The following is a 168,593-nucleotide window of genomic DNA, read 5'->3' on the forward strand; positions in this document are numbered from 1 at the left end:
CGTGCTGATATGGCTCAGTTGGTAGAGCGCACCCTTGGTAAGGGTGAGGTCCCCAGTTCGACTCTGGGTATCAGCACCACTTTATACTTAGGTTAAAGTTCGGCAAGAAGTAAAAGAATTTGTCTGGCGGCTTTAGCGCGGTGGTCCCACCTGACCCCATGCCGAACTCAGAAGTGAAACGCCGTAGCGCCGATGGTAGTGTGGGGTCTCCCCATGTGAGAGTAGGGAACTGCCAGACATCAAATAAGTGAGAAGGCCATCCGAAAGGATGGCCTTTTTGCGTTATGATTCTCGTGAAAACGGTAGGCCCGGTAAGCGCAGCGCCACCGGGCAAAAAGATCTGATTAATGAATCACCTGCGACAGGAATGCTCGCGTACGTTCTGACTTCGGATGCGCAAAGAACTCATCTGGCGGCGCCTGCTCAACAATCTCCCCACGATCCATAAAGATCACCCGGTCAGCCACGGTTCGCGCGAACCCCATCTCATGCGTGACACACAGCATGGTCATGCCGGATTGTGCCAGTCCAATCATGGTATCCAGAACCTCCTTCACCATTTCCGGATCGAGGGCTGATGTCGGTTCATCAAACAGCATAATTTTCGGTTTCATACACAGTGAACGGGCGATAGCCACACGCTGCTGCTGTCCACCCGATATCTGACCAGGAAACTTATTGGCATGCTCTGCGATACGTACACGCTCCAGATAGTGCATTGCCAACGCCTCGGCTTCCTTTTTCGGCATCTTTCGTACCCAAATCGGTGCGAGCGTACAGTTCTGCAGAACGGTCAGGTGCGGAAAAAGATTAAAGTGCTGAAATACCATTCCCACTTCCTGACGCACGCGTTCGATATTGCGGATATCTTCATTCAGCTCGATACCATCAACCACGATGCGTCCTTGCTGATGCTCTTCAAGGTGGTTAATACAGCGAATGGTTGTGGATTTCCCGGAGCCAGAAGGGCCGCACAGGACAATGCGTTCGCCCTGTTTGACCTTGAGATTAATGTCTTTCAGGACATGAAACTGTCCGTACCATTTGTTCACGTCTTCCAGCGTAATCATCGCGTCGGCGGGTGTCATAGTTATTTGGCTCATATTTTCCTCAGTGCGGTGTACGCCCGGTGTTAAAGCGCTTTTCCAGATGCTGGCTGTAGCGCGACATGCTAAAACAAAAGATCCAGTAGATTAGGGCAGCAAAGACATATCCTTCGGTGGACATACCCAGCCAGACAGGGTCAACGGTTGCCTGTTGTACGCTGCTAAAGAGATCGAACAACCCGATGATGATCACCAGGCTGGTATCCTTGAAGAGGGCAATGATCGTGTTGACCAGGCCCGGGATGACCAGCTTGAGTGCTTGTGGAAGAATCACCAGTCCCTGCGTTTTCCAGTAACCGAGCGCCAGTGATTCCGCCGCTTCGTACTGGCCTTTAGGCAACGCCTGCAGACCACCGCGCACAACTTCAGCGACATAGGCGGACTGGAAGAGAATCACCCCGACCAGGGCACGAATTAGTTTGTCGATCGTTGTCCCTTCTGCCATAAACAGCGGCAGCATGACCGACGACATAAAGAGAACGGTGATAAGCGGTACGCCGCGCCAGAACTCAATGAAGATAACGGAGAGCACGCGAACGATCGGCATTTTTGAACGCCGTCCGAGGGCAAGTAAAATCCCCCACGGCAGAGCACCGGCTATCCCCACTGACGCGATAATCAACGTCAGCGTCAGCCCACCCCACTGGCGTGTTTCAACGCGTTCCAGCCCCAGAAAACCGCCATACAAAAGCACCCAGACAATAATTGGATAAACCACTGCCCAGACGGCAATATAGCGTCCACGGTGAGGCAGTTTTTTCCAGAACATGACCGCAACAGAGAGCAGGCCGATAACCAGCGCCAGATTAATCCGCCAGCGCTGTTCATGCGGATACAATCCATACATGAACTGACCGAAACGTTCATGAATAAACACCCAGCAGGCACCGGCTTTTGTACAGTCAGCTCGGGTTGAACCGACCCAGTTGGCCTGTAAAAACGCCCAGTTCAGCAGGGGAGGAATCAATTCCCACATGAGCCACAGGCAGACAATCGTCAGCAGGCTGTTACTCCAGCTGGAGAACAGATTCTTTCGCGCCCAGAGAATGAAACGTCCACCTGTCGAGTTGGCAGGGCGCGAGGCGTGCGACAGTATCGCTTTTGTCATCATAGATCCTTAGCGCTCGACCAGTGCTATACGACGGTTATAGAGGTTCATCAGCAGTGAAATTACCAGGCTGATGATGAGATAGACAGACATGGTGATGGCGATGGTTTCAATGGCTTGTCCGGTCTGGTTAAGCACGGTTCCGGCGAAGAGGGACACCATATCCGGGTAACCAATAGCGGCGGCCAGCGACGAGTTTTTGACAATGTTGAGATACTGGCTGGTCAGCGGCGGAATGATGACCCGTAATGCCTGTGGAATGATGACCTGGCGAAGCGTCACCGTATGCGGTAATCCTAGTGAGCGTGCCGCTTCGTGTTGCCCGTGCGGGACGGCCTGGATCCCGGCACGAATAATCTCAGCGATAAAGGCTGAGGTATAAATCGATAGCGCCAATGTCAGGGCCGCCAGTTCAGGAATTAACACCATTCCACCCTGGAAGTTAAAGCCTCGCAGATGGGGAACATCCCAGTGCAACGCGGCGCCAAACAGCCAGTGTGCCACTAGCGGCAGGCTAACGATCAGGATGACTGCGGTGGGCCAGGTTCTACGAAGCTGACCGGTTTTGATCTGATGCTTGCGGTTAAAACGGAATACCCCAGCGGAGAGGGCAAGCGCTATCACAATCGCGCCGATGAAAGCGTACAGTCCTTCGCCCGGCTGAGGAGAAGGAATGGACAACCCACGGTTACTCAGGAAAAACAGCTCAAACGCGTCGACGGCCTGACGGGGACCAGGAAGGTTACGCAGTACGGCGAAATACCAGAAGAAGATCTGCAGCAGCGGGGGGATATTGCGGAACGTCTCGATATAAACCGTCGACAGCTTCCGCAGGAGCCAGTTTTCAGAAAGACGCGCCAGGCCAATAAAGAAGCCCAGTATCGACGCGAAGACGATACAAAGCGCCGATACCAGCAGCGTATTCAGTAAACCGACCACGAATACGCGTCCGTACGTGTCACCTTCCTGGTAATCAATAAGATGCTGAACAATGCCAAAGCCCGCGCTGCGATCCAAAAACGCAAAACCGGAGGTAATGCCGCGATTGTTCAGGTTGGTGATGGTGTTATGGATGAGATATACGGCGATGAGAACAACCGCAACAATAGCAATAATCTGGAATAGCCAGGCGCGGACCGCGGGATGAGAAAAGGATAGCGATCCTTTTACGGCTGAGCGGCGATGGGACATAAAGAAACCTCAGTAACCATGACTCTGGAGTGGGCACTGCATGAGCAGTGCCCGTTACAGCTATGACTTAACGTACTGGTGGCGCGTACTGAATACCGCCGTTGTTCCAGAGATTGTTCTGGCCGCGTTTGATCTTCAGCGGGCTTTCCGATCCTACGTTGCGTTCAAAGATCTCAGAGTAGTTGCCCACCTGTTTGATGATGTTGTAGGCCCACTTGTTATCCAGCTTCAGATCCTTGCCGAAATCGCCTTCTTTACCCAGCAGGTGCGCCATATCCGGGTTAGATGGGTTAGCCGCTTTCTCATCCACGTTTTTCGAGTTGATGCCCATCTCTTCTGCGTTCAGCATGGCAAACAGCGTCCAGCGAACAATAGAGAACCAGTCTTCATCGCCGCGACGAACGACAGGGCCGAGAGGTTCTTTGGAGATCACTTCAGGCAGGACAATCCACTCTGCCGGATTGCTCAGCTTAATGCGTAAGGCATACAGCTGTGACTGGTCAGAGGCCAGCGTGTCGCAACGGCCGGATTCCAGCGCTTTAGCCGACTCATCCGAGCGGTCAAATGTCACTGGCGTGTATTTCATGTTATTTGCTTTGAAATAATCGGCGACGTTCAGCTCGGTATCGGTGCCCGCCTGAATACAAACGGTCGCACCATCCAGCTCTTTGGCGCTTTTCAGGCCTGCTTTATTGTGGGTCAGGAAGCCGATCCCGTCATAATAGGTCACGCCCGTAAATGACATCCCCATACCCGCGTCGCGGGAGGAGGTCCAAGTGGTATTACGGGAGAGCATGTCAACCTCGCCGGACTGCAGTGCCGTAAAGCGTTCTTTCGCCGTCAGCGGGGTATATTTTACCTTGCTGTCATCGCCAAAAACGGCGGCGGCAACACCGCGGCAGACATCTACATCAATACCGGTAAATTTGCCGTTCGCATCGGCATAAGAGAAGCCAGGCAAACCGTCACTGATACCACATTGAACAAAACCTTTCTTTTTAACGGCATCCAGTGTCGTTCCCGCATGGGCTTGACCGGCTACGGCAAACATCATGCCTGCAGCGGCCAGGCTGGCTATCATCGTCTTTTTCATAATGCTTCCTGTGTGGCGAAATTTATCGTTATAGAGGCGTTTTTAAACGCTTTACCTGTCTGTGGCTTTGGCCAACGTTTATAAAGCAAACGTAATGCCAGTTTTGCGTTCGGCAAAATAAGAGATGAGTGAACGCTTAATGCTGAGTGTAGACAGGCTTAAATAAAACGAGCGCCCTGAAACGGTGCGAAATTACAACCTGTGCCACAAATTGGAGCAAAAGTTTTGAGTCGTGCCAGAAAAAAGAAGAGATAGTTTCCAGAGTGAATATTGGCAGGATATTCAATAATATTAATGTGTGAAAATCATCACAATAGAACAGGTAATTTAAAAAAGTGTACGAAAAAGATGTGACTGGCTTCAGGCTGAAATGAAAGGTACGAATAAATACGGGGCTATTTTTTTACTTCTTTGAAAATAGTGCACTGATTAAAAGCAAAAGCGCGGCCAGAGCCGCGCTTTCTTAACTGATGTTACTTCGTCAGGGCAACAATACCCAGCGTCAAGCCCGCCACTGCGGCAGCGCCGCCAGCGATCGCACCTGCTGTTTCCCAGTTGTCCTGGGTGGTGCCTTTCATACAGGTATTGGTATGAACCAGTCGGCCCTGGTCGTCGTAAACCGGTACACATGGAGAGTCGTGCGCGCAACCAGCAAGCAGCGCAGCGAGTAGTGCAACGGAAATGAATCTTTTCATGATGTTACCTCAGTATTATTTCTCGTCCGCTATAAAGCCAGGAGGGCAATTAACGAACTGGAGGTTATTTTACCACCGGGGTAAGTCCGCGTTACACGAGGAATAATCTCAAATTATGTAGTTTGTAAAAATCGTGGAGAAAAATCGATTTCCGGACGAATTAATGGAGACATTATGAAGGGGTAAGAGAGTGTTTTTACTTAATGCAAATCACTGTATTTTTAACATGGCTTTTGCTTAATGCCTAATTCATTGTTTATGTTAAAAATAAAAAAGGCACCAGAGGTGCCTTTTTAGGGAAATGTTAATCTTTATGGCGGGTAAAGCGTCGACGAACAACCACAAAGAAGACGGGCACGAAGAAAATCGCCAGAAGCGTTGCGGAAAGCATTCCCCCCATCACACCCGTACCGACGGCGTTTTGCGCACCGCTCCCGGCTCCGGTACTGATCACCAGCGGCATGACGCCAAGGATAAAGGCCAGGGAGGTCATCAGGATCGGTCGAAGGCGCATCCTTGACGCTTCAAGCGTAGCTTCAATGATGCCTTTACCTTCTTTCTCCATCAGGTCTTTAGCAAATTCGACAATCAGGATGGCGTTTTTCGCCGACAGACCAATTGTGGTCAGCAGGCCGACCTGGAAATAGACGTCATTGTTTAACCCGCGCAGCGAGGCTGCGAGAAGGGCCCCGATGACCCCCAACGGCACAACCAGCATAACGGAGAACGGAATGGACCAGCTTTCATACAGCGCTGCCAGACACAGGAACACCACGATCAGTGAAATGGCGTACAGTGCAGGCGCCTGATTACCTGAAAGTCGCTCCTGGTAAGACATTCCCGTCCAGTCATAACCGATGCCGGAAGGCAATTTTGCCGCGAGGCTTTCCATCATAGCCATGGCCTCACCGGTACTTTTACCCGGGGCTGATTCGCCGAGGATCTCCATCGAAGGCATTCCGTTGTAGCGCTCCAGACGAGGTGAACCATAAACCCAGTGAGCGTTGCTAAAGGCTGAGAACGGCACCATTTCCCCGTTCGCGCTGCGCACATAAAGGTTGTTAATATCCCCTGGCAACATACGGAATTTCGCGTCGGCCTGTACATAGACTTTTTTCACGCGGCCATGATCGATAAAGTCATTCACATAGGTGCCCCCTAAGGCCGTCGAAATCGTCTGGTTGACGTCAGAAAGACTGACGCCCAGCGCCTGTGCTTTCTCCTGATCGACATCCAGTTTGAACTGAGGCGTATCTTCAAGACCGTTAGGACGCACGCGCACCAGCAGATCAGGGTGCTCTTTCACCATGCCGAGCAGCTGGTTACGCGCCTGCGTCAGCTGGGTATGCCCCAGGTTTGCCTGATCGATAAGTTCAAAGTCGAAGCCCGTTGCGGTACCTAACTCAATAATAGCGGGCAGGTTAAACGGGAATATAAGGCCGTCTTTAATCTGACTGAAAGCTTTTGTCGCGCGACCCACAATGGCTTCAACGCCATTTTCCGCCCCAGGACGCTCTTCCCAGGGCTTCAGGCTGATGAAGGCAATACCGGAGTTCTGACCCTGGCCGCTAAAGCTAAAGCCGTTTACAGTAAAGACGGATTCAACATTTGCTTTCTCTTTGTTCAGGTAGTAGTCCTGAACCTGGTCGAGAACCTGCTGAGTACGCGTCTGGGTTGCCCCCGCCGGGAGTTGAACCATTGTCATAAACACCCCCTGATCCTCTTCGGGGAGGAAGGAGGTCGGTAAGCGCAGGAAGAGCACCGCCATTCCACCGACAATAATGACGTACACCAACAGATAGCGTCCGGTCTTGCGCAAGATACCGCTCACGCTGTTACTGTAGTGCTCAACGCTCTTATCAAAGAGCGCATTAAACCAGCCGAAGAAACCCCCTTTTTTCTCATGATGATCGGCTGAAACAGGCTTAAGCAACGTTGCACAGAGCGCTGGCGTCAGGATTAGCGCAACCAGTACTGACAATGCCATAGCGGAAACGATGGTCAGCGAGAACTGGCGATAGATCGCCCCCGTCGAGCCGCCAAAAAAGGCCATCGGGATAAAGACCGCCGAGAGCACCATGGCGATCCCCACCAGTGCTCCCTGGATCTGTCCCATCGATTTCTGCGTAGCCTCTTTCGGCGGCAGCTTGTCCTCGACCATGACGCGTTCAACGTTCTCAACGACCACGATAGCGTCATCAACCAGCAGACCTATCGCCAGCACCATGCCGAACATTGTCAGGGTATTGATGGAGAAACCGAACGCCGCCAGAACCGCGAAGGTACCCAGCAGAACGACCGGAACCGCGATAGTCGGGATGAGCGTTGCCCGCAGGTTTTGCAGGAACAGGTACATAACCAGGAAGACGAGAATAATCGCTTCAAACAGGGTCTTCACCACTTCGTGGATGGAGATTTTCACAAACGGTGTGGTGTCATAGGGGTAGACGACTTTTAGCCCCTGCGGGAAGAACGGCTGCAGTTGTGCCAGCTTGCTCTTGATGGCTGCCGCTGTATCCAGCGCATTTGCCCCTGTTGCCAGCTTAATCCCCAGGCCGGTTGCCGCCTGCCCGTTGATTTTTGTCACCATGTTGTAGTTTTCGCCACCCAGCTCAATGCGAGCCACATCCTTCAGATGCACCATCGAGCCGTCCTGGTTCACCTTGAGCGTCACGCGGCCAAACTCTTCCGGTGATTTCAGGCGGGTTTGCGCGATGATCGAGGCATTCAGCTGCTGTCCTGGGATGGATGGCGTCCCGCCCAACTGGCCTGCCGCTATCTGGTCGTTCTGCGTTTTCAGCTGGTTGATAATATCCAGCGGCGTCAGCTGGTATTTGTTCATCGCATTGCTGTCGAGCCAGATACGCATCGCATATTGGGCGCCGAACAGCTGCACGTCACCGACACCAGACGTTCGGCTGATGGCATCTTTGACGTTCGAGGCAACATAGTCGGAGATGTCATTCTGCGTGAGGTTTTTGTTGTCTGAAACAAAACCGGCGACCAGCAGGAAGCTACTGCTGGACTTCTCAACGCCAATCCCCTGCTGCTGCACCTCTTGCGGCAGCAGCGGCATGGCAAGCTGCAGCTTGTTCTGCACCTGCACCTGGGCGATGTCCGGATCGGTTCCGGACTCGAAGGTCAGGGTGATCGTGACGTTACCCGCTGAATCGCTGGTGGAGGACATATACATCAGGTTATCGATACCGTTCATGTTCTGTTCGATAACCTGGGTCACGGTATCCTGTACCGTCTGGGCATCTGCTCCCGGGTAGGTCGCGGATATCGCCACGGCGGGAGGTGCAATGGTCGGATACTGTGCGACGGGAAGTTTGAGAATGGCCAGTCCGCCTGCAATCATCAAAATGATGGCAAGTACCCAGGCGAAAACCGGTCTCTGAATAAAGAAATTAGCCATGTCGTCGTCCCTTAACTGGCTGGAGCGGTGGTGGTATCAGGCGTAGCGACGACGGTTACGCCCGGTCTGACCTTTTGTAGCCCGCTGACAATCACGCGGTCACCGTTTTTCAGCCCTTCCGTCACCAGCCAGCGGTCGCCAATCGCCTGAGGCGCAACGACGGTGCGAGACTCAACCTGATTTTTATCGTTCACCACCATCACGGTGGCATCGCCTCGCGGCGTACGAGTCACGCCTTGCTGGGGAACCAGAATCGCATTCGGCTGCGTACCTTCATCAATCCGGGCGCGAACGAACATACCCGGTAACAGCAGATGTTGAGGATTCGGGAAAATGGCGCGCAGGGTAATCGAGCCGGTACTTTGATCCACCGTGACGTCTGAGAACTGCAATGTGCCTTTCAGCGGATAGGGCTGCCCGTTCTCCATCAGTAGCTCAACGCTGCTGGCGGTATCGCCTTTTTGCAGGCTCGTCTGCTTCAGGCGCAAAAAATCATTACTGGACTGGGTGACATCGACATACATCGGATCAAGCTGCTGAACCGTTGCCAGCGCCGCTGCCTGCCCGTTGGTGACCAGCGCCCCTTCCGTTACGCTGGATTTACCGATGCGACCATCAACGGGCGATGTCACTTTGGTATAGGCAAGGTTGATGCGCGCGCTTTCAACGCCCGCTTTGGCGGCGACGACGCTGGCGTCTGCCTGCTGGGCCGTGGCCACGGCCTGGTCATACTCCTGCTTGCTGACATACTGTGTACCGACCAGCGGGAGATAACGTTTCACCGTCAGGTGAGCAATATTGGCCGCCGCCTGGGCCTTCGCCAGCTCGCCTTTGGCGTTGTCGTAAGCCGCCTGATAGGTTGCAGGATCAATCTGGTAAAGCGAATCTCCAGCTTTTACATCGCTGCCCTCCGTGAAGTTGCGACGCAGGATAATACCGCTAACCTGCGGACGAACCTCTGCAACGCGGAACGCATCTGTTCTGCCCGGGAGTTCAGTGGTGACAGCCAGCGGTGCGCTTTTCACAATATGCACAGTGACCTGGGGAGCCTGCGGATGTTGTTGTTGGTTTTCCTGGCCATCGCATCCTGAGAGCAGCACAGCGCAGACAATGAAACCGGCTAAGGGTAAGCGTCTGAAATGATTCGTCATTACTGTTCCTTTAAATACCCGGTAACCGATATTTAGCGTGAATCGGTAGCAGGGGCAGCGGGATAAAAAAATAAAATGTAGCTGCGTATAATAATGAGGGTATTTAATTTTTTTTAATTTATAAGTGCGAATGGCAAGGTCTGAGCAGAAAAATCAGAATCAGACTCGGTTTATTTCTCTGTCTTCTTCCGGCAAGCTAATCAGTTAAATAGCGCTTAATGTGCCTCATTTATTCATGGCATGAATTTAAACTTAAATATGTATTTAGCTAAACTATAAATTAAGAAGATTGACTTTTTTTGTGCAAAACTAAAACGGGAATTGGTGAATACTTTCGTTCTCCTGACCTGTGTTACGTATAAACTTTGTGAGTAGCGAGTCGTTGTCTATGGCGCGGAAAAAGAAAGAAGAAGCTCAACAAACCCGGCAGCAGTTGATTGAGGCGGCTATCGGGCAGTTTGCGACGCGTGGCGTAGCCAACACCACGCTGACGGACATCGCGGATGCTGCAAATGTGACGCGCGGTGCAATCTATTGGCACTTCACCAGTAAAGCTGAAATATTTAATGCCATCTGGGAGCAGCAATTACCGCTTCGCGACATTATTCGCGACAGGCTTTCCCTTTCCGAAGGTGATGATCCATTGTTAATACTTCGTGAGCAATTTATTACTGCGTTGCAGTATATTGCGCGTGAGCCTCGACAATGTGCACTTTTACAAATTCTGTATCATAAATGTGAATTTAGCAGTGACATGATTTCAGAGAGAGACATCAGAAAACGGATTGGATTCAATTATGACACGCTGCGTGCCTCGCTGGAGGCCTGTATTTCACGTAACATCATTTCGCCAAAAGTAAATGTTGATCTGACCTTGATCGTATTTCACGGCTTTTTTAGCGGAATAATTAAAAACTGGTTAATGAATAACGAAAGTTTCAATCTTTATCAGCAGGCGCCCGCCCTGGTCGATAGCATTCTGGCGACACTCCCTGTCATTCGCGTATCGCCTGATGATGCTTACAGCCCTGCGCCAGGTTGCATCTCCCCTCGCGCACAAAGCGCCTCTATGGTTTGCGCGCTGACGGGTTTACCTAACAGATAACCCTGAAGGGTGTTGCAGCCCAACTCGGTCAAAAAGGCTTGCTGTGCTTCGGTTTCTACGCCTTCAGCCACGACTTTCAGATTGAGTGTTTTGGCGAGGGCCACAATCGCGGAGACAATGGTGGCATCCTCGCTTTCTCCGCTGAGCTCTTTCACGAACGCCCTGTCGATTTTCAATTCACAGGCGGGTAAGCGTTTGAGGTACAGCAGGCTTGAATAGCCGGTGCCAAAATCATCAATGGAGGCCTTTACGCCCGCTTCCGTCAGCTCTGTCAGCACCCGTACACTTTCATCCGGGTTGCTCATTGCCGTGGTTTCCGTCACCTCCAGGATCAACATTTCTGGTGGCACATGATGAAGTGCCAGGCAGTTGAGAACCGTGTTGACCAGCGAAGGCTGTTCAAACTGCAGCGTCGACAGGTTTACCGCCATTGACCAGCTTTGATGTCCCTGAAGATGCCATTCACGCAGCTGGCGACAGGCTTCATTAATTACCCAGTTGCCGATAGGGATAATCAGCCCCGTTTTTTCCGCCAGCGGCAGGAAAAGGTCCGGGGTCAGTAACCCCTGCTTAGGATGCTGCCAGCGCAATAACGCCTCAAATCCAAGGAGAGGGCCGGCGGGGGCGTGAAATTTTGGCTGATACAGCAGGCGGAGCTCATTGCGATCGATCGCCATCCACAGATCGTTCATTAACTGAAGGTGGGTCTGCGCCAGCGTATTCATCGAGGGCTGGAAAAAGTGGTAACCGTTCCGGCCCATATGCTTGGTATGGTACATCGCCGCATCGGCGTTAAACATGAGCTCACGTTCGGTTTTGCCGTCGTGAGGATACAGCGCGATCCCAATGCTGAGGGTGACCATCAGTTCATAGTGCTCGAGGTTGAACGGGCTATCGATCGCGCGCACCAGCGAATTCGCCAGCGATGCCGCATCGTCCGGGCCTTCCCCCTCAGCCAGCAGAACAAACTCATCACCGCCGATACGTGCCAGGGTGAACTGGCCCTTCAGGAGATGCAGCAGGCGCTCCGTTACGGCAATCAGCAGCTTGTCACCGACATCATGGCCGTAAGCGTCATTGATGGCTTTAAAGCCGTCGAGATCCATGAACATCAGGGCAAAATGGGTCCCCTCGCGATCGGCTTTGCTGATGGCCTGATCGAGTCGGTCTTCCAGCAGGATACGGTTGGGCAGCCGCGTCAGGGTATCGTGCAGGGCCAGCTGTGCGAGTTCCCGGTTAGCTTCCGCAAGGGACGAGGCCAGAAGGGCGGTACGCGCCTGAAGGCGGGCGTCCAGCATTGATACCAACAGGGTAATCCCAAGAATAGAGAGCGCGACAACGCTCACCAGCACCGCCAGCCAGCTCCCGTTAATACCCTCATGGTGAACCATTGTGGACATCGGAAACTGTGCGGCTTTCATCCCGGCGTAGTGCATCCCGGCAATGGCTATGCCCATGGTGATGGCGGCACCCGTGCGCATCAGCACGACCTGCGCGGCGTCGTGACGCAGGCGGAAGGTCAGCCATAATGCCGTGAGTGAAGCGGCAAGCGCAATGGCGACCGAAATGGCCACCCAGACCTTGTCCCAGATTATCCCGGGCATCACTTCCAGCGCGGCCATGCCGGTGTAATGCATGGCAACAATACCGCTTCCCATCACCAGCGCACCGGGCAGCAGACGGCGCAAGCGTAGCCGATCGCAGCTCACGAGCCAGAGCGCGAACAGTGACGATCCGACGGCGATGACCATGGATAACGCCGTCAGGCTGGCGTTGTAGCTCATGCTCATGGAGAGATCCATCGCCAGCATGCCGATAAAATGCATGGCCCACACGCCGATGCCCATTGCAATACCGCCGCCAGCCAGCCAGACGCGGGCAGCGACACCCTCACTCCCGGCGACACGTGCCGCCATATTCAGTGCGGTATACGCCGCAAGGATGGCAACAACAAAGGAGAGGACAACAAGGATATGGTTGTATTGGCTGACCAGCATGGACGGTTCTACTCGAGTGTGGGGTTACGCTAGAGCGGTTGAGAAGGGCGAGACATTATCACCGTCGGGTAATGGCTCAAAGGGATTTAAATCCCCGTTTTTAGTAGGTAATCACGGGGAGTTTGCGCAATCAGGCGGCTAGTCGAGCTCTGAACAGTTTACGAGTTTCAGGGGATTCACGGAGTTCATATTGCGACACTTATCGGTTTCGGTGCTCATCAGTTCAATCCACTGCATCAGAAGTGCATCGAAAATCAGAACGGAGATTGCAAAGACAACCAGCCACCAGTATTTACGAATCATTGTGTCATTCCGCGAGAAGAGCGCCAGTAAAGTGGGGGAAATATACACCAAAAGCGGCGGTTTTAAAGCGGGATAAGCGAAGGTTTACAAAGCGTTGACGGAGTGAAGCAGGGAATAAAAAAGGCGCTTCCCCATGCCGAAGAGCGCCTTTTTAAACAAGCATTTAACTGATTAGTATCAGTTCATGCCGTATTTTTTCAGTTTCTTACGCAGAGTACCACGGTTGATACCCATCATCAGCGCAGCGCGGGTTTGGTTACCGCGGGTGTATTGCATCACCATGTCCAACAGTGGCTGTTCAACTTCAGCCAGTACCAGCTCATACAGGTCATTAACATCCTGACCGTTCAGTTGAGCAAAATAGTTCTTCAGTGCCTGTTTAACCGAGTCACGCAGGGGTTTTTGAGTTACCTGATCCTGAGAGTTAACGGTAGAAACGGTCAGTACGTCAGAATTTACGCGTTGTTCGAACATAGTTCTGTCAGCTCTTTATTTCATTACGCAAGATTTTCGAAGTATGCCTCCAACGCCTCCAGCTGTTCGCTGGCATCCTCAATGGCGTTGAATGTGCGCCGAAACTGGTCATCTGGAGCGTGCTCCTGGAGATACCAGGAAACGTGTTTACGCGCAATTCGGTACCCTTTCGCCTGACCGTAGTGGTCATGCAGTTCCCGAACATGCGAACAAAGCAAGCGCTTAACCTCTGCCAGAGGCAGGGGAGCAAGCAGCTCTCCAGTGTCCAGATAATGCTGGATTTCCCGAAAGATCCAGGGTCTTCCCTGAGCGGCACGTCCTATCATCAGAGCATCAGCTCCCGTATAGTCGAGCACCGCTCTGGCTTTAAGCGGGTCAGTTATGTCGCCATTCGCGATAATCGGAATGGAAACTTTCTGCTTAACTGCCCGAATGCTGTCGTATTCAGCTTCACCGTTGAACAAACAGGCGCGCGTGCGTCCATGAATGGTCAGGGCCTGAATGCCACAGTCTTCGGCCAGTTGGGCAATCTCTACACAGTTACGGTGTTCCGGCGACCAACCCGTGCGAATCTTTAACGTAACAGGAACGTCCACTGCGCTGACAACCGCCGTCAGGATAGCTTTCACCTGGTCGGGGTATTGCAGAAGGGCTGAACCTGCAAGCTTGCGATTCACTTTTTTGGCCGGGCACCCCATATTGATATCAATAATCTGGGCACCACTTTCCACGTTGATACGCGCGGCATCTGCCATCTCTTCAGGCACGCTTCCGGCAATTTGCACGGTGCGAATACCGGGTTCATCAATGTGCACCATCCGAAGGCGGGATTTATCGCTTTCCCAAACCTGCGGGTTAGACGACATCATCTCGGATACGGTTAAACCGGCTCCCATCTCATAGCACAGCGTCCTGAACGGCCGGTCGGTAATACCTGCCATAGGGGCTGCGATCAGGCGATTTCTAAGCTGGTGGTGTCCGATGCGCATGAGTTAAGAAATGACCATACTGTGACTGCAAGGCGGCGTATATTACGCATTTTTTGCACGAGATGAAAGGCCAAACTTTGAACAATCCACTGTTGTAGATCAAGGAATCGCCGCTCAATCTTTCCGTTAAGAATTATTCACTATTTAAATCATTGTGTTAGGTAGGAATGGCTATTTTATGAGCGCTTACAATTTCCCGTAACTTCTCATCATTTCTGAATAAATGGCTTACCTGAGCGGGATAATCTGCTGTTTTTAGCAGCAGATTTTCCCTCTTCTTTGCGATCTACGTCGCATTTTAGAACATGATCTTAAGCCTCAGAATGGGCGTTATTCGACCACAACGCGCCCATGCAGAGACTGTACCGGGCGGTTATTATCGTGATGCATGGTATGGGTAAATTTCTCAAGCTGTTCTGCTGAGACGGTTAACGGCTGTTTGAGCACGATCCAGGTGACCCCTTCAGAACACGGTGGCGTGGTCAGAGATCCGCTAAAGCGCCAGTAGGTTTTCACCTTCGGAAGCAGTTTGTTCAGGTTGAGATCCTTCTCAATGGAGACGTTCTGTTCAGCCTGCTGCGGCATCACGCTCCACAGCTTATCCAGCTCCGGATTCGCAGCCCCTTTATCAAACATGACGGCTACCACGGTCAGCTCACCCGCGCTGTTTTTATGTACCAGATGCATCTCCATCGCGTACTTCTTGCCGTGCACGGTGTTTTCGCTTGGTGCATGGAAGTGGAACTGCTGGAGCGTCCAGGTTTGCTTGTCCAGAGTAATGGTGTCACGGGTGTCAGCCTGTTCGCTAGCCTGAATGGTATGGCCATTATTGGTCAGCGTTACAGGACCATCAATGTAGTGTGTTTGCAGCGGGGAGAGATGGGCGTTAGCGGTCGAATCAATATTTATCGGAGACTGGTTCATCCCGCTCTGGCAGGTCTTGTAGGCCTCGTCCAGTTCACCCCAGTGTTCCGGTGAACCTTCCCCTTCGTAGCCCCAGTGTGATGCGAATGCTGAAGCCGAAACCATGCTCAGCGCAAACAGCGCTGCCTTGCCTGTAATGTGTTTCATCATATTCTTCCGGTGAATTTTTTAATACAAATCAACATGATTTGTGGGGTTATTTTACCGAAGAATGGCAGAGGGAGAGAGGATTATCAGAGGAAGAGGGGCGTGGTCAGAGGACCACGCCAAATGCTTATTTTTTACGACCGGTAATACGGCACCACTCTTCTTTCTCCACCACCGGGTCGAGAGCGAAAAGATCGGCGTAGGCTTCACACACGCTGTCTGCCTGGCTTGCCAGGATACCCGAAAGTCCCAGCAGACCGCCCTCAACGGGCAGCACGCTGATTAACGGAGCCAGCTCGCGCAGTGGGCCCGCCAGAATGTTTGCAACCACCACATCGGCTTTCATGGCTTCTGGCTGCGCATCCGGAAGATACAGCTCCAGTCGATCGGAAACGCCGTTGCGCTCGGCGTTGTCGCGACTGGCCTGAATGGCCTGCGGATCGATATCGATCCCGATAGCTTTTGCCGCGCCCAGTTTCAGGGCGGCAATCGCAAGGATCCCGGATCCACAGCCGAAGTCGATCACCGTCTTACCATCCAGATCGAGACCATCCAGCCACTGCAGGCACAGGGAGGTCGTTGGATGGGTGCCGGTACCAAACGCCAGACCCGGATCGAGCATGACGTTAACCGCGTTTTCATCAGGAACCTCGCGCCAGCTTGGGCAGATCCACAGACGTTTGCCGAACTGCATCGGGTGGAAGTTATCCATCCATTCGCGTTCCCAGTCTTTGTCTTCCAGCTGTTCGATTTTGTGCGCAAAGCCCGCGCCCAGCAGAGGGTGGTTTTCCAGAATCGCGACGACCTCTTTCATGTCGGTTTCAGCATCGAACAGGCCAATCACGTCGGTGTCGCCCCACAGGCGGGTTTCGCCCGGCAGTGGCTCAAAGACCGGCGTGTCATGCGTGTCCTGGAAGGTGATAGAGACCGAACCGGCCTCCATCAGCGCATCGCTCAGTTCCTCGGCGTTAGCGCCGGTTGTGTTCAGTTTTAGTTGGATCCACGGCATGGCAAAACTCTTTATTTATCAGTAGAAATCACAGGTTGTGGGACGGGCTGACCAAAACGGTTCCCTACCACAAACGCCAGTAAACTTAGCAGTAACGAAGGCACAATCGGATGGAAGCCCAGGTACTGAATTTTAAACGTTGCGAGAACGGCATACAGCACACCGCCGACAATCATGCCGCTCAAAGCGCCCGCAGCATTCGCCCGTTCCCAGTAGAGACCTAACACCAGCGGCCAGAGGAAAACGGCTTCGAGGCCGCCAAACGCCAGCAGATTCAGCCAGATGATCATCTCCGGCGGACGCCATGCGGCTAACAGCAGCAACGCGCCTAGCACCAGCGTAATCACCGCCGACATATGCTTCAGGCGACGTTCATTTTCAACCTGCTCAGGGCGCAGGTTCAGATAGAGATCTTTAATGATCGTAGCGGAACTTTGCAGTAACTGAGCGTTGATGGTCGACATAATGGCGGCCATTGGCGCAGCGAGGAAAATCCCGGCGGCAAAAGGGGGCAGCACTTTGACCATCAGCGTCGGGATAACCAGATCCGGCACGGTAAGATCGGGGATTACCGCGCGCCCTAATGCCCCCGCCAGATGCATACCAAACATCAGGACAGCGACCACAATCGTCCCGATGATGATGCCCTTGTGAACGGCTTTGCTGTCTTTATAGGAGATACAGCGCACGGCGGTATGCGGCAGACCAATTACTCCGAAACAGACTAACACCCAGAATGAGGTCATAAAGGTCGGAGAGAGGATATCATCTGCGCCCTGCGGCGAGACCAGTTTCGGGTCAATCGCTTCCAGGGTTTCCACCGCGTGAGTGAGTCCACCCGCCGCATGGACAATCCCCACCAGCAGAACGATCGTACCGATGAGCATCACCATTCCCTGCAGCGTATCGTTCAGCACGCTGGCGCGGAATCCGCCAAACGCAGTATAGAGCGCGATGCTTACCCCGAAGATGATGAGGCCTGTCTCGTAAGGGATGCCAGCCGCCGTTTCCAGCAGACGCGCACCGCCGATAAACTGTACGGTCATCGCACCGATAAACGCCACCAGCAGGCTCAAGCTCGCCAGCCACACCAGCAAGCGGCTCTGGTAACGGGCAAAGAGCATATCGTTGAGCGTCACGGCATTGTAACGGCGCGCCAGAATGGCAAATTTTTTACCCAGTATGCCCAACGAGAGCCAGACGGCAGGCAGCTGGATCATCGCCAGCAAAACCCAGCCTAACCCGTATTTGTAGGCCGCACCGGGGCCGCCAATAAACGAGCTGGCGCTGATATAGGTCGCGGTCAGCGTCATTGCCAGCACAACGCCGCCCATCGAACGGCTGCCGAGGAAATACTCGTTCAGAAAGGCACCGGTCGTTCTTTTGCGCATGGCGTAAATGGACAATCCAAATACGACCAGCAGGTAAGCGACAAGCGGCAGAATGACTTCAAGCTGCATCATCGTCCTCCAGCGGAATATCCCGGTAGATAAATTTCACCATTGCCCAGCACAGCAGGATAAACACCAGCGGAACCAGCAGGCAGGCCAATTCGAACCAGTGCGGCAGGCCGGTGATGCCAATAGCAGAGTCTGGTAAGTAAGCGGTTACTAACCATGCAGCAAGATAGAGAAGGGTCAGCCACAGCGCCCAGCGCGCTTCTTTATGGGCCTGAACAAAACGTTTGTCCATTTTTTGTCCCTTGTGGATGAAGAAAGCGGGGATTGTACATGATGAGGCTTTCCAGGCCCCAGAAATAAAAAAGGCCGGATAATCCGGCCTTTTCACAACACAGGTCTCTTACTTCTCGTTCAGACCGAGTTTTTTCTCCAGATAGTGGATGTTGGTTCCACCATTCTGGAAGTGCTCGTCGCTCATGATGCGCATCTGCAGATCAACGTTGGTTTTGATTCCGTCGATGATCAGTTCCTGCAGGGCGTTCTTCATGCGGGCAATCGCCACGTCACGGTTTTCGCCGTAGCAGATGAGCTTGCCGATCATTGAGTCATAGTACGGCGGTACGGTGTAACCGGCGTAGATATGAGACTCCCAGCGCACGCCAAAGCCACCCGGCGCGTGGAAACGCGTGATTTTACCCGGGCTTGGCAGGAAGGTGTTTGGGTCTTCGGCGTTGATACGGCATTCTACCGCATGGCCTTTCACCACAACTTCTTCCTGCTTGATGGACAGCGGCTGACCGGCTGCGATACGCAGCTGCTCTTTAATCAGGTCAACCCCGGTGATCATTTCGGTAACCGGATGTTCAACCTGAATACGGGTGTTCATCTCAATGAAGTAGAACTCGCCGTTTTCGAACAGGAACTCAAAGGTACCCGCTCCACGATAGCCGATATCGACACACGCTTTAGCGCAACGCTCGCCGATGTAGCGACGCAGTTCCGGAGTAATGCCCGGCGCTGGTGCTTCTTCGACTACTTTCTGGTGACGACGCTGCATGGAGCAGTCACGTTCAGCCAGATAGATTGCGTTACCCTGACCGTCAGCCAGCACCTGAATTTCGATGTGGCGTGGGTTTTCCAGGTATTTTTCCATGTACACCATGTCATTGCTGAAAGCGGCTTTCGCTTCTGCTTTGGTCATGGAGATGGACTGTGCCAGTTCAGCATCGCTGCGCACAACGCGCATACCGCGACCGCCGCCGCCGCCGGACGCCTTGATGATAACCGGGTAGCCAATGCGTTTAGCATGAGCACGGTTAGCATCCATGTCGTCGGTCAGAGGGCCGTCAGAGCCTGGTACGGTTGGTACACCGGCTTTTTTCATCGCGGTGATCGCAGACACTTTGTCGCCCATCAGGCGGATGGTGTCGGCTTTCGGGCCGATGAAGATAAAGCCAGAGCGTTCAACCTGCTCAGCAAAGTTGGCGTTCTCAGAGAGGAAGCCGTAACCCGGATGAATTGCCACCGCGCCGGTGATTTCAGCGGCGCTGATGATAGCCGGGATGTTCAGATAGCTTTTTACGGACGGAGCCGGGCCAATACAGACCGTCTCATCCGCCAGCAATACGTGTTTTAAATCGCGATCCGCGCTTGAGTGCACAGCGACAGTCTTGATGCCCAGTTCTTTACAGGCACGAAGAATACGCAGTGCGATCTCGCCGCGGTTGGCGATAACAATTTTATCCAGCATGTACGCCTCGTTACTCGATGACGACCAGCGGCTCGTCAAATTCAACCGGCTGACCACTTTCGACCAGAATCGCTTTCACAGTACCTGATTTGTCTGCTTCGATCTGGTTCATCATTTTCATCGCTTCAACGATGCACAGGGTATCGCCTACGTTGACTTTCTGACCCACTTCGATGAACGCCTTCGCGTCCGGGCTCGGGGTGCGGTAGAAAGTACCAACCATTGGGGAACGTACGATGTGACCACTGATTTCTGCTGCAGCGGCAGGTGCGGCTTCAGCTGCTGCTGGTGCAACGGCTGCGGAGAGCGCAGGCTGCTGCACTGGCGCAGCGTAAGCTTGCTGCATTACCGGGAAGCTAGCGGCTGGGGCTGCACGGCTGATGCGTACAGACTCTTCGCCTTCAGAAATTTCCAGTTCGGAGATGCCTGATTCTTCAACCAGCTCGATCAGTTTTTTAATCTTACGAATATCCATGAGTGGGTTCCGTACTCTTGTTTAGTGTGATTGTGACAAGCGTTTTACCGCTGTCTGTAAAGCGTATGAATAGCCGTCTGCGCCCAGTCCGCAGATAACGCCAGCAGCGATATCCGACAGATACGAATGGTGACGGAACGGCTCTCGGGCGTGCACGTTACTCAGGTGGATCTCGATAAACGGGATACTCACCGCAAGCAGTGCGTCGCGGATAGCAACACTGGTGTGCGTAAACGCGGCCGGATTGATCAGGATATAGTCCACATTGTCTTTAGCCTGATGAATACGGTCGATGATTGCGTACTCCGCGTTTGACTGAAAATGTTCCAAATCCACATTCAGCGACGCTGCTTCCGTGCTCAAACGGTTAACAATTTCGCTTAATGTCAGCGTGCCGTACTTCTCCGGCTCACGGGTGCCGAGCATGTTCAGGTTCGGTCCGTTCAAAACTAAGATCTGAAACTTATCAGCCATTATGCCGCTATCTCCTGCGATTTTCGGGTAAAAAACAAAATATACCGTCGAAGCGCAAATGTCACCTTTTCAGAGGCCAAAAACCACTGTCAGGCGAACCAAGGTCGCACATTATAACGATTTCGTAGCATTTGGCAGCTAAATACTGGTCTTATCAGGGAAGATTATCAACCGCAATCCAAAAAAGATTTGCGGTTGAGAGGCAATCTGCGGGAAAACGCACAGTTTCGCGAACTATCGCAACCACTGGCGGAACTTCTTGTAACGCCATGCTAAAAGCGCCACGGCCGCCAGCGCGTAAAGGACCGGCTGCGGAGAGAGGATCTTCACCGACCACAGATAATGAATGGGTGCGAGGATCGCGACAAGATAGACGAAGTTATGCAGCAACTGCCAGCGACGGCCCAGCTTTCGCTGCGCATATTGCGTGGATGTCAGCGCTAACGCCAGTAAAATCACCCAGCTCACAATACCCAGCGTCAGATAAGGGCGCGTCACCAGTTCGCGGCCAAGCAGTGTCAGATTGTTAATTCCCAGTTCCAGCAGGGCATAGCTGGTCAGATGCAGCGTGGCCCAGGCAAAACACCATAGCCCCAAAAGCCGACGGGTGCGTATCAATAGTGGCTGTTTAGCGTAGCGCGCCAGCGGCGAGACGAGCAAGGTGGCCAGTAAAAATTTCAGAGCCATCCGACCGGTAAAATGCTGGATATCCTTGGCCGGATCGGCGCTAAAAAGCCCCTGGCTGGCGGCCCAGAACAGCCAGAGAAAGGGGAGTATTCCGGCTAAATGCAGCAGCACTTTCAGCCAGGTAATCTGTTTTGCCGTTAAACGCACTCAGAAGTTCTCCCGTAAATTGAGGCCACGGTACAGCGAGGCCACTTCATCCGCATAACCGTTAAACAGCAGCGTTGGCTGGCGCTTCACGTCCAGCGCGCCGCCGGAACCGATAAAACGCTCGGTCGCCTGCGACCAGCGCGGATGATCCACGTGCGGATTCACGTTGGCGAAGAAACCGTATTCGTCCGGAGCCGCCAGATTCCAGGTGGTTGGCGGACGCTCGCGGGTGAGCTTAATGCTGACGATAGACTTAATTCCTTTGAAACCGTATTTCCACGGCACGGTTAAACGGATGGGCGCGCCGTTCTGCGGCGGAAGCGCCTTGCCGTAAACGCCGACGGTCAGCAGCGTAAGAGGGTGCATGGCTTCGTCAAGGCGTAACCCTTCAACGTAGGGATACTCCAGCCCGCCGCCAATGAACCGGTCTTTCTGGCCCGGCATCTCGTCCGGCGCATACCGCGTCTGGAAAGCGACATATTTTGCGTTGCTGGTGGGCTCCACCATCGCCAGCAATTTATGCAGCGGGAAGCCGATCCAGGGCACCACCATCGACCAGGCTTCCACGCAGCGCATGCGGTAGATACGCTCTTCGAGCGGGAAACGGGTGGTCAGATCGTGGTGGTCCAGCGTCAGGGGTTTTGCCACTTCGCCGTCGATTTTCAGCGTCCACGGATCGGTTTTGAGACTACCGGCGTTGGCCGCAGGATCGGCCTTGTCGAGGCCAAATTCGTAGAAGTTGTTATAGCCCGTCACTTTATCTTCTGGCGTAAGCGTCAGTTTGTTCTGCCATTGGGCGGGTTTCGTAAAGGTGAGCGGGGCGCCGGAAGGGGCCTTCGGCCGATCGTTGCCTTTAAACCAGTCGAGCAGGTCAGCGTGAGCCGAAGGCGAGAGCGAGAGCGCGGTGGCGCTGATGCCAAGCATTTTCAGGATCTGGCGGCGCTGTAACATAAAGACAGACTCAGACGTTACGTCGGCTTCCGTCAGTTTTCGGTTTTTCATGGCATCCTCCGTCATGCGTTTTCCTAAGCATGACGGAGGAGAGTGATTCGCGCGAATATGTCACGAAAATTTGAAGATTAGGCGATTTTCACCAGCGCGCGACCGTGGAACTGGTTATCCATGATCTTACTGGCATAGTCCGGTGCCTGGCTGAGCGTAATCTCCGTGGCGCTCTGGGTGTAGAAAGATTCCGGCAAATCGCGCACCAGACGTTCCCATGCCTCAGTACGACGAGCCGCAGGTGTCATCACGGAATCCACGCCCTGCAGGCGGACGTTACGCAGAATGAATGGCATCACGGTGGTTGGCAGGGCAAATCCGCCCGCCAGCCCGCAGGCGGCCACGCAGCCGCCGTAGTTCATCTGCGCCAGGACTTTTGCCAGCACTTTATCACCGACGGTATCCACCGCGCCTGCCCAGACCTGTTTTTCCAGTGGACGGGTTTCGGCGAATTCGTCACGGCTGAGAATGCGATTTGCACCGAGCTGGCGCAGGTAATCGTGGGTACTTTCCCGACCGGAAACCGCCGCAACCTGATAGCCCAGCTTGTGCAGTAGCGTCACTGCCGTGCTGCCCACGCCCCCGCTGGCACCGGTGACGACAACTTCCCCCGATTCAGGGCGGATGCCTGCTTCTTCCAGCGCCATCACGCACAGCATCGCGGTAAAGCCTGCCGTGCCGACGATCATCGCCTTGCGGCCATCCATACCTTTCGGCATCGGCACCAGCCAGTCGCCCTTCACGCGCGCCTGCGTGGCCAGCCCGCCCCAGTGATTTTCACCTACGCCCCAGCCGGTGAGCAGGACCTGCTGGCCCGGATGGAAGCGCGGATCCTCGCTGGTATGTACCCGGCCAGCGAAATCAATACCCGGCACCATAGGGAAATTTCGGATGATTTTACCCTTCCCGGTAATCGCCAGCGCATCTTTATAATTTAAACTGGACCAGTCGATGTCGACGGTTACTTCGCCTTCCGGCAGACGACTCTCTTCTACCGCCTGCACTGAGGCAAGCGTTTTGCCGTCCTGCTGTTCTAAGATCAAAGCCTGCATACGGGGTCCTCTCGACTCATTTGATTGGAAAATAATTTCTGAAGACTATACTCGCTCAGGGAAACGCAGTGCCGATTTAACGCAATAAATTGCCAGATACACCCGATTTGGTAGTATGCCGCATTTGACATGCAAGTTAGCGCTTACTCGCTACCCCATCAACCCACGGAGTAATCTCAAGGATGCGATTAACGACGAAGTTCTCAGCTTTTATCACCTTGCTGACGGGGCTTACCATTTTTGTCACCCTTCTGGGCTGCTCTCTGAGCTTTTACAACGCCATTCAGGACAAACTGGTTAACCGGGTACAGTCTGTCGCGTCGGTAATTGATACGCGTCTGCTGACGACGCCGCTACCGGCACTCTCCAGGGAGCTCGATGAGCTGATGGTACCTGTTGATATTGTTCAGATCGACATTCAGCAGGGAAAGCATCGTGTGTTAAGCCACGAACGCCCGGGAAGCTATCGGCCTGCGGGCGTGGTGAGCCAGTATCGGGAAGTGACCGTACATTCCCTTAAAAATCCGGGGATGACCATACACATGGTCTATCTCGATCCGATGGCCAGCTATTTCCGTTCCATGATGACCACCGCGCCGCTCACCGTCGCGGTGGCGTTTATCGTCCTGCTGATCTTTCTCGCGGTCCGCTGGCTGCGCCGCCAGCTCTCCGGCCAGGAGCTGCTGGAGATGCGCTCCGTGCGGATCCTTAACGGTGAACGCGGCCCGCAGGTCCGTGGTTCAGTCCACGAATGGCCGTCACGCGCCAGCAGCGCGCTGGATACGCTGCTTTCGGAAATCCAGTTTGCCAGCGACCAGCGCAGCCGTATGGATACGCTGATCCGCTCCTATGCCGCGCAGGATAATAAAACCGGCCTCAACAACCGCCTTTTCTTTGATAATCAGCTCGCCACGCTGCTCGACGATTCGGAAAAAGTGGGGACGCACGGGGTGGTGATGATGGTTCGCCTGCCTGATTTCGATCTCCTGCGCGACACCTGGGGACAGCGGGCCGCGGAAGAAAATCTCTTTACGCTGATCAACCTGCTCTCCACCTTTATTATGCGCTACCCGGGCGCGCTGCTGGCCCGCTACCACCGCAGCGACTTTGCCGTGTTGCTGCCGCATCGGACGCTGAAGGAGTCGGAAAGCATCGCCAGCCAGCTGCTGAAGGCGGTTGATGCGCTGCCGCAGAGCAAAATGCTCGACAGGGACGATATGGTCCACATGGGGATCTGCGCCTGGCGTGGCGGACAATCGACAGAACAGGTGATGGAGCATGCGGAAGCGGCCACCCGCAACGCCGTGCTGCAGGGCGCGAACGGATGGGCGGTCTATGATGATTCGCTGCCGGAAAAAGGGCGCGGTAACGTGCGCTGGCGTACGTTGATTGAGCAAATGCTAAGTCGCGGCGGACCGCGTATTTATCAAAAACCCGCGGTCATGAAAAACGGCAACGTTCATCACCGTGAACTGATGTGTCGTATTTTTGACGGTACGGAAGAGGTTATTTCTGCGGAATATCTGCCAATGGTGCTGCAATTTGGTCTGTCCGAAGAGTATGACCGTCAGCAAATTAGCCGCTTGATTCCGTTTTTATCATTCTGGCCTGAAGAGAGCCTGGCGTTACAGGTCACCGTGGAGTCATTAATACGCCCGCGTTTTCAGCGCTGGCTGCGTGATACATTAATGCAATGCGAAAAATCGCAACGCAAACGCATTATTTTTGAACTTGCTGAGGCGGATGTAGGTCAACACATCAGCCGGTTACGTCCGGTGGTTCGTTTGATCAACGCGCTCGGCGCGCGCGTCGCGGTGACGCAGGCAGGTTTGACGCTGGTCAGCACCAACTGGATCAAGGAGCTGGATGTGGAGCTATTAAAGCTACATCCGGGGCTGGTAAGGAATATTGAAAAGCGCACGGAAAACCAGCTGCTGGTACAGAGCCTGGTTGAGGCGTGCAAAGGAACGCGAACACAGGTGTTTGCCGCGGGCGTACGCGCCAGAGGCGAATGGCAAATGTTAACAGAGCGCGGTGTAATGGGTGGTCAGGGGGATTTTTTTGCTGCCTCTCAGCCGCTTGACACCAATGTGAAAAAATATTTGCAAAGATACTCGGTTTGACCTGCCGTTTACGCTGTTTTCACGTAGAATATCGCGCCTGTAGCTTTGAGTATGTCGAGCAAAAAGCCAGTGAACGACCTTTAACGGGTTACAAAGGTCAGTAAGGAATGCTGCTGTTTACTCAGCCCTGAGGGAGTCAGGGGATGATTTTGTAACATCAGGAAACGTACTGCACAAATTTTCACCGTTGCAGATGATTTTTGCGCCTTGTCGCTGCTGCGTGTGGTTGGTAAAGTAAGCGGATTTTGTTTTCCGCCCCAGCTTTCAGGATTATCCCTTAGTATGTTGAAAAAATTTCGTGGCATGTTTTCCAATGACCTGTCCATTGACCTGGGTACTGCGAATACCCTTATTTATGTAAAAGGACAAGGCATCGTATTGAATGAGCCTTCCGTTGTGGCCATTCGTCAGGATCGTGCAGGCTCGCCGAAAAGCGTAGCCGCAGTGGGTCATGACGCGAAGCAGATGCTGGGTCGTACCCCTGGCAACATCGCCGCTATTCGCCCAATGAAAGACGGCGTTATCGCTGACTTCTTCGTGACTGAAAAAATGCTTCAGCACTTCATCAAGCAGGTTCACAGCAACAGCTTCATGCGTCCAAGCCCGCGTGTTCTGGTGTGTGTGCCGGTTGGCGCAACCCAGGTCGAGCGTCGCGCAATCCGTGAATCTGCTCAGGGTGCAGGTGCGCGTGAAGTGTTCCTGATTGAAGAGCCAATGGCGGCGGCAATCGGTGCAGGTCTGCCTGTGTCTGAAGCGACCGGTTCCATGGTGGTGGATATCGGTGGTGGTACCACTGAAGTGGCCGTTATCTCTCTGAACGGCGTGGTGTACTCCTCTTCCGTACGTATCGGTGGTGACCGCTTCGACGAAGCCATCATTAATTATGTGCGCCGTAACTACGGCTCTCTGATCGGTGAAGCCACCGCAGAGCGTATCAAACACGAAATCGGCTCTGCATATCCGGGCGATGAAGTGCGCGAGATCGAAGTACGTGGCCGCAACCTGGCTGAAGGTGTTCCACGCGGTTTCACCCTGAACTCCAACGAAATTCTGGAAGCACTGCAGGAGCCACTGACGGGTATCGTGAGTGCGGTAATGGTCGCGCTGGAACAGTGCCCACCAGAGCTGGCGTCCGATATCTCCGAGCGCGGTATGGTTCTGACCGGTGGTGGTGCGCTGCTGCGTAACCTCGACCGCCTGTTAATGGAAGAGACAGGTATTCCTGTCGTAGTTGCAGAAGATCCACTGACTTGCGTCGCCCGTGGTGGTGGCAAGGCGCTGGAAATGATCGACATGCACGGCGGCGATTTGTTCAGCGAAGAGTAGTCGAGTTTGAGAGGGTAGCAATTTGCTACCCTTTCTCTCTGACGCGAGAATACGCATAGCCTATGAAGCCAATTTTTAGCCGTGGCCCATCGCTACAGTTTCGCCTCATTCTGGCGGTTCTGGTTGCGCTTGGGGTCATTATTGCCGATAGCCGCCTCGGTACGTTCAGCCAGATCCGAACGTACATGGATACCGCCGTCAGTCCTTTCTACTTTATATCAAATGGTCCCCGTGAACTGCTCGACTCCGTTTCTCAAACGCTGTCTTCACGAGACCAGCTCGAACTTGAAAACCGGGCATTACGCCAGGAACTGCTGCTGAAAAACAGCGAACTTCTGATGCTGGGGCAATACAAGCAGGAAAACGCGCGTCTGCGTGAGCTGCTCGGCTCGCCGCTGCGTCAGGATGAGCAGAAGATGGTTACCCAGGTGATCTCCACCGTGAACGACCCTTACAGCGATCAGGTTGTGATCGACAAAGGGAGCGTCAACGGGGTGTATGAAGGTCAGCCCGTCATCAGTGATAAAGGCGTAGTAGGCCAGGTTGTTGCCGTCGCCAAACTGACCAGCCGCGTGCTGCTGATTTGCGACGCCACGCATGCGCTCCCGATCCAGGTCTTGCGTAACGATATCCGCGTGATCGCGGCCGGGAATGGCTGTACGGATGACCTGCAGCTGGAACACCTGCCGGCCAACACGGATATCCGCGTGGGCGACGTGCTGGTGACCTCCGGTCTGGGTGGCCGCTTCCCTGAAGGCTATCCGGTTGCGGTGGTCTCTTCGGTGAAGCTGGATACGCAGCGTGCCTATACCGTGATTCAGGCGCGTCCAACCGCCGGTTTGCAGCGTCTGCGCTACCTGCTGCTGCTGTGGGGCGCCGATCGTAACGGTACTAACCCGATGACGCCTGAAGAGGTCCATCGTGTGGCAAATGAACGCCTGATGCAGATGATGCCGCAGGTTCTCCCGCCTGCGGACTCTATGGGGCCGCCTGCGCCAGTCCCGGCACCGGCAACGGGGTTAACGCAGCCGCTGCCGGATGCGCCGCCACCGCCTAAACTCTCTTCGGGAGGGCAGTAGTGGCAAGCTATCGTAGCCAGGGACGCTGGGTCATCTGGCTCTCGTTCCTCATTGCACTGTTGCTGCAGATTATGCCCTGGCCGGATAACATTCTCGTTTTCCGGCCAAACTGGGTCTTGCTCATTTTGCTCTACTGGATCCTTGCCCTGCCGCATCGCGTAAATGTCGGCACGGGTTTTGTGATGGGTGCCATACTGGATCTCATTAGTGGCTCTACGCTGGGCGTACGCGCCTTGTCCATGAGCATTATTGCGTACCTCGTCGCACTGAAATTCCAGCTCTTCCGTAACCTCGCGCTCTGGCAACAGGCCCTGGTCGTGATGCTGTTGTCGCTTGCTGCGGATATCGTTGTTTTCTGGGCAGAGTTTTTAGTGATCAACGTCTCTTTCCGACCGGAAGTGTTCTGGAGTAGTGTAGTAAACGGTGTGCTCTGGCCGTGGCTATTCCTGCTGATGCGTAAGGTTCGCCAGCAGTTTGCTGTGCAATAAAAGGTTTCTATGACGTCTTTGTATCTCGCTTCCGGCTCCCCGCGCCGTCAGGAACTCCTGACGCAGCTTGGGGTCTCTTTTGAACGCATCGTGACCGGCATTGAAGAAATACGTGCTGAGGGCGAAAGTGCTCAACAGTACGTGTCACGTCTGGCGCGCGAGAAAGCGCAGGCGGGCGTGGCCTGCGTGCCGCGCGATCTGCCCGTGCTGGGAGCTGATACCATCGTTATCCTTAACGGTGAAGTGCTGGAGAAACCGCATGACGCCGAACACGCGGCGCGCATGCTGCGCAAAATGTCCGGGCAAACGCATCAGGTGATGACGGCCGTCGCGCTGGCGGACCGCCAGCACGTGCTGGATTGCCTGGTGGTGACGGATGTCACGTTCAGAGTACTTACCGACGACGAGATCGCCGCTTATATTGCCAGCGGTGAACCGATGGATAAAGCAGGTGCATACGGTATTCAGGGGCTGGGTGGCTGTTTTGTCAGGAAGATTCATGGCAGCTATCACGCCGTAGTCGGCTTACCGCTGGTGGAAACGTATGAGTTGCTGAGCAATTTTAACTCACTGCGTGAGGGAAGGGATAATTATGACGGCTGAATTGTTGGTAAACGTAACGCCATCGGAAACCCGTGTGGCCTATATTGACGGTGGCATTCTTCAGGAAATTCATATTGAGCGTGAAGCGCGGCGCGGAATAGTAGGCAATATCTACAAAGGTCGTGTCAGTCGTGTACTGCCGGGTATGCAGGCGGCTTTTGTAGATATTGGACTGGATAAGGCGGCATTTTTACATGCCTCCGACATCATGCCGCACACCGAGTGCGTCGCGGGCGAAGAGCAAAAGCAGTTTGCCGTGCGCGACATTTCTGAACTGGTGCGTCAGGGGCAGGACTTAATGGTGCAGGTGGTGAAAGATCCTCTTGGTACCAAAGGCGCCCGTCTGACCACCGATATCACCTTACCTTCCCGCTATCTGGTCTTTATGCCCGGCGCGTCGCACGTGGGCGTTTCGCAGCGTATTGAGAGCGAAAGCGAGCGCGAGCGCCTGAAGAAAGTCGTCAGCGCCTACTGCGATGAACAGGGCGGATTTATCATCCGCACCGCCGCGGAAGGGATCAGCGAGGAAGACCTGGCGTCAGATGCGGCTTACCTGAAGCGCGTCTGGACAAAAGTGATGGAGCGTAAAAAACGCAACCAGACCCGCTATCAGCTCTATGGTGAGCTGGCGCTGGCGCAGCGCGTGCTGCGTGACTTTGCCGACGCGCAGCTCGACCGCATTCGCGTGGATTCCCGCCTGACGTATGAAGCGCTGCTGGAGTTTACCGCTGAATATATCCCGGAGATGCCAGGCCTGCTGGAGCACTACACCGGGCGTCAGCCGATCTTCGATCTCTATGATGTCGAAAACGAGATCCAGCGTGCCCTGGAGCGTAAGGTTGAACTGAAGTCCGGCGGCTATCTGATCATCGATCAGACCGAAGCGATGACCACCGTCGATATCAACACCGGCGCGTTTGTCGGTCATCGCAATCTGGACGACACCATCTTCAACACCAACATCGAAGCCACGCAGGCCATTGCGCGCCAGCTTCGTCTGCGCAATCTGGGCGGCATTATCATCATCGACTTCATCGATATGAGTAATGAAGACCATCGCCGCCGCGTGCTGCACTCGCTTGAACAGGCCCTGAGTAAAGATCGCGTGAAAACCAGCATCAACGGCTTCTCACAGCTGGGGCTGGTGGAAATGACGCGTAAGCGTACCCGCGAGAGCGTGGAGCATGTGCTGTGTAATGAATGCCCGACCTGCCATGGACGCGGAACGGTAAAGACGGTTGAGACCGTCTGCTACGAGATCATGCGTGAAATTGTGCGTGTGCATCATGCCTACGACTCCGATCGTTTTCTGGTCTATGCTTCCCCTGCGGTGGCTGAAGCGCTGAAAGGCGAAGAGTCACACGCGCTGGCGGAAGTGGAAATCTTTGTCGGCAAACAGGTAAAAGTACAAATTGAACCGCTCTATAACCAGGAGCAGTTTGACGTCGTGATGATGTAAGCGCAGTACGCTGCGTGACCAAAGCTGACAAGGAGAGATGCGTGAGGCGATTGCCGGGGATTTTATTGCTTACAGGGGCAACGCTGGTCGTGATTGTCGCGTTGCTCGTGAGCGGGCTACGCCTCGTTTTACCGCATCTGGACAGCTGGCGTCCGCAACTGCTGGCAAAAATCGAATCCACCACCGGCGTGCCGGTGAACGTCAGCCAGGTAAGCGCCAGCTGGCAGAATTTTGGCCCGACGCTCGATGTGCGGGATATCAACGCCAGCCTGAAAGATGGCGGCCACCTCAAAATCAAACGCGTGACCCTGGCGCTGGACGTCTGGCAAAGCCTGCTGCATCTGCGCTGGCAGTTTCGCGATCTCACCTTTTATCAGCTTCAGTTTCTGACCAATACGCCCATCTCGGGCGGCGACAGCAGCCAGGGGCTTGAGGCCAACCGTTTTAGCGATCTTTTCCTGCGCCAGTTCGATCATTTCGATCTGCGCGACAGCGAAGTGAGCTTTATTACCCTTTCCGGCCAGCGTGCGGAACTGGCGATCCCCCAGCTGACCTGGCTCAACGGCAGGAACCGGCACCGCGCTGAGGGGCAGGTGAGTCTCTCCAGCCTGAACGGTCAGCACGGCGTGATGCAGGTGCGCATGGATCTGCGTGACGATGACGGCCTGCTAAATAACGGCAAAGTCTGGCTGCAGGCCGACGATGTGGACGTCAAACCGTGGCTGGGCGACTGGCTCCAGCAGAATATGCAGCTGGAAACGGCCCGATTCAGCCTTGAAGGCTGGCTGACCCTGACGAAAGGCGAATTTGCCAGCGGTGATATCTGGCTCAAGCAGGGGGGCGCGAGCTGGAAAGGCGAAAAACAACAGCATCAGCTTTCCGTCGATAACCTCACCGCCCACGTGACGCAGGAGAAAGAGGGCTGGCAGTTTGCCATTCCCGATACGCGGATCGCGATGGACGGCAAGCCGTGGCCGCGCGGTGCGCTGACGCTGGCCTGGATGCCGGAGCAGGACGTTGGCGGCACGGCCAGTAAACGCAGCGACGAGCTGCGCATCCGCGCCAGCAACCTGGATTTGGCCGCGATTGAAGGGCTGCGCTCAATGGCGGCAAAGCTCTCTCCAGACCTGGGCGAGATCTGGCTGGCTACGCAGCCGAGCGGAAAGATCGATTCTCTGGCGCTGGATATCCCGCTTCAGGCGACGGAAAAAACCCGTTTCCAGGCAACATGGAAAGATCTTGCCTGGAAGCAGTGGAAGCTGCTGCCGGGTGCGGAGCACTTTAGCGGCAAGCTGGAAGGCAGCGTGGAGAACGGCAGGCTGACGGTTGATATGCACGACGCCAGAATGCCGTACGAGACGGTCTTCCGCGCGCCGCTGGAAATCGAACAGGGCAACGCAGTGCTTAACTGGCTCCGTAACGATAAGGGCTTCCAGCTCGATGGTCGCCATATCGACGTCAAAGCCAAAGCGGTACACGCGCGGGGTGACTTCCGCTATCTGCAACCGCAGGGGGACGAGCCGTGGCTGGGTATTCTGGCCGGAATCAGTACCGATGATGGCTCGCAGGCCTGGCGCTATTTCCCGGAAAACCTGATGGGTAAAGCGCTGGTCGACTATCTGAGCGGCGCAATCCAGGGCGGTCAGGCGGAAAACGCCACGCTGGTCTACGGCGGTAACCCCCATCTGTTCCCGTACAAACATAATGAAGGTCAGTTCCAGGTTCTGGTGCCGCTGCATGACGCCACCTTCGCGTTCCAGCCGGGCTGGCCCGCGCTGAAAAACCTGGATATCGAACTTAACTTCCTCAATGACGGCCTGTGGATGAAGTCCGACAGCGTGGCGCTGGGCGGCGTGACGGCCAGCAACCTGACGGCCAACATTCCGGACTACTCAAAAGAGAAGCTGCTGATTGATGCCGACATCAACGGTCCCGGCAAGGCGGTGGGACCGTACTTTGAGGAGACCCCCCTGAAAGAGTCGCTGGCGGCGACGCTTCAGCAGCTGCAGCTTGATGGCGATGTGAATGCTCGCTTACATCTTGATATCCCGCTGGACGGTGAGATGACCACCGCGAAAGGCGACGTTCGTCTGAAGAACAACAGTCTGTACATTAAACCCCTTGAGAGCACCCTGAAAAATCTCAGCGGGCAGTTCAGCTTTGAGAACGGTAACCTGAAGAGCGAGCCGCTGACCGCCAGCTGGTTTAATCAGCCCGTGAATATCGACTTCACGACCACAGAGGGTGAAAAGGCGTATCAGGTGGCCGTCAATCTGGACGGTAACTGGCAGCCAGCGCGAATGGATGTCCTGCCGAAGCCGATTGAGGCGTCGGTGGAGGGGGCGGTCGCCTGGCAGGGTAAAGTGGCAATCGACCTGCCTTATCACGCAGGTGCCCAGTACAAGGTCGACATCACGGGTGATCTGAAGAATCTTCGAAGCCAGCTGCCTGCGCCGCTGGATAAACAGGCCGGACAGCCGCTGCCGGTGAAGCTGAACGTCGAGGGCAACCTGAACAGCTTCGCGCTGACCGGAAACGCGGGCGGGACGAACCACTTCAACAGCCGCTGGCTGCTTAACCGCAAGCTCACCCTCGACAGGGCCATCTGGACGACGGATAGCCGCTCCACGCCGCCGCTGCCAGAGCAGACGGGCGTTGAGCTGAATCTGCCGCCGATGGACGGTGCAGAGTGGCTGGCGCTGTTCCAGAAAGGCGTTGGGCAAAACGTTGATGAAACCGCCCAGTTCCCGCAAACCATTACCGTACGCACGCCGTCGCTGATGCTGGGTGGGCAGCAGTGGAACAACCTGAGTATTGTCTCGCAGCCTGCTGCTAACGGTACGAAAGTGGAGGCCCAGGGTCGGGAGATCAACGGCACGCTGACCATGCGCGATCACGCGCCGTGGCAGGCGGCGATCCGCTATCTCTACTACAACCCGGCCGCCGCGAGTAAAGATAAACCGGCGGATACCTCGCCGCTGAGTCAAACCTCCCGCGTCGATTTTAGCGGCTGGCCCGATCTCCAGCTGCGCTGCGCGGAGTGCTGGCTGTGGGGACAGAAATATGGTCGTATCGACGGTGATTTTGCCATTCAGGGAAATACGCTTACGCTCACCGGAGGATTGATCGACACCGGCTTTGGCCGCATGACGGCAGGCGGGGAATGGGTGAATAACCCGGGCGAGCAGCGAACGTCCCTCAAGGGCGACATTAAAGGCAACAAACTGGATGCGGCAGCCAATTTCTTTGGCATCAGCACGCCGCTGCGCGGTTCGTCATTTGACGTCGATTACGATCTTCACTGGCGCGACGCCCCGTGGAAGCCGGATGAGGCCTCGCTGAACGGCATTCTGAAAACCCGCTTCGGCAAAGGTGAAATCGCCGACGTGAGCACGGGGCGCGCCGGGCAGATCCTGCGCCTGCTGAGTTTTGATGCGCTGCTGCGCAAGCTGCGCTTCGATTTCAGCGATACCTTCAGCGAAGGGTTCTACTACGATTCCATCCGCAGTACGGCGTGGATCAAGGACGGCGTTCTGCATACGGACGATACGCTGGTGGATGGCCTGGAAGCGGATATCGCCATGAAAGGCTCGGTCAACCTCGTGCGCCGCGAGCTGGATATGGAAGCCGTGGTGGCGCCGGAAATTTCCGCGAGCGTGGGCGTTGCGGCGGCCTTCGTGGTGAACCCGATTGTCGGTGCGGCGGTGTTTGCCGCCAGCAAAGTGCTGGGGCCGCTGTGGAGCAAGGTCTCCATTCTGCGCTACCGCATTACCGGTCCGGTCGATAAACCGCAGATCAACGAGGTGCTGCGCCAGCCGCGCAAAGATGCACAGCAATGATTTGACGTGGGCAGGTAATTGCCTCACTCTCAATAAATACGATCTTTATACCGCCACGGGCGGCAACGAACGAGTAGCAATACGATGAGTCTGAACCTGGTAAGTGAACATTTGCTCGCAGCGAACGGCCTGAACCATCAGGACCTGTTCTCCATTCTTGGTCAACTGACCGAACGCCGTCTCGACTACGGCGACCTTTATTTCCAGTCGAGCTATCACGAATCCTGGGTTTTAGAAGACAGCATCATTAAAGATGGCTCTTACAACATCGACCAGGGCGTCGGCGTCCGCGCCGTCAGCGGGGAGAAAACCGGTTTTGCGTATGCCGATCAGATTAGCCTCGCCGCACTTGAGCAGAGCGCGCAGGCCGCGCGCACCATTGTGCGTGATACCGGCGATGGTCGCGTGAAAACCCTGGGAGAAGTGCAGCACTCTGCGCTCTATACCAGCATCGATCCGCTGCAGAGCATGAGCCGTGAAGAGAAGCTGGATATCCTGCGCCGCGTGGACAAAGTGGCGCGCGCGGCAGATAAACGCGTGCAGGAAGTTTCAGCCAGCCTGAGCGGTGTGTATGAACTGATTCTGGTGGCGGCAACGGACGGTACCCTGGCGGCAGATGTCCGTCCGCTGGTGCGTCTCTCTATCAGCGTGCAGGTCGATGAGGACGGCAAACGCGAGCGCGGTTCAAGCGGCGGCGGCGGTCGTTTTGGCTATGACTGGTTCCTGGGCGACGTTGACGGTGAAGCGCGCGCTGACGCGTGGGCAAAAGAAGCCGTGCGCATGGCGCTGGTGAATCTGAATGCCGTCGCGGCGCCGGCGGGTTCATTCCCGGTGGTGCTGGGTGCCGGCTGGCCGGGCGTGCTGCTGCATGAGGCGGTGGGCCATGGTCTGGAAGGCGACTTTAACCGTCGCGGAACGTCGGTATTCAGCGGTCAGATTGGTCAACTTGTCTCCTCTGAACTGTGCACCGTGGTGGATGATGGCACCATGCGCGATCGTCGCGGCTCGGTGGCTATCGACGATGAAGGTACGCCCGGCCAGTACAACGTGCTGATCGAAAACGGCGTGCTGAAAGGCTACATGCAGGACAAACTCAACGCGCGCCTGATGGGCGTTGCGCCAACGGGTAACGGCCGTCGTGAATCCTACGCGCACCTGCCGATGCCGCGCATGACCAATACCTACATGCTGCCGGGCAAATCCACGCCGCAGGAGATTATCGAATCCGTTGATTACGGTATTTTTGCGCCTAACTTTGGCGGTGGCCAGGTGGATATCACCTCCGGTAAGTTTGTCTTCTCTACCTCAGAAGCGTACCTGATCGAGAAGGGCAAAGTGACCAAAACGGTGAAAGGTGCAACGCTGATCGGCTCCGGTATTGAAGCCATGCAGCAGATATCGATGGTCGGTAACGATCTGAAGCTGGATAACGGCGTGGGCGTCTGCGGTAAAGAGGGCCAGAGCCTGCCGGTGGGCGTGGGCCAGCCAACGCTGAAAGTAGACAACCTGACGGTGGGCGGCACAGCCTGACCTGAGTAAACATAAAAAAAGGCGCTACAGATGTAGCGCCTTTTTTTTAACGTAAGTTACCCAGCGGTATCTCCGGATCCGGCTCGTGAGTGATGCGGTTACGCAAGTCACGACGAATAATTTCGATCGACCAGAACCAGACCAGATGGCCCACGATCTCTGACACGTGTTCATACCACGGCAGCTCAAACAGCGGTGGCGTCAACCCCATCAGCGGGAAGGAGATCATATGCACAAAGAGCTGAGCTAACGCACCTGCCAGCAAACCCTGCCAGAGTTTAATTTTCGGGAAGACTTCAGCCACGACACAATAGCCAACAGCGAAGACGATGGAGAAAATAATATGCGTTACGCCGACCCAGTTAAATATATGTCCGGCAAATGTATAAACTGCTGCGTTAGGATCGACAACGCCAAGCCAGTCGCGTAAAAATACATAGGGAGGGTTTAAAAAATTGCGGGAGCAGTCAATCTGACCTGCGGCTCTTATTAAGTGCTCAGGTCCGCATGCGCCGTTGAATAAGTCGGCGGGGCTGCGTGGCGGAAGCGGCACTTCGGCTCCCCATTTGACAAAAGCGGAGACGATCCCTGCAATTAAACCGATGAACGCAGCGAGTCCATAGCGCCTGCGTGAAGGCGGTGTTTGTTCAAATAGATTCATTTCTTTTCCTTGTTTAACGTCATCCTGCGGAATACATTTTATTATTCATATCAGCAACAAATTAATAACAGCCTGAAGAGCAGACTGCATATAAAGTAATGGGCTGATGGCGGTAGTGTCAATTAGCTATTCCTGATAGTGGCGAAGGAATATTCCTGAATGAATACGGGATTCATCCTGGGAATATTCATCGGTCCTATGCGTTCTGGAATAAATGGATTATTCCTTTCGTCTTCCCCGCATCCCCTGAAACAGCTCCGCCACGTCCACAAAATACTCGGTCAGATAGTTAATGCACACCTGGACTTTCAGCGGGAGCTTGTCTTTTTCGGTATACAGGGCGTACACCGGACGCGGATCGGATTGGTAGCGCGGGAAGAGGATCTCCAGCACGCCGCTGTTGATTTCGTTGATCACCCACATCAGCGGCACGTAGGCGATCCCGGCGCCAGCCACCAGCCAGCGCGAAATGGTCATGGGGTCGTTAGTGACAAACCGCCCCTCCGGCAGCAGTTTGGTGGAGATCCCTTCCGGGGCAATCAGCTCAAATTCATTGTCGGGCCGCACGCTGTACTCCAGCCACGAGTGGTTGGTGAGATCGGCGGGTTTCTCCGGCACACCGTACTGGGCCAGATAGCTCTTCGAAGCGCAGACGACCATCGGCATGCTGCCCAGCCGACGCGAGAACAGGCTGGAATCTTGCAGCGCGCCGACGCGGATCACCACGTCCAGGCCGTCGGCAATCAGATCCGGCGCCGGGATACCCGTCACCAGATTGACGGTAAGCCCGGGGTACTCTTTCAGCATATCCGCCGTCATGGCAGCGAGAACATTTTGTGCCATAGTTGAAGAACACCCGATGCGCAGCGTGCCGATGGGGGTGTTGTTGAAGGCGTAGAGCTGTTCGTGAACATCCCGCACTTCCAGAAGCATGCGACGACAGCCCTGATAGTAAATTTTACCCGCTTCCGTCAGACCAATGCTGCGGGTACTGCGGTTGAGCAGCTTGACCTGAAGCTCATCTTCCAGTTTGGACACCGTCTGGCTGATGGAGGAGACGCTCATCTGAAGCTGGCGTGCAGCGGCGGTAAAGGAGCCCAGTTCAACCACTTTGGCGAAGACTGACATGCGTTTTAAACGTTCCATTGTTCACTCTGGCTTAAAAGTGATTTAGATCACATATTATAGATAACAGCATAACAGTTACGTTAATATATTATTAATTACATAACGGCTGCGCCATTCTCGCCCGGCGTTTCTTGCTCTCCTGCGGTGGCGTGCGCTAAAAAATTCTGAAGCCTGCACTCTCTCTTATCAAGGTCAACATGAGTCTGTTTCCCGTTATCGTGGTGTTCGGTCTGTCGTTCCCACCGATATTTTTCGAGCTTCTTTTATCACTGGCGATCTTCTGGCTGGTGCGCAAGGTGCTGGTCCCTACCGGGATCTACGATTTCGTCTGGCACCCTGCATTGTTCAATACCGCGCTGTATTGCTGCCTGTTTTACCTGATATCGCGCATGTTTGTCTGAGGTTGATGTGAAAACGCTAACAAGAAAAATCTCCCGCACTGCCATCACCATGGCGCTGGTTATCCTCGCCTTCATTGCCATTTTCCGCGCCTGGGTCTATTACACCGAATCACCGTGGACGCGTGATGCACGCTTCAGCGCCGATGTGGTGGCCATCGCCCCTGACGTGGCCGGTCTTATCACGGCGGTTAACGTTCACGATAACCAGCTGGTGAAAAAAGATCAGGTTCTGTTCACCATCGACCAGCCTCGTTACCAGAAAGCGCTGGAAGAGGCGGAAGCGGACGTGGCCTATTACCAGGCGCTGGCTGCGGAGAAACGCCGTGAGGCAGGCCGCCGTAATCAGCTTGGCGTTCAGGCAATGTCCCGTGAAGAGATTGACCAGTCCAACAACGTGCTGCAAACCGTGCTGCACCAGCTGGCGAAAGCACAAGCAACGCGCGATCTGGCGAAGCTCGATCTGGAGCGTACCGTGATCCGCGCGCCGTCTGATGGCTGGGTGACCAACCTTAACGTCTATGCCGGGGAATTCATTACCCGTGGCTCAACCGCCGTGGCGCTGGTGAAACAGAACTCTTTCTATGTACTCGCCTATATGGAAGAGACCAAGCTGGAAGGCGTACGTCCCGGCTATCGGGCAGAAATCACGCCGCTGGGCAGCAACCGCGTCTTTAAAGGTACCGTCGACAGCGTCGCCGCAGGGGTGACCAACTCCAGCAGTTCGCGTGATGCAAAAGGGATGGCAACGGTGGATTCCAACCTCGAGTGGGTGCGTCTGGCCCAGCGCGTGCCGGTCCGTATCCACCTGGATGAACAGCAGGGCAATCTGTGGCCTGCGGGTACCACGGCGACGGTGGTGATTACCGGTGAAAAAGATCGGGATGCCAGCCAGGACTCATTCTTCCGTAAAATCGCCCACCGTCTGCGCGAGTTTGGTTAATCGCTATGGGCATCTTTTCCATCGCCAGCCAGCACATTCGCTTCGCCGTGAAGCTGGCGTGTGCCATTGTGCTGGCGCTGTTTGTTGGCTTCCACTTCCAGCTTGAAACCCCGCGCTGGGCAGTGCTGACGGCCGCGATTGTCGCGGCGGGTCCCGCCTTTGCCGCGGGTGGGGAACCCTATTCAGGCGCGATCCGCTATCGCGGAATGCTGCGTATCATCGGGACGTTCATCGGCTGTATCGCGGCGCTCACCATTATTATCCTGATGATCCGCACGCCGCTGCTGATGCTGATGGTGTGCTGTATCTGGGCGGGCTTCTGCACCTGGATCTCGTCTCTGGTGAAAGTGGAGAACTCCTATGCCTGGGGTCTGGCGGGCTATACCGCGCTGATTATTATCATCACCATCCAGTCCGAGCCGCTGCTGGCTCCGCAGTTTGCGGTGGAGCGATGCAGTGAGATTGTCATTGGTATCGTGAGTGCAATTGTCGCGGACCTGCTGTTCTCCCCGCGCTCCATCAAGCAGGAAGTCGACCGAGAGCTTGATGCGCTGATTGTCGCCCAGTACCAGCTGATGCAGCTCTGCATTAAGCACGGCGACAGCGAAGAGGTGGATAAAGCCTGGAGCGGGCTGGTTCGCCGCACGCAGGCGCTGGAAGGGATGCGCAGCAATCTCAATATGGAGTCGTCACGCTGGGCTCGCGCTAACCGTCGTCTGAAAGCCCTTAATACGGTCTCGTTAACGCTGATTACCCAGGCATGTGAAACCTACCTGATTCAGAACACGCGCCCGGAAGTGGTCACCGATACGTTCCGCGAACTGTTCGCTGAGCCAGTGGAAACGGTGCAGGACGTGCACAAGCAGCTTAAGCGTATGCGCAGGGTTATTGCCTGGACAGGGGAACGTGACACGCCGGTAACGATCTACACCTGGGTCGGCGCCGCGACGCGCTACCTGCTGCTGAAACGCGGCGTGATCGGGAATACCAAAATCAGCGCGGCGGAAGAAGAGGTACTGCAGGGCGAAGTGGTGATCAAGCCGGAATCCGCCGAGCGCCATCACGCGATGGTCAACTTCTGGCGTACGACGCTTGCCTGTATGCTCGGCACGCTGTTCTGGCTGTGGACGGGCTGGACGTCCGGCAGCGGCGCGATGGTGATGATTGCCGTCGTGACCGCACTGGCGATGCGTCTGCCTAACCCGCGTATGGTCGCCATCGATTTCCTGTACGGCACCCTTGCCGCCCTGCCGATCGGCGCGCTCTATTTTCTGGTCATCATCCCGTCGACGCAGCAGAGCATGCTGCTGCTCTGTATTAGCCTGGCAGTGATGGCGTTCTTTATCGGCATTGAGGTGCAAAAGCGGCGTCTGGGATCGCTGGGGGCGCTGGCGAGTACGATTAACATCATCGTCCTGGATAACCCGATGACCTTCCATTTCAGCCAGTTTCTCGACAGCGCGTTAGGTCAGCTGGTGGGCTGTTTCCTGGCGATGATGGTGATTCTGCTGGTCCGCGATAATTCGCAGGCAAGAACGGGCCGCGTGCTGTTGAACCAGTTTGTGTCGGCCGCCGTGTCGTCGATGACAACCAACACCGCGCGTCGTAAAGAGAACCACCTGCCCGCGCTCTACCAGCAGCTGTTTTTACTGCTGAACAAGTTCCCGGGCGACATTGCGAAGTTCCGCCTGGCGCTGACCATGATCATTGCACACCAGCGTCTGCGCAATGCGCCGGTGCCCATCAACGACGATCTGTCGGCCTGGCACCGCCAGCTGCGTCGTACCGCGGACCACGTGCTTTCCGCCAGCAGTGATGACAAACGACGTCGCTACTTTACGCAGCTGCTTGCAGAGCTTGATATCTACCAGGAGAAGCTTAAAACCTGGGAAGCGCCGCCTCAGGTGACCGAGCCGGTAGGACGGCTGGTGTTGATGCTGCATCGCTACCAGAATGCCCTCACGGATAGCTGACTGAAGTAAAAAAACCGACGCCAAAAGCGTCGGTTTTTTTGTGGCTATACTTATTCCAGCACGTTCTTACATTTCAGGAAGGGAGGACACATGACGACCCAGGCGCTTCAGGATCACATCCTTTTTCAGACCGGTTATCTGGTCAACGGGATCTGGAAAACGCTGGACACGACCTTCGATGTGCTTAACCCCGCTACCGGGGAAGTCATCGCGAAAGTCGCGAAAGCGGGTAAAGCACAAACCGAAGAGGCTATCGCAGCGGCCACCAAAGCCTTCCCGGCCTGGCGTGCCAAAACCGCGAAAGAGCGCTCGGCGATTCTTTATCGCTGGTACGAACTGATTATTGAGAATAAAAGCTGGCTCGGGCAGTTAATGACCACCGAGCAGGGCAAGCCGCTGAAAGAAGCGGAAGGTGAGGTGGAGTACGCTGCCAGCTTTATCCAGTGGTTTGCCGAAGAGGCCAAGCGCGCCAACGGGGAAATTATTCCGCCGATCAAACCCGGCTCGCGCATTCTGGCGACCCGCGAACCCATAGGCGTGGTGGCGGCGATAACGCCGTGGAACTTCCCAATGGCCATGCTCACCCGCAAATTAGGCCCGGCGCTGGCTGCGGGGTGCACCGGAGTGATCAAACCGGCCAATAACACGCCGCTCAGTGCCTTTGCGCTGCTCACCCTGGCAAAACAGGCCGGCGTACCCGACGGCGTGCTCAACGCCGTGGCCGGGAATACCCATGAAATCAGCGATGCGATTATGGCAAGCCGAGACGTGCGTAAAATCTCCTTTACCGGCTCGACCTCCGTCGGCAAAACGCTGGTGCGTAATGCTGCCGAAACCATGAAAAAAGTCTCGATGGAGCTGGGGGGAAATGCCCCGTATATCGTTTTTGAGGATGCAGATATCGACGCGGCGGTGAAGGGGGCGATTGCCAACAAGTTCCGCAATGCCGGGCAGGTCTGCGTCAGCGTGAACCGTTTTTATATTCAGGAAACCGTCTACGACAAGTTTGTGAATAAACTTGCCGATGCCGTGAAGGCGCTCAAGGTGGGGAATGGCCTTGACGAGGGCGTTGTTGTCGGGCCGCTGATCGAATCTGCTGCGGTCGACAAGGTGCGTGAGCATGTCGACGATGCCGTCTCACGGGGGGCAACCGTACTGGCAGGGGGTAAGCCCCATCCGCTTGGCGGGAATTTCTGGATGCCAACCGTGCTGGGCGACTGCCATGAAGGCATGAAGCTGGCAGAGGAAGAGACGTTTGGCCCGGTTGCGGCGTGTTTCCGTTTCACCTCGGAAGATGAAGTTATCCAGCGTGCCAACAATACGCCCTACGGGCTGGCGGCTTACTTCTATACCCAGAATCTCTCACGTGTTTTCCGCGTTTCGCAGGCGATCGAGAGTGGGATGATCGGCATTAACGAGTGTGCCGTCTCCACGGAACTGGGGCCCTTTGGTGGCGTGAAGGAGTCAGGCCTTGGTCGTGAGGGCTCCGTGCTGGGCCTGGAAGAGTATCTGGAAGTGAAAACCCTTCACATTGGGGGATTATAATAGACAGGGCGGCATCTGCCGCTCGCCTGGACTGGGTGGCTGGCAATGAAAACCTATACCTTTGATTTTGACGAGATCGACAGTCAGGAAGACTTCTACCGTGAATTTATCCGGGTGTTTGATCTTGAACGGGAAAGCGTGACGAATCTGGATACGCTGTGGGACGTGGTGACCGGTAGCCTGCTGCCGCTACCGCTGGAAATTGAGTTCATCCATTTGCCCGATAAGCTGCGCAGACGTTTTGGCGCACTGATATTACTGTTCGATGAAGCGGAAGAAGAGCTGGAAGGGCAGCTGCGTTTTAACGCGCGGCACTGAATGAAAAAAGCCCCTGACCATCAGGCCAGGGGCAAGTCGTATGATGAGATACGACGAGGGTTTATTTATACAGTTCTGCAGTTGCATGCCAGTGGTCACCCTGATTCAGTTCGGTGACGCGGTAGCTGCTGGCACCTGCTTTTTCAGCTTTGGCAGCCAGTTCATGACGGATATCCATCGGAGAGCCGGTAACAGACGTCACGGAGATGCTGCCCATAGGCTGCAGATTTTGTGCCTGGTCGGCATTCACCTGCTGTACGGCTGCGCTTGCGCCGAAAGAGAGAACAGATGCCAGACCGAGGGTTGCGATGATCAATTTGGTTTTCATAGTCTTTACTCCTGAATAGGGTTTTTGCTCAACGGCGAGAAGGGTTGAACCGCTATTTTTATGCCTGGTGCCGTTGAGTGGAGATTTACGTGTTCAGTTATTACTAAAACTTATTTGTACAGCTCAGCGGTGGCGTGCCAGTGTGCGCCAGAGCGCGCTTCGATGATGCGATAGGATGACGCACCCTTTTCTTCCGCTTTTTTGTTCAGCATCTCATGCATGTCCATTGGCGATGTGCCGACCGCGCCGACAGAAACCGTACCGATGGCCTGGCGGGATTGCGCCTGGTCAGCATTGATAGCGTCAGCCGCGAAGGCACCGAATGACAGGACAGACAGGACGCTCAGCGCCGCTACAGTTGATTTGATTTTCATGATTTTTACCTCGTCGAATTTTTTAGTGGGGTCTTGTTTCGTGACCCTCATCACAAAATCAAGTATACACTAATAACGGAAAAAATTAATACCAGACTAATGGTTTCTATTGTTATTACGTGTTAACCAGTCTTTTTTTTATAACCAAATTGCATAATATTGGGTGTTTTTTGCACATTATAGTTGGTTATGTCTAATGAAATCATATGGATATCAGCTTTTGATTTTTTGTGCGATTTTTTGATTTAGCATTCACCAGGTGAATGTTAATGGGTGGTAAAAAGCACTATTTGTCAAAGGCAGAGGCAGTGAAAAAGAGGGGGAAACGGTGTGGAGGCAGAACGATCCCCGCAGCGGCGCTACGGGGAAAGGGGATTAGAGTTCCTGTTCGAACAGAACCAGAATCGCTTCGTGGAGATCTTTAACGGAGAAACCGCTGGCTGGCGTGGTAAAGATGGTGTCATCACCGGCGATAGTCCCGAGGATACCTTCCGTTTTACCCAATGAGTCCAGCATGCGGGCAATCAGCTGTGCGGCACCTGGGCTTGTGTGGATCACCACAACGGCATCGTTGTAGTCGATATCCAGAACCAGATTCTTGAGCGGGCTGGAGGTGGTCGGCACGCCAAGTTCAGCCGGCAGGCAATAGACCATCTCCATCTTGGCGTTACGGGTACGTACCGCGCCAAATTTCGTTAACATGCGGGAGACCTTCGACTGATTGATGTTGTCGAAGCCCTGTTCCTGCAGCGCCTGAACAATTTCTCCCTGAGAACTGAATTTCTCTTCTTTAAGTAGCGCTTTAAACGCCTTTACTAATTCTTCTTGCTTAGACGAGCTTCGCATAAGTCACCCGGAATATGACGATAGAAACAACATTATTATGCATGTGGATGAATTTTTATGCAAATTATCTACTCAGCGCCAGGCTGAAATAATGTTATGAAAGGGAGTGATTTTATCAGAATTCGTTATCAGAAAACATGCCTGGGTCACGCCGCGCAAATAAGCTTAAAAGTAAATTAAATGTTATCAAAATGATGTTGTTTTGGTGGCGGGGCAGGGTGTATTGTAACCACCTCTTAATTCGTTGCCGTCTGTCGTCAGATAGCCTTCTGAAGAGAGATAAAGTCGCGCGACCTCAAATTCTTTAGCTACGAAAATTGTAATTAAACACTTGCTGAATTATGGTCGCCGCAACGGATTTACAGATACTTAAGTTAACCATAATAAGGAGTTTAGGATGAAAGTCGCAGTCCTCGGCGCTGCTGGTGGTATCGGCCAGGCGCTTGCCCTACTACTGAAAACCCAACTGCCTTCAGGCTCAGAACTCTCCCTGTACGATATTGCTCCGGTAACCCCAGGTGTGGCGGTTGACCTGAGCCACATCCCAACTGCTGTAAAAATCAAAGGCTTCTCCGGTGAAGATGCGCGTCCTGCTCTGCAGGGTGCCGACGTGGTGCTGATTTCTGCAGGCGTGGCGCGTAAGCCAGGCATGGATCGTTCAGACCTGTTCAACGTCAACGCGGGCATCGTGAAAAACCTGGTGCAGCAGATTGCTGAAGTGTGCCCGAAAGCGTGCATCGGTATCATCACTAACCCGGTGAACACCACCGTTGCTATCGCGGCAGAAGTGCTGAAGAAAGCAGGTGTTTACGACAAAAACAAACTGTTCGGCGTAACCACGCTGGATATTATTCGCTCCAACACCTTTGTTGCTGAGCTGAAGGGCAAACAGCCAACAGAAGTGGAAGTGCCGGTCATCGGCGGTCACTCTGGCGTTACCATCCTGCCTCTGCTGTCGCAGATCCCAGGCGTGAGCTTCACCGAGCAGGAAGTGGCTGACCTGACTAAACGCATCCAGAACGCGGGCACCGAAGTGGTGGAAGCGAAGGCGGGTGGCGGTTCTGCAACCCTGTCTATGGGCCAGGCGGCTGCACGTTTCGGTCTGTCGCTGGTTCGCGCTCTGCAGGGCGAGAAAGGCGTTGTTGAATGCGCTTACGTTGAAGGCGATGGCGAACACGCTCGCTTCTTCTCTCAGCCGCTGCTGCTGGGCAAAAATGGTATCGAAGAGCGTAAATCCATTGGTACGCTGAGCGCGTTTGAACAACACGCGATGGAAGGCATGCTGGATACGCTGAAGAAAGATATCACCCTGGGTGAAGAGTTCGTTAACAAGTAATACGAACCGTCTCCCGGCAAAAAAACGGAGCTTATCGCTCCGTTTTTTTATGCCTGTCAGTTCGTTGCCGGGTATTCCTGAATGGTGACCTGCAGCGTCAGTTTCTTATCGTTGCGCATGACTTCAACAGGGATGATAGAGCCCGGGCGAATTTCTGCCACCTGATCCATCGTCTCCAGCGCAGAAACCGCCGGTGTGCCGTTGACCGACACAATGACGTCATTGACCTGAATCCCCGCGTTGGCCGCCGGACCCCCTGGCGCCACCTCGTTCACCACGATGCCCTGGATCTGATCGATCCCGCCCCCCTGGGTATGCATCGGCGCAATTTCACGGCCACCGATACCGATATAGCCGCGGATCACGCGTCCGTCGCGGATCAGCTTATCCATAATTTTGGTCGCCAGCTGGAACGGAATGGCAAAGCCGATGCCTTCCGGCGTCTCGCCGTCGTTACTCTTATCGAACGAGAGGGTGTTGATGCCCATCAGTTCGCCCAGCGAGTTGACCAGCGCACCGCCGGAGTTACCGTGGTTGATGGAGGCATCGGTTTGCAGGAAGTTCTGCCGCCCGGATGGGTTGAGGCCAATACGCCCGGTCGCGCTGATAATCCCCTGGGTGATGGTCTGGCCCAGGTTGTAAGGGTTACCAATCGCCAGGACGACGTCACCAATATGCGGGGTACGTTTACGGTTGATCGGGATGACCGGCAAACCGCCCGTGGCGTTAATCTTCAGGACGGCAAGGTCAGTCAGGCTGTCAGAGCCAACGAGTAATGCCTCAAACACGCGGCCATCCTGTAGGGCGACGATGATCTGGTCGGCATCGTTTATCACATGCTTGTTGGTAATAATGTAGCCGCGCTCGTCCATGATTACCCCGGAGCCGAGAGTGCGGATCTCCAGCTGGTTATGGGCTGAGGTATTCAGGCCACGGTTATAGACGTTAACTACGGCAGGTGCGGCACGGCGAACGGCCTGGTTATAGGTGGCCGGCGTTTCATCCGTGCTATCGAACTGAGGGGCCGACAGTTTATTGAACTGACGTAAAGACGGCAGCGCCAGCAGCAGCAGGCCAGCGACAATCAAACCGATGACAATAGAACGTAAGAGCTTTAAAAGCATGATGCGCGTGTCGTTAAAAAAGGAACGATTTGCAGCATAACATGAGTTATCCGGACATCACACGCAGCGGTGATGTCCGGGTCGCAAATGCTTAGCGCAACAGAATATAGATAGACTCATTGCCGCGCATGACCTGCAGGGCAATAACCGCCGGTTTACTCTCCATCACCTTGCGCAGTTCGGCAATGGACTGCACGCGATTGCGGTTTACCCCAATGATCACATCTTCCTGATGCAATCCGGCCTGTGCGGCAGGGCTGCTCTTCTCAACGGTGTCGATGCGAATGCCTTTCGTACCGTCTTTCAGCTGTCCATCGCTCAGCGTCGCACCCTGCAGCGCCGGGGCGATCAGCTCCGCACTGGCAGAGGAGGAGGTGCTCTTATCCAGCGTCACTTCAACGTCCAGCGGCTTACCGTCACGGATCAGACCCAGCTTCACTTTGGCGCCGGGTTCGGTGGTCGCTATCCGCGAGCGCAGCTCGGCAAAGCTGCTCAGCGGCTTGTCGTTGAGGCTGACGATCACATCGCCCGATTTGATACCTGCTTTTGCCGAGCCGGAGTTAGGCAGCACTTCACTGACAAACGCCCCGCGCTGTACGTTGATGTTGAACGCTTTGGCGATATCGGCGCTCATCTCCATACCTTTAATACCCAGCAGCCCGCGTTTGATTTCGCCGAACTGAATGAGCTGCTGCGCCAGGGTTTTGGCCATATTGCTGGGAATCGCAAAACCGATCCCGATGCTGCCGCCACCCGGGGCCAGAATGGCTGTGTTGATCCCAATCAGCTCACCGTTAAGGTTAAGCAATGCCCCGCCGGAGTTCCCGCGGTTGATTGAGGCATCGGTCTGGATAAAGTTTTCCAGCCCTTCCAGATTGAGGCCGCTGCGTCCCAGCGCGGAGACGATCCCGGAAGTGGCGGTTTGCCCTAAGCCAAAGGGGTTACCCACGGCGACGGCAAAATCACCGACGCGCAGTTTGTCGGAGTCCGCGATGGCAATCTGGGTCAGGTTACTCGGGTTTTGTACCTGCAACAGCGCAATGTCGCTCTGGTCATCACCGCCAATCAGTTTGGCATCAAATTCGCGGCCATCGTTTAGCTGGACGCTGATTTTATCGGCCTGGCTGATGACATGATTGTTAGTCAGAATGTAGCCTTTTGCCGCATCAATAATGACGCCGGAACCCAGGCCTTCAAAAGGCTGGGCCTGCTGGTCGGGAGACTCATCGCCAAAATATTTTTTCAGTTCTTCAGGGACGCGTTGGCTTTGTACCGCAGTGCCCTCAACCTGAACGCTGACCACCGCAGGCAACACTTTTTCCAGCATGGGTGCGAGGCTTGGAATGGCCGCCTGGCCAGGCACCTGGGAGGGAAGGGCGGCAAATACAGGGACGGACGCCGAGAGAGATAACCCGACACTTAACGCGATAGCGCTCAACAGCTGGTTTTTTTTCTTCATCGATGTTGACTCTCGTAACCTGGAATAAAGGAAAAACGGCCCCAAAAACACGTTGATGTTATTGAATTTTAAACCGCTGAACAATGAGGTGTTTAACTAAATGATAGCTGGGGTCAGGAAGAAAGGACGGGCGCAATCGCTGCGCCCGTAAAATAAATTCAGGTTGTGCGATTAATCGCGTTTTACACCGCCGCGCAGCAGGCCGGACGCGCCGTCTGAATAGTCGCGAGGCATCTGAACAGGCGCCTGGTCGTTACCGGCTTCAGAGTCTGCCAGACGGTTGCGGAACGGATTGGTTTCCGCCGTCATTTCCGGCAGCAGGCTGCTGGAGCTTTTTGCCATATGCTGATACAGCTGACGATAGTCGGTCGCCATGTTGTCCAGCAGCTCGGCGCTACGGGCAAAATGGCTGACCAGCTCTTCACGATACTCTTCCAGCTCGGCTTTGTTCTTTTCCAGTTCGTACTGCAGTGACTGCTGCTGACGCAATTTGCGATTACCGAAACGCATGGCCACAGCACCGATGACGATGCCGACGACTAAACCGATTAGCGCATATTCCCAGGTCATGAACTTCTCCCGTTGTCTTGTTGTTCCGTAGGGTGTTGGCTCGGCTCCTGCCTGTGCCTGATAATGCCACTATAACCGCTATTTCCGTAGAAGTGGAATCCTGACGTATCATCGCGTAGTGTAGAACGGCCTTTTTTTCATCAGTCACGTCTGCTGGTGAGCGTTAATTGAAGGAATAACAATAAGATTATGCAAAACCTGTCCCCTGCATCGCGATATCAACTGGCCCTAAACGAGGGCACTCATCAGCCGGATGACGTACAGCGTGAGGCGGTAAGTCGTCTGGAGATGATTTATCAGGAACTCACGGCCAAACCCGCTGAAACCGAACAGAATGGCGGGCTAAAGGCGGCATTTGGACGGTTGCTCGGAAAAAAAACGCCACAGGCCCACGCGCCGGTGCGCGGTCTTTATATGTGGGGCGGGGTCGGTCGCGGAAAAACCTGGCTGATGGACATGTTCTACCAGAGCCTGCCGGGGGCGCGTAAACAGCGTCTGCACTTCCACCGCTTTATGCTGCGTGTGCATGAAGAGCTGACTGCGCTGCAGGGTAAAAGCGATCCGCTGGAGATTGTGGCCGACAGGTTCAAGGCGGAAACGGACGTGCTCTGCTTCGATGAATTTTTTGTGTCTGACATCACCGATGCCATGCTGTTAGGCGGCCTGATGAAAGCGCTTTTTGCCCGCGGGATCACGCTGGTGGCCACGTCGAATATTCCGCCGGATGAGCTTTACCGCAACGGCCTGCAGCGGGCACGCTTCCTGCCTGCCATCGACGCCATTAAGCAGCATTGTGACATTATGAACGTTGATGCCGGTGTCGATTATCGCCTGCGCACCTTAACCCAGGCGCACCTGTGGCTCTCGCCGTTAAATGCAGAGACCACCCGCGAGATGGATAAACTCTGGCTGGCGCTGGCGGGGGCAAAACGCGAGCACGCCCCGGAACTCGAGATTAACCATCGCCCGCTGCCAACGCTCGGCGTTGAAAACCAAACGCTGGCGGTCTCCTTTACGACGCTGTGCGTTGATGCCCGCAGCCAGCACGACTACATTGCGCTTTCACGTCTGTTCCACACCGTGATGGTGCTGGATGTGCCGGTGATGACGCGGCTGATGGAGAGCGAGGCGCGGCGCTTCATCGCGATGGTGGACGAGTTTTACGAGCGCCACGTTAAGCTGGTGATTAGCGCCGAGGTTCCTTTATATGAGATCTACCAGGGGGAGCGGCTAAAGTTTGAGTTCCAGCGCTGCCTGTCTCGCCTGCAGGAGATGCAGAGCGAGGAATACCTGAAGCTGGAGCATATGCCATAAATGCCACCCTCTCCCTGTGAAGGGGGACTTATAGGCCGGGTGAGGCGCAGCCGCCACCCGGCATTTTCCACCGCCTCGAAAAACCCAATTTGAATCACATTTAAGGGTCGATCTTTGACCTCAACTTCTCTATAATCTTGCGACCCCACGTTACGAGAAGGTTTTTTTCCCGAAACTTTCTATGTGTCGGCATGTGCTATTCGAAGGGGTAGGTTTGCCGGACTTTGTCGTGTGAACCTCAACTGACTAAACGTTTGGGTGTTCACCAACGTGTAACTTATTATTTGGGTAAGCTTTTAATGAAAACTTTTACAGCTAAACCAGAAACCGTACAGCGCGACTGGTATGTTGTTGACGCGACCGGTAAAACTCTGGGCCGTCTGGCTACTGAACTGGCTCGTCGCCTGCGCGGTAAGCACAAAGCGGAATACACTCCGCACGTTGATACCGGTGATTACATCATCGTTCTGAACGCTGACAAAGTTGCTGTTACCGGCAACAAGCGTACTGACAAAATGTACTACCACCACACCGGCCACATCGGTGGTATCAAAGAAGCGACCTTTGAAGAGATGATTGCTCGCCGTCCTGAGCGTGTGATTGAAATCGCGGTTAAAGGCATGCTGCCAAAAGGCCCGCTGGGTCGTGCTATGTTCCGTAAACTGAAAGTTTACGCAGGCAACGAGCACAACCACGCGGCACAGCAACCGCAAGTTCTTGACATCTAATCGGGATTATAGGCAATGGCTGAAAATCAATACTACGGCACTGGTCGCCGCAAAAGTTCCGCAGCTCGCGTTTTCATCAAACCGGGCAGTGGTAAAATCGTAATCAACCAGCGTTCTCTGGAACAGTACTTCGGTCGCGAAACTGCCCGCATGGTAGTTCGCCAGCCGCTGGAACTGGTTGATATGGTAGAAAAACTGGATCTGTACATCACCGTTAAAGGTGGTGGTATCTCCGGTCAGGCAGGTGCGATCCGTCACGGTATCACCCGCGCTCTGATGGAGTACGACGAATCCCTGCGTTCTGAACTGCGTAAAGCTGGCTTCGTTACTCGTGACGCGCGTCAGGTTGAACGTAAGAAAGTGGGTCTGCGTAAAGCACGTCGTCGTCCACAGTTCTCCAAACGTTAATCCATTCTGCTTACGCAGAACGATTGGCGAAAAACCCGCTTCGGCGGGTTTTTTTATGGATAATGCGCAGGTTATCCACAATATCCATGCATATATCTTCTCTTTTTCCACATTTCCAGAATCCCCTCACCACAAAGCCATCAAAATCTGGTAAACTATCATCCAATTTTCTGCCCAAATATCGGTGAATACTCGATTTTTGTTCGATTCTTGAACAATGTGTCTTCTCTGGGGTGGGCGATACAACATCTGGCTGGCCCCTGTTGGGCTGGTAGCAGTAAAAATTCTGAATATACCTGGAGGTTTTCATGGCTGTCGCTGCCAACAAACGTTCGGTAATGACGCTGTTTTCTGGTCCTACTGACATTTATAGCCATCAGGTTCGTATCGTGCTGGCCGAGAAGGGTGTCAGTTTTGAGATCGAGCATGTGGAAAAGGATAACCCGCCTCAGGATCTGATCGATCTCAACCCGAGCCAAAGCGTACCGACGCTGGTGGATCGCGAGCTGACCCTGTGGGAATCCCGTATCATTATGGAATACCTGGATGAGCGTTTCCCGCATCCGCCGCTGATGCCTGTTTACCCTGTTGCGCGTGGTGAAAGCCGCCTGTACATGCAGCGTATCGAAAAAGACTGGTATTCGCTGATGAACGTGATTACCAGCGGATCCGCTGCCGAAGCTGACGCTGCGCGTAAGCAACTGCGTGAAGAGCTGCTGGCAATCGCCCCGGTGTTTGGTCAGAAACCGTTCTTCCTGAGCGATGAATTCAGCCTGGTGGATTGCTACCTGGCACCGCTGCTGTGGCGTCTGCCAATCCTGGGCGTAGAGTTCAGCGGTCCTGGCGCGAAAGAGCTGAAGGGCTACATGACTCGCGTCTTTGAGCGCGACTCTTTCCTGGCATCTTTAACTGAACCGGAACGTGAAATGCGTCTCGGCCGAGGCTAATGACTGTGGAAATGTCACAACTTACCCCACGCCGTCCGTATCTGCTGCGCGCCTTCTATGAATGGCTGCTGGATAACCAGCTCACGCCGCACCTGGTTGTGGATGTGACGTTGCCGGGCGTGCTGGTTCCAATGGAATACGCACGTGACGGACAGATTGTACTGAACATCGCCCCGCGCGCGGTGGGTAACCTGGAGCTGGCAAACGATGAAGTGCGCTTCAACGCGCGTTTCGGCGGCGTACCGCGCCAGGTTTCCGTACCGCTGGCTGCTGTGCTGGCTATCTACGCGCGTGAAAACGGAGCGGGTACCATGTTCGAGCCGGAAGCGGCATATGATGAAGACGTTGCCAGCCTGAATGATGACAATGCATCTGATGAGCGTGAAAGCGACACGGTGATGTCAATTATCGATGGCGACAAACCCGATCATCAAGATGACAATGACCCTGATGACGATCCGCCTCCGCGCGGTGGTCGCCCAGCGCTACGCGTTGTGAAATAAATCCGCTTGCGCCGTTTGTAAAAAGCCAGTGATATCACTGGCTTTTTTTATTTCTGTATCAATCTACCGTTGTAATATTTTTAAATAAGCATTGTTTATATCTCTTGTTTCTTCATTGCTTGATTAATAATTAAATAGATTTATAAACCCCATGAATAAATGAGGTGTGAACTAATATCAAAACGATGAGAAAAGTAAAGAGGAATTCTGAGTATTATTATTTTTTTGATGTCGATCTCTTTTTTGATTGGGTAATTTCTTAATAAAATAAGGAAAAAATCATTTTGTGGTTATCCTTAATAGAATAGTTAATTTTGCTAAATTGCATGTATTTATAAAAACAATACTATGTGCACATGCTGACAAGCATGACGACAATCAGTAACTGGTAAAGGTATTTATCATTACTGGGTTAAATATTGCAATTACTCATATGTTAAGGATTAACAAGTGAAAAAAGTTTTACTCGCTACTGCGCTTTCTCTGTGTGTGACTTCAGCATTTGCTGCAGACCCTTCAGCTGTACTGAAGGTTAAAGGTACGCTGACGAATGCAGCATGTACGCCAGTATTAAGCAACGGCGGTACTGTTGACTACGGTACAATTAATTTGGGCAGTCTGAACGCTTCTGCTGTCAACCAGTTGGGACAGAAGAATATCGATCTGACCATTAACTGCACCGCAGCAACAAAAGTGTCCTGGAATATGGTTGACGATCGCGCTGATACTAACGCGGGTCTGACCGTAGAAAACGGTATGTTTGGTGGTGGTATTATTAAAGGCGCTAGCCAAACTTACGGTGTGGGCAAAACCGCGGGTGGCGTTAACATTGGCTCTTACGCTCTGCTAGTTAAAGTAGACAGCGTAACGGCTGATGGTGCTGCGGTAGATCCAATCTATCAGCAGAACGCGACGGGTACCTGGACCAAATCCACCAACGGTTCTTCTCAGGGCAGCCATATTCGTGACTTCACCGTTGCGTCTGCAGGTTCTCTGGATCCGCTGGCCTTCCAGACCGCGACCTTCCCGCTGGCAACTTCACTGGCTCTTCAGGACACCACAACTCTGGCGATTACGGACGATACTCAGCTTGACGGTCAGTTGACCATCAGCCTGCGTTATCTGTAAGACTTTATTGAGTAAAAGTAATTTTAAAATAATCCAGAGAGTGAATGTTCTGCATTTACTCTCTTTTTAACAGCACGATAAACATGGAATGTTCTGTTGGGCTATCAAGGAGATAATATTATGCAATGCATAAGGTCGAATATATTTAAAACACTTTTTACTGTCGCTTTATTTTCCGCCAATTTTGCGGTGCATGCAGAAGGTATGGTGCCAGAAACCAGCCTGCTAATTATTGATGAAGCCACACACAGCGGTACCATTAACGTAAAAAATACGGATTCACACCCATCCTTATTATATACGAACGTTGTAGACCTGCCGGACGACCAGGGGCTTAAGTTGATCGTCACGCAGCCTGTGGTTCGCCTTGAGCCGGGCCAAACGCAGCAGCTTCGTTTTATTTTGCAAAGCAAGCAGCCGCTGGATGTTGAGCATTTAAAACGCGTCACATTTGACGGTATTCCACCAAAAAATGACGATAAAAAAATTAAAATTGGCATTAATATTCGCCAGGATATTCCAGTGCTAATACGCCCGGCTACGCTGGGGGTCGTGACGGATGCGTGGAAATACCTCAAATGGTCTACGGTCGGATCTTCTGTAAAAGTAACCAACCCAAGTAAGTACGTTGTTCGTCTGGCACAAAAAGTCGTATTACAACCTTCAGGCGCAAACGCCACGCTTTCCAAAACTTACCTTCTGCCAGGTGAGACGATGACGGCTGCGTTGAACAAAACGAGCAGCGGTGATAGCCACGTTAAGTTTTTCCCGGCCAGCCGTTATGGCATTGAAGTGCCGAGTTTTACCTCAGAATTAAATAAATAATATAGGGATCAAACGGTGAATAAAAAAAGCCGTATTGCACTTTGTGTCCGCGCAGTTCTCTGCGGCACCTTGCCTCTGATGATGTTTGACTCCGCCTCCGTACTCGCAAGGGAAGTGACGTTTGATACGGGGGTAATGAAAACGCTGGGGTTATCGAGCGACTTGAACCATTATTTCGCTGAAGCACCGCGTTTTCTGCCCGGAACCCATTCCGTGAACGTTAAAGTGAATGGTGAAGATCGCGGAATGGCCGCCGTCCGTTTCAATAAGGACGGCGTGCTGTGTTTTGATAACGATCTGCTTGATTTCGCAGGCCTCATGCCAGTCCCCCTGAAGGCAGGCGAGGCGTGCCACAACATCCGCGACGACTACCCGAAAGCGGTAATCAACGCGTTGCCAAACCAGGAAGCCGTTGAGTTGTATCTGCCGCCTGAAGCGGTAAACAGCCTGTCGTCGGATATCCGAAACTTCCAGCACGGCGGTGCCGCCGGGATGCTCAACTATTCGCTGTTCAGCACCCGTAACGAATATGGCGGTAGCGACAAAACCCGCTATTCGCAGGCCAATCTGGAAGCGGGTTTTAACGCATTTGACTGGTCGCTTCGCAGTAATTACATCCTGACGGATGACAATGGCAAGAAAAATGCCGACAGCATTTACACCTACGCAGAGCATGTTTTTGTCCCGCAGAAGTTAACCATGCAGGTCGGTGAAATTAATGCCATGTCTAATGTGCTGAGCGGCATACCCATTACCGGTATCCAGCTTATGCCGACTAGTGGGCTGACAAAAGACGGCAGCGGCGTCAGCGTGTCAGGCATTGCCCGTTCCTCCCAGGCTCGCGTGGAGATTCGCCAGAACAATCAGCTGATCTTCAGTACGCTCGTGCCCGCGGGACCATTTACGCTGGATGACGTGCCGGTTGCGCGTAACAACGTCGATTTAGACGTTTCCGTCGTAGAGTCGGACGGCTCCACGAATCACTTTATTGTTCCTGCTGCCGCTGTGAAGCAGCGAAATCTTTCTCGCCCGCAGGGGCTTACCGTGTCTGCCGGCCAGGTACGCAGTATCGATAGCGACTACAGCGATCCGCTGGTGATGAACGTTTCCGACGGCTGGCGCATTTTCCCGTGGATGAACCTTCTGGCCTCCGGTACTGCCGCTCAAGATTACCAGGCAGCTGGCGGTCGTACCGATTTTCTTATCAGCGATCTTTGGTCTGTTTCCACGACGGTTGCGGCAAGCAAAGAGTCGTTTGGTGACAGCAACAGTGGACTTAAAACCGAGCTAGGAAGCGATCTTACGCTTTCCTCCCATGTATCGCTTTCCACCAGCGCGACGCACTACAGCGGCGGCTACCGTGAGATGGCAGAAGCGATGGACGATGACTATCAGGGGTACGATAACGCCTACTCCGGCAGCATACGTTTCTCATCCGGTCTGGCAGGCGTTTTCTCAGCAGGCTTCAACTATAACCAGAGCAGCGGGAACTCTGAGGATTCCCGCTATCTGCTTCTGTCGTGGGGTAAGACATTTAAATATGCCAGCGTTACCGCCAACTGGCAAAGCGCTGTGGGCAACGTCGATGACGACCAGGATGATGAAATGCTGTACATCAACGTCAGCATTCCGCTGAGTCCGGGGCAGTCTGTCAGCACTTACATGCGCAAGCAGGGCGACAATACCACTTACGGTGTGGCCAACAGCGGTTCGCTGGGCGAAAACACACACTACTATATCGCCGCCGATCGTGACCAGTCGTCCAGCGATAATAGCTTCAACGGTAACCTTAACACCAACCTGCATTATACCCAGCTGAGCGTGGGTGGTGGCAGCAACGGTGATCACCAGCGTAACTATAACGCCACCCTGGCGGGCGGCATCGCTATGCACAAAAATGGCGTGACGTTCTCGCCGTATGCGATTCGCGATACCTTTGCGATTGCCAGACTGAGCGAGAAGAAAAGCGGGGTAGAAATCGCTACGCCACAGGGTACGGTCTGGACCGATGCCTGGGGACAGGCGGTTGTACCTTCGCTAAACGAGTGGCGCAATTCGCGTATAGAAGTGGATGCCAACAAGCTGCCGCAGAATATGACGCTGGCAAACGGCACCCGATATATCGCCGCAGGTCACGCTTCAGTCAGCGAGCTTGATTTCAAGGTGCTGAACAGCCGACGTGTGATGCTGCGTATGAAGCAAACCGATGGTCAGCCGCTGAGAAAAGGGCTGGCAATCGTGGATGAGAAGGACAACTACATTGTGACGGTCGTTGATGATGGTCATGTCTTTATCAACGATGCGGATCAGTTACCGGCGCTGTACGCCATGGACGCCAACAACAATCGTTTGTGCAAACTCGATTTCGCTCTTCCTGAGAAACGCAATGAAGACGCCTTCTATGAAGAAGTAAACGGAGTATGCCGATGAATTATCAACAAACAGTAGGATTAACAGCGCTGGGGATACTTTTCTTCGTGGCGACTGCAAATGCGGAAGATTGCCAAATATCGCTTTCGCAGCCGGTGGTGGATTACCATGAAATGCGTCGAGATAATATCGATAAAACCCAGCAGAACTGGCACAAAATGGCGGACCGTACCCTCAACGTTAATGTTTACTGTCCGCAGCCGCAGCAAATGGCGGTGTTGTTACAGGGGACGGCAGGCGATAAAGGGCGCTTCACATTCGGCCAGTCTGGCGGGATGGCAGTTAAAATCGATGATATGACCATCGACGGTAAAAATTACACCGTCGGCAAAACGGTCGATCAGCTCGGTTTTACTCCGCAAAGCGGCACACCTTCGCCGTTTTATGTGCGTAATAATGAAGCGGTTATTGCGGTTGATAATAATCAGGTGCCTTCAGGCCAGCAGATGAATTTCCGGGTCACGCTATCACCTGTGCTGGATGACAATGCGTTTAGCCGCATCACCGATCAAACCGTACTGGAAAGTGACTTAACCTGGACTCTGCTGACGAGGTAGCATTTCGGGGAGTAAAAAATAGCTCTTCATTATTTCTATCGCCAATGAAATGCCTGTTTTTTTCTTGCAGCTGACTCAAGCATTGATAGGCTGGCAACCTTCATGCTGAAATATCTGAAATTTTTTTTGATTACGCTGTAGGTAACAAAGGGAATAAACCGGAAGGTTTATTCCCTTTTTTTTTACACTTCCAGGTAGTTCAGTATCCCGTCAGCCGCTTTGCGCCCTTCGGCAATCGCCGTCACCACCAGGTCGGAACCGCGAACGATATCGCCACCGGCGAAGATTTTCGGGTTGCTGGTCTGGAAGGCATTATCGCTGCCTTCTGGCGCAATAATACGGCCCTGCGAGTCCAGCTCAACGCTGTGCTTCGCCAGCCATTCCATGCTGTGAGGGCGGAAACCGAACGCCATCACCACGGCGTCAGCGGGGATCACGTGCTCGGAGCCTGCCACGATTTCCGCGCGACGACGGCCTTTCGCATCCGGTGCGCCCATCTCAGTGCGCGCCATCTTCACGCCGCTCACTTTACCGTTGGCATTCACTTCAATACCCAGAGGCTGGATGTTGAACTGGAATTCCACGCCCTCTTCACGCGCGTTTTTCACTTCGCGCTTAGAGCCCGGCATGTTCTCTTCGTCACGACGGTAGGCACAGATCACGTGCGCCGCATTCTGACGAATGGAGGTTCGCACGCAGTCCATCGCGGTATCACCGCCGCCCAGCACCACCACGCGTTTTCCTTCCATGCTGACGAACGGCTCATCAGCGGTTTCGCCGTAACCCATAATCTGCTTGGTGTTGGCAATCAGGAACGGCAGCGCGTCATAAACGCCCGGCGCGTCTTCGTTTTCCAGACCACCGCGCATGGACTGATAGGTACCCACGCCCAGGAACACGGCGTCGTAATCCTTCAGCAGATCGTCGAGCTGTACGTCGCGGCCCACTTCTGTGTTCAGTTTGAACTCAATGCCCATGCCGGTGAAGATTTCACGGCGACGGGTCATGACCTCTTTTTCCAGCTTAAAGGCCGGGATACCAAAGGTCAGCAGGCCACCAATCTCCGGATGGCGGTCAAAGACCACCGCCTTCACGCCGTTGCGGGTCAGCACGTCCGCACAGGCCAGGCCCGCCGGGCCCGCGCCGATGATCGCCACGCGCTTGTCGGTTTGCTTCACGCCGGTCATATCCGGACGCCAGCCCATCTCAAACGCTTTATCGTTGATATAGCGCTCGATGTTGCCGATGGTCACCGCGCCAAACTCGTCGTTCAGCGTACAGGAACCTTCGCACAGACGATCCTGAGGGCACACTCGGCCGCACACTTCCGGCAGGGTGTTGGTCTGGTGAGACAGCTCGGCGGCTTCAAAAATACGTCCTTCGTTGGCCAGCTTCAGCCAGTTAGGGATGTAGTTGTGTACCGGACATTTCCATTCGCAGTAAGGGTTACCGCAGGACAGGCAGCGGTCTGCCTGTGCTTTGGCCTGGCCTTCTGAAAACGGCTCGTAGATTTCAACAAATTCAATTTTGCGGATCTTCAGCGGTTTCTTTGGCGGATCAACACGCTGCAGGTCGATAAACTGGTATACGTTCTGGCTCATCTGAATTCCTTACTGCGCCTGCACGCGCAGCTCTGCTGCGCTACGACTACGGTGACCCAACAGGGCTTTAACATCGCTGGACTTCGGCTTAATCAGCGCGAATTTCGCAGAGAACGCCGGCCAGTTAGCCAGGATCTCTTCGCCGCGCGAAGAACCGGTATGCTGCACGTGTTCGGTAATCAAACCGCGCAGGTGTTCTTCGTGAATGGCCAGCGTGTCAACGTCCAGCACTTCTACCAGTTCAGGGTTCACGCGTTTACGGAACTCACCGTCTTCATCCAGGACGTAGGCAAAACCGCCCGTCATGCCTGCGCCGAAGTTCACGCCGGTTTTACCCAGAACGCAAACAATCCCGCCCGTCATGTATTCACAACCGTTATCGCCAATGCCTTCCACCACGGTGATAGCACCGGAGTTACGCACCGCAAAACGCTCGCCCGCACGACCCGCGGCAAACAGACGACCGCCGGTTGCGCCGTACAGACAGGTGTTACCGATAATGCTGGCTTCATGGCTGCGGAAGGCTGAGCCGACCGGAGGACGTACCGCCAGAAGACCGCCCGCCATGCCTTTGCCGACGTAGTCGTTGGCATCGCCGGTCAGGTACAGCTCAACGCCGCCTGCGTTCCACACGCCGAAGCTCTGACCCGCAGTACCGCTGAAGTGCGCGGTAATCGGATCGGCCGCCAGCCCCTGGTCACCGTGCGTCTGCGCGATGTAGCCGGAGAGGGAGGCACCCACGGAACGGTCGGTGTTGCGGATATCAAACCAGAACGTTTTGCTCTGCTTGTCGTCCACATACGGTTTCGCCTGCTGCAGCAGCTGCGCGTTCAGCACGCCGTTGTCGAACGGCGGGTTGTTCTCGGTGCAGTAGACCGCTTTGCCAGGATGCGGCTGCGCGGTTTCCAGCAGCTTGCTCAGCTCCAGCTTCTGCTGCTTGGCCGTGAAGCCTTCCAGCTCTTTCAGCAGGTCGGTACGGCCAATCAGGTCTACCAGGCGCTTCACGCCCAGCTGCGCCATCAGCTCGCGGGTTTCACGAGCGATGAAGTCAAAGTAGTTGGTCACTTTGAACGGCAGACCGTGATAGTGATTCTTACGCAGCTTCTCGTCCTGGGTCGCAACACCGGTTGCGCAGTTGTTCAGGTGGCAAATACGCAGGTATTTACAGCCGAGCGCAACCATTGGGCCGGTACCGAAGCCAAAGCTTTCCGCACCCAGAATCGCCGCCTTGATGATGTCGAGGCCGGTTTTCAGGCCACCGTCCACCTGCAGACGGATCTTGTGACGCAGACCGTTAGCGACCAGCGCCTGCTGGGTTTCCACCAGGCCAAGTTCCCACGGGCAGCCCGCATATTTCACGGAGGAGAGCGGGCTTGCGCCGGTACCGCCGTCATAACCGGCGATGGTGATAAGGTCCGCATAGGCCTTCGCCACGCCGGTGGCAATGGTGCCGACGCCCGGTTCGGAAACCAGCTTCACGGAGATCATCGCTTTCGGGTTGACCTGCTTCAGGTCGAAAATCAGCTGCGCCAGGTCCTCGATAGAGTAGATATCGTGGTGCGGCGGCGGGGAGATCAGCGTCACGCCCGGTACCGAGTAGCGCAGTTTGGCGATGTACGGGGTAACTTTATCACCCGGCAGCTGACCGCCTTCGCCCGGTTTCGCACCCTGAGCGACTTTAATCTGAATCACGTCGGCGTTGACCAGGTACGCTGGCGTCACGCCAAAGCGGCCGGATGCCACCTGCTTGATACGGGACACCTTGTTGGTGCCGTAACGGGCAGGATCTTCACCGCCTTCGCCGGAGTTAGAGTTGCCACCGATGCTGTTCATGGCTTCCGCCAGCGCCTCGTGGGCTTCCGGGCTCAGCGCGCCGATGGACATCGCCGCGGTATCGAAGCGTTTGAACAGTTCGGATGCCGGTTCGACTTCGTCAATGCTGACCGCTTCATCACCCGGATTCAGGGCAATGAGGTCGCGCAGCGTCGCCGCCGGACGGTTGTTCACCAGTTCAGCGTACTGCTGATAATCACGGTATTCGCCGCTCTGAACCGCCTGCTGCAGCGTGCGCACCACGTCAGGGTTGTAGGCATGATACTCGCCGCCGTGAACGTATTTCAGCAGACCGCCCTGATCCAGCGGCTTACGTGCCAGCCAGGCGCGCTTGGACAGGTTCACCAGATCCTGCTGGAAGTCAGCAAAACCGGCGCCGCCGATGCGGCTGACCACGCCCTGGAAGCAAAGGTTGGCGACCTCATCGTGCAGGCCGACCGCTTCAAACAGCTTCGAGCAGCGGTAGGAGGCAATGGTCGAGATGCCCATTTTGGACATGATCTTGTACAGACCTTTGTTGATGCCGTTACGGTAGTTCAGCATCACCGCGCGGTAATCTTTGTCGATCGCGCGGGTATCCACCAGACGGGCCAGCGTTTCATAGGCCAGGTACGGGTAGATCGCCGTCGCGCCAAAGCCTAACAGCACGGCAAAGTGGTGCGGGTCGCGCGCGCTGGCGGTTTCAACAATGATGTTGGCGTCGCAGCGCAGGCTCTTATCCACCAGACGCGTCTGGATAGCGCCCACCGCCATTGGTGCAGGCACCGGCAGACGGTTTTTCGCGATGTTGCGGTCGGACAATACCAGCAGCACGGTACCGTTACGCACCATCTGTTCGGCTTTGTCGCACAGCGCATTCACCGTCTCTTCGAGGCTCGCGTCGTTCACGTCGAAGGTAATATCGAGCGTGTCGGCGCGATAGTGCTCCTCTTTCATGGTGGTGAGCTGTTTGAAATCGGAGTACAGCAGGATCGGCGATTTAAAGGTCAGACGGTGCGCCTGGCCTTCGGCCTCGCAGAAGACGTTCATCTCGCGACCGATGCTGGTGGCCAGCGACATCACGTGGGCTTCACGCAGCGGATCGATTGGCGGGTTGGTGACCTGCGCAAACTGCTGGCGGAAGTAGTCGTAAATGATGCGCGGCTGGCTGGAGAGCACGGCAAACGGGGTATCGTCACCCATAGAACCGACCGCTTCCTGGCCGTTCTCACCGAGCACGCGGATGACGGAGTCCAGCTCTTCCGCGCTGTAGTTAAACTGCTTCTGGTAGCTCGCGAGGGTGTCATCGTCCAGCTCGCGGCTGCCCACTTCTTCATCCGACAGATCTTCAAACGGCACCAGACGACGCACGTTTTTCTCCATCCACTCTTTGTACGGATGGCGGCTCTTCAGATCGTTATCGGTTTCGGCGGAGTGCAGGATGCGTCCACTGCGGGTGTCGATCACCATCAGCTCGCCCGGACCGACGCGGCCTTTCTCGACCACTTCGTCAGGCTGGTAATCCCAGATGCCGACTTCAGAGGCGCAGGTGATGAGCTTGTCTTTGGTGATGACGTAGCGCGCCGGACGCAGGCCGTTACGGTCCAGGTTACAGGCAGCGAAACGACCGTCGGACATGACGATGCCCGCCGGGCCGTCCCACGGCTCCATGTGCATGGAGTTAAAGTCGAAGAACGCGCGCAGCTCAGGGTCCATATCCGGGTTGTTCTGCCAGGCCGGCGGCACGAGCAGACGCATGGCGCGCACGATATCCATCCCGCCCGCCAGCAGCAGTTCCAGCATGTTATCCATCGAGCTGGAGTCCGAGCCGGTTTCGTTCACGAACGGCGCGGCATCGTGCAGGTCAGGGATCAATGGCGTCTGGAACTTGTAGGTACGGGCGCGGGCCCACTGGCGGTTACCGGTAATAGTGTTGATCTCACCGTTGTGTGCCAGGTAGCGGAACGGCTGCGCCAGCGGCCAGCGTGGAACGGTGTTGGTGGAGAAGCGCTGGTGGAACAGGCAAATGGCCGATTCCAGACGCAGGTCCGCCAGGTCCAGGTAGAAGCGCGGCAGGTCAGCCGGCATACACAGACCTTTATAGATGTTCACCAGGTTAGAGAGGCTACAGACGTAGAACTCTTTATCGTCCTGGAGACGTTTTTCAATGCGGCGGCGGGCGATAAACAGACGGCGTTCCATATCACGCGGACGCCAGCCCGCAGGCGCGTTGACGAAAATCTGTTCAATACGAGGCAGCGAGGAGAGGGCGATTTCACCGAGCACCCCTTCGTTGGTTGGCACATCGCGCCAGCCGACAATCGACAGGGTTTCACGCTGAAGTTCTTCTTCGACGATGCGGCGTGAGGCGGCAGCTTTTTCAGGATCCTGGTTCAGGAACAGCATGCCGACAGCGTAGTTTTTGGCTAAACGCCAGCCGCGCTCTTCCGCCACGATGCGGAAGAAACGATCCGGTTTTTGCAGCAGCAGGCCGCAACCGTCGCCAGTTTTACCATCGGCAAGAATGGCGCCACGGTGCTGCATACGGGCCAGTGCGTGAATAGCGGTACGCACCACCTTGTGGCTAGGTTCGCCTTCTATGTGGGCGATCAGGCCGAAACCACAGTTATCCTTCTCAAGGGATTTATCGTACAACATATCAGTGAACCTCCCCAGGCTCGTCGGGCTTCCCACTGAACTTTACCGTGGCGCACAGGCACAGAAAGAGCATGGCGACGGGGTTTGCGTTTCATACGCGGACCTCGCATTCGCCCTCTTTTTCATCCTTTCGCGCAGGTAAACAAGTTTGAGGACTTGCTTCAGAGGGAATCTCAATTACTGCATAAATATGATGAGCAGGCCGCTCATCCAGAAAGCTTCCAGCGGATTTCCAACTTATCGGGAATTGGTACACAGGTCAAATGGCAATCTTATTTATACAAAAATGTGCTAAAGAGAGTTTATCTACCTGTATTTTAAGGCTATTTAACTAATTTTACATTGATTGATTGCCCTGAAAGAGCGCAGCGGAGTGTGATCTGACTCACTATATGAAAGCGGTATTATCCATGTAGCGTGCTGAATAGCGGTTTTATAGCAGAACAATAATCTGGCATTGGTCGCAAACCCGCATAAACACACTGTTTTTCAGTGATGGCGCTATAAATGAAAAAAACAATCAGAACATAAGGAAAAGTAATCACATGCGGCGTGAATGAAATTGCAGTAATCCTGAGTATTTATTCATATAGATAAAGGCCGTCCAGGGCGATTGATCCAGGTCATCGCCGACAGAGGCTAAAAATGGCAGGCTTGTCCCCTTTCTCCGGGACGGTCTATCAGATTATGCAGTTACAGAAATTAGTCAATATGTTTGGTGGGGATCTTTTGCAGCGCTACGGGCAAAAGGTTCATAAGCTGACGCTGCACGGCGGGTTTAGCTGCCCGAATCGCGACGGCACCATCGGGCGCGGAGGCTGCACCTTCTGTAACGTTGCGTCGTTTGCCGATGAAGCACAGCAACATAACTCTATCGCTGAACAGCTTGCTCATCAGGCCAGCCTGGTGAACCGTGCGAAGCAGTATCTGGCCTATTTTCAGGCTTACACCAGCACGTGGGCGGAGGTGCAGGTATTGCGATCGATGTATCAGCAGGCCGTCAGCCAGGCCAACATCGTTGGGCTGTGCGTGGGAACCCGCCCGGACTGCGTACCGGACGCGGTGCTGGACCTGCTCAGCGAGTACAAAGAACAAGGCTACGAGATCTGGCTGGAGCTGGGCTTGCAAACCGCACATGACAAAACGCTGCACCGTATCAACCGTGGCCATGATTTCGCCTGCTACCAGCGCACCACGCGGCTGGCACGCGAGCGCGGGCTGAAGGTCTGTTCACATCTGATTGTCGGTCTGCCCGGCGAAGGTCAACAGCATGCCTTTGAAACGCTGGAAAAAGTCGTTGAAACCGGCGTGGACGGCATCAAGCTTCATCCGCTGCATATCGTGAAGGGCAGCATTATGGCGAAAGCCTGGGAGGCCGGGCGGTTAAGCGGTATCGAGCTTGAGGACTATACGGTGACGGCGGGGGGGATGATTCGCCACACGCCACCGGAGATTGTCTACCACCGCATCTCGGCCAGCGCCCGCCGTCCAACGCTTCTGGCACCGCTGTGGTGTGAGAACCGCTGGACGGGGATGGTGGAAATTGACCGCTACCTGCAGGAGAACGGCGTACAGGGTTCGGCGCTGGGCCGCCCGTGGGTTCCGCGTCTACCGGCGACGGCCGCCTAACAAACTCCCCAGCATGCCGCGCACGATCTGATTGGTGACCTGTCGCGCGGCGCTTTTCGCCATGGTCTGCACTACGCCGTCGCGTTTGCCGCCGCGCGGCCCGGTGCTGCCGAACAGGATGTCTTTGAGTCCACCAAGAATGCCGTCATCCACGGCGACAGACTGCCCTTTAGCGGCAGGCGCATCCTGCGATTCCGTTGTCGCCTGGACTCCTTTTTGCAGCATCTCGAAAGCAGATTCGCGATCCACCTCGTCTTCGTACTTCCCGTAAACCGGTGAGTGGTTAATCAGGCCGTTGCGTTCATCGTCGGTCACCGGCCCCATGCGCGAGCAAGGTGCAATGACCATGGCGCGTTCCACCACGGACGGGCTACCCTTCGCATCGAGGAACGAGATCAGCGCTTCACCGGTGCCTAACGCCTGAATCGCCGCTTCGGTATCAAAGGCGGGATTGGCGCGCATGGTTTGCGCGGCGGCTTTCACCGCTTTCTGATCTTTCGGCGTAAAGGCGCGCAGGGCATGCTGCACGCGGTTGCCGAGCTGCCCGAGCACGTTGTCGGGGATATCCGACGGGTTTTGCGAGACAAACCAGACGCCGACGCCTTTGGAGCGGATCAGGCGGATAACCTGCTCGATCTTGTCCAGCAGCACCTGCGGTGCATCGTTGAACAGCAGGTGCGCTTCATCAAAGAAGAACACCAGCTTCGGCTTCTCAAGGTCGCCCGCCTCTGGCAGCTGTTCGTAAAGTTCAGAGAGCATCCACAGCAGGCTGGCGGCGTAGAGTTTCGGCATCTGGTAGAGCTTTTCGGAGCTCAGGATGTTAATAATCCCTTTGCCGCTGCTGTCGGTGCGCATCCAGTCTTTGATATCCAGCATTGGCTCGCCGAAGAAGTGCTCGGCACCCTGTTGCTCCAGCGTCAGTAGGCCACGCTGAATTGCGCCCACCGAGGCGCTGCTGATGTTGCCGTACTGGTTCTGGAAGGATTTGGCGTTATCGCCGATGTACTGCGTAATGGCGCGCAGATCTTTGAAATCAAGCAGCAGCAACCCCTGGTCATCGGCAATACGGAAGATGATATTCAACACGCCGGACTGCACGTCGTTGAGGTTAAGCAAACGGGCCAGCAGCAAGGGACCGAGATCGGAGACGGTGGCGCGCACCGGGTGGCCTTTTTCACCGAAGATGTCCCATACCACCACCGGGTTACCGTGCGGCGTCCAGTCCGTGATGCCGATATTCTTCAGCCGTTCGAGCAGTTTTTCAGAGGCGGTCCCTTCCTGAGCCACACCGGTTAAATCGCCTTTTACGTCAGCCATAAAGACCGGTACGCCAATCTCTGAAAGCGACTCCGCCAGCTTTTGCAGGGTGACGGTTTTCCCCGTCCCGGTCGCGCCGGTGATCAGACCGTGGCGGTTCGCCATCGCGGGCAGTAAATAGAGCTCTTTTTCCAGCGTCCGGGCAATTAACAATGGTGTACTCATGATGCGCTTCCTCTCGTAGTCCTGGGTGGAGTATAGGCAACCTGACGGTAAAACGGCTGAGTAAATTGCTGACTTTGCGGCGCATTATCCAGCGCGGACTATGCTTTTGCATACGGTTCACAAAATAGTGGGAAACTATGTCCAGATTCTTCTTTAACGATCGCAAACAGCTGGTCAACGATGCCATTGAAGGCATATTGCTCTCTGCGCCACATGCCAATCTCGTCAAGCTTGATATCGATCCGGCCATCCGGATCGTCGCGCGCGGCGACTGGGATAAAAGCCGCGTGGCGGTAATTTCCGGCGGCGGCTCAGGCCATGAACCCGCACACGCCGGGTTTGTTGGCAAAGGGATGCTGACGGCGGCAGTGTGCGGTGATCTGTTTGCCTCGCCGAGCGTGGATGCGGTACTGAATGCCATCGTCGCGGTCACGGGCGATCGCGGCTGTCTGCTGATCGTCAAAAACTACACCGGCGACCGCCTGAACTTCGGCCTGGCCGCTGAAAAGGCCAAACGCTACGGCCTGAAGGTGGAGATGGTGATTGTGGCGGACGATATCGCGCTGCCGGATAACAAGCAGCCGCGCGGTATTGCCGGCACGGCGCTGGTGCACAAGATTGCGGGCTATGCGGCGGAACAGGGGAAATCCCTGAGCGAGGTGCGGGATATTGCGCAACAGGCCTGCGATAACCTCTGGAGCCTGGGCGTAGCGATGCAAACGTGCAACCTGCCGGGCAGCGACGATGAAGAGGGGCGCATTAAGCAAGGCCATGTCGAGCTGGGCCTGGGCATTCACGGCGAGCCCGGGGCTTCCGTGGTGGATACGCAAAACAGCAAAGCCATTATCGATACCCTGGTGACGCCGTTACGCGCGCAGGCGGGGGAGGGGCGTTTTGCGGTGCTGATTAACAATCTTGGCGGCGTATCGGCGCTGGAGATGGCGCTGCTGACCAAAGAGCTGGCGCACTCGGCGCTGAAAGAGAATATCGCGTACCTGATTGGCCCAGCGCCGCTGGTCAGCGCGCTGGATATGAAAGGCTTTTCGCTGACGCTGCTGAAGCTCACTGATTTCTTCGAAAAGGCGATTCACGCTGATGTCGAGACGCTGGGCTGGCAGAAGCCCGTGGCGTTTGCGCCACTGCGCACCGTGGCGCATAGCGCCATTCATGACCGTGTGGAGTACACTCCGTCTGACAATCCACAGGTGCGTGCGTTTGTCTCCTCCGTGACGACAACGCTGCTCCAGCTCGAAAACCGCCTGAACGCGCTGGATGCTAAAGTGGGGGATGGCGATACCGGCTCTACCTTTGCGCAAGGGGCGCGGGATATTGCGCAGCGCCTGGAGGAGAACGCGCTCCCGCTTAATGACGTGCCTAAGCTGCTGTTACTGGTTGGCGAGCGGCTGGCTACGGTAATGGGCGGGTCGAGCGGCGTGCTGATGTCGATCTTCTTTACCGCGGCCGGGCAAAAGCTTCACGATGGTCAGACGCTCCCGGAGGCCTTGCTCAGTGGACTTGCGCAGATGAAGCAGTACGGCGGGGCAGATCTCGGCGATCGCACGCTGATCGATGCGCTGCAACCGGCGCTGGAGGCGTTACAGAAAGGCAATATTCAGGCGGCAGCGCAGGCCGCGCAGCAGGGCGCAGAAGCAACGTCGAAGATGGCGAAAGCCGGCGCGGGACGCTCGTCGTATGTCAATAAAGAGAACCTGGATGGGGTGATGGATCCGGGAGCGGTCGCGGTCGCGGAAGTATTTAACGTATTGGCGCAGCAGTGAAAGTAGGCCGGGTAAGGCGAAGCCGCCACCCGGCAAACTCACATCAGAAATCTGCTTTCAGCACCACGCGGTAGCGGGCTTTGCCGTCGCGCACGTGCTGGATCGCTTCGTTGATTTTTGACATCGGATACAGTTCGGTGGTCGGCGCCACTTTGGTGCGTCCGGCGAATTTCATCAGTTTGCGCAGCTCGTACGGCGTACCGGTTGCAGAACCGGAGATGCTGCGATCCCCGCCGATCAGGGTAAACGCCGGAACCGGCAGCGGCTTCATTACCGCACCCACGGTGTGGAAGTTACCGCCGTAGGCCAGCGCTTCAAAGTACGGCTGCCAGTCGAGATCCACGTTAACGGTGTTGATGATCAGGTCAAACTGACCCGCCAGCGCGTTCAGCGCCTGCGGATCGCGGCTGTTCACCACTTTATCCGCACCCATTGCCAGCACTTCTTTCTCTTTCGCCGGGTTCGAGCTGAACGCCGTGACTTCACAGCCCATCGCGTGCAGCAGCTTAATGGCAATATGCCCCAGTCCGCCGATACCGATGACGCCGACGCGGCTGGTGGCGGTGATATGGTGCATCAGCAGCGGCTTGAAGACGGTGATGCCGCCACACAGCAGCGGACCGGCGGATTCGATATCAATGCTGTCCGGTAGTGGGATAACCCATTGCCAGTCGGCGCGCAGTTTATCGGCAAAACCACCTTTGTTGAGAATGGTGGGAACGGCGCCTTCGAGGCAGTTGATTTGATTGCCGCTGATACAGGCATCGCAGTGACCGCAGCTGCGTGCCGTCCAGCCAATGCCCACGCGCTGGCCCACTTTGAGCCCTTTGTCCTGCGCGGCGCTACCGAGCGCCACGACGCGGCCAATAACTTCGTGCCCGGCAACCAGCGGATAGCTGGAGAAGCCCCATTCGTTGTCGATCATCGAGAGATCCGAGTGGCAGATCCCGCAGTAATCAACCTGTACTTCGACGTCTTCTGCTTTTAGTTCGCCCGCATCGTACTCGTACAGCTCAAGTTCTGCACCCGCCTGCGGTGCGGCGTAGCTTTTTATCTTCGACATCGTGTTTCCCCCGTTGTGGTGTGAACTGAGAGTGTAGAGCATTCAGTTTACAGCCGCTTAACAGAAGAGGGCAGGAACGAAAGTTACAGACTTTTCAGCATCCTGACTTCGCAATCAACGTGGCCGGTACAGCCCAGCGGCGCATCGATATGCTCAAAGCCCAGATGTTCATACAGGCCGATGGCCTCTTTGAGGAAGGCGGTCGTTTCAAGGTAGCAGCGGGTAAAACCCTGCTTGCGCGCGTGGTCCAGCGCCATCAGCGCCAGCTTTTTTGCCAGTCCTTGTCCGCGTGCCGTTGGCAGGAAATACATTTTCTGCAGTTCGCAGATATCCGGCTCGCTGCAGCTGAGGGGTGCCACGCCGCCGCCGCCCACGACCTGACCGTTCTGCTCGATGACCCAGTAGGCATGACCAGGCTGGCTGTAGAGCTGGAAAAGCGCGTCCAGATTCGGGTCGGCAACCGTGTAGCCCTTGTCAGCCGTCAGTCCATATTCGGCAGAAACGGTGCGAATAACGGCGGCGATAGCCGGGTTATCCTGCTCAGCGATCCGGCGCATCGTCGTCGCGACGGGGGTAATCACGCTCATAGCATTACTCATTACAAAAATTGACACATAACTGCTGTTAATAGCACCGCAGAAAGGGGAGTGCAAGCGAGGAGTTTTCAGGAAGGTTACCCCTTACGCCCTGAAGCGTAAGGGGTAAAAGCATTACAGGGCAGCGATAACCGCCTGCTGCTCAATCAGCTTGGTCTTCGCATCGGCGAAGGCAACCAGACGCTCACGCTCTTTCGCGATGACCGCTTCCGGCGCGCGGGCAACAAAGCCTTCGTTCGCCAGCTTGCTTTCGATTTTGCCAATTTCCACGTCGACTTTCGCCACTTCTTTCGCCAGACGAGCCAGCTCAGCGTCTTTGTCGATCAGACCCGCCATCGGGATCAGCAGCTCGGCACCGTCGATGATTTTGGTCACGGAAACCGGACCTTTGTCATCAGCAGGCAGCACGGTGATGCTTTCCAGACGCGCCATGGTTTTCAGGAAGGTGTTGTTCTCGGTGACGCGACGAACGGCCGCTTCGCTACAGCCGCGCAGCAGCAGCTCCAGCGGTTTGCCCGGCGCGATGTTCATTTCTGCACGAATGTTACGTACCGCCACGATCGCCTGCTTCAGCCACTCGGTATCCGCAGACGCCGCTTCATCAACCTTAGCCGCATCGAATGCCGGGAACGGCTGCAGCATGATGGTGTCGGCGTTGATGCCTGCAATCACCTTCACGCGCTGCCAGATGGTCTCGGTGATGAATGGAATAACCGGATGCGCCAGGCGCAGCAGGCCTTCCAGAACGGTAATCAGCGTGTTGCGCGTGCCGCGCAGTTCCGCCTCAGTGCCGCCGTTCATGACCGGCTTCGCCAGCTCCAGATACCAGTCACAGAACTGGTTCCAGGTGAATTCATACAGAATGCCCGCCGCGATATCGAAGCGGTAGCTGTCCAGCGCGTCGCGGAACGCTTTCACGGTCTGGTTGAATTCCGCCAGGATCCAGCGGTCGGCCAGGGAGAGGGTCATCTCGCCGCCGTTGAAGCCGCAATCCTGATCTTCGGTGTTCATCAGCACGAAGCGGCTGGCGTTCCACAGCTTGTTACAGAAGTTACGGTAACCTTCCAGACGCTTCATGTCCCAGTTGATGTCACGGCCGGTCGAGGCCAGCGCTGCCAGGGTGAAGCGCAGGGCGTCGGTACCGTGAGCCTCAATCCCGTTCGGGAACTGCTTCTCGGTGCGCTTGCGGATTTTCTCCGCCAGCTGAGGCTGCATCATGTTGCCGGTGCGTTTTTCCAGCAGCTCTTCCAGAGAAATACCGTCAACCATATCCAGCGGGTCAATGACGTTACCCTTGGATTTGGACATCTTCTGGCCTTCATCGTCGCGGATCAGACCGGTCATGTAGACGGTATGGAACGGAACCTGCGGCTTGCCGTCTTCGTCTTTGATGAAGTGCATGGTCATCATGATCATGCGGGCAATCCAGAAGAAGATAATGTCGAAGCCGGACACCATCACGCTGGTTGGGTGGAACTGACGCAGCGCGTCGGTGTTTTCTGGCCAGCCGAGGGTGGAGAAGGTCCACAGCGCGGAGGAGAACCAGGTATCCAGCACGTCTTCGTCCTGACGCAGGGCAACGTCAGCGCTCAGGTTGTTTTCCTGGCGCACTTCATCTTCGCAGCGGCCAACGTACACGTTGCCTTCGTTGTCGTACCATGCCGGGATACGGTGACCCCACCACAGCTGACGGGAGATACACCAGTCCTGAATATCGCGCATCCAGGAGAAGTACATGTTTTCGTACTGCTTCGGCACGAACTGAATGCTGCCGTTTTCAACCGCTTCCACAGCCGGTTTCGCCAGCACGTCGGCACGCACGTACCACTGGTCGGTCAGCATTGGCTCGATAACCACGCCGCCACGGTCGCCGTATGGCACGGTCAGATCGTGAGGTTTGATCTCTTCCAGCAGGCCGAGTGCGTCAACAGCAGCCACGATGGCTTTACGCGCGGCAAAGCGTTCCAGCTTCTGGAACTCGGCCGGGATGTCGCTGGAATAAACGTCGGATTCGTTGCCTTTGGTGTCGTACACTTCTGCGCTTTCGCGGATATCGCCGTCGAAGGTCAGAATGTTGATCATCGGCAGGGCGTGACGACGACCCACTTCATAGTCGTTGAAGTCGTGCGCCGGGGTGATTTTCACGCAGCCGGTGCCTTTTTCCATGTCGGCGTGTTCGTCGCCCACAATCGGAATACGGCGGTTTACCAGCGGCAGCACCACGAATTTGCCAATCAGATCTTTATAACGCGGATCTTCCGGGTTAACGGCCACGCCGGTATCGCCCAGCAGGGTTTCCGGACGGGTGGTCGCGACCACCAGGTAATCTTTACCGTCAGCGGTTTTTGCGCCGTCGGCCAGCGGATAGCGGATGTGCCACATGGAGCCTTTAGACTCGCGGTTTTCCACTTCCAGATCGGAAATCGCGGTGCGCAGTTTTGGATCCCAGTTAACCAGGCGCTTGCCGCGGTAAATCAGGTCTTCTTTGTACAGGCGGACGAAGACTTCTTTCACGGCGTTGGAAAGGCCTTCATCCATGGTGAAGCGCTCGCGCTCCCAGTCCACGGAGTTGCCGAGACGGCGCATCTGACGGGTAATGGTGCCGCCAGATTCCGCTTTCCACTGCCAGATTTTGTCGATGAACGCGTCGCGACCGTAGTCGTGGCGGGTTTTCCCTTCTTCAGCGGCAATTTTACGCTCAACCACCATCTGGGTCGCGATACCCGCGTGGTCAGTCCCCGCCTGCCACAGGGTGTTTTTGCCCTGCATGCGCTGGTAGCGGATCATGGTGTCCATGATGGTCTGCTGGAAAGCATGACCCATATGCAAACTGCCGGTGACGTTCGGCGGCGGGATCATGATGCAGAAGGACTCTTTGCTTTCGTCGCCGTTAGGCTTGAAATAGCCCTGCTGTTCCCAGTGCTCGTAAAGCGGCTGTTCGATATCGCGTGGGTTATATGTCTTTTCCATTATTTCCAGGTTGCCGTATTCAGGTTAAAACCAGCCAGGCGGTACGCTTTATAGCGTTCGCGCGCCAGTTGTTTCAAGGATTCTTCGTAAGGGACAAAGTCTACCACTTCTGTGAAAGCGGTGGCAAAATCTGCAAAATCTATCCGCAGGCTAATCAGAATGTCGCGCGCGCTGCTGTTGCGCTTTTGCGGCCAGGCAATTTCCACCGGCGCCCCGCCGCGTGGCCCTTCGCCTGACAGGTTATGCGGAACAAAGCTCTCAGGCGGGCGGGCCCACAGCGCTTCATCGAGACGAATCGCCTGCTGCTCATCTTCACAGGCGATCAACACGCGTTTGCCTGCGCGCCAACGTTCTGCGGCAATTTCACACACCAGCTGTTCGACGGCGCTGAGTCCATCCTGATGGGTGTCGTTGTCCAGAAGGTAGAACGTTGCATTCTTCATATATGGGGCTTCTTGTCGTGGATTTAAATGCAAAGCCGGGTGGCGCTTCGCTTACCCGGCCTACGGTTGAGTGGCGTGTAGGCCGGGTAAGGCGAAGCCGCCACCCGGCACTTTATATCACTCGTCGCCGTTAAAACCCGCACGATTGAGCAGGAACTGCGACAGCAGCGCCACCGGACGACCGGTTGCGCCCTTTGCCTTACCGGAGCGCCATGCGGTGCCCGCGATATCCAGGTGCGCCCAGTTGTACTTGCGGGTGAAGCGCGCCAGGAAGCATCCCGCGGTGATCGCCCCGCCAGGACGTCCGCCGATGTTCGCCATATCCGCGAAGTTAGACTCCAGCTGCTCCTGATATTCGTCACCCAGCGGCAGACGCCATGCGCGGTCACCGGCCTGCTCCGAGGCGCTAATCAGCTCGTGCGCCAGCGGATTATGGTTAGACATCAGGCCGGTAATGTGGTGGCCAAGGGCAATCACGCAGGCACCGGTGAGCGTGGCGACGTCAATGACCGCTTCCGGCTCGAAGCGCTCAACGTAGGTCAACACGTCACAGAGTACCAGACGGCCTTCGGCGTCGGTGTTCAGCACTTCTACCGTCTGGCCAGACATGGTGGTCAGGACGTCACCCGGGCGATACGCGCGACCGCCGGGCATGTTTTCGCAGCCCGCCAGGACGCCGATCACGTTGATCGGCAGCTGAAGCTCCGCGACCATGCGCATCACGCCGTAAACCGCCGCCGCGCCGCACATGTCGTATTTCATCTCATCCATGCCTTCGGCAGGCTTGATGGAGATACCGCCGGAATCGAAGGTCAGGCCTTTACCGACCAGCACGACAGGGCGCGCGTCTTCGGCCGGGTTGCCCTTGTACTCGATAACCGACATCAGGGATTCGTTCTGCGAGCCGTTACCGACCGCCAGGTAAGAGTGCATTCCCAGCTCTTTCATCTGCTGTTCGCCGATGACGCGGGTAATCACGTTTTTGCTGTAGGCGTCGGCCAGCTGGCGCGCCTGAGAGGCGAGGTAAGCGGCGTTACAGATGTTCGGCGGCATGTTGCCGAGATCTTTTGCCGCTTTAATACCGGCGGCAATCGCCAGACCGTGCTGGATCGCGCGCTCGCCGCTGGTCAGCTCGCGACGGGTTGGCACGTTAAAGACCATTTTACGCAGCGGACGACGCGGCTCGCTTTTATTGGTCTTCAGCTGATCGAAGCTGTACAGGCTCTCTTTTGCCGTTTCGACTGCCTGACGCACTTTCCAGTAGGTGTTACGCCCTTTAACGTGCAGCTCGGTCAGGAAGCATACCGCTTCCATTGAACCGGTATCATTCAGCGTATTGATGGTTTTCTGAATCACCTGCTTGTACTGACGTTCATCCAGCTCGCGTTCTTTGCCGCAGCCAATCAGCAGAATGCGCTCTGACAGTACGTTCGGAACATGGTGCAGTAACAGCGTCTGCCCAGGTTTGCCTTCCAGTTCGCCACGGCGCAGCAGGGCGCTAATATAGCCGTCACTGATTTTATCGAGTTGTTCGGCGATCGGGGAGAGTCGGCGTGGTTCAAAGACGCCCACAACGATGCAGGCACTCCGCTGTTTCTCCGGGCTACCGCTTTTTACACTGAACTCCATGCACTACGCTCCTGAATCTTAAAGACAACGGCGGCGGCTACGGATAGAATTGAAACCTTTCGTAACTCATGTCCGCTGTTGTGGTGACTTCGTGTTAATCTTACGTTACTACGGTTTCGACACGTCAGAAAAAGTCCTGAAGCGTGAATCCGCCGGATGTTTTAATCTTAGCGATGATTTCGACGACTCAAGAGAATAAATGACGTTTAAGCCATGAAACAAGCGATTTTCCAGCAAAGAGACGGGTTTTTACGGGCGTATTTAAAGTGATAATCATAAGATATCTGGTGCGGGAGACGCTCAAAAGCCAACTGGCGATCCTCTTCATCCTGCTGCTGATTTTTTTCTGTCAGAAGCTGGTTAAGATCCTCGGTGCGGCCGTTGACGGCGAAATTCCAACAAATCTGGTGCTTTCCCTGCTTGGTTTAGGGATCCCGGAAATGGCGCAGCTTATCCTGCCGCTAAGTCTTTTCCTTGGCCTGCTCATGACGCTTGGGAAACTCTACACCGAGAGTGAAATCACGGTGATGCATGCCTGTGGCCTGAGCAAAGCGGTGCTGGTCAAAGCCGCCATGATACTGGCGCTGTTCACGGGTATCGTTGCGGCGGTGAATGTGATGTGGGCGGGTCCTCTGTCTTCTCGCCATCAGGACGAAGTGCTGGCCGAAGCGAAAGCCAACCCCGGCATGGCGGCGTTAGCCCAGGGACAGTTCCAGCAGGCAACCGACGGAAACTCCGTGCTGTTTATTGAGAGCGTTGACGGCAGCAAATTCAACGATGTCTTCCTGGCGCAGCTGCGTCCCAAAGGTAACGCGCGTCCTTCTGTGGTGGTTGCCGACTCCGGTCAGCTTGCTCAGCGCAAAGATGGTTCTCAGGTCGTGACGCTGAACAAAGGCACCCGTTTCGAAGGCACCGCGATGCTGCGTGACTTCCGCATTACGGATTTCCAGAACTATCAGGCCATTATCGGCCATCAGACCGTGGCGCTCGATCCAACGGATACCGAGCAAATGGACATGCGTACCCTCTGGAATACCGATACCAACCGAGCGCGTGCTGAGTTCCACTGGCGTATTACGCTTGTCTTCACCGTGTTTATGATGGCGCTGATTGTCGTTCCGCTGAGCGTGGTGAACCCGCGTCAGGGACGCGTGCTCTCTATGCTGCCAGCGATGCTGCTTTACCTGATCTATTTCCTGCTGCAAACCTCGATTCGTTCCAACGGCGCGAAGGGTAAGCTGGACCCTATGGTCTGGACATGGTTCGTTAACAGCCTGTACATCTTACTGGCGCTGGGGTTAAACCTGTGGGATACGGTGCCTGTGCGCCGCATACGTGCCCGATTCTCGCGTAAAGGAGCCATCTAATGCAGGCGTTTGGCGTTCTTGATCGCTATATCGGTAAAACCATTTTTACCACCATCATGATGACGTTGTTCATGCTGGTGTCCCTCTCCGGCATTATCAAATTTGTCGATCAGCTGAAAAAAGCCGGGCAGGGGAGCTATGACGCGCTGGGCGCGGGGATGTATACCCTGCTCAGCGTGCCGAAAGATGTGCAGATCTTCTTCCCGATGGCGGCCCTGCTGGGGGCGCTGCTGGGGCTGGGGATGCTGGCGCAGCGCAGTGAGCTGGTCGTTATGCAGGCTTCGGGTTTTACCCGTATGCAGGTCGCGCTGTCGGTAATGAAAACCGCCATCCCCCTGGTGCTGTTGACCATGGCGATTGGCGAGTGGGTCGCGCCGCAGGGCGAACAGATGGCGCGTAACTATCGTGCTCAGGCGATGTACGGCGGCTCACTGCTCTCGACTCAGCAAGGTTTATGGGCGAAAGACGGTAAAAACTTCGTCTACATCGAACGGGTGAAGGGGAATGATGAACTGGGCGGGGTGAGCATCTATGCTTTTGATGACCAGCGCCGTCTGCAGTCCGTTCGCCACGCCTCTTCGGCGAAGTTTGACGCCGAACATAAGCAGTGGCGGTTGTCCCAGGTTGATGAATCTGACCTGACCGATCCGAAACAGATTACGGGTTCTCAGACGGTAACCGGTACGTGGAAAACCAACCTGACGCCCGATAAGCTCGGCGTCGTGGCGCTGGATCCTGACGCGCTCTCCATCAGTGGTTTACACAACTATGTGAAATACCTGAAGTCGAGCGGACAGGATGCGGGACGCTATCAGCTCAACATGTGGAGCAAAATCTTCCAGCCGATGTCCGTGGCGGTAATGATGCTGATGGCGCTGTCGTTTATCTTCGGTCCGTTGCGCAGCGTGCCGATGGGGGTCCGCGTCGTGACCGGCATCAGCTTCGGCTTTGTGTTCTACGTGCTCGATCAGATCTTCGGTCCGCTGACGCTGGTTTATGGCATTCCGCCGATTATCGGTGCGCTGCTGCCAAGCGCCAGCTTCCTCCTGATCAGTCTCTGGCTGCTGTTGAAACGCTCCTGATTGACCCCTCCTCGCTTCCGGTTACCCGGGAGCGAGGCTAATCTCCTGTTTCACCCCGCACTTTTTCTCACAACCTTCAACGTCCCGCCGCGAATTTGAGTATTATTGAGCGATAACGTCGTGAAGGGATCCTCTATGAAGCAAATTCGAATGCTTGCCCAGTATTACGTCGACCTGATGATGAAGCTTGGGCTGGTGCGTTTTTCCATGCTGCTTGCGCTGGCGCTGGTCGTTCTGGCCATTGTCGTGCAAATGGCGGTTACCATGGTTCTGCATGGTCAGGTCGAGAGTATCGACGTCATCCGCTCCATCTTCTTTGGCTTGCTTATTACTCCCTGGGCGGTCTATTTCCTTTCCGTGGTGGTTGAACAGCTGGAAGAGTCCCGTCAGCGTTTGTCTAAGCTGGTGGATAAGCTGGAAGAGATGCGCGAGCGCGACCTGAAGCTCAACGTCCAGCTCAAAGACAACATTGCGCAGCTGAATCAGGAGATTTCAGATCGTGAGAAAGCGGAGGCCGAGCGTCAGGCCACCCTGGAGCAGCTGAAAATCGAAATGAAAGAGCGCGAGGTCACGCAGATCCAGCTTGAGCAGCAATCTTCTTTCCTGCGATCGTTCCTGGATGCGTCGCCGGATCTGGTGTTCTACCGTAATGAAGATAAAGAGTTTTCCGGCTGTAACCGGGCGATGGAGTTGCTCACCGGGAAAAGCGAGAAGCAGCTGATACACCTGAAGCCGCAGGACGTTTACTCTGAAGAGGCGGCGGCCAAGGTCATGGAGACCGACGAAAAAGTCTTCCGTCATAACGTCTCACTGACCTATGAGCAGTGGCTGGATTACCCGGACGGGCGCAAAGCCTGCTTTGAGATCCGTAAGGTGCCCTACTATGACCGCGTGGGGAAACGCCACGGCCTGATGGGCTTTGGCCGCGATATTACCGAGCGTAAGCGCTATCAGGATGCCCTGGAGCGCGCCAGCCGCGACAAGACCACCTTTATCTCCACCATCAGCCACGAGCTGCGTACACCGCTTAACGGCATCGTCGGGTTGAGCCGTATTCTGCTGGATACCGACCTGACCGCAGAGCAGGAAAAATACCTCAAGACTATCCATGTTTCAGCGGTCACGCTGGGTAATATCTTCAACGATATTATTGATATGGATAAGATGGAGCGCCGTAAAGTTCAGCTTGATAACCAGCCTGTGGATTTCACCAGCTTCCTTGCCGATCTGGAAAACCTCTCTGGTCTGCAGGCGCAGCAGAAGGGACTGAGCTTTGTCATGGAGCCAACCCTGCCGCTGCCGCATAAAGTGGTGACGGACGGCACGCGACTGCGCCAGATCCTGTGGAACCTGATCAGCAACGCGGTGAAATTTACCCAGAAAGGAAAGGTTGCGGTGCGTATCCGCTATGACGAAGGTGACATGCTGCACTTCGAGGTGGAAGACTCCGGGATGGGTATTCCGCTGGAGGAGCAGGACAAAATCTTCGCCATGTACTATCAGGTGAAGGACAGCAACGGTGGGAAACCGGCCACCGGTACGGGCATTGGCCTGGCGGTGTCTAAACGTCTGGCGAAGAGTATGGGCGGCGATATCACCGTTGCCAGCCAGCCGGGCAAAGGGTCAACCTTCACGCTGACGGTCCATGCCCCTGCGGTGGCGGAAGAGGTAGAGGATACCTTTGAAAATGACGATATGCCGCTGCCTGCCCTGCACGTCCTGCTGGTGGAAGATATTGAGCTGAACGTAATTGTGGCGCGCTCTGTACTGGAAAAACTGGGCAACAGCGTGGATGTCGCGATGACCGGTAAAGCCGCGCTGGAGATGTTTAAACCAGGCGAATACGATCTTGTTCTGCTGGATATTCAATTACCGGATATGACCGGGCTGGATATCTCGCGCGAGTTGACGCGTCAGTACGCGGCCGACGAACTGCCGCCGCTGGTTGCCCTGACGGCGAACGTGCTGAAAGATAAAAAAGAGTATCTCGATGCCGGTATGGACGATGTACTCAGCAAGCCGCTGGCGGTGCCTGCTCTGACCGCTATGATCAAAAAATTCTGGGATACCCATGATGAAGAGGAGAGCACCATGACGTCTGTTGATAGCGCAAAAGCCCAAACGATACTCGATACCGCGATGCTGGAGCAGTACATCGATCTGGTGGGGCCGAAACTGATTACCGACGGTCTGGCGGTGTTCGAAAAAATGATGCCGGGCTATCTGAGCGTGCTGGAATCCAACCTGACGGCCCGTGACCAGAAGGGTATCGTGGAAGAAGGACATAAAATCAAAGGTGCCGCCGGCTCGGTTGGCTTACGCCATCTGCAGCAGTTGGGGCAACAGATTCAGTCGCCTGATTTACCTGCATGGGAAGATAACGTGGGTGATTGGGTTGAAGAGATGAAACAGGAATGGCAAAACGATGTGGCGGTGCTAAAAGCCTGGGTTGACGCCAGAAAAAAATGACCCCGGATTAACCGGGGTGCGCGAATACTGCGCCAACACCAGGGAAATCGTGGCTGCGCCTGTTTTTAAACGTTATTTTTGAAAGGGCGCTGCCTGAAAAATTTAGGCCGCACGCAGATAAGATAGCAAATCTTAAATGGTTTGTTACATGAATCAGTGAAATGTGTGAAGCATAGCGTTTTAATCAAAATTATTAATGTGCTTCAGCAAGTTGCAGAAAAGGATTGTCATGATGAAAAAGATTGGTGTCGTGCTAAGCGGATGCGGTGTTTACGATGGCTCTGAGATACACGAAGCCGTCATCACGCTGCTGGCCCTGGCTAAGCAGGGAGCCGAGGTGATTTGTTTTGCACCGGACAAAAATCAGGCGGATGTGATTAACCATCTGACCGGTGAGCCGATGGCGGAAACCCGTAACGTGCTGATTGAAGCCGCGCGCATTGCGCGAGGTGACATCCATCCTCTTATTCAGGCAGACCCTGCAGAGCTTGATGCGCTCATTGTGCCGGGTGGGTTTGGCGCAGCCAAAAATCTCAGTACCTTTGCCGCGCAGGGCGCGGAGTGTCAGATCGATCCTCATCTCAAAGCGCTGTCGCAGGCCATGCATGCGGCAGGAAAACCGCTGGGCTTTATCTGTATCGCACCGGCGATGTTGCCTAAAATTTTTGATTTCCCGCTGCGCCTGACCATCGGGACGGATATTGATACCGCAGAGATTGTCGAAGAAATGGGGGGCGAACACGTTCCGTGCCCGGTGGATGACATTGTGGTTGATGAAGATAACAAGATTGTCACCACGCCTGCGTATATGCTGGCGAAGAATATCGCGGAAGCCGCCGTGGGCATTGAAAAACTGGTCGCCCGCGTGCTGGTGCTGACGGAATGAGGCGTCCGTTTTCCGCAGGCGCATGGGTGAAACGCCTTCTTCTACGCATCGTTCTCGTCATGGCGGTGTTCTGGGGAGGCGGGCTGGCCGTGTTCAGCATTATGCCGGTCCCGTTCTCTGCCGTGATGGTTGAGCGTCAGCTCGGCGCGTGGCTCAGCGGCGATTTCGGCTATGTTGCCCATTCTGACTGGGTAAGCATGGACGAGATCTCTCCGTTCATGGGGCTGGCGGTCATCGCAGCGGAGGATCAGAAATTCCCGGAGCACTGGGGGTTCGACGTTGCGGCCATTGAGAAGGCGCTGGCGCATAACGAACGCCATGAAAACCGCGTGCGCGGCGCGTCAACGTTGTCGCAGCAGACGGCCAAAAATCTGTTTCTGTGGGACGGCCGTAGCTGGGTGCGAAAGGGGCTGGAAGCGGGGCTCACCCTGGGCATGGAAACAGTCTGGAGCAAAAAGCGCATTCTGACCGTGTATCTCAACGTTGCCGAGTTTGGCGACGGGGTATTTGGTGTCGAAGCTGCATCACAACGCTATTTTAATAAACCCGCCAGCAAGCTGAGCATGTCTGAGGCGGCGCTGCTCGCGGCTGTTCTGCCTAATCCCCTCCGCTTTAAAGCCAGTGCCCCGTCAGGTTACGTGCGAAGCCGTCAGGCGTGGATTATGCGCCAGATGCGTCAGTTGGGAGGAGAAGGGTTTATGGAGAGCAACAAACTTATGTAGGGCGGGTAAGCGCAGCGCCACCCGCCTGAAGGGCAGAGACCTTAATCTTCGTCGAACCCTGCGTTAAACAGCGCAATCACCGCCGCCAGCGCTTCCTCTTCCTGGGGGCCGGTGGCTTCGACTTCAATCTGACGCCCTTTGGCGGAATCCAGCATCAGCAGCGCAATCACGCTGTTCGCCTCCGCTTCGGTACCTTCGTCATTCCGCAGCAGAACTTCTGCATCGAAACCCTGCATCAGCTCAAACAGCTTCATCGCCGGGCGCGCATGCATGCCCAGCTTATTGGTGATCTCAACGGTCTGTTTTACGGTCATGTTTTACGTTTTTCCAGCGTGCGATGACGGGACTGAACGTTCTTTCCGCGCGAGCGGAAGTAGTCGGCCAGCTGTTCGGCGATGTAGACCGAACGATGTTTACCGCCGGTACAGCCAATCGCTACCGTCAGGTAGCTGCGATTGTTTGTCTCCAGCATAGGTAACCATAGCTCAAGGTAGCTTCGCGTCTGGTAGATAAAATTGTGAACTTCTGTGTGCCTGTCGAGGAAGGCCGCGACGGGTTTATCCAGACCGGTCATAGGACGCAGTTTCGGATCCCAGTGCGGGTTCGGCAGGAAGCGCACGTCGAAAACATAATCCGCATCAATCGGGATACCGTGCTTGAAGCCAAAGGATTCGAACACCATCGTCAGTTCGCGCTCGCGTTTACCCAACAACCGGGTACGCAGCATTTCCGCCAGCTCGTGAACGGACATCTCAGAGGTGTCGACAATCAGGTCGGCGCGAGAACGCAGCGGCTCCAGCAGATCGCTCTCTTCATCGATTGCGCTCTCCAGGGAGAGGTTCTTACTGGAAAGCGGGTGCAAACGACGGGTGTCGCTGTAGCGGCGGATCAGGGTATTCCGGTCTGCATCGAGGAACAGCAGCTGAGGCGAGAACGTGTCAGGCAGGTTACTCATTGCCTGCTCGAAGATCTCTGGCGATTCCGGCATGTTACGAACGTCGATACTGACGGCGGCCGAGGTCTGTCTCTCCGCAAGCGTACGGGCCAGGTCGGGCAACAACACGACCGGCAGGTTATCGACGCAGTAAAAACCCATGTCTTCCAGCGCGCGCAGAGCCACGGATTTCCCCGACCCTGAACGACCGCTGACAATCATCAGCACCATGTTCCGTTTCTCCTCAGGACAACAGATGTGAAGGCCATCTCCTGGTTATGCATCATCCTGATTGCCTTCTGCTTCGGTGATAATTTGATAGAGCTCTTCATCACTTTGAGCCGAGCGCAGTCGACGGCAAATGGTTTTATCAGCCAGACGTTTGGCGACCAGCGACAGCGTATGCAGATGGGTTTTCGTCTGGTCAGCAGGCACCAGCAGCGCGAAGAGGAGATCGACGGGCTGGTTGTCAATGGCATCAAAAGCGATCGGTGTTTCAAGCTGCACAAACACACCGACGGCACGCAGGGTATCCTCTTCCAGCTTGCCGTGCGGGATTGCGATGCCGTTGCCGATACCGGTACTGCCCATCTTTTCACGGGTCAGAATCGCTTCGAACACCACCTGCGGCGGCAGGCCCAGCTGTTTTGCGGCCAGTTCACTGATGATTTCCAGCGCACGTTTTTTGCTCTGGCAGTGAACCGCACTGCGGGTACATTCCTGGTTAAGGACATTGCTCAGTTGAAGAGCGGAATCGTTGTTCATCATAATTTCACCTAAGCGCTAACTGTACAAATGGCCTGTTGTGTTTCACAACAGGCCGTCCTGCACCCGTTAACTGCCCGGACAATTAGTGTTGTTTCAGTTTATCTTTATGTTTATTGAGCTGTCGCGCAAGCTTATCAATCAAGCCGTCGATAGCAGCGTACATGTCTTGCCCTTCCGCACTGGCATGCAGTTCCCCCCCGTTAACATGCAGGGTGGCATCCGAGATATGAGTCACTTTCTCCACTTTCAACACAATGTAGACCTGATTGATCCTTTCGAAATACTGCTCGAGTTTTGCAAACTTCGCGTTCACAAAGTCGCGTAAAGCCTCAGTAATTTCGACGTTTTGTCCAGTGATGTTGAGCTGCATAGTGTCTTCCTTATCGGTTGTGTCAGACCAGCTGTTTACGCTGGTTGGACGGCGGAATGGATAAAGACTCTCGATACTTCGCAACAGTACGACGTGCCACCATAATACCCTGATCGGACAGCATGGTGGTTAACTTACTGTCGCTTAGTGGCTTCGCGGGATTCTCCGCGGCGATCAACTTCTTCACCAGAGCACGAATGGCCGTTGACGACGCTTCGCCGCCGCCCTCGGTATTCACATGGCTGGAGAAGAAATACTTAAGCTCAAAAATACCGCGTGGACTGTGCAGATACTTCTGCGTGGTGACACGGGAAATGGTTGATTCATGCATCTCGACGGCCTGGGCGATATCCGCCAGCACCATCGGTTTCATATACTCTTCGCCCTGCTCAAAGAACGCCTGCTGCTGTTCGACAATACAGCGGCTGACGCGTAGCAGCGTATCATTTCGGCTCTCCAGACTTTTGATCAGCCATCGCGCTTCCTGCAAATTGCTACGAATATATTGATTGTCGGCGTCGTTACGCACGCTGGTGCACATGGAGGCATACTGCTGGTTGATTTGCAGGCGAGGGATGCTGTCTGAATTCAGTTCAACGACCCAGCGGCCGTTGTGTTTTCTGACCAGCACATCCGGGATCACGTACTCGGGCTCGCTGGTCTGGATCGACTGACCGGGGCGCGGATCGAGCGACTGGATCAGATTCACCGCTTCTTTCAGCACCTCTTCCTTCAGGCGCGTGACTCGCATCAGGGTGCGGAAATCGTGGTTCGCCAGCAGATCCAGATGATCGCTGATGATCGCGCGCGCCTCCTCGAGCCATGGCGTCTCTTTACTGAACTGAGAAAGCTGAATCAGCAGGCAGTCGCGCAGATCTTTTGCGGCTACGCCTACCGGATCGAAACGCTGGATGCGCTTCAGAACGGCTTCGACTTCCTCAAGCTCAATCTCGTCGTCGCCCATGCTTTCCAGTATATCGTCGAGGGTGACGGTCAAATAGCCGGTGTCGTCAACGGCATCGACAATGGACGTGGCAATCGCGCGGTCGGTATCGGAGAAGGGGGTGAGTTCCACCTGCCACATCAGGTAATCCTGCAGCGACTGGGTGGTTTCGCCCTGATAGACCGGTAGCTCATCGTCCTGGTAGTCCGCACGCGTACCGGAAGGGGTTCCGGCGGTGTAGATTTCATCCCAGCTGGCATCAAGCGGAAGCTCGTCGGGCATCTCTTTTTGTTCGAGTGCATCCGCGGTATCGAGCGCTTCAGTATCCTGCGATTGCTGGGTATCTACCTCGTCATGAAGATCGGTTTGTTCCAGCAGGGGGTTACTGTCCAGCGCCTGCTGGAGCTCCTGCTGAAGTTCTAACGTGGACAGTTGCAACAGGCGAATTGCCTGCTGTAGCTGCGGCGTCATCGCCAGTTGTTGGCTGAGCCTTAATTGCAAACCTTGCTTCATGTTCAGAGCATTTTTCTCCGGTTCGGCGTTACGTTACCTCTACCCTATCAGAGTCTGAAGTCTTCCCCAAGATAGACGCGCTTAACATGATCGTCTTCGAGGATCTGCTGCGGCGTACCGTGGGCGATCAGATTGCCCTGGCTGACAATATAGGCGCGTTCACATACGGCCAGCGTTTCACGCACGTTGTGGTCGGTGATCAGTACGCCAAGCCCGCTGTCGCGCAGGTGCTCAATGATACGTTTAATGTCGATAACGGAGATGGGGTCAACGCCCGCAAACGGTTCATCCAGAAGGATAAATTTCGGGTTTGCGGCCAGCGCACGCGCAATCTCAACGCGACGGCGTTCGCCCCCGGAGAGTGCCTGACCGAGGCTGTCGCGCAAATGCTCAATGTGGAACTCTTCCATCAGCTCGTTAGCACGGTCCTGACGCTGTTCGTTGGTCAAGTCGTTACGAATTTGCAGGACCGCCATCAGGTTGTCGTAAACGCTGAGACGACGGAAAATGGAGGCTTCCTGCGGCAGATAGCCGATCCCGCGACGCGCGCGCGCGTGCAGCGGCAGAAGGCTGATGTCTTCATCGTCAATGATAATGTTGCCGGCATCGCGCGGCACAATACCCACCACCATGTAGAAGGTGGTCGTTTTACCCGCACCGTTCGGGCCAAGCAGCCCCACGATTTCGCCGGAGTTGACGGTCAGACTGACATCTTCTACGACACGGCGGCCCTTATAGGCCTTCGCGAGGTTTTTTGCAGTTAATGTTGCCATAACGAATTAGTTACTCTTCTTCTGTGCCGGGGCCTGGCCCTTGCCTTTGTCCTGCAGCTGCGACGGAACCAGTACGGTGGTCACGCGTTTGCCTTTCTCGCTGGAGGCCTGCATTTTTTGCTCTTTAACCAGATAGGTAATCTGGTCGCCGGTAATGTTGCTGTCCAGCTGTTCCAGATACGCATTCCCGGTCAGGATGACCAGATCCTTCGCCAGCTCATAGTGCATGTGCGTAGCGCGGCCTTTCACCGGCTTGCCGTTGTCCTGCATCTGGTAGAAGGTCGCCGGATTACCATAGCCATCGATAATCTCTTTGCCCTGCTCGCCACCCGGACGGGTTACGACCACTTTGTCGGCGTTGATTTTGATGGTGCCCTGGGTCATGACGACGTTACCCGTGAAGGTGACGACGTTACCCTGCATATCGAGAGACTGGGTGTCGGACTCAATATGGATCGGCTGGTCGGTATCGCCCGTTACAGCAAGCGCGGGGAGACTGGCCGCCAGCATCGCGCTGGCGATAATTACTTTAAGGCTGAGTTTGTTTGTTTTGAATTTCATAGGAGGTTCTAACCTTTTCAATCAGCTCGGCGTTCTTGCTGCGTAAGTTCCCGCGCATTCTTAAACCGCTGGAATTAAATGTTGTGCCATACAGTGTGACCAGATCCTGCGAGGTCACGTCCTGGGTTACCAGGTTGATCTGGGCATTATCCGTCGTAATTTTTCGCAGTTGCGAGTCAGCGGTCAGGGCGTTGACTTCAACGTGGCCATACAGATAAAGCATACGGTCATTTGTCAGTTTGGCCCGATCTGACTTAATTGACCACGTCGGCACTTTGTCTTTATCAAATGTGGTCATCACAGGTTGGGTAAACCATGAAACGCCATCATCGGAAAAATATTCAACATGCTGGGCAATCAGGCGATAGTTCAGCGCGCCTTCCGGGCTGTAGACCACGGTGTCGCTGTGATCGCTTTTATAGGTTGGATCGGTATTGTTGATCACTTCCGTTTGCGTATCGTCGCGATCGGCAAGGTTCACGCCAATCAATACCAGTGCGACAAGCGAAAGCAAAATGATAATCCAACGTCTGGTTTTACTCATATCGATTGCCCTTTGGCCTCATCAAGCTTGCCCTGCGCCAGCAGAAGCAGATCGCAGACTTCACGGACAGCGCCGCGGCCACCGTTGATGTGGGTAACGTAGTCGGCGCGCGGGATCAGCAGCGGATGCGCATCGGCAACGGCGATGCTCAGCCCAACTTCAGCCATCACCGGCCAGTCAATCAGGTCGTCCCCGACGTAGGCCACGTTTTCCGGTGCGATAGCCAGTTTACCCAGTAAATCATTGAACGCCGCCATCTTATCGGATTGACCCTGATACAGATGGGTAATACCTAAAGTTTCACAGCGGTCTTCTACCAGTTTAGCGTTTCGTCCGGTGATGATCGCCACCTCAATCCCCGAGGTGAGCGCACAGCGGATACCGTAGCCGTCGCGAACGTTAAACGCCTTCAGCTCTTCACCATTATTGCCCATGTAAATCAGGCCGTCGGAGAGAACCCCATCCACATCGAGGATGAGCAGACGAATGTTTTCCGCCTTTGCCATCATCTGCGTACTGACCGGACCATAACAGGTTGCAAGGGATGCACCCGCATTACTCATTGTCTTATCCTTCATTACACTACGCCTGCGCGCAGCAGATCATGCATATGTACCACACCCAGCAACTGGTCGCCATCGGCAACCATAACGGAGGTGATATGGCGGGACTGCATCAGGTTCAGCACATCCACGGCCAGCGTACCCGGACGCACGCGGATACCGCCCGGCGTCATCACGTCGGCAATGCCGAGCGTGCGGACATCGACACCCATATCGAACACGCGACGCAGGTCGCCATCGGTGAAGATCCCCTGAATTTTCATCAGATCGTCGCACACGACCGTCATCCCCAGATTCTTACGGGTGATTTCCAGCAGCGCATCACGCAGGGAGGCTTCTTTACTGACGTGAGGGATCTCATCCCCGGTGTGCATAATATCGTTTACCCGCAGCAGGAGCTTGCGCCCCAGCGCGCCGCCCGGGTGGGAAAGCGCGAAATCTTCCGGCGTAAAGCCACGGGCTTCAAGCAGCGCCACGGCAAGCGCATCGCCCATGACCAGTGCAGCGGTGGTGCTGGAGGTCGGCGCCAGACCGAGCGGACAGGCCTCCTTAGGAACCTTCACGCACAGGTGAATATCGGCTGCACGCGCCATGCTGCTTTCCGGACGGCTGGTCATGCAAATCAGCGGCACCTGCAGTCGCTTCAGAACCGGGATGAGCGCCAGGATTTCATTGGACTCACCGGAGTTGGAGAGCGCGATGACGATATCCTGCGGCGTGACCATACCCAGGTCCCCGTGCGCGGCCTCCCCCGGGTGGACAAAGAAAGAAGAGGTGCCGGTACTGGCAAAGGTTGCCGCCATTTTGCGTCCAATGTGGCCGGACTTGCCCATCCCCATCACCACGACTTTGCCGGCGCAGTAGAATATCTTCTCACATGCCAGACTAAAATCCTGATTAATGTACTGATCTAACTGCGCCAGACCTTCACGTTCAATCTCCAGAACGTCTTTGCCTGCTTTCTGAAAGTCAAAACCCGGCTGCAATTCTATTTGCGACATAATGCGTTTCCGTTTACCCAGAGAGAAGAGGCGAGAGCCAGTACAGCATCGCCATCCATACGATAAATCCACCCGTCAGCAGCGCGCCTGCGCCTTTGCCGATCTGTCGTTGCCGCCGCCAGCAGAGCAGGGCAAAAATTACGCTGACCAGCAACATCACGCCGTAATCACGTGAGAACGCCAGAGGATTAAAGGGCCCTGGCGAAATCAGGGCTGGCAGGCCCATCACAATGGCGATATTAAAAATGTTAGAGCCGATGATATTACCAATGGCAATGTCATCCTCACCTTTACGGGCCCCCGCAATGGCGGTGGCCAGCTCCGGCAGGCTGGTGCCGATGGCAATCACCGTCAGGCCAATGGTCAGCTCGCTGATGGCAAAATAGTTCGCCAGCACCGTCGCGTTATCCACGACCATGCGCGTTGCCATCGGCATGATGATCAGCGCGACGCCCAGCCAGAGCAGGGCAACAGGCAGCGTGCCTTCTCGTGGAAGCTCGGCGACCTGCTCGCGCGTGAGGCTATCCTGACCCTGCTTTTCAGCCTGACGGGCGATTTTAACACTATACAGCAGCCAAATAACGGCCAGCGCCAGCAGGAAAATGCCGTCGCTGTAGCTCAGTACGCCATCGTAAAATACGCACCCTGCCAGCAGGCTTACGAGTAACATTAGCGGCAATTCACGGCGCAGAACATCAGAATGCACGCGAAAAGGATGGAGCAGCGCGGCCAGGCCTAAAATCAATAAAATATTGACGATGTTAGAGCCAATGGCGGTGCCGACTGCCAGGTCTACCTGACCATGCAGCGAGGCAGAGACAGAGACGATGATTTCAGGAAGCGACGTTCCTACGCTGACCACGGTCATCCCGATGACAACAGGCGGTACGCCACTCAGGCGACACAGGATAGATGCAGCAAACACTAAACGGTCAGCACTGTAGACCACCAACAGTAAACCAATTATTAACAGTGCTGTTGCTAAAAGCATCAAAAGTCCTTTCTTCAGGTATACTCGTCGGTCCATTGCTCGGGAATGGCTGGACTGCATACAGTCTGAGGCGTAACGAATTCCTAATTTTGACTTTATGCGCCGGAAAAGTAAAACAAATGCCAGCTTTCGCTAACCTCTACGGTTATTATTCTGTAAAAATGCGGAGTTTAGGGCTGATTCAGGCTACATGCCTTAACGTGAGCAGGATAAGAAAGGAACCATAAATGAGCCAAACCATGGCGAATTTAGTCGATGTCCGCGGGGTGAGTTTTTCTCGCGCCAACAGATTGATATTTGATGATATTTCGTTGACCGTGCCGCGTGGCAAAATTACTGCCATCATGGGGCCGTCCGGGATCGGTAAAACGACCCTGCTCCGCCTTATCGGTGGGCAGATCCCACCGGATAGCGGTGAAATCCTCTTTGATGGCGAAAACATCCCGGAGATGTCGCGCTCGCGCCTGTATACTGTTCGCAAACGCATGAGCATGCTCTTTCAGTCGGGGGCTTTGTTCACCGACATGAACGTCTTTGATAACGTTGCCTATCCGCTGCGCGAGCATACCAGCCTGCCGCCTGCGCTGCTGAAAAGCACGGTGATGATGAAGCTAGAAGCCGTCGGGCTGCGGGGCGCCGCGAAGCTGATGCCTTCGGAGCTGTCCGGCGGGATGGCGCGTCGTGCCGCGCTGGCGCGAGCCATCGCATTAGAACCTGATTTAATCATGTTCGACGAACCGTTTGTCGGGCAGGATCCCATCACGATGGGCGTGCTGGTGAAGCTCATCTCTGAGCTGAACAGCGCGCTTGGCGTCACCTGCATTGTGGTGTCTCACGATGTACCTGAAGTGTTGAGCATTGCCGATTACGCCTACATCGTAGCGGACAAAAAGATCGTCGCACACGGTAGCGCCCAGGCGCTGCAGGAAAATTGCGATCCGCGCGTGCGGCAGTTCCTCGACGGTATTGCCGATGGCCCTGTGCCGTTCCGCTATCCGGCGGGCGACTATCGTGACGATTTACTGGGAATAGGGAGTTAAGCCACTCATGCTGTTAAATGCGTTGGCCGCTCTCGGACACCGTGGCATAAAAACCATCAGGACGTTCGGGCGTGCCGGATTGATGTTATTCAACGCGCTGGTCGGCAAGCCGGAATTCCGTAAGCACGCGCCGCTATTGGTGCGTCAGCTTTATAACGTCGGCGTGCTGTCGATGCTCATCATCATTGTCTCCGGTCTGTTTATCGGTATGGTGCTGGGTCTGCAGGGCTACCTGGTGCTGACAACCTACAGTGCGGAAACCAGCCTCGGGATGCTGGTGGCGCTCTCGCTGCTGCGTGAACTGGGGCCCGTTGTGGCGGCGCTGCTGTTCGCCGGGCGCGCGGGGTCGGCCTTAACGGCTGAAATTGGCCTGATGCGCGCGACCGAGCAGCTCTCCAGCATGGAGATGATGGCGGTCGATCCGCTGCGTCGCGTGATCTCGCCGCGTTTCTGGGCCGGGGTCATCTCTTTACCGCTGCTGACGATTCTGTTTGTCGCCGTGGGGATCTGGGGCGGTTCGCTGGTCGGCGTGCACTGGAAAGGCATTGATGCCGGTTTCTTCTGGTCTGCCATGCAGGACGCCATTGATCTGCGAATGGATCTGATTAACTGCCTGATTAAGAGCGTGGTATTTGCCATTACGGTCACCTGGATTGCATTGTTCAATGGTTACGATGCCATCCCGACGTCGGCGGGCATTAGCCGCGCAACTACACGTACAGTCGTTCATTCGTCGCTGGCCGTACTGGGTCTGGATTTTGTGCTCACCGCACTGATGTTTGGGAATTGAGTTCATGCAAACGAGAAAAAATGAAATTTGGGTCGGTGTATTCCTGCTGCTGGCGCTGCTGGCCGCGCTGTTTATCTGCCTGAGAGCGGCGGATATCACGTCTGTGCGCACCGAGCCGACGTATCGCATCTATGCCACCTTCGATAACATCGGCGGGCTGAAGGCGCGTTCACCGGTCCGTATTGGCGGCGTGGTGATCGGACGCGTATCTGACATTACGCTGGATGAGAAGACCTATCTGCCACGTGTCGCGATGGATATCGAAGAGCGTTACAACCACATTCCGGACACCAGCTCCCTTTCTATCCGGACTTCCGGTCTGCTGGGCGAACAATATCTGGCGCTTAACGTCGGTTTTGAAGACCCCGAGCTGGGAACGACTATCCTTAAGGACGGGAGCGTGATCCAGGACACCAAGTCCGCCATGGTGCTGGAAGATATGATTGGTCAGTTCCTTTACAACAGTAAAGGGGATGATAAAAAGTCTGACAATGCCCCTGCGCAGAGTGAAGACCATACCAATGCTGCGCCGACCCCAGGTGCTGCGAATTAATATCAGGAGAAGTCATTCATGTTTAAACGACTGTTAATGGTTGCCATGCTGGTTATTGCCCCTCTCACCGCGGTGCACGCGGCGGATCAGAGTAACCCGTACAAACTGATGGACGAAGCCGCGAAGAAAACCTTCGATCGTCTTAAAAACGAGCAGCCTAAGATTCGTGCTAATCCTGATTACCTGCGTGACGTGGTTGACCAGGAGCTGCTGCCGTACGTGCAGATCAAATATGCGGGAGCCCTGGTGCTGGGCCGCTATTACAAAGACGCAACCCCGGCGCAGCGTGATGCCTATTTTGCCGCTTTCCGTGAATACCTGAAGCAGGCGTATGGTCAGGCGCTGGCGATGTACCACGGTCAGACCTATCAGATCGCCCCGGAGCAGCCGCTGGGTGATGCGACCATCGTCCCTATTCGCGTAACGATCAACGATCCTAATGGTCGTCCGCCGGTGCGTCTGGATTTCCAGTGGCGTAAAAACAGCCAGACCGGCCACTGGCAGGCGTATGACATGATCGCCGAAGGCGTAAGCATGATCACCACCAAACAGAACGAGTGGAGCGACCTGCTGCGCACCAAGGGGATTGATGGCCTGACCGCGCAGCTGCAGTCCATCGCTCGTCAGAAAATTAGTCTGGACGAGAAGAAGTAATGTCACAGCAACTCAGCTGGTCGCGTGAAGGCGAGACATTAAAGCTGTCCGGTGAGCTGGATCAGGATCTGCTGAACCCGTTATGGGATAAACGCCATGAGGCCATGCAGGGCGTGACGGTTATTGACTTAACCGACGTCACGCGGGTAGATACGGCAGGCGTTGCACTGCTTGCCCATCTGGTTGCGGTAGGGAAAAAGCAGGGGGCGAGCGTCACGCTTCGCGGCGCGAGCGAGAATGTCGTGACTCTGGCGCAGCTCTACAATCTCCCTCAGGACGTACTGCCTCGTTAATATTTTCAGTGCGTTACTTCCGAAAGCCCTGACAGTTTCATCGTCGGGGCTTTTTGCTTGTTTAAGACGACGCCACTTTGCTCTAAGATGTTGGGCTTGTTTTCACTATCAGATGATTAAGAGCCCATGGAAAATCATGAAATCCAGACAGTGCTGATGAATGCACTCTCCCTTCAGGAAGCCCACGTCACAGGCGATGGCAGTCACTTCCAGGTTATTGCTGTGGGTGAGATGTTCGACGGTATGAGCCGTGTGAAGAAACAGCAGGCTGTGTACGCGCCGCTGATGGAATATATTGCGGATAACCGCATCCACGCCCTGTCGATTAAAGCGTTCACCCCGCAAGAGTGGGCACGCGATCGCAAACTAAACGGTTTTTGAGCTGAGGGCGACAGGCCCGCAGCACGGTTGAATTTATAAGAGAGCACACCATGGATAAATTTCGTGTACAGGGGCCAACGCGTCTCCAGGGCGAAGTCACAATTTCTGGCGCGAAAAACGCCGCGCTGCCCATCCTCTTTGCTGCGCTGCTTGCGGAAGAGCCAGTAGAGATTCAGAACGTACCGAAGCTGAAAGATATCGACACCACCATGAAGCTGCTCACCCAGTTGGGCACGAAAGTCGAGCGTAACGGTTCCGTCTGGATCGACGCCAGCAAGGTGAATAACTTCTCTGCCCCTTACGATCTGGTGAAAACCATGCGTGCTTCCATCTGGGCGCTTGGCCCGCTGGTGGCGCGTTTCGGTCAGGGTCAGGTCTCGCTGCCGGGTGGTTGCGCTATCGGTGCGCGTCCGGTTGACCTGCACATCTTTGGCCTGGAAAAACTGGGCGCAGAGATCAAGCTGGAAGAAGGCTACGTGAAAGCGTCCGTCAATGGTCGTCTGAAAGGCGCGCACATTGTTATGGACAAAGTGAGCGTGGGCGCAACGGTGACCATTATGTCTGCGGCAACGCTGGCAGAAGGGACCACGATCATCGAAAACGCCGCGCGTGAACCGGAGATTGTGGATACTGCCAACTTCCTCGTGGCGCTGGGTGCGAAGATCTCTGGTCAGGGTACCGACCGCATCACCATCGAAGGCGTTGAGCGTCTGGGCGGGGGTGTCTATCGCGTACTGCCGGACCGTATCGAAACCGGTACCTTCCTGATCGCTGCTGCGATCTCTGGCGGGAAAATTGTTTGTCGCAACGCGCAGCCAGATACCCTGGATGCAGTGCTGGCGAAACTGCGCGATGCGGGTGCGGATATCGAAATCGGTGAAGACTGGATCAGCCTTGATATGCATGGACAGCGTCCAAAAGCGGTCAATGTGCGTACGGCACCGCATCCGGCGTTCCCAACTGACATGCAGGCACAGTTCACCTTGTTGAACCTGGTCGCCGAAGGGACCGGCTTTATCACGGAAACCATTTTCGAGAACCGCTTTATGCACGTACCGGAGCTGATCCGTATGGGGGCACGTGCCGAGATCGAAAGTAATACCGTGATTTGCCACGGCGTTGAGAAACTGTCCGGTGCTCAGGTGATGGCAACCGATCTGCGTGCGTCTGCCAGCCTGGTGTTGGCGGGTTGTATCGCGGAAGGCACAACGATCGTGGATCGTATTTATCACATCGATCGTGGCTATGAGCGTATCGAAGATAAACTGCGCGCGCTGGGTGCCAATATCGAGCGTGTGAAGGGCGAGTAATCGTTCCGGCAGCCCCCTGCCAGAAATGACCGGGGGGTTGCTGTTCCTGTCAAAAAAACCTTATTCCTGCGATTCTTTTTTTACTTTTCTCTGGCGAATCATGCGCGATCTGTCGATAAATTCATGGGTGACAGGATCGTGGTAGCGCGAAGGCCAAATCACCCACGGATGCGTGTCCAGCGCCGTTGCGATAATTAATTCTCCTTTTGGCCAGGGGCGGGTGAGGGCGTTTGCCAGAGTTGAAGAACTCAGTCCATGGCGGCGGGACTCTGCTGCCAGTGAAGTGCCTTTTTTGCGCAGTGCGGCAATAATATCAGCCGTGTGCCAGTCGATAAATTTCGTATCCATAACGCCGTCCTTAAGTTCGGATTCACCTACGCCGTTTCTTCTGAAACGACGGGTTTACTATACCCATTTCGAACTCTTGTTCTAAAAAGTTCGCGTTACTTGAAGGAATATTCAGAATAAGACATGGCTTTATTCATGCGGTCTCTAAACCGATGAATTTACATGAACGCGGAATTTACTGGTGTGTACTGGAATCTCCCCGCCAGGTTCGCAGGGAGAAAAAGGGAGATTAACGGTCGCGCTGAACGGCGATGTGGGCAAGGCCAATCAGTGCCTCGCGCCATGGGCTGTCTGGAATGACCTGAAGGGCCTCGATGGCCTTGTCGGCTTCTTCTTCTGCACGCTGACGCGTCCATTCCAGCGATCCGCAGATTGCCATGGTTTCCAGTACAGGTTCCAGAAGATGGCGGCCATTTCCCTGCTCAATCGCTTCACGGATCATCTTCGCCTGGTCGGCCGTTCCGTTACGCATGGCGTGGAGCAGCGGCAGGGTCGGTTTGCCTTCGTTCAGGTCATCGCCAACGTTTTTGCCGAGCGTCTCGCCGTCCGCACTGTAGTCCAGCAGATCGTCAATCAGCTGGAAGGCTGTGCCCAGATAGCGGCCATAGTCCTGCAGGCCTTTTTCCTGCGCTTCGGTACAGCCCGCCAAAATGCCGGAACACTGGGCCGCCGCTTCAAACAGGCGCGCGGTTTTGCTGTAGATGACGCGCATGTAGTTTTCTTCAGTAATGTCCGGGTCGTTGACGTTCATCAGCTGCAGCACTTCGCCTTCAGCGATGACGTTAACGGCTTCGGACATCACTTCCAGCACTTTCAGGGAACCCAGGCTGGTCATCATCTGGAAGGCGCGGGTATAGATGAAATCCCCCACCAGGACGCTGGCTGCGTTCCCGAACGCGGCGTTAGCCGTGGCTTTGCCACGACGCATATCCGATTCATCCACCACATCGTCGTGCAGAAGCGTCGCCGTGTGGATAAATTCGATGAGCGCGGCGATAGTGATGTGGGCATTTCCCTGATAGCCAACGGCTCTGGCAGCCAGAATAGCAATCATCGGACGAATGCGTTTACCGCCGCCGCTGACAATGTAATAGCCCAACTGATTGATCAGCTGAACGTCAGAGTTGAGTTGCTCCAGGATTGCTGCATTCACACCCGCCATATCTTGCGCGGTTAACTCGTTGATTTTTTCTAAATTCATCGCAAAAGCCGGGCTTTTTATCCTGTTGATCCCATCTTCAATGGGGTAACGAAGGGTTTCGGTTTATCAATAGTAGTGCTGATTGTACTGAAAAAACGGCTCAGATAAACGTTACCGTACGTGTTGTGTTTTTTTTCTTCATGTATTGACGGTAGCACTTGTCAAAGGCTCGCGTTTTGCGTAATATTCGCGCCCTATTGTGAATATTTATAGCGCACTCTGATTCATACGAGGACGTGCGCGGAAGCGGAGTTTATATGTACGCGGTTTTCCAAAGTGGTGGTAAACAACACCGAGTAAGCGAAGGTCAGACCGTTCGCCTGGAAAAGCTGGACATCGCAACTGGCGAATCTGTTGAGTTCGCAGAAGTTCTGATGATCGCAAACGGTGAAGAAGTCAAAATCGGCGTTCCTTTCGTTGATGGCGGCGTTATCAAAGCTGAAGTTGTTGCACACGGTCGTGGCGAGAAAGTTAAAATCGTTAAGTTTCGTCGTCGTAAGCACTACCGTAAGCAGCAGGGCCACCGTCAGTGGTTCACTGATGTGAAAATTACTGGCATCAGCGCCTAAGACCTGAGGAGAGATTTAAATGGCACATAAAAAGGCTGGCGGCTCCACACGTAACGGTCGCGATTCAGAAGCTAAACGCCTGGGCGTTAAGCGTTTCGGTGGCGAATCCGTTCTGGCGGGTAGCATCATCGTTCGTCAACGTGGTACCAAATTCCACGCTGGCAACAACGTAGGTTGCGGTCGTGACCACACTCTGTTTGCTAAAGCAGACGGTAAAGTGAAATTTGAAGTTAAAGGCCCGAACAACCGTAAATACATCAGCATCGTTGCTGAGTAAGGTTTTCTCGGTCCGGTAACGGATTAAAGCCCCGCACCCTGTTGCGGGGCTTTTTACATTGGAAACCCGGTAATTTTTTCTGTAGGGAAAACGGGCATGAAGCAGCAGGCCGGCATAGGAATTCTTTTGGCGCTCACAACCGCAATGTGCTGGGGTGCGCTGCCAATTGCAATGAAGCAGGTACTGGAAGTGATGGAGCCGCCTACGGTGGTCTTTTATCGCTTTCTGATGGCAAGCATCGGCCTCGTGGCGATTCTGGCCATCAAAGGTAAGCTTCCACCCTTGCGGCTCTTCCGTAAACCGCGCTGGCTGGTGTTGCTGGCTATCGCAACGGGCGGTCTGTTCGGTAACTTCATCCTGTTCAGCTCTTCCCTGCAATATCTCAGCCCCACGGCGTCGCAGGTGATTGGTCAGCTTTCGCCGGTGGGCATGATGGTCGCCAGCGTCTTTATCCTCAAGGAGAAGATGCGCGGTACGCAGATTATCGGGGCGAGCATGCTGTTGTGCGGTCTGGTGATGTTCTTCAACACCAGTCTGATCGAGATTTTTACCCGCCTGACGGATTACACCTGGGGTGTCATTTTCGGTGTGGGGGCAGCAACGGTCTGGGTGAGCTATGGCGTCGCGCAAAAGGTGTTATTGCGTCGGCTTGCCTCACAGCAGATCCTCTTTTTGCTGTACACTTTGTGTACAATAGCATTGCTGCCATTAGCGAAGCCGGGCGTGATTACCCAGCTTAGCGACTGGCAACTGGCGTGCCTCATTTTTTGTGGGCTGAACACGCTGGTCGGTTATGGCGCGCTGGCCGAAGCGATGGCGCGCTGGCAGGCAGCACAGGTGAGCGCGTTGATCACGCTTACCCCGCTGTTTACGCTGTTATTTTCAGATTTGTTATCAATGGCCTGGCCCGATGTCTTCGTCAGACCGATGCTCAACCTGTTGGGTTATCTCGGTGCGTTTGTCGTGGTTGCGGGCGCGATGTATTCCGCCATTGGTCATCGTCTTTGGGGACGTTGGCGCAAAAATGAAGCGGTTGTAGTAGTCCCCCGCTCAGGCGAATGAGTTACGGAGAGTAAAATGAAGTTTGTTGATGAAGCGACGATCCTGGTCGTGGCTGGTGATGGCGGCAACGGTTGCGTGAGCTTCCGTCGTGAAAAGTATATCCCTCGTGGCGGTCCTGATGGCGGCGACGGTGGGGATGGTGGTGACGTGTGGCTGGAGGCGGATGAGAACCTCAACACGCTGATCGACTACCGTTTCGAAAAATCCTTCCGCGCCGAACGTGGCCAGAATGGCCAGAGCCGTGACTGTACCGGGAAACGCGGTAAAGACGTCACCATTAAAGTTCCGGTCGGTACGCGTGTGATTGACCAGGGGACGGGTGAAACCATGGGCGACATGACCAAACACGGTCAGCGCCTGATGGTGGCGAAAGGCGGCTGGCACGGTCTGGGTAACAGCCGTTTCAAATCTTCCGTTAACCGTACGCCGCGTCAGAAAACGATGGGTACGCCGGGCGATAAGCGCGACCTGCAGCTGGAACTGATGCTTCTGGCTGACGTGGGTATGCTGGGTATGCCAAACGCAGGTAAATCGACGTTTATTCGCGCGGTTTCTGCGGCGAAGCCAAAAGTGGCTGACTATCCGTTTACCACGCTGGTACCAAGCCTGGGCGTTGTCCGTATGGATAACGAGAAGAGCTTCGTGGTCGCCGATATTCCGGGCCTGATTGAAGGCGCCGCGGAAGGGGCGGGTCTGGGCATTCGCTTCCTGAAACACCTTGAGCGCTGCCGCGTGCTGCTGCACCTCATTGATATCGATCCTATCGACGGTTCCGATCCGGTTGAAAACGCCCGCATCATCGTTGGCGAGCTGGAGAAATACAGCGAGAAACTGGCGAACAAACCACGCTGGCTGGTCTTCAACAAGATCGACCTGATGGACAAAGCCGAAGCGGAAGCAAAAGCGAAAGCCATTGCTGAAGCGATGGGTTGGGAAGATAAATACTACCTGATCTCTGCGGCAAGCCAGGTTGGCGTGAAAGATCTGTGCTGGGATGTGATGACCTTCATCATTGAGAACCCAATTGTTCAGGCGGAAGAAGTCAAACAGCCTGAAAAAGTCGAATTCATGTGGGATGACTACCACCGCCAGCAGCTCGAAGAGCTGGAAGCGGAAGAAGACGATGAAGACTGGGATGATGACTGGGATGAAGACGACGAAGAAGGCGTCGAGTTCATCTACAAGCACTAATCGCTGTTCAAAGCCCCCGTTATGGGGGCTTTTTTTATTCCAGCGTTGCGGGCAGCCAGCAGCTGGCGATTAAGCCACCTTCAGCGCCATTCTCAAGCGTTAGCCTGCCGTGGTGGAGCTGGAGGATGCGCTGCACGATGCTCAGGCCCAGACCACTGCCTCCGTAGCGCTGGTCAAGACGGCGGAATGGCTCGGTAATTGACTGTCGGTGCGCTTCATCAATTCCGGGACCCTGATCGATAACGCTAATCTGCGTCCCGCCGTCGACCTCGGTTAATGTCACTGTAATCGTTGTCCCTGCCGGGCTGTAGCGCCCGGCATTCTCCAGCAGGTTGCGCAGCATGAGGCGCAGGAGAACGGCGTCTCCCTGAACCGTGAGCGCGCTTTTAGCGGGCCAAATCACCGTATGCTCTTTGGCTTCATGCCCCAGGCCGAGAGGTTCAATGATATTTTCCGTCCAGTTCACGGTTTCGTAGTGTCCGCTCGCCATGGCCTGTCCGGCCCGGGCCAGCATCAGCAGCTGTTCGACGGTATGCATGAGCTGATCGATACGGCTAATCAGCGTGGCGGCCTGTGGTGCACCTGACTGCGACATCAGCTCCAGATGGAGCCGGATGCCAGCAAGAGGCGTTCTCAGCTCGTGAGCGGCGTCTGCGGTGAAGAGACGTTCCTGCTTAATGGTGCTATCCAGCCGGGCCAGCAGCTGGTTCAGAGAGGTCGTCACCGCGCCAATTTCTTCCATGTCGGAAAACATGGGAAGCGGTGTTAAGTTATCGGCTGAACGGTTAGCGAGGCTGGCGCGGAGTTTATTCAGCGGCCGGGTTATCCAGGTGACCGCCCAGAAAGAGAAGAGTAGGGTAAAGCCAACCATCACCAGGGAAGGGACCAGCAGCGAGGCAATCGCTTCGCGTATCTCTTTCTCAACGTGATTATTGCGCGCTTTCGCTGACAGCGTTTCGTTGACCAGAAAACCAATCTGTTCACGGCTTTCATGCCATAGCCAGATGACGCTTATCAGCTGGAAAAACAGGAGAATGACCGCCAGCAGTACCATCAGACGCCGACGCATGCTGTTCATTTCTGGCTCTCCAGACGATAGCCGACGCCGCGAACGGTTTTGATCCTGTCTTTACCGAGCTTACGCCGCAGATTATGGATGTGGACCTCAAGGGTATTTGACCCGGGATCGTCCTGCCAGGAGTAGATATCCTGCTGGAGCGTTTCTCTGTGTACCGTTTGCCCGCTGCGCATGATCAGACGCGTAAGCAAGGCGAACTCTTTTGGCGTGACCTCTACGGCCTGATCCTGTTGCAGCACCTGCTGGGTTTGCAAATTCAGCGTAATGTCGCCGTCGGTCAGTAAGTTATCACTATGGCCCTGATAACGGCGAATCAACGCTCGCACCCGTGCCTGCAGCTCCGCGAGCGCGAAAGGCTTCACCAGATAATCATCTGCGCCTGCATCGAGGCCGGTGATACGATCTTCAATGGCATCACGTGCCGTCAGGATCAGGACGGGATTGTTGATGCCGCGACGTCGCCACTGGCTGAGCAGCGTGGCGCCGTCTTTATCCGGCAAGCCCAAATCGAGGATCACCAGGCTGTATTCGCCGCTCTGGATCAGGGCATCCGCCTCTGCTGCGGTGCCTGCACAGTCGAGAGCATACCCTTCATTGGCCAGCCCCAGCGCCAGCCCTTCCTGCAATAACAGATCGTCTTCAACTATAAGTAGTTTCATCGCTAGTTATTCTGGTAGATGTCCTTATAAAGCCTGCTTTCGAAGCGAACCAGCGGAATACGACGATTGCGCTGATCGGTCGGTTCGACGGCATAGCCGGAAAGATACTGCACGAATGCCATGCGCTGTCCGCTGGCGGTAGTGATGAAGCCTGCAAGGTTGTAAACCCCCTGCAGTGAGCCTGTTTTCGCGGAGACTTTGCCATCCACGCCGGCAGCGTGAAGCCCCGCACGGTACTGCAGTGAACCGTCATGTCCGGCCAGCGGCAGCATTGAAATAAAGTTTAGCTCAGTGTCATGCTGTGCAATGTACTGAAGCACCTGCATCATCGTGGCCGGAGAGATCAAATTATGGCGCGACAGGCCGGAGCCATCGACGGCGATGGTATTACCCAGATCGATCCCCGCCTGCTGGCGCAGAATCTGACGCACCGCGTCTGAGCCCGCGCGCCAGGTTCCCGGCACGCCGAAACGGGCGTGGCCAATCATGCGGAACACCGTATCGGCAATCATATTGTCCGACTTTTTCAGCATAATTCGCAGTAAATCGTGCAGCGGCGCAGACTGTTTGCTGGCGATGACCGTGCCGGGCTGGTTGACCTGCGTCTGACGAAGCAGGGTGCCGGAATAGGTTATTCCCGCTTGTTTCAGCTCATCTTTCAGAATGGCGCCTGCATAGCTTGCGCCATCCTGTATTGCAAAGGCCAGCGGCAGCGGATCGGCGCGCTGCGTCAGGCAGCCGGTGAGCGTGAAGCGGTTAAGGTCGCCTGGCACCACATCCAGTTCGCAATACTGGGCATCGGGGGAACCCTTGGCCAGCGTGCGAACCTGGCTAAACATGGTGACCGGGTAGTAGGACGCGATGCGGATAAACGCTAAGTCATCCGGCTTTGGCGCACTGTAAAGCGAAACCGAGAAGCAGTTGCGGTCAACAATCGCGGCGGCGGGCGGGGCGCTAAAACACTGCGTCATGTCGTTCCACGGCCAGCCCGGGGCTTTGTCGTGGCTGGCAAAGATGGACGTGTCGATCAGTACATTGCCGTCAATTTTCTGCACGCCGGTTTTTTTCAGTACCGCGACCATATTGCGGATATCCTGGCGTTTAAAGGTTGGATCGCCGCCAAAACGGGCGATAAGATCGCCTTTCAGTTCGCCACCCTCAACGTTACCTTTGGTTTCAAGGGTGGTCGTAAAACGGAAGTCAGGCCCGAGCTGGAGCAGAGCGGCGAGGGCGGTGATCACCTTTTGGGTACTGGCAGGCAGCGCCATCTGTTGACTGTGATAGTCAATCTCGGGAGCCTGTGCGCCAACCTTCTGCACCATCAGGGCGAGGTTCGCGCCTGCGGGAAGCTGATTAATGTACTCATCAACATTCGCGGCCTGGGCGGTGAACGTTATACTGGTAGTCAATCCGATGATAAAACTGGAAAATCGCATAATCTCGCGCTAACAACCCGAAAACAAACCGTCATACTACGGTGCATGGCACTGCAAAGTAAACGATGACCCATAGTGAACTTCGCGGTAAAATGCGTATCAAATTGAAAAATTGCTGCTGACCTGGGGCGTTGCTCCCGGGTCGGTTTTCTTTTTGCTTCTGGCCTGTTCAGGTGGGCTGGAGCAGGGAACACTGCTCCCAACAGGAATGTTTAAGAGGTATAACAAATGCAAGCTATTCCGATGACCTTACGTGGTGCCGAAAAACTGCGCGAAGAGCTGGATTTTCTGAAATCCGTACGTCGCCCTGAAATCATCGCCGCTATCGCGGAAGCGCGTGAGCATGGCGACCTGAAAGAGAACGCTGAATACCACGCCGCGCGTGAGCAGCAGGGCTTCTGTGAAGGGCGTATTAAAGATATCGAGGCAAAACTGTCCAATGCACAGGTTATCGATATCACCAAAATGCCGAATAATGGCCGTGTGATTTTTGGTTCAACCGTTACCGTGCTGAACCTGGACAACGACGAAGAGCAGACCTATCGCATCGTGGGTGATGATGAAGCTGACTTCAAACAGAACCTGATTTCGGTGAACTCACCGATTGCTCGCGGCCTGATTGGCAAAGAGCAGGACGATGTTGTCACCATCCGCACCCCTGGTGGTGAAGTGGAATACGAAATTATTAAGGTTGAATACCTGTAATTCGCTTCTCTACTAAGATGTTGATACATTGTAAAGAAAAGAAAAAGGCCGCGTAGCGGCCTTTTATCAACTCAAGGAGCATGGCATTTTGCTCGCCTGCTGACAGAAATCCCTCGTTTCACACAGAAAATGTGTTTAATTCAGGATATCCTTAACGTGGCAGCGAGATTTTACGCTCTTTAGATGGGCGGTAGAGCACCAGCGTTTTACCGATGACCTGTACATTACAGGCGCCGGTTTCGCGCACGATGGCTTCCACGATCAGGTTTTTAGTGTCTCTGTCTTCAGAGGCGATTTTCACCTTGATCAGCTCGTGGTGTTCCAGCGCTTGTTCAATCTCGGCAAGCACCCCTTCGGTCAAACCATTGTTGCCAAGCATCACTACAGGCTTGAGCGGATGTGCCAGACCTTTAAGGTGCTGTTTTTGTTTAGTACTCAGATTCATCGTATATTTTTGCTTACGTTGGGATTGAAAACGGTTCATTCTACCGCCATCTCCCTTATATCGCCAAATAGCTGCGTAGAAATTTACGTCACAGGCAAGCAACGATGAACCAGGACGGAAATGTTAAATGACAGGTAAAAAGCGTTCTGCCAGCTCCAGCCGCTGGCTCCAGGAACACTTTAGCGATAAATATGTTCAACAGGCACAGAAAAAGGGGTTGCGTTCCCGTGCCTGGTTTAAACTTGATGAAATACAGCAAAGTGACAAACTTTTTAAGCCGGGGATGACGGTTGTTGACCTCGGTGCAGCACCTGGCGGATGGTCCCAGTATGCGGTAACGCAGATCGGCGGAACGGGCCGAATCATCGCGTGCGATCTTTTACCAATGGATCCCATCGTCGGTGTCGACTTCCTTCAGGGCGACTTTCGTGATGAATTAGTGCTGAAAGCGTTACTTGATCGTGTAGGTGACAGTAAGGTCCAGGTTGTCATGTCAGATATGGCACCAAATATGTGCGGAACACCGGCGGTGGATATCCCCCGCGCCATGTATCTGGTGGAGCTAGCGTTAGAAATGTGTCGTGATGTACTAGCGCCTGGTGGTAGTTTTGTTGTGAAGGTGTTTCAGGGCGAAGGTTTCGAGGAGTATCTTAAGGAAATTCGCTCCCTGTTTGCGAAGGTCAAAGTTCGTAAGCCGGACTCTTCCCGGGCCCGTTCCCGTGAAGTGTATATTGTAGCGACCGGGCGAAAATGATAACCGGGAGATTTCAGACGAAAGTTTGAATGAAACTGGATATAGAGTATCCTGACGCTGTTTTTAACACAGTTGTAATATGAGGTTAATCCCTTGAGTGACATGGCGAAAAACCTAATACTCTGGCTGGTCATTGCCGTTGTGCTGATGTCAGTATTCCAGAGCTTTGGGCCCAGCGAGTCGAATGGCCGCAAGGTGGATTATTCTACCTTCCTGCAGGAGGTCAATCAGGACCAGGTTCGCGAAGCGCGTATCAACGGACGTGAGATCAACGTTACCAAGAAAGATAGTAACCGTTACACGACTTACATCCCGGTGAACGATCCTAAGCTGCTTGATAACCTTCTGACCAAAAACGTCAAGGTGGTAGGTGAACCGCCAGAAGAACAAAGCCTGCTGGCTACTATCTTCATTTCCTGGTTCCCGATGCTGCTTCTTATCGGCGTCTGGATCTTCTTTATGCGCCAGATGCAGGGCGGCGGTGGCAAAGGTGCCATGTCGTTCGGTAAGAGCAAGGCGCGTATGTTGACGGAAGATCAGATCAAGACCACTTTTGCGGACGTTGCCGGGTGTGACGAAGCGAAAGAAGAGGTCGGTGAACTGGTTGAATACCTGCGTGAGCCGAGCCGTTTCCAGAAACTGGGCGGTAAAATCCCGAAAGGCGTGCTGATGGTTGGCCCTCCGGGTACCGGTAAAACCCTGCTGGCGAAAGCCATCGCGGGTGAAGCGAAGGTGCCGTTCTTTACTATTTCAGGTTCAGACTTCGTCGAAATGTTCGTGGGTGTTGGTGCATCTCGTGTGCGTGACATGTTCGAGCAGGCCAAGAAGGCAGCACCGTGCATTATCTTCATCGATGAAATCGACGCCGTAGGCCGCCAGCGTGGCGCAGGCCTGGGCGGTGGTCACGATGAACGTGAACAGACGCTGAACCAGATGCTGGTTGAGATGGACGGCTTCGAAGGTAACGAAGGTATCATCGTTATCGCGGCAACTAACCGTCCGGACGTACTTGACCCGGCGCTGCTGCGTCCAGGCCGTTTCGACCGTCAGGTTGTTGTCGGTCTACCGGATGTTCGCGGTCGTGAACAAATTCTGAAAGTTCACATGCGTCGCGTACCGCTGGCACCAGATATCGACGCGGCAATCATTGCGCGCGGTACTCCGGGCTTCTCCGGTGCGGATCTCGCTAACCTGGTCAACGAAGCTGCACTGTTTGCCGCTCGCGGTAACAAGCGCGTCGTGTCGATGGTGGAGTTCGAGAAAGCGAAAGATAAGATCATGATGGGTGCGGAACGTCGCTCCATGGTGATGACGGAAGCGCAGAAAGAATCCACGGCTTACCACGAAGCGGGTCACGCGATTATCGGTCGCCTGGTGCCGGAACACGATCCGGTGCATAAAGTGACGATTATTCCGCGCGGTCGTGCGCTGGGTGTGACCTTCTTCCTGCCTGAAGGCGACGCGATCAGCGCCAGCCGTCAGAAGCTGGAAAGCCAGATCTCAACCCTGTACGGCGGCCGTCTGGCGGAAGAGATTATCTACGGTCCGGAACATGTTTCTACCGGTGCGTCGAACGACATTAAAGTGGCGACAAACCTGGCACGTAACATGGTGACTCAGTGGGGCTTCTCCGACAAACTCGGTCCGCTGCTCTATGCAGAGGAAGAGGGCGAAGTGTTCCTGGGCCGCTCCGTGGCAAAAGCGAAACATATGTCCGATGAAACGGCTCGTATCATCGACCAGGAAGTGAAAGCGCTGATTGAACGTAACTACGGTCGCGCGCGTCAGATCCTGAATGACAACATGGACATTCTGCATTCCATGAAAGATGCGCTCATGAAATATGAGACCATCGATGCACCGCAGATTGACGACCTGATGGCGCGCCGCGAAGTGCGTCCGCCAGCAGGCTGGGAAGACCCAGGCGCTTCCAATAACTCTGACAACAATGGCACCCCGCGTGCACCGCGTCCGGTTGATGAACCGCGTACGCCAAACCCGGGCAACACCATGTCAGAACAGTTGGGCGATAAGTAAGTCACTGCTGTTGAAGCGTTTGTTTGTACCTCAAACCCTGGAGCTTGCTCCGGGGTTTTTCATTTCTGTTTAACCATTTAGATATCAGGGATTTCGCCATGAAATTATTCGCTCAGGACTCGCATCTCGATCTTTCACATCCCCATGTGATGGGGATCCTGAATGTTACCCCTGACTCCTTCTCTGACGGCGGCACGCATAACACGCTTATCGAGGCGGTTAAGCATGCGAATTTAATGATTAATGCAGGTGCCACCATCATTGACGTTGGCGGCGAATCGACGCGTCCCGGTGCGGCGGACGTGTCTGTGGAAGAAGAGCTGGCGCGCGTGGTGCCGGTCGTTGAAGCAATCGCACAGCGGTTTGAAGTGTGGATCTCAGTAGATACCTCCAAACCGGAAGTGATCCGAGAAGTGGCGAAAGTGGGCGCTCACATTATCAATGATATTCGTTCACTTACCGAGCCGGGAGCGATTGAGGCGGCTGCGGAAACCGGGCTGCCGGTTTGCCTGATGCATATGCAGGGGCAACCGAAAACCATGCAGGACGCGCCGAAGTATGACGATGTCTTTGCCGACGTAAATCGCTTCTTTATTGAGCATATCGAACGTTGTGAACGTGCCGGTATCCCAAAAGAGAAATTGCTGCTCGACCCGGGGTTCGGTTTCGGTAAAAATCTCTCACACAACTATGCGCTGCTTGCGCGCTTATCGGAATTTCATCACTTTGGCCTGCCGCTGCTGGTGGGGATGTCGAGAAAGTCGATGATTGGCCAGTTGCTGAATGTAGGCCCGAGCGAACGCCTGAGCGGCAGCCTGGCCTGCGCGGTGATTGCGGCGATGCAGGGTGCGCACATCATTCGTGTCCATGACGTCAAAGAAACAGTAGAAGCCATGCGTGTGGTGGAAGCCACACTGGCAGCGAAGGAAAACAAACGCTATGAGTAATCGTAAATATTTTGGTACCGACGGTATCCGTGGGCGCGTAGGCGATGCTCCCATCACCCCTGATTTTGTCCTGAAGCTCGGCTGGGCTGCCGGCAAGGTTCTGGCGCGTCATGGCTCACGTAAAATTATCATCGGTAAAGACACCCGTATTTCCGGCTATATGCTGGAATCCGCGCTGGAAGCGGGGCTGGCGGCGGCTGGACTGTCCGCCTCTTTTACAGGCCCAATGCCAACGCCTGCGGTCGCGTATCTGACGCGCACCTTCCGTGCGGAAGCGGGGATTGTCATCTCGGCCTCTCACAACCCGTTCTACGACAACGGCATTAAATTCTTCTCTATTGATGGCACCAAGCTGCCGGATGAGGTGGAAGAAGCCATTGAAGCTGAAATGGAAAAAGAGATCACCTGTGTTGATTCCGCAGAGCTGGGTAAAGCGAACCGTATCGTTGATGCGGCGGGTCGCTATATCGAATTCTGTAAAGGCACCTTCCCGAATGAGCTGAGCCTGGCGCACCTCAAAATTGTGGTGGACTGCGCAAATGGCGCGACCTACCACATTGCCCCGAATGTCTTCCGCGAGCTCGGTGCGAAAGTGATCGCCATTGGCTGTGAGCCGGATGGTCTGAACATCAACGAGCAGGTCGGTGCGACGGACGTTCGTGCCCTGCAGGCGCGCGTTCTGGCAGAAAAAGCCGATCTGGGCATTGCGCTGGACGGCGACGGTGACCGCGTGATCATGGTTGATCACGAAGGTAACAAGGTCGACGGCGACCAGATCCTCTACATTATTGCGCGTGAAGGTCTGCGTCAGGGTCAGCTGCGCGGCGGTGCGGTCGGGACGCTGATGAGTAACATGGGCCTGGAACTGGCGCTGAAACAGCTCGGTATTCCGTTCGTTCGCGCGAAAGTGGGTGACCGCTATGTGTTGGAAAAATTGCAGGAGAAGGGCTGGCGTATCGGCGCTGAAAATTCAGGTCACGTGATCCTGCTCGACAAAACCACCACCGGTGACGGTATTGTGGCCGCGTTGCAGGTGGTTGCCGCCATGGCGCGCAACCATATGAGCCTGCACGATCTGTGCAGCGGCATGAAAATGTTCCCACAGATCCTCGTAAACGTACGTTTCACTGCCGGCAAAGGCGATCCGCTGGAAAATGAGAACGTGAAAGCGGTGATGGCTGACGTTGAAGCGGCCCTGGGCAGCCGTGGACGCGTGCTGCTGCGTAAGTCTGGTACTGAACCGCTGATCCGCGTGATGGTGGAAGGCGAAGACGAAGCGCAGGTAACCGAATTTGCGCACCGTATTGCGGATGCTGTTAAAGCTGCATAATCTTGCACGCTAAATGTTTAAAAAGGCGGCGTTTGCCGCCTTTGTTTTAAGCAATTAATGGCTTTTTGCTGTTTTTTTCCGCAGTTGATACAATGCGTCGAAAATGCCCTTGCGAAGGTGATTCGCTTTGGTTAGTATTCACACCCGCTTCAGTGGGAAACAGAAATCCTGCTAATTGGTCGAAGCATTGGTATGCGGCAAATCCGCAAGGAACAGGTTGATTATGTACGAAGCTCTTTTAGTTGTTTTCCTTATTGTAGCCATCGCTCTCGTAGCGCTGATTATGCTGCAGCAAGGTAAAGGCGCTGATATGGGAGCCTCCTTCGGAGCAGGCGCTTCCGGTACGCTGTTCGGTTCAAGTGGTTCTGCGAACTTCATGACCCGCACGACGGCGATTCTGGCGACGCTGTTCTTCATCATCAGTCTGGTGCTTGGCAATATCAACAGCAACAAGACCAGCAAAGGAAGCGAGTGGGAAAACCTGAGCGCGCCAGCAAAAACTGAGCAAACTCAGCCAGCTGCACCGGCTAAGCCAACCAGCGATATCCCGCAGTAAGTATTCCGTACCGAGGTGGTGGAATTGGTAGACACGCTACCTTGAGGTGGTAGTGCCCTAACGGGCTTGTGGGTTCGAGTCCCATCCTCGGTACCAATATTCCAGAAGAAAGACGTCGAAAGACGTCTTTTTTTTCGTCTGTAGCTTTTGCCGTTCGTAGGCCCGGTAAGCGCAGCGCCACCGGGCAAAATGGCGGGTGGCGCTGCGCTTACCCGCCCTACAAAAGCCGAACAAAAAGGCGCCCATTGGGCGCCTTTTGCATGTTTCATTATCGATTATTTCTTATCGCTGTGTTCAAGGTTTTCAACCTGCGGCAGGCCGTTACCTGAATTCGCAGAGAGCAGGCCATTCTCAACATAGTTGAACAGCTTCTCACGGGTATCGGTGATGTCCAGGTTACGCATGGTCAGCTGGCCAATACGATCGTCCGGTGAAAACACTGACTCACCTTTCTCCATGGTCAGACGCTCTGCTTTATAGGTCAGGTTATCAGACACGGTGTTCAGGATGGAGTAGTCGTTACCGCGACGCAGTTCCAGGGTCACTTCACCGGTAATTGCACTCGCCACCCAACGCTGAAGCGCATCACGCAGCATCAGCGCCTGCGGATCGAACCAGCGGCCCTGATACAGCAGTTTGCCCAGCTGACGGCCATGAGAGTGATACTGCTCAATGGTGTCTTCGTTGTGAATACCAGTCAGCAGACGCTCGTAAGCAATATGCAGCAGCGCCATTCCCGGAGCTTCATAGATGCCACGGCTTTTCGCTTCGATGATACGGTTTTCAATCTGATCGCTCATGCCCAGGCCGTGACGACCACCAATACGGTTAGCTTCCAGCATCAGCTCAACGTCATCAGAGAAGGTTTTGCCGTTCAGCGCAACCGGATGACCACGTTCGAAACGCACGGTCACTTCTTCTGCCGGGATCTTCACGTTCTCATCCCAGAACTTCACGCCCATGATTGGGTTAACGATCTTCACGCTGGAGTTCAGGAATTCCAGGTCTTTCGCTTCGTGCGTCGCACCCAGCATGTTGGAGTCGGTGGAGTAGGCTTTCTCGACGGACATCTTATAGTCAAAGCCGCAGGCGATCATAAACTCGGACATCTCATGACGACCACCCAGCTCGTCGATGAAGTCGGTATCCAGCCACGGTTTGTAGATCTGCAATTCGGCGTTGGTCAGCAGGCCATAACGATAGAAACGTTCAATATCGTTTCCTTTATAGGTGCTGCCATCACCCCAGATGTTGACGCCGTCTTCTTTCATGGCGGCAACCAGCATGGTACCGGTGACCGCACGGCCCAGCGGAGTGGTGTTGAAATAGGTCAGGCCGCCGGTGGTGTTATGGAATGCACCACACTGAATCGCCGCGATACCTTCCGCGACCAGTTGCTTACGGCAGTCAATCAGGCGCGCGTTCTCTGCACCATACTCTTTCGCGCGACGAGGAATGGCATCATAGTCGTCCTCATCCGGCTGACCCAGGTTCGCAGTATAGGCATACGGAACCGCTCCCTTCTGGCGCATCCACAGCAGTGCAGCGCTGGTATCCAGGCCACCTGAGAAAGCGATGCCAATACGTTGTCCTACCGGAAGATGCTTGAGAATCGTCGTCATAGAATAAAACCCTGCTTGATTGACTGATTAGAGACCGCTTTCGCTCTCTTGTGCATTTTTATGCAAAATAAGTGAGTATTCATTTAATCATCTTTTGGCGAAGACCGGAAGAGACTCGTGCGTTTTTTGTAAAAATTTTGGTCTGATCGATCTGGCGGAAGTCGCCTTGACAGGTGGGGTCAACTATCAATATACTAAACGCCGATTTTACGTCCCGTCTTCGGTACCAAATCCCAGCATTATTTGCAAATTCTGTCCAAAACGCGTAGAATTTGCCACGTTTCAGGCGCGGGGTGGAGCAGCCTGGTAGCTCGTCGGGCTCATAACCCGAAGGTCGTCGGTTCAAATCCGGCCCCCGCAACCACTTTCCCATAAAGTTCTTTTTCAAATATACTGTGAAGACTTAGAGCCTTCGTAGCTGGATTTGAAAAAATTCTTTCGGAGAGTGCTCCAGGCCACAGTTGTGGCTATAGGGTTCAGTTATCTAAAGCCCCGATTTATCGGGGTTTTTTGTTATCTGACTACAGAATAACTGGGCTTTACGCCCTTTTTTTATGTCTTGGGGGTGGGCTTGTCCACATTAGAGCAAAAATTAACAGAGATGATTACTGCACCGGTCGAAGCACTGGGCTACGAACTGGTCGGCATCGAATTCGTTCGCGGCCGTACATCGACGCTGCGCATCTATATTGATAGTGAAGATGGCATCAATGTTGATGATTGTGCTGATGTCAGCCACCAGGTGAGTGCGGTTCTTGATGTTGAAGACCCAATTACCGTTGCGTACAACCTGGAAGTTTCCTCACCTGGCCTCGATCGCCCGATGTTCACGGCCGAGCACTATGTGCGCTTTACCGGTGAAGAAGTGGCTCTCGTTCTGCGTATGGCCGTACAGAACCGCCGTAAATGGCAGGGAATTATCAAAGCCGTTGATGGTGAAATGATCACGGTGACAGTCGAAGGCAAAGATGAAGTGTTCGCGCTGAGTAATATCCAGAAGGCGAACCTGGTTCCCCACTTTTAACAGTCTGGATTGAGGTGAAAAGCCCGCGATGAACAAAGAAATTTTGGCTGTTGTTGAAGCCGTCTCCAACGAGAAATCACTGCCGCGTGAGAAGATTTTTGAAGCGCTGGAAAGTGCACTGGCTACAGCAACCAAGAAAAAATACGAACAAGAGATCGATGTTCGCGTAGAAATCGATCGTAAAAGCGGTGACTTCGATACATTCCGTCGTTGGGTAATCGTTGAAGAAGTGACCCAGCCGACTAAAGAGATCACGCTGGAAGCCGCCCGTTTTGAAGACGAAAGTCTGAACGTGGGTGACTACGTTGAAGATCAGATTGAGTCTGTGACCTTCGACCGTATCACTACCCAGACCGCTAAACAGGTTATCGTGCAGAAAGTGCGCGAAGCCGAGCGCGCGCTGGTTGTCGATCAGTTCCGCGATCAGGAAGGCGAAATCATCACTGGCGTGGTGAAGAAAGTGAACCGCGACAACATCTCCCTGGAGATCAAATCCGAAGGGTTGCCGGGTAACGCTGAAGCCGTGATCCTGCGTGAAGATATGCTGCCGCGTGAAAACTTCCGTCCGGGCGACCGTATTCGTGGTGTTCTGTACGCTGTGCGTCCAGAAGCTCGCGGTGCGCAGCTGTTCGTGACCCGTTCTAAACCAGAAATGCTGGTAGAACTGTTCCGTATCGAAGTACCGGAAATCGGTGAAGAAGTTATCGAAATTAAAGCGGCGGCTCGCGATCCGGGCTCCCGTGCGAAAATTGCGGTGAAAACCAACGACAAGCGTATCGACCCGGTCGGTGCTTGCGTCGGTATGCGCGGTGCGCGTGTCCAGGCAGTTTCTACTGAGCTGGGCGGCGAACGTATTGATATCGTTCTGTGGGATGACAACCCGGCGCAGTTCGTGATCAACGCAATGGCTCCGGCTGATGTGGCGTCTATCGTTGTTGACGAAGACAAACACACCATGGATATCGCTGTTGAAGCGGGCAACCTGGCGCAGGCAATCGGCCGTAACGGTCAGAACGTACGCCTGGCGTCACAGCTGAGCGGCTGGGAACTCAACGTCATGACCGTTGATGACCTGCAGGCTAAGCATCAGGCTGAAGCCCATGCGGCGATCGATACCTTCACCAAATACCTGGATATTGACGAAGATTTCGCCACTGTTCTGGTTGAAGAAGGTTTCTCTACGCTGGAAGAACTGGCCTATGTGCCAATGAAAGAGCTGCTGGAAATTGACGGTCTGGATGAACCAACCGTTGAAGCCCTGCGTGAACGCGCTAAAAACGCACTGACCACCCTGGCACTGGCTCAGGAAGAAAGCCTTGGCGATAAGAAGCCGGCTGATGACCTGCTGAATCTGGAAGGTCTTGATCGTGCGATTGCGTTCAAGCTGGCTGCCCGTGGTGTTTGTACGCTGGAAGATCTCGCTGAGCAAGGCGTTGATGACCTGGCTGATATCGAAGGTTTAACCGACGAGAAAGCCGGCGAGCTCATCATGGCCGCACGTAATATTTGCTGGTTCGGCGACGAAGCGTAATAAACTGTAGCAGGAAGGAACAGCATGACTGATGTAACTGTAAAATCGCTGGCTGCTGAGATTCAGACCTCCGTGGACCGCCTGGTACAGCAATTTGCTGATGCAGGGATCCCGAAGTCCGCTGATGACTCGGTGACCGCGCAAGAAAAACAAACCTTGTTAACGCACCTGAACCGTGAACACGGCTCTACGCCTGACAAGTTAACGCTGCAGCGCAAAACGCGTAGCACGTTAAACATCCCTGGTACCGGTGGCAAAAGCAAATCGGTACAAATTGAAGTCCGCAAGACGCGCACCTTTGTAAAACGTGATCCGCAAGAGGCAGAACGCCTTGCCGCGGAAGAGCAGGCACAGCGTGAAGCGGAAGAACAAGCTCAGCGTGAGGCGGAAGCAGCCGCCAAACGTGAAGCAGAATTAAAAGCTGAACGTGAGGCCGCAGAAAAAGCGAAACGCGACGCAAGTGATAAAGTGAAGCGTGACGCTGCGGAAAAAGACAAAGTGAGCAATCAACAGACAGACGAAATGACCAAAACCGCCCAGGCTGAAAAAGCCCGCCGTGAAAATGAAGCTGCCGAGCTGAAGCGTAAAGCGGAAGAAGAAGCCCGCCGTAAGCTGGAAGAAGAAGCTCGCCGCGTCGCCGAAGAAGCGCGTCGCATGGCAGAAGAAAATGAGAAGAACGGTGTTGATACCGCTGAGCAGTCTGAAGACACCAGCGACTATCACGTGACCACTTCTCAGCACGCACGTCAGGCTGAAGATGATAACGACCGTGAAGTAGAAGGCGGCCGTGGCCGTGGTCGTAATGCAAAAGCAGCGCGTCCGGCGAAAAAAGGTAACAAGCACGCGGAATCCAAAGCTGACCGTGAAGAAGCACGTGCGGCTGTTCGCGGTGGTAAAGGCGGCAAGCGTAAAGGTTCCGCTCTGCAGCAGGGCTTCCAGAAGCCTGCTCAGGCCGTTAACCGTGACGTTGTGATCGGCGAAACCATTACCGTTGGCGAACTGGCGAACAAGATGGCGGTTAAAGGCTCTCAGGTCATCAAAGCAATGATGAAGCTGGGCGCGATGGCAACCATCAACCAGGTGATCGATCAGGAAACTGCGCAGCTGGTTGCGGAAGAGATGGGCCACAAAGTTATCCTGCGTCGTGAAAACGAGCTGGAAGAAGCAGTAATGAGCGACCGTGACACAGGTGCTGCGGCAGAACCGCGCGCACCGGTAGTGACCATTATGGGTCACGTTGACCACGGTAAAACCTCGCTGCTTGACTACATTCGCTCTACCAAGGTTGCCTCTGGCGAAGCGGGTGGTATTACCCAGCACATCGGTGCATACCACGTAGAAACTGACAACGGTATGATCACCTTCCTGGATACCCCAGGCCACGCCGCGTTTACCTCCATGCGTGCTCGTGGTGCTCAGGCGACGGATATCGTTGTTCTGGTTGTTGCTGCAGACGACGGCGTCATGCCGCAGACCATCGAAGCTATCCAGCACGCGAAAGCAGCGGGTGTGCCGGTTGTGGTTGCAGTGAATAAGATCGATAAGCCAGAAGCGGATCCCGATCGTGTTAAAAACGAACTTTCCCAGTACGGTATCCTGCCGGAAGAGTGGGGCGGCGAAAGCCAGTTCGTACACGTGTCTGCGAAAGCGGGTACCGGTATCGACGAACTGCTGGACGCGATCCTGCTGCAGGCCGAAGTTCTGGAGCTGAAAGCCATCCGTAACGGTATGGCGAGCGGTGCGGTTATCGAATCCTTCCTGGATAAAGGACGTGGCCCTGTTGCTACCGTTCTGGTTCGTGAAGGTACACTGCATAAAGGTGATATCGTTCTGTGCGGTTTCGAATACGGTCGCGTTCGTGCGATGCGTAACGAACTGGGTCAGGAAGTGCTGGAAGCAGGTCCGTCCATTCCAGTGGAAATCCTGGGTCTGTCCGGCGTTCCGGCTGCTGGTGACGAAGTGACCGTTGTGCGTGACGAGAAGAAAGCGCGTGAAGTGGCACTGTATCGTCAGGGCAAATTCCGTGAAGTTAAACTGGCTCGTCAGCAGAAATCTAAACTCGAGAACATGTTTGCCAACATGACCGATGGCGAAGTTCACGAAGTGAACATCGTTCTGAAAGCCGACGTTCAGGGTTCTGTGGAAGCGATCTCCGACTCCTTGCTGAAACTGTCTACCGACGAAGTGAAAGTGAAGATCATCGGTTCTGGCGTAGGTGGTATCACCGAAACCGACGCGACCCTGGCTGCTGCCTCCAACGCTATCCTGGTTGGCTTCAACGTTCGTGCGGATGCCTCTGCGCGTAAAGTCATTGAATCCGAAAGCCTGGATCTGCGTTACTACTCCGTCATCTATAACCTGATCGACGAAGTGAAAGCAGCGATGAGCGGTATGCTGTCTCCTGAGCTGAAACAGCAGATCATCGGTCTGGCTGAAGTACGTGACGTGTTCAAATCACCGAAATTCGGTGCGATCGCGGGCTGTATGGTTACCGAAGGTAACATCAAGCGTCACAACCCAATCCGCGTACTGCGTGACAACGTGGTTATCTATGAAGGCGAGCTGGAATCCCTGCGCCGCTTCAAAGATGACGTTAACGAAGTCCGTAACGGCATGGAATGTGGTATCGGCGTGAAGAACTACAACGACGTTCGCGTTGGCGATATGATCGAAGTGTTCGAGATCATCGAAATTCAGCGTACCATCGCTTAATTTCCGATTGTAAGCCGGGATCGCCTCGCGCCACCCGGCAATAATTTCAAAAAGGGGCTTTAGCCCCTTTTTTGTCTGGAGAATTTATTATGGCGAAAGAATTTGGTCGCCCTCAGCGCGTAGCGCAGGAAATGCAGAAAGAGATCGCACTCATTCTGCAACGTGAAATCAAAGACCCGCGCGTCGGCATGATGACCACTGTTTCCGGTGTGGAAATGTCCCGCGATTTGGCCTACGCAAAAGTGTTCGTCACCTTCCTGAACGATCAGGACGAAGCCGCAGTGAAGAACGGCATTAAAGCGCTGCAGGAAGCCTCTGGTTTCATCCGCTCTCTGCTCGGCAAAGCGATGCGCCTGCGTATCGTGCCTGAACTGACCTTCTTCTACGACAACTCGCTGGTCGAAGGTATGCGTATGTCCAACCTGGTGACCAGCGTGGTTAAACATGACGATGAGCGTCGTGTTAACCCGGCGGACGACAGCAAGGAGGACTGATGAGTCGTCCTCGTCGTCGTGGTCGCGACGTGCATGGTGTGCTGCTGCTGGATAAACCCCAGGGCGCTTCCAGCAACGACGTGCTGCAAAAAGTGAAGCGTATTTTTAACGCCAACCGAGCGGGCCACACCGGCGCGCTCGATCCGCTGGCAACCGGCATGCTGCCGATCTGCCTGGGAGAGGCGACAAAATTTTCCCAGTACCTGCTCGACTCCGATAAGCGTTACCGCGTCATCGCTAAGCTGGGCCAGCGCACGGATACCTCCGACGCGGATGGTCAGGTCGTGGAGGAGCGTCCGGTGACGTTCAGCGCGGAGCAGCTTGATGCGGCGCTGGAGAGCTTCCGTGGGGATACGATGCAGGTACCGTCGATGTATTCGGCGCTGAAGTATCAGGGGAAAAAACTCTACGAATATGCGCGCCAGGGCATTGAGGTCCCGCGTGAAGCCCGTCCGATTACCGTGTATGAGCTGCTCTTTATTCGCCACGAAGGCGATGAGCTGGAGCTGGAAGTGCACTGCTCGAAAGGGACCTATATTCGCACCATCATTGATGACCTCGGTGAAAAGCTGGGCTGCGGCGCGCATGTGATTTACCTGCGTCGCCTTGCGGTGAGCAAGTATCCGGTGGAGCGAATGGTGACCCTGGAACATCTGCGCGAGCTGGTTGAACAGGCGGAATCCCAGGGGATCGCGCCGGCAGAGCTGCTCGACCCACTGCTGATGCCGATGGACAGTCCGGCTGCGGACTTCCCGGTTGTTAATCTTCCTTTAACATCGTCCGTTTACTTTAAGAACGGCAACCCGGTTCGTACGTCAGATGCGCCGCTGGAAGGCCTGGTACGCGTGACCGAAGGTGACGAAGGGAAATTCATCGGGATGGGCGAAATGGATGGCGAAGGGCGCGTTGCGCCGCGTCGTCTGGTCGTCGAATATCCGGTCGACGCGTGACGGTGATAACGGCTCACCTTGCGATAAGCAGGGGAGACGAGTAGAATATCGCCGCTTAACGCCTGGTAAATTGTTTAACAATCTGCGGGGCGTACATGGGATTGCTGAATTAGAGATCGGCATCCTTACATTCTTTATACTTTGGAGTTTGAAAATGTCTCTAAGCGTTGAAGCTAAAGCTAAAATCGTTTCTGAGTTTGGTCGTGGTACTAACGACAGCGGTTCTACCGAAGTTCAGGTTGCACTGCTGACTGCACAGATTAACCACCTGCAGGGTCACTTTGCAGAGCACAAAAAAGATCACCACAGCCGTCGTGGTCTGCTGCGTATGGTTTCTCAGCGTCGTAAACTGCTCGACTACCTGAAACGTAAAGATGTTGCACGCTACACCGCGCTGATCGAGCGTCTGGGTCTGCGTCGCTAAGTCTTGCGAGTTTCAGAAAAGGGGGCCTGATGGCCCCTTTTTTCAAGCAGACGGCAGCAATTCACTGGAAACTATTGTATTGTTGCTATAAATGATCTTCATTGCAGAGGTTCGCGCGGCTAATGAGAGGCTTCACCCAGGGGGGTGTTGGTTGTCATTAGTCGCGAGGATGCGAAGAAGGTCGGGTCAAATCGACAGCACACCGGTGGTGTGCTGTCAAACATTTAAGAAAGGACAGAACTTTGCTGAATCCGATCGTTCGTAAATTCCAGTATGGTCAACATACCGTCACGCTGGAAACCGGCATGATGGCACGTCAGGCGACTGCTGCCGTTATGGTAAGCATGGATGACACCGCGGTATTCGTTACCGTTGTGGGCCAGAAAAAAGCTAAACCAGGTCAGGACTTCTTCCCGCTGACCGTTAACTACCAGGAGCGTACCTACGCTGCCGGTAAAATCCCGGGTGGTTTCTTCCGTCGTGAAGGCCGTCCAAGCGAAGGCGAAACCCTAATCGCGCGTCTGATTGACCGCCCGGTTCGCCCGCTGTTCCCGGAAGGCTTCGTCAACGAAGTGCAGGTTATCGCGACCGTTGTTTCCGTTAACCCACAGGTTAACCCGGACATCGTGGCGATGATCGGTGCGTCCGCTGCCCTGTCACTGTCTGGTATTCCATTCAATGGCCCAATCGGTGCCGCGCGCGTCGGTTACATCAACGACCAGTACGTGCTGAACCCAACTCAGGAAGAGCTGAAAGAAAGTAAGCTGGACCTGGTGGTTGCGGGTACCGAAGCCGCTGTGCTGATGGTTGAATCCGAAGCTGAACTGCTGAGCGAAGACCAGATGCTGGGCGCTGTGGTCTTCGGCCATGACCAGCAGCAGGTTGTTATCCAGAACATCAACGACCTGGTGAAAGAAGCCGGTAAACCATGTTGGGACTGGCAGCCTGAAGCAGCTAACGATGCGCTGAATGCACGCGTTGCAGCTCTGGCAGAATCTCGTCTGAGCGATGCATACCGCATCACCGACAAACAGGAGCGTTACGCTCAGGTAGATGTGATCAAATCTGAAGTAACCGCGACCCTGGTTGCCGAAGACGAAACGCTAGACGCTAACGAAATTGGCGAAATCCTGCACGCTATCGAGAAAAACGTTGTTCGTAGCCGCGTTCTGGCAGGCGAGCCGCGTATCGATGGCCGTGAAAAAGACATGATCCGTGGTCTGGACGTGCGTACTGGCGTACTGCCACGTACTCACGGTTCTGCGCTGTTCACCCGTGGTGAAACGCAGGCGCTGGTTACCGCGACCCTGGGTACAGCCCGTGACGCGCAGATCATCGACGAACTGATGGGCGAGCGCACTGACAGCTTCCTGTTCCACTACAACTTCCCTCCGTACTCCGTAGGTGAAACCGGCATGGTTGGCTCACCGAAGCGTCGTGAAATTGGTCACGGTCGTCTGGCGAAGCGCGGCGTGCTGGCAGTGATGCCAGAAGCAGACAAATTCCCGTACACCGTACGTGTAGTGTCTGAAATCACCGAATCCAACGGTTCCTCTTCCATGGCTTCCGTGTGTGGTGCCTCTCTGGCGCTGATGGATGCAGGCGTGCCAATCAAAGCCGCCGTTGCGGGTATCGCAATGGGCCTGGTGAAAGAAGGCGACAACTATGTTGTTCTGTCTGACATTCTGGGCGACGAAGACCACCTGGGCGATATGGACTTCAAAGTAGCGGGTTCCCGCGACGGTATCTCTGCGCTGCAGATGGATATCAAAATTGAAGGTATCACCAAAGAGATCATGCAGGTTGCGCTGAACCAGGCTAAGGGTGCACGTCTGCACATCCTGGGCGTGATGGAACAGGCTATCAACGCGCCACGCGGTGATATCTCTGAATTCGCACCGCGTATTCACACCATCAAGATCAATCCAGACAAGATCAAAGATGTTATCGGTAAGGGCGGTTCCGTTATCCGTGCACTGACCGAAGAGACCGGCACCACCATCGAAATCGAAGATGACGGTACCGTGAAGATCGCAGCAACCGACGGCGAGAAAGCGAAATTCGCGATCCGTCGCATCGAAGAAATCACTGCAGAAATCGAAGTGGGTCGCGTCTATGCAGGTAAAGTGACCCGTATCGTTGACTTTGGCGCGTTCGTTGCCATCGGCGGCGGTAAAGAAGGTCTGGTTCACATCTCTCAGATCGCTGACAAGCGCGTTGAGAAAGTGACCGATTACCTGCAGATGGGTCAGGAAGTGCCGGTTAAAGTTCTGGAAGTCGATCGCCAGGGCCGTATCCGTCTGAGCATTAAAGAAGCAACCGAGCAGTCTCAGCCAGCTGCTGCGCCAGAAGCACAGGCAGCAGAACAGCAAGGCGAGTAAGTTGCCATTTGCCCTCCGCTTTGCGGAGGGCCTATTATCAGGCAGGACGCCTTGTTAAGCCGCCGGGGGACAGGACGTTCATCCAATAGTTGTCTTCGGGAGTGGGAAATGAAGCCTTTTTTGCGCTGGTGTTTCGTTGCGACAGCTTTAACGCTGGCAGGATGCAGCAACTCTGCCTGGCGTAAGAGCGAAGTCCTCGCAGTGCCATTGCAACCGACTTTGCAGCAGGAAGTGATCCTGGCACGCATGGAACAAATACTTGCCAGTCGGGCTTTAACCGATGACGAACGCGCACAGCTTTTATATGAGCGCGGAGTGTTGTATGATAGTCTCGGTCTGAGGGCATTGGCGCGAAATGATTTTTCACAAGCGCTGGCTATCCGACCTGATATGCCTGAAGTATTCAATTACTTAGGCATTTATTTAACGCAGGCAGGCAATTTTGATGCTGCCTATGAAGCGTTTGATTCTGTACTTGAGCTTGATCCAACTTACAACTACGCGCACTTGAATCGCGGTATCGCATTGTATTACGGCGGTCGTGACAAGTTAGCGCAAGATGATCTGCTGGCGTTTTATCAAGACGATCCTAATGATCCTTTCCGTAGCCTGTGGCTTTACATCGTTGAGCGGAAGCTCGATGAGAAGCAGGCAAAAGAAGCACTGAAACAGCGCTTCGATAAATCGGACAAGGAACAGTGGGGATGGAACATTGTCGAGTTCTACCTGGGCAACATTAGCGAAGCAACGCTGATGGAACGCCTCAAGGCGGACGCAACGGATAACACCTCGCTCGCTGAGCATCTCAGTGAAACCAACTTCTATTTAGGTAAGTACTACCTAAGTCTGGGGGATAAGGACAGCGCTACGGCACTGTTCAAATTAGCGGTTGCTAACAACGTACACAACTTCGTTGAGCACCGTTATGCATTGTTGGAATTATCGCTCTTGGGCCAGGAGCAAGACGACCTGGCAGAATCGGACCAGCAATAGCTGACGACATAAACATCAGCCCGTAATCTTTTGATTGCCATCACCTTAACTGGTGAGGGCGTTGTTGTTCGTCAATACACCTACTTTGAGCCGGTTCACACTTTTCAATGAAAATTGCTAATCATTTTCACGATGAGCTAAGTAGACTGGCCGCCATTGACATTGAGGCACTCGTACTACATGGCTGAATTCGAAACCACTTTTGCAGATCTGGGCCTGAAGGCTCCTATCCTTGAAGCCCTTAACGATCTGGGTTACGAAAAACCATCTCCGATCCAGGCTGAGTGTATCCCACACCTGCTTTCTGGTCGTGACGTGCTGGGCATGGCCCAGACTGGTAGCGGTAAAACTGCAGCGTTTTCGCTGCCGCTGCTGAACAACATTGATCCGGACCTGCGTGCACCGCAGATCCTCGTTCTGGCTCCAACCCGTGAACTGGCTGTTCAGGTTGCAGAAGCCATGACGGAATTCTCTAAACATATGCGCGGCGTAAATGTGGTTGCCCTGTACGGCGGCCAGCGTTATGACGTGCAGTTACGCGCCCTGCGCCAGGGCCCACAGATTGTTGTCGGTACGCCGGGCCGTCTGCTGGATCACCTGAAGCGCGGTACCCTGGACCTCTCTAAACTGAGCGGTCTGGTACTGGATGAAGCAGATGAAATGCTGCGTATGGGCTTCATCGAAGACGTTGAAACCATCATGGCGCAGATCCCGGACGGTCATCAGACCGCGCTGTTCTCTGCCACCATGCCGGAAGCGATTCGTCGTATCACCAAACGCTTCATGAAAGAACCTCAGGAAGTGCGTATTCAGTCCAGCGTAACCACTCGCCCGGATATCAGCCAGAGCTACTGGTCTGTATACGGCATGCGTAAAAACGAAGCGCTGGTACGTTTCCTGGAAGCGGAAGATTTTGATGCGGCGATTATCTTCGTTCGTACCAAAAATGCGACCCTGGAAGTGGCTGAAGCCCTGGAGCGTAGCGGCTACAACAGCGCAGCGCTGAACGGCGACATGAACCAGGCCCTGCGTGAGCAGACTCTGGAGCGTCTGAAAGACGGTCGTCTGGATATCCTGATTGCAACCGACGTGGCAGCACGTGGTCTGGACGTTGAGCGTATCAGCCTGGTTGTTAACTACGACATCCCGATGGATTCCGAGTCTTACGTTCACCGTATCGGCCGTACCGGTCGTGCGGGTCGTGCTGGCCGTGCGCTGCTGTTCGTTGAGAACCGCGAGCGTCGTCTGCTGCGTAACATCGAACGCACCATGAAGCTGACCATTCCAGAAGCGGACCTGCCAAACGCAGAGCTGCTGGGCAAACGCCGTCTGGAAAAATTCGCCGCCAAAGTACAGCAGCAGCTGGAAAGCAGCGATCTGGATCAGTACCGTGCGCTGCTGTCGCAGATTCAGCCTGTTGCTGAAGGCGAAGAGCTGGATATGGAAACCCTGGCTGCAGCACTGCTGAAAATGGCTCAGGGCGAACGTAGCCTGATCGTGCCACCAGATGCACCGATGCGTCCTAAGCGTGAATTCCGTGACCGTGACGACCGCTTCGAACGTCGTGGCGACCGTAACGATCGTGGCCCACGTGGTGACCGTCCAGAGCGTGGTGGTGAAGACCGTCCTCGTCGCGAACGTCGCGACGCAGGCGATATGGAACTGTACCGCATTGAAGTGGGCCGTGATGATGGTGTTGAAGTTCGTCACATCGTTGGCGCTATCGCTAACGAAGGCGACATCAGCAGCCGTTACATTGGTAACATCAAGCTGTTCGCCTCCCACTCTACCATCGAGCTGCCGAAAGGCATGCCGGGTGAAGTACTGCAGCACTTTACGCGTACCCGCATCCTGAACAAGCCGATGAACATGCAGCTGCTGGGCGATGCACAGCCGCGCCCTGACCGTGGCGGCGAACGTCGTGGCGGTGGTCGCGGTTTCGGCGGCGAGCGTCGTGAAGGCGGTCGCAGCGAAGGTCGCGGTGGTGAAGGTCGTCGTTTCTCCGGCGAGCGCCGTGAAAGCCGTGGCCCGCGTCGTGAAGAAGGCACCAGCCGTCGTCGTTTCGGTGACGCGTAAGCCTTACGCTTCTGACGTAAAGTAAAATATACAGCCCCGATACATGCTATCGGGGCTTTTTTTATTCCCTTTGTACTCTTGTACTGGTACAGTGCGTCACATTAAAATGCAGAACCGCATGATTGACTGGAGAAAAGGCTGTATGGCGACACTAACCACCACCCAAACGTCACCTTCGCTGCTTGGCGGCGTGGTGATCATCGGCGGAACCATTATAGGTGCCGGGATGTTCTCCCTGCCCGTGGTCATGTCCGGTGCGTGGTTCTTCTGGTCGCTGGCCGCGCTGGTCTTTACCTGGTTCTGTATGCTCCATTCCGGGCTAATGATCCTCGAAGCCAACCTGAACTACCGCATTGGCGCGAGCTTCGACACCATCACCAAAGACCTGCTGGGCAAAGGCTGGAACCTGGTGAACGGGCTGTCCATCGCGTTTGTGCTCTATATCCTGACCTACGCGTATATCTCGGCAAGCGGTTCGATTCTGCATCACACCTTCTCGGAGATGTCGCTGAACGTACCGGCGCGTCTGGCCGGGCTGTGCTTTGCCTTGGGCGTGGCGTTTATTGTCTGGATGAGTACCAAAGCGGTGAGCCGGATGACGGCGATCGTGCTGGGCGCGAAGGTCATCACCTTCTTCCTGACCTTCGGCAGCCTGCTGGGGCACGTGACGCCTGCCACGCTGTTTAACGTTGCCGAAGTGAATACCTCCTATACGCCGTACCTGCTGATGACCCTGCCGTTCTGCCTGGCGTCGTTTGGCTACCACGGTAACGTGCCGAGCCTGATGAAGTACTACGGCAAAGATCCGCGCACGATTGTGAAGTGTCTGGTCTACGGCACGCTGCTGGCGCTGGCGCTGTATGTCATCTGGCTGCTCGGGACGATGGGCAATATCCCGCGCCCGGAGTTTATCGGTATTGCGCAGAAGGGCGGTAACATTGATGTGCTGGTGCAGGCCCTGAGCGGCGTGCTGAACAGCCGCAGCCTGGATTTGCTGCTGGTGATCTTCTCTAACTTCGCGGTGGCGAGCTCTTTCCTCGGCGTGACGCTGGGCCTGTTTGACTACCTGGCGGATCTGTTTGGCTTTGATGATTCCGCGATGGGGCGCTTCAAGACCGCGCTGCTGACCTTCCTGCCGCCGATTGTGGGCGGCCTGCTGTGGCCGAACGGCTTTCTGTACGCCATTGGCTATGCCGGTCTGGCGGCAACCATCTGGGCGGCGATTGTGCCGGCGCTGTTGGCCCGCAAATCACGTAAACGCTTCGGCAGCCCTAAATTTCGCGTCTGGGGCGGCAAGCCGATGATTGTACTGATTCTGGTATTTGGGGTGGGTAACGCGCTGGTTCACGTGCTGTCGAGTTTTAATCTGCTGCCTGTCTATCAGTAAACGCAAAGCCCGGTGGCGCTAAGCTTACCGGGCCTACAGGGATGGCGTAGGCCGGATAAGGCAAAGCCGCCATCCGGCAAAAAACTACCCCACCAACTCCTCTTTCACCTGCATGGCCAAATCAAACGAATGCAAACGCGCCTGGTGATCGAAAATCTGACCGTTAACCATAATTTCATCCGCCTGCGTTTCGCGCAGCACCGCCTCCAGCCCGTGACGCACTTTCGCTTTATCGCCTACCAGCGACATGCTCAGCGCCTGCTGTACGCCATACTGCTCTGAAGCTGACCACAGCTGATGCATATTCTCCACCGGCGGCGGAAGCTGGCCCGTCTCACCGCGGCGCAGCTTCACAAACGCCTGCTGCATGGAGGTGAAGAGGAATTCCGCGTCGCGATTGCTGTCGGCGGCAATAATGTTGATACAGACCATCGCGTACGGTTTCTCCAGACGCTCGAACGGTTTGAAGTGCGTGCGGTAGAGATGCAGCGCCTGATGCAGCATATCCGGTGCGAAATGCGAGGCAAACGCAAACGGCAGCCCCAGCTGGGCTGCGAGCTGCGCGCTGTAGAGGCTTGAGCCCAGCAGCCAGACCGGGATCTTCTCGCCGTAACCCGGTACCGGGCGCACGTGCGGGTTCGGGTCACGCGCGTCGAACCAGTCCACCAGTTCGGCCACGTCGCGCGGGAAGTTGTCGATATCGCCGCTCATATGGCGGCGCAGGGCGCGCATGGTCGGCTGATCGCTACCCGGCGCACGGCCAATCCCTAAATCAATACGGCCCGGATAGAGGGTATTCAGCGTGCCGAACTGCTCGGCGATCACCAGCGGGGCGTGGTTCGGCAGCATCACGCCGCCGGAGCCCAGGTGCAACGTGGTGGTATTTGCCGCCAGATAACCAATCAGTACCGAGGTGGCGGCGCTGGCAATGCCCACCATGTTGTGGTGTTCGGCCAGCCAGTAGCGGTGATAGCCACGCTTTTCGGCCAGCTGAGCCAGATCCAGAGAGTGCGAAAAGGCTTCTCTTGCCGAGGAGCCTTGTGGGATCGGCGCCAGATCCAGCACCGAAAACGGAAGGGTTTTGTCAGTCATAACAGCTCACTTTGTCGACGGTGAATCTTTAATACTGCATTAAAAAATGATAACCGTTGTTAACAAAGTGAGCCTTTTTTAGGCCTGCAGTTCCAGCCCGGCCAGACGCTTCCAGTAGCCGTTACAGTCGCTGTTTGCCGTCAGCGGCAGCGGAGCAGCGCCGTTTTCGTTAGCGCGGAAGGCATCCAGCATCGCGAACACGCCGGTATCCAGCGGCGACAGGCGCACCATATCGACCAGCCCGTCCATCGACGCCAGCTCGTTGCCCAGGTTATAGACATAGCCGCTCATGGTCTGAATACCGTTGAGAACAAACACCTGCTGATTCTCCTGGGACAGCATGCTGCGCCCGTTCGGATACTTAATACAGCAGGTTTCGCACTCGTCTTTCGGACGGTCTTCCGAGCGTGCGGTAAAGCAGCGGGCGGAATAGGCCAGCGGCAGATGCCCGTAGCTCAGCACCTCCACTTCAAACTTGTTGCGAATGCCCAGCTCTTCACACTGCGTGAGCAGGTTTGCCAGCCAGTCGCGGGAGAGTTCCACCGGCATGCACCAGCGCGTCATCCCCTGTTTGAGCAGCAGGCGCAGGGTCACCGCGTTGTAGCAGTTCAGGGCATGACCCGCGACAAACGGCAGCTTGCGCTCGGCACACATGTTCACCACGCCGAGATCGCTCGCTTCCAGCAGGAACTCGCCGTTCTCAACGTAGCGTTTCAGCTCGCCCAGTTCAGAAGAGGCCTGCACCAGCGCGAGCGTGGAAAGCACCACCTGTTTGCCGCTTCCCGCCAGGCTTTTCGCCATCTCCAGCCAGTCGCCCACTTTCGTCGCCCGGCGTTTGCTGCACACCGCTTCGCCGAGATAAATCACATCGGCGCTGCTGGTGGCGGCCTGCTGGTAAAAATCTTCCAGCGTCTCTTTTGGCCAGTAGTAAAGCACCGGCCCTAATGAATATTTCATGATTTTCTCACTGCCATTTACGGTGATACGCGCCCAGCGTGGTTTGCGTGCCTTCGGACATCGATCCGAGCGTTTCCATCCAGGCCTGCTGCGGCGCGTAGTTCTGCGGATCCGCCATGCAGCGGTCGATAGCCTGACGCCACACTTTCGCCACCTGGCTCACGTACGCCGGGCTGCGCTGGCGACCTTCGATTTTCACCGAGGCAATATTGGCCGCCAGCAGCTCCGGCAGCAGCTCCAGCGTGTTAAGGCTGGTGGGCTCTTCCAGGGCATGGTAACGCTCGCCGTCGACCAGATAGCGGCCTTTACACAGGGTGGGATAACCGGCGTTTTCACCGTCCTGATAGCGGTCAATCAGCACTTCGTTCAGGCGAGATTCCAGCCCCTGCGGCGTTTGCTGCCAGCGAACGAAGCGGGCAGGGGAGCAGGCCCCGACGGTATTCGGTGACTCGCCGGTCAAATAGGAGGAAAGATAGCAACGGCCTTCGGCCATAATGCACAGGCTACCAAAGGCAAAAACTTCCAGCGGCACTGGCGTGACGCGCGCGAGTTGCTTAACCTGATGAATAGAGAGTACGCGCGGCAGCACCACGCGGGCCACGTCAAAGTTTCGGTGATAAAAACGCACGGCCTCTTCGTTGGTGGCAGATGCCTGAACAGAGACGTGGCGCTCAATATGGGGATAGCGTTCTGCCGCATACTCAAGCATGGCGAGGTCGGCCAGAATCAGCGCATCGGCACCCAGCTGTGCCGCCATATCCACCGCGCGCTGCCAGCGGGCGTAGCCGTCAGGGTGAGCAAAGGTATTGATGGCGATATGCAGCTTGCGGCGGTGCTGGTGAACGAAGTTAACGGCTTCCTGAAGCTTTTTCTCCGTAAAGTTGAGGCCAGCAAAATGGCGGGCATTGGTGTCATCTTTCAGCCCGATATAGACCGCATCGGCCCCATTTTCGATGGCCGCCTTAAGCGCCGGAAGGTTTCCGGCAGGGCAGAGCAGCTCCATAATTTATCCTGATGTTGTCGATCGCAAAAATGTTAACGAGCTGGGATTTTAATTAACCCATACGCGACAATTTTTGATTTAAGGCAGCTAATGGCGTATTGATGGCACCAATAATGAGGTTGTCCGGACGACGGTTTGTTGATTTACGCCGCTATGTTATGCGTCGGATATGGCAAAATAGCAGGACTATAGATATCAGGGAGTAAAGCTCGTGCTGGATAAACTGCGTTCACGTCTCGTACAATTTGGCCCATCAATGCTGAGCGTGCCGGTAAAGCTGGCGCCGTTCGCGCTTAAACGTCAGGTGCTGGAGCAGGTCCTGAGCTGGCAGTTCCGCCAGGCGCTGCAGGATGGCGAGCTGGAATTCCTGGAAGGCCGCTGGTTGAGCATTGAGGTACGTGACATCGGGCTGCGCTGGTTTACCTCCGTTGAGAATGACCAGCTGATCGTCCGCGAAACCGCCGAGGCGGACGTGAGCTTTAGCGCCAACGCCAGCGATCTGCTGATGATAGCCGCGCGCAAGCAGGATCCGGATACGCTCTTCTTCCAGCGCCGTCTGGTGATTGAAGGCGACACGGAGCTGGGCCTGTACGTTAAGAATTTAATGGATGCCATTGAGCTGGAGCAGATGCCGAAAGCGCTGCGCGTGATGTTAATGCAAATGGCAGATTTCGTTGAGGCCGGGCTGAAAACCCCGCCGGACAGTAAACACACTTCAGTAGGTGAGCCATGCTGATTCGAGTCGAAATTGGGATTGATGCACCGGGTATCGATGCGTTATTACGCCGCGCTTTTGAGAGCGATGCGGAAGCCCAACTGGTCCACGATCTCCGTGAAGACGGCCTGATCACGCTGGGGCTGGTTGCCACCGATGATGAAGGTCAGGTGGTGGGCTATGTTGCCTTCAGTCCGGTCATCGTTCAGGGCGAAGAGCTGCAGTGGGTCGGTATGGCACCGCTGGCGGTGGATGAAAACTATCGCGGGCAGGGGCTGGCGCGCCAGCTGGTCTATGAAGGGCTGGATTCGCTCAATGAGTTCGGTTATGCGGCCGTTGTAACGCTGGGCGATCCGGCATTCTATGGCCGTTTGGGCTTCGAGCAGGCCGCGCATTACGATCTGCGCTGCCGCTGGCCGGGTACGGAATCCGCGTTCCAGGTGCACCGTCTGGCGGACGACGCGCTCAACGGCGTCAATGGTCTGGTCGAATACCACGACCATTTCAATCGCTTTTAATCAGGCTCTCGCGTAGCGCCTCAAAGGAGCCGTCTCCGGTCACGAGGCGCTCTTTCTGGCGCTTCGTCAGCTGTTTGATGCGGTATTCCAGCCTGAGCGCCAGCGATCGGTCACCGACGGGCGCCGAAAAGGCGAGCTGTAATTCTCCTTTCCCCCGCAGCGCTTTTGCCCCTTTCCCCGTTTGATGTTGTAAAAAACGCCGTGCCACATCGGTGGTGATCCCGGTGTAGAGTGCGTTATCAGCGGTTCGGACAAGATAGAGAAACCAGCACACGGTAAACAGATTCAGTATGTTAAGGTGAACGCACCATAGCATGAGAGAGAACGAAAATGGAAACACTGGCCGCCATTAACCGCTGGCTGGCGAAGCAGCACGTCGTCACCTGGTGCGTCTACAGCGAGGGTGAGATGTGGTGCGCAAACGCGTTTTACTACTACGATCCGGAGCGCGTCGCATTTTACGTCATGAGCGAAGACAAAACGCGTCATGCGCAGATGACTGGCCAGCAGGCAAAAGTCGCGGGCACGGTAAATGGCCAGCCGAAGACAGTCGCGCTGATCCGTGGGGTACAGTTTAAGGGGGAAATCCGTCGACTGGACGGAGAAGAGAGCGACGCGCGTCGTAAGCACTACACGCGCCGCTTTCCGGTCGCCGCTGCGCTAAAAGCCCCGGTGTGGGAAATCCGCCTCGATGAGCTGAAATTTACCGACAACACCCTGGGCTTTGGCAAGAAGCTGCACTGGTTACGCGCCGAGCAGGCGTAGCGCTTCGCGGTTAAACGCCGGGAGATCGTCCGGGGTCCGGCTGGTGATCAGCTGGTCTTTGTCGTTGACCACCTCCTGATCGTAAAACTCGGCGCCCGCATTTTTCAGATCGATAACGATCGGTTTCACCGCCGTGAGCTTACGCCCGCGTACAACCTCCGCGCTGATGAGCAGCTGCGGCCCGTGACAGATGGCAAAGACCGGTTTGCCGGTAGAGACAAAGTCCCGGGTGAAGGTCACGAAGCGCTCGTCTCCGCGCAGGGAATCCGGTGAATGGCCGCCGGGTAAAAGCAGGGCGTCAAAATCTGAGGGGCTCACGTTATCGATAGTCTCGTCGATGGTCACGCTGGCCTCGCCCTTATGGCCTTTCACCGTTTTGCCCGCCTCTTTCTCGATGGTGATGACCTCATGCCCCGCCTTGCGGAACGCCTCTGCAGGAGAGGTGAATTCTGAATCTTCAAACTCGTCGGTAATCAAGACTGCGATTTTCTTGCCCATGCTTCCTCCGTTGTTTTGGCTTCAGACTGATTTTTCTCCGCTTGTGGTAAATACTTACCTGTAACAGACTTCTAAGTGTGGTCGACGACGCTGAGTTCGCAAACGGACAATTCTGTAAAGGGGATACGATGAGTCAGGTACTGATTACCGGGGCTACCGGGCTAGTGGGCGATCATCTGCTGCGGCTGCTGATCCAGGATCGCCGCGTGAACTACATCGCCGCCCCGACGCGTCGACCGCTGGCGGACATCTCCGGCGTCTTTAATCCGCACGATCCCCAGCTGACGGATGCGCTGGCGCAGGTCCAGGACCCGATTGATATCGCCTTTTGCTGTCTGGGCACCACGCGGCGGGAGGCGGGGAGCAAAGAGGCATTTATCCACGCCGACTATACGCTGGTGGTGGACACCGCGCTTACGGCGAAAAAGCTGGGAGCCAGACATTTTCTGGTGGTCAGCGCGCTGGGCGCCAGTGCCGGATCGCCTTTCTTCTACAACAAGGTGAAGGGCAAGATGGAGGATGCGCTGATTGCGCAGAAATGGGAGCAGCTGACGATTGTGCGCCCCTCAATGCTGATCGGCCACCGGGACGAGCGCCGCTTTAACGAGTCGATATTTGCCCCGCTGTTTCGGATCCTGCCCGGCAACTGGAAATCTATCGAGGCGCGGGACGTCGCGCGTGCGATGTTAAAAGAGGGACTGGCTCCGTCGAAAGCGGGCGTAAACATTATCCCTTCGGCAAAACTGCGTGAAATCGCGCAGGGCGAGGCGTAAACTCCCCCGGCTAATTACTCATACTCTCCGGGGAATGCTATGACTGGTCAGTCTTCATCTCAGGCGGCAACACCTGTTCAATGGTGGAAGCCCGCATTCTTCTTTCTCGTGGTCATTGTTGGCCTTTGGTACGTGAAATGGCAGCCGTACTACGGAAAAGCCTTCACCGCCGCCGAAACGCACAGCATCGGTAAATCTATTCTCGCTCAGGCGGATGCCAGCCCGCTTCAGGCGGCGTGGGACTATGCCATGGTCTACTTCCTTGCCGTCTGGAAGGCTGCCGTCCTGGGCGTGATCCTGGGCTCACTGATTCAGGTGCTGATCCCGCGCAACTGGCTGGTGAAAACCCTCGGACAGCCGCGCTTTCAGGGTACGCTGCTGGGAACGATCTTCTCCCTGCCGGGCATGATGTGCTCCTGCTGCGCTGCGCCCGTGGCGGCAGGGATGCGCCGCCAGCGCGTGTCGATGGGCGGCGCGCTGGCGTTCTGGATGGGCAACCCGCTGCTCAATCCGGCGACGCTGGTGTTTATGGGCTTTGTCCTGGGCTGGCATTTCGCGTTCATTCGTCTGGTGGCCGGACTGCTGACCGTGCTGGTGGTGGCGACGCTGGTGCAAAATCTGGTGAAGGATAAGACGCCAGAGTCCGCGTCTGTTGAGCTGGACGTCAGCGAGCCGCAGGGCGGGTTCTTTGCGCGCTGGGGCAGGGCGCTATGGCAGCTTTTCTGGAGCACCATCCCGGTCTATATCCTGGCGGTGCTGGTTCTCGGGGCGGCGCGCGTCTGGCTCTTCCCGCATGCGGATGGCGCTATCGACAACACGCTGTTGTGGGTCATTGCGATGGCCGTTGCAGGCTGCCTGTTTGTGATCCCTACCGCCGCAGAAATTCCTATTGTTCAGACCATGATGCTGGCCGGCATGGGCACCGCACCGGCACTGGCATTGCTCATCACGTTACCGGCCATCAGCCTGCCGTCGCTGATTATGCTGCGTAAGTCATTCCCGGCGAAAGCGCTGTGGCTCACCGCGGGGCTGGTGGCGTTGAGCGGGGTGATGGTGGGAAGTATTGCGCTTCTGTGAAAAACGCCCGGTGGCGCTACGCTTACCGGGCCTACAAAAAAATCCCCTCACTTGAGGGGATTTTTTTATTTAATGTAAGTAAACGCGGTGGTGACGTGCTTCACGCCGCTCACCCGGCTGGCGATATCGGCCGCTGCTTTCCCTTCACGTTCGGTCACCAGACCCAGCAGGAACACTTCACCGTTTTCCGTTGTCACCTTCACGTTGGAAGATTTCACCTGGTCCGAGCCCAGCAGCTGGGAACGTACTTTGGTGGTGATCCAGGTATCGGAAGAGGCATCACCCAAACCAATTGGCTTGCCCTGACGCACTTCGTTAAACACCTCTGTGGTCCCTTCAACGCCCATCGCAATCTGTTTCGCACGCGAGGCGAGCTCCATATTCGGCGCCTGGCCTGCCAGCAGCACTTTGCCCTGATAAGCCGTCACGTTGATACGCGCCTCTTTCTTGATCTGTTCGTCTTTCGACAGCGCACTGTTGACGCGCAGCTCCAGCGTACCGTCATCCACCTGTGTTCCCACAGTGCGCGGATCGGTTGCCGCTTTGGTGCCTACTGCGGCAGTACCCACAACGGCCGCAGCGATACATCCCTGAAGCAGTAATGCAGACATAAGGACTGCGAGGGTCGATAAAGCCTTCATAAGAACTCCTTAATCATCCTGGTGAGGGAAAAGCGTGTTATCGATCAAGTCACATAAGCAGTTCACCGTGAGCATATGCATTTCCTGAATACGCGCGCTCCGGTGAGACGGAATGCGGATTTCCACATCCTGCGGCCCAAGCAGACCCGCCAGCTCACCCCCGTCATAGCCGGTTAAGGCCACGATGGTCATGTCGCGGGTGACGGCGGCTTCAACAGCTTTGACAATATCCCGGCTATTGCCGCGCGTGGAGATAGCCAGCAGCACATCTCCGGCATGACCCAGGGCTCGCACCTGCTTTGCGTAAATTTCGTCATGCAGACGATCGTTAGCAATCGCCGTTAAGACCACATTATCGGTATTAAGTGCAATGGCAGGTAAACTGGGGCGTTCTGTTTCAAAACGATTGATCATGCTGGCAGCAAAATGCTGTGCGTTGGCGGCTGACGTGCCGTTGCCACAACAGAGGATTTTGTTGCCGTTTAGCAGGGATTGCACCAGCGTCATTGCGGCACGCGAGATAGCATCCGGAAGGGCTTCCGCCGCGGCAATCTGAGTCTGGATGCTTTCTGTGAAGCACACTTTAATTCTTTCGAGCACGTTATCCCTTTTAAATCTTAATTATGCGTCTTCGCCAAAAGCGTTTTTAAGCCATTCGATCTCATTTCCGGTGAAGGCTATCACATCGAACCGGCAATCCACAGTATCAAAACTCCCATTATGGCGGGCAAGCCACAAGTGGGCAGTCTGTAATAATTTATGTTGTTTGGCGAGCGTCACGCTGGCGGCAGCACCGCCAAAACGGGAGGACTGTCGAAAGCGCACTTCTACAAACACAATGACCTGACCGTCTTTCATGATCAGGTCGATTTCGCCGCCACGTCCACGGACGTTGGCGGCGATAAAACGCAGTCCTTTGCCTTCAAGCCAGCGACGCGCCTTTAACTCCCACGCATCGCCGGTTTGTTTGCGGCTTAACTGGCCGGGACGATCTGCCCCTGCTGGTATTTGAGCCATGATAACTTCCTGTTAATCACACAATCCTGGGTCGCGGTCAGATCGCCGGTGTTGCCGTTAAGCTCGAAGCCCGGCACCTGACGCATCTGGGTAAAGTGGTTCGCCAGCGCCCACGCATCAACCCCCATCGCATACAGACGCGCCAGAGAGTAATCGTTACGCACCGCGCTCAGCGCCTGCTGCATCAGGGATGGATTGCTGCCGGCCAGCATCGGGATTTCGCTGTACTGCAGACCGTCCATTTCCAGACGGAAATCCGGGCCTGCGGTGCCCTGTGCGCTGCGGGAGCTGGCATAAAGCGTTGCGCCGCTCTGGCTGCCGTTACGCATCGCAATCATCGGTTTGATAAAGGCGATCTCCTGCGGCGTGGCAACGATATAGGCCGCATCCACTTTACCGCCACCGCTAATCTGCGCGTCGGTTGGCGGCGCAGGGATCGTCAGGCCGCCAATCGTCACGCCCTGCTGCTGTGGCAGGCTCGCGGTGACCGGGCTACCGTTAAGTGCGATACCCGCCCCGCCGTTTACGCCTGCGCGCAGTTCAGAGACGGAACCGAATTTCTGCTGCAGCACCACGCCGCCGCCCAGCCTCTGCCACTCATCGGCAAAGGCATTGGCCACGCGATCGCCCAGCGTGCTGCGTGGGATGAGCAGCAGCGGAGCCTGCTTACCCTGCTCATGAATATGACGCGCCGCATCGCGGGCTTCATCTTCTGGAGAGAGCGCGAAGTAGCAGATATTCGCCCGGTTCTGAACCTGCTCTGGCTGGTTGAGCGCCAGCACGTTCAGCGTGGTATTGCTCTTCATCAGCTCTTCCACGTTGTTCTTCAGTAGCGGACCGACAACGATGCTCGCCCCGTCCTGCTGTACCTGCGCCAGCACCTGGTCAAGCGGCTGCGAGCTGGTGTCGTAGATTTTCAATTCAGCGCCCGGTTTGGCGCTGGTGGTTGCCACGGCCTGCGGCTGCGCGGCAGGTTGAGCCGCGGGTTGTGCAGGCTGCTGTTGAGGCTGTTCTGCTGTTGTGGCAGGAGCTGGCGCCGTTTGCGTCTCGGCCGGAGCCTGGGCCGCAGGTGCTGCTGTAGCCGGTGCAGCTTCAGCTGGAGGCGTCGTCGGGGCCGTCACAGGGTTTTGCATTGTGCCCTGCGCTGGCGTTTGCGCCGTGGTCAGGTCGCTGGTCTCTGCGGCGGATGGGCTGACAACATCATTATTCACATTAGCCGCCTGGGCTGCCTGTGCGGGAACGGCGCTGCCGGCTACCGACGTCGTGCCGTTTTTCGCCGCTTCAAAACCCTGCTGAATGGTACGTCCAAACACCGCCGCCTGGCCGTTGAGCGGCAGAAGCAGGGCGATTTTGCTGGTGGAAGCTGGCTTAAAGTTCTGCACGTTCACCAGCTGGGTTGGCAGCATTTTCGCGCCCGGGTTTTGCGGATAGCGCGTCTGCCAGTCCGTAATGCCGGCTTTCAACATTTTTGGATCGCTGCGGTTGTTAAACCACATCTGCTGCAGATCCAGCCAGCCCTGCAGGACGTTTTCATCGGCGTTGATGACCAGCGCCTGCGCCTGTTCCTGCGTCATCGACGCCAGCGCTTGCCAGGTGGCATCAATATTTTTCTGCTTATCAGCACCGCCAAGCAGCGGCTCTTGCGCGACGAGCGCGCGGAGCAAGGTCAGCGAAGGGCGTCCCTGCTCAGCGGTAATACCCGCCTGCCAGAAGCGCGCCTGCTGGTTTTTATCCAGCGCGCTTACGTCGATATCACCGAGGATCTTCTTCGCCGCGGCGTAATCTTTCAGCGCGACTTTCAGCTCGGCAGAGAGCAGGCTCTGCTCGCGACGCTGTGCGTCGTTAAGATCTTTTGGCAACTGGTTAAACAGTTCGGCTGCCCGCTGGGTTTTACCCTCTTTCAGCAGTGCACGAATGGCGAGTAATTGCCAGTTGGTCTTGGTATCATTTGAACTCTGCGACATTTGTTGCAGATAAAAGCCAGAATCAGCCTGAGCAGAACCCTGGAGATGGGCGGTGCTCTGGTCAGGTGCCTGAGTGCCACAGCCTGCAAAGATCAGGGCTGCCAGCAGAAGCGGCACGCTGCGCGTGGCTTTTTTTCGAAGAAACGTTAACGGTACCATACTGTATCCAGTGATTTTTTTTACGCAATGCTCAATATTAAATCGGCAATACGGACGAAACAATGAAACAACACGAAACGGCAGATAATTCTCAAGGCCAGCTTTATATTGTACCTACTCCTATCGGGAATTTGTCTGATATTACCCAACGTGCGCTCACCGTACTGCAAGCTGTTGATTTAATTGCTGCTGAAGACACCCGCCACACCGGCCTGCTGCTGCAACATTTCGCGATTAACGCCCGTTTGTTTGCGCTGCACGATCACAATGAGCAACAAAAAGCCGAAACTCTGGTGGCGAAGCTGAAAGAGGGGCAGAACATTGCCCTGGTCTCCGATGCCGGTACGCCGCTGATCAACGATCCGGGCTATCACCTGGTGCGTACCTGTCGCGAAGCCGGTATTCGCGTTGTGCCCCTGCCAGGACCGTGCGCTGCGATTGCTGCGTTAAGCGCCGCAGGTCTGCCGTCTGACCGTTTCTGCTATGAAGGCTTTCTGCCTGCTAAATCCAAAGGCCGCCGCGACGTCTTAAAAGAGTTGGAAGCGGAACCGCGCACCCTGATTTTCTACGAATCCACGCACCGCCTGCTGGAGAGCCTGGAAGATATGGTGACCGTCTGGGGGGAAGGCCGCTACGTGGTGCTGGCGCGCGAGCTGACCAAAACCTGGGAGACCATTCACGGCGCACCGGTGGGCGAACTGCTGGCGTGGGTGAAGGAAGACGAAAACCGCCGCAAGGGTGAAATGGTGCTGATCGTCGAAGGGCACAAGGCGGAAGAAGACGCGCTTCCTGCCGACGCGCTGCGTACGCTGGCGCTGCTGCAGGCGGAACTCCCGTTGAAGAAAGCCGCTGCGCTGGCGGCAGAAATTCACGGCGTGAAGAAAAATGCGTTGTATAAGTATGCGCTGGAGCAGCAGGGAGAGTAAGCTCCTGCTGCCTGTTTTGCCGGGTGGTGGCTGCGCCTTACCCGGCCTACGGATCGTTATGTGTCTTTTAGCTAGCAGGTATCGCCTCAACCTGGAAGGTTTGCGGCGTGTCCGACGGGTTACCTAAATGCGGGATAGATGTGGGACGGAAAATCACGTCACCGGTGCCGGGTTAAACACCGCCAGCTGATTATGCAATCCCCATTGGTCCGAGAAGGTTTTCTTTCGCCCGCTGGCGACATCCAGAATGAAGTGGAACAGCTTCCAGCCCACGTCCTCAATGCTCTCTTCTCCGGTGGCGATGGTGCCCGCGTTAATATCCATTAAGTCATACCAGCGGTTTGCCAGCTCGGTGCGAGTCGCCATCTTGATCACCGGCACCGCCATCAGGCCGTACGGCGTGCCGCGCCCGGTGGTAAAGACCTGTACCGTAATGCCGGATGCCACCTGCTGCGTCCCGCACACAAAATCGCTGGCCGGCGTTGCCGCGTAGATCAGGCCGCGTTTCGTCGGGCGCTGGCCCGGAGAGAGCACTTCTGCAATGGCGCTCTGCCCGGATTTGGCAATAGAGCCGAGGGCTTTTTCCACCACGTTTGCCAGGCCGCCTTTCTTGTTGCCCGGAGACGGGTTGGCGCTGCGGTCGGTTTTGCCCATATCGAGATAGTTATCGTACCAGGCCATCTCCTCAAGCAGTCGCTTGCCGACCTCTTTATTAACGGCGCGCGGCGTCAGCAGATGGATGGCGTCACGCACTTCAGTCACCTCGGAGAACATCACCGTGGCGCCGCAGCGTACAAGCAGATCGGACGCATAGCCCACCGCCGGGTTGGCCGTCACGCCGGAGAAGGCATCGCTGCCGCCGCACTGGGTTCCGACCACCAGCTCCGACGCCGGGCACGTTTCGCGCTGGCGGCGGTTGAGCTTGTCCAGATGGCGTTCTGCTACCTGCAAAATATCGTCGACCATTGAGCGGAAACCGACGTGGCGTTCGTCCTGCAGGCGCACGATACTGGCCTCGTCTGCCGGAATGGCTTTGACATCTTCCGTGCCTTGCAGCAGGCGCTCGGGCTGGAGCTTTTCACATCCCAGGCCAATGACCATCACCTCGCCGCCAAAGTTGGGGTTCAGGGCAATATTGTGGATGGTGCGGATAGGCACCACCGCAGCGGGCGCGTTAATCGCCACGCCGCAGCCGTAGAGGTGGTTCAGTCCCACCACGCCGTCGACGTTCGGGTATTTTGGCAGCAGATCGCGTTCGATGATTTTCACCACGTAATCCACGACGCCCGCCACGCAGTGCACGCTGGTGGTAATGCCGAGCAGATTTTTAGTGCCGACGCTGCCGTCCGCATTGCGATACCCTTCAAAGGTATAGCCTTCCAGCGGGGGAAGCGGTTCCGGCACGCGGGTTGCTAGCGGAAGCGTGTTCAGCGGCGGCGCTTCTGGCAGCGCCACCAGCGACTCCTCCACCCAGCTTCCCTGCGGAATAGGACGGACGGCATAGCCGATGACTTCACCGTAACGCACAATTTCGCTTTCAGCAGGGATATCCACCAGGGCGACTTTATGTCCCTGCGGAACATGCTCAGTCAGTTCCAGCCCGTCCGGGAAGCGGGTTCCTGCTTTTAAGCCATTGTCGTTGACGATAATCGCCACGTTATCGGCGTCGTGCACTTTTATATAAAACGCCGTCGGCGGTGCCTGTCGAATTTCAATGTCGGCCATTGGTCAGTATTCTCCAGCAAAATTCTGATAATAGGTTCAGCCATTTTTCTGATGGTAGAAATAAATACGCGGCTTTCAGAAATAAAGCATGTCAGCAGATTCAATATCAAAATGTGATCCCGATCGCTCGCGAGCCCGTAATCCTTGATTCTGTGCATTAGCGCCCAGTGCTTTGTGCATATGCAAAAATTTTTATCAAAAAATAGCGTAATACCTGAGCATTAAAACAATGTGCGGTCGTGGATTGCATCTTATACTGAATGACGATTTTATTACGCCAGAATATGTCCGAATAATAAATATCATGCTGGCGCGGTGTCTGAATTAATAAAATGATGCTGAAAAAGGCTGCGGAATTAAAAAGGTAAATACGATGAATAACGCTATCTTCCCGAATAAATTTAAAGCGGCTCTCGCAGCGCACCAGATTCAGATTGGCTGCTGGTCCGCGCTGGCAAACCCTATCAGCACCGAAGTGCTGGGCCTGGCCGGTTTCGACTGGCTGGTGCTGGACGGCGAACATGCACCAAACGATATCAGCACGTTTATTCCGCAGCTGATGGCGCTGAAAGGCAGCAACAGTGCCCCGGTGGTGCGTGTCCCCACCAACGAACCGGTGATTATTAAGCGTCTGCTGGATATCGGCTTCTACAACTTCCTGATCCCGTTTGTGGAGACGGAAGAGCAAGCGGCGCTGGCCGTGGCGTCAACGCGCTATCCTCCCGAAGGGATCCGCGGCGTTTCCGTTTCGCACCGCGCCAATATGTTTGGCACCGTCCCGGACTATTTCGCTCAGTCCAACAGCAACATCACCATTCTGGTTCAGATCGAGAGCCAGCAGGGCGTCGATAACGTCGACGCGATTGCCGCCACAAGCGGCGTGGACGGGATCTTCGTCGGCCCAAGCGATCTGGCTGCGGCCTTTGGCCATCTGGGTAACGCCAGCCACCCTGACGTGCAGCGCGCGATCCAGCACATCTTTGCCCGCGCCAAAGCACACGGCAAGCCGTGCGGCATTCTGGCGCCGGTTGAGGCTGACGCCCGCCGCTACCTGGAGTGGGGAGCCACGTTTGTTGCCGTCGGCAGCGACCTCGGCGTTTTCCGCTCGGCTACGCAGAAATTAGCGGACGCTTTTAAAAAATAACCATCATTGAGGAAACAGATTATGACGCTGAAAGTGGGTTTTATTGGCCTGGGGATCATGGGTAAACCAATGAGTAAGAACCTCATCAAAGCAGGTTACTCGCTGGTGGTCTCCGATCATAATCCACAGGCCGTGGCTGAGGTGATAGCGGCTGGCGCAGAAGCAGCCACCACCGCGAAAGCCATTGCCGAGCAGTGCGATGTCATCATCACCATGCTGCCAAACTCCCCGCACGTCAAAGAAGTCGCGCTGGGTGAAAACGGCATTATCGACGGCGCGAAACCGGGCCTGGTGCTGATCGATATGAGCTCTATCGCACCGCTCGCGAGCCGTAAAATCAGCGAGGCGTTGAAGGCGAAGGGCGTCGATATGCTGGATGCACCGGTCAGCGGCGGCGAGCCGAAAGCCATCGACGGCACGCTGTCGGTCATGGTCGGCGGCGATAAAGCTATTTTCGATAAATTTTACGACCTGATGAAAGCCATGGCGGGCTCCGTGGTACACACCGGGGAGATCGGGGCGGGTAACGTGACCAAGCTGGCAAACCAGGTGATCGTGGCACTCAACATTGCCGCCATGTCTGAAGCGCTGACGCTGGCAACCAAAGCGGGCGTCAATCCGGACCTGGTCTACCAGGCTATTCGCGGCGGTCTGGCAGGCAGTACGGTGCTGGATGCCAAAGCGCCAATGGTCATGGATCGCAATTTCAAACCCGGTTTCCGCATCGACCTGCATATTAAAGATCTGGCGAACGCGCTGGACACTTCCCACGGCGTGGGCGCACAGCTGCCGCTGACCGCGGCGGTCATGGAGATGATGCAGGCGCTGCGTGCCGATGGCCTGGGCACGGCCGATCACAGCGCAATTGCATGCTACTACGAAAAACTGGCGAAGGTGGAAGTGGCGCGTTAATCACGGCTTACCCACAGCCGAGGGTGACAGCGGCGCGCAAACCCTCTATACTGCGCGCCGAAGCTGACCAGACAGTCGCCGCTTCGTCGTCGTCCCTTTCGGGGGAGACGGGCGGAGGGGAGGAAAGTCCGGGCTCCATAGGGCAGGGTGCCAGGTAACGCCTGGGGGGGAAACCCACGACCAGTGCAACAGAGAGCAAACCGCCGATGGCCCGCGCAAGCGGGATCAGGTAAGGGTGAAAGGGTGCGGTAAGAGCGCACCGCGCGGCTGGTAACAGTCCGTGGCACGGTAAACTCCACCCGGAGCAAGGCCAAATAGGGGTTCACATGGTACGGCCCGTACTGAACCCGGGTAGGCTGCTTGAGCCAGTGAGCGATTGCTGGCCTAGATGAATGACTGTCCACGACAGAACCCGGCTTATCGGTCAGCTTCAACTTCTTCTAAAACAATACGTTGGTGTGTCTCAGGCTTTCCCTGGTGAAAATGTGACACAGACTGTGATACAAACGAGGCACACCAACGGCTGTTCCATCCCGACTATCCTGAAACCTTGCAACCGCGACAGCCTTCATTTCCGTCTGCCTTCAGTTTATATGTATGTCTCTGGATTGCGATTCATATTTATTTACTGACAATATTGGCTCTACAGACCACCCTGGCTCACTAGAATGTATGAGAAAAATAAATAAAACGTTAATAAATACAGTTTGTCCCTAATTAATTTCTGAAAATGAAGGGGGGCTATTGCTATAGAATGATAAGAACGCTTAACTCAATGCCTAATTTTCTCATCGGTATTCGGTTGAGCATGGACAGAAAAAACAAACTAAAAAAACTAATCCAATATCATAAAAATATACTTAAAAATCACCGATATCAGCCTGGTTTAGCAGGTGCAGATCTGAGGTTTATGGATCTCAGGGGGCTCTATTTACGCAATATTAATTTATCGGGATGCGATATTTCGTTTTGTGATCTTCGAGGAGCCGATTTCTCCTGTGCCAATCTTGCAGGCGCTAATCTTAGCTACTGTAAAACGGAAGGTACAATTTTTAGTCACGCTGATTGTACTTGCGTGGATTTTACTGGAAGTGATATCCATGATGTCAGGTTATTGACGGAACATGAACAAAATGAAAGTGATACGCCACTATCCCGACCACTCATCTCCATCTATATGCCAACCTGGAACCGCCAGGCATTGACGATCAGAGCCATACAATCGGTACTGAATCAAGACTATGTGAACTGGGAACTCATTATCATTGACGATTTCTCATCGTCATTTGACCAACTCTTGACGTATATCTCCGAACTGAATGACCCACGCATTACCTATATCCGCAATGAATTTAACTCTGGCGCTTGTGCAGTCCGAAATCAGGCTATACGAATGGCCCGTGGTGACCTTATTACGGGTCTGGATGATGATGATGAATGGCTGCCGACACGCCTGTCCTCTTTTCTTACCTGGCAACATAAACTTCAGTTGCACAGTTTTTTGTACGCAAATGATTATCTCTGTGACGGTACCGGATATCATCATCCTGATGAATTACAGGTGTATCCGAAACCAGCTTATAAAAAAAGCCTGTTTGATAAACGGAATATTATAGGTAACCAAATGCTGACCTTAACCAGTAGAATGCAGCAGATCCTGTTCGACGACGCCTTGCCTGCTGCTCAGGATTATGATGCTTTTTATCGGCTTGCAGAAACCTTCGGTGAACCTTTCAAACTGGATGACATCACACAGGTGCTTTATGTCAATCACGGCGAAGCCCGCATTACCTGCTCAGGACGAAAGTTTTCAGGTTATTTAGGTTTTTACCGGAAACACAAAGCCAAATTAGACGTATCGAGTAAAAAATATCAGCTCTTCACTCTATACTACATTCGCAACAAAAAGATGCGCCCGCAAACCCTGATGAAACTGATGACGCTACGCAATCTGAAACGCTATCTGATGATGTATACCCGCTTCCGGAACAAAAAGTTCTGATGCCTACAAACGACAAGAGTCGTTGTGGTGTCCGGAAATAGTAGGTTAATACGGCAATCATTGTGACGAGGGGCTGGATAAGTCGCCGGGAATTACCCCGGCGGACAACCACGACGAACGGGTAAGTGCAGCGCCACCCGGCACCACACAAACGACATCAATTCTCATATTTGCGACATTAAGCACATTTCACTGTTTTTCACTCGCCGGTTTCGCCTCGGCATCTGCAGACGATCGCCATCACAAAATTTAAATCTAAAAAACCGGCGATCTGTAGTATTGATAATTTGTTATGATTGTTAGCTTAATGTTCGTAAATCTTTTCTCGTTTGATATGCGCTTATTGAAATCAAATACATTTCCTCCGTGAATATGTGACGTATTCCACTCTTTTCCTGAAGTTTGAAAATTTACGTCGTAAAAAATGGCTTAAATGAAAGTATGTTTCAAAAAAATGACGGTTATTTATTAGCCTTTAATTGCCTGAAATATCGTCTTTATTGTTTTTTAAGAACGGTGAAATAAATCCGGGTTATCGCCATAAAATAAATTTATTAGCGCTATTTTTGTTGATCAATATCAGCGTTGTAGCGTATTTAATTACCTTCAATGCATTGATTTATAAGGTTTTTAATGGGTTTTTAAAACGTGAGTTAAGGGTTGCTCAAAGCAAATTGTGAGTAACAGCACATACCCCCTGAAACATTATTGAGTAGAATTCACCCCGTCATAGGGAAATAAGCGCAGAATATTATGAACACTATTATTCTACCGAAAACACAGCACCTCGTGGTATTTCAGGAAGTCATTAAAAGTGGCTCCATAGGTTCTGCTGCAAGACAACTGGGCCTGACGCAACCCGCCGTCAGCAAAATCATCAGCGATATCGAATCTTACTTCGGTGTGGAAGTGATGGTACGTAAAAATACGGGCGTAAAACTGACAGCTGCAGGCCAGGTTCTGCTCTCGTACTCCGAGTCGATCACCCGTGAAATGAAAAACATGGTGAGCGAAATCAACAGTCTCAGTTTTAGCACCGTTATGGATGTCTCCTTTGGCTATCCGTCGCTGATTGGTTTTACCTTCCTGTCTGAGATGATCAAAAAATTCAAGGAAGTGTTCCCGAAAGCGCGCGTCTCAATGTATGAAGCTCAGCTCTCCTCTTTCCTCCCGGCCATTCGCGATGGTCGTCTGGATTTCGCTATCGGCACGCTGAGCGATGAAATGCTGCTTCAGGATCTGCACGTCGAACCGCTGTTTGAGTCTGAGTTTGTGCTGGTCGCCAGCAAAACGCGAACGTGCACCGGCCCGACGACACTGGCATCGCTTACGCACGAGCAGTGGGTGATGCCGCAAACCGATATGGGCTACTACAAAGAACTTCTGACCACTCTGCAAGATAACCACATCAGCATCGAAAACATCGTCCAGACCGATTCCGTCGTCACCATTTATAACCTTGTCCTGAATGCCGATTATCTGACGGTGATTCCCCGCGACATGATTGCCCCATTCGGTTCGGATCAATTTATTGTGCTGCCCGTGGAAGAAGAATTACCCGTGGCGCGTTATGCTGCCGTGTGGTCTAAAAATTACAGGATTAAAAAATCGGCGTCAGTATTAGTTGAGCTGGCTAAACAATATTCGTCGATGAATATCGAAAGACGACGATGAATAATAAGTTTTAATTTTAAAAATACCCAGAGCTTAACGTATTAACGCTCTGATACCCTGACTTTGCCTGAAAAGAATGAATTATTATAACGAGGATATTATGCATATTACCTACGATCTCCCGGTAACCATTGAAGATATTCAGGACGCCAGAAAACGACTGGCAGGCAAGATATATAAAACCGGTATGCCGCGCTCGAATTATCTCAGCGAACGGTGTAAGGGCGAAATATTCCTTAAGTTTGAGAACATGCAGCGTACCGGTTCGTTCAAAATTCGCGGCGCGTTTAATAAATTAAGCTCGCTGACCGATGCTGAAAAGCGCAAAGGCGTGGTCGCCTGCTCTGCGGGAAACCACGCGCAAGGAGTGTCGCTCTCCTGCGCCATGCTCGGCATCGACGGTAAAGTGGTGATGCCGATGGGCGCACCAAAATCTAAAGTGGCCGCGACCCGCGACTACTCGGCGGAAGTGGTGCTCCACGGTGAGAACTTCAACGACACCATCGCTAAAGTGAGCGAAATCGTCGAGATGGAAGGGCGCATTTTTATTCCGCCTTACGATGACGCCAAAGTGATCGCCGGGCAGGGCACCATCGGTCTGGAAATTCTCGAAGATTTATACGACGTGGATAACGTCATTGTCCCTATCGGCGGCGGCGGATTAATTGCCGGGATTGCAACGGCGATTAAATCCATCAACCCGACCATTAATATTATCGGCGTACAGTCTGAAAACGTGCACGGAATGGCAGCCTCCTGGCAGGCAGGAGAAATAACCAACCATCGCGTTACCGGCACGTTAGCCGACGGCTGCGACGTCTCTCGTCCGGGTAAATTAACCTTCGAAATCGTTCGTGAACTGGTCGATGACATTGTGCTGGTGAGCGAAGACGATATTCGCAACAGCATGATTGCCCTTATTCAGCGAAATAAAGTGGTGACGGAAGGCGCCGGCGCGCTGGCCTGTGCCGCGTTATTAAGCGGCAAGCTTGACCACTATATTCAGGGCCGTAAAACCGTTTGCATTATTTCCGGCGGCAATATCGATCTCTCCCGTGTTTCCCAAATTACCGGCTTCGTTGACGCATAAAGGTGACCTATGAGCAACACAGAAAGCATTATCGTTGGCCAGACAAAAACGTCCTCCTGGCGTAAGTCTGATACCACCTGGACGCTTGGCCTGTTTGGTACCGCCATTGGCGCAGGCGTGCTGTTCTTTCCCATTCGCGCAGGCTTTGGGGGCTTAATCCCTATCCTGCTGATGCTGGTTCTCGCGTTCCCGATAGCGTTTTACTGCCACCGCGCGCTGGCGCGCCTCTGCCTGTCCGGCAGCAACGTCTCCGGCAACATCACCGAAACGGTAGAAGAGCATTTCGGTAAAACCGGCGGGGTGGTGATCACGTTCCTCTACTTCTTTGCCATTTGCCCGCTGCTGTGGATTTACGGCGTCACTATTACTAACACCTTCATGACCTTCTGGGAAAACCAGCTCCAGCTGCCTGCGCTAAACCGCGGCGTGGTGGCGCTGTTCCTGCTGCTGCTGATGGCTTTTGTTATCTGGTTTGGTAAAGACCTGATGGTGAAGGTGATGAGCTTCCTGGTGTTCCCGTTTATTGCCAGTCTGGTACTGATTTCCCTGTCGCTGATCCCTTACTGGAACTCCGCGGTGATCGACCAGGTCAACCTGAGCGATATCGCCTTCACCGGCCATGACGGCATTCTGGTTACGGTGTGGCTGGGGATCTCCATCATGGTCTTCTCCTTTAACTTCTCGCCTATCGTCTCCTCGTTTGTGGTTTCCAAGCGCGAAGAGTACGAGCCGGAGTTCGGTAAAGAATTCACCGAGCAGAAATGTTCCAAAATCATCGGTCGCGCCAGCATGCTGATGGTCGCCGTGGTGATGTTCTTCGCCTTTAGCTGCCTGTTTACGCTCTCTCCGCAGAACATGGCGGACGCCAAAGCGCAGAACATTCCGGTGCTCTCTTACCTGGCGAACCACTTTGCCTCCATGTCCGGCACCAAATCGACGTTCGCGACGGTACTGGAATATGGCGCTTCCATTATTGCCCTGGTCGCTATCTTCAAATCTTTCTTCGGTCATTATCTGGGCACGCTGGAAGGGCTGAATGGCCTGATCCTCAAGTTCGGCTACAAAGGCGATAAGAAGAAGGTCTCTGTCGGCAAACTGAACACCATCAGCATGGTGTTCATCATGGGCTCCACCTGGGTTGTCGCGTACGCCAACCCGAACATTCTCGACCTTATCGAAGCCATGGGCGCGCCAATCATCGCCTCTCTGCTGTGCCTGCTGCCGATGTACGCCATCCGCAAAGCGCCGGCCATGGCGAAATATAAGGGCAAACCCGAGAACATCTTCGTCACGGTTGTGGGCCTGCTGACCATTCTGAATATCGTTTACAAACTGTTCTAAACCATTGCTCAGGAAGAGCGGAGTCACATGATGATTGAGTTTCCGGTTGTACTGGTAATTAACTGCGGTTCGTCCTCTGTTAAGTTTTCGGTGCTCGATGCCAGCAGCTGCGACGCCCTGATGACGGGCATTGCAGACGGCATCAACACGGATAAAGCCTTTATTTCCGTGAACGGGGGTGAGCCAGCCAGACTGGCTCACCAGGACTACGAAGGGGCGCTGGCTGCCATCGCCCTGGAGCTGGAGAAGCGTGACCTGATGAGCAGCGTGGCCTTAATTGGCCACCGCATTGCGCACGGTGGTGACCTCTTCAGCGAGTCGACCCTGATTACGGAAGAGGTGATTGAGCAGATCCGCCAGGTCTCCCCGCTGGCGCCGCTGCATAACTACGCCAACCTGAGCGGCGTGGAAGCCGCAGAGCGCCTGTTTCCGGGCGTGCAGCAGGTCGCGGTATTTGATACCAGCTTCCACCAGACGCTGCCGCCGCAGGCGTACCTGTACGGTTTGCCGTACCGCTATTTTGAAGCGCTGGGCGTGCGCCGCTACGGCTTCCACGGCACCTCTCACCGCTACGTGTCCGGGCAGGCGCACGCGCTCCTCGGGCTGTCCCCCGATGACAGCGGCCTGGTGGTTGCCCACCTCGGCAACGGGGCGTCCATCTGCGCGGTGCGTAACGGCGAGAGCGTGGATACGTCCATGGGCATGACGCCGCTGGAAGGACTGATGATGGGCACGCGCTGCGGCGACGTGGATTTTGGCGCGATGGCGTGGATTGCCCAGCAGACCGGCCAGTCGTTTGAGGATCTGGAGCGCGTGGTCAACAAAGAGTCCGGGTTGCTGGGGATCTCCGGTATCTCCTCCGATTTACGGGCGCTGGAGAAAGCCTGGCACGCTGGCAATGAGCGGGCGCAGCTGGCTATCCAGACCTTCGTTCACCGTATAGCGCGACATATCGCCGGGCACGCGGCGTCGCTGCACCGCCTCGATGGGGTGGTCTTTACCGGCGGCATCGGCGAAAACTCAACGCTTGTCCGCGCGCTGGTGGCGGAACATCTGAAAGTGTTCGGCATCCGCCTCGACGACGCCAAAAATGCCCTGCCGGGTAGCGCGGGTGAGCGCGTCATCTCCACTGATACCTCCCGCGTGATCTGCGCGGTGATCCCTACCAACGAAGAAAAAATGATCGCGCTGGACGCCCTCCGTCTTGGGAAGGTTACCCCGGCTGCGGCTTACGCCTGATAAAGCGAGAATCTGATGAAAGTAACAATCGAAACGGGCGTCGCGCCCTACAGCGACGCATGGGCCGGGTTTCGCGGTGAAGAATGGAAAAACGCCGTCAACGTCCGCGATTTTATTCAGCATAACTACACCCCTTATGAAGGCGATGAAGCTTTCCTCGCGCAGGCGACGCCAGCAACGACGGCGCTGTGGCAGAAGGTGATGGTCGGCATTCGTCAGGAGAATGCCACCCACGCCCCGGTGGATTTTGACACCAACATTGCCACCACCATTACGGCCCACGGGCCGGGCTACATCGACCAGGATCTGGAGACGATCGTCGGCCTGCAAACCGACAAGCCGCTCAAGCGCGCCCTGCATCCGTACGGCGGGATCAACATGATCCGCAGCTCGTTCGAAGCCTATGGCCGGGAGATGGATCCGCAGTTCGAATACCTGTTTACCGACCTGCGCAAAACCCACAACCAGGGCGTGTTTGACGTCTATTCGCCAGAGATGATGCGCTGCCGCAAATCCGGCGTGCTGACCGGTTTGCCGGACGGCTACGGGCGCGGGCGCATTATCGGTGATTACCGCCGCGTGGCGCTCTACGGTATCCGCTATCTGGTGCGCGAGCGTGAGCTTCAGTTCGCCGATCTGCAGGGCCGGCTGGAGCGCGGCGAAGATCTGGAGGCGACGATCCGCCTGCGCGAAGAGCTGGCGGAACACAAGCGCGCGCTGCTGCAGATCCAGCAGATGGCGGCGAACTATGGCTTTGATATCTCACGCCCGGCGATGAACGCCCAGGAAGCGGTGCAGTGGCTCTATTTCGCCTACCTGGCAGCGGTAAAATCCCAGAACGGCGGAGCCATGTCGCTGGGGCGCACGGCCTCGTTCCTCGATATCTACATCGAACGCGACATGCAGGCGGGGCGGCTGAACGAGGTGCAGGCGCAGGAGCTGATCGACCACTTCATCATGAAGATCCGCATGGTGCGCTTCCTGCGCACGCCGGAATTCGACACGCTCTTCTCCGGCGATCCGATCTGGGCCACGGAAGTGATAGGCGGCATGGGGCTGGACGGCCGCACGCTGGTGACCAAAAACAGCTTCCGCTATCTGCACACCCTGCACACCATGGGGCCCGCGCCGGAGCCGAACCTGACGATCCTCTGGTCTGAACAACTGCCGATCGCGTTCAAGAAATACGCCGCGCAGGTGTCGATCGTTACCTCGTCGCTGCAGTATGAGAACGACGATCTGATGCGTGCGGACTTCAACAGCGACGACTACGCCATTGCCTGCTGCGTCAGCCCGATGGTGATCGGCAAGCAGATGCAGTTCTTCGGCGCGCGCGCCAACCTCGCCAAAACGCTGCTGTACGCGATCAACGGCGGGGTGGACGAGAAGCTGAAGATCCAGGTCGGCCCGAAAACCGATCCGCTGCTGGATGAGGTACTGGATTACGACACCGTAATGGCGAGCCTCGATCACTTCATGGACTGGCTGGCGGTGCAGTACATCAGCGCGCTGAATCTCATTCACTACATGCATGATAAGTACAGCTACGAAGCCTCGCTGATGGCGCTGCACGATCGGGATGTCTACCGCACTATGGCCTGCGGCATTGCCGGGTTGTCGGTAGCGGCGGATTCCCTGTCCGCCATTAAATACGCCACGGTGAAGCCGGTGCGCGACCATACCGGTCTGGCGGTCGATTTCGTGATAGAAGGGGATTACCCGCAGTACGGCAACAACGATGACCGCGTGGACAGCATCGCCTGCGACCTGGTGGAACGCTTTATGAAGAAAATTCAGGCGCTGCCAACCTACCGCAACGCGGTGCCGACTCAGTCGATCCTGACCATCACCTCCAACGTGGTTTACGGGCAGAAGACCGGGAACACGCCGGACGGACGACGCGGCGGCACGCCGTTTGCCCCAGGCGCGAACCCCATGCACGGCCGTGACAGAAAAGGGGCGGTGGCCTCGTTAACGTCGGTCGCCAAGCTGCCGTTCACCTATGCCAAAGACGGGATCTCTTACACCTTCTCCATCGTGCCGCAGGCGCTGGGCAAAGACGAGCTGGTGCGCAAAACCAACCTGGTAGGGCTGCTGGACGGGTACTTCCATCACGAAGCGTCTATTGAGGGTGGGCAGCACCTGAACGTTAACGTGATGAACCGGGAGATGCTCCTCGATGCCATTGCGCATCCGGAGAATTACCCGAACCTGACGATCCGCGTTTCGGGCTATGCGGTGCGCTTTAATGCGCTGACACGCGAGCAGCAGCAGGACGTGATTTCGAGGACGTTTACGCAGGCGATTTGACGAAAACCTACTCTCATGCCCCCTCACTGCAGGGGGCATTTTTTTGCCCGCTAAACATACAAAATTGTTTATATAATTACTCACACATATTCATCCGCTCTTGAAAAACAATGCTCCTGCTTTTTCCTATAACAGCATGTAAGGACTGTAAGATGATGAAAATGACCCGCATTGCGTTGGCTGCTGCTTCACTGGTGGTGTGCAGTTTTACGGCGCAGGCCGCGAACGTTGAGGCTGCCCCGTCACCGTCCCAGGATCCTCTGGTACAACACCTGAAGCTCAGCAATGAGCAGGTGAAAAAGATTGAAGATCTGCATAAGCAGCTGGAACAAAATGTCAGCAAGATCCCGATGACGGGCGTGAAGGACGGCGCGCTGATCGACATGTTCCAGGCGGGAAAATGGGACGAAAGCACGGTGAAAAGCCAGCTTAGTGCATTCAGCAAAATTGAAGAGCAGACCCGCTATTACCGCGTGAAATATTACTTCGACGTCAGTCAGGTATTGACGCCGGAACAGCGCAAACAGATTAGAACGGATATGGCTAACGCGCTGGCTAACTGATTTCCTGCCCGCGCACCGCGCGGGTTTTTATTTCTTGATCGGTGTCACTTTTAGAAAAATACCGTCTATCAACCCATTAACAAAGCAAAATTTCCTCTATCATTCGAAAATCCTCATAAAAGTTGTGACTTTTTTCTCCCTCGCTCCGGTTAATATTTTCTCACATCAATAACAAGCACCTGCTGCCATCTGAATCGCCATCGCTGGCGATCGGAACCTTATAAAAACAACTGTTTACCCTACAAAATAAGCGAGTGCCCCATGGATACGGCAACAAACAGCAGTGTCATTGTGAATGATTCCCCCGCGGCAAGGCGGGCGGGAATGAGTGAAAGCGAGTGGCGAGAGGCGATCAAATTCGACAGCACCGACACGGGTTGGGTCATCATGAGTATTGGGATGGCTATCGGCGCGGGGATTGTTTTTCTCCCGGTACAAGTCGGATTAATGGGGCTGTGGGTCTTTTTGCTCTCGTCCATTATTGGTTATCCCGCCATGTATTTATTTCAACGGTTGTTTATTAACACGCTGGCAGAATCCCCGGAATGCAAAGACTACCCGAGCGTAATTAGCGGGTATTTGGGTAAGAACTGGGGGATTTTATTAGGTGCGCTCTATTTCGTGATGCTGGTGATCTGGATGTTTGTCTATTCCACGGCCATTACCAACGACAGCGCCTCGTATTTGCACACCTTCGGCGTGACCGACGGTTTGCTCTCGGAAAATCCGTTCTACGGTTTATTCCTGATTTGCATTCTGGTCGCGATTTCTTCACGCGGTGAAAAGCTGTTGTTTAAAGTTTCAAGCCTGATGGTGCTTACCAAGCTGTTTGTCGTTGCGGCGCTGGGGCTGTCAATGATTGGCCTCTGGCATTTAGCCAACGTGGGCATGCTGCCGCCGCTGGGATTGCTGATTAAAAATGCCATCATTACGCTGCCCTTTACCTTAACCTCCATTCTCTTTATTCAGACCCTGAGCCCGATGGTGATCTCGTACCGTTCACGTGAAAAATCGGTGGAGGTGGCGCGTCATAAGGCGCTCCGGGCAATGAACATTGCCTTTGGCATCCTGTTTGTGACGGTCTTCTTCTACGCTGTCTCCTTCACCCTGGCGATGGGGCACGATGAGGCGGTCAAAGCCTACGAGCAGAATATCTCTGCCCTGGCGATTGCGGCGCAGTTTATCAGCGGCGACGGCGCGGGCTGGGTCAAAATCGTCAGCGTGATCCTCAATATCTTCGCCGTGATGACCGCGTTCTTCGGCGTCTACCTCGGCTTCCGCGAGGCCACGCAGGGTATCGTCATGAACATCCTGCGCCGCAAAATGCCGGCAGAAAGAATCAATGAAAACGCCGTCCAGCGCGGGATTATGCTGTTCGCCATTCTGCTGGCCTGGAGCGCGATAGTCCTGAACGCGCCGGTGTTGAGCTTCACCTCCATCTGTAGCCCCATCTTCGGCATGGTGGGCTGTCTGATCCCGGCATGGCTGGTCTACAAGGTACCGGCGCTGCATAAATATAAAGGCGTATCGCTGGTGATTATTGTCATCACCGGACTGCTGCTTTGTGTTTCTCCTTTCCTCGCATTCTCCTGAGGGTAATTAAGGTCGTAACGATGTCTGAGCAAACTCATCCTTTATGGAATCAATTTATTCGCGCGGTGCAGGAAGAAGTGAAGCCTGCCCTTGGGTGTACCGAACCCGTCTCTCTGGCACTGGCCTGTGCGACTGCCGCAGACCTCCTGCCGGGGGAGGTCACACGGATTGAGGCGTGGGTCTCGCCGAACCTGATGAAAAACGGGCTGGGCGTGACGGTACCGGGTACCGGCATGGTCGGATTACCGATTGCGGCGGCGCTGGGCGCGATTGGCGGTAACGCGCACGCCGGACTGGAGGTGTTGAAAGATGCCACAGCCGATGCACTGGTCCGCGCCAAAGCCCTGCTTGAGGCAGGGCAAGTGCAGGTAAAACTGCAGGAGCCCTGCGATGAGATCCTCTATTCCCGCGCCTGCGTTTATGCCGGCGAACTCTCGGCAATGGTGACCATCGCGGGCGGGCATACCCGGGTGGTGGAAGTGGTTTGCCAGGGGGAAACGCGCTTTACGCTGGATAAGCCCGTGACCGAGGTGGATGACAACCCGCTGGCAGTACTGTCGCACGCTACGCTGTCGCAGATCCTGGAATTTGTCGAGCAGGTGCCGTTTGAGGCCATTCGCTTCATCCTGGAAGCAGGGCAACTGAACGATGCGCTCTCCCGCGAAGGGCTCAGCGGGAAGTGGGGGCTGCATATTGGCGCAACGCTTGAGAAGCAGCGCTCGCGCGGATGGCTGGCGCAGGATCTGGGTTCAGACATTGTTATTCGCACCAGCGCCGCCTCGGATGCCCGGATGGGGGGCGCAACGCTGCCGGCGATGAGCAATTCGGGCTCCGGTAACCAGGGGATCACCGCCACCATGCCCGTCATTGTTGTGGCTGAGCACCTTCAGGCCGGTGACGAACGGCTGGCGCGGGCGCTGATGCTGTCGCATCTGTCGGCGATCTATATCCATCACCAGCTTCCTCGCCTGTCCGCACTGTGTGCGGCGACAACCGCGGCGATGGGCGCTGCGGCGGGCATGGCGTGGCTGATGGGTGGCCGTTACCAGACCATCGCAATGGCGATCGGCAGTATGATCGGTGACGTCAGCGGGATGATCTGCGACGGGGCGTCAAACAGCTGCGCCATGAAGGTTTCCACCAGCGTCAGCAGCGCCTGGAAAGCGGTGATGATGGCACTGGATGAGTCGGGCGTGACGGGCAACGAGGGGATTGTCGCGCACGATGTGGAGCAGTCGATCGCGAACCTGTGCGCCCTGGCGTGCCGCTCGATGCAGGCCACGGACCGGCAGATTATTGAGATCATGGCGAGTAAGGTGTAGCGAGTTCAGGGCTCTATCGGTTCCCTCTCCCTGTGGGAGAGGGTTAGGGTGAGGGCGTTCTTTAAACCGGCAAATCAATCAGCAGCGCGCGCAGCGGCGTATCCGCCACCAGGGTAATATTCGCTTCATCACGAATAAACGCGCCGTCGCCGCAGGTGAGCGCTTCTTTCTCTTCCGCGTGCGTCACCGCATGCACCGTACCGTGAATCGACTGCAGATAGGCGCGCGGGCCGTGAAGCTGGAAGCTTGCCTGTTCACCTTTTTTCAGCTCGATATGGTGCAGCCACACCTGCTGACGCAGCTGCAGGCTCCCTTTGCTGCCATCAGGGGATGCAATCAGCTGCTGCTTATCGCCCGTTAAATCTAACTTCTGTACCAGCGGATTTTCCCGCTCAGGGCAGGCGTCGAGCCACAGCTGCATGCGGGTCAGCGTTTTGTCTTTGCTGAGGTTATGCTCGCTGTAGCTGATGCCCGGCTGCGTGGAAATTAACAGCGCTTCGCCAGCCTTTGCCTGGACATGATTGCCCTCGCTATCGCGGTATTCTGCCTCGCCTTCCAGGATCAGGTTCAGGATATCGACTTTCGGGTACGTACGCGGCTGGAAGGAGGCGCCCGGGGCGAGCACTTCCTGGTTCAACACGCGCAGTGAAGCGTAACCGAGGAGTTTAGGGTCAAAGTAGTGTCCAAAGGAAAAGGTGTAGCGGGCCTGCAGCCAACCGAAATCGGCTTGTCCGCACTGTTTAGCTGTTCTTGTCGTAATCATAAACTTGACCTCTCTTTACACTAAAACAATGGTAAAGGTATGGACGCTTCATTGTTAGCCAGATATTCTGCCTGGTATGTTCAAATTTCCTGAATGAGAACGAGATGGCTAAAGAGAGAGCATTGACGCTTGAGGCGCTTCGCGTCATGGACGCGATTGACCGGCGCGGCAGTTTTGCGGCGGCGGCCGATGAACTGGGGCGCGTTCCGTCTGCGCTGAGCTACACCATGCAGAAGCTGGAGGAAGAGCTGGACGTGGTGCTGTTTGACCGCTCCGGTCATCGAACAAAATTCACCAATGTCGGTCGAATGCTGCTGGAGCGCGGCCGCGTGCTGCTGGAAGCGGCGGATAAGCTGACGACCGACGCCGAAGCGCTGGCGCGCGGTTGGGAAACCCATCTGACGCTCGTGACCGAAGCACTGGTGCCGACCGAAGCGCTGTTCCCGCTGGTGGACCGCCTGGCGGCGAAGGCTAATACGCAGCTGTCGATCATCACCGAGGTGCTGGCAGGGGCGTGGGAACGTCTGGAGACGGGCAGGGCAGATATCGTTATTGCGCCGGACATGCACTTCCGCTCATCGTCAGAAATCAACTCGCGCAAACTCTACAGCGTCATGAACGTCTACGTTGCCGCCCCCAACCATCCGATTCACCAGGAGCCGGAGCCGCTCTCTGAAGTGACGCGCGTGAAATATCGCGGCGTGGCGGTCGCGGATACCGCGCGCGAGCGTCCGGTGCTGACGGTGCAGCTGCTGGATAAACAGCCACGTCTGACGGTGACCTCCCTGGAAGACAAACGGCAGGCGCTGCTGGCCGGTCTGGGCGTGGCGACGATGCCGTACCCGTTTGTGGAGAAAGATATTGCGGAAGGGCGGCTGCGGGTCGTGAGTCCGGAGTACACCAGCGAAGTGGATATCATTATGGCGTGGCGTCGCGACAGCATGGGCGAAGCCAAATCATGGTGCCTGCGCGAAATACCCAAACTCTTCGCCCACCACAATAAATAAACGAGTAGGCCCGGTAAGCGTAAGCGCCACCGGGCAGTAATTTACGCGACGATCCTAGGATCCGGACCAAAGCGGTTTTCACCTGGGGTGCCGCTCTGACAGTTGAAGATCAAAATCACGATCCAGCCCACGATCGGGATCAACAGCAGCAATAGCCACCACGCCGAACGATCGGTATCGTGCAGCCGACGGAACAATACCGCCCACGATGGCAGCAGGACTAACAGGCCATAAATGGTGGTCAGCACGCCTTCACCGCCAGCCCGCTCCCAGCCAAGAATTTTATCCACAATACCCAGCACCATGATGAGGATGAAGTTCACCAGAACGAACATCCAGTACTCTTTGCGGCGGGCGCGGCCACCAAATCCAATGTAGTTGCGCAGTACTTTTAAATACCAGTCCATTTTCCTTGCCTCATTAGTCAGTCAATCACTTGTTTTCTAAGCGATCGAGGTAAGAATAGATGGAGATTGTGAATTAAAAAAGGGCATCTGGTGATGCCCTTAATATTTATCCAAAACGGACGTCGCGCCCGTGCGGTTCATCCAGATCCTGCCACGGACCGATGGAGATAATACCCGTCGGGTTGATGGTCTTGTGGCTACGGAAATAGTGGGTGCGAATATGGTCGAAGTCGACCGTCTCCGCGATGCCCGGCATCTGGTAGATGTCGCGCAGGAAACCATGCAGGTTCAGGTAGTCGCTGATGCGGTGCTTGTCGCACTTAAAGTGGGTGACATAGACCGGATCAAAGCGAACCAGCGTGGTCCACAGGCGAATGTCCGCTTCCGTCAGGCGATCGCCCGTCAGGTAGCGATGCTGGCCCAGGATCTGTTCCAGGCGTTCCAGCGATTCAAACACCTTTCCGACCGCTTCGTCATACGCTTCCTGGCTGGTGGCGAAACCGGCCTTATAGACACCGTTATTGACGTTGTCGTAAATCCAGCCATTCAGTTCATCAATTTTCTCGCGCAGCTCCACCGGATAGTAATCTCCGGCACGGGCGCCGTGCGCGTCAAACGCGGTATTGAACATGCGGATGATTTCCGCAGACTCATTGCTGACAATCGTCTGGTTTTTCTTGTCCCACAGTACCGGAACGGTCACGCGCCCGGTGTAGTGCGGATCGGCGCGCAGATAGAGCTGGTAGAGGAAATCGTGGTGATAAAGATCGTCGCCGGTTGCCGCAGGGAAATCACTGTCAAACGTCCAGCCATTTTCCAGCATCAGCGGGTTGACCACGGAAACCGGAATGAAGGATTCGAGACCTTTAAGCTTGCGCACGATCAGCGTGCGGTGGGCCCACGGGCAGGCGAGGGAAACATAAAGATGATAACGATCTTTCTCAGCCGCGAAGCCGCCTTCGCCGCTCGGGCCTGGTGCGCCGTCGGCGGTCAGCCAGTTACGGAAGGCCGAAACAGAGCGCTTAAAGCGACCTCCGGTGGATTTGGTGTCATACCAGACATCCTGCCAGACGCCGTCTACGAGTTGTCCCATTTTTTCTCCTCCGTCAGATAGCAAAAGCGAGGAGATGTCTCCTCGCTTTGTGTTTATTCAGTATAGCGTGCTTACCATTTCTTATTCAGAACGCGGTCGATGCTGTATGCGCCCGGGCCAGTGACGGCCAGCAGCAGGAAGCCACCCGCGATGGTTAGGTTTTTCATGAACATCAGTGAGTTCACGCCTTCCGCAAAGTTGCTGTGGAAGATGAACGCGGTCAGCAGGGTGAAGCCTGCGGTAAACAGCGCGGTGGTACGGGTCAGGAAGCCGAACAGCACTGCCAGGCCGCCGCCGAACTCAAGAAGAATGGTCAGTGGCAACAGGAACCCCGGAACGCCCATGGCTTCCATATACTGCTGGGTACCCGCATAACCGGTGATTTTTCCCCAACCTGCCACGATGAACAGAATTGGCATCAGAATACGCGCGACCAGTACACCAACATCTTCTAATTTTTTCATTTTACTCTCCAGGAAACCACATCAGCGGCTGAACGTTATTTGTCTGCAATTCCGGGTAGATACCGCGTCGTTGCTGTCGATGGAGAGCATCATAAACGTGACGGTGGGCGATTGTTAGCAAGGAAAACTGTCAATCTTCTTCAAAGATATTGAGTAAGGGAGGGGGAGGATTTTGCCGGGTGGCGCTGCGCTTACCCGGCCTACGCGTGCAAGTAGGCCGGGTAAGGCGTAGCCGCCACCCGGCGAGAAGGCTAGCGTAATTGCTGCTGACGGATCGTGGCTTTCACCAGACGCCAGGCGCTCCAGGCACCAAAACCCCGGCGCGCCCAGCGGATGAGCATATTTGGATGACGAACCGTCCAGATAGCCATCACGCTGCTGCCGACCAGCGCCCATGAACGCAGGCTCAGGAAGGTGTTCCAGCCCCGGTCAAACCGTCGCGTCGCGTCAATCCAGTCGCGACGGCTGGCCGACAGATCCAGCCGTTGCTGCTGGATCTGGCTTAGCAGGTACGCTTTTCGCTTTTGACGTTCGGCTTTACCGCTCACGGCTTGTCATCCTCCAGCAGGGCGCGATCGTTAGCCAGCTCCTGACGCGTATGGCGCAGGAACGTGGATTTACGCGCTTTACGCAGCGTCCATATGCCGCCAATCAGCGCCGCGACCAGCAGAACGACGGTCGTGGCAATCATGGCGTTAAGACGATACTGCGGGTCAATGGCCCAGATGATTAACACCATCAGGCTCATCAGACCAAACGCGGCGAAGAGCATGGTCAGTCCAAGCATCAGCAGCATCTGGAAGAGGTTCGCTTTCTCCTCCTCCAGTTCGACCACTGCCAGCCGGACGCGCGTTTCGGCAATCCCGACCAGCGTCGTCAAAATACGCTGGCCGATGCCGAGGACGTTGTTAGCAGGCCCTTGTGCGTGACGAGGATCTTCCATATCAACGACGCGTCAGCAGGACACCCAGTACCACACCGACTGCGGCACCAATCCCGACACCCGTCCATGGATTATCACGCACGTATTCGTCCGCACGCGCGGCCGCTTCGCGGGTCTGTTTTGCCAGCGCATCGCCGGTTTCACCCAGGCGATAGCGGCTCTCTTTCAGCGCCTGCTCCGCCTTGCTGCGCAGCTTGCTGACCTCTTCTTTTGACTTGTCAGCAGAGGAGTTCAGCACCTCTTCCAGGGTATCGGCCAGGGATTTCAGTTCAGCGCGCAGATGTTCAGACGTCGTATCTTTTGACATGATTCTCTCCTGTTGAGATTTCCGTTAACTCAATAATCGCGAGCTTCCAGCGCTTTCAGGTCGTCCTGCGCTTCTTTCAACTTCTTCTCGCGCTTAGCAATTTTTTCCGCATCCCCTTTCTCTTTCGCTTCCTGCAGGTCGCGACGGCGCTCGGCTATCTCGTCCTTCTGTTCAGCGATTTTCTTCTGGTGGTCGGCACGCAGCTTGCTGTCTGAACAGTTCGCTTTCACTTCGCTCAGCGCTTTTTTAAGACCATCAACACGGTGCTGATTGTTATGCTTTTCGGCATAACCGATCTCACGCTGAATATCCTGTTCTTTCTCCTGACAGAGAGAATTTGCGAAGGATGCTGTGCTTAAAGAAAAAAGGGCCAGAGCCAGAGTCATGCGGAATTTCATTATCGAAACCTTCCATTGTGTTGCGGCGTAAGCCGCTATCCAAAGTTATGCGGAGTACATTCGAGGGGTGCTCCGCGTACTTAAGCATAGTAAGTAAACGGGGGATTCACCAAAGTGAGTGAAAAGATTCGGAATCCTGGTAATTATCCAAACCGATGCGACGTATCGCGAATCAGCGACAGCCAGGCAGCAGGCTGGCTGTCATCTTCCTGCTGAGCGATGATATACCCGTGCGGCAGCGTACGGTCGAGAACCACTTTTGCGGCGGCACTTTGCGCACGGGAATCAAACTTGATCAGTAAAACATCGTCCTGCGGGGTGATGCTTTTAAAGCGGATCCCGTTCGCGTCCAGATGGTGCCAGACAGAAAAACCGTCAGGCACGCTGGCACCCTGGTTCACCGGGCGAATGGCCAGCGTGGATTCCTGGTGCGAAAGCGCGCTCCATGCCAGCAGCATGGCGCTGAGCACCACCAGTGTTATCACGGCGCAGGCAAAACGGCGCAGGGCGAGCGGTGAGATAGCCATCGTTAGCCTCTGGCTCCGTATTTCTTTTTCCACAGGACGACCAGCGAGCCGATCAGACCGAAGACCAGCAGCACCACAGGCAGCAGCATCAGGCAGGACATCAGCTGGTCTTCATATTTCATAAAGACTGGCGTTTTCCCCAACGCATAGCCGAGCGTCGTCAGAATCAGTACCCACAGCAGGCCGCTCATCCAGTTAAAGAACTGGAAGCGCGCGCTGCTCAGCCCCGACAGACCGGCAATGGTCGGCAACAGAGTGCGTACAAAGGCGATAAAGCGGCCAATCAGCAGCGCAGAAAGCCCGTGCTTATGGAAAAGGTGGTGCGCCCGCTGGTGATAATGTGCAGGCAGGTGCGAGAGCCAGTTCTGGACGATCCGGGTATTGCCCAGCCATCTTCCCTGGATGTAGCTGACCCAGCAGCCGAGACTCGCAGCGACGGTCAGTAACAAAATAGTTTGCGGGAATGCCATCGCCCCTTTAGCGCACAGCACGCCGACAAGCACCAGTAAACTGTCACCGGGCAGGAAAGCAGCAGGCAGCAAGCCGTTCTCAAGGAACAGGATCATAAACAAGACGAAATAGAGCATGCCAATCATGGAAGGGTTGGCCAGCGTTTCAAAATCCTGCGCCCAGAGGGCATGCAGTAGTTGGGTCAAAAGTTCCATTCAGTGTTCCTGGAAATCGGTTAACGTCATGCCTGTTATCCGGGACAAACAGCACGGCGACATGGTTGTGATTTCATTATGGTCGCTCGCGGACACATTGCGGTGTGGCCAACACTGTTCCCTGTTAATTGGCTGGTTAGCAAGCACTAACTTACAAAATAACGAAGTGAATCCAATTGTAACAAAGCCCAACGTTCTGCGTCACAGAATTTGCAGGCGTGAGTTGATTTTGGCGTAAGCCCAGAAAGTGAGCGAGGGGATTTACAAAGGCTGACACTATATATGTTTTGCTTACCCACGTTCGCCGGAAGGCGCAGCGAAGCGCCTGCCAGCGGGAAGGTCATCTATTTTGCGGCACTGGGGACCGTATCGAGATGAACAACGGGATTGTCGGCGAAAAGATAGCGGTCAGCGTTAAATTCGAAGTCGTCGCTGGTTTCATTGAACAGCATCTGCTTAGTGTTTTCCAGGTGCTGCCACATCGCCAGCTTAGCGGCGTGCGGATCTTTACGAATCAGCGCTTTAAGGATTTGATCGTGATCGTCACACCAGTTGTCGACGGTACGGGAATCGATATGGTCGTGCAGTTTTTTCCAGTACGGGTTGTGAACGCGCTGAGTCCACATTTTCTCAACGATTGCCGCCAGCGCCGTATTCTGGGTTGCCAGGGCGACCTGGACGTGGAACTGCAGATCCCACTCAGAATCGCGGAAACATTTTTCCTTGCGGGCATTCTCCTGGATTTCCATCAGCTTCATGATGTCCTGCTTGGTCACCTGCGTCGCCGCAAATTCGGCAATGTTGCTTTCAATCAGCTGGCGAGCCTGGAGCAGCTCAAACGGGCCATAGCTGGCGAATTCCAGACTTTCGTCCGCGACGGGAGAGTGTTTCGGCAGATTGGAAATGACGTGAATGCCGGAGCCTTTGCGTACCTCAACGTAGCCTTCGACTTCCAGCATGATGATCGCTTCACGCACCACGGTGCGGCTGACGCTTTTTTCATCCGCGATAAAGCGCTCGGCGGGCAGTTTATCACCGACAAGATAGACACCTTGCTCGATACGATCTTTCAGCTCCGCAGCAAGTTGTTGATATAAACGACGTGGTTCGGTGATTTCCATATGCGCTCCAGACAGGGTACGGCAGATGATTTGTTATACCACTTTTGCGTGCCACTCTCCAGATTTTGCCATTAAAAAAGCCGCTACTGAGCGGCCTTTAAATGCCCGGCGGCGCTTCGCTTGCACGGGCCTACGGGTTTTGTAGGCCGGGTAAGCGTAGCGCCACCCGGCACAGCAAGGCTAACTCTGCGTGGCCGGTTTCCCGAGGGACTCTTTTGCCAGCTCCTCTGCCGATTTGCTTTTCAGCACCGTCCAGATCACCACCGCGCCCAGCAGGTCGAAGACCGCCAGTACCGCAAACAGCGGGCTGAAGCCGATGGTATCCGCCAGCGCGCCGACGACCAGCGCGAACATCGTACTCGCGGTCCAGGCGGCCATCCCGGTCAGGCCGTTGGCGGTGGCCACTTCGTTGCGACCGAAGACGTCAGACGAGAGCGTAATCAGCGCGCCGGACAGGGACTGGTGCGCAAAACCACCGATGCACAGCAGGGCGATGGCCACGTACGGGCTGGTGAACAGGCCGATCATGCCCGGGCCAATCATCAGCAGTGCGCCCATGGTGACCACCATCTTACGGGAAACGATCAGGTTCACGCCAAACCAGCGCTGGAACAGCGGTGGCAGGTAGCCGCCCACGATACAGCCCAGGTCAGCGAACAGCATCGGCATCCAGGCGAACATCGCGATCTCTTTCAGGTTAAAGCCGTAGACTTTAAACATGAACAGTGGGATCCACGCGTTGAAGGTCCCCCAGGCCGGTTCCGCCAGGAAACGCGGCAGGGCGATACCCCAGAACTGACGGGTGCCCAGGATCTGCCAGACGGTCATTTTTTTGCCGTTGTTGGTCTGATGCTGCGCTTCCTGACCACCAATGATGTACTCGCGTTCTTCTTCGGAGAGTTTTTTCTGATCGCGCGGGTGCTTATAGAAAACCAGCCATGCGATTGCCCAGGCGAAGCTCAGCACGCCGGAAATGATGAAAGCCATCTGCCAGCTGTGCATCACGATAGCCCACACCACCAGCGGCGGCGCAATCATCGCCCCGATGGACGAACCCACGTTGAAGTAGCCGACAGCAATAGAGCGCTCTTTTGCCGGGAACCACTCGGAACTGGCCTTCAGTCCCGCCGGGATCATCGCGGCTTCTGCCGCACCGACCGCACCGCGCGCCAGCGCCAGGCCGCCCCAGCTGCCCGCCAGCGCGGTGGCTCCGCAGAACACCGCCCAGGCGATGGCGAAGAAGGCATAGCCGATTTTGGTACCGAGGATATCCAGCACGTAGCCTGCAACAGGCTGCATGATGGTATACGCCGCGGAATAGGCAGCAATGATGTAGGAGTATTGCTGCGTGGAGATATGCAGCTCTTCCATTAACGTCGGCGCTGCGGCTGCGACGGTGTTACGCGTCAGGTAGCCCAGCACGGTGCCTAACGTCACCAGTGCGATCATGTACCAACGTAACCCTTTAATTTTACGCATGTAAAACCTCATCGTTATAGTATTGCCGTGCCGGGACACGGTAACCGCTCGACCGTTGCCGGGAGCCGTTCAGTAACGGGAGGGGCGTAACCGGGAAATGTCCCGGAACGGCCCGAACCTTGCCAAAAGTCATCTGCATAAGTCGGTTTCCGTACCGTTAAATCTGGTGTAACTGACACCAGGAATGCATTCCGTCGGCTTATAGTTTGCGACGGCGAAAAGATAACTTGTCATACAGCTTTAAAAGGTGAGTGACATCACAAATGTATGATTCTTTGTGGGGACATTATTCGTGTCGCTTCAAGCCAGTACTGGCGCGGCTTGTAGAAGGATTTACTCCAATTTGGGTAATGTATTTGTCTGCGTTTATTGATCTCACTCACGAAAAAAACGTCGGATGATGGAAATTGGTGTGATAACTTTGCAGCATATGAACATACGCTTTCTGACGCTCCCGTAATGAGGAAGACGATAATGACGCCGTTTATGACCGACGATTTTCTGTTAGATACCGAATTTGCTCGCCGCCTGTACCACGACTATGCAAAAGATCAGCCGATTTTCGACTACCACTGCCATCTGCCGCCGCAGCAGGTTGCCGAAAATTACCGTTTCAAAAACCTGTATGACATCTGGCTGAAGGGTGACCATTACAAATGGCGTGCGATGCGCACCAACGGCGTGGCTGAGCGCCTGTGCACCGGCGATGCGACCGATCGCGAGAAGTTTGACGCCTGGGCGGCGACCGTCCCGCACACCATCGGTAACCCGCTCTATCACTGGACGCACCTTGAGCTGCGTCGCCCGTTTGGCATCACCGGCAAACTGCTCTCTCCAACGACCGCTGATGAAATCTGGGACCAGTGCAATGCGCTCCTGGCGCAGGATAACTTCTCCGCGCGCGGCATCATGAAGCAGATGAACGTGAAGATGGTCGGCACCACCGACGATCCGATTGACTCCCTGGAGCATCATGCCGTTGTCGCCAAAGACACCTCTTTTGATATCAAAGTGCTGCCAAGCTGGCGCCCGGACAAAGCCTTCAATATTGAGCAGGCCACGTTCAACGACTACATGGCGAAGCTGGCGGAAGTGTCCGATACCGACATCCGTCGTTTCGCCGATCTGCAAACCGCGCTGACCAAACGTCTGGATCACTTCGCGGCGCACGGCTGTAAAGTCTCTGACCACGCGCTGGACGTGGTGCTGTTTGCGGAATCAAACGAGGCCGAGCTGGACAGCATTCTGGCGCGTCGCCTCTCCGGCGAAGCCCTGAGTGAGCACGAAGTGGCGCAGTTCAAAACGGCGGTACTGGTGTTCCTCGGTGCCGAATACGCGCGTCGCGGCTGGGTACAGCAGTACCACATCGGTGCACTGCGCAATAACAACCAGCGCCAGTTTAAACTGCTGGGTGCGGACGTGGGCTTTGACTCCATCAACGACCGTCCGCTGGCGGAAGAGCTGTCAAAACTGCTGAGCAAACAGAACGAACAAAACCTGCTGCCGAAAACCATTCTCTACTGCCTGAACCCGCGCGATAACGAAGTGCTGGGCACGATGATCGGCAACTTCCAGGGCGAAGGGATGCCGGGCAAGATGCAGTTCGGCTCCGGCTGGTGGTTCAACGATCAGAAAGACGGCATGGAGCGTCAGATGACGCAGCTGGCGCAGCTTGGCCTGCTGAGCCGCTTTGTCGGCATGCTGACCGACAGTCGCAGCTTCCTGTCCTATACCCGTCATGAATACTTCCGCCGCATTCTGTGCCAGATGATTGGCCGCTGGGTGCACGCAGGCGAAGCGCCGGCGGATATCCAGCTGCTGGGCGACATGGTGAAAAACATCTGCTTTAACAATGCGCGTGACTACTTCGCCATTGAACTGAACTAGGGCCGTTTGAGGTTGATATGCAATACATCAAAATCCATTCGCTGGATAACGTGGCCGTCGCGCTGGCAGATTTAACCGAAGGGACGGAAGTCACCTTCGACAACCAGTCGGTGACGTTACGCCAGTCCGTTGGACGTGGACACAAGTTTGCCCTGATCCCCATCGCCAAAGGGGAGAACGTGGTGAAGTACGGTCTGCCCATCGGTCATGCGCTGGCGGATATTGCGCCGGGTGAATACATCCATTCCCACAACGCCCGCACAAATCTGAGCGATCTGGACGAGTACAGCTATCAACCTGATTTACCTGCGGCACAAGAGCAGGCGGCGGATCGTGAGGTACAGATCTACCGCCGCGCAAACGGCGACGTGGGGATCCGCAACGAGCTGTGGATCCTCCCGACCGTCGGCTGCGTGAACGGGATTGCGCGTCAGATCCAGACGCGCTTCCTGAAAGAGACCAACGATGCCGAAGGCACTGACGGCGTGCATCTGTTCAGCCACACCTACGGCTGCTCCCAGCTGGGTGACGACCACATCAACACCCGAACCATGCTGCAAAACATGGTGCACCACCCGAACGCGGGCGCGGTGCTGGTGATTGGCCTGGGCTGTGAGAACAATCAGGTGGACGCCTTCCGCGAGACGCTCGGTGAGTTTGACCCTGAGCGCGTGCACTTTATGGTGTGCCAGCATCAGGACGACGAAGTGGAAGCGGGCGTCGAACAGCTTCATCAGCTGTATGAGGTGATGCGCCACGACAAGCGCCAGCCGGGCAAGCTGAGCGAGCTGAAGTTTGGTCTGGAATGCGGCGGGTCTGATGGCCTGTCCGGTATCACCGCCAACCCGATGCTGGGGCGCTTCTCGGACTATGTGATCGCCAACGGCGGCACGACGGTATTGACCGAGGTGCCGGAGATGTTCGGTGCGGAACGTATTCTGATGAGCCACTGCCGCGATGAAGAGACGTTTGAGAAGACCGTCACCATGGTGAACGACTTCAAGCAGTACTTCATTGCCCACAATCAGCCCATTTACGAGAACCCGTCGCCGGGTAACAAAGCGGGGGGGATCACCACGCTGGAAGAGAAATCCCTCGGCTGCACCCAGAAAGCAGGCGCGAGCCAGGTGGTTGACGTTCTGCGCTACGGCGAGCGCCTGAAAACGCACGGTCTGAACCTGCTGAGCGCGCCCGGTAACGATGCGGTCGCCACCAGCGCGCTGGCGGGAGCCGGCTGCCATATGGTGCTGTTCAGCACCGGTCGCGGCACGCCGTACGGCGGTTTTGTGCCGACGGTGAAAATCGCCACCAACAGCGAGCTGGCGGCGAAGAAAAAACACTGGATTGACTTTGATGCCGGGCAGCTTATCCACGGCAAGGCGATGCCGCAACTGCTGACGGAATTCGTGGACGCGATTGTGGAAATTGCCAGCGGCAAGCAGACCTGCAACGAGAAGAACGATTTCCGCGAGCTGGCAATCTTTAAGAGCGGTGTGACGCTATAAGTACTTTGTCGGGTGGCGCTAGCGCTTACCCGACCTACTAAACCCTGTAGGCCCGGTAAGGCGTAGCCGCCACCGGGCTTTTGTTTTTAACTGCGGAGGGCGTTCTTCGCTAAACGCGCGTCTTCCGCCTGACAGGCCGCCGCGGTAAACAGCACGTCGGTAGAGGAGTTCAGCGCGGTTTCGCAGGAGTCCTGCAGCACGCCGATGATAAAGCCGACGGCAACCACCTGCATGGCGATTTCGTTCGGGATGCCGAACATATTACACGCCAGCGGGATCAGCAGCAGCGAACCGCCCGCCACGCCGGATGCGCCGCAGGCACACAGCGATGCCACCACGCTCAGCAGCAGCGCGGTTGGCAGATCCACCGGAATACCCAGCGTATGCACCGCCGCCAGGGTCAGTACAGTGATCGTAATCGCCGCACCCGCCATGTTCACGGTCGCACCCAGTGGGATCGACACGGAATAGGTATCGCGATCCAGGTTCAGCTTCTCCGCCAGCGCCATGTTCACCGGTATGTTCGCCGCAGAGCTGCGGGTGAAGAAGGCATACACGCCGCTCTCGCGCAGGCAGGTCAGCACCAGCGGATACGGGTTGCGGCGGATCTGCCAGAACACCAGCAGCGGGTTGATCACCAGCGCCACCAGCAGCATACAGCCGACCAGCACAACCAGCAGTTGCGCGTAGCCCCACAGCGCGTCAAAACCGGTGGTTGCCAGCGTGGAGGAGACCAGGCCGAAAATACCGATTGGCGCAAAGCGAATCACCAGCTTCACCATAAAGGTGACAGCGTTGGACAAATCGTTGACCAGGTTTTTCGTGGTCTCGTTGCCGTGACGCAGCGCGAAGCCCAGACCAATCGCCCAGACCAGGATGCCAATGTAGTTTCCGCTCATCAGCGCGGTGATGGGGTTAGAGACCATGCTCATCAGCAGACCGCGAAGGACTTCCACAATCCCGGACGGCGGCGTGATATCACCGGCCGCGCTGGTCAGGTGCAGCGTGGACGGGAACAGGAAGCTAAACACCACGGCCGTTAAGGCTGCAGAGAAGGTTCCCAGAAGATACAGGAACAGAATAGGGCGAATGTTGGTTTTTTGTCCGTGCTGGTGGTTGGCAATCGATGCCATGACCAGCATCAGAACCAGTACTGGCGCGACGGCTTTCAGGGCGCCCACAAACAGCGTCCCGAGCAGCCCCGTGGCCTCCGCAGCAGGTTTTGACACCATGGCCAGCAGAATACCCAGCACCAGTCCTACCAGAATTTGTTTAACCAGACTTCCCTGCGCCAGGCGCGCAAAAAGACCCGTCGATTGTGTGCTCATACATTATTCCTGAGTGAAATTGCGTTCCATTCCGAATGTGCTCTAAGTCACATTTATGTCCGGATGTAAGTAAATGTTTGCCTGGTCGAGTATAGGGAATGCGCGAAAGGAGGGAAGCGTAAAATGCTGGATTTTACGTGTTGCGTCATGTTTTTTAACTATTGATTTACGAAGGTGCCGGGTGGCGCTGCGCTTACCCGGCCTACGGGGTGACGTTGTAGGCCCGGTAAGCGCAGCGCCACCGGGCAAAACGCATTAAGCCTGCTGCTTCTTATCGTGCTGGCGGTTAACCCAGGTATTGATAATCAGCGTCACGATCAGAATGCCAAACACC

General features: G+C 55.1%; 158 protein-coding genes, 3 tRNA genes, 1 rRNA gene, 1 other RNA gene and 1 pseudogene. 85 read left to right on the top strand and 79 right to left on the bottom strand.

The window, feature by feature from the left end; translation table 11 throughout:
• Positions 1-3: 3 nt before the first annotated feature.
• Both C6A40_RS15385 and rrf read left to right on the top strand, forming a co-directional pair.
• A tRNA-Thr gene (locus C6A40_RS15385) sits at positions 4-79 on the top strand.
• Between the two features lie 43 nt (positions 80-122).
• A 5S ribosomal RNA gene (gene rrf, locus C6A40_RS15390) occupies positions 123-238 on the top strand.
• A 106-nt stretch (positions 239-344) separates the two neighbouring features.
• Here the strand turns inward: rrf and C6A40_RS15395 are convergent.
• The 7 genes from C6A40_RS15395 to C6A40_RS15425 all read right to left on the bottom strand — a co-directional run bounded on the left by C6A40_RS15395 (position 345) and on the right by C6A40_RS15425 (position 9,762).
• Positions 345-1,103: an amino acid ABC transporter ATP-binding protein gene (locus C6A40_RS15395; RefSeq protein WP_008502871.1), complete on the bottom strand. Its 759-nt coding sequence runs from the start codon at positions 1,101-1,103 to the stop codon at positions 345-347.
• A 7-nt stretch (positions 1,104-1,110) separates the two neighbouring features.
• Positions 1,111-2,214: an amino acid ABC transporter permease gene (locus tag C6A40_RS15400; RefSeq protein ID WP_023326203.1), complete on the bottom strand. Its 1,104-nt coding sequence runs from the start codon at positions 2,212-2,214 to the stop codon at positions 1,111-1,113.
• Positions 2,215-2,223: 9 nt separating this feature from the next.
• Positions 2,224-3,405: an amino acid ABC transporter permease gene (locus C6A40_RS15405; RefSeq protein WP_008502869.1), complete on the bottom strand. Its 1,182-nt coding sequence runs from the start codon at positions 3,403-3,405 to the stop codon at positions 2,224-2,226.
• A 67-nt stretch (positions 3,406-3,472) separates the two neighbouring features.
• On the bottom strand, positions 3,473-4,498 hold the full coding sequence (locus C6A40_RS15410; RefSeq protein ID WP_021242295.1) for an amino acid ABC transporter substrate-binding protein: 1,026 nt from the start codon (positions 4,496-4,498) through the stop codon (positions 3,473-3,475).
• 473 nt (positions 4,499-4,971) lie between these two features.
• Positions 4,972-5,193 (bottom strand): lipoprotein, encoded by a 222-nt coding sequence (locus C6A40_RS15415; RefSeq protein ID WP_008502867.1) that lies wholly within the window; start codon positions 5,191-5,193, stop codon positions 4,972-4,974.
• Between the two features lie 304 nt (positions 5,194-5,497).
• Positions 5,498-8,611 (bottom strand): efflux RND transporter permease subunit, encoded by a 3,114-nt coding sequence (locus C6A40_RS15420; protein WP_045337039.1) that lies wholly within the window; start codon positions 8,609-8,611, stop codon positions 5,498-5,500.
• Between the two features lie 11 nt (positions 8,612-8,622).
• On the bottom strand, positions 8,623-9,762 hold the full coding sequence (locus C6A40_RS15425; protein WP_045337038.1) for an efflux RND transporter periplasmic adaptor subunit: 1,140 nt from the start codon (positions 9,760-9,762) through the stop codon (positions 8,623-8,625).
• Positions 9,763-10,150: 388 nt separating this feature from the next.
• Here C6A40_RS15425 and envR point away from each other — a divergent pair, with 388 nt between their 5' ends.
• Positions 10,151-10,867 carry an acrEF/envCD operon transcriptional regulator gene (gene envR / locus C6A40_RS15430; RefSeq protein WP_072050945.1) on the top strand — a complete coding sequence of 239 codons (717 nt, stop codon included), beginning with the start codon at positions 10,151-10,153 and terminating at the stop codon, positions 10,865-10,867.
• Here envR and C6A40_RS15435 read toward each other — a convergent pair.
• The 14 genes from C6A40_RS15435 to acuI all read right to left on the bottom strand — a co-directional run bounded on the left by C6A40_RS15435 (position 10,783) and on the right by acuI (position 23,697).
• Complete coding sequence (locus C6A40_RS15435; RefSeq protein ID WP_045337037.1) at positions 10,783-12,864, bottom strand: putative bifunctional diguanylate cyclase/phosphodiesterase; 2,082 nt, start codon at positions 12,862-12,864, stop codon at positions 10,783-10,785. The two genes, envR and C6A40_RS15435, sit on opposite strands and share 85 nt — an antisense overlap.
• Before the next feature lie 138 nt (positions 12,865-13,002).
• Positions 13,003-13,167, bottom strand: a complete 165-nt coding sequence (locus tag C6A40_RS15440) for a DUF2556 family protein (RefSeq protein WP_008502862.1) — start codon at positions 13,165-13,167, stop codon at positions 13,003-13,005.
• 177 nt (positions 13,168-13,344) lie between these two features.
• A complete protein-coding gene (fis, locus tag C6A40_RS15445; protein WP_000462905.1) occupies positions 13,345-13,641 on the bottom strand; it encodes a DNA-binding transcriptional regulator Fis in 297 nt (98 codons plus the stop codon).
• A 23-nt stretch (positions 13,642-13,664) separates the two neighbouring features.
• A complete protein-coding gene (dusB, locus tag C6A40_RS15450; RefSeq protein WP_008502861.1) occupies positions 13,665-14,630 on the bottom strand; it encodes a tRNA dihydrouridine synthase DusB in 966 nt (321 codons plus the stop codon).
• 330 nt (positions 14,631-14,960) lie between these two features.
• Positions 14,961-15,701 carry a carbonic anhydrase gene (locus C6A40_RS15455; RefSeq protein WP_021242291.1) on the bottom strand — a complete coding sequence of 247 codons (741 nt, stop codon included), beginning with the start codon at positions 15,699-15,701 and terminating at the stop codon, positions 14,961-14,963.
• A 127-nt stretch (positions 15,702-15,828) separates the two neighbouring features.
• The gene (gene prmA, locus C6A40_RS15460) at positions 15,829-16,710 is read right to left on the bottom strand and encodes a 50S ribosomal protein L11 methyltransferase (protein WP_008502859.1); all 882 of its coding nucleotides are present in this window, start codon (positions 16,708-16,710) and stop codon (positions 15,829-15,831) included.
• Between the two features lie 11 nt (positions 16,711-16,721).
• Positions 16,722-18,170, bottom strand: a complete 1,449-nt coding sequence (gene panF, locus C6A40_RS15465; protein ID WP_045337036.1) for a sodium/pantothenate symporter — start codon at positions 18,168-18,170, stop codon at positions 16,722-16,724.
• On the bottom strand, positions 18,160-18,402 hold the full coding sequence (locus C6A40_RS15470; RefSeq protein WP_021242290.1) for a YhdT family protein: 243 nt from the start codon (positions 18,400-18,402) through the stop codon (positions 18,160-18,162). Before C6A40_RS15470 ends, panF begins: the two co-directional genes overlap by 11 nt.
• Before the next feature lie 108 nt (positions 18,403-18,510).
• Positions 18,511-19,860 (bottom strand): acetyl-CoA carboxylase biotin carboxylase subunit, encoded by a 1,350-nt coding sequence (gene accC, locus C6A40_RS15475; RefSeq protein WP_003860388.1) that lies wholly within the window; start codon positions 19,858-19,860, stop codon positions 18,511-18,513.
• A gap of 10 nt (positions 19,861-19,870) precedes the next feature.
• Positions 19,871-20,335 carry an acetyl-CoA carboxylase biotin carboxyl carrier protein gene (accB, locus tag C6A40_RS15480; protein ID WP_008502856.1) on the bottom strand — a complete coding sequence of 155 codons (465 nt, stop codon included), beginning with the start codon at positions 20,333-20,335 and terminating at the stop codon, positions 19,871-19,873.
• Between the two features lie 21 nt (positions 20,336-20,356).
• Complete coding sequence (aroQ, locus tag C6A40_RS15490; RefSeq protein WP_045337035.1) at positions 20,357-20,809, bottom strand: type II 3-dehydroquinate dehydratase; 453 nt, start codon at positions 20,807-20,809, stop codon at positions 20,357-20,359.
• Between the two features lie 234 nt (positions 20,810-21,043).
• On the bottom strand, positions 21,044-21,643 hold the full coding sequence (gene msrQ / locus C6A40_RS15495; protein WP_008502854.1) for a protein-methionine-sulfoxide reductase heme-binding subunit MsrQ: 600 nt from the start codon (positions 21,641-21,643) through the stop codon (positions 21,044-21,046).
• Complete coding sequence (msrP, locus tag C6A40_RS15500) at positions 21,644-22,645, bottom strand: protein-methionine-sulfoxide reductase catalytic subunit MsrP (protein ID WP_008502853.1); 1,002 nt, start codon at positions 22,643-22,645, stop codon at positions 21,644-21,646. It abuts the gene before it with no gap.
• Between the two features lie 77 nt (positions 22,646-22,722).
• Positions 22,723-23,697: an acrylyl-CoA reductase (NADPH) gene (gene acuI / locus C6A40_RS15505; RefSeq protein WP_025912569.1), complete on the bottom strand. Its 975-nt coding sequence runs from the start codon at positions 23,695-23,697 to the stop codon at positions 22,723-22,725.
• Between the two features lie 182 nt (positions 23,698-23,879).
• On the opposite strand from acuI, the gene csrD reads away from it, so the two are divergent.
• On the top strand, positions 23,880-25,820 hold the full coding sequence (gene csrD, locus C6A40_RS15510; protein WP_008502851.1) for an RNase E specificity factor CsrD: 1,941 nt from the start codon (positions 23,880-23,882) through the stop codon (positions 25,818-25,820).
• Positions 25,821-25,900: 80 nt separating this feature from the next.
• Here csrD and C6A40_RS25105 read toward each other — a convergent pair whose 3' ends face one another.
• Positions 25,901-26,134: a hypothetical protein gene (locus C6A40_RS25105; protein ID WP_162230876.1), complete on the bottom strand. Its 234-nt coding sequence runs from the start codon at positions 26,132-26,134 to the stop codon at positions 25,901-25,903.
• On the opposite strand from C6A40_RS25105, the gene mreB reads away from it, so the two are divergent.
• From mreB to tldD, 7 genes are all read left to right on the top strand, one after another.
• Entirely contained in the window at positions 26,103-27,146 is a 1,044-nt protein-coding gene (gene mreB / locus C6A40_RS15520; protein ID WP_000913396.1) for a rod shape-determining protein MreB, read from the top strand. The genes C6A40_RS25105 and mreB overlap by 32 nt on opposite strands.
• A gap of 62 nt (positions 27,147-27,208) precedes the next feature.
• Positions 27,209-28,225 carry a rod shape-determining protein MreC gene (gene mreC / locus C6A40_RS15525; RefSeq protein ID WP_008502850.1) on the top strand — a complete coding sequence of 339 codons (1,017 nt, stop codon included), beginning with the start codon at positions 27,209-27,211 and terminating at the stop codon, positions 28,223-28,225.
• Positions 28,225-28,713 carry a rod shape-determining protein MreD gene (mreD, locus tag C6A40_RS15530; protein WP_008502849.1) on the top strand — a complete coding sequence of 163 codons (489 nt, stop codon included), beginning with the start codon at positions 28,225-28,227 and terminating at the stop codon, positions 28,711-28,713. Before mreC ends, mreD begins: the two co-directional genes overlap by 1 nt.
• A 9-nt stretch (positions 28,714-28,722) precedes the next feature.
• Entirely contained in the window at positions 28,723-29,316 is a 594-nt protein-coding gene (locus C6A40_RS15535) for a Maf family protein (protein WP_008502848.1), read from the top strand.
• Entirely contained in the window at positions 29,306-30,775 is a 1,470-nt protein-coding gene (gene rng / locus C6A40_RS15540) for a ribonuclease G (RefSeq protein ID WP_008502847.1), read from the top strand. The genes C6A40_RS15535 and rng overlap by 11 nt, the downstream gene beginning before the upstream one ends.
• Positions 30,776-30,816: 41 nt before the next feature.
• Positions 30,817-34,614 (top strand): AsmA2 domain-containing protein YhdP, encoded by a 3,798-nt coding sequence (gene yhdP / locus C6A40_RS15545; protein WP_039024487.1) that lies wholly within the window; start codon positions 30,817-30,819, stop codon positions 34,612-34,614.
• An 84-nt stretch (positions 34,615-34,698) separates the two neighbouring features.
• Positions 34,699-36,144, top strand: a complete 1,446-nt coding sequence (gene tldD / locus C6A40_RS15550; RefSeq protein WP_045337032.1) for a metalloprotease TldD — start codon at positions 34,699-34,701, stop codon at positions 36,142-36,144.
• A gap of 46 nt (positions 36,145-36,190) precedes the next feature.
• Here the strand turns inward: tldD and C6A40_RS15555 are convergent, their stop codons facing one another.
• On the bottom strand, positions 36,191-36,805 hold the full coding sequence (locus tag C6A40_RS15555; protein WP_023294682.1) for a YagU family protein: 615 nt from the start codon (positions 36,803-36,805) through the stop codon (positions 36,191-36,193).
• Positions 36,806-37,024: 219 nt separating this feature from the next.
• Entirely contained in the window at positions 37,025-37,951 is a 927-nt protein-coding gene (gene aaeR / locus C6A40_RS15560; RefSeq protein ID WP_008502843.1) for an HTH-type transcriptional activator AaeR, read from the bottom strand.
• A gap of 179 nt (positions 37,952-38,130) precedes the next feature.
• Between aaeR and aaeX the strand changes: the two genes are divergently transcribed.
• From aaeX to C6A40_RS15585, 5 genes are all read left to right on the top strand, one after another.
• Positions 38,131-38,334 carry a p-hydroxybenzoic acid efflux pump operon protein AaeX gene (gene aaeX / locus C6A40_RS15565; RefSeq protein WP_003860416.1) on the top strand — a complete coding sequence of 68 codons (204 nt, stop codon included), beginning with the start codon at positions 38,131-38,133 and terminating at the stop codon, positions 38,332-38,334.
• A gap of 7 nt (positions 38,335-38,341) precedes the next feature.
• Positions 38,342-39,274, top strand: coding sequence for a p-hydroxybenzoic acid efflux pump subunit AaeA (gene aaeA, locus C6A40_RS15570; protein WP_045337040.1), 933 nt, complete (start codon positions 38,342-38,344; stop codon positions 39,272-39,274).
• Positions 39,275-39,279: 5 nt separating this feature from the next.
• A complete protein-coding gene (aaeB, locus tag C6A40_RS15575) occupies positions 39,280-41,247 on the top strand; it encodes a p-hydroxybenzoic acid efflux pump subunit AaeB (RefSeq protein WP_008502841.1) in 1,968 nt (655 codons plus the stop codon).
• 90 nt (positions 41,248-41,337) lie between these two features.
• Positions 41,338-42,792, top strand: a complete 1,455-nt coding sequence (locus C6A40_RS15580) for an NAD-dependent succinate-semialdehyde dehydrogenase (RefSeq protein ID WP_008502840.1) — start codon at positions 41,338-41,340, stop codon at positions 42,790-42,792.
• 45 nt (positions 42,793-42,837) lie between these two features.
• Positions 42,838-43,110 (top strand): barstar family protein, encoded by a 273-nt coding sequence (locus tag C6A40_RS15585; protein WP_008502839.1) that lies wholly within the window; start codon positions 42,838-42,840, stop codon positions 43,108-43,110.
• A 61-nt stretch (positions 43,111-43,171) separates the two neighbouring features.
• Here the strand turns inward: C6A40_RS15585 and yhcN (C6A40_RS15590) are convergent, their stop codons facing one another.
• The 3 genes from yhcN (C6A40_RS15590) to argR form a co-directional block, all read right to left on the bottom strand.
• Positions 43,172-43,438, bottom strand: coding sequence for a peroxide/acid stress response protein YhcN (gene yhcN / locus C6A40_RS15590; protein ID WP_008502838.1), 267 nt, complete (start codon positions 43,436-43,438; stop codon positions 43,172-43,174).
• 110 nt (positions 43,439-43,548) lie between these two features.
• Positions 43,549-43,812 carry a peroxide/acid stress response protein YhcN gene (gene yhcN / locus C6A40_RS15595; RefSeq protein ID WP_008502837.1) on the bottom strand — a complete coding sequence of 88 codons (264 nt, stop codon included), beginning with the start codon at positions 43,810-43,812 and terminating at the stop codon, positions 43,549-43,551.
• A gap of 375 nt (positions 43,813-44,187) precedes the next feature.
• Positions 44,188-44,658, bottom strand: coding sequence for a transcriptional regulator ArgR (argR, locus tag C6A40_RS15600; RefSeq protein WP_008502836.1), 471 nt, complete (start codon positions 44,656-44,658; stop codon positions 44,188-44,190).
• A gap of 397 nt (positions 44,659-45,055) precedes the next feature.
• Between argR and mdh the strand changes: the two genes are divergently transcribed.
• Positions 45,056-45,994: a malate dehydrogenase gene (mdh, locus tag C6A40_RS15605; protein WP_008502835.1), complete on the top strand. Its 939-nt coding sequence runs from the start codon at positions 45,056-45,058 to the stop codon at positions 45,992-45,994.
• Positions 45,995-46,050: 56 nt separating this feature from the next.
• Here mdh and degS read toward each other — a convergent pair whose 3' ends face one another.
• The 3 genes from degS to zapG form a co-directional block, all read right to left on the bottom strand.
• Positions 46,051-47,118 (bottom strand): outer membrane-stress sensor serine endopeptidase DegS, encoded by a 1,068-nt coding sequence (gene degS, locus C6A40_RS15610; protein WP_008502834.1) that lies wholly within the window; start codon positions 47,116-47,118, stop codon positions 46,051-46,053.
• Between the two features lie 91 nt (positions 47,119-47,209).
• The gene (gene degQ / locus C6A40_RS15615; protein WP_021242281.1) at positions 47,210-48,577 is read right to left on the bottom strand and encodes a serine endoprotease DegQ; all 1,368 of its coding nucleotides are present in this window, start codon (positions 48,575-48,577) and stop codon (positions 47,210-47,212) included.
• Positions 48,578-48,748: 171 nt separating this feature from the next.
• The gene (gene zapG / locus C6A40_RS15620; RefSeq protein WP_008502832.1) at positions 48,749-49,147 is read right to left on the bottom strand and encodes a Z-ring associated protein ZapG; all 399 of its coding nucleotides are present in this window, start codon (positions 49,145-49,147) and stop codon (positions 48,749-48,751) included.
• A gap of 189 nt (positions 49,148-49,336) precedes the next feature.
• Between zapG and zapE the strand changes: the two genes are divergently transcribed.
• From zapE to C6A40_RS15670, 9 genes are all read left to right on the top strand, one after another.
• Positions 49,337-50,461 (top strand): cell division protein ZapE, encoded by a 1,125-nt coding sequence (gene zapE, locus C6A40_RS15625; RefSeq protein ID WP_008502831.1) that lies wholly within the window; start codon positions 49,337-49,339, stop codon positions 50,459-50,461.
• Positions 50,462-50,760: 299 nt separating this feature from the next.
• Complete coding sequence (gene rplM / locus C6A40_RS15630) at positions 50,761-51,189, top strand: 50S ribosomal protein L13 (protein ID WP_003860434.1); 429 nt, start codon at positions 50,761-50,763, stop codon at positions 51,187-51,189.
• Between the two features lie 15 nt (positions 51,190-51,204).
• Positions 51,205-51,597, top strand: a complete 393-nt coding sequence (gene rpsI, locus C6A40_RS15635) for a 30S ribosomal protein S9 (protein ID WP_003860436.1) — start codon at positions 51,205-51,207, stop codon at positions 51,595-51,597.
• Between the two features lie 308 nt (positions 51,598-51,905).
• The gene (gene sspA, locus C6A40_RS15645; protein ID WP_008502830.1) at positions 51,906-52,544 is read left to right on the top strand and encodes a stringent starvation protein SspA; all 639 of its coding nucleotides are present in this window, start codon (positions 51,906-51,908) and stop codon (positions 52,542-52,544) included.
• Positions 52,545-52,549: 5 nt separating this feature from the next.
• On the top strand, positions 52,550-53,047 hold the full coding sequence (gene sspB, locus C6A40_RS15650; protein WP_025912562.1) for a ClpXP protease specificity-enhancing factor: 498 nt from the start codon (positions 52,550-52,552) through the stop codon (positions 53,045-53,047).
• Between the two features lie 450 nt (positions 53,048-53,497).
• Positions 53,498-54,175 carry a DUF1120 domain-containing protein gene (locus tag C6A40_RS15655; protein ID WP_008502828.1) on the top strand — a complete coding sequence of 226 codons (678 nt, stop codon included), beginning with the start codon at positions 53,498-53,500 and terminating at the stop codon, positions 54,173-54,175.
• A gap of 120 nt (positions 54,176-54,295) precedes the next feature.
• Positions 54,296-55,000: a fimbria/pilus chaperone family protein gene (locus C6A40_RS15660; RefSeq protein WP_008502827.1), complete on the top strand. Its 705-nt coding sequence runs from the start codon at positions 54,296-54,298 to the stop codon at positions 54,998-55,000.
• A 15-nt stretch (positions 55,001-55,015) separates the two neighbouring features.
• Positions 55,016-57,430, top strand: a complete 2,415-nt coding sequence (locus C6A40_RS15665; RefSeq protein WP_032664519.1) for a fimbrial biogenesis outer membrane usher protein — start codon at positions 55,016-55,018, stop codon at positions 57,428-57,430.
• The gene (locus tag C6A40_RS15670; protein ID WP_023294675.1) at positions 57,427-57,987 is read left to right on the top strand and encodes an outer membrane protein; all 561 of its coding nucleotides are present in this window, start codon (positions 57,427-57,429) and stop codon (positions 57,985-57,987) included. Before C6A40_RS15665 ends, C6A40_RS15670 begins: the two co-directional genes overlap by 4 nt.
• A 182-nt stretch (positions 57,988-58,169) precedes the next feature.
• On the opposite strand, the gene gltD is transcribed toward C6A40_RS15670, so the two are convergent.
• A complete protein-coding gene (gene gltD / locus C6A40_RS15675) occupies positions 58,170-59,588 on the bottom strand; it encodes a glutamate synthase subunit GltD (protein ID WP_021242274.1) in 1,419 nt (472 codons plus the stop codon).
• Between the two features lie 9 nt (positions 59,589-59,597).
• Positions 59,598-64,058 (bottom strand): glutamate synthase large subunit, encoded by a 4,461-nt coding sequence (gene gltB / locus C6A40_RS15680; RefSeq protein ID WP_045334601.1) that lies wholly within the window; start codon positions 64,056-64,058, stop codon positions 59,598-59,600.
• Positions 64,059-64,745: 687 nt separating this feature from the next.
• Here gltB and C6A40_RS15690 point away from each other — a divergent pair.
• Complete coding sequence (locus C6A40_RS15690; RefSeq protein ID WP_114191315.1) at positions 64,746-65,687, top strand: TIGR01212 family radical SAM protein; 942 nt, start codon at positions 64,746-64,748, stop codon at positions 65,685-65,687.
• Here C6A40_RS15690 and C6A40_RS15695 read toward each other — a convergent pair.
• Positions 65,667-67,169 carry a helicase HerA-like C-terminal domain-containing protein gene (locus C6A40_RS15695; RefSeq protein ID WP_008502820.1) on the bottom strand — a complete coding sequence of 501 codons (1,503 nt, stop codon included), beginning with the start codon at positions 67,167-67,169 and terminating at the stop codon, positions 65,667-65,669. The two genes, C6A40_RS15690 and C6A40_RS15695, sit on opposite strands and share 21 nt — an antisense overlap.
• A gap of 137 nt (positions 67,170-67,306) precedes the next feature.
• On the opposite strand from C6A40_RS15695, the gene C6A40_RS15700 reads away from it, so the two are divergent.
• On the top strand, positions 67,307-68,947 hold the full coding sequence (locus C6A40_RS15700; RefSeq protein ID WP_058657824.1) for a dihydroxyacetone kinase subunit DhaK: 1,641 nt from the start codon (positions 67,307-67,309) through the stop codon (positions 68,945-68,947).
• 43 nt (positions 68,948-68,990) lie between these two features.
• Here the strand turns inward: C6A40_RS15700 and ahr are convergent, their stop codons facing one another.
• The 5 genes from ahr to pepA form a co-directional block, all read right to left on the bottom strand.
• Positions 68,991-70,010 (bottom strand): NADPH-dependent aldehyde reductase Ahr, encoded by a 1,020-nt coding sequence (gene ahr, locus C6A40_RS15705; protein WP_021242270.1) that lies wholly within the window; start codon positions 70,008-70,010, stop codon positions 68,991-68,993.
• Between the two features lie 83 nt (positions 70,011-70,093).
• Positions 70,094-70,597, bottom strand: a complete 504-nt coding sequence (locus C6A40_RS15710; RefSeq protein WP_008502817.1) for a GNAT family N-acetyltransferase — start codon at positions 70,595-70,597, stop codon at positions 70,094-70,096.
• A gap of 123 nt (positions 70,598-70,720) precedes the next feature.
• Positions 70,721-73,576, bottom strand: a complete 2,856-nt coding sequence (locus tag C6A40_RS15715; RefSeq protein ID WP_045334597.1) for a valine--tRNA ligase — start codon at positions 73,574-73,576, stop codon at positions 70,721-70,723.
• Positions 73,576-74,019, bottom strand: a complete 444-nt coding sequence (gene holC, locus C6A40_RS15720) for a DNA polymerase III subunit chi (protein WP_008502815.1) — start codon at positions 74,017-74,019, stop codon at positions 73,576-73,578. The genes C6A40_RS15715 and holC overlap by 1 nt, the downstream gene beginning before the upstream one ends.
• Positions 74,020-74,136: 117 nt before the next feature.
• Positions 74,137-75,648 (bottom strand): leucyl aminopeptidase, encoded by a 1,512-nt coding sequence (gene pepA, locus C6A40_RS15725; protein ID WP_008501434.1) that lies wholly within the window; start codon positions 75,646-75,648, stop codon positions 74,137-74,139.
• 266 nt (positions 75,649-75,914) lie between these two features.
• On the opposite strand from pepA, the gene lptF reads away from it, so the two are divergent.
• From lptF to mtgA, 5 genes are all read left to right on the top strand, one after another.
• The gene (gene lptF, locus C6A40_RS15735; protein ID WP_021242268.1) at positions 75,915-77,015 is read left to right on the top strand and encodes an LPS export ABC transporter permease LptF; all 1,101 of its coding nucleotides are present in this window, start codon (positions 75,915-75,917) and stop codon (positions 77,013-77,015) included.
• Positions 77,015-78,097, top strand: coding sequence for an LPS export ABC transporter permease LptG (gene lptG / locus C6A40_RS15740; protein ID WP_008501437.1), 1,083 nt, complete (start codon positions 77,015-77,017; stop codon positions 78,095-78,097). Before lptF ends, lptG begins: the two co-directional genes overlap by 1 nt.
• A 135-nt stretch (positions 78,098-78,232) precedes the next feature.
• Positions 78,233-80,566, top strand: coding sequence for an aerobic respiration two-component sensor histidine kinase ArcB (arcB, locus tag C6A40_RS15745; protein WP_008501438.1), 2,334 nt, complete (start codon positions 78,233-78,235; stop codon positions 80,564-80,566).
• 232 nt (positions 80,567-80,798) lie between these two features.
• Positions 80,799-81,452, top strand: coding sequence for an isoprenoid biosynthesis glyoxalase ElbB (elbB, locus tag C6A40_RS15750; protein ID WP_032653621.1), 654 nt, complete (start codon positions 80,799-80,801; stop codon positions 81,450-81,452).
• The gene (gene mtgA, locus C6A40_RS15755) at positions 81,449-82,174 is read left to right on the top strand and encodes a monofunctional biosynthetic peptidoglycan transglycosylase (RefSeq protein WP_008501440.1); all 726 of its coding nucleotides are present in this window, start codon (positions 81,449-81,451) and stop codon (positions 82,172-82,174) included. The genes elbB and mtgA overlap by 4 nt, the downstream gene beginning before the upstream one ends.
• A gap of 41 nt (positions 82,175-82,215) precedes the next feature.
• Here the strand turns inward: mtgA and npr are convergent, their stop codons facing one another.
• The 11 genes from npr to C6A40_RS15810 form a co-directional block, all read right to left on the bottom strand.
• Positions 82,216-82,488, bottom strand: a complete 273-nt coding sequence (npr, locus tag C6A40_RS15760) for a PTS phosphocarrier protein NPr (protein ID WP_003861872.1) — start codon at positions 82,486-82,488, stop codon at positions 82,216-82,218.
• Positions 82,485-83,339, bottom strand: a complete 855-nt coding sequence (gene rapZ, locus C6A40_RS15765; protein WP_008501442.1) for an RNase adapter RapZ — start codon at positions 83,337-83,339, stop codon at positions 82,485-82,487. Before rapZ ends, npr begins: the two co-directional genes overlap by 4 nt.
• Before the next feature lie 45 nt (positions 83,340-83,384).
• The gene (gene ptsN, locus C6A40_RS15770; RefSeq protein WP_008501443.1) at positions 83,385-83,876 is read right to left on the bottom strand and encodes a PTS IIA-like nitrogen regulatory protein PtsN; all 492 of its coding nucleotides are present in this window, start codon (positions 83,874-83,876) and stop codon (positions 83,385-83,387) included.
• A gap of 82 nt (positions 83,877-83,958) precedes the next feature.
• Entirely contained in the window at positions 83,959-84,246 is a 288-nt protein-coding gene (gene hpf / locus C6A40_RS15775) for a ribosome hibernation promoting factor (RefSeq protein ID WP_008501444.1), read from the bottom strand.
• 22 nt (positions 84,247-84,268) lie between these two features.
• Positions 84,269-85,702: an RNA polymerase factor sigma-54 gene (gene rpoN / locus C6A40_RS15780; RefSeq protein WP_008501445.1), complete on the bottom strand. Its 1,434-nt coding sequence runs from the start codon at positions 85,700-85,702 to the stop codon at positions 84,269-84,271.
• A gap of 47 nt (positions 85,703-85,749) precedes the next feature.
• Complete coding sequence (lptB, locus tag C6A40_RS15785; protein WP_008501446.1) at positions 85,750-86,475, bottom strand: LPS export ABC transporter ATP-binding protein; 726 nt, start codon at positions 86,473-86,475, stop codon at positions 85,750-85,752.
• Positions 86,476-86,481: 6 nt separating this feature from the next.
• Complete coding sequence (gene lptA / locus C6A40_RS15790; protein ID WP_008501447.1) at positions 86,482-87,036, bottom strand: lipopolysaccharide ABC transporter substrate-binding protein LptA; 555 nt, start codon at positions 87,034-87,036, stop codon at positions 86,482-86,484.
• Positions 87,005-87,580: an LPS export ABC transporter periplasmic protein LptC gene (gene lptC, locus C6A40_RS15795; protein WP_021242266.1), complete on the bottom strand. Its 576-nt coding sequence runs from the start codon at positions 87,578-87,580 to the stop codon at positions 87,005-87,007. The genes lptA and lptC overlap by 32 nt, the downstream gene beginning before the upstream one ends.
• Positions 87,577-88,143, bottom strand: coding sequence for a 3-deoxy-manno-octulosonate-8-phosphatase KdsC (gene kdsC, locus C6A40_RS15800; protein WP_008501449.1), 567 nt, complete (start codon positions 88,141-88,143; stop codon positions 87,577-87,579). Before kdsC ends, lptC begins: the two co-directional genes overlap by 4 nt.
• A 14-nt stretch (positions 88,144-88,157) precedes the next feature.
• Positions 88,158-89,144 carry an arabinose-5-phosphate isomerase KdsD gene (gene kdsD / locus C6A40_RS15805; protein WP_008501450.1) on the bottom strand — a complete coding sequence of 329 codons (987 nt, stop codon included), beginning with the start codon at positions 89,142-89,144 and terminating at the stop codon, positions 88,158-88,160.
• Between the two features lie 13 nt (positions 89,145-89,157).
• Positions 89,158-90,135 carry a calcium/sodium antiporter gene (locus C6A40_RS15810; RefSeq protein WP_045334591.1) on the bottom strand — a complete coding sequence of 326 codons (978 nt, stop codon included), beginning with the start codon at positions 90,133-90,135 and terminating at the stop codon, positions 89,158-89,160.
• Between the two features lie 227 nt (positions 90,136-90,362).
• On the opposite strand from C6A40_RS15810, the gene mlaF reads away from it, so the two are divergent.
• The 7 genes from mlaF to murA all read left to right on the top strand — a co-directional run bounded on the left by mlaF (position 90,363) and on the right by murA (position 95,156).
• On the top strand, positions 90,363-91,175 hold the full coding sequence (mlaF, locus tag C6A40_RS15815; RefSeq protein WP_008501452.1) for a phospholipid ABC transporter ATP-binding protein MlaF: 813 nt from the start codon (positions 90,363-90,365) through the stop codon (positions 91,173-91,175).
• A gap of 7 nt (positions 91,176-91,182) precedes the next feature.
• Complete coding sequence (gene mlaE / locus C6A40_RS15820) at positions 91,183-91,965, top strand: lipid asymmetry maintenance ABC transporter permease subunit MlaE (protein ID WP_008501454.1); 783 nt, start codon at positions 91,183-91,185, stop codon at positions 91,963-91,965.
• A 4-nt stretch (positions 91,966-91,969) separates the two neighbouring features.
• Complete coding sequence (mlaD, locus tag C6A40_RS15825; protein WP_008501455.1) at positions 91,970-92,518, top strand: outer membrane lipid asymmetry maintenance protein MlaD; 549 nt, start codon at positions 91,970-91,972, stop codon at positions 92,516-92,518.
• 18 nt (positions 92,519-92,536) lie between these two features.
• Complete coding sequence (gene mlaC, locus C6A40_RS15830) at positions 92,537-93,172, top strand: phospholipid-binding protein MlaC (protein ID WP_008501456.1); 636 nt, start codon at positions 92,537-92,539, stop codon at positions 93,170-93,172.
• On the top strand, positions 93,172-93,465 hold the full coding sequence (gene mlaB / locus C6A40_RS15835; RefSeq protein ID WP_021242262.1) for a lipid asymmetry maintenance protein MlaB: 294 nt from the start codon (positions 93,172-93,174) through the stop codon (positions 93,463-93,465). Before mlaC ends, mlaB begins: the two co-directional genes overlap by 1 nt.
• A 126-nt stretch (positions 93,466-93,591) precedes the next feature.
• Positions 93,592-93,846, top strand: a complete 255-nt coding sequence (ibaG, locus tag C6A40_RS15840; protein WP_008501458.1) for a BolA family iron metabolism protein IbaG — start codon at positions 93,592-93,594, stop codon at positions 93,844-93,846.
• 50 nt (positions 93,847-93,896) lie between these two features.
• Positions 93,897-95,156, top strand: a complete 1,260-nt coding sequence (murA, locus tag C6A40_RS15845) for a UDP-N-acetylglucosamine 1-carboxyvinyltransferase (protein WP_008501459.1) — start codon at positions 93,897-93,899, stop codon at positions 95,154-95,156.
• Between the two features lie 60 nt (positions 95,157-95,216).
• Here murA and sfsB read toward each other — a convergent pair whose 3' ends face one another.
• Both sfsB and ispB read right to left on the bottom strand, forming a co-directional pair.
• Positions 95,217-95,504, bottom strand: coding sequence for a DNA-binding transcriptional regulator SfsB (sfsB, locus tag C6A40_RS15850; RefSeq protein WP_008501460.1), 288 nt, complete (start codon positions 95,502-95,504; stop codon positions 95,217-95,219).
• 229 nt (positions 95,505-95,733) lie between these two features.
• Positions 95,734-96,705, bottom strand: coding sequence for an octaprenyl diphosphate synthase (gene ispB, locus C6A40_RS15855; protein ID WP_008501461.1), 972 nt, complete (start codon positions 96,703-96,705; stop codon positions 95,734-95,736).
• A gap of 257 nt (positions 96,706-96,962) precedes the next feature.
• On the opposite strand from ispB, the gene rplU reads away from it, so the two are divergent.
• The 4 genes from rplU to cgtA all read left to right on the top strand — a co-directional run bounded on the left by rplU (position 96,963) and on the right by cgtA (position 99,804).
• Complete coding sequence (rplU, locus tag C6A40_RS15860) at positions 96,963-97,274, top strand: 50S ribosomal protein L21 (RefSeq protein WP_003025032.1); 312 nt, start codon at positions 96,963-96,965, stop codon at positions 97,272-97,274.
• A gap of 19 nt (positions 97,275-97,293) precedes the next feature.
• Entirely contained in the window at positions 97,294-97,551 is a 258-nt protein-coding gene (rpmA, locus tag C6A40_RS15865; protein ID WP_004385076.1) for a 50S ribosomal protein L27, read from the top strand.
• A 96-nt stretch (positions 97,552-97,647) separates the two neighbouring features.
• Positions 97,648-98,613 (top strand): DMT family transporter, encoded by a 966-nt coding sequence (locus C6A40_RS15870; RefSeq protein ID WP_045334589.1) that lies wholly within the window; start codon positions 97,648-97,650, stop codon positions 98,611-98,613.
• A 15-nt stretch (positions 98,614-98,628) separates the two neighbouring features.
• Positions 98,629-99,804 carry an Obg family GTPase CgtA gene (gene cgtA, locus C6A40_RS15875; protein WP_021242261.1) on the top strand — a complete coding sequence of 392 codons (1,176 nt, stop codon included), beginning with the start codon at positions 98,629-98,631 and terminating at the stop codon, positions 99,802-99,804.
• Positions 99,805-99,838: 34 nt separating this feature from the next.
• Here the strand turns inward: cgtA and pmrB are convergent, their stop codons facing one another.
• Genes pmrB through dacB form a run of 3 tightly spaced genes read right to left on the bottom strand, consistent with a single transcriptional unit; the run spans position 99,839 to position 102,977 of the window.
• The gene (gene pmrB / locus C6A40_RS15880) at positions 99,839-100,882 is read right to left on the bottom strand and encodes a two-component system sensor histidine kinase PmrB (RefSeq protein WP_023326166.1); all 1,044 of its coding nucleotides are present in this window, start codon (positions 100,880-100,882) and stop codon (positions 99,839-99,841) included.
• Positions 100,879-101,541, bottom strand: coding sequence for a two-component system response regulator PmrA (pmrA, locus tag C6A40_RS15885; protein WP_008501465.1), 663 nt, complete (start codon positions 101,539-101,541; stop codon positions 100,879-100,881). The genes pmrB and pmrA overlap by 4 nt, the downstream gene beginning before the upstream one ends.
• A 2-nt stretch (positions 101,542-101,543) precedes the next feature.
• Positions 101,544-102,977, bottom strand: a complete 1,434-nt coding sequence (gene dacB / locus C6A40_RS15890) for a serine-type D-Ala-D-Ala carboxypeptidase (protein ID WP_021242259.1) — start codon at positions 102,975-102,977, stop codon at positions 101,544-101,546.
• A 228-nt stretch (positions 102,978-103,205) separates the two neighbouring features.
• Here dacB and greA point away from each other — a divergent pair, with 228 nt between their 5' ends.
• Positions 103,206-103,682, top strand: a complete 477-nt coding sequence (gene greA / locus C6A40_RS15895) for a transcription elongation factor GreA (protein ID WP_003861815.1) — start codon at positions 103,206-103,208, stop codon at positions 103,680-103,682.
• Between the two features lie 151 nt (positions 103,683-103,833).
• Here the strand turns inward: greA and yhbY are convergent, their stop codons facing one another.
• Positions 103,834-104,127: a ribosome assembly RNA-binding protein YhbY gene (gene yhbY / locus C6A40_RS15900; protein WP_003861814.1), complete on the bottom strand. Its 294-nt coding sequence runs from the start codon at positions 104,125-104,127 to the stop codon at positions 103,834-103,836.
• A gap of 127 nt (positions 104,128-104,254) precedes the next feature.
• Here yhbY and rlmE point away from each other — a divergent pair, with 127 nt between their 5' ends.
• From rlmE to C6A40_RS15930, 6 genes are all read left to right on the top strand, one after another.
• A complete protein-coding gene (rlmE, locus tag C6A40_RS15905; RefSeq protein ID WP_003861812.1) occupies positions 104,255-104,881 on the top strand; it encodes a 23S rRNA (uridine(2552)-2'-O)-methyltransferase RlmE in 627 nt (208 codons plus the stop codon).
• A gap of 102 nt (positions 104,882-104,983) precedes the next feature.
• Positions 104,984-106,918: an ATP-dependent zinc metalloprotease FtsH gene (gene ftsH / locus C6A40_RS15910; protein WP_032622921.1), complete on the top strand. Its 1,935-nt coding sequence runs from the start codon at positions 104,984-104,986 to the stop codon at positions 106,916-106,918.
• Between the two features lie 98 nt (positions 106,919-107,016).
• Positions 107,017-107,865 carry a dihydropteroate synthase gene (gene folP, locus C6A40_RS15915; RefSeq protein ID WP_008501468.1) on the top strand — a complete coding sequence of 283 codons (849 nt, stop codon included), beginning with the start codon at positions 107,017-107,019 and terminating at the stop codon, positions 107,863-107,865.
• On the top strand, positions 107,858-109,195 hold the full coding sequence (gene glmM, locus C6A40_RS15920; RefSeq protein WP_021242257.1) for a phosphoglucosamine mutase: 1,338 nt from the start codon (positions 107,858-107,860) through the stop codon (positions 109,193-109,195). The genes folP and glmM overlap by 8 nt, the downstream gene beginning before the upstream one ends.
• A 223-nt stretch (positions 109,196-109,418) precedes the next feature.
• A complete protein-coding gene (gene secG / locus C6A40_RS15925; RefSeq protein WP_021242256.1) occupies positions 109,419-109,751 on the top strand; it encodes a preprotein translocase subunit SecG in 333 nt (110 codons plus the stop codon).
• 9 nt (positions 109,752-109,760) lie between these two features.
• Positions 109,761-109,847 (top strand) — tRNA-Leu (locus C6A40_RS15930).
• Between the two features lie 179 nt (positions 109,848-110,026).
• Here the strand turns inward: C6A40_RS15930 and argG are convergent.
• Complete coding sequence (gene argG / locus C6A40_RS15935; protein WP_023294661.1) at positions 110,027-111,373, bottom strand: argininosuccinate synthase; 1,347 nt, start codon at positions 111,371-111,373, stop codon at positions 110,027-110,029.
• 287 nt (positions 111,374-111,660) lie between these two features.
• Here argG and C6A40_RS15940 point away from each other — a divergent pair.
• From C6A40_RS15940 to mtr, 12 genes are all read left to right on the top strand, one after another.
• A tRNA-Met gene (locus C6A40_RS15940) sits at positions 111,661-111,737 on the top strand.
• A 207-nt stretch (positions 111,738-111,944) separates the two neighbouring features.
• Positions 111,945-112,397 carry a ribosome maturation factor RimP gene (gene rimP, locus C6A40_RS15945; protein ID WP_014833432.1) on the top strand — a complete coding sequence of 151 codons (453 nt, stop codon included), beginning with the start codon at positions 111,945-111,947 and terminating at the stop codon, positions 112,395-112,397.
• Between the two features lie 28 nt (positions 112,398-112,425).
• Positions 112,426-113,928: a transcription termination factor NusA gene (nusA, locus tag C6A40_RS15950; RefSeq protein WP_003861798.1), complete on the top strand. Its 1,503-nt coding sequence runs from the start codon at positions 112,426-112,428 to the stop codon at positions 113,926-113,928.
• A gap of 24 nt (positions 113,929-113,952) precedes the next feature.
• On the top strand, positions 113,953-116,640 hold the full coding sequence (gene infB / locus C6A40_RS15955) for a translation initiation factor IF-2 (protein WP_008501472.1): 2,688 nt from the start codon (positions 113,953-113,955) through the stop codon (positions 116,638-116,640).
• 89 nt (positions 116,641-116,729) lie between these two features.
• On the top strand, positions 116,730-117,134 hold the full coding sequence (gene rbfA / locus C6A40_RS15960) for a 30S ribosome-binding factor RbfA (RefSeq protein ID WP_003024988.1): 405 nt from the start codon (positions 116,730-116,732) through the stop codon (positions 117,132-117,134).
• A complete protein-coding gene (truB, locus tag C6A40_RS15965; RefSeq protein ID WP_045334585.1) occupies positions 117,134-118,084 on the top strand; it encodes a tRNA pseudouridine(55) synthase TruB in 951 nt (316 codons plus the stop codon). The genes rbfA and truB overlap by 1 nt, the downstream gene beginning before the upstream one ends.
• Positions 118,085-118,238: 154 nt before the next feature.
• Positions 118,239-118,508 carry a 30S ribosomal protein S15 gene (gene rpsO, locus C6A40_RS15970; protein ID WP_003861789.1) on the top strand — a complete coding sequence of 90 codons (270 nt, stop codon included), beginning with the start codon at positions 118,239-118,241 and terminating at the stop codon, positions 118,506-118,508.
• 242 nt (positions 118,509-118,750) lie between these two features.
• On the top strand, positions 118,751-120,889 hold the full coding sequence (gene pnp, locus C6A40_RS15975) for a polyribonucleotide nucleotidyltransferase (RefSeq protein ID WP_114191313.1): 2,139 nt from the start codon (positions 118,751-118,753) through the stop codon (positions 120,887-120,889).
• Between the two features lie 108 nt (positions 120,890-120,997).
• The gene (nlpI, locus tag C6A40_RS15980; protein WP_008501476.1) at positions 120,998-121,882 is read left to right on the top strand and encodes a lipoprotein NlpI; all 885 of its coding nucleotides are present in this window, start codon (positions 120,998-121,000) and stop codon (positions 121,880-121,882) included.
• 107 nt (positions 121,883-121,989) lie between these two features.
• Positions 121,990-122,070 carry a protein YrbN gene (gene yrbN / locus C6A40_RS25625; protein ID WP_100122156.1) on the top strand — a complete coding sequence of 27 codons (81 nt, stop codon included), beginning with the start codon at positions 121,990-121,992 and terminating at the stop codon, positions 122,068-122,070.
• Positions 122,063-123,958: a DEAD/DEAH family ATP-dependent RNA helicase gene (locus C6A40_RS15990; RefSeq protein ID WP_021242253.1), complete on the top strand. Its 1,896-nt coding sequence runs from the start codon at positions 122,063-122,065 to the stop codon at positions 123,956-123,958. The genes yrbN and C6A40_RS15990 overlap by 8 nt, the downstream gene beginning before the upstream one ends.
• A 142-nt stretch (positions 123,959-124,100) precedes the next feature.
• Positions 124,101-125,345, top strand: a complete 1,245-nt coding sequence (mtr, locus tag C6A40_RS15995; protein ID WP_045334618.1) for a tryptophan permease — start codon at positions 124,101-124,103, stop codon at positions 125,343-125,345.
• Positions 125,346-125,429: 84 nt separating this feature from the next.
• Here mtr and C6A40_RS16000 read toward each other — a convergent pair whose 3' ends face one another.
• The 3 genes from C6A40_RS16000 to ubiU all read right to left on the bottom strand — a co-directional run bounded on the left by C6A40_RS16000 (position 125,430) and on the right by ubiU (position 128,397).
• Positions 125,430-126,437, bottom strand: coding sequence for a luciferase-like monooxygenase (locus tag C6A40_RS16000; protein ID WP_114191314.1), 1,008 nt, complete (start codon positions 126,435-126,437; stop codon positions 125,430-125,432).
• 78 nt (positions 126,438-126,515) lie between these two features.
• Positions 126,516-127,394, bottom strand: coding sequence for a U32 family peptidase (locus C6A40_RS16005; RefSeq protein WP_021242250.1), 879 nt, complete (start codon positions 127,392-127,394; stop codon positions 126,516-126,518).
• A gap of 7 nt (positions 127,395-127,401) precedes the next feature.
• Positions 127,402-128,397: a ubiquinone anaerobic biosynthesis protein UbiU gene (ubiU, locus tag C6A40_RS16010; protein ID WP_021242249.1), complete on the bottom strand. Its 996-nt coding sequence runs from the start codon at positions 128,395-128,397 to the stop codon at positions 127,402-127,404.
• A 211-nt stretch (positions 128,398-128,608) separates the two neighbouring features.
• Here ubiU and ubiT point away from each other — a divergent pair, with 211 nt between their 5' ends.
• Both ubiT and C6A40_RS16020 read left to right on the top strand, forming a co-directional pair.
• Positions 128,609-129,133: a ubiquinone anaerobic biosynthesis accessory factor UbiT gene (gene ubiT, locus C6A40_RS16015; RefSeq protein WP_008501482.1), complete on the top strand. Its 525-nt coding sequence runs from the start codon at positions 128,609-128,611 to the stop codon at positions 129,131-129,133.
• Complete coding sequence (locus tag C6A40_RS16020; protein WP_008501483.1) at positions 129,127-129,630, top strand: GNAT family N-acetyltransferase; 504 nt, start codon at positions 129,127-129,129, stop codon at positions 129,628-129,630. Before ubiT ends, C6A40_RS16020 begins: the two co-directional genes overlap by 7 nt.
• Here the strand turns inward: C6A40_RS16020 and C6A40_RS16025 are convergent.
• Complete coding sequence (locus C6A40_RS16025) at positions 129,617-129,946, bottom strand: GIY-YIG nuclease family protein (RefSeq protein ID WP_008501484.1); 330 nt, start codon at positions 129,944-129,946, stop codon at positions 129,617-129,619. The two genes, C6A40_RS16020 and C6A40_RS16025, sit on opposite strands and share 14 nt — an antisense overlap.
• Before the next feature lie 14 nt (positions 129,947-129,960).
• Between C6A40_RS16025 and C6A40_RS16030 the strand changes: the two genes are divergently transcribed.
• Positions 129,961-130,395: a YhbP family protein gene (locus C6A40_RS16030; RefSeq protein ID WP_008501485.1), complete on the top strand. Its 435-nt coding sequence runs from the start codon at positions 129,961-129,963 to the stop codon at positions 130,393-130,395.
• Here the strand turns inward: C6A40_RS16030 and C6A40_RS16035 are convergent.
• On the bottom strand, positions 130,375-130,893 hold the full coding sequence (locus tag C6A40_RS16035) for a type 1 glutamine amidotransferase domain-containing protein (RefSeq protein WP_008501486.1): 519 nt from the start codon (positions 130,891-130,893) through the stop codon (positions 130,375-130,377). The genes C6A40_RS16030 and C6A40_RS16035 overlap by 21 nt on opposite strands.
• A 128-nt stretch (positions 130,894-131,021) precedes the next feature.
• Here C6A40_RS16035 and C6A40_RS16040 point away from each other — a divergent pair, with 128 nt between their 5' ends.
• Together C6A40_RS16040 and C6A40_RS16045 are read left to right on the top strand one after the other, a co-directional pair.
• Entirely contained in the window at positions 131,022-131,666 is a 645-nt protein-coding gene (locus C6A40_RS16040) for an NAD(P)H-binding protein (RefSeq protein ID WP_021242246.1), read from the top strand.
• A gap of 39 nt (positions 131,667-131,705) precedes the next feature.
• On the top strand, positions 131,706-132,743 hold the full coding sequence (locus tag C6A40_RS16045; RefSeq protein WP_045334582.1) for a permease: 1,038 nt from the start codon (positions 131,706-131,708) through the stop codon (positions 132,741-132,743).
• A gap of 65 nt (positions 132,744-132,808) precedes the next feature.
• Here the strand turns inward: C6A40_RS16045 and dolP are convergent, their stop codons facing one another.
• From dolP to C6A40_RS16065, 4 genes are read right to left on the bottom strand one after another with little or no spacing between them, the layout of a single operon-like run.
• Positions 132,809-133,384 carry a division/outer membrane stress-associated lipid-binding lipoprotein gene (gene dolP, locus C6A40_RS16050; RefSeq protein ID WP_008501489.1) on the bottom strand — a complete coding sequence of 192 codons (576 nt, stop codon included), beginning with the start codon at positions 133,382-133,384 and terminating at the stop codon, positions 132,809-132,811.
• A gap of 9 nt (positions 133,385-133,393) precedes the next feature.
• Positions 133,394-133,984 carry a DnaA initiator-associating protein DiaA gene (gene diaA / locus C6A40_RS16055; protein ID WP_003861754.1) on the bottom strand — a complete coding sequence of 197 codons (591 nt, stop codon included), beginning with the start codon at positions 133,982-133,984 and terminating at the stop codon, positions 133,394-133,396.
• A 21-nt stretch (positions 133,985-134,005) separates the two neighbouring features.
• Entirely contained in the window at positions 134,006-134,401 is a 396-nt protein-coding gene (locus C6A40_RS16060; protein WP_021242244.1) for a YraN family protein, read from the bottom strand.
• The gene (locus tag C6A40_RS16065) at positions 134,359-136,524 is read right to left on the bottom strand and encodes a penicillin-binding protein activator (RefSeq protein ID WP_045334580.1); all 2,166 of its coding nucleotides are present in this window, start codon (positions 136,522-136,524) and stop codon (positions 134,359-134,361) included. The genes C6A40_RS16060 and C6A40_RS16065 overlap by 43 nt, the downstream gene beginning before the upstream one ends.
• Positions 136,525-136,586: 62 nt before the next feature.
• On the opposite strand from C6A40_RS16065, the gene rsmI reads away from it, so the two are divergent.
• Positions 136,587-137,450, top strand: a complete 864-nt coding sequence (gene rsmI, locus C6A40_RS16075) for a 16S rRNA (cytidine(1402)-2'-O)-methyltransferase (protein ID WP_021242243.1) — start codon at positions 136,587-136,589, stop codon at positions 137,448-137,450.
• A gap of 153 nt (positions 137,451-137,603) precedes the next feature.
• Here rsmI and garD read toward each other — a convergent pair whose 3' ends face one another.
• Complete coding sequence (gene garD / locus C6A40_RS16080) at positions 137,604-139,175, bottom strand: galactarate dehydratase (RefSeq protein WP_025912544.1); 1,572 nt, start codon at positions 139,173-139,175, stop codon at positions 137,604-137,606.
• Between the two features lie 373 nt (positions 139,176-139,548).
• On the opposite strand from garD, the gene garL reads away from it, so the two are divergent.
• From garL to C6A40_RS16140, 13 genes and pseudogenes are all read left to right on the top strand, one after another.
• Complete coding sequence (gene garL / locus C6A40_RS16085) at positions 139,549-140,319, top strand: 2-dehydro-3-deoxyglucarate aldolase (RefSeq protein ID WP_023294648.1); 771 nt, start codon at positions 139,549-139,551, stop codon at positions 140,317-140,319.
• A 21-nt stretch (positions 140,320-140,340) separates the two neighbouring features.
• Entirely contained in the window at positions 140,341-141,231 is an 891-nt protein-coding gene (garR, locus tag C6A40_RS16090; RefSeq protein ID WP_045334579.1) for a 2-hydroxy-3-oxopropionate reductase, read from the top strand.
• A 59-nt stretch (positions 141,232-141,290) separates the two neighbouring features.
• An RNA gene (rnpB, locus tag C6A40_RS16095) (RNase P RNA component class A) lies at positions 141,291-141,667 on the top strand.
• Between the two features lie 372 nt (positions 141,668-142,039).
• A pseudogene (locus C6A40_RS25505) lies at positions 142,040-142,321 on the top strand (pentapeptide repeat-containing protein); the annotation flags it as partial.
• Between the two features lie 24 nt (positions 142,322-142,345).
• Positions 142,346-143,233, top strand: coding sequence for a colanic acid biosynthesis glycosyltransferase WcaA (wcaA, locus tag C6A40_RS16100; protein WP_257625944.1), 888 nt, complete (start codon positions 142,346-142,348; stop codon positions 143,231-143,233).
• Between the two features lie 753 nt (positions 143,234-143,986).
• Complete coding sequence (gene tdcA, locus C6A40_RS16105) at positions 143,987-144,907, top strand: transcriptional regulator TdcA (RefSeq protein WP_045334575.1); 921 nt, start codon at positions 143,987-143,989, stop codon at positions 144,905-144,907.
• 100 nt (positions 144,908-145,007) lie between these two features.
• Positions 145,008-145,997 carry a bifunctional threonine ammonia-lyase/L-serine ammonia-lyase TdcB gene (gene tdcB, locus C6A40_RS16110; protein WP_023326154.1) on the top strand — a complete coding sequence of 330 codons (990 nt, stop codon included), beginning with the start codon at positions 145,008-145,010 and terminating at the stop codon, positions 145,995-145,997.
• A gap of 9 nt (positions 145,998-146,006) precedes the next feature.
• A complete protein-coding gene (gene tdcC, locus C6A40_RS16115; protein WP_008501506.1) occupies positions 146,007-147,338 on the top strand; it encodes a threonine/serine transporter TdcC in 1,332 nt (443 codons plus the stop codon).
• A gap of 30 nt (positions 147,339-147,368) precedes the next feature.
• Complete coding sequence (tdcD, locus tag C6A40_RS16120; protein ID WP_045334616.1) at positions 147,369-148,577, top strand: propionate kinase; 1,209 nt, start codon at positions 147,369-147,371, stop codon at positions 148,575-148,577.
• A 15-nt stretch (positions 148,578-148,592) separates the two neighbouring features.
• On the top strand, positions 148,593-150,887 hold the full coding sequence (pflB, locus tag C6A40_RS16125) for a formate C-acetyltransferase (RefSeq protein WP_045334572.1): 2,295 nt from the start codon (positions 148,593-148,595) through the stop codon (positions 150,885-150,887).
• Between the two features lie 152 nt (positions 150,888-151,039).
• Positions 151,040-151,450: a Spy/CpxP family protein refolding chaperone gene (locus C6A40_RS16130; RefSeq protein WP_008503131.1), complete on the top strand. Its 411-nt coding sequence runs from the start codon at positions 151,040-151,042 to the stop codon at positions 151,448-151,450.
• Between the two features lie 261 nt (positions 151,451-151,711).
• On the top strand, positions 151,712-153,043 hold the full coding sequence (locus C6A40_RS16135) for an amino acid permease (RefSeq protein WP_025912537.1): 1,332 nt from the start codon (positions 151,712-151,714) through the stop codon (positions 153,041-153,043).
• 20 nt (positions 153,044-153,063) lie between these two features.
• Positions 153,064-154,365, top strand: a complete 1,302-nt coding sequence (locus C6A40_RS16140) for an L-cysteine desulfidase family protein (RefSeq protein WP_045334569.1) — start codon at positions 153,064-153,066, stop codon at positions 154,363-154,365.
• A 61-nt stretch (positions 154,366-154,426) separates the two neighbouring features.
• Here C6A40_RS16140 and C6A40_RS16145 read toward each other — a convergent pair whose 3' ends face one another.
• On the bottom strand, positions 154,427-155,128 hold the full coding sequence (locus C6A40_RS16145) for a pirin family protein (protein ID WP_023294637.1): 702 nt from the start codon (positions 155,126-155,128) through the stop codon (positions 154,427-154,429).
• Between the two features lie 104 nt (positions 155,129-155,232).
• On the opposite strand from C6A40_RS16145, the gene yhaJ reads away from it, so the two are divergent.
• A complete protein-coding gene (gene yhaJ / locus C6A40_RS16150; RefSeq protein WP_008503135.1) occupies positions 155,233-156,135 on the top strand; it encodes a DNA-binding transcriptional regulator YhaJ in 903 nt (300 codons plus the stop codon).
• Between the two features lie 41 nt (positions 156,136-156,176).
• Here the strand turns inward: yhaJ and C6A40_RS16155 are convergent, their stop codons facing one another.
• From C6A40_RS16155 to C6A40_RS16205, 11 genes are all read right to left on the bottom strand, one after another.
• Complete coding sequence (locus C6A40_RS16155; RefSeq protein ID WP_045334567.1) at positions 156,177-156,542, bottom strand: DUF805 domain-containing protein; 366 nt, start codon at positions 156,540-156,542, stop codon at positions 156,177-156,179.
• A 106-nt stretch (positions 156,543-156,648) separates the two neighbouring features.
• Positions 156,649-157,635 carry a glutathione S-transferase family protein gene (locus tag C6A40_RS16160; protein ID WP_023326148.1) on the bottom strand — a complete coding sequence of 329 codons (987 nt, stop codon included), beginning with the start codon at positions 157,633-157,635 and terminating at the stop codon, positions 156,649-156,651.
• Positions 157,636-157,706: 71 nt separating this feature from the next.
• A complete protein-coding gene (locus tag C6A40_RS16165) occupies positions 157,707-158,099 on the bottom strand; it encodes a DoxX family protein (RefSeq protein WP_023294633.1) in 393 nt (130 codons plus the stop codon).
• Positions 158,100-158,350: 251 nt separating this feature from the next.
• A complete protein-coding gene (locus C6A40_RS16170) occupies positions 158,351-158,647 on the bottom strand; it encodes a YqjK-like family protein (protein ID WP_008503139.1) in 297 nt (98 codons plus the stop codon).
• Entirely contained in the window at positions 158,644-159,042 is a 399-nt protein-coding gene (locus C6A40_RS16175) for a phage holin family protein (RefSeq protein ID WP_014885329.1), read from the bottom strand. Before C6A40_RS16175 ends, C6A40_RS16170 begins: the two co-directional genes overlap by 4 nt.
• Before the next feature lies 1 nt (position 159,043).
• Positions 159,044-159,349, bottom strand: coding sequence for a DUF883 family protein (locus C6A40_RS16180; protein WP_008503141.1), 306 nt, complete (start codon positions 159,347-159,349; stop codon positions 159,044-159,046).
• A gap of 29 nt (positions 159,350-159,378) precedes the next feature.
• Entirely contained in the window at positions 159,379-159,747 is a 369-nt protein-coding gene (locus C6A40_RS16185) for a DUF1090 domain-containing protein (protein ID WP_008503142.1), read from the bottom strand.
• Between the two features lie 143 nt (positions 159,748-159,890).
• Complete coding sequence (gene mzrA / locus C6A40_RS16190) at positions 159,891-160,274, bottom strand: EnvZ/OmpR regulon moderator MzrA (protein WP_023294631.1); 384 nt, start codon at positions 160,272-160,274, stop codon at positions 159,891-159,893.
• Positions 160,275-160,276: 2 nt separating this feature from the next.
• Positions 160,277-160,939, bottom strand: coding sequence for a DedA family general envelope maintenance protein YqjA (yqjA, locus tag C6A40_RS16195; protein WP_008503144.1), 663 nt, complete (start codon positions 160,937-160,939; stop codon positions 160,277-160,279).
• 344 nt (positions 160,940-161,283) lie between these two features.
• Positions 161,284-162,060, bottom strand: a complete 777-nt coding sequence (exuR, locus tag C6A40_RS16200; RefSeq protein WP_008503145.1) for a transcriptional regulator ExuR — start codon at positions 162,058-162,060, stop codon at positions 161,284-161,286.
• 180 nt (positions 162,061-162,240) lie between these two features.
• Positions 162,241-163,539: an MFS transporter gene (locus C6A40_RS16205; RefSeq protein ID WP_008503146.1), complete on the bottom strand. Its 1,299-nt coding sequence runs from the start codon at positions 163,537-163,539 to the stop codon at positions 162,241-162,243.
• 474 nt (positions 163,540-164,013) lie between these two features.
• Between C6A40_RS16205 and uxaC the strand changes: the two genes are divergently transcribed.
• Positions 164,014-165,426 (top strand): glucuronate isomerase, encoded by a 1,413-nt coding sequence (gene uxaC / locus C6A40_RS16210; RefSeq protein ID WP_045334565.1) that lies wholly within the window; start codon positions 164,014-164,016, stop codon positions 165,424-165,426.
• Positions 165,427-165,443: 17 nt separating this feature from the next.
• Entirely contained in the window at positions 165,444-166,931 is a 1,488-nt protein-coding gene (locus C6A40_RS16215) for a UxaA family hydrolase (protein WP_032664503.1), read from the top strand.
• Between the two features lie 86 nt (positions 166,932-167,017).
• Here C6A40_RS16215 and sstT read toward each other — a convergent pair whose 3' ends face one another.
• Positions 167,018-168,259, bottom strand: coding sequence for a serine/threonine transporter SstT (sstT, locus tag C6A40_RS16220; protein ID WP_008503149.1), 1,242 nt, complete (start codon positions 168,257-168,259; stop codon positions 167,018-167,020).
• Between the last annotated feature and the right edge of the window lie 334 nt (positions 168,260-168,593).

Origin of the sequence: Enterobacter sp. GER_MD16_1505_Eko_090 (assembly GCF_003331015.1) — a bacterium.
GTDB classification, from domain to species: Bacteria; Pseudomonadota; Gammaproteobacteria; order Enterobacterales; family Enterobacteriaceae; genus Enterobacter; species Enterobacter roggenkampii.

Bases quoted from the DNA above. Each gene is read 5' to 3' on its own strand.
- hpf (WP_008501444.1), bottom strand. From the start codon at position 84,246: ATGCAGCTCAACATCACTGGACAAAACGTCGAAATTACTGAGGCTTTA.
- aaeX (WP_003860416.1), top strand. From the start codon at position 38,131: ATGAGTCTGTTTCCCGTTATCGTGGTGTTCGGTCTGTCGTTCCCACCG.
- npr (WP_003861872.1), bottom strand. From the start codon at position 82,488: ATGACCGTAAAACAGACCGTTGAGATCACCAATAAGCTGGGCATGCAT.
- rplU (WP_003025032.1), top strand. From the start codon at position 96,963: ATGTACGCGGTTTTCCAAAGTGGTGGTAAACAACACCGAGTAAGCGAA.
- C6A40_RS15715 (WP_045334597.1), bottom strand. From the start codon at position 73,576: ATGGAAAAGACATATAACCCACGCGATATCGAACAGCCGCTTTACGAG.
- glmM (WP_021242257.1), top strand. From the start codon at position 107,858: ATGAGTAATCGTAAATATTTTGGTACCGACGGTATCCGTGGGCGCGTA.
- zapE (WP_008502831.1), top strand. From the start codon at position 49,337: ATGCAAAACCTGTCCCCTGCATCGCGATATCAACTGGCCCTAAACGAG.
- C6A40_RS16160 (WP_023326148.1), bottom strand. From the start codon at position 157,635: ATGGGACAACTCGTAGACGGCGTCTGGCAGGATGTCTGGTATGACACC.
- prmA (WP_008502859.1), bottom strand. From the start codon at position 16,710: ATGCCGTGGATCCAACTAAAACTGAACACAACCGGCGCTAACGCCGAG.
- C6A40_RS15580 (WP_008502840.1), top strand. From the start codon at position 41,338: ATGACGACCCAGGCGCTTCAGGATCACATCCTTTTTCAGACCGGTTAT.
- sstT (WP_008503149.1), bottom strand. From the start codon at position 168,259: ATGAGCACACAATCGACGGGTCTTTTTGCGCGCCTGGCGCAGGGAAGT.
- rsmI (WP_021242243.1), top strand. From the start codon at position 136,587: ATGAAACAACACGAAACGGCAGATAATTCTCAAGGCCAGCTTTATATT.
- rpmA (WP_004385076.1), top strand. From the start codon at position 97,294: ATGGCACATAAAAAGGCTGGCGGCTCCACACGTAACGGTCGCGATTCA.
- C6A40_RS15435 (WP_045337037.1), bottom strand. From the start codon at position 12,864: ATGCTGGTCAGCCAATACAACCATATCCTTGTTGTCCTCTCCTTTGTT.
- gltD (WP_021242274.1), bottom strand. From the start codon at position 59,588: ATGAGCCAGAACGTATACCAGTTTATCGACCTGCAGCGTGTTGATCCG.
- C6A40_RS15440 (WP_008502862.1), bottom strand. From the start codon at position 13,167: ATGATTCGTAAATACTGGTGGCTGGTTGTCTTTGCAATCTCCGTTCTG.
- aroQ (WP_045337035.1), bottom strand. From the start codon at position 20,809: ATGGCTGATAAGTTTCAGATCTTAGTTTTGAACGGACCGAACCTGAAC.
- rng (WP_008502847.1), top strand. From the start codon at position 29,306: ATGACGGCTGAATTGTTGGTAAACGTAACGCCATCGGAAACCCGTGTG.
- dolP (WP_008501489.1), bottom strand. From the start codon at position 133,384: ATGAAGGCTTTATCGACCCTCGCAGTCCTTATGTCTGCATTACTGCTT.
- C6A40_RS15695 (WP_008502820.1), bottom strand. From the start codon at position 67,169: ATGAGTACACCATTGTTAATTGCCCGGACGCTGGAAAAAGAGCTCTAT.
- C6A40_RS16005 (WP_021242250.1), bottom strand. From the start codon at position 127,394: ATGAAATATTCATTAGGGCCGGTGCTTTACTACTGGCCAAAAGAGACG.
- truB (WP_045334585.1), top strand. From the start codon at position 117,134: ATGAGTCGTCCTCGTCGTCGTGGTCGCGACGTGCATGGTGTGCTGCTG.
- yhcN (WP_008502838.1), bottom strand. From the start codon at position 43,438: ATGAAAACCAAATTGATCATCGCAACCCTCGGTCTGGCATCTGTTCTC.
- rapZ (WP_008501442.1), bottom strand. From the start codon at position 83,339: ATGGTGCTGATGATTGTCAGCGGTCGTTCAGGGTCGGGGAAATCCGTG.
- tldD (WP_045337032.1), top strand. From the start codon at position 34,699: ATGAGTCTGAACCTGGTAAGTGAACATTTGCTCGCAGCGAACGGCCTG.
- infB (WP_008501472.1), top strand. From the start codon at position 113,953: ATGACTGATGTAACTGTAAAATCGCTGGCTGCTGAGATTCAGACCTCC.
- C6A40_RS16060 (WP_021242244.1), bottom strand. From the start codon at position 134,401: ATGGCTCAAATACCAGCAGGGGCAGATCGTCCCGGCCAGTTAAGCCGC.
- rpsO (WP_003861789.1), top strand. From the start codon at position 118,239: ATGTCTCTAAGCGTTGAAGCTAAAGCTAAAATCGTTTCTGAGTTTGGT.
- mlaD (WP_008501455.1), top strand. From the start codon at position 91,970: ATGCAAACGAGAAAAAATGAAATTTGGGTCGGTGTATTCCTGCTGCTG.
- uxaC (WP_045334565.1), top strand. From the start codon at position 164,014: ATGACGCCGTTTATGACCGACGATTTTCTGTTAGATACCGAATTTGCT.
- ibaG (WP_008501458.1), top strand. From the start codon at position 93,592: ATGGAAAATCATGAAATCCAGACAGTGCTGATGAATGCACTCTCCCTT.
- panF (WP_045337036.1), bottom strand. From the start codon at position 18,170: ATGCAGCTTGAAGTCATTCTGCCGCTTGTCGCTTACCTGCTGGTCGTA.
- C6A40_RS15410 (WP_021242295.1), bottom strand. From the start codon at position 4,498: ATGAAAAAGACGATGATAGCCAGCCTGGCCGCTGCAGGCATGATGTTT.
- C6A40_RS16020 (WP_008501483.1), top strand. From the start codon at position 129,127: ATGCTGATTCGAGTCGAAATTGGGATTGATGCACCGGGTATCGATGCG.
- C6A40_RS16130 (WP_008503131.1), top strand. From the start codon at position 151,040: ATGATGAAAATGACCCGCATTGCGTTGGCTGCTGCTTCACTGGTGGTG.
- C6A40_RS15455 (WP_021242291.1), bottom strand. From the start codon at position 15,701: ATGAAACACATTACAGGCAAGGCAGCGCTGTTTGCGCTGAGCATGGTT.
- mtgA (WP_008501440.1), top strand. From the start codon at position 81,449: ATGAGGCGTCCGTTTTCCGCAGGCGCATGGGTGAAACGCCTTCTTCTA.
- C6A40_RS16140 (WP_045334569.1), top strand. From the start codon at position 153,064: ATGTCTGAGCAAACTCATCCTTTATGGAATCAATTTATTCGCGCGGTG.
- C6A40_RS15535 (WP_008502848.1), top strand. From the start codon at position 28,723: ATGACGTCTTTGTATCTCGCTTCCGGCTCCCCGCGCCGTCAGGAACTC.
- C6A40_RS16165 (WP_023294633.1), bottom strand. From the start codon at position 158,099: ATGAAAAAATTAGAAGATGTTGGTGTACTGGTCGCGCGTATTCTGATG.
- mreB (WP_000913396.1), top strand. From the start codon at position 26,103: ATGTTGAAAAAATTTCGTGGCATGTTTTCCAATGACCTGTCCATTGAC.
- argR (WP_008502836.1), bottom strand. From the start codon at position 44,658: ATGCGAAGCTCGTCTAAGCAAGAAGAATTAGTAAAGGCGTTTAAAGCG.
- mlaC (WP_008501456.1), top strand. From the start codon at position 92,537: ATGTTTAAACGACTGTTAATGGTTGCCATGCTGGTTATTGCCCCTCTC.
- argG (WP_023294661.1), bottom strand. From the start codon at position 111,373: ATGACGACGATTCTCAAGCATCTTCCGGTAGGACAACGTATTGGCATC.
- pmrB (WP_023326166.1), bottom strand. From the start codon at position 100,882: ATGAACAGCATGCGTCGGCGTCTGATGGTACTGCTGGCGGTCATTCTC.
- aaeB (WP_008502841.1), top strand. From the start codon at position 39,280: ATGGGCATCTTTTCCATCGCCAGCCAGCACATTCGCTTCGCCGTGAAG.
- ahr (WP_021242270.1), bottom strand. From the start codon at position 70,010: ATGTCGAAGATAAAAAGCTACGCCGCACCGCAGGCGGGTGCAGAACTT.
- garR (WP_045334579.1), top strand. From the start codon at position 140,341: ATGACGCTGAAAGTGGGTTTTATTGGCCTGGGGATCATGGGTAAACCA.
- acuI (WP_025912569.1), bottom strand. From the start codon at position 23,697: ATGCAGGCTTTGATCTTAGAACAGCAGGACGGCAAAACGCTTGCCTCA.
- mtr (WP_045334618.1), top strand. From the start codon at position 124,101: ATGGCGACACTAACCACCACCCAAACGTCACCTTCGCTGCTTGGCGGC.
- rpoN (WP_008501445.1), bottom strand. From the start codon at position 85,702: ATGAAGCAAGGTTTGCAATTAAGGCTCAGCCAACAACTGGCGATGACG.
- gltB (WP_045334601.1), bottom strand. From the start codon at position 64,058: ATGTTGTACGATAAATCCCTTGAGAAGGATAACTGTGGTTTCGGCCTG.
- C6A40_RS15690 (WP_114191315.1), top strand. From the start codon at position 64,746: ATGCAGTTACAGAAATTAGTCAATATGTTTGGTGGGGATCTTTTGCAG.
- tdcB (WP_023326154.1), top strand. From the start codon at position 145,008: ATGCATATTACCTACGATCTCCCGGTAACCATTGAAGATATTCAGGAC.
- accC (WP_003860388.1), bottom strand. From the start codon at position 19,860: ATGCTGGATAAAATTGTTATCGCCAACCGCGGCGAGATCGCACTGCGT.
- rplM (WP_003860434.1), top strand. From the start codon at position 50,761: ATGAAAACTTTTACAGCTAAACCAGAAACCGTACAGCGCGACTGGTAT.
- C6A40_RS15470 (WP_021242290.1), bottom strand. From the start codon at position 18,402: ATGGACAAACGTTTTGTTCAGGCCCATAAAGAAGCGCGCTGGGCGCTG.
- exuR (WP_008503145.1), bottom strand. From the start codon at position 162,060: ATGGAAATCACCGAACCACGTCGTTTATATCAACAACTTGCTGCGGAG.
- ptsN (WP_008501443.1), bottom strand. From the start codon at position 83,876: ATGATGAACAACGATTCCGCTCTTCAACTGAGCAATGTCCTTAACCAG.
- C6A40_RS15400 (WP_023326203.1), bottom strand. From the start codon at position 2,214: ATGACAAAAGCGATACTGTCGCACGCCTCGCGCCCTGCCAACTCGACA.
- holC (WP_008502815.1), bottom strand. From the start codon at position 74,019: ATGAAGAATGCAACGTTCTACCTTCTGGACAACGACACCCATCAGGAT.
- lptA (WP_008501447.1), bottom strand. From the start codon at position 87,036: ATGAAATTCAAAACAAACAAACTCAGCCTTAAAGTAATTATCGCCAGC.
- C6A40_RS16135 (WP_025912537.1), top strand. From the start codon at position 151,712: ATGGATACGGCAACAAACAGCAGTGTCATTGTGAATGATTCCCCCGCG.
- csrD (WP_008502851.1), top strand. From the start codon at position 23,880: ATGCGATTAACGACGAAGTTCTCAGCTTTTATCACCTTGCTGACGGGG.
- lptB (WP_008501446.1), bottom strand. From the start codon at position 86,475: ATGGCAACATTAACTGCAAAAAACCTCGCGAAGGCCTATAAGGGCCGC.
- C6A40_RS15405 (WP_008502869.1), bottom strand. From the start codon at position 3,405: ATGTCCCATCGCCGCTCAGCCGTAAAAGGATCGCTATCCTTTTCTCAT.
- C6A40_RS15395 (WP_008502871.1), bottom strand. From the start codon at position 1,103: ATGAGCCAAATAACTATGACACCCGCCGACGCGATGATTACGCTGGAA.
- C6A40_RS16065 (WP_045334580.1), bottom strand. From the start codon at position 136,524: ATGGTACCGTTAACGTTTCTTCGAAAAAAAGCCACGCGCAGCGTGCCG.
- C6A40_RS15585 (WP_008502839.1), top strand. From the start codon at position 42,838: ATGAAAACCTATACCTTTGATTTTGACGAGATCGACAGTCAGGAAGAC.
- C6A40_RS15555 (WP_023294682.1), bottom strand. From the start codon at position 36,805: ATGAATCTATTTGAACAAACACCGCCTTCACGCAGGCGCTATGGACTC.
- tdcD (WP_045334616.1), top strand. From the start codon at position 147,369: ATGATTGAGTTTCCGGTTGTACTGGTAATTAACTGCGGTTCGTCCTCT.
- dacB (WP_021242259.1), bottom strand. From the start codon at position 102,977: ATGCGATTTTCCAGTTTTATCATCGGATTGACTACCAGTATAACGTTC.
- envR (WP_072050945.1), top strand. From the start codon at position 10,151: ATGGCGCGGAAAAAGAAAGAAGAAGCTCAACAAACCCGGCAGCAGTTG.
- C6A40_RS16205 (WP_008503146.1), bottom strand. From the start codon at position 163,539: ATGCGTAAAATTAAAGGGTTACGTTGGTACATGATCGCACTGGTGACG.
- lptC (WP_021242266.1), bottom strand. From the start codon at position 87,580: ATGAGTAAAACCAGACGTTGGATTATCATTTTGCTTTCGCTTGTCGCA.
- folP (WP_008501468.1), top strand. From the start codon at position 107,017: ATGAAATTATTCGCTCAGGACTCGCATCTCGATCTTTCACATCCCCAT.
- C6A40_RS15425 (WP_045337038.1), bottom strand. From the start codon at position 9,762: ATGACGAATCATTTCAGACGCTTACCCTTAGCCGGTTTCATTGTCTGC.
- mzrA (WP_023294631.1), bottom strand. From the start codon at position 160,274: ATGGCTATCTCACCGCTCGCCCTGCGCCGTTTTGCCTGCGCCGTGATA.
- yrbN (WP_100122156.1), top strand. From the start codon at position 121,990: ATGAAAATTGCTAATCATTTTCACGATGAGCTAAGTAGACTGGCCGCC.
- greA (WP_003861815.1), top strand. From the start codon at position 103,206: ATGCAAGCTATTCCGATGACCTTACGTGGTGCCGAAAAACTGCGCGAA.
- C6A40_RS16175 (WP_014885329.1), bottom strand. From the start codon at position 159,042: ATGGAAGATCCTCGTCACGCACAAGGGCCTGCTAACAACGTCCTCGGC.
- C6A40_RS16155 (WP_045334567.1), bottom strand. From the start codon at position 156,542: ATGGACTGGTATTTAAAAGTACTGCGCAACTACATTGGATTTGGTGGC.
- C6A40_RS15810 (WP_045334591.1), bottom strand. From the start codon at position 90,135: ATGCTTTTAGCAACAGCACTGTTAATAATTGGTTTACTGTTGGTGGTC.
- msrP (WP_008502853.1), bottom strand. From the start codon at position 22,645: ATGAAAAACCGAAAACTGACGGAAGCCGACGTAACGTCTGAGTCTGTC.
- zapG (WP_008502832.1), bottom strand. From the start codon at position 49,147: ATGACCTGGGAATATGCGCTAATCGGTTTAGTCGTCGGCATCGTCATC.
- C6A40_RS15420 (WP_045337039.1), bottom strand. From the start codon at position 8,611: ATGGCTAATTTCTTTATTCAGAGACCGGTTTTCGCCTGGGTACTTGCC.
- C6A40_RS15870 (WP_045334589.1), top strand. From the start codon at position 97,648: ATGAAGCAGCAGGCCGGCATAGGAATTCTTTTGGCGCTCACAACCGCA.
- C6A40_RS16145 (WP_023294637.1), bottom strand. From the start codon at position 155,128: ATGATTACGACAAGAACAGCTAAACAGTGCGGACAAGCCGATTTCGGT.
- nlpI (WP_008501476.1), top strand. From the start codon at position 120,998: ATGAAGCCTTTTTTGCGCTGGTGTTTCGTTGCGACAGCTTTAACGCTG.
- kdsD (WP_008501450.1), bottom strand. From the start codon at position 89,144: ATGTCGCAAATAGAATTGCAGCCGGGTTTTGACTTTCAGAAAGCAGGC.
- mlaF (WP_008501452.1), top strand. From the start codon at position 90,363: ATGAGCCAAACCATGGCGAATTTAGTCGATGTCCGCGGGGTGAGTTTT.
- cgtA (WP_021242261.1), top strand. From the start codon at position 98,629: ATGAAGTTTGTTGATGAAGCGACGATCCTGGTCGTGGCTGGTGATGGC.
- C6A40_RS16045 (WP_045334582.1), top strand. From the start codon at position 131,706: ATGACTGGTCAGTCTTCATCTCAGGCGGCAACACCTGTTCAATGGTGG.
- yhbY (WP_003861814.1), bottom strand. From the start codon at position 104,127: ATGAATCTGAGTACTAAACAAAAACAGCACCTTAAAGGTCTGGCACAT.
- C6A40_RS15990 (WP_021242253.1), top strand. From the start codon at position 122,063: ATGGCTGAATTCGAAACCACTTTTGCAGATCTGGGCCTGAAGGCTCCT.
- tdcC (WP_008501506.1), top strand. From the start codon at position 146,007: ATGAGCAACACAGAAAGCATTATCGTTGGCCAGACAAAAACGTCCTCC.
- sspA (WP_008502830.1), top strand. From the start codon at position 51,906: ATGGCTGTCGCTGCCAACAAACGTTCGGTAATGACGCTGTTTTCTGGT.
- C6A40_RS16025 (WP_008501484.1), bottom strand. From the start codon at position 129,946: ATGCTATGGTGCGTTCACCTTAACATACTGAATCTGTTTACCGTGTGC.
- yhaJ (WP_008503135.1), top strand. From the start codon at position 155,233: ATGGCTAAAGAGAGAGCATTGACGCTTGAGGCGCTTCGCGTCATGGAC.
- ispB (WP_008501461.1), bottom strand. From the start codon at position 96,705: ATGAATTTAGAAAAAATCAACGAGTTAACCGCGCAAGATATGGCGGGT.
- dusB (WP_008502861.1), bottom strand. From the start codon at position 14,630: ATGCGCATCGGACACCACCAGCTTAGAAATCGCCTGATCGCAGCCCCT.
- degS (WP_008502834.1), bottom strand. From the start codon at position 47,118: ATGCTTTTAAAGCTCTTACGTTCTATTGTCATCGGTTTGATTGTCGCT.
- aaeR (WP_008502843.1), bottom strand. From the start codon at position 37,951: ATGGAACGTTTAAAACGCATGTCAGTCTTCGCCAAAGTGGTTGAACTG.
- garD (WP_025912544.1), bottom strand. From the start codon at position 139,175: ATGGCCGACATTGAAATTCGACAGGCACCGCCGACGGCGTTTTATATA.
- yhcN (WP_008502837.1), bottom strand. From the start codon at position 43,812: ATGAAAATCAAATCAACTGTAGCGGCGCTGAGCGTCCTGTCTGTCCTG.
- C6A40_RS16040 (WP_021242246.1), top strand. From the start codon at position 131,022: ATGAGTCAGGTACTGATTACCGGGGCTACCGGGCTAGTGGGCGATCAT.
- C6A40_RS15415 (WP_008502867.1), bottom strand. From the start codon at position 5,193: ATGAAAAGATTCATTTCCGTTGCACTACTCGCTGCGCTGCTTGCTGGT.
- rbfA (WP_003024988.1), top strand. From the start codon at position 116,730: ATGGCGAAAGAATTTGGTCGCCCTCAGCGCGTAGCGCAGGAAATGCAG.
- C6A40_RS16035 (WP_008501486.1), bottom strand. From the start codon at position 130,893: ATGGGCAAGAAAATCGCAGTCTTGATTACCGACGAGTTTGAAGATTCA.
- C6A40_RS15660 (WP_008502827.1), top strand. From the start codon at position 54,296: ATGCAATGCATAAGGTCGAATATATTTAAAACACTTTTTACTGTCGCT.
- fis (WP_000462905.1), bottom strand. From the start codon at position 13,641: ATGTTCGAACAACGCGTAAATTCTGACGTACTGACCGTTTCTACCGTT.
- C6A40_RS15670 (WP_023294675.1), top strand. From the start codon at position 57,427: ATGAATTATCAACAAACAGTAGGATTAACAGCGCTGGGGATACTTTTC.
- kdsC (WP_008501449.1), bottom strand. From the start codon at position 88,143: ATGAGTAATGCGGGTGCATCCCTTGCAACCTGTTATGGTCCGGTCAGT.
- C6A40_RS16180 (WP_008503141.1), bottom strand. From the start codon at position 159,349: ATGTCAAAAGATACGACGTCTGAACATCTGCGCGCTGAACTGAAATCC.
- murA (WP_008501459.1), top strand. From the start codon at position 93,897: ATGGATAAATTTCGTGTACAGGGGCCAACGCGTCTCCAGGGCGAAGTC.
- C6A40_RS15710 (WP_008502817.1), bottom strand. From the start codon at position 70,597: ATGAGCGTGATTACCCCCGTCGCGACGACGATGCGCCGGATCGCTGAG.
- mdh (WP_008502835.1), top strand. From the start codon at position 45,056: ATGAAAGTCGCAGTCCTCGGCGCTGCTGGTGGTATCGGCCAGGCGCTT.
- garL (WP_023294648.1), top strand. From the start codon at position 139,549: ATGAATAACGCTATCTTCCCGAATAAATTTAAAGCGGCTCTCGCAGCG.
- ubiU (WP_021242249.1), bottom strand. From the start codon at position 128,397: ATGGAGCTGCTCTGCCCTGCCGGAAACCTTCCGGCGCTTAAGGCGGCC.
- mlaE (WP_008501454.1), top strand. From the start codon at position 91,183: ATGCTGTTAAATGCGTTGGCCGCTCTCGGACACCGTGGCATAAAAACC.
- C6A40_RS15700 (WP_058657824.1), top strand. From the start codon at position 67,307: ATGTCCAGATTCTTCTTTAACGATCGCAAACAGCTGGTCAACGATGCC.
- C6A40_RS16215 (WP_032664503.1), top strand. From the start codon at position 165,444: ATGCAATACATCAAAATCCATTCGCTGGATAACGTGGCCGTCGCGCTG.
- ftsH (WP_032622921.1), top strand. From the start codon at position 104,984: ATGGCGAAAAACCTAATACTCTGGCTGGTCATTGCCGTTGTGCTGATG.
- tdcA (WP_045334575.1), top strand. From the start codon at position 143,987: ATGAACACTATTATTCTACCGAAAACACAGCACCTCGTGGTATTTCAG.
- degQ (WP_021242281.1), bottom strand. From the start codon at position 48,577: ATGAAGAAAAAAAACCAGCTGTTGAGCGCTATCGCGTTAAGTGTCGGG.
- pflB (WP_045334572.1), top strand. From the start codon at position 148,593: ATGAAAGTAACAATCGAAACGGGCGTCGCGCCCTACAGCGACGCATGG.
- nusA (WP_003861798.1), top strand. From the start codon at position 112,426: ATGAACAAAGAAATTTTGGCTGTTGTTGAAGCCGTCTCCAACGAGAAA.
- C6A40_RS16000 (WP_114191314.1), bottom strand. From the start codon at position 126,437: ATGACTGACAAAACCCTTCCGTTTTCGGTGCTGGATCTGGCGCCGATC.
- accB (WP_008502856.1), bottom strand. From the start codon at position 20,335: ATGGATATTCGTAAGATTAAAAAACTGATCGAGCTGGTTGAAGAATCA.
- C6A40_RS16030 (WP_008501485.1), top strand. From the start codon at position 129,961: ATGGAAACACTGGCCGCCATTAACCGCTGGCTGGCGAAGCAGCACGTC.
- pmrA (WP_008501465.1), bottom strand. From the start codon at position 101,541: ATGAAACTACTTATAGTTGAAGACGATCTGTTATTGCAGGAAGGGCTG.
- C6A40_RS16185 (WP_008503142.1), bottom strand. From the start codon at position 159,747: ATGAAATTCCGCATGACTCTGGCTCTGGCCCTTTTTTCTTTAAGCACA.
- mlaB (WP_021242262.1), top strand. From the start codon at position 93,172: ATGTCACAGCAACTCAGCTGGTCGCGTGAAGGCGAGACATTAAAGCTG.
- lptG (WP_008501437.1), top strand. From the start codon at position 77,015: ATGCAGGCGTTTGGCGTTCTTGATCGCTATATCGGTAAAACCATTTTT.
- mreC (WP_008502850.1), top strand. From the start codon at position 27,209: ATGAAGCCAATTTTTAGCCGTGGCCCATCGCTACAGTTTCGCCTCATT.
- rpsI (WP_003860436.1), top strand. From the start codon at position 51,205: ATGGCTGAAAATCAATACTACGGCACTGGTCGCCGCAAAAGTTCCGCA.
- rlmE (WP_003861812.1), top strand. From the start codon at position 104,255: ATGACAGGTAAAAAGCGTTCTGCCAGCTCCAGCCGCTGGCTCCAGGAA.
- secG (WP_021242256.1), top strand. From the start codon at position 109,419: ATGTACGAAGCTCTTTTAGTTGTTTTCCTTATTGTAGCCATCGCTCTC.
- elbB (WP_032653621.1), top strand. From the start codon at position 80,799: ATGAAAAAGATTGGTGTCGTGCTAAGCGGATGCGGTGTTTACGATGGC.
- arcB (WP_008501438.1), top strand. From the start codon at position 78,233: ATGAAGCAAATTCGAATGCTTGCCCAGTATTACGTCGACCTGATGATG.
- yqjA (WP_008503144.1), bottom strand. From the start codon at position 160,939: ATGGAACTTTTGACCCAACTACTGCATGCCCTCTGGGCGCAGGATTTT.
- pepA (WP_008501434.1), bottom strand. From the start codon at position 75,648: ATGGAGTTCAGTGTAAAAAGCGGTAGCCCGGAGAAACAGCGGAGTGCC.
- sfsB (WP_008501460.1), bottom strand. From the start codon at position 95,504: ATGGATACGAAATTTATCGACTGGCACACGGCTGATATTATTGCCGCA.